We start from the raw sequence: 230,686 nt of genomic DNA, 5'->3' as shown, positions 1-230,686 counted from the left end.
CTATCCGGCCGACGGCCGGGCGGTGTACCTGATCGGCTGGGTGGCCGCGGTCTGGCTCGGACTGCTCGCGCTGCTGGCCCTCACCGGGCTGCTGGCCGCGACCCGCAGCCGCCGGGTCGCCGCCGCCGGGCTGCTGGTCAGCATCGCCGGCACAGTGCTCATGCTGCCGTTCGCCGGGCTCGAAGAGCAGACGCCGGTCTTCGGCGCCACCGCGCGGTCGCTGGTCCTGCTCGGCGCGACGTTCTACAGCGCGGGATGGTTCCTCACCGGGTGGGCGGTGGCCCGCTCCGGCACCTTCAGTCTCGGCGACGGCGTCATGCTGATCATCGCCGCGCCGTTGCTCGGCCTCGGCGGTGCCCTGATCGGCTCGCTGCAGACGTTCGGCGCGATCTTCGTACTGATCGCCGGCATCGGCATCGGCTACCGCTCCGGCCGCCTGATGCCCCGCGAAACCGCCAGAGACGCCGCCACCGCCAGCCTGAGCACCCCCAACCCCTAACCCACCCGCCCACCCTCACCCCCACCCCCCGGCCCCCGGCCCCCGGGCCCCCGGCCTCCGGCCCCCGGCCAACGCCGGTGATCATGAGGTTGACGGGTGATTCGGTGATCGAACCTCCCGTTAACCCCATGATCACCGGGGTGGGGGGCTGGGGTGGGGCTGGGCGGGGGGTGGGGGTGGGAGTTGGCTGGTGGGTGGGGGTGAAGTTGCTGACAATTGGCGGGTGGGGGTGGTCGGTTGGCGGTTTTTGTGGCAATCCTGGGTTGCATGGCCGCCCCCCGCTCGCCGCTGTCGCGGCTGTTCACAGTGCTGCTCGCCGGCGTGTTGGCCGGGCTTGTCCTGGCAGTCGCCGCGCTGCCGGGCAACCTGCTGCTCGGGCTCACCGCCCGCTCCGCGCTCGGGTCGTACGCCGCGTTGCCGGCCTCGTTGAAGACCCCGGCCACCCCGCAGCGTTCGTACCTCTACGCCAACGACGGCAAGACGCTGATCACCACGTTCTACGACGTGAACCGCACCGATGTCCCCCTGTCGGAGATCGCCCCGGTGATGCGGCAGGCGATCGTGGCGGCCGAGGACCGGCGTTTCTACGACCACGGCGGCGCGGACCTGCGCGGCCTGGCCCGGGCGCTGGTGGCCAACGTCAAGGGCGGCGGCACCGAGCAGGGCGGCTCGACGCTGACCATGCAGTACGTCCGTAACGTGCTCAAGACCGACCCCACCCGCACGGCCGAGGAGCGCGCCGCCGCGACCGACCCCACCGTCGGGCGCAAGATCCAGGAAATCCGGTACGCGAGCGCGTTGGACAAGAGCCTGGGCAAGGACGAGATCCTCGACAGGTACCTGAACATCGCCTACTTCGGCTCCGGCGCGTACGGGATCGCGGCGGCCAGCCAGCGGTACTTCGGCAAGCCTCCGTCGCAGTTGACCCTCGGCGAGTCGGCAGTGCTGGCCGGTCTGGTGCAGTCCCCGGACGCGTACAGCCCGATCAGCGGCGACAAGGACGCGGCGCTGGCCCGCCGGTCGTACGTGCTGGACTCGATGGTCGCCACCAACGCGATCACCGCCGCGCAGGCCGCCCAGGCCAAGGCCGAGCCGCTGGCCCTGCACCCCACCGCCCAGCCCAACGGCTGCACCGCCGTGTCCCAGGGCCACGACGACTGGGGCTACTTCTGCGACTACCTGCGCCAGTGGTGGCTGGCCCAGCCGGCCTTCGGGGCCACCGTCGCGGAGCGCGAGCAGGCGCTGCGTTCGGGCGGCTACACGGTTGTCACCTCGCTGGACCCGAAGGTCCAGGCCACCGCGCAGCAGCAGGCCACCAAGGTCTACGGGTACGACAACAAGCGCGCCCTGCCGATCGCGGCGGTCCAGCCGGGCACCGGGCGGGTTTTGGCGATGGCGGTCAACCGGCACTACAGCCTCGCCGACAACCCGGCCGGGCAGGCGAACTACCCGAACACCGTCAACCCGTTGATCTCCGGCGGGGCCAGCGTCGACGGGTACCAGGCGGGTTCGACGTTCAAGCTGTTCACCATGCTCGCCGCGCTGGAGTCGGGCCGTACCCTTTCCACCGGTTTCGACGCGCCCGCCAAGCTGCCCACCCGGTACCCCGCCGAGGGACCGGGCAGCTGCGACGGCCACTGGTGCCCGGCGAACGCCAACCCGGACTGGATGGACGGGTACCGGATGATGTGGGACGGCTTCGGCCGCTCGGTGAACACCTACTTCGTCTGGCTGGCCGAGCAGGTCGGCCAGGACAAGGTGGTCCAGATGGCGCAGCGGCTCGGCATTACGTTCCGCGCCGACTCGGACGCCGCCTTCGCGAAGAACAACGCAGCGAACTGGGGTTCGTTCACCCTCGGTGTGGCGGCCACGACCCCGCTGGACCTGGCCAACGCGTACGCCACGGTGGCCGCCGAGGGCACCTACTGCACGCCGGTGCCGGTGGTCTCGGTGACCGGCGCGGACGGCACGAAGGTGCCGGTCGGGCAGCCCTCCTGCAAGCGGGTGCTCGACGCCGACGTCGCCCGTGCCGCGACCGACGCGGCGCGCTGCCCGGTGGGTCAGCAGTCGGCGTTCGGGCAGTGCAACGGTGGCACCGCCACCGGTGTGAACGACATCCTCGATGGCCGACCGGTGGCTGGTAAGACGGGTAGCTCGGAGGAGAACTCCACCGAGACGTTCGTCGGCTTCACCCCGCAGGTCGCGGTGGCCGGTATCGCCGCCAACCCGGACGACCCGGCCGACTCGGTGGGGTCGGCGGTGCAGACGAAGGTGATCGACGCGGTGGCCCGGGTCATCGCCACCGCCGTGAAGGGCCAGCCGGAGAAGGCGTTCGTGGCACCGAGCCGTGAGTTGGCCGGCGACGCGCGCCGCCCGGTGGAACGCCCAGCGGTCCCGGAGCGCCGGCAGGACCCCACCACCGAGGACCCCCGCTCGGCCCTCCAACGCTGGCTGGACCGCCGAGGCTGACGGTCTCAGCGGTCGCGGCGGCGGGGGCGGTAGCTGGCCACTGTGGCGGGCAGGCCGCGGCGGATGATCCCGGCCCAGTCGGTGTCGCCGCGGAGCACCGCCGCGGCGGTCTTGCGGGCCTGCTCGACGGTGAAGTGCGGTGGCAGCATCAGCTCGGCCGGGTCGACCAGGGCGTTGATCACCACCGGCCGGTCGGCGGTGAGCGCCCGGTCCCAGACGTCGCGCACCTGCTCCGGTGAGTCGATCAACTCGCCGTGCAGCCCGAGCACCTCCGCCCACTGGTGGTAGGCGATATCCGGCAACTGTTGGCTGTCGGGGAACATCGGCGTCCCCTCGGTCGAGCGCTGTTCCCAGCTGACGAACGCCAGATCCCGGTTGTTGAGCACCAGCACCACGAAGCGCGGGTCCGCCCAGCTGCGCCAGTACTTCGCCACCGTGATCAGCTCGTTGACGCCGTTCATCTGCATGGCGCCGTCGCCGATCAGTGCGACCAGCGGCCGGTCCGGGTGGGCGAACTTGGCGCTCAACGCGTACGGCATGGCGCCGCCCATGGACAGCAGCGTGCCGGAGAGGCTGGCCAGCATGCTCGGGCGTACCTGGATGTGTCGGGCGTACCAGGCGGTGGTGGTGCCGCAGTCGACAGCGAGCAGCACGTCGTCCGGCAGCCGCTCGTTCAGGGTGTGGAAGAGCAACTGCGGGTTGACCGGGTCGGCGGCCTGCTCGGCCAGGTCGTGTTGCACCCGGCGCCACGCCGAGGTGGCCTCGGTGATCTCCGTCCGCCAGGCGGTCGGCCCGGGGCCGGGGCCCAGTTCGTCCAGCAACGCCCGCAGCGTGGGGCGGGCGTCGCCGGTCAGGTTCACCTCGGTGGGGTACCGCAGCCCGAGCTGGGTGCCGTCCAGGTCGATCTGCACCGCGCGGGCCTGCCCGGGCGGTGGGTAGAACTCCGAGTACGGCATGTTGCTGCCCACGATCAGCAGTCGGTCGCAGCCGCTCATCAGCTGCCAGCTCGGTCGGGTGCCGAGCAGCCCGATCGCGCCGGTCACCCACGGTTCGCGGTGGTCGACGGCGGTGAAGCCGAGCAGTGCGGTGGCCACGCCGGCCCCGAGCCGGTCGGCGATCTCGCGGACCTCGTCGCGCGCGCCGAGGGCACCCTGGCCGACAAGCATGGCCACCCGCTGCCCGCCGCGCAGGACCTCGGCTGCCCGGCGTACGTCCGCCTCCGGTGGCACCGTCGGCGTACTGCTCGGCGCGTTGCTGGTCTGGTAGTAGCCGTGCGCGTGCGGGGGGTTCGGGACGGCCGGCTCGTCCTGGAGGTCCAGGGGCAGGATCAGGGCGGTGACGGTACGCCGGGCCAGCGCTGTCCGGCACGCCCTGTCGACCAGGTGGCGTACCTGTGTCGGGTGGTCGAGCTGGGCCAGGAACGCCGCGGCCACGTCCTTGTAGAGGGCGAGCAGGTCGACCTCCTGGTAGTAGCCGCCGCCCTCGGCGGTGGTCGCGGTGTGCCCGACCAGGGCGATCACCGGTTGGTGGTCGAGCTTCGCGTCGTACAGGCCGTTGAGCAGGTGGATCGCCCCCGGCCCACTGGTGACCAGCGCGCAGCCCAGTGGGCCGCCGCCGTACTTGACGTGGGCGGAGGCGGCGAAGCCGGCGGTCTCCTCGTGGCGGACCTGGATGAACTGGGCCCGCCCGTTGGTGCGTTGCAGCGCGGAGGTGAGGCCGTTGATGCCGTCGCCGGGATAGCCGAAGTAGCGGTGTACGCCCCAGCTGAACAGGCGCGAGACGATGTGGTCCGCGACGGTCGGACGCCGGGGCAGGGGGCCCGCTTCGCCCGCCGTGGTGTCGTCTGCGCTCACCTGGCTGGTCCTTCCCGTCACGTCCGATGCCCGCCGGTCATTCCCGTTCTTCTTCGGACAAAACACCCCGTCGGGCGGGCGTCGAAGCGCGCTGCTCCGCGTCCGGCAGAATCGTCGGGTGCCCGTCCACGAGATCACCGACCCTGACGACGACCGGATCGCCGACTACCGGGCGCTCACCGACGTCGAGCTGCGCACCCGCTGGGAGCCGCCGCACGGCCTGTTCATCGCCGAGGGGGAGCTGGTGCTGCGCCGGGCGCTGCGCGCGGGCTACCCGGCCCGGTCGTACCTGGTCGACGCCAAGCGCGTCGACCAGCTCGCCGACCTGGACACCGGCTACGCGCCGGTCTACGCCGCGACACAGGACGTGCTGCAACGGGCCACCGGCTTCCACGTACACCGGGGGGTGCTGGCGTCGTTCCACCGCCGGCCGCTGCCGACGGCGGACGAGGTGCTCGCCGCCGCGCGCCGGGTCGTGCTCCTGGAGGACGTGAACAACCACACCAACCTCGGCGCGGTCTTCCGGGGTGCCGCCGCACTCGGCATCGACGCGGTGCTGCTGTCGCCGTCCTGCGCCGACCCGCTGTACCGGCGCAGTGTCCGGGTCAGCATGGGTGAGGTCTTCGCCATGCCGTACGCGAAGCTCGACCGGTGGCCCGAGGGCCTGGACCAGGTGCGGGAGGCCGGCTTCACGGTGCTCGCCATGACGCCCGCGCCGGACGCCGTACCGATCCAGCGGTTGACCCCGGCGCAGCGCGAGCGGGCGGCGCTGCTGCTGGGTGCCGAGGGGCCCGGCCTCACCGCGGCGGCCCAGGCCGCCAGCGACGTGCGGGTGGTCCTTCCGATGCGCCGTGGCGTCGACTCGTTGAACGTGGCCGCCGCGGCGGCGGTGGCGTTCTGGGAGCTGGGTCGCGACGATCCGCCGTTCGGCGGCGAGTAGACCGCATCGGCTTGCATGGCCATGCGTTCTATTGCATAATTTTCCCCGTGTCCAAGGTTCTCACTTCCCTGCCCACCGGCGAACGTGTCGGCATCGCCTTCTCCGGCGGCCTCGACACCTCGGTCGCGGTCGCGTGGATGCGCGACAAGGGCGCGATTCCCTGCGCCTACACCGCCGACATCGGCCAGTACGACGAGCCCGACATCGCCTCGGTGCCCGGTCGCGCGCTCAGCTACGGCGCCGAGGTCGCCCGCCTGGTCGACTGCCGCGCTGCCCTGGTCGAAGAGGGCCTGGCCGCGCTGACCTGCGGCGCCTTCCACATCCGCACCGGCGGGCGGGCGTACTTCAACACCACCCCGCTGGGCCGCGCCGTGACCGGCACCCTGCTGGTGCGGGCGATGGTCGCCGACGACGTCCAGATCTGGGGCGACGGTTCGACCTTCAAGGGCAACGACATCGAGCGGTTCTACCGGTACGGCCTGCTGGCCAACCCGATGCTGCGCATCTACAAGCCGTGGCTCGACACCGCCTTCGTCACCGAGCTGGGTGGGCGTAAGGAGATGTCCGAGTGGCTGCTCGAACGCGGCCTGCCCTACCGGGACAGCACCGAGAAGGCATACTCGACCGACGCCAACATCTGGGGTGCCACGCACGAGGCGAAGACGCTGGAGCACCTCGACACCGGCATCGAGACTGTCAACCCGATCATGGGCGTCCGGTTCTGGGACCCGTCGGTGGAGATCCCCACCGAGGACGTCACCGTCGGCTTCGACCAGGGCCGCCCGGTCACCATCAACGGCAAGGAGTTCGGCAACGCCGTCGACCTGGTGCTGGAGGCCAACGCCATCGGCGGCCGGCACGGCCTGGGCATGTCGGACCAGATCGAGAACCGGATCATCGAGGCCAAGAGCCGCGGCATCTACGAGGCGCCCGGGATGGCGCTGCTGCACGCCGCGTACGAGCGGCTGGTCAACGCCATCCACAACGAGGACACCCTGGCGAACTACCACAGCGAGGGTCGCCGCCTCGGTCGGCTGATGTACGAGGGCCGCTGGCTGGACCCGCAGGCGCTGATGCTGCGCGAGTCGTTGCAGCGGTGGGTCGGCACGGCGGTCACCGGCGAGGTGACGTTGCGGCTGCGCCGGGGCGAGGACTACTCGATCCTGGACACCACCGGCCCGTCGTTCAGCTACCACCCGGACAAGCTGTCGATGGAGCGTACCGAGGACTCGGCGTTCGGCCCGTCGGACCGGATCGGCCAGCTCACCATGCGCAACCTGGACATCGCCGACTCGCGGTCGAAGCTGGAGCAGTACGCCTCCCTCGGCCTGGTCGGCGGCGGGAACCCGCAGCGGATGATCGGCGCCGCGCAGGCCGCCTCGACCGGGTTGATCGGCGCGATGCCGCAGGGCGGCGCGGAAGCCATCGCCTCCCGGGGCGTCGCCTCCCCGGAGGACGAGGCACTCGACCGCGCCGCGATGGAGTTCGGCGTCGACTGAGCCCGGCCGACCCACGGCCGCCGGTGGCAGGTACCGGCCGGCTGGCTCGGCCAGCGGTGGCAAGTCGAGTTCCGGCGTCACGGACGGTAGCGTGGCGGCCGTGTTCCCTACCGTCCGTGAGGTCCTCGCCCTGGACCCGGTCCGCCACGGCGCTCCACGCGTCGTCGCCGGCGACGACGGGCTGGACCGACCCGTCCGCTGGGTGCACGTCGCCGAGGTACCGGACATCGCCACCCTGCTCGGCGGCGGCGAACTGGTGCTCACCACCGGCATCGGCCTGCCCGGGGACGACACCGGGTTGCGCGCGTTCATCGGCGACCTCGCCGACGTCGGAGTCTCCGGGCTCGTCGTCGAGCTGGGCCGCCGGTACGTCAGCGGTGTGCCCCGGGTGATGGCCGCCGCCGCCGAGCGGCGTGGGTTGCCCCTGGTGGAGCTGCGCCGGGCCACCCCGTTCGTCCGGATCACCGAGGCGGTGCACGCGCTGATCGTCGACGCGCAGCTCACCGAGCTGCGCGCCACCGAGGAGATCCACCAGCGGTTCAACGACCTCTCCGTCGAGGGCGCCGACGCCGCCGAGGTGATCCGACAGGCCGCCGAGCTGTCCGGTTGCCCGGTGGTGCTGGAGAACCTGTCCCGGCAGGTGCTCGGGTACGACCCGGCGGGGGAGAGCGCCGAGCTGCTGCTGGACGGCTGGGAGCAGCACTCCCGGCGGATCCGTCCGGCCGGGCGGACCGCGTACGACCCGGACAGCGGTTGGCTCGTGACCACAGTCGGCGCCCGGGGGCAGGACTGGGGTCGGCTGCTGCTCCGCTGGCCGGCCAGCGGCGACGTGCCCAGCGCTCAGGCGGTCGAGCCGAGCGTGGGCCCGCCCACCCGGCTCACGATCCTGATCGAGCGGGCCGCGTCCACCCTCGCGCTGGGCCGGCTGATCCGCCGCGACGCCGAGGGCCTGGAACGACAGATCCACCGCACCCTGCTCACCGCGCTGCTCGACCACTCCCGCCCGGTGGACGAGGTGGGGCTGCGGGCCAAGGCGCTCGGCGTGGTGCTCGACCGGCGACACCTGGTCGGCGTGATGGTCCGGCACCGCGCCGACGACCCCGCCGGGGAGGTCGGCCCCGAGGCCGGCCAGGCCCGGCTACGCGATCTTTCCGAGGCGGTCGGCCAGGCCCTGCGGGAGGCGAAGCTGACCGCGCTGACCAGCGCCGTCGACGACAACTCGGTGGGCGCGCTGCTGGCCCTGTCGGACCCGGCCGCCGAGGACCGCGCGCTGTCCGCGTTCGCCAGCGCCCTTCGTCGGGTACGCCTCGACGCCGGCGCCGGCCGGCCGGCACCCGGCGTCGAACCGGCTCGGGCCACCTCCGGTGTCGACGTTTCCCGTCCCGCATCCGACGTTTCCCGTGCGGCGGTCGGCGCCGATCCGGTCCGCACGGGCTTCGGCGTAGATCCGCCCCGCGTGGGTCTCGGGGTCGAGACCGCTCGCGCAGGGGTCGGTGTCGATCCGTCCCGGGGTGCTGGCCCGGGTGCCGTGATCGTGGCCGCCGGCTCGGGTGTGAGCACCCTGCGGGAGGCCCGCCGGTCGCTGGTCGAGGCGCGGCAGATCGCCGAGGCGGCCCGACGGGACCGGCGTGACCTGCCGGTCTTCCGGCTGCCGCACGTCGGCCTGGCCGGGCTGCTGCACCTGCTGCGCGACGAGCCCCGCCTCCAGACGTTCGTGGAGCGTGAACTCGGCGCGCTGCTGGAGTATGACGCCCGGCACCCCCGGGAACGGCTGCTCGACACCCTGCGCGCCTACCTGGAGCAGGGACGCAACAAGTCCGCAGGCGCCGCCGCCGCCCACCTGTCGCGGCCGGCCTTCTACGAACGCCTGGCCCGCATCGCCCGCATCCTCGACGTGGACCTCGACTCGGTAGAGGCCAGCCTCTCCCTACACGTGGCCCTACTAGCCCTAGAAGCAGTCCGAACCCCCTAACCCCCGCCCCCACCGGGCCCTCTTCTCCGCCCCGCCCGCGTCGATCAAGGAGTTGTGGCGGGGTGCAGAAGTCACGAAAACGTCTATTGCGCCCACCACAGCACCATGATCGACACAGGCGGGGTCGGCCCGGCGTAGGGGTGGGCATCGGGGTCCGCCACGCTATCGAGTTGATGTCGTGAACGAATCGCTCGGCTCGGCTCGGGTCAACCACGCCCTGATTCGTCTACGACATCAGCTCCAAAGGAGCAGGGGCACACTCGCCGGGGCGGGGCGGGGCGGGGCGGGGCGGGGCGGGGCGGGGCGGGGCGGGGCGGGGCGGGGCGGGGCCTGCTCCTTGCTGTTTCGCTTCGCGGCGGTCCTCAGCGGGGAAAGTGGGTTCACTGCCGGGTTAGGTGAGGGAGCTCAGGGCTTTTGCGTAGGTTGGGGGGATGTGGTTGGGGCCGCCGGGGGTGAAGACGTCCGAGTTGGCGACGGCGGACCAGGCCGTCTCCGGGACGGCGTCGACCAGGGCCTGGATCACCGGGGCGTCGCGCCACTGGTCCTGCTCGGCGAGCAGGCCGAGGGCCACCACCGACTCCTCGACCTCGCCCACGCACTCGAACGGCTTGTGCCCGTCCACGCCCAGCAGTTCGCGGTAGCCGGGGATCTGCGACTCGTCGGCCAGCAGGTCACCGCCGAAGATGTGGGTGACCCGTTCCCGGGGCATGAACGGCGCCATGGCCAGGAAGACGAACCGGCACTTCGGGCAGTCACGGCACCAGCGCTCACTCGCGTCGCGCAGCTTGAACGCCTGGTTGCAGCTGGTCACCACGTCGTCGTACCGGGTGAACTCGGCGAACAGCCGGGCGATGTGCAGCTCGGACAGCGAACGCAGCAGCGAGAAGTACGGGTCGGTCAGGCCGGCGTGCTCGGCCAGCGACGCCCGCAGCAACCCCTCCGCCTCGACGCCCTTGGACCACTGGTGGTTGATCTCGTGGCCGTTCCAGGCCAGGTTCGGGTCGGACGCCGAACGCTCGTTGGACATCACCACCGGGCCCAGTCCGTGCAGGACGGCGGTGGCCACCGCGATCAGGGAGTTGATGGCGGTGACCGGGATGTGCCCGTTGAGCGCACCGGCCGCGTTCAGGTCGAACAGCACCGGGTCGATGCGCCGCCGGGCGGCCAACGGGACCAGCCCGGACGCCTCGTTGACGGCGACGATCACGTGGTTCGGGTTGACCGAGAACGGCACCGGGTCCAGCTCGGCTCGGCGCAGCGCCTCCAGGCTGACGATCGAGTCCTTACCGCCGCCGACCGCCGAGAGCGGGCGACGGTCCGAGTCGTCGTACACCCGGGGTGACTCCGGCGTGCCGGCCGGCACCTCCGGGCGCAGCTCGAGCACGTGCGGCAGCTGGTTGCGGTACGCGTACTCGGCGAGGCCCTTGGTGTAGACGGCCGTGACGTAGTCGACGGTGGCCGCGCCCAGCGGCGCCGGCAGCACGAGTCGGGGCGGAGCGGCGGCCTTGTAGTAGCTGACCCCGGCGACGAGGTGCAGCACCTCCAGCACCCGGTTGAGGGTCGCCACCGTCTCGTCGGACGGCGGCTCCGCCGGCAGCGGAAGCGTGATCACCTCGGTGAACCGCTGCTCACCGGCCGGGCCGGTCAGGGCGTAGTCGAACAACACCTCGCCGGTGGCGAAGTCGATCGAGTAGGACGGGAAGGTGAAGGCGTCCATCCGCCGGAGCTGCTCGTTGGGCACACGCCATACTAGGCCCTGGTTCGTCCGGCCGTGTCCGGACCGGGCCCGCCCTGCCGCCGCCGTGACCCACGAGGAGAGCCCCGTGCGCCTTTCTGACCTGCGCGGACGTACCGTCGCCGTCTGGGGCACCGGTCGGGAGGGCCGGGCCGCTGTGACCGCCATCGCCGCGCACGGCCCCGCCGAGCTGGTGGCGGTCGACGACAGCGCCAACTTCCTGTCGCTGCCCTGGGACGGCCCGCTGGCCGAGGCGGCGCCGCTGGTCACCGGCGAGGCCGGCTTCGAACGACTGGCCGCCGCCGACGTGGTGGTCCGCTCCCCGGGGGTGCCGCAGACCCACCCGTGGCTGGTCGAGCTGCGCCGCCGCGGGATCATGGTGACCCAGGGCACCGCGTTGTGGATGGCCGACCACGCCGCGCGCACCGTCGGGGTCACCGGCAGCAAGGGTAAGAGCACCACCTCCAGCCTGATCAGTCACCTGCTCACCGCGATGGGCCGACCGAACGTCTTCGGCGGCAACATCGGGGTGCCGACCCTGGACCTGCCGGACGCGGAGCTGTACGTGCTGGAGCTGTCCAGCTACCAGTGCAGCGACCTCACCGACTCGCCCCGGGTGGCGGTGGTCACCGCGCTCTTCCCCGAGCACCTCGACGCGCACGGTGGCGAACGGGAGTACTACCGGGACAAGCTCAACCTGCTCGCCCACGACCCGCAGACGATCGTGGTCAACGGGGGCGACCCCCGGCTCGCCGCGGAACTGGGTGAGCTGCCGGCGGTCCGCGCCGGTCGCCCCGACACCACGCACGTCGCCACCGGCGCGGACGGCACCCCGTGGTTCCACTTCGGTGACCAACCGCTCTTCCCGCGTGCCGTGCTGCCGCTGGTCGGCCGGCACAACGAGGGCAACCTCTGTGTCGCGCTCGCCGTGCTCGACGCGCTCGGCGTGGACGTGGTGGCCGACAAGGTCCACCTCGCCGTCGCGGTCGCCGAGTTCCAGGGGCTGGCCCACCGGCTGACCGAGATCACCGACCCGTCCGGGTTGACGTTCGTCGACGACACCCTGGCCACCAGCCCGTACGCGGCAATGCACGCCATCGACGCGTACGACGGGCGGCCGTTGACGGTGATCGTCGGGGGCAACGACCGGGGTCTGGACTACACGCCGTTGGCCGAGCACCTGGCCGAGCGGGAGCTGACAGTGATCGGGATTCCAGACAGCGGCACCCGCATCGTCGAGGTGCTCGCCGGCCTGCCGAAGGTGCGTACCGAACTGGTCGACGACCTGGTGGACGCGGTCCGGCTGTCCCGGGAGGTGACCCCGGCCGGCGGGGTGGTGCTGCTGTCTCCGGCCGCGCCCAGCTACGGCCGGTTCCGCAACTTCGAGCACCGTTCCGAGGTCTTCGCCCAGGCCGTCGCCGACACCGCCCGCTGAGCTCAGCTCAGCGGCGGGTCCACACCAGCCAGGTCAGCGGGGGCGAAGCCCGGCGTGCAGGGCGCGCATCGAGCGGATCGCCGACCGGATCTCCTGGAGGTAGCGCCCCGGCGTGAGGGTCTGCTCGGGTAGCACCGCCAGGTCGGCCAACGTGGGGTCCACGCCGACAGTGTCGATGGCGCACCCGTACGGCTGGGCCAGCGTGCGCAGGGCGTCGCAGTGCTGGAACGGCACGTAGATCGGCGCGGTGACCATCAGGACCTGGTCGCCCGGGGCGAGCCGGACGTGGCCTGCCCAGAACCGCTGCGTGTCGGCGGTGTGCGCGCGTCGCTGGTCGGGTTCGCTGGACGGCGCGGCCAGCACCCGGATCGGCGGCAGCCCGTCCGGTCGGTAGGTCCGCGACGACCAGGAGTGGTGCGGATGGCCGGCGTCGACGCCGTCCTCCTCCGTCGGGGCGGTCACCTCGAACACCCGGCGGACGGCCGTGTCCAGCACGTCCACCTCGGTGTCGTCGGCCGGCAGGCCCGCGTCGGCGAGCGTGCGGCGTTCCCAGTCCGACAGCGGCCGGAAACTGCCCAGGACGGCGACCTCGCCGCTCACCGGTAGGCCGGCGCGGAGCAGGTGCGCGGCGTACCCGACGCGGCGTACGCAGGCGTGCGCCAGACCGCCGAGCACCACCAGGTGGGCGTACGCCGACCGGGCCGGTGGCACCGGGTGGATCAGCCCGAGCGCGGCAGCCGCGTCGAGCACCAGTGTCGCGGTGGCCGGGTCGAGGTCGGGCTCCCGGGCGTCGGGCCGTTCCCGGCCGCCCCGGAAGTCCCAGTGGCGGGCGGAGAAGTCGTCGAGGAAGCGGAGCACGTCGGTGAGGTCGCCGTCGGGCCAGGTGCCGCCGAAGTGGGCGACCAGGCCGCGCAGCGGGGTGGAGCAGACCCAGGCCCAGACCTCCGCCGTGGTCCGCTCGTCGTCCGTTCCGGTCGACGGCGCCGCGTCCGTTCTGTGCACAGCCGGATGCTACCGGCCGCTGCGGCGGGGCCGGCGGTTGTGGTTGCTGTCTACGCTGGCGGGAGTGGTTGATTGGGGGATCTCGATGACCCGTGACGTGGCCCGTCAGCGGTTCCGGGAGGGCGGCGGCTCCGGCGCCGGCTTCGTCCGGCTGGTCGCGCACACCGACCCGGTGGCGTTGGTCGGCATCACGCTGTCGGTCACCCTCAGCATCGTGCTCGACCTCAGCAACGCCGCCTCCGGGGTGGAGTCGCTGTTGGCCGGTCTGATGGGCATCACCATCTCGCTGTTGGTGGACTCACTGGCCCGCGCGGAGCGCCGCTTCCACCTTCGTACCCTGTTGGACGGCCCGCCCTGGCTGGTCCGCACCACCACCGACCTGGCCGGGGCCATGCGGGAGGCGGCCGAGCAGCACGCGGGCACCCGGGTCGCGGTCGAGGCGCAGCGGCGCTACGAGCAGTTCCGGTTGGAGGCCGAGCAGCTCGCCGACGGTCGGATCATCCGGCGCGGCGACGAGGACGAGGACCTGGTCGGCGCGACCCGCACCTGCGTGCGCCGGCTGGACGGGTTGACAAACGTGATGCCCCGGGTGAGCGGGGAGCTGAGCTGGTGGCGCAGCGAGATCGGCCGGCGCTACTGGGAGGCCAACGTGGAGGCCCTGCAACGGGGTGTCCAGATCACCAGGGTCTTCGTCTACGCCACGCTGACCGAGGAGCTGTCCGCCCTGGTGGAGAAGCAGCGCGCGGCCGGGGCGCGGGTGGGTCTGCTGCCCCTCGGGGTGGTGAGTCCGCACCTGCACGTGAATTTGACACTCTGGGACGGGTCGAGCTGTTGGGAGGCCCACATGACCGCGCACGGCGAGATCGGCGAGAATCAGTTCTCGGTCAACCGGACGGACGTTGCTCGGCTCACCCGCGTGTTCGACCTCTGTGCGAACGCCGCGACCTTCCAGGACTGACGGCCCCCACCGGGGCGGGAACGGGTGAGCCATGACGTTGAGCGCGGTCCTGCTGGTGACGGCCGTGGTCTGGGCGGTCAGCGTGATCCGCTCCGTCCGGCTCCGCGCGCTGGTCTACAGTCTGCCGCTGCCGATGACGCTCGCCCTGGTCACCACCGACCACCGGGTGGACGGCGCGCAGGTGCTCGGCGTGCTCGGGCTCAACCTCTTCTTCGTCATCGTGGCGGTCACCCACCAGCGGTGGCGTTGGCCGATCCTGCTCGCCGACGTCGCGGGGATCGCCGGGTACGTGGCGCTGAGCGCCGGCCTGCTGGCCGTCGACATCCCGTTCGAGGTCGCCCTCGCCGGCACGCTCGTGCTCTGGCTGGCGGCCATTCTGTGGCTGCGCCGTCGCGCCCGCCGACGTGGCGCTCCCGCCGAGGAGACGGTCGCCGTCGCGGAGAGCCGCCCGGACGGGCTGCCGGTGTTGCTCAAGCTGGTGGTGATCTTCGTCGGGGCGGTCCTCACCGCGCTGCTCGGTGCTGTGCTGCGCGGCATGGTGGTGACCTTCCCGTACTCGGGGGTGCTTGTCGCCGTCGAGGCCCGCCGCCAGTTGGCCGAGTTCAGTCGGCACTTCGCCCGCAACAGCCTCGCGCTGGTCGGCTTCCTGACCGCGTACCACTACCTTCAGGACGTCTCGTCGGCGGTGGCGTTGGGCGCCGGCTGGGCGGCCTTCGCGGTGGTCGCCGTCGCCCTGCACCTGCCGTTGCGCCCCCGCCAGGTTGCTCATGCACGAGCGGCGAGCCTACGGATCAAGTGGAGGGAAGCCACTAAGGCTGCGGAAATCAGCGGTCAAGGCCGATCGTAGTCGTGGAAACCGTTGACGTGCTGTCAGCCGGTGACGTCCTTGCGCTACAGGCTGACAGTTGTTCGCATCGGCTGGCGGTGGGAGCGTGCGGTATCCACGAACGCCGCTGAAGGGTTGCCACGATGACCGACGACCTGCTGGCCCGGCACCGGGCCGTGCTCCCGTCCTGGATGCCGTTGTACTACGCCGAGCCTCTGGAGCTGGTCTCCGGCTCGGGCCGCCGGGTCACCGACGCGCAGGGTCGCAGCTACCTGGACTTCTTCGGCGGTGTGCTGACCAACATGATCGGGTATGACATCCCGGAGATCCGGGAGGCCGTCGAGCGGCAGCTCGCCACCGGCATCGCGCACACCTCGACGCTCTACCTGATCCGCCAACAGGTGGAGCTGGCCGAGAAGATCGCCCAGCGCTCCGGCATCCCCGACGCCCGGGTGTTCTTCACCAACTCTGGCACCGAGGCGAACGAGGCGGCGCTGCTGGTCGCCACCAACCACCGTCGTTCGCACCAGATCCTGGCGGTGCGCAACAGCTACCACGGCCGGTCGTACGCGGCGATGGGCGTCACCGGCAACCGCAACTGGTCGGCCAGCGGCCTCAACCCGCTCCAGGTGGCGTGGCTGCACTCCGGTGACCGGGTGCGCGGTCTGCTGGCCCGGCTCAGCGCCGACGAGCAGGTCGACGCGGCGGTGGAGGACCTACGCGAGGTGCTGGCCACCCAGACCGCCGGCGACGTGGCCGCGCTGATCGCCGAGCCGATCCAGGGCGTGGGTGGTTTCGTGCACCCGCCGGACGGGCTCTTCGCCGGTTGGAAGAAGGTCCTCGACGAGCACGGCATCCTGTTCATCGCCGACGAGGTGCAGACCGGCTGGGGGCGTACCGGGGAGCACTTCTGGGGTTACCAGGCGCACGGCGTCACCCCGGACCTGCTCACCTTCGCCAAGGGCATCGGCAACGGGTTCGCCCTGGCCGGGGTGGTCGGCCGGGCCGAGGTGCTGGAGTCGGTGCCGGCCATCAGCTTCTCCACCTTCGGCGGCAACCCGATTTCCACGGCCGCCGGCAACGCGGTGTTCGACTACCTGATCGCGCACGACCTCCAGGCGAACGCGGCCCGCGTCGGCGCGATCCTCGCCGACGGCCTGCGGTCCGCCGTGGGCGGGCTCGACTGCGTCGTCGAGGTACGCGGAAAGGGGCTGATGCTCGGCGTCGAGTTCGTCCGGCCGGGCAGTAGTGAGCCCGACCCGGCGTTGACCAACCGGGTCTTCGAAGCCGCCCGCGACGGTGGCCTGCTGATCGGCAAGGGCGGTCTCCACGGCAACGTGCTCCGGATGGGGCCACCGTTGACGTTGACCGAGGAGGAGGCCCGTGAGGGCCTGGCGATCCTCGTCGACGCGATCCGTGCGGCGGCGGGGGTGGCGGCATGAGCATCGGTCACTTCGTCGACGGCAAGCGGATCGGCGGCACGTCGCAGCGGCGCGGTGACGTGTTCGACCCGGCGACCGGTCGGCGTACCGCCGAGGTCGAGTTGGCCTCGACCGCGGACGTCGACGTCGCCGTGCAGGCCGCCGCCCGCGCGGCGCGGGCCTGGCGGGACGCGTCGCTGGCGCGGCGGTCGGCGGTGCTGTTCGCCTTCCGGGAGTTGGTGCACGCCCGTCGGGACCGGCTCGCCGAGGTGATCACCGCCGAGCACGGCAAGGTGCTCGCCGACGCCGCCGGCGAGGTGCAGCGCGGCCTGGAGGTCATCGAGTACGCGTGCGGCCTGCCGTCGGCGTTGCGCGGCGCGTTCAGCGAGAACGTGTCCACCGAGGTCGACTCGTACACCATCCGGCAGCCGCTCGGGGTGGTGGCCGTGGTCTCCCCGTTCAACTTCCCGGTGATGGTGCCGCTGTGGTTCGTGCCGGTGGCTGTGGCCTGCGGCAACGCGGTGGTGCTCAAACCGAGCGAGAAGGACCCGAGCGCGGCGTTGCTGCTGGCCGAGTGGTTCGCCGAGGCGGGCCTGCCCGACGGGGTGCTCAACGTGGTCAACGGCGACAAGGAGGCGGTCGACGCGTTGCTGGAGCACCCGGAGGTGCGGGCGGTGTCGTTCGTCGGCTCCACCCCGATCGCCCGGTACGTCTACCAACGTGGAACGGCCGCCGGCAAGCGGGTGCAGGCGCTCGGTGGGGCGAAGAACCACATGGTGGTGCTCCCGGACGCCGACCTGGACCTGGCCGCCGACGCGGCGGTCAACGCCGGGTTCGGCTCGGCGGGGGAGCGGTGCATGGCCATCTCGGTGCTGGTGGCGGTGGAGCCGGTGGCGGACGCGCTGGTCGAGCGGATCGCCGAGCGGGTGACCGGGCTGCGCACCGGCGACGGCCGGCGGGGCTGCGACATGGGCCCGCTGGTCACCGCCGCGCACGCGGCGAAGGTGCGTTCCTACGTGGACGCCGGTGTCGCCGCTGGCGCGGTGCCGGTGGTGGACGGGCGGGACGTGACGCCGGACGGCGACCCCTCCGGTTTCTGGCTCGGCCCGACGCTGTTCGACAGGGTGACCCCGGACATGTCGATCTACACCGACGAGATCTTCGGGCCGGTGCTGAGCGTGGTCCGGGTCGGCTCCTACGACGAGGCGGTGGACCTGGTCAACGCCAGCCCGTACGGCAACGGCACGGCGATCTTCACCAACGACGGTGGGGCGGCCCGGCGTTAAGCACGAGGTGGAGGTGGGCATGGTCGGGATCAACGTGCCCATCCCTGTGCCGATGGCGTACCACTCGTTCGGCGGGTGGAAGTCGTCCCTCTTCGGTGACCTGCACGCGCACGGCGAGGACGGGGTGCGGTTCCTCACCCGGGGCAAGGTCGTCACCAGCCGCTGGTTGGATCCGCGGCACGGCGGGGTCAACCTCGGGTTCCCCACCCAGACCTGAGCAGTCGCAGCACGCCCGCCCCGGCCAGGTACGCCACCAGCGCCGGGACGGGCGTGCCGAGCGGCTCCGGGGCCTGCTGCGGCGTGGTGCTGTTGACCAGCAGCGCGGCCACCACCGCGGCGTAGCCGGCCACCGCCAACGCCGTCCGGGCCCGGGTGCCCCGGCCGGTCCGCCGCCCGGTGCGGTGCCGGCCGCTGCGCGCCTCCACCGGCCCGAAGATGGCGACCAGCACCACCAGGACGACGCTGAGCAGCAGCAACCAGGGCACCCGCCAGGCCCACCAGGCGGCCGTGTCGACCGTCGGGGTGGGCAGCGTCCCGACCGCGTCGAGCAGCCCGATCAGCAGGATCGCGGCGCTCAGGTGCCAGAGGAAGACGGTCAGCACCACCAGGTTGACACCGATCACCAGCTGCCATGGCCGGCTGCGGCGCAGCATCCGCTCCGCCGGGCCGCGCAGCAGCAGGATCAGCCCGAGCTGGCCGGCGGCGACGGCCAGCAACGCGAGGCTGGGCGGCGCGGCGTTGTCGAGCCGCTCGTCGGGCACCTTGAGCATGGCCACCGGCCAGGGGCCGAGCACGGTGAGCAGCAGCACCGTGCCCAGCCCGCCCGCCAGGAAGACCAGGCCGGCCCGGCGGGAGGTGGGCAGCCGCGGTCGGCGTACCCCCGGACGGTCGGGAGTCGACGGGCCGGCAGCGTCGGCGGCGGCGTCCGCCGGCGGTGGCGGGGTTGGGCCGGCGGGCGACGGCGCGGCGCGGGCGTCGTGCCAGGCGAAGCCGAGCTGGTGGACGGCCAGCCAGCCGAACAGGTAGTTGCCGTAGCTCAGCTCCTCCGGCCCGCTCAGCCGGCCGAGGTCGCCGAGGCCGACCAGTGCGACGAGCACCAGCGGCACGGCCAGGCCGAGGCGGCGGTGCAGCGTGTACATCGGTGGGGTGAGCGCGACCGCCGCCAGGTAGGCGACCAGGAACCAGAGCGGAATGGTGGCGAACCAGAACACCTCGCGGATCTGGGTCGGGTCGGCCCCGAGCAGCCAGGCGACCGCCGCAGCGACGGTGAGCACCAGCAGCAGCGTGCTGGTGGGGCGGACCAGGCGGGCACTGCGGTCGATCAGCCAGCCGGCGGCGTCGCCGCCGCGGGCCCGCAGCCGGGTCAGCGAGGCCGCGTTGGCGTATCCCCCGACCAGGAAGAAGACCGGCATCACCTGGGCCAGCCAGGTCAACGGGTACGCCCAGCGCAGGTCGCCGAGCGCGGAGTGCCCGGTGGCCTGCCCGGTGGCGTCGCGGCCGATCACCGTGACGCTCCAGTGTCCGAGAACGACCATGGTGATGGCGAGCGCGCGGAGCAGGTCGACGTACCGCTCCCGCCCAGCCGGGGTGCGCTCGGCCAGCTGGCGCAGACGGCGCATCGCCTCAGGCTAGGCGACCCGGCGACGGCTGGTGGTGATAACGGTTCGACCGCAAGGACTTGAAGTCCGGGCTCGGCTGTCGTAGAAATTCTTCAGCAACAGAGCATGAACTGAAGAGAACTACCGCCCCTCGCGCGGCGGACGCCTCCCCCCACAGACCGGCGATCCGCCCGACCCGACCCGAGGAGAACCCATGAACAGGCGTGACATCCTGCGGCGCAGCGCCGCCGCCGGCCTCCTGGCCACCCCCGCCGCCGGCCTGCTGTCCGGCTGCGCCACCGGCGGTGGCGGTGACAAGAACGATGCCGAGACCTACCAGGGCACCAAGAGCGCCGAGAACCCGCTCGGCGTGAAGGAGGACGCCCCACTCGAGGTGGTGATCTTCGGCGGCGGGTTCGGTGAGGAGTACGCCAAGGCCCACGAGGCCATGTACACCGAGAAGTACCCGAAGGCGAAGATCAAGCACTCCGCCACCCAGGAGATCAGCAAGACCCTTCAGCCGCGCTTCGTCGACGGCTCCCCGCCGGACGTGGTCAACAACTCCGGCACCGGCCAGATCGACTTCAACGGCCTGGTCAGCCAGAACGCCCTCGCCGACCTCGGTGACCTGCTCGCCGCCCCGAGCCTCGACGTGCCCGGCAAGACGGTCAAGGACACCCTGCTGCCCGGCGCGGTCGAGATCGGCTCCTACGACGGCAAGTTCCTGGTGCTGAACTACACCTACACCGCCTACGGCATCTGGTACTCCAACAAGCTGTTCACCGAGCGCAAGTGGGAGTACGCGAAGACCTGGGACGAGCACATCGCGCTCTGCAAGCAGATCAAGGCCGCTGGCATCGCCCCCTGGACGTACGCCGGCCTGCACCCGCGCTACATGAGCTGGCCGCTGATCTCCACCGCGATCAAGCTCGGCGGCCCGTCGGTGGCCCTCGCACTCGACAACCTGGAGCCGAACGCCTGGAAGTCCGACGCGATGAAGGCCGCCGCCGACGCCTGGCACCAGATCGTCAAGGACAAGTACATCCTGGAAGGCTCGCCCGGCCTGGACCACAAGCAGTCGCAGACCGCCTGGTGCCAGGGCAAGGCCGCCTTCATCTCCTGCGGCTCCTGGCTGGAGAGCGAGCAGAAGGACGTCACCCCGGCCGGGTTCAACATGACCATCGCGCCGACGCCGAGCCTGGGCAGCGGCGACAAGCTGCCGTTCGAGGCGATCCGCGGCACCGCCGGCGAGCCGTTCATGGTGCCGGCCAAGGCCCGCAACGTCGCCGGTGGCCTGGAGTACTTCCGGACCATGCTCTCCAAGAAGGGCGCCCAGGACTTCACGAAGAAGGTCGCCAGCCTCACCGTGGTCGCCGGCTCCAGCGAGGGTGTCGAGCTGCCGTACGGGCTGAACACCGTGGTCAAGGCCCTCGACGCGTCCGGCGCCAACGGCTTCAACTGGGTCTACAACAACTACTACCGCAAGCTGGAGCGCAACCTCGTCGACGCGGCATGCGGCGAGTTCTTCAGCGGCCGGATCGGCCCCGCGGAGTTCCTCGACCAGTGTCAGAAGGGCGCCGACTCGATCGCCCAGGACAGCTCGATCAAGAAGTACAAGCGAGCGGCCTGATCGCCCGGCCGGTGGGGGATAGGTCGCGCCCCCACCGGCCGTACCCCAACGGAGAGGTCCTCCTCGTGAAACATGGCAAGTGGCCGCTGATCGTCACGTTCCTGGTGCCGCCGGTGCTGCTCTACGTGTTCTTCGTCGTGTCGCCGTACCTCCAGGCGTTCCAGATCTCCACCACCGACTGGCTCGGCTACTCCGCCGACGCCAACCCGGTCGGCCTGGCCAACTTCAAGGCCCTCTGGCACGACGACTACGTGTGGAACGCGCTGAAGAACAACGTGATCCTGCTGGCCCTCGTGCCGGTGCTGACCATCGTGCTCGGGCTCTTCTTCGCCACCATGCTCGCCATGGGCGGACGCAAGGGCAGCGCCGGCGTGACCGGCGTACGCGGTGGCGCGCTCTACCGCACTGTCTACTTCTTCCCCCAGGTGCTCTCCGTGGTGATCATCGCGCTGCTGTGGAAGGAGGTGTACCACCCCAACCAGGGGCTGCTCACCAGCGCCGCGCACGCTGTCGGTCTGCCCGCGCCGACCTGGCTCGGCGACCCGGCGACCGCCTTCTGGTGCGTACTGGCGGTCATGGTCTGGAGCAACGTCGGCTTCTACGTGGTGCTGTTCGGCGCGGCGATGTCGGCAGTGCCGAAGGAGATCTACGAGGCGGTGCTGCTCGACGGCGCGTCCCGGTTCACCACCCTGCGCCGGGTCACCCTGCCGCTGCTCTGGGACACCGTCCAGGTCGCCTGGGTCTACCTGGCCATCTTCGCCCTGGACGGGTTCATCCTCGTGCAGCTGATGACCAACGGCGGGCCGAACTTCTCCACCGACGTGATCGGCGTACGGATGTACGACACCGCCTTCGGCAGCGAGACCAAGTTCGGCTACGCCTCGGCGATCGGCGTGGTGATGTTCTTCCTGACCCTCTCGGTGGCGGTGCTGTCGCTGCGCATCGGCCGGCGCGAACGGATCGAGTACTCGTGACCACTCTGGATCAGCCCACCGCGACCGCCCCGACCCCGGTCACCAGCGGGGACCGCCCGGTACGCCGGGAACTCGGCGTGGCCAACGCCCTCTCGCACGGCTTCCTGCTGCTCTGGGGCCTGCTCACCGTCCTGCCGCTGCTGTGGATGTTCATCAGCTCGTTCAAGACCAACGGTGAGATCCTCGCCGACCCGTGGGGGCTCCCCGGCGCGCTGCACCTGGACAACTGGGCGCGTGCCTGGACCGGTGCGCACATCGGCCGGTACTTCGTCAACAGCCTGGTAGTGGTGACCGGCTCGGTCAGCCTCACCATGCTGATGGGCGCCACCGCCGCGTACGTCTTCGCCCGGTACGAGTTCCGCGGCCGCCAGGTCGTCTACTACCTGTTCGTCGGCGGCCTGATGTTCCCGGTGTTCCTCGCCCTGGTGCCGCTCTTCTTCGTGGTCCGCAACGCCGGTCTCTTCAACACCTGGCTCGGGCTGATCCTCGTGTACGCGGCCTACTCGCTACCGTTCACCGTGTTCTTCCTGACCGCGTTCTTCCGGACCCTGCCGACCTCGGTGGCGGAGGCCGCACTGGTCGACGGCTGCGGTCACTTCCGGCTCTTCTTCCGGGTGATGCTTCCGATGGCACGTCCGGGACTGATCAGCGTGGCGATCTTCAACTTCCTCAGCCACTGGAACCAGTTCCTGCTACCACAGGTGCTGTTGCAGGGCGACGAGTCCAAGTGGATGCTGGCGCAAGGGCTGTTCGCGCTGTCGGTCAGCCAGGGGTACGCCGGCGACTACGCCCGGCTGTTCGCCGGGCTGAGCATCGCGGTGCTCCCGGTGCTCGCCGTCTACGTGGCCTTCCAACGGCAGGTGCAGGCGGGCCTCACGGCAGGGCAGCTCAAGTAGCGGTCCGTCCCTGCCTCCTCGCCATCGTGGCAGGCGTGACCGTGGGCCGTTACCCTCCGAGCCTGCGACGACGCGGACGACAACGGCATCGTCCGCCCTGGCAACCCAGGTCTGACTGATTCTGATCGTCCGAGGAGTCGAACTGTCCGGGGCCGCACGTCAGGGACCGTGGGACGGCCCTCGCTGATCAGTGAGGGGCGACTCGCGGGGCCGGCTCGACGCCGACGCGCCGACCGCCGGCTGCGGGGTGGGGGCGTGCCGCGCGGATCCCCCCTTTGCTCTGCACCCGCCCATGCGCCAGTTACGGACCGTGCATGGTGCGTCGGCGGGTGCAGAGCAAAGGGTCGAGGCTCTGGTGCGGCCGTCCCGAGCCGGCCTGTCCTCAGATCGCGAGGGCTCCGCCGTCCACGGGCAGGAGTACACCGTGGATGTGTGACGCCTCGTCGCTGGCGAGGAAGATCACTGCCGCGGCGGTGTCCTGCACGTTGCCCGTACGCCTGTCCGGGTTGCTCTCGGCGAGCTTCTCCAGGAGGGGGCGGAGGTTTTCGTTGCCCTCCGTGATGGTGGGTCCGGGGGCGACGGTGTTCACCCGCACGCCGTCAGCGGCCAGCTCTGCGGCCCACGACCTCGTCAGCGAGTGCAGGCCTGCCTTGCTGGCGCCGTAGAGCGAGGTGAACTTGATTCCGTCTACGCCGCCGATCGAGCCGATATTGATCACCGAGCCGCCGCCCTGCTCCACCATGCCGGGCACAAGGGCCGCCGTCAGCAGGAACGGGGCCTTGATGTTGACCTCCAGCACCAGGTCGATCTGTTCCTCGGTCGACTCCGTCATGGGGTGGGGTGGCACGAGAAAGGCCGCGTTGTTGACCAGGATGTCGATCGGCCGACCAGCCAGGGCCGTCGCCTCCTGTGCAAGGCGGCGGATCTCGGAGCCACCCGCGGAGAGGTCCGCCTCGACGAAGTGGGCGGTGCCGCCCTCCGCGACGATTCCGTCGACGATCTGAGCACCCTGCTCCGCGCCAAGTCCGGTGACGACGACGATGGCGCCCTCGCGGGCCATCGCCTCCGCCACACCGCGCCCAATTCCGCTCGTCGAGCCGGTGACCAGGGCAGCGCGTCCTTCGAGGCGATTCATGTCGGTACCTCCGGTTCTTGCGGTGATGTCGATGGACGTGGGACGGCTGAACCTCTCATCGAATCCATCATTGGTTGCTTGAACAAGCAAGTATACCGGGTGATTCCCTGACGGGTACGGGCTCTGGTGCAAATGCCACCACCTGACGGCGGGTGCCGAGACCGCATCCCCCGGAATCGGCGGTCCCGGCCGGGGCTGTGCCGAGCGCCGTCACCTGCTCGGGGTCGGGGCAGCCCGTGCGGATAGGCCGCCGTGCGCCGGTGATCGCGCTAAATCCTGGAAAGAGTCCCCTCATCGCGGCCGGAGGGCACTACATCCTGGATCGAGTGCGATCATGCGCGGCGTGCGGCGCGGTGGGGCGGGGCGCCCGGTGCGGTGCGCGGCGTGCGCGCCGCGCCGGGGGCGTCAGGGGGCGGGGAAGAGGTGGGCGTGCAGGGCGGCCGGGTCGGTCACCTCGGGTAGGCCGCGGGCGGCCAGCCAGGCCGCGGCGGTGGCCCCGTCTCCGGCGGTACGCAGTGGCGCGTCCGGCCAGTCTCGCGCGATCGCGGACCGGACGGCGGTGGCGAGCGGGGTGTCAGCGGTGAGCAGGCCGCCGCCGAGCACGATCGGCGTCACCGCCCCGGCGGGGCGGATGCGGCTCATGCTCTCGGAGAGGTGCGCGGCGGCTTCGGTGATCAGCGCGGTGGCGACCGGGTCGCCGTGGGTGGCGGCGTCGACGACCAGCGGCGCGAGCCGGGCCAGTTCGACGGGAGGTCGACGGGTCACCGTCTGGATGGTGGCGTCGACGGTGTCCCGTGGGCGGGCGGCGATGTCGGCGCTGCCCAAAAGTTCGGTGAGCACGGTCGTGGCCAGCGCGCCAAGCCCACGGCCGGTGTCCAGATCGGCGAGGAGTCGGCGCACCGCTTCCCGGCCGAGCCAGAAGCCCGAGCCGGCGTCGCCGAGGAGCCAGCCGTGGCCGTCGGCGATCCGGTCGAGCCGCAGCTCATCGATCTGCGCGGTGATGGCGCCGGTGCCGGCGATGAGGATGGTTCCGTGCGGGGCGGCGGTGCCGGAGGCGTACGCGACCAGGGCGTCGCCGTGCACCTCGTACGGGCAGCGCAGGCCGGCGTCGTGCCAGGCCTGGTCGAAGGCGGCCCGCCCGGTCGGGTCGGCGAGCAGCCGGCCGGCTCCGGCGAGCCCGATGGTGCCGGCGGCCGCCCGGGTCGGGTCGACGTCGGTGAGCGCTTCGCGGAGGGCGGTCAGCAGTTCGGCGGCGGCGCGTTCGGCGCCGTGGCTGGTGGGGTTGCCGCCGCCGGCGCGGCCGGTGCCGACGCGGTGCCCGGTGAGGGTGAGGACGGTCGCCCGGGTGGACGTACCGCCGACATCGAGGCCCACCACGACGGTGTCGGACATCGGCACGGGTCTCCTTGCGCGGAACGGCGATCTGGCTTGTTCATGCTGGTCGGCGGGGTCGTGCGGGGCAAGTTCTGGCGGGCCCGAGGGTCTGTGCGCCAGGTAACAGTTTGAAAACTTCGCCCACAGTCTTGACACGGAGGGCCGTTCAGTAAGAACTTTTACCACTAACAGTTAACAGTCTTTTCGGAAAGCGGAGGCAACTCATGGTTGATCACGAGGTGGACACCGCCGCGGGGACCGCGGTGGTCGACGCCGATGTGATCGACCGGCGCGCCTCGGCCTCCGACGGGGTGCTGGCCCGGGTCCGCAACGGGCTCGGCGAGTTGACCGGCGCCCTGCGCCGGGTCGCCGAGCACGTTCTCAGCGACCCGGAGGCCGCCGCCCGCTCGACAATCGTCGAGCTGGCCGAGCGCAGCGGCACCTCACCGGCGACCATCACCCGCTTCTGTCGGGCGATGGGCTTCGAGGGGTACGCCGACCTGCGACTGGGCATCGCCTCCGAGACCGGCCGGGCGCGTTCCGCCGGTTGGACCGTCGACATCGGACGGGAGATCCAGCCGAGCGACCCGCTCGCCCGGGTGCTCGACCAGATCATGGCCGCCGACACCCGGGCCATGCACGACACCGCAACCCTGCTCGACCTCGCCGAGGTGGAGCGGGCCGCGGTGGCGATCGCCGGCGCCAGCCGGGTGAACATCTTCGGCGCCAGCGGCAGCGCCCTGGTCGGCGAGGAGATGCAGTTCAGCCTGCACCGCATCGGTGTGGCGGCGTGGGCGTGGAACGACGTGCACGAGGGGTTGGCCAGCGCCGCGTTGCTGCGATCGGGAGACGTGGCGCTCGGCATCTCGCACACCGGGCAGACCCGGGAGACGATCGAGATGCTCGCCGAGGCGGGCAGTCGGGGCGCCACCACGCTCGCGCTCACCGGCTTTCCCCGCTCACCGTTGGCCGAGCTGGCCGACATCGTGCTGCTCACCGCCAGCCAGGCGACCACCTTCCGACCGGACGCGCTCTCCGCCCGGCACCCCCAGCTGGTGGTGCTCGACCTGCTCTACATCGCCGTCGCCCAACGCACCCACGACCGCGCGCACGCGGCCTTCCGGCGGACCGCGCAGGCCGTCGACGGGCACAAGGCAGCGAAGGGAGCCCTCTCATGATCAGCGCCCAGGGGTACGCGGACGCCGTCCGCCCGGTGCTCGACCGGCTGCTCGACTCGGAGGCCGACGGGATCACCCGGGCCGCCGACCTGATCGCCGGCAGCCTGCGCGACGGCGGCGTGCTCCAGGCGTTCGGCGCCGGGCACTCCGAGGCGTTCGCCGCCGAGTTGGTCGCCCGGGCCGGCGGGTTGGTCCCCACCAACCGGCTGTCGGTGCGGGACCTGGTGATGCACGGCGACGCCCCGCGCGACGTGCTCGCCGACCCCAAGCTGGAACGTGATCCCTCCATCGCCCACCAGATCTACGCGCTCGCGGCACCCCAGCCGCGCGACGTGTTCGTGGTGGCGTCCCAGTCCGGCATCAACGGCTCGGTGGTCGAGCTGGCGGCGCTGGTCACCGAGCGCGGTCACCCGTTGATCGCGGTCACTTCGGTCGAGCACACCGCACGGGTGGCACCACGGCACCCGTCCGGGCATCGGCTCGCCGACCTCGCCGACGTCGTGCTGGACAATGGCGCGCCGTACGGCGATGCACTGCTGCCGCTCGAGGGCGGCGGCGCGGTCTGTGCGGTTTCCTCGGTCACCACGGCGCTGCTGGCGCAGTTGCTGACCGCGGAGGTCGTACGACGGTTCCACCAGGCCGGGGAGGTACCCCCTATCTACCTCTCCGCCAACGTCCCCGGCGGGGACGAGCACAACCTCGCCCTCGAGTCGCGGTACGCCGGACGTCTCCGGCGTACCGCATGACCCGAATTCCACAAGGAGAGACGACGATGTCGATTACCCCCGAACACCCGGCCGCACTCGACCGTCGCACGGTGCTGCGTCGCGCCGCCGCCGTGGGCATGCTCGCCACTCCGGCCATCGGCCTGCTCGGCGCCTGCGCCACCAGCGGCAGCGACGGTGACAACGAGCAGGTCGCCGGCGGCACCAAGAGCGAGAAGAACCCGCTGGGCGTCAAGGAGGACGCCGCGATCGAGGTGGTCATCTTCAACGGTGGCTACGGCGAGAAGTACGCCACCGACGTGCACGAGCCGCTGTACAAGACGGCGTTCCCCAAGGCCGAGGTCAAGCACCAGGCCACCCAGGCCGTCTCCACAGTGCTCCAGCCGCGGTTCGCCTCCGGTAACCCGCCGGAGTTCGTGAACAACTCGGGCGAGAAGCTGATGGACTTCGGCGCGCTGGTCGCCGACGGTCAGCTTCAGGACCTCACCGAGCTGTGGGACGCGCCGTCGGTCGACGACCCGAGCAAGAAGGTCCGCGACACCGTGGTGCCGGGCACCATCGAGGCCGGTTCGTTCAACGGCAAGCCGTTCGTCCTGTACTACGTCTCCACGGTCTTCGGCATCTGGTACTCGGGCAAGCTGTTCAAGGACAACGGGTGGGCGCCGGCGAAGAACTGGGACGAGTTCATCGCCCTGCTCACCGCCATCAAGGCCAAGGGCATCACCCCCTACGGCTACGCCGGGGCGAACGCGGCCTACTACCAGTGGAACGTGATCCTCACCCACGCCGCCAAGATCGGCGGCACGGACGTGCTGAAGAACATCGACAACCTGGAGGACGGTGCCTGGAAGCAGGACGCCGTCAAGCAGGCTGCCACGGCGTGGGCCGAGGTCGGCGCGAAGTTCAGCGACAAGAGCTTCGAGGGGCTCAAGCACACCGACGTGCAGTTGCGGCAGAACCAGTACAAGGTGGCCATGTACCCCAGCGGTGACTGGCTGGAGGGCGAGCAGAAGAAGGACACGCCGGCCGGCTTCGAATACCAGCTCATGCCGGTGCCGAGCCTGTCCGCCTCGGACAAGCTGCCGGCCACCGCGCTGCGCGCGACCGCCGGTGAGGGTTACTTCGTCTCGGCGAAGAGCAAGAACCCCAAGGGCGGCCTGGAGTACATGCGTCAGATGCTGTCGAAGGCGGGCGCGAAGGGCTTCACCGAGGTGGTCAAGGCCCCGACCGTGGTCACCGCCGGTTCGGAGGGCTTCGCCTTCCCGCCCGGTGTGGCCAGCTCCCAGGCCGCGCTCAAGGCGGCCGGTCAGGACGTGTTCAACCTGTACTTCGACGGCTGGTACAAGGAGCTCGACACGGAGGCGCGTACCGCCACCAACGAGCTGATGTTCGGCCGGATCAACGCGGACGCCTTCGTGGAGCGGATCCAGAAGCGCGCCGACGCCATCAAGAAGGACAGCTCCGTCACCAAGTTCAAGCGCTGATCGATCGGAGCTAGGGTCATGCGGCACGGCAAGTATCCATTCGTGATCGGGTTCCTGTTCGCCCCGGTCGCGCTGTACGTGACATTCGTGATCTGGCCGTACGCTCAGGCGTTCCAGATCTCGATGACCAACTGGCGGGGGCTGTCCGCCCCGCAGTGGGTGGGCTTCGACAACTACCGGAGGCTGCTCGACGACGGCGCCTTCTGGAAGGCGGTCCAGCACCACGGCGTACTGCTGCTTGCCCTGCCGCTGATCACCATTGCCATCGCCCTGTTCTTCGCCTTCCTGCTCAACGTGGGCGGCAAGAGCAGCGGCGGGCAACGCCAGGGGGTCTGGGGGGCGAAGTTCTACCGGGTGGTGTTCTTCTTCCCCCAGGTCCTGGCGGTGGCCATCATCGCGGTGCTGTTCCAGATGGTGTACCGGCCGAACGAATCCGGCCTGATCAACGGCGTGCTGATGAAGTTCGGCCTGGAGCCGATCCTCTTCCTGGTCAAGCCGAACCTGGCCCTCTGGTCGATCATCGCGGTGCTGGTCTGGCAGGCGGTCGGCTTCTACGTGGTGCTCTTCTCGGCGGGGATGGCCTCCATCCCCGGTGAGATCTACGAGGCCGCCGAGATGGACGGGGCGACGAAGGTGACCCTGTTCTTCCGGGTCACCCTGCCGCTGCTGTGGGACACCCTCCAGGTGGCCTGGGTGTACCTCGGAATCGCGGCGTTCGACGCGTTCGCCATCGTGGCGGTGCTCTCTGTGGACGGTGGCGGCCCGGACGGCGCCACCACAGTGCTGGCCATGGAGATCTACCGCAACGCGTTCGTCTACTCGAAGTACGGCTACGCCTCGGCGATGGGCGTGGCGCTGTTCTTCCTCACCCTCACGTTCGCGGCGCTGACGCTGCGGCTCACCAAGCGGGAAAGCGTGGAGTACTGATGAATCCGCAGTCGACGCTGCCGCCGACCCCGGCGGCGCTACCGCCGAAGACCGGTGACCCGTCCGCCCCCGCCGGGCCGGGGCGCAAGGGCCCCCGCTCGGAGGTGAAGCTCTTCGCGGGCCTGGGGCACGTCGCGCTCGCCGTGTGGGCGGTGATCGTGATCGTGCCGATCCTCTGGACCTTCCTCGCCGCGTTCAAGAACACCAGCGAGATCTTCAGCAGCCCGTGGACGCTCCCGGCCGAGCTGCGCTGGGAGAACTTCGGGCGGGCCTGGACCAAGGCGCACGTCGGGCGGTACTTCCTCAACAGCGTGATCGTGGTGTCGTGCAGCACGTTCCTCACCATGCTGCTCGGCTCGATGGCCGCGTACGTGCTGGCCCGCTACAAGTTCTGGGGCAACCGGGCGGTCTACTTCCTCTTCGTCTCGGGCTTGGCCTTCCCGGTCTTCCTGGCGTTGGTGCCGCTCTTCTTCGTGGTGAAGAACCTGGGTCTGCTGGACACCCACACCGGCGTGGTGCTGGTCTACACCGCGTACTCGTTGCCGTTCACCGTGTTCTTCCTGGCCGCGTTCTTCAAGACGCTGCCGTCGTCGGTGGCCGAGGCGGGGATGATCGACGGCTGCGGGCACAGCCGGCTGTTCTTCCAGGTGATGATGCCGATGGCGAAGCCGGGCCTGATCAGCGTCGCGATCTTCAACATCATCGGTCAGTGGGCGCAGTACCAGCTCCCGTTGGTGCTGCTCTCCAACGCGAAGGACAAGTGGGTGCTCACCCAGGGCATCGCCGACATCTCGGTCAACGCCGGCTACGAGGCCGACTGGTCCGGGTTGTTCGCCGCGCTGACCATCGCCATCCTCCCGATGATCCTCGTGTACGCGGTCTTCCAGCGCCAGATCCAGGCCGGCCTCACCTCGGGCGCGGTGAAGTAGGACGCCTCAGCGCTCGTCGACCCGGGTGTGCCAGGAGCGCCACAGCGCGGCGTACGCGCCGCCGGTCGCGACCAGCTCGTCGTGGCTGCCGATCTCGGTGATCCGGCCGTCGGCGAGCACGGCGACCCGGTCGGCGTCGTGCGCGGTGTTGAGCCGGTGCGCGATCGCGATGACGGTCCGCCCGACCAGCACGGCGGCCAGCGCGCGTTCGGTCCGCCGGGCGGTGGACGGGTCGAGCGCGGCGGTCGCCTCGTCCAGGATCAGGGTGTGCGGGTCGGCGAGCACCAACCGGGCCAACGCGAGCTGCTGGGCCTCGGCCGCACCGAGTTGACGGGCCCCGTCGCCGAGCTGCGTGTCCAGGTCGTCGGGGAACTCGGCGAACCAGTCGGCACCGACCGTGGCGAGCGCGGCGCGCATCTGCTCGTCCGAGGCGTCGGGCGCGGCGAAGGAGAGGTTGTCGCGTACCGAGCCGATGAAGACGTGGTGCTCCTGGGTGACAAGAGCGATCCGGCGGCGCCGCTCGGCCGGGTCGAGGTCGGTGACCGGGCAGCCACCGATGCTGACGACGCCCTGCCGTGGCGCGTCGATCCCGGCCAGCAGCCGGGCCAGGGTGGACTTGCCGGCGCCGGACGGGCCGACCACTGCCAGCCGCTCGCCGGGCTGCACCTCCAGGTCGATGCCGTGCAGCACGTCCGGCCCGTCGGAGTAGGAGAACCGCGCTCCCCGGACGACGAGCCGCTCACCCCGTGACGCGGCGGTCGTGCCGGGCGGTTCCGGCGGGACCATGCCGACGCCGAGCACCCGGGCGTACGACGCGAAGCCGCGTTGCGCCTGCTCGGTCCACTGCAACAGCCGGTCCAACGGGTCGATCGCCTGTTGCAGGTAGAGGGCGGCGGCGACCACCGCGCCGAGCGACACCATGTCCCGGGAGAGCAGGTAGCCCCCGACGAGCAGGACCATGGCGACCGGTAGCGGGTAGCTGGCCTCGACGACCGAGAAGAACACGGTACGCAGGGCGAGGGTCGCCCGGCGGGCCCGCCACACCACTGTGATGCGGGTGGTGCCGTGCCGGATCCGGTCGTCGGCCAGCCGCAGCGCCTCCACCGTGCGGGCGCCCTCGGCGGTGGTGGTCAGGGTCTCGGTCAGCTCGGCCGCCGCCGCGCCCTCGGTGAGGTACGCGGAGCTGGCCCGGCGCAGGTACCAGCGGGTCACCGCCACGATCGACGGGAGCCCGGCCAGCGCGGCCAACCCGAGCAGTGGGTGCAGCAGGAAGACCGCCCCGAACAGCAACGTCAACTGCACGGTGGCGATGACGATGGTGGGCACCACGTCCCGGACGGTGGTGCCGACCGTCGACACGTCGACCGAGCTGCGGGTGGCCAGGTCTCCGGAGCCGGCACGCTCGACGACCGAGACGGGCAGCCCGAGCGTCCGGGAGACGAACTGCTCGCGCAGCTCGGCGACGGCCCGTTCCCCGAAGCGGTGGCCGGCGTACTGGGCGTACCGGGAGAGCAGGGCACTGACCAGGACGCAGCCGGCGATGGCGAGTGCCAGCCGGTCCACAGTGGCAACGCCCGCGCCCGCGGTGACCCGGTCGACGATGGTGCCCAGCAGCCACGGTGGGGCGAGCCCGGCGACCGCGGCGGCGCTGTGCAGCGCCAGCACGACCCCGACGGCACGCCGGTGTCGGCTGATCATGTCCCGCAGCGCCCGGCGTACGGTGCCGCGGTCGGCCACCGGCAGCCGGCTCACCGGTACGCCTCCTCGCTGCCGCGGGCCACCAGGTGCCGGTAGGCCGGGTCCCGGTCGAGCAGGTCGGCGTGGCTGCCGGTGGCGGTGATCCGGTCGCCGCCGAGGTGCGCGACCAGGTCGGCCCGACCGAGCAGCAGCGGCGACGTGGCGATCACCACTGTGGTCAGCCCGGCCCGCGCCTCCCGCAGCCGCTCGGCGATCCGCGCCTCGGTGTGCGCGTCGACCGCCGACGTCGGGTCGACGAGGATCAGCACCTCCGGCTCGCTGTGCAGCGCCCGGGCCAGGCGGATCCGTTGGCGCTGACCGCCGGAGAGCGTCCGGGCTCGGGCGTCGATCGGGGTGTCCAGTCCGGCGGGCAGGGCGTCGACGACGTCCTGCGCCGAGGCGGTCCGCAGGGCCGCGCCGATCCGTTCGTCATCCTCGTCGGCCCCGGCGCCCAGGATCTCGCGCAGCGTGCCGGCGAAGAGGTACGAGTCGTGGTCGGCGACGAGGATCCGTGTGCGGACCTCGTCCAGGGCGACCGCGCGCAGCGGCACGCCACCCCAGGTGACGGCGCTGACGACGTACCGGCCGAGCCGGTCGGCCAACGCCACGGCCGCCGCCGGATCGTCTGCCGCCACGCCGGTCAGCTGGCCGGCGCGCACGGTCAGGCCGGTCACCGGGTCGTGCAGGTCGGCGGGGCCGTCCGGAGCGCCCGGGTCATCCGGCCGGCGTGTCTCGGGCACGGCACCCGGCCACCGGCGACCCGGGCCACCGACGTCGTCCGGCGTCACGGTGAGCAGGTCGGCGATCCGCCGGGCGGCGACCCGACCGCGGATGAGCTGGTGACTGCCCTCCAGCAGAAACCAGACCGGCACGATCAGGGTCGCCACGTAGCCGTAGACGGCGACCAGCTCGCCGATGGTGACGTCACCGGTCACCGCCATCCGGGCCGTCAGCCACACCACGGCCGCCAGGAACAAGCCGGGGATGGCGACGGTCACCGCGTCGATCCAGCTGTTGACCGCGCCGACCCGGTAGCCCTCGGCGCGAAGGTCCTGGGACCGGGCCGCGTACCGCCGGGCGAAAAGGTCCCGACCGCCCACCCCGGCGAGCACCCGCAGGCCGGCCACGATGTCACCGGATCGGGCGGTGAGCGCGCCCTGTTGCCTGCGGTAGACCGATTCGGCCCGCTCCAGGCGACGCAGCAGCGGCCCCACGACCAGACCGACCACCGGTACCCCCACCAGCACGCAGAGCGCGAGCATCGGGGAGATCGACCAGAGCACCACGGCGATCACCCCGTACGCGATGATCGCGCCGACGCCCGGCCCGGTCAGCGTCAGCACCTGCGCCGTCCAGTCGATGTCGGAGCCGCCGATGGTGGACACCTCGCCCGCACCGACCCGGCGCGGCAGCACCGCGCCGATGCGGGACAGGTGGCGTAGCAGGACCTCCGCGGAGCGGGCCTTGGCGTCCTCCCGGATGAAGGTCATCGTGCGGTGCCGCATGATGCCCAGGTAGGACAGGGCCATGCCCGCGACGACGATCGCCGCGACCCAGAGCGCCAGGGCCCGGGTGTCACCGGCGCGTAGCCCGTCGTCGACGGCACGGTAGATCAGGTAGGGCCGGGCCGAGAGCCCGATCATCCAGGCCGTGCCGAGCAGGCTGCCACGCAGCACCCGCCACGGTTGGCAGCGGACCAGCCACCAGAGGTAGCGCATCGGACCGCGGGTGTCGGGAGTGCCAGGATCGGGATGCGGGATCTGCGGAGGCACCTGGTCACGCTACCGACCGGCCCCGACACCCCACCGACCCGATCGTGGTGAGGTGCGCCTCCGTTCCTGTCGCACGGGACAGGCAGAATCGCGTTCGTGCTGGTGGCGGTAGTGTCCGACGAGCGGGGTGGGGGAGTGCTGTGCCCGCTGGACGCCACCGGCCGGCCGACCGGTCCGGCCGAGGTCGTCACCGACCTGGTCGCCGCGGTCGCCGCCCGCGAGGCCGCCGGGCACCCGCGCTGGGTCTGGTCGACCACCCCGGCGGTCTACCCGACGCTGCTGCGCGCCGGCGTCCGGGTCGATCGGTGTCACGACGTGGAGTTGACCGAGGCGTTGCTGCTCGGGCACGCGGGCCGCTGGGGTGAGCCCCGCTCGCTGGCCGCCGCCTGGGCCCGGCTGACCGGCGCGGCGGTGCCGCCGGACCCGCCGCCGCGCGCCGCCGCACCGCCCGGGCACGGGCAGGGCGCGCTCTTCGACACAGTGCCCGGCCCGCCGGGCCCGGGCATCGAGGCACTGACCCAGGTGTACGCCGACCAACTCGCCCGCGTCGCCGCGACCGAGCACCCCGGCCGGTTCCGGTTGCTGGTGGCCGCCGAGTCGGCCGGCGCGTTGATCGCGGTGGAGATGGGCGTCGCCGGGTTGCCCTGGCGTGTCGACGTGCACAACGAGATCCTGCACGAGCTGCTCGGTGAGGCGTCGCCGGTCGGTGGGCCGCCACGCCGACTCGCCGAGTTGGCCGCCCGGATCGCCGACGCGCTCGGCGTACGCGGCCTGCACACCGACTCCCCAGCGGAGCTGCTCAAGGCGTTCGCCCGGGTCGGGGTGGAGCTGCCCAACACCCGGGCCTGGGTGCTGCGCGGGGTGGACCATCCGGCGGTGCCGCTGGTGCTGGAATACAAGGAGCTCTACCGGATCTGGACGGCGCACGGCTGGGGCTGGCTCGATCAGTGGGTGCGGGGCGGCCGGTTCCAACCGGAGTACGTGCCGGGTGGTGTCGTCTCCGGCCGGTGGGCCACCCGGGGTGGTGGCGCGTTGCAGATCCCCAAGGTGATCCGGCGGGCGGTGGTGGCCGATCCGGGTTGGCGGTTCGTGGTCGCCGACGCCGGCCAGTTGGAGCCTCGGGTGCTGGCCGCGGTGTCCGGCGACGCACGGTTGGCGGCGGCGGGCGGTGCCGGCGACCTCTACGCGGCCCTGGCCCGGGACTCGTTCGGCGGCGACCGGGCCAAGGCCAAGGTGGCGCTGCTCGGCGCGATGTACGGGCAGACCGGCGGGGCGGCGGTGCCCGCGTTGGCGGTGCTCAAGCGCAGCTACCCGACGGCGTTCGGTTACGTGGAGGCGGCCGCGCGTACCGGTGAGACGGGTGGCTTGGTGCGGTCCTGGCTGGGGCGGACGTGCCCGCCCGGCTCGGCCGGGTTCGGTGATCTCGACGGCGAGCCCTCCGATCCGGAGGGGGCGGCCGATCCGCAGAGCCCACGGGCGCGTGCCGCGCGGTCGCGGGGGCGCTTCACCCGCAACTTCGTCATCCAGGCCACCGCTGCGGAGTGGGCCTCCACGTTGCTGGCCACGCTGCGCACGGAGCTGTCCGGCACCGACGCGCAGTTGGTCTTCTTCCAGCACGACGAGGTGGTGGTGCACGCGCCCGCCGCTCAGGCGGACGCGGTCGCCGAGGCTGTCAACCGGTCGGGCGAGCGCGCCTCCGCGCTGCTCTTCGGCGCGACGCCGGTCCGGTTTCCACTGGACCTGTCCATCGTCGACTGCTACGCCGACGCGGCCTGACCTGCGGGCCCACTCAAGCGGGGCACACCCCGGGGCGGTGCCCCGGTTAGTCTCGTGCGGTCGTGCGGCCGTCGGAATGGGAGGGTGCCCCATGGTCGTCGGAGTCATCCGTCATCTGGCCGGGATGGTCGCCGCCTGCCTGGCCCTCGTCGCCGAGGCGGTCCTGGGCTACCTCGGTCTGCTCGCGTACGCGTTGGCCACCGGCTCGGGCGTGGGTGGCCCGCTGGCCGGGCCGATGCTCGTCTTGATCGCCGCGGTGCTCGGCGTGGTCTTGATTCCCCTGCTCTTCCTGCCGGCTGTGGCGGTCGGGGAGGCCGTCGGCCGGCATCGGGGGACCGGCCGGGTGGTGGTGCTGGCCGCGCTCGTCGCGGTCGTCCTGGCCGCCGGGTACGCCGTGGCCGGGGCGATTGCCAGCGGGGTGTCCGCCGGCTACGTGCCTCTGGTCGCGGGAATCGCCGTGCTGCTGATCGTTGCTCCGGTGGTCCTGTACGCGCTCACCGCACGCGGCCTCGGCTGGGTGGCGCGATGGGTGCCCCAGCGTTGGGGCGGCACCGCGGTCGCAATGTCCGGGGAGACGGGTTGATGGCCGACTCTTCTCGGTGATCATCCGGTGCGCGTGTCGGCAGATGCCGGTCGTGTAACGGTTGTGCTATTTCTCCTTTTCGCCCCGCCACCCCCGGCTGGCCGTCCTCGTTGCAGTGTCCGTAGGAGGGGATGGATCGGTCACGGTCTGTCCCGTGCTGGAGGGGGCGCAGCTGAACCGGATCGCAGGAATGATCATCGCCGCAGGCGGGGGACGACGGATCGGTGGTCCCGAGGCGCTGCTGCACCAGGGAAGCAAGCCCTTGGTGAATCAGATGATCGACACGATGACCGAGGCGGGCTGCGAGCAGATCGTGGTCGTCCTGGGTGCCGCAGCAGAGCAGGTCCGGGAGACCGCCGACCTGGGCAGGGCCACCGTCGTGATCAACAAGGCGTGGGGCACCGGAGTTGGCTCGTCCATCCGGGCCGGCCTGGCCGCGATGGACGACGAGGGGATCGAGGCGGTGGTGGTGGTCCCGGTCGACATGCCGGGCCTGACCGCCACGGCGGTCAGCCGGGTGGCCGCGCTGCCGTACCCGGACGTGCTGGTCTGCGCCACCTACGACGGGCTGCGCGGCTATCCGATGCTGTTCGGTCGCCGGCACTGGCCCGGTATCGCCACCCTGGCCAGCGCCGACGTGGGTGCCCGGCCGTACCTGTTGGCGCACAAGGACCAGATCGTCGACATCGCCTGCGACTCGGTTGCCGACGGCAGCCGGATCGACACCCCGGAGCTGATGGAGCTCTACGGGCTCACGGTCCCGCCCCAGCGCGTCGGCGTCTGAGGGCCCCGTCCTGCCAGGCTCCCCGAGCTGGGTGATGCCGGTGAGTCATCATGATGACTCACCGGCATCACGCTCTTCGTCAGTACTGTGCCTGGTCCAGCTCGCCGGTGGCGGCGAGACGCTGGTACCAGTGGGCGCTGTCCTTCCAGGTGCGTACCTGGGTGTCGTAGTCGACCCGGATGATGCCGAAGCGACGGTCGTAGCCGTAACCCCACTCGAAGTTGTCCAGCAACGACCAGACGAAGTAGCCGCGCACGTCCGCGCCCTGCGCTCGGGCGTCGGCCATCGCGCCGATGTGCCGGCGCAGGTAGTCGATCCGTCGGTCGTCGTGGATCCGGCCGTCGGCCGACACCACGTCGTCGAAGGCCGCGCCGTTCTCGGTGATCATCATGGGCTGGCTGGGGTATTCGCGCTGGAGGCGCAGCAGCAGCTCGGTCAGCGCCGGCGGGTCGATGTTCCAACCCATCGCCGTGTAGGGGCCGGGCTGCGGCAGGAAGTCGACGTTCTCCGCGCCGACCCACGGCGTCGAGGTCGACGCGCCGTGCCCGTCGGCGTCGGAGCGGGCCGACACCCCGTCCCAGGCCCGGACCAGGGTGCTGGAGTAGTAGTTGACCCCGAGCACGTCCAGCGGCACCGCGATCAGCTTCTCGTCACCCTCGCGGACGAACGACCAGTCGGTGACGGAGGCGGTGTCGGCCAGCAGGTCGGCCGGGTATTCCCCGTCCAGCATCGGGCCGAGGAACGCCCGGTTTGCCAACGCGTCGATCCGCCGGACCGCGTCCTGGTCGGCGGGCGAGTCGGACGCACCCCGGATGACGTGCAGGTTCAGCGTCACCGACAGCTCTGCGGACGGGGCCAGCTCCCGGACCACCCGGCCGGCCAGGCCGTGCGCGAGGTTGAGGTGGTGCACCGCGGCCAGCGCCGCCGCCGGCTCGGTCCGACCCGGCGCGTGCACGCCGGAGGCGTAGCCCAGGTACGCGGAGCACCACGGCTCGTTGAGTGTCGTCCAGGTGTGCACCCGGTCGCCCAGCGCGCCGACGATGCCCGCCGCGTACTCCTGGAAGCGCAGCGCGGTCTCCCGCGCCGCCCACCCGCCGGCGTCCTCCAACTCCTGCGGCAGGTCCCAGTGGTACATGGTGGCCACCGGGCGGACGCCCCGCTCCAGCAGCCCGTCCACCAGCCGCGAATAGAAGTCGATGCCGGCCTGGTTGAACCGGCCCGAGCCGCCCGGCTGCACCCGGGGCCAGGAGATGGAGAACCGGTACGCCCCGAGCCCGAGGTCGGCGATGTGCCCGAGGTCGTCGGCCCACCGGTGGTAGTGGTCCGCGGCCACGTCACCGGTGTCACCGTTGAGGGTCCGACCGGGTGTGTGGCTGTAGGTGTCCCAGATGGACGGTCCGCGCCCGTCCTCGGTCGCCGCGCCCTCGATCTGGTACGCGGCCGTCGCCGAGCCCCAGACGAAGCTCTCCGGGAAGTGGTGTTGCGTCATCGTTCCGTCCCCTGGATCTCGCAGATGTAGCCCGTCGAGGTGCCGGCGACCAGTTCGGCGCTGGCCGTCCCACCCTCGTAGCGCACGTCGAACTCGGCGCCCGGTCCGTTGCCGGGTGACGGTACCCGTACCCGGGTCCGCTGCCCCTCGGTCGGTGCGTACACCCGCAGCCGCACATCGTCGGCCCACTCGTAGTCCGGTCGGTCGGTACGGGAGCCGAACGGGATGACCGCGCCCGGTCGGGCCAGCACCGGCAGGCTGTCGAAGTCGTGCTTTTCGGTCAGCCAGGCCGGGCCGGTGACCTGCGCCCCTGTGACCAGGTGCGTCCAGGTGCCGGCGGGTACGTAGTACGTGACGTCGCCGTCGGCGCTGAGCACCGGGGCGACCAGCACGTCCGGGCCGAGCATGTACTGCCGGTCCAGGTGTGCCGTCGCAGGGTCGTCCGGGAACTCCAGGAACATCGGTCGCATCACCGGCGTCCCGTCGCGGTGCGCCTCCTGGGCGGCGGCCGCCAGGTACGGCATCAGGCCGAGCTTGAGGTGGGTGAAGTGCCGCAGCACGTCCACGGCCTCCTCGTCGTACGCCCACGGCACCCGGTAGGAGCCGGACCCGTGCAGCCGGGAGTGCGACGAGAGCAGCCCGAAGGCGACCCACCGCTTGAACACCGCCGGGTCCGGGGTGCCCTCGAAGCCGCCGATGTCGTGGCTCCAGTAGCCGAAGCCGGACGACGCCAGGGACAACCCGCCGCGCAGCGACTCGGCCATCGCGACGAACGTCGACTCGCAGTCGCCGCCCCAGTGCACCGGGAACTGCTGCCCGCCGGTGGTGGCCGAGCGGGCGAACAGCACCGCCTCGCCCTCGCCGCGCTCGGTCTCCAGCAGCTCGAAGACCGCCTTGTTGTAGAGGTACGAGTAGTAGTTGTGCATCCGCTGCGGGTCCGAGCCGTCGTGCCACACCACGTCGGTCGGGATGCGCTCGCCGAAGTCGGTCTTGAAGCAGTCGACGCCCATGTCCAGCAGCGCCTTGAGCTTGCCGGTGAACCAGCGGACCGCGTCCGGGTTGGTGAAGTCGACGAGCGCCATGCCGGCCTGCCACTTGTCCCACTGCCAGACCGAGCCGTCGGGGTTGCGCACCAGGTAACCGGCCGCGCGGCCCTCCTCGAAGAGGTACGAGCGCTGCGCGATGTACGGGTTGATCCAGACGCACACCTTCAGGTCGCGCTCGTGCAGCCGGCGCAGCATCCCCTCCGGGTCGGGGAAGGTCGCCGGGTCCCAGACGAAGTCGACCCAGTGGAACTGACGCATCCAGAAACAGTCGAAGTGGAACACGGACAGCGGCAGCCCGCGCTCGGCCATCCCGTCGACGAACTCGGTCACCGTCTTCTCGTCGTACGAGGTGGTGAACGAGGTGGACAGCCACAGGCCGTACGACCAGGCGGGGACCCGGGCCGGGCGGCCGGTGAGCGCGGTGTAGCGGCGCAGCACGTCCTTCGGCTGCGGCCCGTCGATGACGTAGTAGGTGAGCGACTGGCCCTCGACGCTGAACTGGGTCTGCGTGACGACCTCGGAGCCGACCTCGAACGACACGTGCTCCGGGTGGTCCACGAAGACCCCGTAGCCGGCGCTGCTCAGGTAGAACGGCACGTTCTTGTACGCCTGCTCGCTGGCGGTGCCCCCGTCGGCGTTCCAGATGTCGACGCTCTGCCCGTTCTTGACGAACGGGCCGAAGCGCTCGCCCAGCCCGTACACCGTCTCACCGACACCGAGGGCGAGCCGCTCGTGTACGTACCGGCGGCCCTCGGCGTCGGTGACGACGCCGACGCTGCGCGCGGTGGACGCGGTGACCAGCCGGTCGCCGTGCAGGAAGTCGACCCGCCACCCGTCGATGAGCGCGACCCGCGCGGTCAGCTCGCCGGTGGTCAGCGTCGCGCTGAGCCCGGTGACGTCGACGGTGACCGGGTGCGACTCGTCGGTGCTCAGCCCGAAGTGCGGCTCGCGGGGCAGCCCTCCGGTGTGGTGGGCGATGGTCACCCCGATGACGCCGGGGGCGGGGGAGAAGAACCGGACGGTGACCAGGGGACGGTTGAGGGTGTCGCCGCGGCCGGTGATCTGACCGGTCGGTGCGAAGACGGTGAAGCCGCGCTCGTCCGGCTCGACCGACTCCACGGTTCCGGGGCGCAGGACGCTGACGCCGGGGCGCAGCTGCCAGTACCCGTCGGTGAACTTCACTTCTCGGCTCCTGCCGTGATACCGCGCGCCAGAGTGCGCTGGAAGATGAGGAAGAAGAGGATCGCCGGCACCAGGCTGATCAGCGCGCCGGCGTTGGTGGTCGGAGCGTCCATCAGCCGGTCGCCCTGCAATGACGCGAGCGCGACCGGAATGGTCTGCGTCTGGTTGTCGATCAGCATGACCAGCGGGATGAGGAACTCGTTCCACGTCCAGATGAAGAAGAAGATGAGCAGCACCGCGAGGGTGGGCCGCAGGTTGGGGAAGACCACCCGCCACAGCACCGTCCACTTGCCGGCGCCGTCCAGCGCGGCGGCCTCCAGCAGCGAGCGCGGGAACGTGCCCATCACCGAGGCGAGCAGGTAGGTGCCGAACGCGCTCTGGATCACGGTGAAGATGATGATCACCGAGAGCTGGGTGTTGTAGAGGCCGACCTGCTTCGCCACGTAGTACAGCGGGTAGATCAGCGCCTCCTGCGGCAGCATGTTCGCCAGCAGGAACAGCCCGACGATCCACAGCCGGCCCCGGACCCGGCCGATGCCCAGCGCGTACGCGTTGAGCAGTGACACGGCGACGCCGAGCACGGCCACCGAGCCGGCGATGACCGCCGAGTTCCAGAACTTGAGCGGGAAGTTCACTTCGGTCCAGTACGTGCGCAGACCCTTGGTGTAGAACTCCGTCGGCCAGCTCAGTGGGCCGCCCGACGAGTAGTCGCCGGGCGACTTGAACGCGTTGAGCAGCATGAACGCGAACGGCACCAGCATGACGAGCGCGCCGACGGTGACCAGGGCGAGCACCACCCAGCGGCTGACGCCGCGGTGGTGTCGATCGCGTACGGGCCGGGCCGGCGTTACCGGCGCGGAGGTCGGTGTGAGCGTGACGGCCATCTCAGAACCCCCGGTCCCGGCGCTCGCTGCGGGCCTGCATCCAGATGAAGATCCCGGCCACCACCACGATGATCAGCGTCAGCACCATGGAGATCGCGGAGCCGTAGCCGACCTGCAGCTTCTTGAAGAACGTGTAGTAGGCGAAGTACGACGGCACGTTCGTCGCGTTGTCCGGACCACCCCTGGTCAGGGCGAAGATCGGCCCGAACACCTTCAATGCGGCGATGGTGCAGGTCAGGGCCACCACGAAGGTCTCCGGCCGGATCTGCGGAAGGGTGATCGCCCGGAACCGGTGCAGCCAGTTCGCGCCGTCGACCTCGGCCGCCTCGTACAGCTCGGGGTCGACCCGCTGCAACGCCGCCATGAAGACGACCACCGGGTAGCCGATCTGCACCCAGATCATCACGGCCATCACGGCCGGCAGTGCGGTGCCCGGGTCGCCTAGCCAGTCGTGGCGTAACGCGCCGAGACCGACAGCGTCGAGGAGGCTGTTGAACGCGCCGTCGGGGCGGAGGATCCAGCCCCAGACGATGCCGGCCACCACGACGGGCAGCACCTGCGGGAGGTAGAACGCGGCCCGCAGCGCGGCGGCGGTGCGGGGCTTGAACCGGCGGCCGATGACGTCGAAGAGCACGGCGGCGAGCAGCAGCCCGAGCAGTGTGGGCACCACCACCATCGCGACGAGCATCCAGACGGTGTTGCGGAACGACGCCCAGAACACGTCGTCGTGCAGCAACTGCTGGTAGTTGTCCAGGCCGACCCACCGGGGGTCGCCGATGCCGGACCACTTGGTCAGCGACAGGTAGAGCGTGCCGACCAGCGGCGCACCGATGACCAGGAGGAAGAGCGCCGCTCCGGGGAGCAGGTAGAGCCAGTACGCCGCGTTGCGGCCGCGGCGTCTGCGGCTGGGCGCGGGCGGGGTGGGGGTCGCGGCCGGCGGTGTGGCGGCGACCGTCTCGGAGACTGCCATGGAAGATCCTTCCCGGCGGGGCGGGCGGGCGCGCCGGTCGTGCCGGTCGCGCCCGCCGCTCGCCGTGTCACTTGCCGGTGATCTCCTTGACGCCATCGGCGTACGGCTTGGCGATCGTGTCGAGGACCTGGTCGGGCGACTTCGAGCCGTTGATCAGACCCTGGAAGCCGGAGACCAGCACGTCGTAGTAGCCGGGGACCGGCCAGTCCGGGTAGAAGGCGAGACCGTCGGACTTGCTGACGGTGTTGAAGTCCTCGATCAGCTTGCGGTCCTTCGGGTCGCTGATCTTCGACGCGTCAGCGGCGACCGGAACACCACCGTTGTTGCCGATCAGGTCCTGGATCTCCGGACGCAGGGTGATGTCGATGAAGTCGTACGCCAGGCTCTTGGCCTTGCTGTTCTCCGGGACCACCCACAGGTTTCCGGACGAGCCGGCCTGCAGGGTGTTGCCGGGGAAGAGGAAGGTGTCCCAGTTGGCCTTCATCTCGGTCTTGAACCGGCCGTACCACCAGCTACCCGAGACGATCATCGGAACCTTGCCGCCGATGAAGGCGGTGCCCATGTCCTCGGCCTTGAGGCTGGCCGAGTTCTTCGCGACGTAACCCTTCTGCACCCACTGGGCGAAGGTGTCCGCGCCGTACTTGAGCGGGTCGGCCTTGAAGTCGACAGGGTTCTTGTAGAGCTGGTAGTTGTCGACGAACTGCCGGTCGCCCTTGGAGAGGGCGAGCTGGTAGAAGAGCTGCCCGGCCGGGTACTCGGCGCCGGCCATGCCCAGCGGGGTGACGCCCTTGCCGACGAAGGTGTCCATGGCGGCGGTCATCTCGGCCATCGTGGTCGGAACCTTGACGCCGTTCTGCTGGAACAGGTCCTTGTTGTAGTAGACGGTGACGTACTCGCCGTAGTTCGGCACACCGAACCACTTGCCGGAACCCATCACGCCCTTGTCGCTGTAGCGGGCGGTGGTCTGCAGGCTGGGGCTGAGCTTGCCGGCCCAACCGCGCTTGTCGGCCTCGCTGCTCAGGTCGGCCAGCAGGCCCTGGGAGGAGAGCAACCCGGCGGTGGCGTTGCCCTTGTTGTACTCCATGATGTCCGGGCCCTCGGACGAGTTGATGATCATGCCCGCGTTCTGCTGGATCTGCTCGAACGCCTTGCGCTCGAAGCGCACCTCGACGCCCGGGTGCTCGGACTTGAAGATCTCGATCGCCCGGTTCCAACCGATCCCCATGGCGCTGTTCTCGCTCTCGTAGTGCCAGAGCTTGAGAACCTTGGCGTCGCTGTTGTCCCCGTTGTCACCACCGCCGCAGGCGGCCACGGTGGTCGTCGCGGTCGCCGCCAGGGCGATCGCGGCGACGAGCCGACGGAATCGCTGCATTACTATCCTCCTCGTTGAGTACTAGCCGGTACTTCACAAGGCCCGTCGTCGCGTTGCAGCGCGATGACGGGCCGTTTTCGCTGGTCAGCCTCCGTCGTTCGACGATGGGGCAGAGCTGGCCAGTGCCGACCGCCGGGGCGCGGCGGTCGACCCCCGGACCTCCAACGCGCACGGCAGCAGTTGCTGGTGCCGAAGGTCTGCGGGGCCGTCCAGGTGGCGCGTCAGCGCCTCGATCGCGATCCGGCCGAGCGCCGAACCGGGTGACGTCATAGCGGTCAGCGCCGGGGTGGCCAGTTCGGCGACCTGCGGCGAGGTGACCATCGAGACGACGGAGACGTCGTCGGGCACCGACAGGCCGCGGCCGGTCAACTCGCCGAGGATGCCGAAAATCGCCGTCTCGTTCATGGCCAGCACCGCGGTCAGCTCCGGGGCCTGCGCGAACGCGGCGGCCAGGGCGGCCCGCCCGCCGGCGGCGCTGTCCTCGGCCGCGATCATCACCGGCTCCAGGCCGTGCCCGGTCATCGCCGCGGTGAAGGCGTCACGGGTACGCAGCGCGGGCCCGTAACCGCTGGCCAGCGTGGCGGCCGAGTGGTTGACGTAGACGATCCGCCGGTGCCCGAGGCCGACCAGGTGCGCGACGGCCTCCCGGACGGTCTGGTCGAAGTCGATGTCGACGTAGGAGAGCGTGCTGGTGTCGCCGGTGCGGCCGATCAGCACCAGCGGCACCCCCGCCTCCTGGAGCACTGTGACCCGCTCGTCGGCCAGCTGGACCTCCATCAGCACGACCCCGTCGAGCATCCGCTGGCTGGCCAGCCGACGCAGGTCGTCGAGGTTGCCCCCACCGACCGGCGAGAGCACCAGGTGGTAGCCGGCGACACTGGCCGCGGCGGCGGCACCGGTGACGAAGGCGGTCTCGGTGGCGCCGAGGCCGCGTTCGTCCATCGGCATCAGCAGGCCGAGGATCCGGCTGCGGCGACTGGCCAGCCCGCGGGCCATCGCGTTGGGCTGGTAGTCGAGCTGGGCCATCGCGGCGAGCACCTTGTTGCGGGTGGCCTGCGAGATCGGCCGGGTGCCGGTGAGCACGTACGAGACGGTGCTGACCGAGACCTGCGCGAGGCGGGCGACGTCGTGCATGGTGGCCACCGCGCACCTCCTCCGGCCTGGGGTGGGACCGCTCCCGAACTTCGTCGAAGCGTTTCGACGAAGCGGTTCGACAGGACGCTAGGCCACCTGTTACGGCGACGTCAATAGCCGATGTCGAAAAGAATTCAGCCGCCGTGCGGCGCCCCCGCCCACCCCACCCTGCGCCGCGCCCGGCCGCGCCGCGCCCGCCCACCCCGCGCCCAGCCGAGCCTCGCCCGCCCACCCTGCGCCGCGCCCACCCTGCGCCGCGCCCGGCCGCGCCGCGCCCGCCCACCCCGCGCCGCGCCCAGCCGAGCCTCGCCCGGCCGCGCCGCTCCCCGGTCGGTGGCACCTGATGGTCGCGACCAAGATCCGCGCAACATCGGGGATGCTGCTGCCTTCCGCCCGCCAGAGGCAGCAACATCCGGGAAGTTGCGCGGATCTTGGCCGCCGGCCTGGGGGTGCGACGGCAAGATCGCGCTCGATCCTGGATGTAGTTCCATCGGATCGTCGCGGAGGCCACTACATCAAGGATCGAGCACGATCTTGGGCGCGAGGCGCGAGGCGCGAGGCGCGAGGCGCGGGGCGCGGGGCGCGAGGCGCGAGGCGCGAGGCGCGGGGGTGCGAGGCGCGGGGCGCGGGGTGCGGCGGGCGTGTGTGCGGGGGCGCGGTGTGCGGGGGCGCGGGGCGCGGGTCAGGGCAGGTCGAAGAGGGCGGCGGCGTTGTTCCAGCAGACCGCGCGCAGCCAGTCGTCGCCCAGGTCCAGTCGGGCCAGCCCGGTCAGCTGGTCGGCGTACGGGTACGGGATGTTCGGGAAGTCGCTGCCCAGCAGCACCTTGCCGGCCAGCCCCAACTCCCGCAATCGGGGCAACTCGTCAGCGGGGAAGGGGACGAACTGGTCGAAGAAGGGCGTGAACGCCATTGTGGTGTCCAGTCGGACCCGCTCGTACGTCTCGGCGAGGTCGAGGAAGGCCCGGTAGTCCGGGGCGCCCAGGTGCGCCACCACGGCGGTCAGCCGGGGATGGCGGGCGAGCAGGGCGGCGAACGGGTCCGGGCCGGTGTGGGTGGTCCCCACCGGGGCGTGTCCGGCGTGCACCACCACCGGCACCCCCGCGTCGGACAGCATCCCCCAGACCGGGTCCAGCGCCGGATCGGTCGGTGAGAACCCACCCACCTGGAGGTGCAGCTTGAACACTTGGGCGCCTTCGGCGAGGGCCGCCTCGACGTACACGGGGGCGTCCGGCTCGGGGTAGAACGTGGCCGAGGCGAGGCACCCGGGGGTGTCGTGGGCGAAATCCAGCGTCCAGCGGTTGAGCTCCGCCGCCATGCCGGGCCGGTGGGCGTACGCCAGGGCGCTGAACGCCCGCACGCCGAGCCGGCGCAGGTGCGCGACCCGGTCGGCGTCGCTCCACCGGTAGCGGATCGGCCATTCGGTGCCGACCAGCGGCCCGGCGGCGTCGAAGTAGGCCCACACCCGACGCAGCAGTCGCGGTGGCAGGAAGTGCACGTGCACGTCGGCGAGGCCGGGCAGCCCCAGGTCGCGGCAGAAGTCCGGTACGCGGTCGTCCGCGGCTGGCGGGACCACCGGCGCCGGATCGGTCATATGTCGATGTCGAATCGACTGAGCACCGAGGGCGCGATCAGGCCGACTGTGGCGAGCGCCGAGATGACGGTCAGTGCGATGCGCATTCCGACCACCTCGGCCTTGCTGCCGACGCGCAGGGCGATGCTGTTCGGCAGGCCGATCATCATCCACATGCGCCGTTTGATCGGGATCGGCCAGAGGATCGGCACGCCGGCCCGGGTGATCATGTCGCCGAGGATGTGGACGAAGCAGCCCACGCCCAGCGCGGTGCCGATCAGCGGATAGCCGCGTCCGCCCGGCAGGTTGGCGAAGGTGAACCAGGCCGCTCCGGCCGACGCGAGAGTGATGATCACCCAGCCGGCCCGCTCGGCCCACTCGTCGAAGAGCCCGCGCAGCGCCAGGCCGAACATGAAGAACAGGATGGTGATGACCGCCCACTTGCCGTAGGCGGCGCAGAGCGCTGTGGTGCCCCAGCCGACCAGCAGTGTGAACGGCAGCGTGTGGGTCAGCGTCCGGTGCCCGTTGTTGCGGCGGGGGTCCCTGCTGAGCTTCGTGGCGTAGTAGACCCCGAGGGATATCTTCTCCATCACCTCGGCGGCGAAGAGTGAGAAGACTCCGAAGGTACGGGCCACGGTGGCCCCACCCTGGTTCTTGGTCACCTTGCCCGACATGTCGAGGTCGGGAAAGAGCGCGCCACCGGCGCACACCGCGGTGCCCACCGCCAACGCGAGCGGCGACTGGTGGTAGTCGGCGAACTGCTCCAGTGCCCAGGAGCCCGCCAGCCACACCGCCGCGCCAGACAGCGCGTGTTGCGGTCCCATCATCTCGGCTCACCCTCCCCAGGGATCTTGAGCGCCCAAAACTACGCCACTGTAGTCAGCGCCGGCGCCGCAGGGGCATCACCCGGAAGGTCCACATCGGACCGTGTCACAGGGTGGGGGTGAAGCTCTGCCGGATCATCGGCAAGTATGCCGCGTTGACCTGCCAGTCGAACTCTTCTGTCAACCACGAGACGGTGTAGGAGCGGTCGGCCGAGGTGTTGGCCAGCAACCGGAAGCTGTGCACCGGAACGCCGACGGCGTTGCGCCAGCCGCACTCCCACACCGCGCCGCCGTCGAAGATGTCCATGGCTGAGATGTCCACCTTGCGATAGTCGGGCAGTGCCTCGGCCGCGGTCAGCCGGGTCTCCTCGGCCTTCCAGTGCGCCACCGGATCCGCGCGGGCGGGCCCGGCCTCGACGCTGAGCACGCGGGACCCGCCGGTCTTCCGGAAGCAGGTCACCGAGCCTTCGGTCCAGCGTTCCCACCCCACTGGCGCGGCGATCCGGAAACCGGTCGGGTCGTCGTACCAGGTCCAGCCCTCGCGCAGCCCGTACTTCACGTCGGCCGGCGGTGACACCGCCACCACCGGGGTCGCCGACGGTGGCGGGGACGACGTGCAGGCGAACGCCGCCGGCCGGGAGGTCGGCGCGCCACCACCCGAGCCGGACGGTGGGGTCCGGTCATCGTGCCGGTTGACCAACGCCAGTGTGACGCCACCGGCGACGAGCAGGGCGGTGGCCGCGCCACCCAGGGCGATCAGACGCCATCGCCGAGCGGGCCGGCGCGGTGGGCGTCGGCGCGGTGTCGCCGGCTCGGCTGGCGCGGCCACCGGTTCGAACGGGTCCGGCGCGATGGCCCGGCCGGCGCTGCGGACCGCCGCGACCGCCGAGGACCGGGCCGGGCCGGCGGGCTCGTCGTGGCTCGCAGCGGCGCTGCGTAGCAGCGGCTCCGCCTCGACGGCGGTCAACCGCCGCCAGGGGTCGCGCTGCAACAGACCGGTGAGGACGGGACCCAACGGACCGGCCCGACGCATCGGGTCCGGCGGTTCGGTGGCCAGTGCGCTGAGCGTCGCCATCGCGGTGGAGCGCGCGTACGGTGACTGCCCCTCGACCGTCGCGTAGAGCGTCGCGCCCAGCGACCACATGTCGGTGCGTGCGTCGGACACCCCTTCGCGGGCCCGCTCGGGGGCGACGAACTGTGGTGAGCCGAGCACCGTGCCGGGCCCGGTCATCACGCCGTCGCCGCCGTCGAAGGTGGCCAGCCCGAAGTCGGTGAGCACCACCCGCCCGTCGTCGGCCACCAGCACGTTGTGCGGCTTCACGTCGCGGTGCAGCACCCCGGCGGCGTGCGCGGCCCGCAACGCGGCGAGCACCGCCAGCCCGATCCGGGCGGTGCGTTGCGGGCTCAGCGGCCCCTCGGCGCTGATGATCTGCTGCACCGACCGCGACGGCACGTACTCCATCACGATCCAGGGGCTCTCCCGGTCGTGCACCACGTCGTAGAGGCGGACCACGTTGGGATGGTTGAGCCGGGCGGCGGCGCGCGCCTCACGCAGGGTTCGCAGCCGCAGTTCCTCGCGCTCGGTCTCGGCCAGCCAGGACGGCGGCACGATTTCCTTCACCGCCACGTCGCGATGCAGCATCTCGTCGCGAGCAAGCCACACCCGGCCCATTCCGCCGGTGCCGACCAGGTCGAGCAGCCGGTACCGACCCGCGATCAGCAACTGATGCACGGTCGCTCCCCCTCGGTCACCCCGGGGTCCACGATAGCCATCAATGCCGGCTTTCTCATCCACTGAGCGGCCTCGATCCACGCCGGACGGTAGTGCGGATCATGGCCATACGGTGCAGGTCAGCGGGGTGGTCGGAAACTCTTTCGCACCCGATCCCAGTCTGCGGCGGCCCCGGCCCAGTCCTCGTCCCGGGTGATCCAACCCAACGTCCACCGGTCGGCGCCGAGGACCTGTTGCCGGGCGTGCAGCCACGGTCCGTGCGGTGTCTGCCAGCGGAGCTCCCACTCGGCTCCGCCGTCGTTCGCGGCGAGCCGGATCTCGTCGTACCCCGGCAGGGAGCCCGTTCCGGCCGCCGTTTCGCGGGCGGTCCGTAGAAGTTCCAGGGGATCGACGGCGCCGCCCTCGGCCACGCTGAAGGCCCGGCCGGTCGCCGGGTCCTGGAAGCACGCCACCTCGCCGTCGCGGGAGGTCAGCCACGTCGCGGGTACGGAGACCCGGAAGCCGCCGGTGTCGGCGTGCCAGACCCAGCCGGGCGGCGGCCGGAACTCCTCGCCCGAGGTCGGCGTGCCGGCCTGCACCGGCGATCCGACGACGTCCGGGCGGACGCAGGCGAACGGGGGCGGGGGGACGTTCCGCCCGTTCGGCGGGGGGCCGGGCGGTGGGCCGGGGCCGAACGGCTCGCCGTTGGGTGGACGGTTCGGTGGCGGGCTGGACGAGCCGGTGACGTCGGTGGGCTTGTTTCCGGCGACGGTCAGCGCGGTGCCGACACCGGCCACGACGGCGACCAGCAGCGCGACGGCGACCACCGCCACCCGACGCGCGGTACGCCCGGCGGCCGCCGGGTCCGGGGTCGGCGTGGGGGAGGCGCTGACGGCTACGGCCGGGTCGGGCAGCGGAACGGTGGGGTCCTGGTCGTCGGGGTCGTCCGCCGTGGCGCGCTGGCCCACCAGCCCCGGCGCCGGCCCGTCGGCAGAGGGTCGGTCGGTCGTCGGCGACGGGTCGGCGCGACCGGTCGCGGCCGTCCTGAGCAACCGACGGGTCGTGTCGTGGTCGAGGCGGTCGCGCGGGTCGCGGCGCAGCAGCCCGTCCAGGACCGGCGCGAGCGCCCCGGCGTGCGGTGCGGGGTCCGGCGGGCCGGCGGCCAGTGCGCTCAGGGTGGCCATCGCGGTGCTGCGGGCGTACGGGGACTGCCCCTCCACGGCGGCGTGCAGGGTCGCCCCGAGCGACCACAGGTCGGCGGCCACTGTGGACGCACCCTCGGCGGCCCGCTCCGGGGCCACGTACTGCGGGGAGCCGAGGACCATGCCGGGGCGGGTCATCGCGCCGTCGCCGCCGTCGAAGGTGGCCAGCCCGAAGTCGGTGAGCATCACCCGCCCGTCGTGCGCCACGAGCACGTTCTGCGGCTTGATGTCGCGGTGCAGCACCCCGGCGGTGTGCGCGGCCTGCAGCGCGTCGAGCACGGCCAGGCCAATCCGGGCCGCGCGGGCCGGTTCCAGCGGCCCTTCGGTGTCCACGACGTCCTGGAGGGTGCGGGACGGGACGTACTCCATGACGATCCATGGGCTGCCGTCGACGGCGACGACGTCGTAGAGCCGGACCACGGCGGGGTGGTTGAGTCGGGCCGCGGCACGGGCCTCCCGCATGGTGCGTGAGCGCACCTCGGCCCGTTCACGGTCGGCCAACCAACTCGGTGGAACGATTTCCTTGACCGCTACCTCGCGGTGCAGCATCTCGTCGCGGGCGCGCCACACCCGACCCATGCCCCCGCGACCCACCAGGTCGAGCAGTTGGTACCGACCGGCGATCAGCACCTGTGCACGCTCCTCCTCAGCCGCTGTCCGGGCTACACCCTAACCAGCGGATCGGAAGTCACCTATCGGTCGTCCGACTCGGCTCAGCAGGCGGCGTGGTCGGCGGCGGCGAGCAGGTTGCCCTCCGGGATGGCGATCCGGGTCCGCCCGCCGGCCAGTCGGGCGGCGGCGCGTCGGGCCTGCACGGGGCCGTGTTCGCGACGAGCGGTGGCGTAGCTGGCGGCGGTGCGGGCCGCGATGGTGGCCCAGCCGTACCGCTCGCCGACCATCGTGCGGGCCCGGCGGGCCAGCCGCCGGGCGAAGACCTCGTCGCCGAGCAGTTGGCCGACCGCGCCGGCGAGCGCGTCCGGGTCGCTGTGCGGGAACGTCACGCCGGTAACTCCGGGTTCGACGATCTCGGCGAGGCCGCCGGTACGGGCCACCGCCAGTGGCGCTCCGGCGGCCGCCGCCTCCAGCGCCACCATGCCGAACGGCTCGTAGAGGCTGGGGACCACCGTCGCGTCGGTGGCGCCGAGCATCGCGGGTAGTTGGGTGGAGTCGAGGAACCCGGTGAACCGGACGGTCGAGCTGAGCGCCAGCCGCCGGGCCTCGGCTTCCAACTCGGTGCGGTACGGGCCATCGCCGGCGATCACGACGCGCAGCCCCGGGTGTCGTTCGCGGAGCCGGGGTACGGCGTGCACCAGGTGCTGGACGCCCTTCTCGTAGACCAGTCGTCCGGCGTACCCGACCAGCGGGCCGTCCCCGGCAAACCGGGCCCGGGCCGACGCGACCGCTCGGGGACGGGCCCGCCAGGCCCGGTCGTCGACCCCGTTGGGCACCACGTCGACCTGGGCGGCCGGTACGTCGAACAGCGCGGTCACCTGGTCGCGCATGTACCCGGAGCAGGTGATCACTCGAATGGAGGAGTTGCTGAGCCAGTGTTCGACGCCGTGGATGGTGCGGTTCATCTCCTCGGGCAGCCAGCCCTGGTGCCGGCCGGCCTCGGTGGCGTGCATGGTGGTGACCAGGGGGAGGTCCAGGTGCTCGGCCACTGTGACGGCGGTGTGCGCGACGAGCCAGTCGTGGGCGTGGATGACGTCGTAGGAGCCGGCCTGGGTGGCGCGCAGGGCGGTGCGGGTGAGGGTGTGGTTGAAGGCCATGGTCCAGGCCAGCAGGGAGTTGGTGGCGAGGGGGAAGGTGACCGGGTCTTCGGGGGCGCGCAGGATGCGTACGCCGTCGGCGTATTCCTCGAGGGGTGCGCCCTCGGTGTGGCGGGTGACGACGGTGACCTCGTGGCCGGCGGCGGCGAGGGCGACGGAGAGGGCGTGCACGTGTCGGCCGAGACCGCCGACGAGCACCGGCGGGTACTCCCAGGAGAGCATCAGCACCCGCAGCTGTCGGGCGGGGTTGATGTCGATCACGTGGGCATCGAGTGACATGCGGCCCCCTTTGAGTTGTCCCCGGGCGCGCGCCGACCGACACCGGAATCGGTGTCGCCGTCGCGTCTGGATCGGGGCCAATCCTGCCGGGATCGCGATAACCAGCGGCGACACCACCATTGCGGTCGTGTAAAGCGCTACTGGCTCTTTCGCCGCACCCGCAGCAGCTCGGCCACCGACCATGCCTGGAACGGGCACCCGGTGGCGGTGTGCGGCGCGAGGCCATCGGCCGTCTCGCTTACCGAGCCTAACCCATATTCCATCAAATGGGCCTCAACGCCGACGAATACGTCATCGACGGACATCTTTCCACGACGCGCGGCGTCCACGTACGGGCCGAGCAACCACGGCCAGACGGTGCCCTGGTGGTAGCCCCCGTCCCGGTCGGCCGGGCCGCCCCGGTGCCGGCCCACGAACTCGGTGGAATCCGGGGCGAGACTGCGTGGCCCGAGCGGGGTGAGCAGCCCGCCCGCGACCCGCCGCAGCGTGGCCTCGTCCGGCTCCATCGGCGCGTACGGCAGCGACCAGGCCAGCAGCTGGTTGGGGCGCAACGCGTCGTCGTCGTGCAGGGCGGCGCCACCCAGCGGGTACGCCGGCGCGGGCGCGTCCAGCACGTCGTGCAGCCAGCCCGCCGGGGCCGGGAACCGCTCCCGGAACGAGGCGGTGGCCTGCCGGTGGAGTCGCCACAGCTCGCCGGCATCCTGCCCGGCCAGCTCGGTCAGCTCCGCGAGCCCGGCCAGCCCGTTGATCCACAACGCGTTGACCTCGACCGGCTTGCCGGTGCGCGGGGTGACCGGCACCCCGTACACCCGGGCATCCATCCAGGTCAGCGCCGTGCCGGCGGCGCCCTGGGTGAGCAGCCCGTCGGCCGGGTCGACGCGGATCCCGTACCGGGTGCCGGCGGTGTGGGCGTCGATCACGGCGCACAGCGCGGGCAGCAGCTCGTCGCCGAGGTCGGTGTCGCCGGTGACGGTGACGTGCCGGCTCACCGCGTGCAGGAACCACAGCGTGCCGTCGACGGTGTTGTACTCGACCCGACCGGTGTCGGCAGTGTTGGCGAGCATCCCCTCGGACAGCGTCGCCGCGTACGCCCGCAGCAGTTCCCGGCCCTCGTCAGCGCGACCGGTGCAGAGGAACAACCCCTCGTACGAGATCATCGTGTCCCGCGACCACGCGCCGAACCACGGGTAGCCGGCGACCACGTCCACCGCCGCCTGGTCGGTGCGCACCACGAACGCGTCGGCGGCCAGCGCCAGGGTGGCCTCCACGTCGTCGGCTGGCTTCGCCGTCGCCACCACCTGCCGGTTGCGCCGCCTCGCTGTCGCCACGATCTCCTCCGCTGGCGGCGGCTCCTCGTCGAGTCGACCGGCCCAGGCCCGCACCGACACCGTGTCACCGGGGCGTTCCAACTCCCCGGAGAAGCGACCCGCGTACCAGAGGTCCTCGTCCGGGTGCAGCCCCCGGTTGGCCTCCTCGCGGTGGTGCACGCCCAGCCACCACTGCCCCTCGGGCGCCCAGCCCGGGCCGGCGAGCCGGTACGCGCCCTCGACCACCGCGCCGTCGGCCACCGCCTCGACCTGCGGGACCGGCCCGTCGGCCCGTCGTTCGCCGTGCGCGTCGCGCCAGGTGCAGGCGGCCGACAGCTCCAGCCGGACGGGACCACCGGCGACCAGCCGGTGCACCACCGCGACGCAGGAGCGGCCGGGCAGCATGGCCAGCTCCCGTTCGATCACCACCGCGCCGATCCGCCACCGCCAGCGGGGTAGCCCGTCGATCAGGTCGAAGCGCTCCAACAGCTCGAAGCCGCGAGGGTCCACGTCGCCGGAGGCCCACTCGTGGGCGCCGAGGCGTACCCGCGCGCCGGACGGCAGGGTGACCGCCGGATCAAGGCTGACCAGTCCCACCTGCCGGGACGCCGGCGTTTCGCCGGGAACCACCAACAGACCGTGGTAGCGACGGGTCCGCAGCCCTCCGACAGTGCCCATCGCATAGCCGCCGAGGCCGTCGGGGACCAGCCACTCCCGGCTGGCCGCGCTGGTCAGGTCGCCGCAGATCTGCGGGCCGAAGTGAATGTCGATCAACTTTCCTCCACCGGCGGCGGGGTGTAACACGCCACGACGAGAATGGCCGCTGTGGTCAAGTACCGCGGCGACGTCAAAGATGTGCACGTGATCACTGACCGATCGTCCTCCGACGCCTCGCCACCCGACGCTGAGCGGCTCCGGCTCGCCCAGGCCGACTCGGGGGAGCAGGACTGGCGTGCATGGGGTCCCTATCTGTCCGAACGGGCGTGGGGGACGGTACGGGAGGACTACAGCGAGCACGGTACGGCCTGGGACTACTTCCCGCATGACCACGCGCGGTCCAGAGCCTACCGGTGGAATGAAGACGGGATGGCCGGCGTCTGTGACGAACGGCAGACGTTCGCGTTCGCCCTGGCCCTCTGGAACGGCAAGGACCCGATCCTCAAGGAGCGGATGTTCGGCCTCGGCGGCGACGGCGGCAACCACGGCGAGGACGTCAAGGAGTACTGGTGGTACGAGGACTCCACGCCCACCCACTCCTGGATGCGCTGGCGCTACCACTACCCGCAGGCCGCCTTCCCGTACGACGAACTCGTCGCGGTGAACGCGTTGCGCGGCCGCGACGACACCGAGTACGAGCTGGTGGACACGGGGATCTTCGACGACGACCGGTACTGGGCGGTGACAGTCGACTACGCCAAGGCGTCCCCGACCGACCTCTGCATGGTGGTGACTGTCGCCAACCGGGGCGACCAGGCGGCGACCCTGCACGTCCTGCCCACCCTGTGGTTCCGTAACACCTGGTCCTGGGGGCTGCCCGGCGGCGACCGGATCCCCCGGCTGACCGGCCAGGGCACCCGGCTCGTCGGGGAGCACCGGGTGCTCGGCCAACTACTGCTGGAGGGCGACGGCGGCCCGGTGCCGCTGCTCTGCGACAACGACACCAACGCCGAACGGCTCTGGGGCCTGCCCGGCCGCTCCCCGTACCCGAAGGACGGCATCAACGACCACGTCGTCAACGGCGCGGCCACCGTCAACCCGGCCCGGGAGGGCACCAAGGGCGCGCTGCACTACGTGCTCGACGTGCCGGCCGGCGGGCAGCGCCAGATCCGGTTGCGGCTCACCCGCACCGCGTCGCCACCGGCGGCCGCGCCGCCGCCCCCGGCCGACCTCAGCGAGGGCTTCGAGGCAGTCGTGTGGGCGCGGCGGGCCGAGGCGAACCGGTTCTTCGCCGGAGTGATCCCGCCGGCCGCCACACCCGACGAGGCGCTGGTCGCCCGGCAGGCCATCGCCGGGCTGATGTGGGGCAAGCAGTTCTACCACTTCGACGTCAAGCGCTGGCTCGAAGGCGACCCGGGCTCGACACCGCCGCCGGCCGGGCGTCGGCACGGGCGCAACAGCGCCTGGTGGCACATGACCAGCTTCGACGTCATCTCCATGCCCGACCCGTGGGAATACCCCTGGTACGCGGCCTGGGACCTGGCCTTCCACTGCGTGAGCATCGCCCGGGTCGACCCGGGCTTCGCCAAGGAGCAGATCCTGCTCCTGCTGCGCGAGTGGTACCTGCATCCCAACGGGCAGATCCCGGCGTACGAGTGGGCGTTCGGTGACGTGAACCCGCCGGTGCACGCGTGGGCCGCGCTGAAGGTGTTCGAGATCGACGGCGGCCGGGACTACGAGTTCCTGGCCCGGGTGATGCACAAGCTGCTGCTCAACTTCACCTGGTGGGTAAACCGCAAGGACACCGGCGGCAACAACGTCTTCGAGGGCGGCTTCCTCGGGCTGGACAACGTCGGGCCGTTCGACCGCTCGGCGGCGCTGCCGGTCGCCGGGGTGCTGGAGCAGTCCGACGGCACCGGCTGGATGGGCATGTACGCGCTCAACCTGCTGGACATGGCGATCGTGCTCGCCGAACACGACAGGACCTGGGTGGACACCGCCACCAAGTTCTTCGAGCACTTCGCCTACATCGCCGCCGCCGCGTACGAGCAGGGTTTGTGGGACGAGGAGGATGCTTTCTTCTACGACGTGCTGCGCCTCGCCGACGGCACGAAGGTGCCGCTGAAGGTCCGTTCCGTCGTCGGGCTGCTGCCGTTGGCCGCCACCACCCGGCTCACCGCCAGGACCCTGCACCACCTACCGGAGTTGGGCGCCCGGCTGCGCTGGTTCCTCACCAACCGCCCGGAGTACGCCCAGGTGATCGGCACCCGCCGCCTCGGCCCGGACGGCCGGCAGCAGCGGCTGCTGTCCATGGTCGGCCCGGAGCAGGTGGTCCGCCTGCTCGCCCGGATGCTCGACCCCGACGAGTTCCTCTCCGACTTCGGCCTCCGTACGCTGTCCCGCGCGCACCTGGACAAGCCGTTCTCGGTCACCCTCGGCGGGCAGGAGTTCTCGGTCGGCTACGAGCCGGCCGAGTCGACGAGCGGCCTGTTCGGGGGCAACTCGAACTGGCGCGGTCCGATCTGGATGCCGACGAACTTCCTGCTGATTAGCGCGCTGCGCGACTATGCGGCGTTCTTCGGCGACGACCTCCAGGTGGAGTACCCGACCCGCTCCGGGGTGAAGCGCACCCTGGACGAGATCGCCGACGACCTCTCCGCCCGGCTGATCTCGCTCTTCACCCAGGACGACTGGGGTCGACGGCCGATCTACGGTGCCGCTCAGATGTTCCAGACCCACCCGGACTGGCGCGACCTGATCGCCTTCCCCGAGTACTTCCACGGTGACAACGGCGCCGGCCTGGGCGCCTGGCACCAGACCGGCTGGACGGCTCTGGTCGCCGATCTGATCCTCACCCTGCGCCGCTGACGTCCTCGCGGAGGCGTCCAGAACCCAGGGCGGCTGCTGGAAAGTAGCTGAGTGATGCCCCTGCGTATATCGCCCGTTCCTAGCCTCCACCCGACGTGTCTGTCTCCAGACCGGAGGGAAACGGGTGAAGAAGAAATTGCGGGGTCCCCTGATCGGGGGGCTGGCGCTGGCCCTGGTGGCCACGCTGGGCGGGATGGAGGTCCTACCGGACCAACAACCCGACAGCGCGGACCGCGCGGCGAGCGCCGCGGAGGACGACGGTTTCCTCTCCAGGATCGGGAAGGCCGCCGACAACCTGGTAGGTGGGAGCGGATCGGGTCGGGCCAAGCCCGAGGCGGTCAGCGCCGCGTTGGCGGTGCAGGAGAAGCCTCCGCCGGCCCAGGCGTGGCCGCCGCAGAAGCGGGTCAAGGAGCTGACCGGTAAGCGCACCGCGAACAGCCGCGTCTACCAGCTCGCCGACGGGCGCACCCAGGCGGAGATCTCCGCGGTGCCGCTGCACTACAAGGACTCCAAGGGCCGCTTCCAGCCCATCGACACCACGGTCAAGCCCACCACTGGCAAGGGCTACGTCCAGGGCAACCGGACCAATACCTTCACCAGCCTCTTCGGTGACAGCTCCAAGGAGCTGGTTCGTTTCGAGCAGGACGGCCGCAGCATCGAGCTGGGCCTGGCCGGGGTCGACAAGGGTGCGAGCCCGAAGGTCACCGGTTCCACCGTCACCTACAAGGGCCTGGCCGGTGGTGCGGATGTCGTCTACGACGTGACCGCCACTGCCCTCAAGGAAAAGATCGTGCTGCGCAAGGCCCCCGGCGGGCCGGTGTCGTACACGTTCACCCTCGACACGGCCGGCCTCACCGCGCAGCAGCGCCAGGACGGCTCCATCGCCTTCGTGGGTCCGAACGGCGGTGAGCCGGTCTTCGTGATGCCGGCGCCATTCATGTACGACGACAAGGACGACGCGTCGTCGCCGCACGGCAAGGTGTGGAGCGACAAGGTCTCCCAGCGCGTGCAGCAGGTGTACGGGCAGACGACGGTCACGGTGTCCGCGGACGCCGCATGGCTGGCCGACCCGGCCCGGGTCTACCCGGTGGTGATCGACCCGACCATCAAGGTCCAACCGGTGCCGGCCGACGCGCAGGACGTGGCGATCTACTCGGGTGCCACCACCACGAACTACAACGACACCTACCAGCTGAATGTCGGCACGACCTCAACCGCCGCATGGCGATCGTTGCTGAAGTTCAACCTGGACACGATCCCGACGAACACGCCGATCGACGACGCCCAGCTTCAGCTCTACTACTCCCAGACCCACACGGACTGGGCCTACGACGTGCCGATGGAGGCCCGGCGGGTCACCGCCGCATGGGCCGAGGGCACCGCGACGTGGGCGAACATGAACGCCAACATCGCCGGTGCGCCGGCGGCCAACACTGTCACCAAGGACGACGGCGACGCCGGCACCTCGGTGACCGGTTCGTGGCCGTACTCCAGTAACACCACGTTGACGCCGAAGGCGATCAACGGCGACTACAAGTACCACTCCAGCAGCCTCTCGACGGACACCCACACCTGGGTGCCGACCATCACCGAGCCGGGCAACTACCAGGTCGAGGTCCACTACGTAGGCGAGTCGGACCGGCCGACGAATGCCCCCTACACGGTGTCCTACTCGGGCGGGTCAAAGAAGTACACCGTCGACCAGACCACCCCGACTGCCGCCGGCAAATGGTTGACGCTGGGCACGCATCCGTTCGTGGCGGGCACCACCGGCAAGGTGGTCCTCAACGGCGTGCCGGGCACGACCGCCAACGCCGACGCGGTGCGGTTCACCAAGGCCGGCGCGGTGAAGCAGTACGCCAAGTCCAGCGTGTGGAACTCCTTCCCGGTACGCAACGTGGTGCAGGAGTGGGTCAACGGCACGGCGAACTACGGGTTCATGGTCAAGGCCCTGGACGAGGCGACCAAGGGCCGCGGCGGGCCGATCTACGAGGCCTCCGAATACGCCTACAACAACGACCGCCGGGACTTCAACCTCCCGAAGCTGGTCGTGACGTACGGCCGGCAGGGCGTCACGGTGAACCCCCCGACGACGATCGCGGCGACTGGTGCGTTGCTGGACTGGCCGGCGTACACCGACCCGTCCACGGCTACCGGTGACGACATCGTCGAATACCAGGTGCACCGCAGCGTCCACCAGAACTTCGTCCCCTCGGGAACGACGCTTGTCGCACCGGTCTCCACCGGCACCCGGACGTATCAGGACACCACGGCGGTGCCGACGGCGGCGGACAACACCGACCCGATGGCCCGGAAGTTCTACTACTACATGGTCGCGGTGAAGACCCGCGACGGACAGCTGCTCGCCGGCCCGACGCAGCAGGCGATGCTGCCGAAGGCGGGCCAGATCACCCGGATCTACCGCACCGGTCAGACCGACACGACCCTGGCGGCCGGGCGGCCGACGGAGAACGTGGACGTCTACGACGGTGACCCGTACGTCAGCCCGGGCAACAACTCGCCGTACTACGGCGACACCCGCGGCCTGGTCAAGTTCCCGACCCTGACCGGCATCCCGGCCGACGCCAAGATCGTGAACTCCGAGCTGCGGATGTACAACACCTATCTGTACCCGGGCACGGACACCGACGAGTACGTCGACGTCTACAAGCTCAAGCGCGCCTTCAACGAGACGTCGGCGACCTGGAACAGCTACGACGGCACCAACGCGTGGACCACCGCCGGTGGCGACTACGACACCGCGTGGAAGGCCGGCTTCAACGGGTTCACCAACGACCCGGAGTGGGAGACCTGGGACGTCACCAACGCGGTCGACGGCTGGGTGAAGACCCCGGCCAGCAACTACGGCCTGCTGCTGCGCCAGCGCGACGAGGCGAACCAGACCGCGCGGGCGATGCTGCTGTCCTCCGAGGGCGCCGAGCCGCTGCTGCGGCCGACGTTGGAGGTCACCTACCTGGAGCAGACCGCCGAGTCGACCTACTACGCGGCCGCCACGCCGACGCTGACCACGCCGAACTCGACGTACAGCGTGCCGGTGACCCTGTCGAACCCGACGCTGGCCGCCTGGAACCCGACCGACTGGGAGCTGGCGTACGACTGGAAGCGGGCAGACGGCACCACCGACGGCGCCGACACCACCTACGAGCTGAGGACGCCGCTGCCCAAGAGCATCCCGGCCGGTGGCACTGTCGACGTGACCGCGCAGCTGAAGACCCCGCCGTCGTCGACGGAGGGGAACAAGCGCACCGACTACGTGCTGCAGTGGGACCTGCGCAACAAGCTGACCACCAAGAAGCTGTCGGAGACCGTCCCGGCGATCACGCCGCTGCCACAGAACGTGGCGGTGGCGGAGCCGACGTCCGACCAGCTCGGTCTGGAGAAGTTCTACTCCTACGCGGGGAAGAACACCGGCGCCGGCGGCACCCTGATGAACAACCTGTACGCCGGCAACACGGTGTGGTCGTACGACGCGTTGAGCAATCCGTCGCGCGGCCTGTCGACGTTCGTTCGGATGTCCTACAACTCGTTGGACACGTCCGACACTGTCGCCGGGTACGGCTGGTCCCTGCAGGCCTCGTCGCTCATGCGGCTGGGGAGCCCTCTGGACTTCCACCCCAACCCGAACCCCACCAAGGTCACCATGACCGATGGTGACGGCACCAGCCACTGGTTCACCTGGGACTCGGCGACCTCCACCTGGAAGAGCCCGAAGGGCGTCCACCTGTACCTGGAGAAGGTGACCAGTCTCGACTGCAAGCCGAACACCCAGGAGCCGAAGGCGTGGCGGCTGACCAAGCCGGACCGCACGCAGTTCTACTACGACTGCGAGGGCTTCCTGTCCAGCACGGTGGACAAGAACGGCAACACGATGACGTTCACCTACGAGGAGCGGAAGTCGAACAACAAGCCGACGAAGTTCCTCCGGTACATCACCGACGCGGCCGGCCGGAAGACCCTGACGATCGACTACTACGCCAAGGGTCAGTCGTTCGACTACATCAACGACACCACCTGGACGCGGCAGTCGGGCACCAACCTGACCAACCCGAAGATCATCGACCACATCTCGCAGATCACCGACATCTCCGGTCGGAAGATGACCTTCACCTACACGGACAAGGGGCTGCTCGGCGAGCTGGTCGACGGGTACGGCTCCAGCGGCACCATGGGTGCGCCGAAGACGTTCAAGTTCGCCTACGACATGACGCAGGGGAACAAGAACGTCAAGCTGGTCAAGGTCACCGACCCGCGGGGCAACGCCACCGAGCTGCAGTACTTCTCGCCGTCCGCCGGGGACGACCCGACGTGGCACTGGCGGACGAAGTACTACACCGACCGGAACGACAAGGCCAACCTGACCCAGTTCGCCTACGTCGACCCGGACGCCACCAGCAACATCCGCACGACGGTCACCGACGCGGAGAACCACTCCACCGGCTACCTCCAGGACGTTTACGGCCGGCCGATCGAGACCACCAACGCGAAGAACCAGGTCACCAAGCTCGAGTGGGACGACGACCACAACGTCACCAAGCTCATCGAGGACAACAACGCCACCTCGACCTGGGAGTACGACGCCAAGACCGGCTACCCGACGGAGATCAGGGACGCCGAGGCGGTCAAGAACGGCACGCCGGGCACGGTGCTGACCTACCAGCGCCAGCTCAACGGCTACGTCGCCGACCTCACGGAGAAGACCAGCCCCGAGGGGCGCAAGTGGATCTTCAGCTACGAGGCCGACGGTGACCTGGCGAGCGTCACCGACCCGATGGGCACCTCCACCGCGACGGCCGGCGACTACACCACCTACAACACCTACGACGCGTTTGGACAGCTCGACACGGCGAAGGACGCCAACGGCAACAGCACCAAGTACAGCCGTTACGACGCCAACGGCTACCCGCAGACGATCACGGATTCCCTGACCAGGGCGACCACCTTCGTCTACGACGTCCGCGGCCAGGTCACCACGGTCACCGACGCGCTGGGCAAGAACACGACCCAGGCGTACGACACCTTCGGCCGTCCGTTGGACAGCAGGACTCCGAAGGACCAGGCCGCCGGGGTGTACATCACCAATCCGGCACCGACCTACGACGCGAACGACAACGTCACCCAGTCGACCGCGCCCAACGGGGCAGTCTCCACGGCCTTCTACGACGCCGCCGACCAGCTCACCTGGACCAAGGCGCCGGTCGACGTGGCCGGCGACCCGGAGCGCAAGACGTCGTTCACGTACGACAAGGCCGGCAACCTGCGCACCACGACCGAGCCGAAGGGCAATCTGCCCGAGGCGAACCCGGCCGACTACCGAACGACGAACGCGTACGACGAGATCTACCAGCTGGTTTCGGTGACGAATGCCAAGGGCGACAAGATCACCTACCAGTACGACAACGTGGGCAACGTGGAGAGGGTGGTGGACCCGCGTAAGAACGCGACCACCGACACCCTCGACTACACGTCGACGATGACGTACGACCTTGCGCACCGGGTCACGAAGGCCACTGATGCGCTGGGCAAGTTCACCAGCAGCACCTACGACAAGGACGGCCTGGTCACCGGCAGCACCGACCAGCTCGGCAACACCACGCTGGTCAATCTTGACCGGCGAGGTAAGCCGACCGAGGTCAAGGTGCCGTACAAGAACGTCTCCGGCACCATCTCGTACCGCATCACGAAGTACGAGTACGACCAGGTGGGTAACACCACCAAGGTCATCAGCCCACGGGGTGTGGCGACCACCGACGACCCGGACGACTTCGCCCAGGTCACCGTCTACGACGCGCTGAACCGGGTGAAGGAGACCCAGTCGGCGTACGACAAGGATGACGCCCGCTACACCACCGCCGACAAGACCACCTACACGTACGACGAGGTGGGCCGACTGGCGACGATGTCTGCGCCACCGTCGGCGGGTCAGTCGGTACGCAACGACACCACGTACAGCTACTACGACAACGGGTGGACGAAGTCCTCCTCGGACCCGTGGGACATCGTCACCTCGTACGACTACAACGAGCTCGGTGCGCAGACGGCCCGCACGTTGACGTCGGCGGGCGGCTCCTCCAACCGGACCATGAGCTGGTCGTACTTCCCGGACGGAAAGCTGAAGGCCCGGTCCGACGACGGGGTGCCGGTGGGCAAGCACGTGGTGCTTGTCGACAACTCCGAGTTCAACAACACCACCGCGACGGGCACCTGGCCGACGGCCAACACGGCCACCAACAGGTACGGCATCGACTACGCCACCCACGCGGCGGGCACGGGCACCAACGTGTTCACCTGGCAGTTGAACGTGCCCCAGTCGGGCACCTATCAGGTGTACGCCCGCTTCCCGACGGTGTCCGGGGCGGCCACCGACGCGAAGTACACGGTCAATTCCAGCGCGGGCCCGACGGTGAAGACGGTCAACCAGACCGCCGGCGCCGGCACCTGGGTGAGCCTCGGCTCGTACAGCTTCGCCGAGGGCAACGCCCAGAAGGTGACGCTGTCGGACCAGGCCACCGGCACGGTCGTCGCCGACGCGGTGAAGCTCGTCCGGGACAACGCGGCCGATGTCGACAACGAGAAGCACGACTACAGCTACCGGTACGACGCCAATGGCAACCTGACCACGATCACGGACGCCTCCCCGGGCACCCGGGTCGACAGCTACGCGGTGACCTACACGAACCTGAACCAGGTCGACAAGGTCACCGAGTCGAAGTCGGGCGCGGTGGTGAACTCGACGTCGTTCAGCTACAACGAGAACAGCGCACCGCTGACCACCAGTCACGACAAGCAGTACGCGTCCTACGCGTACGACGAGCGCGACCTGGTGTCGAAGGTGACCAACGGCAAGTCGGCCACCGACGCGTCGCCGAAGGTGACGACGTACACCTACACCGACCGGGGAGAGAAACTCAAGGAAGTCAAGGGCAACGGCAACACCGTCGACTACACGTACTTCCTCGACGGGCTGTTGAAGTCCCAGACGGAGAAGAAGCCCAACGGGACGACCCTGGTCTCCGAGTCGGTCCTCGACTACGACCTCAACGGCAACCGGTCGCACGACGTCACCAAGAAGATGAACGCCGACAACCACGGCGCTTACCTGACCACCATCAGTGACTTCACCTACGACCCGCGGGACCGGTTGGCGTCGCTGACGAAGACCGGTGACGGCGCTGGCACGGAAACCTACGTGCACGACGCGAACAACAACGTCACCAGTCAAACGGTGAAGGGCACGTCGACGACGTTCAACTACGAGCGGAACCGGCTGCTGACCGCGGTGACCGGGGGTGCGACGGCGTCGTACAACTACGACCCGTTCGGCCGCCTGGACACCGTCACGGCGGCGGGGACCGTGATCGAGCGGAACGTGTACGACGGGTTCGACCACGTCGTCGAGAACCGGAAGAACAACGGCACCAGCACCTCGACGACGAAGTACACCTTCGACCCGATGGACCGCACGTCGACCAAGACCACCGACGCCGGCGGCGCCAAGGAGAAGGCCACGACCTTCAACTACCTCGGCCTGTCGGGCGAGGTCCTGGACGAGGAGGTCGCCGGGAAGCTGACCAAGTCGTACCAGTACTCGCCGTGGGGTCAGCGGTTGTCGCAGGTCACCCACAACACCGATGGCACCCAGGAGGACGGCTACTACGGCTACAACCCGCACACCGACGTCGAGACACTGACCGACAAGACCGGTGACACCAAGGCCACCTACGGCTACACCGCTTATGGCAAGAACGACGACACCCAGTTCACGGGTATCGACAAGCCGGATGCGGCGGACCCGACCAAGGAGCCGTACAACGCCTACCGGTACAACGCCAAGCGGTGGGACCAGGCCTCCGGCAACTACGACATGGGCTTCCGCGACTACAGCCCAGGTCTGAACCGGTTCCTGTCCCGCGACAGCTACAACGGCGCCCTGGCCGACATGAACCTCGGCAGCAATCCCTTCACCGGCAACCGGTACGCCTTCGGCGGCGGCAACCCGATCTCGAACGTCGAACTCGACGGCCACATCTGGATCAATGACGGTGCCGGCGAGTATGTCCCGCCGCCGCGGCCGATGCCGACGGCACCCGCTGAATCGGGCAGTTCTTCGCCGGGACCGAAACCTGCGCCGTCGCCGTCGGCTTGGGGCGACGGCGGGGACTACCCCCAGGAGTGGGTGACTCGCAGGGATCAGATGTGTTCGCAGGGTCTGGTCGAACAGCTCTGTGCCGAGGCGAACCGTCGTGACGGCGCGGAACTAGTCAGCTGGATGCCCTACGTTGGAGCCGCTGGGTCTGGCTATCTGATCGCCGATGCATACGAGCACGAAGATTATGTCGGTGCCGGTCTCGAAGCTGCTGCAATTGTTCCGCTCGGCCGGGTTGGAAAATTGCCTAAGGGCGTCAGGCTGAACAAGTTGGTGGGAGATGCCTACCGTGATCACGTCGCCGACTTTTTCAGGCAGGCTGGCAAGAAGGTGGTCACGGATGCCGACGATGCAAAGGCGTTAACGTTCGCTACTCCCTTCGGGGACCGGAAGTTGGACATTGCGGTTTACGGCGATGACGACAGTCTGCTGGGCTACATAGAGACCAAGTCCGGTCGCGAAAAGGCGGACCCGGACCAACTGAAGAAGGATGAATGGCTACGAGCTAATTATGGACTGACAATCGATTATGTGTACGACGACATGTTGAACGTTCTCTACTGATAATACGCCGGGTGTTATGATTGCCGCGGGGGGAAACCTCCGCGGCAATCCCCTAATTTGGAGGTCGGCAGGTTGTCTGAGTGGCGCTCCCCAGTCACGCTCGGTTCAGTCGGCGAGGTGAAGTTGATTGAACTCCTCTCGTCAGACACCGCTGAGGGTCGCGTGTCCGTCATCGCGGCTCTCGGGGACGTAAGGGGTGAGCTGGGCGGAACTGTACTGCGTCGAATCGCGACGGATGCGGCAGCTATGGAAGGTGAGCGGTGCGCGGCGCTGGTGTCGCTTACAAAGCGTGATGGAGTTGAGGCGTCGGACGTTGCCGCAGGATGTTTGGCTGACGAAAACGCTGCGGTGCGACGTTACGCCCTTCGCTGTTTAGCGGTCGCCGGTGACGGGCGATCTAGGGGCGGCGTCTCGGAACTTCTCGACGCGATACTCTCGGGTCCTCCGCCGAAGTTCGCAGGGGCCCTTAACCCTGCGATGCTTTCGGCGCAGTCTGAAGCGATTCCCGCAGTAGTGTACCTCCTGCGGCATTGCGCCACCGCTAATCAGACGGGGCTGCTCGCAAAGAAGGTCTCCGCTGGCTGGGGGAAGCTTTACAAGGCTGAACAGGTGTGGCTCAAGGCGGCCTGGCCTGCTTGCTCTCCCGATGTCCAAGGCGAGATGGCGACGCTGCGGCCCGATCTGACGGGCATGATCAGGTTCGTCATGCGACCACTGTTCGCGCCGCTCCCATAGCACTACGTGAAGAGGTGCTCCACATCTGGCAGGTTCACCCGGTCGCAACATTTTATCTTGGCAGCGCGGTTGGGCAGAGCGGTTCCGCCTTGGAGGGGGCTGCGGCCGCCGAGGGCATCTGGCTGGTCGGTGAGGCGGCCTCGCTGCGTGCGCAGCGACTCTGCCGGCCCTCGCGGGAGTGGTTGCCGCCCCCATCATCGCCGAGGGCTGCGAGCTGAAGCCGCTGCTGTGCTAGGTGGTGGAGTTCACCGGCAGACGTGCAGGCTTCTGGTGTGTCACGCGGGAAGTTCAGGCTTCGTCCAGGAGATGGCGAACCTGTTGGGCGTTCCGACCCGTGGCGCGACAGACCGCGTACGCGGTGTTCCTGGAGCTGGAACCGTAGTTGACAAGGGCGGTTTATTGGCGCATGTTCCTGCCCATCGTCGGAGGTTGAGGTGCTGAAGAAGGTCGGGTTTTTCCCGGAGCTGGATCCGAAGCGAGCTGTGGAGACGGGCGAGCCCAGCATCCACGCATCGGTGCGCGCCGTCGGGGAGCCAGACGAAGGGCAGATCCTGCAGTACCTGGCTGATGGCCATATGATCATTTCGGTCATGGAGGGTGGGCCAGATGTCATCACTGGTGAGTACGGTTACCAGGAGGCTTCAGGGTGTTCCTCGTGGATCAGCGATGGGGCTTGGGTGTGGCACTATGACCTTGCGCATTACCTGAGAAGACATCACGTAGAACTATCAACGGATTTTCTTTCGCACGTCAGGTCCAGTGGTTACATCGTTCCCCCGCTCGGTGACGCTGAAGGAGAAGTTGGTTGCCGACCTCGGAACTGGGCAGAACCTAGGATGGGAAGCTTTGCTCCTTCGGAAGCTGGCTCCTGACGATCCTGCGTCCTGGCTGCCCTTGGAGATACGGGATGACTCGTTCGATCGCCTGATTTGCCAAGCTCTGTTTGATCACCTGGAGGACCTTGAGAGCGAGGCGTAACAAGCCGCGCTGATTCACAGCACCGAGCCGGGGTCGTAAAGGATCCCGGCTCGATGCTCGTCTCGCTGGCCAATCCCCGGCTGCCACTTCGACCGGGACCGGGACCACTCACAGTTCACGGGCATCGACAAGCCGGGCGCGGCGGACCCAGCCAAGGAGCCATACAACGCCCACCGGTACAACACCACGGTGGGACCAGTCCTCCGGCAACTACAACATGGGCTTCCATGACTACAGCCCAGGTCTGAGCTTCCCCAAGTCGGGCGAAATGTGGGCACGGCGGAACGCGCGATCGATGTGGATGGGATATCGATCACCTACAACGCAGTCGAGATCGGTCCTGATAGGGTCGGCGTCAGCACATACTGGCTCAACTGACGGGGATGTGGAGGCCGAGTGGAAAAATTGCTTGACCTGGCTCGGTCGTTGTCGTCGGATCAGTTCGGCGAGCGCGGTCTGGCCGAGGTCAGGAACATCGAGCAGGAGTTCGTCGAAGTGATCACATTCACACCGGCGGATGAAATCGTCGCCGTGCTCCATACCGTGCTCGACGAGGATTGGATGGGCCTACCGGTGTGGGCGCGCAATCTCGCGTACCGGATGGCCTGTCTGCAGAGGCCGGACGACGTGGCTCTGCTGAGAGAGGCGGCGACGGATCTGCGGAACTTCGGTCCTGACTGGAATGAAATCGCCGCGGCGTTGAATGAAAGAGCGGAATCGCTGGAGAAGGATCAGGATTGAGAATGGCGACGATGCCCACCGGATGTCCATCCGGTGGGCATCGTTCCGCACAGCCGTTTCATGATCGATAGAGAGGACACGTCGCCGCGTCCGACAGAGCCAAGATCGTGCAGTGGCTCAACGAACGTGCGCGGTCCACGCTTTCTGTCACTGACCGTGCCAGTGCGTTGATTGACTTGGGCGATTTGGGTCACTCGCAGCCCGAGTTTCTTCGAGATCACCACCCGGCGATGAGATTGGCGGCGGCTTTGGCGCCGGCCATGGCGGAAGATGATGACGCCACCGACGTCTTACTTGACCTGGCGGAGTCTCCCGCAAGGCTCGACTCCGTACTGAGCCCGGCGAATGATTCCTCATGGCAGACGTTGCCGCAATTTCGTGGTCGGCCAACTTCGGTGGTAGTTGCCGAGGTCGTCACTCGACGGGTGCGGAACATCGATCGTCTGGCACGTGCTGCTCTGGCGTCCCTCCCCTTAGCGACCTCCCCGGGCGGCCAGGCCATTGCTCGACCGTACCTATCGAGGATATTCCGCAACGGGGTGCCGCATCCCGAGGCTGCGACGATGACCCAAAAGCTGATTGCGCGAGGGATGGTTGAGAATAGGCAATTCTGGGATTGGCGCGGTCGCGCGAGCCTTTTTCAGTCCTTGCGGCTGCCGTCAGATGAAGAGTCCTGGCGTGTTGTGGTAGAGAGTTGAGGCTCCGCGGTGTCCTCCGGACTTCGCGCTTCGTCCCTGACGACTGGCGCGGTCGGACGGCGAAGACAACCGACGTCTCCTTCCGAATGGGCCGGGAATTCAAATGGATCGGGCGGACCACGCCCAGCTGTACAGTACCGGTGGCGGGCCCAATTCGAGGGCGGGAAATTATCGGGAGATGCAGCGGGACCTGGCCGCGCGAGGTGATTCGGCGGGTGCCATGGGAACGATATCAACGACATCAGGAGCCGCTTCGGCACCAAGCACGACGAAGCTATCAGGAGATGTTGAGGAAGCTGCGGCCTGGCATCTTAGGCTGAACTCACTACTTAGGGGGCTATGCCTTGTCGGGGCGAGATGAACCATTCGAGGTGTTGCCGGGGAAGGGTATACCCGAAGCGCGTTTTGGCGAGCCGCGAACCCTTCATCGGGAGAGGTTGGGCGATCACGTTCCGTTCGAGCGATTCCCAGGGTCGGTCCTGGACTCGTATTACGACATGACACTCATTCTCACGTACGACGTCAGTGACAGGCTGGTCGAGATCGACATGTCGGACTCAATCGACGTGTTTTGGCGTGGGATATCGCTCGTAGGGAGACCGCTTGGGGAGGTTTTGAGCGACCTCGCGAACGAGGGTTTCCATCCCGACGAGTTCGAATTGGAGTCGTTGAGGTGCAGTGCACTGGGACTGAGCCTCTACACTCCGGCGCCCGAAGAGCTTGAAGAAGATGTCAAGCACGTGATCCTAGACCCGATCCACTGACGCTCCTGCCGACGGGAATGCCGGCAAGGCTCCTGGCGCAAGCACCGCTTCACAAGGTGCTTCGTTGGGAGCCTTGCCTCAACCCTCCGTTAACAGGCTCCAGGTCGACGTACACGGTGCCAGCGTCGGTGCCGATCGCCGGGATACGGCTCGACCTACGCGACCCACGCGGCGGGCACGGGCCGACGTGTTCACCTGGCAGTTGAACGTGCCCCAGGCGGGCAGCTACGGCTCGGCTGGCTCGCCGTCGTCCTGGACGACACCTACTTCCTCGACGGGGCCAAATTCAGTCAATGTCGGCACGTACTCGCTCAACTATTGGGGGTGACTTTGAGAGGCCTGTTAGAACTGGGAAGGTTGCTTTCTGCGGCCAGTTGGAGCCAGGGCCAGGTGGAACTTGCAAAGGTTGAATCCGAGTTCCTCGAAGCGGTGACGTTCGCTTCGGCAGATGAAATCGTTCGCATGCTTGAAACGGTTCTCGACGAGGACTACGCCGGTCTTCCGGTCTGGGCCCGCAACCTCGCCTATCGCTTGGCCTGCCTGCAGCGACTTGAAGATTCGGCCCTGCTGAGGGAAGCATCGGCTGACCTATTCAATCACGGCCCAGACTGGGACCGTATTGCGGAAGAGTTGCGAAAGCAGGCTGACGCCGCAGAGAAATAAGATCGAGTCGGCGGGGTCTGTCGTCGTACTGGCGAAAGACCCCGCGCCCCGCGCTTAAGGTGACCAACGGCAACTCGGCCACTGATACGACTCACGATGTCGTCGTTCGCGATGGCAGAGTGTATGACGGGTTTACGGACAGGGCAGGTGTCCCTATGGAGGAGTTCGAATCCCGCTGGGAATACGGCGGCGACATCTTGAAGTGGAGACCTGTTTCGTGAATCGGCGGAGACTCATTCGGAATCTTCGGCAGCGACCTCGTATGTTCGGACTGGACGGCTCGTACGGCATGTACGTGGCTTTCCTTAAGGGTTACGAGGTGGGCTCTGGCGACGATCTGCTAGCCAAGCTGAAGGAGAAGTTGGTTGGCGACCTCGGTACTGGGCAGAACCTAGGATGGGAAGCTTTGCTCCTTCGGAAACTGGCTCCTGACGATCCTGCACGCTGGCAGCCCTTGGAGATACGGGATGACTCGTTCGATCGTATGATTTGCCAAGCTCTGTTTGATCACTTGGAGGACCTTGAGAGCGAGGCGTAACAAGCCGCGCTGATTCTAAGCCCCGAGCCGGGGTCGTAGAAGATCCCGGCTCGATGCACTCATTCGGGCGAGCCTTTTTCAGTCCTTGCGGCTGCCGTCTGGTGAAGAGTCCTGGCGTTGCCTGAGCGAGAGCTGAGGCTCGGTGATGTCCTCAGGGGCTTCGCGCTTCGTCTACGGGGATCCGGAGCCGACGTTAGCGATCGGGTAGGCCAGCTCCGCCGCCCGCTCCCGCAGATCCGCCAGTCGCTTCTGCGGATTGAGCGCCCGGACGATCTCCTCGGTCAAGGGCTGCAGCGTGAGGATCTGCTCGACCACGGTTTTGTCCAGCTCGAGGTCGTAGACCGACCAGGCGTACTCCAGGTACTCCTCCACGGCGCCGTCGCAGAGGATGTCGAGCAGCCAGGCCCCGTCGGGATCGGTCTCCTCGTCGTCGGCGGGCGAGAGGTCGATGCCCTCGCCCGCGCGCCACCGGTCGTCCGCGGAGCGCCGCCAGAGCACGAACGTGGCGTCGAGCGTGCCGTCCTCGTGGCAGAACGTGGGCTCGTGCACCAGCGGGGCGAACTGTTCGGGCAACCCCTCCAGGAGGCAGGGCCACAGTTGGCCGCCGGTGTAGTTGTGCATTGGTGAATCGTGGTAGACGCCGCGGATGAAAGCACCGTCGGTGGTGAAGGCGATGTCGTACTCCTCGCCGCTGCCGGTGCGCATCGACGCCACTTCGCTCTCGCCGCGTCGAGGGCTGTAGTCGTAGTAGACGGCGCCGATGATCGTGTCGAGCATCGCCAGGGCTCGGGAGCGGTCGCGGACCACATCGATTGGTGGCAACTTGGCGGCGGTGTCGTAGACGGTCACCGGGCGAGCCTACGAGGTCGGCGCCGGACGGCACCGTCGCGAGGCGCTTCAAGACCACTGCGGGTATCACAGCAGTAGACAATTGGTTTTCGGGCTTGGAAAGCCCCTGCGTGTTCGCTATGGTGCCCATGCTTAGCTCGGCGGATTGCGGACTCTACTGTCAAGCAGCTGACGATTCCCGCGTGTGTCGGTTACGGCTCGATTGGCACGGGCAGCCTGTTCTGTAGTCACCCCGTTCTCTCCAAAGTGGATGATCTCCTCGGTTTCATGACGGACGCCATGGGTAGGGATCGTGGCGAATGCCGGTCGGTTGGCGGGTGTTTATCTCGCCGCAGCGTCCTCCGTGCCGATTTCGTTACATGGACACGCTGCCTAGATACATAGACATTGGTCACCTTGTCGTGCCGTTACGCCGCCGCCTAGCCTGAGCGCGCTCATGGGTTAACGGGGGAGCGGTGAGATGACGATCGATATTCGGCTGTTGGGCACTGTGGAGCTACGGGTCGACGGCCAGCTCGTGACGATGGGTGCTGCCAAGCGTCGGGCGGTGCTCGCCGGGCTTGCCCTCGAGGCGAACCGGCCGGTCTCGCTGGACCGGCTCTCACAGATGGTCTGGGCCGGTCCCACCCCCGCGTCGGCGGTGGCGAACCTTCGCTCCCATGTGGCCGGTCTGCGCCGCGCTGTCGGTGACCGGATCGTCGCCCACCCCGGCGGGTATGAGCTGCGGTTGGCCGGGGGTGAGCTGGACGTCACCGAGTTCCTGCGGCTGGCGAGGGACGCCCGGGCGGGACGGGACAGCGCCGACCCGATGGCGGTGATCGGCCGGCTCGCCGCTGCTCTCGCCCAGTGGCACGGGCCCGCCGGTGACGGCGTACCCCGCAGCACCTCGTTGGACAACCGGTGGGCGACGCTGGACGAGCAACGACTGCAGATTTTCGAGGACTTGGCCGACGCGCGGTTGACCGTCGGTGAGCACGCCGGCCTGCTCGCGGGCTTGCGCGAGCACCTCGCGGCCCATCCGTTGCGGGAACGCGCCTGGGGCCAACTGATGCTCGCCCTCTACCGGTGCGGCGACACCCCTGCTGCGCTGTCCGCGTACCGGTCGGCCCGAGACAGCCTCTACGACCAGCTCGGCATCGAGCCCGGTAGCGAACTGGCGACACTGCACCGCGCCATGCTCGACCGATCGCCCGAGCTGAGCTGGGTGCCGCCTGTGGTGGCCGAGCCGGTCGTTGTCGCCCAGCACCGGGTACCGGCCGTCGACGGAAGCTGGGTGGCGCCCCGCGAGCTGCCGGCGGACCTGGTCGCCTTCGTGGGGCGTACCCGGGAACTGGCCGACGTGGTCGCCGCGGTGACCGGCCCGACGCCCGCCGTCGCGGTGGTCTGTGGCCCCGCCGGCGGCGGCAAGTCGGCGCTCGCGGTCCGTGCCGCCCACACCGTCGCGGCCGCCTTCCCCGACGGTCAGGTCTACGTCGACCTGGGGTACCAGACCGACATGCCGGCCGAGGAGGTCGTCGCCCGGGTGCTGCGCAGCCTCGGCGTCGCCGCCGCCGACGTCCCACAGCACCCGGAGGAGCGGGCCGGCCGGCTCCGCTCGCGGCTCGCCGGCCGCCGCCTCCTCCTGGTGGTGGACGGGGTCACCCACGCCGCGCAGGTACGCCCACTGGTCCCCGCCGGCCCAGGGCCCGCGCTCGTCGTGGTCGCCCAGCGCCAACTGCGGAGCCTCGACGGGGTACGCCGGATCATGACCGGCGCGCTCGGTGACGCTGACGGGCGAGCCCTGCTGGGGGCGCTGGCGGGCTCGGAGCGACTTGACGCCGATCCCGCCGCGACCCGGGAACTGCTCCGGCTCTGCACCGGACTGCCGCTGGCCCTGCGGGTCGCCGGCGCACGATTGGCCGGCCGGCCGGCGCTGTCCATGGATCGGCTGGTCGCCCAGATCGGCGACGGGCGTCGCCGGCTGGACTGGTTGGCGCACGGTGACCTCTCCATGCGGGATCGGCTCGCCACCGGCTTCGCGGCGGTTCGCTCGGAGGACGAGGTGGCCGGTCGGCTCATCGAACTACTCGGCGGCGCACCGGACGGTCAGCTGCTGCCCGACAGCGCCGCCGCGCGACTCGGCGTCACGGCCGAGCGCGTGTGGCGGGCGCTCGAGGAGTTGATCGACACGCACCTGGTGTACCTCGACGAGCCGGCTGGCTACCGGTTGCCGGCGTTGGTTCGTGAGTACGCCGCCGAACTGACCGCGCTGCCACCCGTGCCCCGGCAGCTGATCAATGGCTGGCGGGTCACCACTGGTGACCGTGAACGTCCAGCCTTCCAGGGCGTTCTCGAGCACCTCTGAGGTGAGCCGTTGACGAGGCGCACTGATAGTCGACCGCCGATCTACGGCGCGCGCCGACTCCTTCAAGCCCCGCCCGCCTACCCCGGCATGATCGCGCTCGATCCCTGTTGTAGTGGTGTCGTTCGCGTCGGGACGCCACTCGATCCAGGATCGAGCGCGATCTCGCAGGGCGACAGGGCGACAGGGCGACGGGCTGCGTCAGGTGGCGACCACGCCGAGCTTGATGAGGCTGTCGGCGGTGTCGGTGATGGTCGTCTGCACCGGGCGGGGCCGCCAGCCGAGGACGGTGCGGGCCTTGTCGTTGCTGATCACCGGGATCTGGCCTCGCAGGGCGGCGGCATCACGCAGCGCCGGCTCGGTCTTCGCGGCCTCCCGGACCTCGTCGTCGCTCAACTCCCGGGCCGGCACCCGGTCGGCCAGGCTCGGCAGGTGCCGCGCGAGCATCTTCGCCAGGTCGAAGAAGCTGATCGACGGGCCGCCGACACCGATGAACCGTTCGCCGGCCGCGTCCGGGTGCAGCATCGCGCGCAGGTGCAGGTCGACCACGTCCCGGACGTCGACCACCCCGAAGTACATCCGGGGTACGACCGGCATCGACCCTTGCAGGAACGCCTGCACCAGGCCGGTCGAGGCGGACACCCGCGAGCCGAGCAGCGGTCCGAAGATGCCGGTCGGGTTGACGACGCTCAGCTCGACGCCGCCGTTGTCCCGGACGTCGTCCCAGGCGGCACGTTCGGCGAGCGTCTTCGACCGGTGGTACGCCGGGATGTCGTCGTCCACGTTCGTCCAGTCCGCCTCGCTGTACCGGCCGTCGGGCTTAACGGTGTAGCCCACAGCCGCGTACGACGAGGTCAGCACCACCCGCCGTACCCCGGCCGCACGGGCGGCCCGCAGGACGCGCAGGGCTCCGTCGCGGGCCGGCCGGATCACCTCGTCGTCGTCCTCCGGCGGGGTGAACGGGAACGGTGACGCGTGGTGCAGCACGTACCGCGCCCCGGTGACCGCCTCGGCCCAGCCCTCGTCGGCGGAGAGGGCCGCGGTGCGGAACTCGACCCGGCCGTCCGGGTTCGTGCCCGCCTGCCGGACCCGGTCGAGCACCTCGTCGCCCTGCCCCGGCTTGCGGACGGTTACCCGCACCCGGTAGCCCTCGTCGAGCAGTCGGGCGACGGAGTGCCCGCCGAGGTGACCGGTCGCGCCGGTCACCAGCACCAGGGCATCGTCGGTGCAGCAAAGTTGAAGATCGGTTGACATGGTGTGTCCCATCGTTGTTCAAAAGTCCTGAAGAGCGCGCTCCACCTGCTCGACCGCGTGGGTCTCGGCAGCGGCGTCGCCTCGGTGCCGGGCGTCCCACATGTCCGCCTTGGCGCGCAGGTACGCCTGGCGTACCCGTAGGCGCTCGATCTCGGCGGCCAGCCGGTCGGCGTGCCGCGCGAAGAGGTCGCGCTGTTCGGCGGCGGCCGCCCGGTCGCCCTCGTCGAGCAGCGCCAGGTACCGGCGCATGTCCGCGACGCTCATCCCGGACGACCGCAGGCAGGCCAGGGCGCCGACCCGCTCGGCGAGCGGAGTGTCGTAGCGGCGGTGGCCGCTGCTGTCGTCGCGGGGTACCGCACCGAGCAGGCCGACCTTCTCGTAGTAGCGCAGCGTCGGCTCGCTGAAGCCCGACCGCTGCGCCATCTCCTGGATGGTCAGGGGCCATTCCGCCCGCTCCCGACCGTCCTTCGTCGTTGCCATGGATGAAGCGTCCCCAACTTCAAGCGCTTCAAGTCAACCGATGTGACGCGGGGCACCCGTCAGCGGTTTGCCCGTTCGATACCTCGCCGGACGAGACCGCTGATGCCGGGCACTGTGATCGCCCGGATGGTCAGATCACTCATCCAGACGTGGAATCGGCTGGGTGGCGCGTACTGGGCCATTCCCCGGCGGGCGAGGGCCTGTCGTTTGCCGACCTCCGGGCGGAGTCCGGTCTCCCACTCGGCGAGTGCTGCCGGGAGGTCGTCGGTGTGCCGTCGCACGGCGGTGCCGAGGTGGTCGGCGCCGGCCAGTGCGAGGGCCGCGCCGTGTCCGGCGAAGAGCGTCACGCACCACGCCGCGTCTCCGAGCAGCACGATGCGGCCGGCGCTCCAGCGCGGCATGACCACCTGGCTGACGCCGTCGAAGTAGGCGCTGGCCGGGTTCTTCTCCAGGTGGTCGATCGCGTCGGGCACGCCGCCTGACAGATCTCCGAACGCGGCCCGCAGCGCGTCGACCGGCCCGCGCCTCAGGTCGGCGGCGGGCTCCGGGCTGCGATAGGTGAAGAATGCCGATGACCGCTCGGGGCCGAGGTTGACGATCGCCGCGGTGCGGCCCGGGCCGATGTACGTGGTGGCGGAGGACTCGGGCACGCCGGGCACCGGGTGGGTCAGGGGGAAGGCGGCCACGAGGTACGGGAGGTCCACCCGGAAGTCGGGGCCGAACACGGCGGTACGGGTGGCCGAGTGCACCCCGTCGGCACCGACCAGAAGGTCGGCCTGCTCGGTGGTGCCGTCGCTCAACTCCACGCGTACCCGATCGGTGTCCTGGTCGACGGACGTGACGGTGGTGGCGAAGCGGATGTCGACCCGGTCCTGCACGGCTTCGAACAGGCTGGATTCCAGGTCGCCGCGGAACACCGAGAGGGCCCGCTTGCCGAGTGCGGCCTCGGCGATGGCCGACGGCACTGCGAACTTGGGGCGTCCGTCGGCGTGGACCAGCACTGTGGTGAACAGCCCAAGGTCGGCGGCGGACAGCGCGGGGAGCAGGCCGAGGCGTTCGGCGGCGTCGTAGCCCGGCCCGATCAGGTTCACCATGTAGCCGCTGCTGCGCCGGGCCGGGGCCCGTTCGGCCATGAGGACCTGCCACCCGTCCTGGTGGAGTCGGAGGGCTGTGGCCAGCCCGGCTATCCCCGCGCCCACGATCACCGCACGTTTCATCAGGCACCTCGCCACCTAGAATGAGCATCTGTTCAAACTAGTATGAGCGCTTGCTCATACCGGCGCAAACGGCGGCGGCGGAACCGCCTAGACTTCGGACATGCCGCGCGGAGTTGCCATCCCAGCGCTCAGACAGCAGCTCTTCGCTGCCGTCGAGCGGTTGATCGTGGAAGAGGGTCCGAGCCGGCTCACCGGCCGGGCCGTGACGCGCGAGGCCGGGGTCGCGACCGGCCTGCTCTACGCGCACTTCGCGAACTTCGACGACTTCCTGACCGGGTTCGCGGTCGACCGGGTCTTCCACATCTCCGGCGAGGTGGCCGGCCTGCCGGAGCGCGCCGGCTCCGGCACTGTCGCCGACAATCTGCGCCAGGCCGTCCTGGTGACACCGCTGGGCACACTGACGGCGTTGACCCGGCTGACCGCATTCCGGCCGGAGTTGACGGCGAACGTCGAAGCGGTCCTGGGCAGCGGGATGTCAGGGCTACGGGGGATCGAACGCGCGGTCGCCGGCTACCTGGCCGCCGAGCAGAACCGTGGGCGCGTGCCAGCCGGCGTCGACACCGAGGCACTGGCCCTGGCGGTGGTCAGCGTCCTGCATCACGTCGCGCTGATTGGCCACACCGACTCGACAGCGGAGCACCGGATCCAGCGCGTGATCGACGCGCTCACCGCCGGTTTCCCCGCGGCGGCACCCTCCTGAGCGCCGCGCCACAACCTGCGGCGCTGCCCACGCCCGGAACAACTCACTCATAGCCGACGTGGATGATCAGCCTGCCCTCCCGGGGGTCGGCCCCCACGTAGACAGACGCCGGGTCGAACAGCGTCGGTGACAGGCTCAGGTCCTCGGAGAGACCCATTTCGCGTGCCAGGTCCTCCGGAGACTGCCCCGCTGCGGGCACCACTGTGATCGTTCGCCAGCATCCACCGGAGGCGCACTCCATGCTCTCGTCGGCGACCGTCGCTCCGGGCGGCACCTCCGGCATGCGCCACGTCGGCGGCAACGATCCCTCGGTCTTGAACACCTGCAACCACAGGAACGACAGGACCCACAGGCACGACAGCAGGCCCAGCGTCACGGACACGGCCACGAGGGTGCGCCTGGTGCGTCTCCTCAGCGCGGTCCGCGACGTCATCGCGCGATGGTAGCGGGGCACCGTCGGCCAGCCGGGCAGGAGTGGGGCCCCAGGTCAGCCGGTGAAGGGCTCGGGTCCGAGGCGGCCCCAGGCGACGAACGCGGCCATCGCGAGGTAGACCAGATTCAGCACGATGAACCTCGCCTCGCGGTAGCGCAGGTGGGTGATCATCGCGCCGACCATCAGCAGGATCCAGCAGATGGCGGTGACCGGCACCAGCACCGGTGCGATGTCGAGCACGCCGGGCAGGATCAGGCCGACCGCGGCCAGGATTTCGAGGACCCCGAGGGTCTTGACGAAGCGCACGCTGGCGTCGCCGGTCCACCCGCCGCCGTTGGCCGCGGCCAACTTCTGCTTGGGTACGAATGTCTTGGTGATGCCGCCGGCCAGGGCGATTGTGGCCAACAGACCGGCCGCGATCCACAGTGCCAGGTTCATGAGTTTCCCTCCGTATCGGGTCGTACAGGAGACACCGCCGGCCGGTGCGCTGTGACGGCTCGTCGGGTGACGAGGAGCACTGGCGCCCGGCGTCACAGAAGGCCGGCGGCCGGTGTCTGGTGGGCGACGCGGTCGAGTTCGAGGAGACTGGAGGACGCATGGATGCTGGGGGCGGAATCATGGGTGCGGACGGCCGGGCGGACCGGGCCGTCGACGCGTTCGTCACCCACCGGAACCTGCTCTTCACCGTCGCGTACGAGATGCTCGGCTCGGCCGCCGACGCGGAGGACGTACTCCAGGAGACCTGGCTGCGGTGGGCGGACGCGGATCTCGCGACGGTGCGGGACCAGCGCGCCTACCTGGTCCGCATCACCGCTCGTCAGGCGCTCAACCGGTTGCGGGCGGTCGGCCGGCGCAGGGAGTCCTACGTCGGTTCCTGGTTGCCGGAGCCGTTGTTGACCGCTCCCGACGTCGCCGACGACGTCGAACTGGCCGAGAGCGTCTCGATGGCGATGCTGCTGGTGCTGGAGACGCTGGCGCCGACCGAGCGCGCGGTGTTCGTCCTCCGTGAGGTCTTCGACCTGGGATACGACGAGATCGCCGAGGCGGTCGACAAGAGTCCGGCCGCGGTCCGTCAGATCGCCCACCGTGCGCGGGCGCATGTCACCGCGCGGCGGCCGCGCGGGATGGTCTCGCCGGCCGAGACCCGACGTGCGCTCACGGCGTTCCGGCTGGCGGTCGAGACCGGCGACGTGCAGGGCCTGCTCGACGTCCTCGCGCCGGACGTCGTGCTCCTCGGCGATGGCGGCGGGATCAAGCAGGCAGTGCTGCGGCCTGTCGCCGGGGCCGACAAGGTGGCCCGCCTGCTCTGCAGCACACACGCGAGGATCGCAACCATGTCGCTGCATCCCGCCCAGGTCAACGGTCATCCGGCGCTGGTCCTGCGGCTCGACGGCGCCGTCGACACGGTCCTCGCGCTGCGTGTCGACGACGGTCTCATCAGCGGGGTCTACGCCGTGCGTAATCCGGAGAAGTTGTCGCACATGCGGCGTGAGACCACCCTGCGCCGCTGACGCTAGTACGGGGGCGTGGGCGTCTCCGGCGACCGGTGGCGGGATCGTCGGGCGTCCGCTGCGGCGACGCCGAGCAGCACCACGGCGGCGACCGCGCCGGCGGTGAGCGGCTGGAGGTGCAGTGCTGCCGGCGTCAGCAGGCCGAGCGCCAGCAGACCAGCTATCCGGCTTCGGGAGACCCGGCCGAAGACCTGGTATTCGAGGGTGGATCGCCCGGCGAGGAAGAGTGCGGGGCCGCCGAAGATGGCGATGAGCCAGGCCGCAGGGAGGTGCCCGAGCGGCTCGGTGATGAACAGTTCGAAGCCGACGCCGGTCAGCACGATCGCCGCGATCATGATCATGTGGGCGAACGCCATGTCGGTCGCGAGCCGGGCCGGGTTGCGGGAGCGGTCGACGGCCGTGCCCAGCATCCCGCCCGCCACGTGGAAGTAGATCCGCCAGAGCAGGACGGTGCTCGCCAGCGCCAGGACAAACCCATAGGTCTGGTCTGTGTGGAACTCGCTGCCGCTGAAGGCGAGGCCGATGACGAAGATCGCCTCGCCGAGAGCGATGAGGAGGAACTGTTGGTACCGCTCGGCCAGGTGCTCGGCTGCGATCATCTGGACGCCGAGTCGCTGCGCGCCGAGTCGGGGGGTCGGCCAGCCGAGGAACAGCCCGGTGTAGTCGATCAGCACGGCGAGGGTCCAGAGTGTCCCGCGAACCGTGCCGTCGTTGACCAGCCCGCCGACGACCCAGAGCGGTGCGCTCAAGCCGAACCAGAACAGGATCCGGATGGACTGTTGAGGGTCCGGCCGGCCGTGCCCGGCGACGTGGAAGAACACCACTCGGCCGATCTGGAGGGTCACCAGGGTGATGGCGAAGAGCGAGGCCCGTGCGCCGAAGCCGTGCGGCACGGCGACCGCCATCGTCATGGCACCGACCAACGTCATGATGATGACGGTCTGGACGATCGGGGCGTCCGGGTCCAGCCAACTGGTCGACCAGACCGTCACCGACCAGACCGCCCACAGCGCCAGGAACAGCAGCAGCGCCTGACCGAGGCCCGCGTACACGCCGCGTTGGCCGTCGGTGAAGTCGGCGATCAGCCGCGCGGAGATCCGGGTGAGGGCGAACACGAAGACCAGGTCGAGGAAGAGTTCCAGAAAGGTGGCCCGTTGACGGGTGGCTTCGCTGCGCAACAGTCCGTCGGGGGTGTTCCTCATCGGCTCGCCACGCGCCGGTGTCGCCGAACGGCCACGTGCCCTCCCGTCGCGGTGATCTCCTCACCTAACGAGCCAGAGGGCGGCTGTGGCACGTGGAGGAGAGGGCGGGCCCGCCACAAGAGTCACCAATCCGTCACCCGGCCGCTACGGCAGGTGTACGCCCTTACGCTCGTGGGCGTGCCCGGACCTGACGAGAAGGCCACTGAACAGGACCGGCGTGACCTCATCGTCACCGTCGCGCGAGAGTTGGCCGAGTCGGAGGGCTGGACGGGTGTGACCACCCGACGGCTCGCCGAACGAACCGGGATCGACATGGGCGACATCTATCGGCACTTCGCCGATCTGGAGGCGCTGATCGCCGCCGTCGCGGTGTGCGCCTTCGCCGACCTGGCCGCCGATCTCGCCGAGGCGCACGCCGAGACCGCCGGCAGCCCCGAGGGGGTCTGGCCGGCGGTCGCGACCGCGTACCTCGACTTCGCGTACACCAATCCCGAGGTCTATGACGCGATGCTCGCGCTGACCCCCGACCTGGCGCTCGGCGTGGATGGCGTGCCGGCCGCGCCGCGGGCGGTCTTCGCCGAACTGCGGGCGGCCCTGACCCCGCTGGCCGAGGGCCGGGACCCGGACACCCTCGCCGAGGTGGGGTGGAGCCTGCTGCACGGCGTGGTGATGCTCACCCGCGGTGGCCGGCTGCGACCCGAGGGGCAGGAGGACCGCGAAGCGTTGATCGCGCAACGGCTGCTGCGGTGGCCGTGACCGCGCCGCCGCCCTCGATCGTGGTCAGTTGATGGGCTGGCGGTCGGCCGGACCCTTGTCGGTGAACCGGAACGTGGTGTTCAGCTTGGCGTTGCCCAACTCCTTGAGGATCAGGCCGTTGCCGGGGAGGTGCTGGAGGTATCGGGTCTCACTGCCGATCGCGTACGTGCCGTCGCCCTTGGCGATGATGGTGAACCGCTGGATCGGGTCGTCCGGGTCGCAGACGACCGCGCCGATGGTCAGTTCGGGCTCGATGTCCAGGCCGTTCACCTGCCAGCAGGAGGGGTCGTCGTTGGCGGGGTGGTCGTCCTTCACGCCGAATGCCTTGATCACGTACCGGTCGCCGCCGATCGGCGTCGGCACGAACAGGGTGCGACCGCCGGTGTCGCCGCCCTCCTCGAGCCGCCCGCTGATCTCCAGGGCCTCCCCGGAACCCTGCACCCTGGTGATCGTGACCTCGCGCTTGCCCGACAGCAGTGGGTCGGTCGCCGCAGCTGCCGAGGTGGCTGGAGCCGCTGCCGTCGGCGTGCCCGCCGGCTTGTCGGCACCGCCCTGGCATCCCACCAGCGCGCTGGTGCAGACCAGCACCGCCGCGCCGATGATCCACTTCATGGTGACCATGCCGTACTCCTCAAGAGCCGTCCCGAGCTGTCGGGCGGAAATCATCATGGGTGTCGCATTCGCACGACGACGGGCCGCGACGGAACGGTTCACGAAAATCCGGAAGATCTCAAATCGTGTCCCACCTATCCTGTCCCTCGGTCTTTCAGTCGGTGGTATGGGGGAGGGGATCGCATGACGGTCGACGTGGCGGCGCGGCGGCAGGCGCAGGTTTTGATCTTCGATGCGGACGACACGTTGTGGGAGAACAACGTCGTCTTCGAGCGGGTGATCGACGACTTCCTGGGCTGGCTGGACCACCCCACCCTGGACCGGGCCGAGCTGCGGGCCGTCCTCGACGACATCGAGCGGGCCAACGCGGTGGCGCACGGGTACGGCAGCAAGGTCTTCCTGCGCAGCCTGGCGGAGTGCCTGGAGCGGTTGCGGGAGCGGCCGGCCACCGACGCCGAACGCCAGGAGATCGACCGGCTGGCGGTGGCCCTGGTCGAGCACCGGGTGGAGCTGATGCCCGGGGTGGCCGACGCGCTCGACGAGCTGGCCGGCCGGCACGAGCTGTTGCTGCTGACCAAGGGCGACCAGGAGGAGCAGCAGCGCAAGCTGGACGCCTGCGGCCTGCTGCACCACTTCGGGGCCGCGCACATCGTCCCCGAGAAGAACGTCGACACGTACCGGTGGCTCACTCGGGAGCACGACTTCGCGCCGGCCGACGCGTGGATGATCGGCAACTCCCCGAAGTCCGACATCCTGCCGGCCCGGGCGGCCGGGTTGAACGCGGTGTTCATTCCGAACGCGAACACCTGGGTGCTGGAGGACGACGAGCTGGACCCGACCGACGACGCGGTGCTGCGGCTCGCCGCGTTCCGGGACCTGCTGCGGCACTTCTGACCGTACCGAAGCCAAACAGCGTCGGCGATCATGGTCGCGTTACGCCGAGATGCCTGTTTTTCCCCGTGGCATCACTCCTGCCTCCGACGGTCCGACGCGGCTTGTCCGGTCGACCGGAGCCCACCTAGCCTGGTCCGGCGCTCGCGGCCTTTCGGGGTGGGTCGGGGGGCGCGTCGGCGTTCGGCGGATGAGCACCGTGGAGCTGAGTGCTGACGGAGTGGCTGGCCCACCCCGTTCCGGCGTGCGGCGTCACGTGCCACGCCCGCGCCGCGGGGTGCCGGAGCTGTCCGCTTCCCTGTCGGACGGCCGAGGGTCAGGGCCGGGTAGTTGCGGACCCGGTCCTGACCCGGCCGGCGAATCGTTCAACCGTGGCGAGCGGGGCAGACCGCTCGCCAGATCGACTGTCAGGATGGCGGCATGAAGCGCAGGTCCCTTTTGCTCGGCGCGGCGGCAGGTCTGGCCGCCCCGGCGGTGCTCACCCCGGCCGCACCCGCACTCGGTGCGAGCGGGCCGCTGCGCCCGACCTGGGGCATTGCCCCGGTGCCCGGCCCCCGGTCGGCGCTGCCGCTCCACAACCGCGCCAGTGAACTGCGGACGCTGCCGGCGGAGACGAAGCAGGTGATCATCGTCGGCGCCACCAGCTACACCACCACCTACGCCACGCTGGAGGCGTACGTGCGGGTCCGCAACGGCTGGCAGCCGGCCGCGGCGAAGTTGCCCGCCCGGATCGGCTCGAAGGGCTTCAGCGACAACCACGTGGAGGGTGTGCCGACCACCCCGACCGGCGTCTACTCGATCGGCCCCACCATGTACGGCATCGCCGCCAACCCGGGCGTGCGGTTCCCCTACCACCGGCTGGTCAGCGGTGACTGGTGGAACGAGAACCCGTCGTCCGCGCTGTACAACACCTTCCAGCACAGTGCCACCAACCCGGGCGGGGCCAGCGAGGCGCTGTGGCAGGAGGTTCCCGCGTACACGCACTTCGCGGTGATCACCTACAACATGCCGCCGAACGTGGCGAAGCCGGTGCCGAACGCGGGCAGCGGGATCTTCCTGCACCAGTTCAGCACCACCGCCGGCAACGCCACCGCCGGCTGCGTCTCGCTCGCCCACGATCACCTGGTCGACGTGCTCAACTGGCTGGACCCGGCGCTGTCACCGCGCATCGTGCTCAGCCCGTACGCCCAGCTCAGCCGATACTGAGAAGCGTGGCGGCTCAGCCCTCGCGTCGGACGATCGACACCGCCACCCGGCAGAACTCGTCCATGTCCGGGTTGAACCCGGCAGCGATGTCGGGGTGCAACCCGGAGCGGGTCTCCTCCAACAGTCGCTGGCAGACCTGCTCGACCGGTTCGCCGGCGTAGCCGGCGCGGACCCGGTCGGTGGCGGCCTGAAGCGCCGAGGTCAGCTGCTCCTCCAGCGGGCCGCGCAGCTTCTGCTGCACAGGATCGAGCCCGCGGGGGTCGAGCGTGACATGTGGCTCCGACATCGGTGCTCCCTTCGTCGGCGTCCGCGGTACCCCACCGCGGACGTCGGTCAAACCCCGGCCGGTACGGCGGCGACCCGCACCTGGTACGAGAAGTCCTCCGCCGGTTCCTCGTGGTACGACAACCGGCGGATCTGCCGGTCGTCGTCGTACAGGGCGACGTCCACCAGGACGCCGAGGTGGGCGAGGCCGATGGTCGACACCCGCTTCTTGTCCTGCAACACCGCGCAGACGCCGCCGAGCAGGGTGCTGGCGTCGGACGTACGGTGCCCGGGCGGGCAGCGCAACACCAGGTCCACCTCGATCGGCCCGGGCAACGGCGTCCAGCCGGTGCGTTGGGCCGCGGCGAGGGCGGCCTGGAGCAGGGTGCGGACCCTCGTCGCCTGCCGATGCCCGGCGGCGAAGATGGACAACGCTTCGGTCTTGACCGGTGGCAGGCCGCTCACCTCGAACGTCAGGGCGAGAGCGCGGGTGTCCTGCACGACGGCACCTCCTCGTTGGGACGATCCTGCCGAACCGGGGCAGCGGCGGTGGGACGTTCCCGCGATTACCAACCGATCGGGCAGGCATGGGTCGGCCGGAGGCGTGTCGACGGCGGCGGCGAACGCGCCGGCTACGGCGCTAGGAAAACGCTAGCCGACGCCGCCCGCGCTGGGTAGTCGGTCGTTCACCCGGTGGGGCGTGGTGCGAAGGCGCAGAACTCGTTGCCCTCGGGGTCGGCCAGCACCCACCACCAGTGCGCCTGGTCGAGCGGTTCTTGCGGCAGCGTCGCGCCAGCCGTGATCAGTGCCACCGAGCGCGAGCGGGTCCGCGGCGTCGAGGCAGAGATCCTTGAAACGGGCCCGGCCGCCGATACCGTCGCGAGATAGCCGGACGATAGCTGTCGGTGTATGTCCTCTCCCTAGCTTCTACCCGACGTATTGGCCCTTGACCGGAGGGTAACGGGTGAGAAGGAAGCTACGGGGACCGCTGATCGCGGCCCTGGTGGTGGCCCTGGCGGCCACCCTGGGCGGGACGCAGGTCCTGTCCGAACAGAGACCGGAAGGCGCCGCGAGCGCCGACGACGACGGAAAGGGTCTGCTCGACCGGCTCGGGGGCGCCGCCCGCGGGTTGGTCGGCGACGGGCCGGACCGGCCCAGGCCGGAGGTCATCAGCGCCGGGCTGTCGGTGCAGGAGAACACGCCGGCGGGCAAGGCGTGGCCGGCGCAGAAGCGGGTCAAGGAGCTGACCGGCAAGCGTACGGCGAACGGCAAGACCTACCAGCTGTCCGACGGGCGCACCCAGGCGGAGATCTCCGCGGTGCCGGTGCACTACAAGGACTCGAAGGGCCGCTACCAGCCCATCGACACCACCATCCGGCCGACCAACGACAAGGGCTACGTCCAGGGCAACCGCACGAACGCCTTCACCAGCCTCTTCGGGGACAGCTCGGATGAGCTGGCCCGGTTCGAGCAGGACGGCCGCAGCATCGAGCTGGGGCTGGCGGGCGCGCCGCAGGCGGTCACGCCGAAGGTGTCCGGCTCGACGGTGACCTACCCCGGCGTGGCCGGTGGCGCGGACGTGGTCTACGACGTCACGTCGACCGCGCTCAAGGAGAAGATCGTCCTGCGTAAGGCCCCGGCCGCGCCGGTGTCCTACACGTTCACGCTGGACACCGCGGGGCTGGTCGCGCAGCAGCGCGAGGACGGCTCGATCGCGTTCGTCGGCCGCGACGGCGGCCGGACGTACTTCGAGATGCCCGCGCCGTTCATGTTCGACGACAAGGACGACAAGGCCTCGCCGCACGGCAAGGTGTGGAGCGACAAGGTCACCCAGAAGGTGACGCAGTCCGGTGCCACCACGACGGTCACCGTCACCCCCGACGCGGGCTGGCTGGCGGACTCGGCGCGGGTGTACCCGGTGGTCGTCGACCCGACCATCAAGGTGCAGCCGGTGCCGACCGACGCGCAGGACGTCGCGATCTACTCCGGCGCCACCACCACGAACTACAACGACACCTACCAGCTGAAGGTGGGCACGGACGCCTCTCAGTCGTGGCGGTCCCTGGTCAAGTTCGACGTCAGTTCGGTCCCGGCGAACACGCCGATCGACGACGCGCGGCTGGACATGTACTACTCGCAGACCCATCACGCGTGGGGCTTCGACGTGGCGATGGAGGCCCGGCGGGTCACCCAGCCGTGGACGGACAGCACCGCGAACTGGTCGAACATGAACGCCAACATGGCCGCACAGCCGGCCGGCAACATGGTCACCAAGGACGACGGTGACTCCGGCACGTCGATCAGCGGCACCTGGCCGTACTCGGCCAACGCCGAGCTGACGCCGCTGGCGATCAACGGCGACTACCGCTACAACAGCGACACCACTGCCGGGAACACCCACACCTGGGTGCCGACCATCACCGAGTCGGGTGACTACCAGGTCGAGGTCCACTACGTCTCCGAGGCGGACCGGCCGACCAACGCCCCTTACACGGTCTACTACAACGGCGGGTCCAAGACCTACAACGTCGACCAGACCGGCAGCGGTCTCGGTGAGTGGAAGACCCTCGGCGTACACCCGTTCGTCGCCGGCACCACCGGCAAGGTCGTCCTCGGCGACGTGCTCGGCAAGTCGGTGATCGCGGACGCGGTCCGCTTCACCCGCTGGGGCGTGACCACCAAGAAGGCCGCGGTCTCCAACGTCTGGAGCTCGTTCCCGGTCCGCAACGCCGTGCAGGAGTGGGTCAACAAGTCCCAGCCGAACTACGGCTTCATGGTCAAGGCGGTCGACGAGGCGAAGAAGGGCCGCGGCGGCCCGATCTTCGAGGCGTCGGAGTTCGCGTACAACAATGCGCGGCGGGACTACAACCTGCCGAAGCTGGTGGTCACCTGGGGTACCCCGGGTATCGCGGTGAACCCGCCGACCACGATCACCTCGACCGGTGCGGTGCTGGACTGGCCGGCCTACCCGGGCACGGACATCGCCGAGTACCAGGTGCACCGCAGCATCTTCCAGGAGTACACGCCGTCGGCGGCCACCCTGGTCGCGCCGGTCTCCAGCACGACCCGCACCTACCAGGACACCACCGCGGTCCCCACGCCGGCGGACAACACCGACCCGTTGGCGCGGAAGTTCTACTACTACATGGTCGCGGTCAAGACCAAGGACGGGCGGCTGATCGCGGGTCCGACGCAGTCGGCGATCCTGCCGAAGGCGGGTCAGATCACCCGGATCTACCGCACGGGCACCACGGACACCACGCTGGCGCAGAGCCGGCCGACGGAGAACGTGGACGTCTACGACGGTGACCCGTACGTCAGCCCGGGCAACAACTCGCCCTACTACGGCGACACCCACGGTTTGGTGAAGTTCCCGACGCTGACCGGGATCCCGACCGACGCCCAGGTCGTCGACGCCGACCTGCGCCTGTACAACACGTCGCTGTTCCCGGGTACGGACACCGACGAGTACGTGGACGTCTACAAGCTCAAGCGGGCGTTCACCGAGACGAAGGCGACCTGGAACACCTACGACGGTGTCAACGCGTGGACCACGGCGGGTGGTGACTACGACACCACCTGGAAGGCGGGTACCACCGGTTTCACCAACGACCCGGAGTGGGCGAGTTGGGACATCACCGCTGCGGTTAAGGGCTGGGTGACCACCCCGACCAGCAACAACGGTCTGCTGCTGCGTCAGCGCGACGAGGTGAACCAGACCGCGCGGGCGATGCTGCTGTCGTCCGAGGCGCAGGAGCCGTTGCTGCGCCCGACGCTGGAGGTGACCTACCTCGAGCAGAATGCCGAGTCGACCTACTACGCGGCCTCGACGCCGGCGTTGACGACGCCGAACGCCACGTACACGGTGCCGATGACCCTGTCGAACCCGACCCTGGCGGCGTGGAACCCGACCGACTGGGAGCTGGCGTACGACTGGAAGCGGCCCGACGGGATCACCGACGGCGCGGACGCCACCTTCGAGTTGAAGACGGCGCTGCCGAAGAGCGTCCCGGCCGGCGGCACGGTCGATGTGGCCGCGCAGGTGAAGACCCCGCCGTCGTCGACGGACGGGAACAAGCGCACCGACTACGTGCTGCAGTGGGATCTGCGCAACAAGCTCACCGGCAAGAAGCTGTCGGAGACCACTCCGGCGATCCAGCCGCTGCCGCAGAACGTGGCGGTGGAGGAGCCGACCTCCGACCAGCTGGGTCTGGAGAAGTTCTACTCGTACGCGGGGAAGAACACCGGCGCCGGCGGCTCGCTGATGAACAACCTCTACTCCGGCAACACGGTGTGGTCGTACAACGCGATCAACAACCCGTCCCGCGGGCTGTCGACGTTCGTGCGGCTGGCCTACAACTCGCTGGACACCAGCGACTCGGTCGCCGGGTTCGGCTGGTCGCTGCAGGCGTCGTCGTTGATGCGCCTGGGCACGCCGTTGGACTTCCACCCGAACCCGAACCCGACCAAGGTCACGCTGACCGACGGTGACGGTACGAGCCACTGGTTCACCTGGGACGCGGCGGCGAACGAGTGGAAGAGCCCGAAGGGTGTGCACCTCTACCTGCAGAAGTACAGCAGCGTGGACTGCAAGCCCAACGTCCAGGAGCCGAAGGCGTGGGTGCTGACCCGGCCGGACCGGACGCAGTTCTTCTACGACTGCGAGGGCTTCCTGTCCAGCATCGTGGACAACAACCAGAACGAGATGCGCTTCGTGTACGAGGAGCGCAAGTCGAACAACAAGCCGACGAAGTTCCTCAAGTACATCCTCGACGCGACCGGCCGTCAGACCCTGACCGTCGAGTACTTCGCTAAGGGTCAGACCTACGACTACATCGACGATGTCACCTGGACCCGCAAGACCGGGACCGGCCTGACCAACCCGAAGATCATCGACCACATCTCGGCGATCACCGACATCTCCGGGCGGAAGCTCAGCTTCGCGTACACCGACAAGGGTCTGCTCGGTGAGCTGATCGATGGTGCCGGCTCGACCGACGGCGCGCCGAAGACGTTCAAGTTCGCCTACGACATGACCCAGGGCAACAAGAACGTCAAGCTGGTCAAGACCACCGACCCGCGGGGCAACGCGACCAACCTGGTCTACAACTACCCGCAGGCCGGCGACGACCCGAAGTGGCACTGGACCACCAAGTCGTACACCGACCGGCTCGGCTACCTGACCCAGTTCGGCTACGTCGACCCGGACGGCCCACAGGGCAACAACATCAACGCCACGGTCACCGACGCCGAGAACCACGCCACGGCCTACCAGCTGGACGGCTACGGGCGGGCCTACCAGACCACCAACGCCAAGAACGAGACCACGAAGTTCGGCTGGGACGACGACCACAACGTGGTCCGGCTCGAGGAAGCCAACAGCGCGGTCTCCACCTGGGCGTACGACGCCAAGACCGGCTACCCGACGCTGGTCAAGGACGCCGAGGCGGTCAAGAACGGCTGGCCCGGCACGGCGCTGACCTACCAGCGCCAGCTCAACGGCTACGTGGCCGAGGTGGTCAGCAAGACCAGCTCGGAGGGCCGCAAGTGGACCTTCACGTACACCGCCGAGGGTGACGTCGAGACGGTCACCGATCCGGTGGGCAACACCACGGCGACCGCCGGTGACTACACGAGCACCAGCACCTATGACGAGTGGGGCCAACTCCTCACCGCCAAGGACGCCAACGGCAACACCACCAAGTACGGTCCCTTCCACCCCAGCGGCTACCCGACGACGATCGAGGATCCTGGTCCGGGCTTCTCGTACTTCACGTACGACGACCGGGGCAACACCCTCGAGGTCAAGAACGGCAAGAACGCCAAGGTCACCCAGGCGTACGACACCTTCGGCCGGCCGAAGGCGAAGGTCGAGCCGATGGACGCGGCGAACAACCGCTTCATCACGACCAAGGCCCCGGTCTACGACGCCAACGACAACATCACCACGGCGTACGCGGCCAACGGAGCGGAGTCGACCTCGGTCTACGACAAGGCCGACCAGGTCACCGAGTCGTACGCGCCGAAGGACGTGGCAACCGACCCGGAGCGCAAGAGCACCACGACGTACGACAAGGTCGGCAACGTCCTGACCGCCACGGAGCCGCAGGGCAACCTGACCTCCACGGTCGGTGACTACACCACGACCACCAAGTACGACGCGATCTACCAGCCGATCGAGGTCACCAACGGCCTCGGCCAGAAGGTGGTCTCGGAGTACGACAACGTCGGCAACGTCACCGTCCTCTACGACGCGAAGAAGACCGCCAGCGCGGCGGACGACTACACGTCGAAGTTCGACTACGACTGGAACCACCGGGTCGTCAAGACCACCGACGCGGTGGGCAAGTTCACCACGGCCCGGTACGACAAGGACGGCCTGACGCTCGGGACCACCGACGCGGATGGCAACGAGTCGCTGGCGACGTACGACGCCCGCGGCGCGCTGGTCGAGTCGAAGGTGCCGCACAAGAAGGACGCCTCCGGCAACAACGTCTACCGGACGAGCAAGTACGAGTACGACCAGGTCGGCAACCAGACGAAGGCGATCACGCCACGCGGTGTGGACACCGCCGACGACGCCGACGACTTCGCCGTGGTGACCGTCTACGACGCGCTCAACCGCAAGAAGGAGGAGTGGTCGTCCTACGACAAGGACGACAGCCGCTACAACACGCCGGACAAGACCTTCTACACCTACGACGAGATCGGCAACCTGAAGAAGGTCAGCGCGCCGCCGTCGGAGGGGCAGAGCGTCCGTAACGACACCGAGTACACCTATTACGACAACGGGTTGACGAAGACGTCCAAGGACCCGTGGGACATCGTCAACTCGTACGACTACAACGACCTGGGCCAGCAGACCAAGAACACGCTGAGCTCGGCCGGCGGGTCGACCACGCGGACGATGACGTGGGAGTACTACCAGTCCGGCAACGAGAAGGGGCGATCGGAGGACGGCCTGCCGGTCGGCAAGGACGTGGTCCTGGTCGACAACTCCGACTCGAACAACACCGCCTCGCAGGGCAGCTGGACCAGCGGCGCCGCGACCGGGAACTACGGCTACGACGTGGCCACCGCGCCGGCGGGCAGCGGGTCGGCGCAGTTCAACTGGCAGCTGAACATCCCCCGGGACGGCAGCTACGAGGTGTTCGTCCGGCACCCGCAGGTCAGCGGTGCCGCGACGGACGCGAAGTTCACCATCACCCACAGCGGCGGCAGCGTCGTGAAGACGGTGAACCAGACCCAGAACACCGGTTCCTGGATCAGCCTGGGCAGCTACCCGTTCGTTGAGGACGGCGTCCAGAAGATCACCGTCACCGACCAGGCGACGGGCAAGGTGCTCGCCGACGCGGTCAAGCTGGTGCGCGACAACGCCGGTGACGTGGACAACGAGAAGAAGGAGTTCACGTACAAGTACAACCCGAACGGGATGCTGGTCGAGGTCAAGGACCTCAGCCCGGGCGCGAAGGTTGACCGGTACGACATCGCGTACGACCAGCTGAGCCAGATCTCGTCGGTCAAGGAGTTCGTCGGGACCGCGACGGAGCCGAAGAACACCACGGCGCTGACCTACGACGACAACGGCAACCCGCTCACCTCGACCCACGACCTCACCTGGTCGAAGATCGAGTACGACGCGCGGGACATGGTCGCCAAGGTGACCAACGCCGACTCGCCGACGGCGGGCAACCAGCAGATCTCGACGTTCACGTACACCGCTCGCGGGCAGATGCTCAAGCAGACCAAGCCCAACGGCAACACCGTGGACTTCGAGTACTACCTCGACGGCGCCACCAAGCACCAGCTGGAGAAGACCTCCGGCGGGGCGACCGTCGCGGAGCACACGCTGGAGTACCAGGCCAACGGGCACCCGTCGCGGGACGTGCTCAAGTTGATGAACGCCGACAACGGGTCGGACTACATCGACAACACGTACGTCTTCAACTACGACCCGCAGGACCGGATCGCCAAGCTCGACAAGACCGGTGACAGCACGTCGACCGAGACCTACGTCTACGACGCCAACGGCAACACGGTGTCGCAGACGGTCGCCGGTACGACGAGCACCAGCAAGTACGACCGGAACCGGCTGCATTCCACCACAACCGGTGGCGTGACGGAGACGTACAACTACGACCCGCTGGGCCGCCTCGACACCGTGTCGGTCGGCGGCGAGCGGGCGCAGAAGTATTACTACGACGGTTTCGACCGCACCGCGAAGACCACCGCGGGTGTCGGCGCCACGGCCAAGTCGACCACCTACGTGTACGACCCGTTCGACCGGACGGTGTCGCAGACGGCGGACGGCAAGACCACCCTGTTCACGTACCTGGGGATGGACAACCAGGTGCTGCGCGAGGAGATCGCCGGCAAGGCGGAGAAGTCGTACCAATACGCCCCGTGGGGTCAGCAGCTGACCCAGATCAAGCACAAGGATGACGGCAGCCGGGAGTACTCGCAGTTCATCTACCGGCCGCGCGGTGACGTCATCGGTATCACGAAGGAGGACGGCAAGACTCGGGCGACGTACGGCTACACGGCGTACGGCTCGGACGACGAGTCGCAGTTCACCGGCGTGGACAAGCCGGGTGCGCAGCCGGAGGGTGAGGAGCCGTACAACGCGTTCCGGTTCAACGCTTCCCGGTGGGACGCGGGCTCGGGTACGTACGACATGGGGTTCCGTAACTACGACCCGGGTCTGAACCGGTTCCTGACGCGGGACACCTATGGCGGCGCCATGGCCGACATGGGTCTGGCGATGGACCCGTTCACGGGTAACCGCTACTCGTTTGCCGGCGGTAACCCGGTCAGCTTCATCGAGCTGGACGGGCACCTGTTCGGGATGTCGTGGTCGGATATCGGCCACGCCGCCTTGGACGTCGCCGGGATGGTGCCGGTGATCGGTGAGGTCGCCGACGTCGCCAACGGCATCTGGTACGCCGCTGAGGGCAACTACGTCGACGCGGCTCTGTCGATGGCTTCCGCGATCCCGCTGGCGGGTAACGCGGTGGCCGCGGCCAAGCTGGCGAAGACGGGTAAGAAGATCGCCGACGGTATCGACACGGCCAAGGACCTCGAAAAGGGTGTCGAGGCCACCGTCGACGGGCAGAAGGCGCTTCCCACCAATACGCCGAGTGCCAAGCCCAACGAGCCGTCCGCACCTTCCTGCCGCGTTCCTCCTCGTCCCAACAGCTTCGTGCCAGGCACGAAGGTGGTGATGGCCGACGGCAGCAGCAAGGTCATCGAGGAATTGAAGGTCGGCGACCGGGTGCTGGCCACCGACGTGGAGACCGGCCAGAACCAGGACCGTGTCGTCACCAACGCCCGCAGCGTCGAGGGTAAGAAGACCTTCGTCACCTTCACCGTCGACCTTGACGGCAAGGACGGCTCCAAGACCGGGAGCATCACCTCCACTGATGCCCACCTGGTCTGGCTCCCCGACGCCGGCGTGTGGGCCAAGGCCGAGCAGCTCAAGCCCGGCATGTGGCTGCAGACGGCTGCTGGGACTTGGGTTCAGATCACGGCGGTCAAGCAGACCGTCAGGCACGAGCGGGTTCACAACCTCACCGTCGATGGCGTCCACAGCTACTACGTGGTCGCAAATGGCACTCCGCTCCTCGTCCACAACAACTCCTGCAAGACGGACGCGGAACTCCAGGCCGATGCCGACGCAATTGCCAAAACCTGGCAAACGAGGTACGGAGACCGTGCGTACAACGGGACGACGGTGAGTACGGGTCACCTCAATGGGGAGCTTGTTTACACCGTCAATCGGAACAACACCAACCCGGATGCTCGCGCTCTGGCCGAGAAGCTCGGCTACCGGCGAGTTTCCGGCGCGGACCTGCGAGGCCCGAACCAGACGGATGCCGAGCAGATCATGCTCAATGCCGTCGACAAGGGCAAGGTGGGATCCGACGGTCGCATTGCAACCTCTCGAATCCCTTGTGGCCTGGTGCGTCCCACCGGTAAACCGGGCCAGAACTGTGGCGGCAGAATTGGAAGCGGTAAGTATCCGAACATCCGAGTAGTCGGTAGGTGGGGGGCCGGCGTCGGCTAACCGCACCTTGCCGGTCGGGTAGTTCACCGACTCTGTCGGATTGGTGCCAGCCACCGCCTCCTCGGGAATCTCGGGAGGCGGTGGCTGGTCGCATGCCACGCAAGGTCTTCGCTTACTCTGCACCGGTGGCCGGATCTTCGTCCTGAGCGTCGACGCATCGAAGAGCAACTGTGGCCGCGGCGTGAGGTGCGGCGGAGCAGGCTAGTCAACAAGTCTGTATGATCGCGTCATGCGCTTCCGTTCCCTGGTCCGCCACTGTGGAGTGGGCTGGAACGCACTGCGGGGCGATCGCCATACCGGCCACCTGGCCAGTCCTGATCGGGTCAGCAGAGCGGTCGACGGGGTGGGTGGCATCAGCGAGGATCAACTGTTCACTGTCCCGAAATCTCTTGACCATGTTTGTTTTGGATCGCTTCACTGGGCGATAGCGAAAACTGGAGGACCAGTTGCTTCTTTGGGACCACGAGATGCAGCCCTTGCGGGATGAGTTGCAGAGCATTCAGCCCCCGCAGCGGTTGGCCCTGGCAATGGCAGTGATGGAATGGACCCGCGATAAGATGGGTCAGATCGAGACAGCGGAAATCACCGACTACCTGGATCGGGGAATGGCGGCCGGCCGTGAAGCGCTGTCGGCCGGCCGGGACAAGATCGATCTCTCCGAGGAGATGCTCGACGAGTATCAGGACGTCCTGGACGTGGCGGACGAGCCCGGCACATCGCACATGTTGTCCGCCCTCTTGGCTTGTGCCGACGCGCCTGAGGGGCTGACGGGTGAGGTTCTCTACGGCGTCCTCTCCTTCTGCTATGAAGGGCTTCTCGATCGAGAGGAACTGCCGGAGTGGACGGTGGAAGCCGAGCGAGCGAACGCCAGGTGCGTTGAGACGATCGCCTTTCAGAAGAGGCTCGTGAACGAAGCACTCGGACGTTGAGGCGGATGGCGTCGTACGTCAATGACGGGCGCTGATGGCGCTGGCACACGTGAGGCCGGATCCACGACAGGTGATCCGGCCTCACGTCTGTGCGGGGTTAGGTGAAGAGCGTCTCGAATAGCGGCTCGTGCCTGTCGTGGGCGTCTTCGTCAGGCTGCCGGGCGGTTGTGGCGCCGGCGAGGGGCCCGGCACCCGCCATGGGTCTGTTCACGAGTCCAGGGGAGGGCACCCGCCCGCTCACGGGAGGCGGCGTTGCCAGGCAGGGACATCGAGAGCGTCTGCTTTCGGGCGTGCCGCACTCAGTGGTCGGTGAACGGGAGGTTTCCTGTGCTGTCGCAGTCACTCGAGGCGCTGTGGGCTCACTTGGCTACAGCTGGTCGACCGGTGGTTGCCGCGCGTGTTCCCGGCCCAGGCGTGGAAGACGTGAAGTCTGCGTTCGGCGAGCCGATCCCGGACGTGGTGGCTCAGTGGTTCAACTGGAGCAACGGAGTCGCTGGCACGCCCGGGCAGACGCAGGATGACGCCTCGGTCATACCCGGTTACTGGCCGCTGTCGATTATCGAAGCTAAGTCAATCATGTCTGGCTACATCGACGCCGACGCGGAGTTGGGCGATCACTGGGTGCCGTTGCTGGGTTCCGGTGGTGGTGACTTCTACGCTGCTGTCTTCGACGAGTCGCTGCATGAAGTGGGTGTCTTCACCGTCATGTCCGGCGGCGACACGGAGATTTCTTTCCATTCGGTCGAAGAGATGGTTGATGGGTTTCTCGAGCTCTATCAAACCGGTGTCTTCTTCGTGGATGTCGACGGCACCCTCGAAGCCGACGATGACCGCTGGGTGGAATATGAGTCCAGAGTTGGTGGTGCCGCGTAGTCGATGAAGACGAAGACGAAGGATGAGCAATCGTTGATTGAGTGAAGGGCCAATTCCTGGCGATAGGGGTGGGCTCTTCACTCATCTGCGGAAGCTGTAAAAGGCACCTACATCTGGGACGGGACAAGAGTTGCTGGCAATCTCAGCGTCCGCTCGGGGTGAGGCAGGCAAGGTAATGGACAAAAGAGTCGATCCGACCGATGTAGTCGGAAGGACTGGCGGCGTCTACGCCGCTCCTGAAGATTTTGAACGAGCCTTGGACCTATGGTGCTACAAGGCCGAGAAGGAAGGCTGGCCCGTGTCGGTACTCGACCGAGAGCGCGTCCCGGGCAAAGACGGACGATGCGGGACGGTTGACGTGGAGGGCCTGAGGTACCAGGTGCGTTATGGACCCCGAACCCGCACGATTGTTATCGACGACAGCAATGGACATGATGTCGAGCGACCTGCCTTTGCGTACGCCGTCTGGGCTGAACCGGTCGTGCTAGAAATATTCCTCGTCGAAGAGTAGCGCGCACCGCAGCGGGTGCCTCCGCTTAACCACAACGGGGCACCCGCCGCTTTGGGCGTCACCAGAAGCGGTAGCGGTGGGCAGGTGGGCAAACGCTCTCCATGCGCGCTGCGGCCGCTGGCGCTCTAGAAGGGCGGGGTTCGAGTCGCCGTCGACCGCGTAGCTCACGCGTTCTCATGGACGTTCTTGGCCGCGGCTTGCGCCGCCGTAACAGGACGGGCGCCGACAAGGCGGCGCTAGTAGCGTCCGGCATCCTCGTCGGAATAGCCGCTGGCGATTACGTCCGCATAGATCCGCGCGAACGCCTCACTACGAAGGAGTGGGACGGGGTCCCGATCCGACGCCTCCTGTGCAGTTCGCACCTCACTCAAGTCCAATAGCCGGATCTCGCCCTCCAGGCGACGAAACTCGGCTACTTGTGCATCTTCAGACGAAGATTCATCAGTCGCCATGTCTTCAGCTGCCTCTGCGAGTTCCTCGGCATGCTCGAAGACACGTCTCAGCCGGTCTAGATCCTCTGGCCCTGCCAAGTAGTCGAAGACCTCCGTTGCCAACACCAGATGGTCAACGATCTCCGTCTCGAAGGGAGGGCCGTCTGGATCGCTGGACTCCAAAATGCGCTCGACCACTTCCCTTACCTGTCGAAATTGCTCGGTGGGTACCTCGATGCCAGCACTCGCCCAACGGTAGACATGAGCGCCGAGGGCCCGCACCTGCGACAGTGCTTCCCGATGTTGTTCGAACCAGGGCGAGAACTTCCGATCCTGATCGAAGCCAAAGTATCGGACGAGGACGAGAGCGGCAGCACTCTGACGAGCGGCAAAGCCGAGCAGAGACGCCTGGCGCATGTGCTCCTCCAGGTTCGTCACCGGAGTTTCCTCTCGCTCACGTGGTTGAACTCCTATCGAGCTATTCGAGCCTGTGCGACTTGGGTTCCATCGGCAGGGAGCCGAGATTGCTGCCCACGGCGAGTGCGACGAGGTGGCGGTGTGTAAGCGGAATACCCGCAGCAACAGCCGGACCAAGGCCGTGCCCAGCGCCGACACGGCCAGGTTCTCCGAGGATCACCAGGATTTCGGCCTCTCCCACTGGACGCACGTGGGCCGCTGCCCACCGGACAGACAGAACTCTTTGACCGCACGGCGCAGCAGATCGATCGGAATCTCCGAATTCGCTGGGAACTCCGTCACATGACTTACGCACGAATAACGAACCTCAGTGCGGCCCGCTTTTGGCCCTGCGGTCGTCCAGTTTCCGCTGGCATCCATGAACTCAAGAACGCCGACCTGAAGCCTATGGTCGGCACCGACCAACAACTCATGATCGGGAGTCCCGGAAGGTAGAGGTGACCGTTCCAGGGAATGCAGCTCCGCTAGATTCTGCTGAGTCGGCCCCGCCAACAGTGAATCGATCAGCCCGTCTACATCCGCTGACGCGGTAAGCAACTCACGCTTGTCGTCATGCTGCGGGCGATAATAGGCCTCTACCCGGAACTGCATCAACAACCCCTCCTGCAACCGGCGATTCTGGTTTCACGCCCCCCGCCCGCGAGGACCATCGGCTGCGGGCCACCCCGGACATCGGGACAGCTAGGCGGTGGGTGGAGACTTCGAGATCCGCCATTCGAAGTCCCCGCGTCGCGGATGACCGTCAAGGAGAGTGGCCAACGCCGAGGTCGGTGCCGCGGGGATGTCACGGCAATCACGCGTGCGGCGTGTGCGTCGATCTCGCCGCCGACCTCGGCAAGCCGCGATTCCATGTCTCTGAGGTCCTCGAGTTCCAGGTCCCGGCGGTAGTAGATCTGCAGCGCGTAGTGGTCGCCGTCGCGAACCACTCGGTAGGTTCGCCCGCCATTTTCAATGCGAACGGTATCGCCGCGGGCCATACCGTCCGCCATCAGCGGTGAACGTTCCAGCACATACAAGTCTGGACCGACGGGGGTTGCGAGCAGCGATTCGAAGGAATCCTGACCCGCCCGTGTCGTGCCGATCAACACCTGAACGACTTCCGCCAAGGGAACAAGTCCGTTCTTTCCGTACGCGGCCCCGCACCTTCCCGGTCCGCGCAGGACCGGGCTGGCCTCGGAGCGCCCGGAGTTCCGAGCAGTGAGGTTACAGGCTGCACTCCGGGCGGACGTTGATCAAGGTCAAGTTGCCGCGCTGGAGCCAGAACTGATCAACACCTGGTCTTTGCACGGGTGCGTCCGCCCGTCATCGCCGGGCGCCGCGCGGGACTGTACGAACAGCGTGGCAGGTGGTTGGGTACCTCCCGGGTGTTGAATCAAGACGTGGATGGGGCTCAACGGTGGCGACTCTGTGGGACCGGGAGATGGCCGACGAGATCCGTATCCTCGGGCGGCTGGACCCCGATTCGCAACTCAACCTGATCGTGCGGCTGCTGGAGTGGACGGTCGAGGTTCTGCCGTCCGGGGCGCGTGAGCTGCTGGAAGGGGAGGGCCGTGGCGCCGTCGATGCAGCGCTTGACTACGTTCGCGCGGCTGCGGCGGGGTCGCCACCGGATGTCGAGTTGGAGGAGTTCGAGGAACTCGAGGACCAGCTCTCAGAACTGGCCGACGAGGTCGAGCTTCAAGACCTGTGGCAGCTCTTTGTCGCGCTGAGTGATTCTGTCGGAGTATCGGCAGTGGACGTCACGGTGGACTTCACGTGGACGATCATGTCGGCCTGCTACGACGCCATCCGTGACTGTGAGGACCTGCCGGAACTCCCGCTGGGAACTGCGGAACCTGTCGTCCTCGACGTCGAGCGCGCGAACGCCAACTGCATGCGTGCGATCGAATATCAGAAGCAACTCGTCCGCACTGCGGCGCAGGAGTAGGTGGACGCCGACACGGGATGCTGCGTTGGGCCGGAGCCTAGGCCGATAGCGGGCACGTCGGATCGCGAGGTGTGCTTGTTCATGAACGCTGATCAATTCGCGGCCGTTGCTTTCCTCCAGCGCTGGGACGCTGAGAGCGTCACGAGATGGTCGTCCCACCAGGAGGCCGTCATCCGCCACAAGCGCGCCCGCGCGTTCCTCCTCCAGCAGGGGCTGCCCCGGCGGTCGCTGCTGTTCGAGGCGGCCGAGCCGACGGGCCGTACGCAGATCCGGCGCGGTCAGGTCTGCGTGTTGCTGGGAAGCTATGACGAGGGCGAGCAGTTCTTCCTCGACGTCGAGCGTGGGCAGGTTCTGTTCGGCGCGGAAGGATTCGACGATGCCTTCCCGGTCAACGCCACCGTCGAGATGTTCGCCCAATGCCTGCTCGTGTCGGAGCGCGTGTATCCCTACTACTCGGCGGACGCAGGACCTCCGGCGTTCCTGTCCGTCGCGAGACGACTGGAGGCCCTGTTGGCCGCGGTCGACCCGGCGACCTACGAGCTGGTGGGCTCGTTCTGGAAGACCTTCGTCCACGACGTGTCCGTCGGTGACTTCGCGGTCGAAGACGTGGACTGGTGGAGCCCCTGACCGGGCCGGTCGTGCGGGAGCAGCTACTGCTCCCGCCACATGAACTCGGTCAGGAGTCCCGGCACGTCGTGGGCGAGCCGCAGCGCGGCCAGCCCGGTCTCCGGCCGCACCAGCGCGCCGGCCGGGACCCACGACTCCTGCCCGCACAGCAGGATTTCCACCAGTTCCGCGGCCGGTGACTCCGCCAGCCAGTACCAGGTGCGGTCGTGAAGCAGCGAAACGGTGCTGAACTCCTCGTGCAGCGAGACGATCAGCACGTCATCGTCGCCGTCGCCGTAGCCGAACACCGGTTCGTGGTCCGGAACGTACAGGCCGGGCAACTCCTCGAGCGTGATGACGCGGGATGCCGCGTACGGCAGGTACTTCTCCATCTCGTAGCGCATGCCGCCGAGGGTAGGACCGGGTCGCCGGGGACCGACTGGCGGAGATCGAACCGGGTGGGGACAGCGGAGGAGAGGTGGTTCAGGTGGCTTGCGGAGTCAGCTGGTAGCGGCTGCAGACGTCGAGCAACAGAGCGGCCCTGACCTCGAACCGCTCGTCGTTGCCGTCCAACTCCACATCCACCAGCACGCTGTCCTCCGCGGCCGCGAAGTGCAGCTCGACGCGCGTCTGGCCGTCCAGTTCGAGGGTGAACCAGCGGTCGTCGTCGGCGTCGGAGCCGTCGACTCCGGCGGTGAGGCGGCTCGGATCGAGTTCGTACCGGACAAGGTAGGCGATCGTCTCCACGAACGGCAGCAGGTTCCGGCGCCAGATCCAGCCGTGCATCGTGCCGTGTGGCTCGTCCCGCATTGGTGCAGGCTGGATCCCGGCACGTCGGGTGGCAAGGAAGTGAAGGGCTCCGCGCCGGGGAGCGGCCCCGCCGCTGGACGTGGGACGCGCCGCCAGAGGGAGAGCCGGCCACCCAAACGGCCAGGTCACCGGCCGGATCGGCGGTGATTACCGAGCCGTACGGCGAGTTGGCGGTGGGGCCGTCGGCGGTGTGTGCTGATGGGACGATCCGGCGCCGGACATTGGTCCGGTCGTCATGGCGGGTTTCCCGCCTCTCGGGACGGGGTAGGACCGGTGCCGCGGGCCACCGATGCGACGATGACCATCGATGTCGCAGGTCGAGAGCGAGCACCTGTGGGAGCGTTTGCCGACGGGATCTCGTTACGCTGACACGCCGTCTCAGGACATTGGCTCTCGTCACAATAGCCGAGCGGTCGAATCGCTTGTTACCTGCTCCGATGTCCGTTTAGCCTGAGCGCGCTCAAGGTGCAACGGGGGAGCTACGACATGCAACTTCAGATCCGGCTACTGGGCACAGTGGAGCTGAGCGTCGACGGCCGGATCGCCACACCCGGCCCGGCGAAACGGCGCGCGGTGCTCGCCGGGCTCGCCCTGGAGGCCAACCATCCCGTCTCGCTGGCCCGGCTGACCGGGATGGTGTGGACGGAGGAGCCCCCGGCGTCCGCGGTGGCCAACCTCCGGTCGCACGCCGCGGCGCTGCGCCGCGTGCTCGGCGACCGGCTGATCGCCCGTCCCAACGCGTACGAGCTGAACCTGGGACCGGACGAGCTGGACATCACCGAGTTCCAGCGGCTGGCGGGGGAGGGGCGTGGCCTGCTGGTCGGCGGCGAGCCGGACGCCGCCGCGGACCCGCTGCGCGCGGCCCTGGACTGCTGGCGTGGCGGCCAGGCCGGCGACGGCCTCCCCCGCGGGACCGCATTGGACAACCGCTGGGCGAGCCTCGACGAGCAGCGGCTCCAGGTCTTCGAGGAGCTGACCGAGGCACGGCTGGCCGTCGGTGAGCACCGGCCGCTGTTGTCGGAGGTCCGGCGGCACCTCGCGGCCCACCCGCTGCGCGAGCGGGCCTGGGGGCAGCTGATGCTGGCGCTCTACCGGTGCGGTGAGGTGCCCGCCGCGCTAACCGCCTACCGGGACGCGCACGCCACCCTGCAGGAGCAGCTCGGCATCGACCCGGGCGAGGATCTCGCCCGGCTGCACCGGGCCGTGCTCGACCGGTCACCCGACCTGGCCCACGTTCCGCAGGCCACCCCGATCGTCGTCGCTGCGGCCGTCCCGGTCACCCCGGCCGCGGTCAGGGTCCCCCGCGAGCTGCCGGCCGACCTGGTCACCTTTGTCGGTCGTACGCCCGAGGTGGCGGACGTGGTCGCGGCCGTGACCGGCGCGACGCCGGCCGCCGTGGTGGTCAGCGGGCCGGCGGGCAGCGGCAAGAGTGCGCTGGCGGTGCGCGCGGCGCACGCGGTGGCCGCCGACTTCCCGGAGGGACAGGTCTTCGTCGACCTCGGCTACCAGGCGACGGTGACGGCCGACGAGGTGCTGGCCCGGGTGCTGCGCGCGCTGGGGGTGCCGGCCGCCGAGGTGCCGGCCAGCGTCGACGAACGGGCCGGCTGGGTCCGCTCCCGGATTGCCGGGCACCGTCTTCTGCTGGTGGTCGACGGGGTCACCGGGGCGGAGCAGGTGCGGCCACTGATCCCGGCCGGGCCCGGCCCGGCGCTGATCGTCGTCGGCCAGCGGCAGCTGCGCAGCCTCGACGGTGTGCGGCGGGTGGCCCTCGGCCCGGTCGGCGCGGTGGGGGCGCGGGCGTTGGTCGCCGCGTTCAGCGGCGCCGACCGGCTGAAGGCGGAACCGGCCGCCACGGCCGAGCTGGTGCGGCTCTGCGCCGGCTCGGTGCTGGCGCTGCGGATCACCGGCGCGCGGCTGGCCAGTCGGCCGGACCTCTCGGTGGCGGCGCTGGTCGACCAGTTGCGCGACCGCCGTGATCGGCTGGACCTGCTGGTCTACGAGGACCAGTCGGTGCGGTCGAGCCTGGCCCTCGGGGTCGCCGCGCTGCGCTCCGGCGACGAGCTGATCGGTCGTCTGCTCAAGCTGCTCGGCGAGTCACCGGACGCGCCCGCGCTGCCCGAGCGGACGGCGGCTCGGCTCGGCGTCTCCGCGCAGCGGGCGCGGCACGCGCTGGAGGAGCTGGTCGACGCGCACCTGGCCCAGCGGACCGATCCGGGCGGCTACCGTCTGCCGGCGTTGGTGCGCGACTACGCGGCGGAGCTGGCCGGCCCGCCAGCGCTGCTCGCCGCGCACCCGCTGACCGGCTGGCGGGTCGATCCGGTCGCCGCCTGAGCGCCGGTTGGCGATCAGCCGTGGTCGGCGCGGACGATCGCCACCGCGACCCGGCAGAACTCGTCCATGTCCGGGTTGAAGCCGGCCGCGATGTCGGGGTAGCCCGGAGCGGGTCTCGTCGAGCAGCCGCTGGCAGACCTCGTTGCGGACGATCCTGCCCAACCGGTGGACCGGGGGAGGGAGTTCCCGCGAGAACCAACCGAACGGGCGGGTGGGGGTCGGCCGGAGGCGTATCGACGTCGACGGCGTATGCGCTGGCAGCGGAGCTATGAAAACGCTAATGCAACCGGCCGGCGCTGGGTAGCTCCGCCGCTCACTGGGTGGGACGCGGTGCGAAAGCGCAGAACTCGTTGCCCTCGGGGTCGGCCAGCACCCACCACCAGTGCGCCTCGTCGAGCGGCTCACTCAGCAGGGTCGCGCCCGCCGCGATCAGCGCCATCGGCTCCGGGTCGACCATGTCGACGTCCCAGTGCAGCCGGTTCTTGACCGTCTTGGGCTCGGGCACCCCGACGAACACCCAGTAGTCCCAGGGGAACCCGGACGCACCGGCCACCGACGAGGTGCTCGACTCGTGCTCGACGGTACCGCCGACCACCCCGGCCCACCAGGTCGCTTGCGCCGCCGGGTCGGCCGAGTCCACGACCAGCTCGAACGGGCCCGGTCGGGTGCCCTCCCGCGCCGGGAACGCGCAGAACTCGTTGCCCTCCGGGTCGTCCAACACCCACCAGGTGGCGTCGCCGGCCGGTTCGCGAACCAGTCGGGCGCCGTCCGCGAGCAGCGCCGCCGGCTGCGCACCGGCCAACCGCAGATCCAGGTGTACGCGAGTCTTGCCGACCCGAGGCTCGGGCACCTTGTTCACCCAGATCGACTCGGCGTTCGAGCGTGCCGAGCGCGGGTCCACCCGGGTGTCGTCGTCACCGGCATCGGCCACGTCACCGTCGAGCATCCGGGCCCAGAAGGCGCCGAGAGCGAGCGGGTCGGTGGCGTCCAGACAGAGATCCTTGAAGCGCGCGATCATCGGTCTGGGTGGCTCAGTGCTGCTTGGCGTAGTTGATGAACGCTTTCCAGGCCGTCGGGTCGACGTGCAGGGTGCCGCCGTCGCGGTCCTTGGTGTCGCGCACCAGCACCACGCTCGGCAGGTTGTCGGCGACCTCGACACAGGCGCCGCCGTTGCCGCCGGACCGGGTCGACTTTCGCCACTGTGGGGTCAGCATGCCCATGACTTCGCCACTTCCTTGATCAGCTCGGTTGACTGTCGGCGGGGGAGCGCCTCGTTCCGCACGATCTCCCACGTCTTCGCCAGCTTAGCGACGTCGGTTGGTGCATCGACGATCTGCGCGGTGAGTTGGTTGTCCGCGTAGGTCACGCGCTCACCGTCGGGCAGCTCGGCGATGATGAACTGACCGCCCATCCCCAGGTACATCCCAGCATCCGTCGGCACGATGTGCACCTGGATATGCTCCGCCGCCGCCAACTGGGCCAGGTGCTCGCACTGCTCGACCATGAGCCCCGGCTGGTCGAGCACCGGCCGGCGCAGCACCGCCTCGTCCAGTACGGCGATGAGCTGCGGCGGGCGCGGGCGGTGCAGGATCGCCTGGCGCTCCAGCCTTGCGGCGACGATCCGGTCCACGTCCTCGGCGTCGAACCGGCCACCGGCCAACGTTGCGCGGGCGTACCGCTCGGTCTGGAGCAGGCCCGGCACGTAGGCCAACTCGAACCAGCGCAGCGTGGTCGCCTCCCGCTCGAACTCGATCCACTCGCGCAGCCAGGCCGGCTCGGCGTCGAGCCGGGCCAACCCGTCCAGCATGCGGAGGAAGCGTCCGCCGGTCTGGTGGTGGGTGTCGACCGCCCTCATGTACTCCTTCGTGGGCGGTCGCCCGCCGGTCTCCACCGAGCTGACGTGCGAACCCGAGTAACCGATGCCCCTGCCGAAGTCGTCCTGACTGAGCCCGAACCCCATCCGGAACAGGCGCAGTTCCTCCAGCACGTAGTCGGTGACGGTCCCCATCGATTCCCCAACCTTCGCTCAGTCAGGCTCGGCGTGTCCGTCATAGGTGCTCACCTGGACCGCTGAGCTGCACGAATGGCGCGAGCACGTATCGACGGTAGTCGCCTCATCACCACACTGTCACCAGCGGCGGGTCCGCTGGTGGCCGGAATGGCGGCGGCGGGCCCTGCCTTCCGGGGTCGCTCCCGTTTCCCCCTTGCGGGAGCGGCCCCTTCCCCATCCCGGAGGAGGTCGACGTGCTCACCCCGACAGGCCAGCAGCCCTCGGCGCGGTGGCGATGATGGTGGTCCGCCCGCCCGTACCGCACGTCGCCATGCGCCCGCTGTGGCGGTGCCGCAACTGTGGCACCGAGTGGCCCTGCCAGCCGGCCAAGCTCGCACTACTGACGGAGTACCGGACCAGCCGGACCGCGCTGCTGATCTACCTCGGCACCCTGATGCACGAGGCGACGAACCAGCTCACCCAACTCCACCCGGACCATCCACCGACCAGGATGACCGAGCGCTTCCTCTCCTGGGCCAGAGCCCGCGGTTGACGCTCGGCCCGCCGTGGTTCATCCCGGAAAGTGGATCAGTGGCACCCCGTCGGAGTATCCGGGCCCCTCACTGGTCAGCACCGCGGCGTCGTGGGTCAGGCCCGCCACGGCGGCTGCGGCCAGGTCGAAACGGCGGGTCCTGCGCTGCCAGAAGGTCAGCTCCGGTAGATCCTCCGCCTGCTCGGGCAGCAGCGCGCAGGAAGTCAGGGCCAGCAGCTTGTGCAGTAGGGCCAGGTCCTTGCCGGTCGCCATGGTCAACGCTTCGGTCGCTGCTACCACCGGCACCCCGAACCGCACCCCGTCCTCAATGACCTCGTGGACGGGCTCGCCGACGTGCACCGTCCGGAGGACGGCGTATCCCAGCAGGGCCGACCGGTCCAGGATGAGCCGGACTGGTGGTGTTGTCTCCGAGGTCATGCGGCGTCGGCGCGGGGCGCAGTATCGTCACCGTTCATCTCGGCCTCCATGGCGGCGCGGATCTTGGCGCGCTCCGCCTCGAACCGCTCCGCAGACCACTCAGCCTCTACGCCTAGGCGGCGGGCCCGAGCCTCGGCCACACCCTGCTCGGTGACGTGAATGCCGGCGGCGAGCAACAACTCCTTGTGCTGCTCCACCCGCTTACGCCGACGCACCGACTCCGTGACGTAGGCACTGGCCATGCGGTTGCCCTGGCTCTCCAGGATCTGACTCACATCCGGCGGGACGGAGATCGTGAAGCGGCGCTGAGGCTCTGTCATACGTGCAGCTTACACCTGTCATACTGTTGCGCCTTGACGCTTGGGCCCGTGTCGTCTGGGCCTGCGGTCTTCCGGCCCGCGTCTCGGAGCGTGATCGACTCGCCTTCGTGAAAGGCGGGGCTTCCCTGGCGTGGTGACTGCGCGACTTCCAGAAAGCCGAGTCGATCAAGTGCGGGGCCGTCGGCGCGGGGCTCCGATGGCTGGTCGCTGTGCGCACTCCCGGTGTGACAGCCAGGTTTCGCGACTTCACGGGCGGGGCAGAGTAGCCGCTACAGAGCATCCGGGCCGGAGTTTCCGCAGCTAGCCGACTCGGAGACGGCTCGCCGTGCGCCGGGGCACGGATGCCCCTCCCCGGTCTTTCGCCGAGGAGAGGGGGAGGGCGATGACGGACCCCGAAACGGCTCGACACCGACGCCGGCCGGTTGTTCGGCTGGGGGCGGCGGCTGCCGCGCTGGCACTCGTCGCGCCGCTGGCCGCATGCGGCGCTGACGACGCCGGCGGCCCACCGACGATCAACCTGTACTACCCACCTGAGCAGAACCTGCAGAAGGTCGTCGACGACTGCAACGCGCAGGCCCAGGGGCGCTACGAGATCGCCTACCGGGTGCTGCCCCGGCAGGCCGACGACCAGCGGGTGCAGATGGTGCGCCGGTTGGCAGCCGAGGACAGCGGGATGGACCTGCTCGGGCTGGACGTCACCTGGACGCAGGAGTTCGCCAGCGCCGACTGGATCCGTGAGTGGACCGGCCAGGACAAGGCCGAGGTCGAGCAGGGCACCCTCGCCGGGCCGTTGGACACCGCCCGGTACGAGGACAAGCTGTACGCGGCGCCGAAGAACACCAACGTCCAGTTGCTCTGGTACCGCAAGGACCTGGTGCCGCAGCCGCCGACCACCTGGGACCAGATGATCAGCGCGGCCCAGCAGCTCAAGGACCAGGACAAGCCGTACCAGGTGCTCACCATGGGCGCGCAGTACGAGGGTCTGGTCGTCCTCTACAACACCCTGGCCGAGAGCGCCGGTGGAAAGATCCTCAGCGACGACGGCAAGAAGGCCGTCATGGACGACGGCACGGTCCGGGCGTTGGAGCAGCTGAAGAAGTTCGCCACGTCGGGCGTGACCTCGCCGTCGTTCAGCAACGCCACCGAGGACCCGGTCCGGCTGGAGTTCCAGTCCGGCGCGGGCGCGTTCCAGGTGAACTGGCCGTTCGTCTACCCGGCCCTTCAGGAGGCCAACCCGGAGCTGGCCAAGCAGGTCGGCTGGGCCCGGATCCCGGGTGTCGACGAGGGCACCCCCAGCAAGGTCACCATCGGTGGGGTCAACCTGGCGGTCAGCTCCTACTCCAAGCACCCGGAGCAGTCCTTCGAGGCGGCCCGGTGCATCCGCAGCGCCGAGCACCAGAAGTTCTCCGCCATCAACGACGGCGTGCCGCCCACCATCGAGGCGGTCTTCGACGACCCGGAGATGACCGAGGCGTACCCGATGAAGGACACCATCCTGGAGGAGTTGAAGGAGCCGGCGACCCGTCCGCTGACCCCCGCCTACCAGAGCATCTCCACAGTCATGTCGGCGATCCTGTCGCCGCCGTCCGGGATCCGTCCGCAGCAGACCGCCGACGAGCTGCGTGGCGCCATCGCCGACGCCCTCCAGTCCAAGGGGGTCCTGCCGTGAGCATCAACGCCACCCCGACCGGCGCCGATGTCGCCGTCGAGGAGACCCGCCGGCCCGCCGCCGTGCCGAAGCAACGCGGCGGTCGTCGCAAGCCCCCACTGAGTGAGAACAAGAAGGCCGAACGCCGGCTCGGTCTGCTGCTCTGCGCGCCGGCCGCGCTGGTCATGATCGCGGTGACCGCGTACCCGATCATCTATTCGGTGTGGTTGTCGTTGCAGCGCTTCGACCTGCGCTTCCCCGACCAGCGTGAGTTCATCGGGCTGGAGAACTACGTCACGGTGCTCACCAACGAGTTCTGGTGGACCGCGTTCGGGGTGACCATGCTGATCACTGTGGTCACCGTGGCCGTCGAACTGGTGCTCGGCATGGGCCTGGCGATCATCATGCACCGCACGCTGGTCGGCCGCGGCCTGGTCCGGACCTCGGCGCTGATCCCGTACGGGATCGTCACAGTGGTCGCCGCGTTCTCCTGGCGGTACGCCTGGACGCCCGGAACCGGCTACCTGGCCGACCTGTTCAGCGACGGCGCGCCGCTCACCGAACGGGCCAGCTCCCTGGCGATCATCATGCTGGCGGAGATCTGGAAGACCACCCCGTTCATGGCGCTGCTGCTGATGGCCGGGCTGGCGCTGGTGCCGGAGGACCTGCTCAAGGCGGCCTCCACCGACGGCGCGACCGCCTGGCAGAAGTTCACGAAGGTGATGCTGCCGGTGATGAAGCCGGCGATCCTGGTCGCGTTGCTGTTCCGCACCCTGGACGCGTTCCGGGTCTTCGACAACATCTTCGTGTTGACCGCCGGCGGCAACGAGACCTCGTCGGTGTCGATGCTCGCCTACAACAACCTGATCCGGGGCCTCAACCTCGGCATCGGTTCGACGATGTCGGTGCTGATCTTCATCACCGTGGCGATCATCGCCTTCGTCTTCGTGAAGCTGTTCGGCACCGCTGCCCCGGGCAGCGACGACGGAGAGAGGCGCTGACATGGCTGTCGAAACCACTACCAGGGCAAAGCTGCGCTGGGGTCTGCTCGACGTCCTCGTGGTCGTCTTCGCGCTGGTCCCGGTGCTGTGGATCGCGTCGCTGTCGTTCAAGACGCCAGCCACCCTCACCGACGGGAACTTCATCCCCCGGGAATGGACGCTGGACAACTACCGGACCATCTTCGACACCGACCAGTTCGTCCGGGCACTGGTCAACTCGATCGGCATCGCGCTGATCGCCACGCTGATCGCTGTGGTGCTCGGCGCGATGGCCGCGTACGCGATCAGCCGGCTGGACTTCCCCGGTAAGAAGCTGCTGGTCGGGGTCTCCCTGCTGATCGCGATGTTCCCGCAGGTGTCACTGGTGTCGCCGCTGTTCGAGATCGAGCGTCAACTCAAGATCTTCGACACCTGGCCCGGGCTGATCCTGCCGTACATCACCTTCGCGCTGCCGCTGGCGATCTACACGCTGTCGGCGTTCTTCAAGCAGATCCCGTGGGATCTGGAGAAGGCCGCGAAGATGGACGGCGCCACCCAGGGGCAGGCGTTCCGGCGGGTGATCGCGCCACTGGCCGCGCCTGGGCTGTTCACCACGGCGATCCTGGTCTTCATCTTCTGCTGGAACGACTTCCTGTTCGCCATCTCGCTGACCTCGACCGAGCGGTCCCGCACGGTGCCGGTCGCCCTGTCGTTCTTCACCGGCGAGTCGCAGTTCGAGGACCCCACCGGGGCGATCTGCGCCGCCGCCGTGGTGATCACCGTGCCGATCATTCTTTTCGTCCTCTTCTTCCAGCGTCGCATCGTGTCCGGTCTGACCTCCGGCGCAGTCAAGGGATAGGTGGGTAGTCATGGCTGACATCGTGCTGGACAAGGTGAGCAAGAGCTTCCCGGACGGGACCGTCGCCGTGCAGGACGTCGACCTGGAGATCGCCGACGGCGAGTTCGTGATCCTGGTCGGGCCCTCGGGCTGCGGAAAGTCCACCACCCTCAACATGATCGCCGGGCTGGAGGACATCAGCTCCGGTGAGCTGCGCATCGCCGGGCAGCGGGTCAACGACAAGGCCCCACGGGACCGGGACATCGCCATGGTGTTCCAGTCGTACGCGCTGTACCCGAACATGACGGTGCGGGAGAACATGGCGTTCCCGTTGCGGCTGGCGAAGCTCGACAAGGAGACCATCGACCGCAAGGTCGACGAGGCGGCGAAGGTGCTGGAGTTGACCTCGCTGCTGGACCGCAAGCCGGCCAACCTCTCCGGTGGCCAGCGTCAGCGGGTGGCGATGGGTCGGGCGATCGTCCGCCAGCCGAAGGCGTTCCTGATGGACGAGCCGCTGTCCAACCTCGACGCCAAGCTGCGGGTGCAGATGCGCACCGTGGTGTCCCGCCTGCAGAAGCAGCTCGGCACCACCACCGTCTACGTCACCCATGACCAGACCGAGGCGATGACCCTCGGCGACCGCGTGGTGATCATGCGCGGGGGTGCGGTGCAGCAGGTTGGGCCACCACAGGAGCTGTACGACCACCCGCGCAACCTCTTCGTGGCCGGCTTCATCGGCTCGCCGTCGATGAACTTCCTGCACGCCGCCGTGCAGGACGGCGAGTTGCACACCGCCCTGGGGAAGGTGCCGATCGGTGACCGGGTCCGCCGGGAGTTGGAGTCGGCCGACGCCCCCCGCGAGCTGATCCTCGGCATCCGTCCCGAGCACTTCGAGGACGCCGAACTGGTCGACGACGACACCCGTCGGCGGGGCATGGAGTTCGAGGCGCCTGTGGACATCGTCGAGTCGATGGGTTCGGACAAGTACGTCTACTTCACCGTCGAGGGTGAGAAGGCCAGCGCCGCCGAGTTGGAGGAGTTGGCCGCCGACGCGGGCGCCGCCGACTTCGCCGGCGCCGGCGGCAACCTGGTGACCCGGCTGTCCGCCGAGTCGCCGGTCGCCGAGGGGCAGTCCCGGCGGGTCTGGTTCAACCTGGAGAAGATCCACCTGTTCGACCCGGCCAACGGCCGCAACCTGACCCTGCACGAGGGCCGAGCCGCCGGAGCGCTCGCCGACTGACGGTCCATTTCGCGCCGATCTTGCACTTTCGGTTGTCGGTATGGGGCGGATTGCCCCTTGTGTCGGGACAGAAAGTGCAAGACGCTTCTATGTATGTGGTGATCGGTTCGGCTGGTTGCCGCTAGGTTCGGCGTCGATGATCGCTTGGGTGGCTCATTGCCGATCCGGCCGCTCGGAGTGCGGGTGTGCCTTGTGCAAGACCTGTCCCCAGGTGGTCGTCGGCGCCGGCCCGGCCCACCTTGCTGGCCTGATCAGAAGCCTGCCCGTGCGAGCACACGTGGCCCATCACAGATTTGCCGCCGAGGTGACTGCATCCCGAGCCGACGCCGACTGTCCCGGTCGTCACTGGCAAAGGAGCAACAACCCGAGATGGCACAGATCGTAGAGCGGGTCACGGATCGCTATGACGTGGTGGTGGGGGTGGACACCCATACCGACACGCACACCGCTGCCGTGCTCGACCGGTTCGGGGCGGTGCTGGCGCAGGTCACCGTGTCCACCGACCCGGACGGGTTGAGCCAGCTGGTGGCCTTCGCCGCCGCGCACACCCCGCCGGACGGGCGCCGGTTGTGGGCGGTAGAGGGCACCCGGGCGCACGGTCAGGGACTGTGCCGGCTGTTGAGCGCTGCCGGTGAACCGGTCTGCGAGGCACCCAAACCCGCCCCGGCGGCCCGCCGCCGGGGCGGGAAGTCCGATCAACTCGACGCGGTCGCCGCCGCCCACGCGGTGCTGGCACTGTCCACCGACCATATCGCTGTGCCCCGCAGCGACGGACCACGCGAAGCGCTGCGTCTGCTGCTGGTCTGCCGCCGCCACCACAGCGACACGCGCACCGCCACGGTCAACCTGGTCAAAGCGCTGATCCTGACCGCCGACGACGCCCTGCGCCACGCCCTACGCGGGCTGAGCACCACCCACCAGATCGCCCGCCTGGCCGCCCTCGACCTACCCGAGAGCACCCACCTGCCCACCGAGGAACACACCCGCCGCCGCGAACTGGGCACCCTCGCCCGTCACATCCACACCCTCGACGCCGCACTGGCCGACAACCACCGACGCCTCCGCGCCCTCGTCACCGAACTCTGCCCACCCCTGCTCGACCAACCCGGAGTCGGACCCGTCACCGCCGCGATCGCCCTCACCGCCTGGTCACACCCCGGCCGCGTCCGCTCCGAAGCCGCCTACGCCACCCTCGCCGGCGCCGCCCCCATACCCGTCGCCAGCGGCCGCACCGACCGACACCGCCTCAACCGCGGCGGCGACAGAACCCTCAACAGCGCCCTACACACCATCGCCCTGACCCGCCGCCGCATCCACCCCGAAACCCGCGACTACATCAACCGACGCCGCGCCCAAGGCCGCACCACCAGAGAAATCAACCGCTGCCTCAAGCGCTACATCGCCCGACAGCTCTACCGCACCATCACCACCCACCACCGCACCCCTTGACAACCCCCACTCACAGATCGGCGCCGTGGGGGCGCGCGGGGCGCGGCGCGGAGCGGGGCCGGGGTGCGGGCGGGGGCGCGTGCCCTGCGGTGTGGGGGCGGGCGTGGCAGGGTGGTCGCAGGTTTCGTCGTGAAGCGGGGGAACGGATGAACCGACGATTGGCCGCGCTGGCCAACGCGCACGGTGTTTCCACCTGGTACGAGGATTGGCGGCACCGCCGCGTCGCTGTCGCACCGGAGACCGTGGTGGGGGTGCTGGGGCTGCTCGGCGTGGACGCCACCAGCCCGGCGGCGATCGCCGACGCGCTCGCCGCCGCCCGTGCGGTCGACCGGAACGCCCTGCCGGAGACGGTGGTGCTCACCCACGGGCGCAGCCGGGCGCTGCCCGGCCCGGGGGTGGTGACACTGGAGGACGGTCGCCGTCGTGCGGTCGACGGTGAGCTGCCAGCGGACCTGCCGCTGGGGTGGCACCGGCTGGCCTGCGCCGACCGCGAGGTGACACTGGTGGTGGTGCCGCGCCGACTGCCGGTGCCGCCGTCGAGCTGGGGGTGGATGCTCCAGCTCTACGCGCTCACCTCGGAGCGTTCCTGGGGCATGGGCGACCTTGGTGACCTCGCCGAGTTCACCGGGTGGGCCGGTGACACCGGGGCCGGGCTGGTGCTGCTGAACCCGCTGCACGCGGTCGGGCCGGCGCACCCGGTGGCCACCTCACCGTATTCGCCGGCCAGTCGACGCTTCGTCAATCCGCTCTACCTGCGGGTCAGCGACACCGCCGCGTACCGGGCGGCGGACCCGGCGACCCGTGCGGTGGTCGACGCGTTGCGTCCCGACCGGGGGCCCCTGATCGACTACGACGAGGTGTGGGCCGCCAAGCGACGCGCCCTGGAGTTGCTGCACCCGTACGCCCAGCCGGTGGATCTTGCCGCGGACCCGGCGCTGGCCAGCTTCGCCACCTGGTGCGCACTCGCCGAGCGGCACGGCAACGACTGGCGTGCCTGGCCGGCGGAGCTGCACCACCCCGACGCCCCGGCGGTCGCCGAGCAGCGTCGGCAGCTCACCGACCGGGTCGCCTTCCACGCCTGGTTGCAACACCTCTGCGACGAGCAGCTCGACGCCGTCACGGCGGCGGCCCGCTCGGCGGGGATGCCGGTCGGCGTCGTGCACGACCTGGCCGTCGGCATCGACCCGGGCGGCGCCGACGGGTGGCAGCTCGCCGACGTGCTGGCCCAGGGTGTGCGGGTCGGCGCGCCGCCGGACGACTTCAACCAGCTCGGCCAGGACTGGGGGCTCGCCGCGTGGCGTCCGGACCGGCTCGCCGCCACCGGCTACGCCGCCTACCGGGACATGCTGCGCCGCACCCTGCGGCACGCGGGTGGCCTGCGGGTCGACCACGTCGCCGGCCTGTGGCGGCTGTGGTGGGTGCCGCCGGGCGGCGGCGCAGCCGAGGGCACCTACGTGCGCTACGACGCCGAGGCGATGCTCGGCATCCTCGCGTTGGAGGCGCACCGGGCCGGCGCGGTGGTGGTCGGTGAGGATCTCGGCACTGTCCAACCAGCGGTGACCCGGGGGTTGCGAGGGCGCAACATGCTCGGCTCGACAGTGCTGTGGTTCGCACGCGACGAGGTCGGTGACTTCGTCCCGCCGGCCCGGTGGCCGCGCAACGCCCTCGCCACGATCTCCACCCACGACCTGCCCACCGCGCCGGGCTTCCTGACCGGTGAGCACGTGCGGGTACGCGACGAGTTGAAGCTGCTCGGCACCGACGTGGCGGTGGAGCGGGCCCGCGCCGCCGCCGACCGGGACCGGCTGCTCACGATGCTGCGGGCTGAGAACCTGCTGCCCGAGCCGACACCGCAGCTACCGACCGTGACTGTCGCCTCCGCGGGTGCAGAGCAAAGGACGGATGCCGATCCGGCGTTGCCTGAGGCGACGGCGACGGCGACGGCGACGGCGGAGCCCGACGACGGCGAGGTGGTGGTGGCCATGCACGCCGCGCTCGCGGCCAGCCCGACCCGACTGCTCGGCGTCTCCCTCTACGACGTGCTGGGCGAGGTGCGCCAACCCAACATGCCGGGCACTGTGGACGAGTATCCGAACTGGCGGCTGCCGCTGCCGGCGAGCGTGGCGCAGATCCGCGTGGACCCCCGGGTGGCCCGCATCGTCGACCTGCTCAGCGCCGCCCGCCCACGACCGGCCGCCCCGACGCCGGCCGCCGACGAGTGACGCGGCCGGGTCAGGTCAGCCAGTCGAAGCGGGCCGGCAGCCCGAGGAAGTCGGCGTAGCGCCCGAGCGCCCGCTCCACCCGGGCCCGCGCCGTGACGTCGAGCGTCGTGAGCGGCTGGATCGTCACGGTCACCGCGGTGCGGCCGATCCGACGCTTCCACACGCCCACCACCCGGCCGGCGCGGACCACTGTGGCCTGGAAGATGCCGTTGTTGCCCGGCACCACTGCCGCCTGGTGGGCGGGGTCGAGCATCAACGTGCGGTCCCGGAAGCCGAGCAGGTACTCGTCGAAGCCGGGCAGCGCCAGCATGTCGTCCGGCGCGGTGCGCGGCGCGTCAGCCAGCGCCGCGTCGACGTACATCGGTGTGCCGTCGACCCGTACCGTGCTCAGCGCGTCGTCGGCGGCGGCCAGGCCGCGCCGGGCGTCGGTGACGGTGAGGCCGCTCCAGCCGGCGAACTCGCGGTCGGTGACCGGGCCGTGCCCGCGCACGTAGCGGTGGGCGAGCAGGGCCAGCGCCTCGTCCCGCTCCAGCCGGTGCGGTGTGGGCGCCCACTCGTCGAGCAGGGCGAAGGTCTGCTCGGTGCCGATGTTCGGCGCCACGCAGGTCACGCCGCGAACGCTCGCATACCACAACAGGTGGTAACCACGCTGCCCGTCGGTGCCCAGGCCGGCCGCCCGCAGGGTCGCCAGGCACTGCGCGCGGGTGAGCCGACCGCCGCCGGCCAGCGCGGCGCCGAGGACGTCCACCGCCCGGTCCGCGTCGGCCTCGGTGAGCCCGAGCTGCGCCCGCCGGGTCGCCACGCCGGCCAGCGATCGTACGCCGGTCAGCTCCAGCATCCAGCGGGCGTCGGCGGGCGGGACGAGGTGCACGGTGCCCCGCATCGGCCAGGTGCGCAGCGCCTCCCGCCGCTCCAACGCCGCCTGCACGTCGGCGACACCGAAGCCGGGCAGCCGGGCGCCCAGCGACCACAAACCGCTGGCCAGGTCCTGTGCCTGCATCGCGCCGAACCACTCGACCACCTCGGCCACGGAGCCGGGTCGGGTGCTCGGGTGTGGGCGCAGCAGCAGGCTGGCCATCCGCAGCGCCAGCGCGTCGGCTGCGCTGAGGTCGACAGGCATCGGGCGCTCCTTTTCGGGGCCGGGCGGCCAGCGAGGCCGGTTTGGTGGCCGGGCGGCCAGCCTAGGGCCGACCACCGACACTCCTGCTGGTGGGAGGCGTAACGGCGGTCGCGGGGGGAATGCGGCTCGCCGGAAGTGCGCGCGCCGCGCGTACGGAAGGGAATCTCATGACTGCCGCAAGCGAGCCGGCGCGGGGCGCCGGCGTAACGGCTGGGTCCCGCGGCCATCGGGGGGGCGCCCGCGCGAAGACGAGCGCCGCGGCGACCTTCGCCCTGGTGTTCGGAGTGGCCGCGCTGTTCAGTGTGTTGACAGCGATCCTCGCCTGGCTGGGGTTGGTGCTCGGCATCATCGGGATCATCCTCGGCATCGTCGGGCTCAAGATGGCCCGCCGACCCGGGGTGACCGGTCGTGGCGTGTCCATCGGCGGCCTGGTGCTCAGCATCCTGGCCGTGCTGATCGGGCTCGGTCTGGCCGCGGGGATCACCACGTTCGTCAACAACGAGAACGCGGTGGACCGCCTGCAGACCCAGGTCGACAATCTGCGCGACAAGCTCGACTGACCCGCGCGTGCCGGTCCGGGCCGGCCCGCCACCCGTCCCGGCCGGCCACAGTAGGGTGGGCGGCGTGCTCCGCCAGGTCACCGCGATCCGCTACGTCACCCCACTGCGCGAGGGTGGGTCGCTGCCTGGCGTGGTGGAGGCCGACGACCTGGGCACCTACGTGGCGAAGTTCCGCGGCGCCGGGCAGGGGCCCAAGGCGCTGATCGCCGAGGTGATCTGCGGTGAGCTGGCCCGCCGGCTGGGGTTGCGGGTGCCGCCGTTGGTCGTCCTCGACGTCGACCCGGTGATCGGGCGGGCCGAGCCCGACCAGGAGGTGCAGGAGCTGCTGCGCAGCAGCGGCGGCGCCAACCTCGGGATGGACTTCCTGCCCGGGGCGTTGGGCTTCGACCCGGTGGCGCACCCCGTCGATTCGGCGCTGGCCTCCCGGGTGCTCTGGTTCGACGCGTTCGTGGAGAACGTCGACCGGAGTTGGCGCAATCCGAACCTGCTCGTCTGGCACCGGGAGCTGTGGCTGATCGACCACGGCGCCTCGCTGTACTTCCACCACAACTGGCCGCGCGCCGAGGCCGCCGTGCACCGCGCCTACCGCGCGGAGGACCACGTGCTGGCGCCGTACGCGTCGCGGCTGGCCGAGGCCGACGCCGCGCTGGCCCCCCAGGTCACCCCGGAGCTGCTCACCGAGGTGTTGGCCCTGGTGCCGGGGGAGTGGTTGACCGCCGCCGACTTCGAGACGGCCGACGCGGCGCGCGGCGCGTACCTGGATCACCTGTCCCGCCGGGTCGCCCGCACGGCCGACTGGCTGCCATCGGGGAGCGGGGCATGAGGCAACCCTTCGAGTACGCGCTGATCCGGCTCGTGCCCCGCATCGAGCGCGGGGAGCAGATCAACGTCGGGGTGTTGCTCTACTGCCAGCAGCGCGACTTCCTGGCCGCGCGGACGCACCTGGACGCCGACCGGGTTCGCGCGCTGGCGCCCGACGTCGACCTGCCCGCGGTGGCCGCGGTGCTCGACTCCTGGGACCGGACCTGCTCCGGTGACGGGCCGGCGACCCGGATGCGGCTCGGTGAGCGGTTCCACTGGCTGGCCGCGCCGCGTAGCACGATGATCCAGACGGGGCCGGTGCACACCGGTCTCACCGTCGACCCGGCGGCCGAACTGGACCGGCTGATGGCGGCCCTGGTCCGCTGAGCCGAGGCGGGGCGCGGAAGCGGTTATCGTCCCCTGATCGCGCTACGCCAGCGCCGTTGCCGGCGGAGCGCGATCCCCCGTTCAGGTGCCCGGTGCGGGGCGGCGGCTCGATCCCGCCGGCACCGATGGCATCAGGATCGCGGTCCGCGCGCGGCGTCGGGTCGGAACGACCGGGAAGTTGCGGAAAACTTGAGCCGGCGGACCGGTATCCGGGAGCGCCTGGGCTGTCGTTAGAGCGCGTCCGCAGCGGGTAGTCGCGGGAGCTGATCCGAGACGAAAAGGGGACACTCAGATGGCTGCCCAGACCAAGGTAGCGGTGATCTACTACAGCGCCACCGGCATCACGTACCAGATGGCCCAGGCCGTGTGTGAGGCCGCCGGGGACGCCGGTGCCGAGGTGCGCCTGCGCAAGGTGCGCGAGTTGGCGCCGGACGAGGCGATCCGCTCCAACTCCGGCTGGCAGGCGCACCGCCTGGAGACCCAGGACGTGCCCGAGGCGATGGTCGACGACCTGGCCTGGGCCGACGTGGTGATCCTCGGCGCGCCGACCCGGTACGGCATGGTCGCAGCACAGCTGAAGCAGTTCATCGACACCACCGGCCCGCTCTGGGCCCAGGGTGCGCTGGCCAACAAGGTCTACTCCGCCTTCACCTCGACGGCGACCGTGCACGGGGGTCACGAGACCACGCTGACCTCGCTGTTCAACGTCTTCTACCACTGGGGCGGCGTGGTGGTCACCCCCGGTTACACCGACACCAGCCAGTTCATCGCCGGCAACCCGTACGGCCCCTCGCACACCAGCAACAACGGGGAGATCGCCCCAGACGCCGTGGCGCTCGGGGCCTGCGCGCTCACCGCCCGGCGCGCGGTGCAGATGGGTGCCGCGCTGAAGGCGGGCCTGGCCGGCTGACCGGTTGACGGGCGGGGCGACCGGTGGCGCGGGCGAGGGCTCTCGACCCGGCCGCGCCACCGGTCCATCCAGCCCTACCCCAGGGCCGAGGCGACTATGCGCCTGGGCGCGTCGCGGACAGCTCGTCCGGGCGCGACGCGGGCAGCAACTCGGTCAACAGCTCACTGAGCACGGCGAGCCCGTCCGGGCTGAGCACCGACTCCGCGTGGAACTGCACCCCGGCGAAGCCGCGTCCTCGCAGGGCGTGCACGGCGCCGTCGCCCGGGTCCCGGGCAAGCTCCACCGGCCCGTACGTGGTGGTCAGCCGGTCGGTCTCGGCGCGGGCGGTGAACGTCGAGTAGAAGCCGACCCGGCGGGTCCGGCCGAACAGCGGCACCTCCCGCTGCAACCCCTGGTAGGGAGCGTCCCGGCGGTGCAGCGTCAGCCCCAGCAGCCCGGCGAGCACCTGATGGCCGAGGCAGACCGCGAGGGTGGGACGGCCGGTGGTGAGCAGCCCGGACAGCAGCTTCCGCAGGGCCAGCATCTTCGGCTCGTCCGCGCTGCCCGGGTCGCCCGGCCCGGGACCGGCGACCACCAGGTCGTAGTCGTCGACCGGGCCGCTCGCGTGCCACGGTCGGGTGGTCACCGCGAGACCCAACGCGCCCAGTTGGTGGGCCAGCATTCCGGTGAAGGTGTCCTCGGCGTCCACGATCAACACCCGGCGGCCGACCAGTCCGGGCAGTCCGGGCGCGTCCGGTGACCGCTGGTCCAGCCAGAACCGCGCCAGCGGTGCGTTGCGCGCGGCCAGCGCGTCGCGTACCGCCGGGTCGTCGGCCAGTCGCGCGACCGGCCCGCGGTCGCCGACGGCCGCCGCCGGTCCGAGGCCGAGCGCGGCCAGCACCCCGGCGGCCTTGGCGTGCGTCTCGGCCACCTCGCCGGCCGCCGTCGAGTGCCGGACCAGGGTCGCGCCGACCGGAACCCGCAGTCGCCCGGTGGGGGAGATCTCGGCGGTCCGGATCAGGATCGGGGCATCGAGCGTCTGCCGGCCGGCCTCGTCGTGGCCGAGCAGCGCCAGCACGCCCCCGTAGTAGCCCCGGCCCCGGCGCTCGTGCCGGGCGATCACCCGGCAGGCGTTCTCGATCGGGCTGCCCGTCACGGTGGGTGCGAACATCGTCTCGCGCAGCACCTCCCGTACGTCGCGGGTGCCCCGCCCGGCGAGCAGGTACTCGGTGTGCGCCAGGTGTGACATCTCCTTCAGGTACGGCCCGATCACCTGCCCACCGTGCTCGGCGACGGTGGCCATCATCTTCAGCTCCTCGTCGAGCACCATGTACAGCTCTTCGGTCTCCTTCTCATCGGTGAGGAAGCGCAGCAGGGCAGCCCGGTCGGCGACGCCACCGGGGCAGCGGAAGGTGCCGCTGATCGGGTTCATCATCACCAGTCCGTCGTCGACGCTGACGTGCCGCTCCGGGCTGGCGCCGACCAGCGTCCGGGTGCCGGTGTGCACCACGAACGTCCAGTACGCGCCGCGTTCGGCGATCAGCAGCCGGCGCAGCGCGGCCAGCGCGGCCCGCAGCGGCGGGCCCTGGACTGTGGCGTGCAGGGCGCGGTGGATGACGAAGTTCGCGCCCTCGCCGCGGCCGATCTCCTCGGACAGCACCTGCTGCACGTTTCGCGCGTACTCCTCGTCGCTGACGTCGAAGCCGGCGTCGCTGGTGTGGACCGGTTCGTCGGGCAGCGCGGCGAGGGCGTCGGCCAGTGCGATCCGCTGGTGCTCGCGGATGTGGAGGAACTCCAGTGGGGCGCCGTCGTCGACGCAGGCGAAGCCGCGTTCGGTGATCTGCCGGTACGGCACCACTGCCAGGGTTCGCGCCCCGGGCGGGCCGGGCGGCAACGGAAGGTCGCCGAGCGCTTCGACGGTGTCGACAGGGCCGGTGAACAGGTCCAGCTCGTCAGTGCCCTCGCGGCGCAGCAGCGCGAAGGGGCCGGGGTCGACGCCGCGGGCGACGGCGGCGAGCAGGTCGGTCAGGTGGGTCATCGGAGTCTCCGTCGGGCTGGGTGCCGCCGTCGGGCGGCCCTCCGGCCGGGAGATCCGGCGACCGCCTCGATGGCGGCCGCGTGGATGGAGCTACGCGCGGGGGATGGCCGCCGGGTCGGCGGGCCACCAACTGGTCAGTTGCGCGAGCATGTGATCCACCCTACGCGCCCGTCGGCCGGCTGGCACGGGGTAACTTGACCGGCGATGAACATTCTCGCGCTCGACCTGGGCACCTCCTCGGTACGCGGGCTGGTGCTGGACGCGGACACCCAGCCGCTGCCCGGTGCCCTGGCCCGCCGCAAGGTCGACCTCGCCATCGGTGATGACGGCACCGGCACGCTGTCCGGTCGGGACTATCTGGCGAGCCTGGTCGAGTGCCTGGACGAGCTGGCCGAATCGGGGCACCTGCACGACGTCGGCCTGGTGGCGGTCTCCGCCCAGTGGCACTCGGTGCTTCCGCTGGACCGCGACGGCGCCCCGTTGGGTCCGGTGGTCACCTGGTTGGACACCCGGCCCGCCCCGGTCGGGCGCACCGCCGGGCCGGCGGACCCGGATGGCTTCCACCAGCGCACCGGCTGCTGGTGGCACCGCTCGTACTGGTCGATGCGGTTGCCCTGGTTGCGTGAGCAGTCCGGCACGCCGATCGCCCGGTTCGTCGGTCTGCCCGAGTACGTGCTGGGCGAGCTGCTCGACACGGCGCCCATGTCGATCTCCCAGGCCTCCGGGACCGGCCTGCTGGACCTGCGCACCCTGCGCTGGGACGAGGAGGCGTTGACGTTGGCCGAGGCGCGACCGGCGGAGCTGCCGCCGCTGGGTGAGCTGGACTGGCACGGCCGGCTGCGGGTCGACCTGGCGCGTCGGTGGCCGCAGTTGGCGCAGGCCCGGTGGTCACCGCCGGTGGGCGACGGTGGGGCGTCGAACGTCGGCTCGGGCTGCGTCGACCCGAGCCGGGCCGCCGTCACAGTGGGCACCTCGGCGGCCGTACGGCTGATGCAGCGGATCCCGGCCGGCGAGCCGATGCCCCGCCTACCCGAACGGTTGTGGCGTTACCGGGTCGACCACGACCACGTGGTGACCGGGGCTGCGTACGCCAACGGCGGCAACCTCTTCGCCTGGGCGGACCGGGAGCTGCGGTTGCCCCGGGGCGCCGAGCTGGACGCGGCGCTGGCGTTGGTGCCGGCGGGCGGCGGCCGACCGGCGAACCCCCGCTTCGGTGGTGACCGGGCGCCCGGGCTGGCGCCGGCGGGCAGCGGTGAGGTGCGGGGCCTGAGCTTCAGCACCACCTCGGTCGACATCCTGGCAGGGCTGATGCAGGGGCTGTGTGAGCTGGTCGCCGGGGATCTCGGGGTGCTGGAGTCCACCATCGACAAACCCGTCGGCGTGGTGCTGGGTGGCGGTGCGGTGGCCGCCTCGGTGTGGTGGCGGCAGGCCTTCGCCACCGCGCTCGCACCGCGGCCGGTGTCGCATCAACGCAACCCGGAGATCGGCGCCACCGGTGCCGCGTTGGTGGCGCTGGGGCGCTTCGGTGACGCGATCGGGCTCGCCGACATCGGCCGGACGGACGAGCTGGTTTTACCGACCACGGCAGGACGTTCCCACCCGCAGTATCCTTCCTGAACCTCGGCCTCGCCCGGGCCGTTGACAGCGGTCCCGAGCCTGGTTGGATGGACTGCGCTCCCCCGACCGCGGTGGACGCGGTAGGACGGAGGAGGCAGGGTGGCGGCAGGTCCCGACCCGGCGAACGGCGCGGTGTCGAACCATCGCCGACGCCGCTTCGACGTCCGAGTCGTTCCGCATCGACGGCGGTCGCCGTTCCGTCTGCGCGACTGGCGGATGAGCACGAAGCTCGCCACGGTGCTGTTGGTGCCGTCGATGGCGTTCCTCCTGCTCGCCGGGGTGCAGACCAGCACGCTGGTGGGGCGGACGACGGCGTTGAACGACTTCTCCAGTCAGGTCGGCATCGGCCGGCAGATCACCGCGGCGGTGCACCAGCTCCAGGAGGAGCGCGACCGCTCCGCGGGGGAGCTGGGTGAGCTGCGGAAGGGTGGTGACCGGCAGGCCACGGCGAACGACCTGAAGCCGTTGCAGGCGGCCACCGACAAGGCCATCGTGGAGCTCAGCCGGGCCGCCGAGCCACTGGCGGACGCGGACGCGTCCTGGCGGGTCGCCTTCTCCGAGGCGTTGGAGACGTACGACCAGGTGGTCGACATCCGCTCGGCGATTCCGCCGGCGGTGCTCAGCACCGAGACCATCCTGGGCAACTACCACCGGGCCGTCGGGGCGCTGCTCGACCTGCTCGCCGAGCCGACACCGGGTCAGAACCAGCCGGCGTTGAACGACGCGGTGCTGCGCTACGTCCAGCTGGCCCGGGTCAAGGAACTCTCCTCCCGGGTGCGGGCCCAGCTCTACGCCGCCGCCCGCGCGGGTGGGTACGGCACCGAGGACCGGGTGACCCTGGCCGACCTGCGCGGTCAGCAGCTCACCGCGCTCGGCGCGTTCCGGGTGGCCGCGACCAGCGAGCAGATCCGCCGCTACGACGAGACGTCGGTGTCGCCGATGTTCCTGATCGCCACCGGGTTGGAGGAGCGCAGCCTGTCCTCCGGCGGCGCGTCGCCGCAGGTGCTGCCCTCGGAGCAGTGGTGGTCGGCCAGCCAGCAGCGTCAGGAGCTGCTGCGCCAGCTTGAGGCGGGCGTGCTCGACGACGCGGTGCGGCAGGCCGAGGAGGCCAGCGCTGATCAGCTGCGGACGACCCTGCTGGTCGTCGGCGGGGTCGTCACGGTCCTGCTGGCCGCCCTGCTCATCTCGTTGCTCATCGGACGGTCGGTCGCCCGGTCGATGCGGATGCTGCGCAGCCAGGCGCTGCAGATCGCCCAGGTGGAGTTGCCGGACGCCCTGGATCGCCTGAAGACCGTCACCGGCGGGGTGCCGCGCATCGACGTGGCGCCGGCGGTGGTCCGCTCGCTCGACGAGATCGGTGAGCTGGCCGAAGCGTTCGTCGCGGTGCACCGCAGCGCGGTCACGGTCGCCGTGGAGCAGGCGTTGATGCGGCGCAACGTCAACGCGATGTTCGTCAACCTGGCCCGCCGCAGCCAGGTGCTGGTGGAGCGTCAGCTGGAGCTGCTGGACGACCTGGAGCGCGAGGAGAGCGACCCGGACCAGCTGGAGAACCTGTTCAAGCTGGATCACCTGGCCGCCCGGATGCGCCGTAACGACGAGAGTCTGCTGGTGCTCGCCGGCACCGACTCGACCCGCCGGTGGAACCGGCCGGTCGGCCTCGGTGCGGTGCTGCTGGCCGCCGCCGCCGAGATCGAGCAGTACCAGCGGGTCCGGATCGAGTCGGTGGCCGACGTGCACGTGGTCGGGCACGCCGTCGGCGAGTTGGTGCACCTGCTGGCCGAGCTGTTGGAGAACGCCACTGCCTTCTCCCGCCCGGACACGGTCGTGGTGGTCACCGCCCGGGTCGAGGCGGGTGCTGCGCTGATCGAGATCGTCGACCGGGGTCTGGGCATGAGCCCGACGGCGCTGGTGCAGGCGAACGAGGTGCTGGCCAGCCCTCCGGCCGCGGACGTCGCGGCGGTGGAGCGGATGGGACTCTTCGTGGTCAGTCACCTGGCGGCCCGGTTGGGCGTCCGGGTGCGGTTGGACGGCGGTGAGGACGGCCTGGTCGCCCGGCTCGCCCTGCCCGCGGTGTTGCTGGCTCCGGCGGGCACCGTGGAGTTGGACGCGCCCCCGTCGGCGCGGATGCTGGCGGCGAGTGCGGCGCGGGGGTTGGTTCCGCAGTCCGGGGCAGGCCGGGAGGCCGCCGCCCCGATGCCGGGCGTCGTGGCGCGGGACCTGCCGGTGGCCGGTCGCCCGCCGGGCGTCGGTGTGCCGCGTCAGGGCCGCCCGATGCCGGTGCGCGCCGAGGACGTGTTGACCCCGGCCGGTGGTCGTGGAGCCGGCGGGGGCTGGTATTCGCGGCAGGGCCCGACCGCGCCGGCGGTGCCCGCCCCGGCGGCTCCGCCGAGCATTCCGGTGACCGCCGGCACCAATGAGCGGGGATTGCCGGTGCGGGTGCCGATGGCGCAGTTGAGCGCTGTCACCCGTTCGGCACAACCGATGACGGCACCGACCCGCACCGACCCGGACCCGGAGGCGGTCGGCGGCATGCTCTCGCGGCTCTACAGCGGAGTACGGCGCGCCGAGGCTGAGGACACCACCGAGATACCCGTGCCACCGTCCGGGGGGCACGACGAAGGGGGACGACGACAGTGACGACGTTGAGCCAGGAGGCGCGTGACCTGAGCTGGCTGGTGAGCGCGTTCGCGGAGCGGGTGCCGGGTGTGGCGCACGCGGTGGTGGTCTCCTCCGACGGGCTGCTGGTGGCGATCTCCGATCACCTGCCGCGTGACAACGCGGACAAGCTCGCCGCGGTGACGTCCGGGCTGATGAGCATCACCGCGGGCGCGGCCTCGATGTTCGACGGCGATGTCGTCAAGCAGACGGTGGTCGAGATGGGCCGTGGCTATTTCCTGGTGATGCAGATCCGCGACGGTTCGATTCTGGCCACGTTGGCCGCCGGTGACGCGGACATCGGTGTGGTGGGCTACGAGATGGCCCGGCTGGCCAAGCAGGCGGGAGAGATGCTCACCCCGGCCCTGCGGGCGGAGTTGCAGCAGGCGTTGCCCCGCTGAGTGGGTCGGCCGAGGCCCGGACGGTCACCGGCTCACCCGAGCCGAGCCGTCCGGGCCCGGCCGTCCGGGTGGCGGCGCGTTCAGAAGCCGCCGTCGGCGATGACGGAGCGGTACCAGGTGGCGGAGTTCTTGAGCACCCGCCGCTGGGTGGCGTAGTCCACGTAGACCAGGCCCCAGCGCTGGTCGTAGCCCTGGTCCCACTCGAAGTTGTCCAGCAGTGACCAGACGTGGAAGCTTTCCAGCGGCACCCCGTCGGCGATGGCCCGGTGTGCGGCGGCGAGGTGGTCGCGCAGGAAGCTGATCCGACCGGTGTCCTGGACGGTGTCGTCCGCGTCCAGAGTGTCCGGTGTGGGCAGCCCGTTCTCGGTGATGGTGAGCGGGATCGGGCCGTAGTCGCGGGTGATCCGGGTCAGTAGGTCGTACATCCCCTCGGGGTAGATCTGCTGCCACTCGGCCTCGGAGGTCGCCCAGCGGTGCGCGGTGCCGCCGTCGGCGGTGACGTAGATCGGGGTGTAGTACTGCACGGCCAGCAGGTCGACCGGCGCGGAGATGGTCTTCAGGTCGCCGTCGCGGATGCCCTGGACCATCCGGCTCTGCGGGCCCAGGTCGGCCAGCAGGTCCTCCGGGTAGCTGCCCTTGAACAGGGAGTCGAGGTAGAGGCGGTTCTCGTAGGCGTCGTAGAGGTGGGCGGCCGCGGCGGCCTGCGGGGAGTCGTCGGCGGGGTAGCAGGGGTGCAGGTTGAGTGCGGGGCCGATCCGGCTGTCGCTGCCGCTGGCCCGCAGCGCGGCGACGGCGAACCCGTGGGCGAGTTGCAGGTGGTGGGCGACGAGGTAGGCGGCGTCCGGGTCCTGCCGGCCGGGGGCGTGGTGGCCGGTGAGGTAGCCGTTCTGCACCACGGTCTTGGGCTCGTTGATGGTGAGCCAGGCCGGCACCCGGTCGCCGAGGGCGCGGAAGACCACGTCGGCGTAGTCGGCGAAGCGGTGGGCGGTGTCGCGTGACTCCCAGCCGCCGGCGTCCTGGAGTGCCTGCGGGAGGTCCCAGTGGAACAGGGTGGCCATCGGGGCGATTCCGCGCTCGTGCAGGCCGTCGAGGAGACGGCGGTAGAAGTCGAGGCCGCGCTGGTTGGGTGTGCCGGTGCCGTCGGGCTGGATGCGGGGCCAGGAGATGGAGAAGCGGTAGCTGCGCAACCCGAGGTCGCGCATGAGGTCGAGGTCCTCGGCGTAGCGGTGGTAGTGGTCGATGGCCACGTCGCCGGTGTCGCCGTTGCGGGTGCGCCCCGGGACGCGGCTGAAGGTGTCCCAGACCGACTCGCCGCGCCCGTCCTCCTTGGCGGCGCCTTCGATCTGGTACGCGGAGGTGGCCGCGCCCCAGCCGAAGTTGTCCGGAAAGCGCAGCGGGCCGGCGGGCCCAACAGGTATCGACATGGATTCTCCTCATGGATACGGGGCCACCGCCGAAAGGTTCGGGAGCGCTCCCATGATAGGGCAGACGCTGCCTGCCGGTCAGCCGGCCGTCAGAACGGCCGGCGCTGGCGGGTGGGCGGCGGATATGACCCCGAGCAGCGAACGAGGCCGTCCGGGCGGCGCGGCGCGCCTGTCCCGTCGGCCTCTTTTCCTATCGTGTACGGGGGTTTAGTGTGGGGACGGGGGAGGGCAACCCCCGTCCCCACCGTAACTGCACACGCACGGGCGGAATTTTGGGTCCTGCCGTGCATGTCGCGCGGGAGCCGGGCCACGCGAGTGGCTCTGGTTCCACCTCCCTCCCTGTGGCGGGGCGATGGCTGACGACGGCGTCCGGGCTGGCCCGTCGTCGGCCCTCGGTCTGGTTCCCTGGGCCCGTCAGAGACGACCCCAGCGATCTTCTTATGGAACCTTGTCGATGGAAGCGCTCCCATCGACCGATGTTGCGACTGTAACGCCCGTCACGCCTTTGTGAAAGACCCAAAACGAGATCGAAACAAGGAGCTGATCCGGCGCTCCGTGCGCTTGTTGTGGGAGCGCTTCCATGGCACACTGTCGATTCGACGCGACACGAGCCACATCGCGTGAGTGCGGGTCCACCGAGGGCAACCGGCAGCACCAGCTCCGGTCACGGTCACCCGATCAGCCGGCGGGACCCCCTCCCGTGCGGGCCGCACCGCCCAACCCCGGCCGGGCCCGGGGAAGACAACCTTCCCGGCGCCTCGACATCCCCGTGGACCACCACCCTCGCGGGCAGGCGCCTCGCCGGGGACCATCCCGGCCTGGTCCGAGGAGACACCGCGCACATGAGACAACTGGCACGACGCCGTCGAGTGGCGATAGTCGCCGCCGCCGCGCTCGCCATCGGCGGGGTGACCCTGCCCGCTGGCGCTGCACAGGCCGCGCCCGCCTGCGACGTGGTCTACGCGACCAACGACTGGAACACCGGCTTCACCGCCAACGTCACCATCAAGAACCTGGGCGACCCGGTCAGCAACTGGACGCTCAAGTGGACCTTCCCGAACAGCGGTCAACGCGTCACCCAGGGCTGGTCGGCCCGGTTCAGCCAGACCGGCAGCGAGGTCACCGCGACCAACGAGTCGTACAACGGCAACCTCGGCACCGGGGCCTCCACCACCATCGGCTTCAACGGCGCCCACACGGGCAGCAACCCGAAGCCCACCTCGTTCACACTGAACGGCACCCCCTGCAACGGCACCCCGGCCAACCGGCCGCCGACGGTCTCCCTCGGCCTGCCGGCCGGGCCGTTCACCGCGCCGGCCGACGTGCCGCTGACCGCCACCGCCAGCGACCCGGACGGGACGATCAGCAAGGTCGAGTTCTACCGCAACGGCCTGCTGATCAACACCGACACCAGCGCCCCGTACTCCTACACCCAGGAGGACCTGCCGGCCGGCAGCTACACCGTCCAGGCCAAGGCGTACGACAACGCCAACGGCATCGGGGTCGACGAGAAGGCGTTCACCGTCGGGGCTGCCAACGGCCCGACGTTGGTCGCCACCCCGTCCGCGGTGAGCGTCGCCGAGGGTGGCAGCGCCACCTTCAACCTGAAGCTCAGCGCCGCGCCGACGGCCAACGTGCCGGTCACCCTCACCCGCACCGGTGACACCGATGTCACGGTCTCGCCGGGCACCGCCACGCTGACCCCGAGCAACTGGAACACCGGGGTCACCGTCACGGTCGCCGCGGCGGAGGACACCGACACCGTCGGCGGCGCCGCCACCATCACCGCCTCCGCCACCGGTCTCGCTTCGCTGGCGGTCAGCGCCACCGAGATCGACAACGACACCCCGGGCGGCGACAACGCCTACACCGCGAAGTTCCTCGAGCAGTACGGCAAGATCAAGAACTCGGGCTACTTCAGCCCCGAGGGCGTGCCGTACCACTCGGTGGAGACGCTGATCGTCGAGGCGCCCGACCACGGCCACGAAACGACCTCCGAGGCGTTCAGCTTCTGGCTCTGGCTGGAGGCCTACTACGGCAAGGTCACCCAGAACTGGGCCCCGTTCAACAACGCCTGGACGGTGATGGAAAAATATATAATTCCGAATCATTCCGACCAGCCAACGGCGGGGTCCGCGGGGACGCCGCAGTACGCCGCGGAGTACAACCTGCCCAGCCAGTACCCGTCGGCGCTGAACCCGAACGTCTCGGTCGGTCAGGACCCGCTGCGCTCGGAGTTGCAGTCCACCTACGGCACCGGCGACATCTACGGCATGCACTGGCTGATGGACGTCGACAACACCTACGGCTTCGGCCGCTGCGGTGACGGCACCACCAAGCCGGCCTACATCAACACCTTCCAGCGGGGCACCCAGGAGTCGGTGTGGGAGACCGTTCCGCAGCCCTCCTGCGACACCTTCGAGCACGGCGGTCAGTACGGCTACCTCGACCTGTTCGTCAAGGACACCGGCGCCCCCGCCAAGCAGTGGAAGTACACAAACGCCCCGGACGCCGACGCCCGCGCCGTGCAGGCCGCGTACTGGGCGCTGACCTGGTCCAAGGCGCAGAACAAGCAGGCCGACGTCGCGGCCACCATCGCCAAGGCCGCGAAGATGGGCGACTACCTGCGGTACGCGATGTTCGACAAGTACTTCAAGAAGATCGGCAACTGCGTCGGGGCGAGCACCTGCCCCGCCGGCAGCGGCAAGGACTCGGCGCACTACCTGCTGTCCTGGTACTACGCCTGGGGCGGCGCGTACGACGCCAGCCAGAACTGGTCCTGGCGGATCGGCTCCAGCCACAACCACTTCGGCTACCAGAACCCGTTCGCGGCCTGGGCGCTGACCAACACCCCGGAGCTCAAGCCGCAGTCGTCGACAGCGGTCGCCGACTGGACCAAGAGCTTCGAGCGGCAGCTGGAGTTCTACACCTGGCTGCAGTCCGCCGAGGGCGGCATCGCCGGTGGCGCCACCAACAGCTGGGACGGTAGCTACGCCCAGCCGCCGGCCGGCACCAGCACCTTCTACGGCATGTTCTACGACGTCGACCCGGTCTACAACGACCCGCCGTCGAACCAGTGGTTCGGCATGCAGGCATGGTCGATGCAGCGCATCGCCGAGCTGTACCAGCAGACCGGCAACGCGAAGGCCAAGGCGCTGCTGGACAAGTGGGTGCCCTGGGCGATCGCCAACACCACCCTCGGCACCAACTGGTCGATCCCGTCGGACATGGCGTGGACCGGCCAGCCGACCACCTGGAACCCGTCCAACCCGCAGCCCAACACCGGCCTGCACGTCGAGGTCATCAGCAAGGGCCAGGACGTCGGTGTCACCGCCGCCTACGCCCGGATCCTGATCGCGTACGCGGCCAAGTCGGGCAACGTGGCGGCGAAGGACACCGCCAAGGGGCTGCTCGACGCGCTGTCGGCCGCCAGCGACGCCAAGGGTGTCTCCACCACCGAGAAGCGTGGCGACTACCGGCGCTTCGACGACGTCTACAACGCGTCCACCGGGCAGGGCCTCTACGTCCCGTCGGGCTGGACCGGGACGATGCCGAACGGCGACGCCATCGCCGCCGGCAAGAGCTTCCTCGACATCCGGTCCTTCTACAAGAACGACCCGGACTGGCCCAAGGTGCAGGCGTACCTGGACGGTGGTGCGGAGCCGAGCTTCAACTACCACCGGTTCTGGGCGCAGGCTGACGTAGCCATGGCGTACGCCGACTACGGCAGCATGTTCCCGAACGGCTGAGACGACCCGGGGTGGGTGGCGTGGACCGCCCACCCCGGGGTCCGGCCCGGGTCCGGGGAACGACGGACCGGGGCTGGCAGACGGCCTGACACCCACGGTCAGGCCGGGGTGGGCCGGCCATCTGGCCGACGCAGCGGATCGGTCGGCCCACCCCACCGCCCGGACTGGAGCCAGCCGCGAAAAAGCCCAGAAATTCGGGCCGTCGCGGGATCACACCGAGGTCCGTGACGGAGTAACGTACGTCACCGGAGAGGCCGCTCCCCCCGTGGCGGCCTCTCCACTTTTTTGCCCCGAGCCCGGCCGTCGCCGATGAGATCAGTTGGGCGGCGCGACCGGGTGACGCAGCCCCGGATGGCCGGCCGGCAGCGAGCGCCGCAGCACCACCCAGCTCAGCGCCAGCGCCGCGGCGACCAGTGGCCAGGTCAGCGCCACCCGGGCCACCACCAGCGCGAGCACCTGCCCACCCAGGTAGAGCGGCACGAACACGGCCAGCCGCAGCAGGTAGGTCACCGTCCACACCCAACTGGCCCGGCCGTACCCGCGCAGCAGTGCCGGGTCGCGCCGCCACCCGGCGCGTTGGCCCAGCACCGCGCCGACCAGCACGCCCAGCAGTGGCCAGCGCACCACGATGCTGACCGCCCACGCCAGAGCGCTCGCGGCGTTGGACAGCACCTGGATCAGAAAGAAGTTCTCGGCCCGGCCGGTGCGCACCGCGATCAACGCCGCGACGCAGACGGCCAACAGTCCGATCAGCACCGAGCGCGGCCGGTCGCCCCGACGTAGCCGTACGCCGGCCACCACCGCGCCCACGGCCAGCGCCGCGCCCACCCCGCCCCACAGCGACTCGCCGCCCAGCACCCAGCCCGCCGCGAACGCCAACGGCGGCAGGGTGGCGTCGATGGCGCCGCGCCGCCCGCCCAGCAGATCCGTCAGCGACTCGGCCCGCGCCGGCCCTCCCGGACCGGTGCCAGCGCCGGCCGGCGCCGGCGCTCCCGGGCCCCGGTCGTCGCTTCCGCGCTGCTCCGGACCGGGTTCGGCCGGGCCGCTGTCGCGCTCCGGTGTTCCGCTCACCACCGCCTCCTCGCCTCCGGCACAACCTAACCGGCGGTTGGTGGCGGGCCACCGCTCGGACCGCCGACACCTGCCGCTACGGTGTGCGGATGCGCGCGACGGCACGGGGTTGGACCGCGGTCTGGTTGGTCGTACTGGCCCTCGTCCAGGCGGCCGCCTTCCTCGCCGTGTGGCGAGTGGCCGTGCACCTCGAGATCGGCCAGTGGGTGGACACTGTCGCCCTCACCGGCAACCGGATCGGGCAGGACACCATCGACGGTCCGGTCGACCGGCTCCTCAACGCGATGTCGGTGGTCTCGCTGCTGGCCGCCACCGCGACGATCGGGTTCATCGCGCTGATCCGGGGACGGATCGCCCTGGCGATCACGGCGACCCTCCTGATCGCCGGAGCGAACGTCACCACCCAACTGCTCAAGTACGGCCTGAACCGGCCCGACTACGGTCTCGACCCGGAACGCGCCGCGGTGGGCAACAGCCTGCCCAGCGGACACGCCACGGTGGCCGCCTCGGTGGCCGTCGCGCTCATGCTCGTGCTGCCGCGCAAGGTGCGGGCCGCCGGCGCCTTCATCGGTGCCGGCTACGCCGCCGCAGCGGGTGTCGCCACCCTCTCCGCCGGCTGGCATCGGCCCAGCGACGCCGTCGCCGCGTACCTCGTGGTGGGGGTGTGGGCGGCGTTGGCGGGGCTGCTGCTGTTGGTCACCCAGCGGGAGCAGGCCGAGATCGCCCCCGGCGACGCGCACCGGGTCGCGGCGCTGGTGCTCGGGCTCGGCGGTGTGCTCGCCCTGGTTGTCTGCGGGCTCTCCCTGTCCTGGCTGCTCGACCTGCGCGGGATCGGGCCGGAGGAGCTGGCCCGCCGCCCCCTCTTCGTCGGGTACGCGGGCAGCGCCGCCGGGATCGCCGGCACGATGGCAGTGGTGATGGCGTTGACGCTCACCGTCGTGCACCGGCTGGTGCCCCGGGTGAAGGGCTGAGCGGGCCGGTGGAGCCGGTCCTCGCGGCGTTCTCCGCCGAGTGCGCGCGGCTCACCGGGGTTCTGGCCGAGCTGGTCGACGCCGACCTCGATCGGCCCACCGAATGCCCTCCGTGGACGGTCCGGGACCTGATCGGACACATCCGCACCGGGGCCGGCCGGCTGACCGACATGCTCGCCGCGCCGGCCCCGGCCCGCGCCGAGGTGGACGCCGCCGGCTACTTCGGCGCCGCGAAGTTCACCGTCGAGGTGGACGCCGACCGGATCGCCGGCGGCCAGCGGGACGCGCCACGGGTGGACCGGACGGCGCTGGCGACCGAGTTCGACAGGGCGTGGCGGGCCACCGAGGCGGCGGTCGCCGCCGCGCCGCCCGACCGGGTGGTGCGAACCCGGCACGGCGACGCGATGCGCCTCAGCGAGTTCCTGCGGACACGGGTCGTCGAGGTGGGTGTGCACGGACTGGACCTGGCCTCCGCGCTGGGCCGGCCGCCATGGCTCACCCCAGCGGCGGCCGTCGTCATCGCCGACCTGCTCACCGGTGGGCGAAAGACACCGGCCGGGTTGCGCTGGGACCGGCTGACCCTGATCCACAAGACCACCGGCCGGGCGACGTTGACCGCTCCGGAACGGGCCGCGATCGACGCGTCCGGCTTCCGCTGGCTCGCCTTCGGCCGCTGAACCCGGGCTCTTGCGGGCCGCGGCCGCTGCTGGCGCTGGCCTGTCAGCTCGCGGAGCGAGGGGCGGGGACGTGCGGGGCGACACCACGCAGGTGCGTCAGCACCACCGGGTCGATCCGCCCCGGCACCAACCGCTCCTCCAGGTTCTCCAACCCGGCCCAGGAGACCAACGCCGCCTCCGTGCCGCCCTCGTGCACCGGATGGCCCAGCGCGCCGAGCAACGCCGCCACCTCGGCGGCGACCGCGCCGCTCAGGTCGAGCAGGGTGGCCGGGTCGGGCCGGCCGAACAGCATGGTGTGCACAGTGAGCAGGCGACCCAGCTCGGCGACCGGGTCCGGATGGTCGTCCACGCGAAGGTCGACCACCACGTCGCTGGTGCCGCCGTACCCGCCGCCGCGCTCGACCACCAGCAGGCCGGCGCTCTGCCGGCCACGCCGGTCGCCGCCGGCCTCGTCGCCGGCCCGTAACGCGGCGACCAGCCGCTCGGCGAACGGCAGTGTCGTTCCCGCCTGCCAGGCCGCGCCGAGGGCGTCGACGACCTCCGGGCCGGTGAGCACGTTGCCCTGCGCGGCCCAGCCGTCACCGGTCCGCCCGCCGGCCCACGGGTGGCAGGCCGGCCCGGTCCAGGTGGCGCCCGAACCGCTGGCCCCCACGACGCCGAGTTGGCGGTGCTCCCGCTCGGGGTCGGCGGCGATCAGCCCGGCCACCACGTCGGCGGCGGCCACCCCGGTCCGCAGCAGGGTGAGGCCCTGCGGGCGGTAGGCGAGGTTGACGTGCGCCTGGGTTGCCAGCGCGCCCACCTCGGCGGCGGCGGCCGGCACCAGTGCCCCGGCGGCGAGGAACTTGCTGGCGACGGCCACGCCGTGCAGGCGGCCGTCAGCGGAGCGGGCGACGAGCGAGAAGGTCACCGGCCGAGAGTAGCCGTCCGCGCCGGCGCGACATCGTCGCGCGACGCTCAGAACGGTGGCGCGGCGGCCTCCGGTGGGGCGCCGTGGGCCCGCCGGACGTCGGCCACCGCGACCGCGCCCAGCACCACCACCCCGACCGCAGTCGCGATCACCCCGGGCAGGTACAGCAGCGGCACCGACGAGGCCACCAGCACCGCGAGGGCGATCCACCGGGACGGGGAGATCCGCCCGAACACCTCGTACTCCAGGCGGGCCCGGCCGGCCAGGAACAGCGCCGGACCGCCGAGCACCATTGTCAGCCACGGCCCCGAGATCCGCTCCAGCGGATGTTCGATGATCAGCTCGTACCCGATCGCGGTGGCAGCGAGACCGATCACCATCAGCAGGTGGGTGTCGGCCGCCGAGCGGCCGATGCTGGCGGGGTGGCGGGCCTTCATCACCGCCTCGCCCAGGATCCGCCCGGCGCGCTGCACGTAGATGCGCCACAGCATGATCGAGGTGGCCAGCGCCAGCGCGAACGCCCACACGTGCCCCGACTCGTACGGCCCCCGGCTGTAAGCGAAACCCGCCACCAGGATCGTCTCGCCCAGCGCGACGAGGAAGAACTGCTGGTAACGCTCGGCCAGGTGCTCCCCGGCGATATCCCACCTGGAGATCGCCGAACGACCCAGGCCGGGCACCGGCCAGCCACAGCGGGCGGCCAGGTATTCGATGACCAACGCCGCCGACCAGGACACCACCTGCCCGTTGGTGCTCAGCATCGCGCCGCTGATCCACAGCACCCCGGTGGCGGCGAAGACCACCGCCATGCGCACCTTCAACCGGCGGTACGGGTGCGGTCCCAGCGCGATCGACAGGATCACCGGCCGGGTCAGCTGCGCGACCACGTACGCCACCGCGAACATCAGCGCGGTCTCGCTGAACGCGCGAGGGACCGCCACCCCCATCACCATGCTGCACACCAGGGCGGTGAGCACCACGGCCTGCAACGACACCCGGTACGGGTCGTACCGGCTGGTCGTCCACGCGGTGCCCTGCCACACCGCCCAGAGCGCGAGCAGCAACAGCAGTGTCTTGCCGCCGCCGGTGACCGTCCCCCAACCGTGCTCGCGGCCCGGTTCCAGGGTCAGATCCTCGAACGCGCGCGCTGAGATCCGGGTGAGCGCGAAGACGTACACAAGGTCGAAGAAGAGTTCCAGGAACGTCGCCCGGCCGGGTGTGGCAGCGGCCGGGACCGGTTCCAGGTGCCCCGCTGCCCTGGAAGCCATGGTCAGCGGCCTGCGCCGTCGGTCCGGTCCACCTCGAATGGGTAGCACTTCCCACCGGGGCGCACGGCTGGAAACCGGCGATTCTGCCCAACCCGGGGATCTTGCTCGGACCCGCGTCAACGGGCACGATCGACCGGTGACGAATCGATGGGGCATGACGGTGCCGCTGGGCGGGATCGCACTGGCGCAGCACGACGCGGCCTACGCGGCCCTCGACCGGGCCGGGTTCACCGACGTCTGGTCGTCCGAGGTCGCCGGAACCGACGCGTTCACCCCGTTGGCGCTCGCCGCGGCCTGGCAGCCCGGGCTGCGGCTGGGCACCGCGATCACACCGGTCTTCACCCGGGGGCCCGGGCTGTTGGCGATGAGCGCGGCGGCGCTGGCCGAGGCCGCGCCGGGCCGGTTCGCGCTGGGCATCGGCGCGTCCTCACCCGTGCTCGTAAGGGACTGGAACGCCGTGCCGTTCGACGAGCCGTTCCGCCGCACCCGGGACGTCCTGCGGTTCCTGCGCGCCGCGCTGGCCGGCGAGACCGTCGACGAGGCCTACGACACGTTCACCGTCCGCCGGTTCACGCTGGAGCGACCGCCGGCGGTGCCGCCACCGATCCTGCTCGCCGCGCTGCGCCCGGGGATGCTCCGGCTCGCCGGCGCGGAGGCCGACGGGGTCATCCTCAACTGGCTCAGCGCCGACGACGTACCGCGTGCCCTCGCCGAGTTGGGCGAGCGGCGCGCCGGCTTCGAGGTTGCCGCCCGGATCTTCGTCTGCCCCACCGAGGACGCCGCCTACGCGCGGGCGCTGGGCCGCCGGCTCATCACCAGCTACCTCACCGTCCCGGCGTACGCCGAATTCCACCGCTGGCTCGGCCGCGACGAGACGCTCGCGCCCATGTGGGCGGCCTGGGCCTCCGGTGACCGGCGCGGCGCCAGCGCGGCGGTGCCCGACGAGGTGGTCGACGCGCTGGTGCTGCACGGCTCACCGGAGCGCTGCCGCGCCGAGGTGCGCCGCTACGCCGACAACGGGGTGGACGTGCCGATCGTCGCACTGCTGCCCACCCCCGAGGTCACCGCCGGCGGCGCGAGCGAGCTACTCAGCCTCATCGCCCGGTTGGGCACCAACCCCGTAGGAGTTTCCGCGTGAACCTCACCGACCGGATCGTCGTGGTCACCGGCGGGGCCGGCGGCATCGGTGCGGCGCTGTCGCGCCGGTTCGCCGCCGAGGGCGCCGCCGCCGTGGTGGTCGCCGACCTGGACGCCGACGCGGCCGACGCGGTGGCCGACAGCATCGGCCCGGTCGCGCACGCCATCGCCCTCGACGTCACCGACGAGGAGCAGGTCCGCGACCTGGTCGCCGACACCGAGGAGCGGTACGGCCGGATCGACCTGTTCTGCGCCAACGCCGGGGTGACCACCGGTGGGGGGGTGGAGGTCGACGACGCCGGTTGGGACCGGGCGTGGCGGGTCAACGTGCTCGCGCACGTCTACTCCGCCCGCGCGGTGCTGCCCGGGATGCTCGCCCGCGGCGGCGGGCACCTGCTGCACACCTGCTCCGCGGCCGGTGTGCTGACCGCTGTGGGCGACGCCGCGTACACCGCGACGAAGCACGCCTCGGTGGGCTTCGCCGAGTGGCTGGCCATCACCTACCGGGACCGGGGCATCCGGGTCAGCGCGCTCTGCCCGCAGGGGGTGGACACCCCGATGCTCGCCGACGGGCTCGCCGAGGGGCACCTCGGCGCCCGGGTGGTCGCCGCGTCCGGTGCGGTGCTCACCCCGGACCAGGTCGCCGACGCGGCCATCGCCGGGCTGGCCGAGGAACGTTTCCTGATCCTGCCGCACCCCGAGGTCGCCGACTATGCGCGCCGCCGCGCCGAGGACCCGGACGGCTGGCAGGCCGGCATGCGCAAACTCATCCGCCGGCTGACCGCCTGACCCGCTACCGCGCCGGAACGCGTCCGGTGGCCAGGAGATGGGCGCTGGAACTGATCAGCGCCGGCTCGCTGCTGTAGAGCCCGGCGAGGTCCAACGCTGCGGCGAAGACGGTGTCGGACGCCGGCCCGTTCGCCGCCGCCTCCGCCGCCGTCCAGGCCGGGCCCTCGACCCCGTGTACGACGACATCGGTCAGCCCGGCGGCCGCGCACTCGTCGGTGATCTCCTCGACCCGGTGGAAGTAGGCGTGGGTGAAACCGATCCGCGGATCGTTGACGCCGTCGCTCAGCAGCGCCCTGGCCTCGTCGAGCAGCCTCCCGTCGAGTCGTCCGGTGGCCGCGAAGTCCAACGGGCCGGCGAAGCGGGAGATGACGGCGGCCACGACGAGACCGCCGGGGCGGGTGACCCGGACCGCCTCACGGAGGGCCTGAAGCCGGTCGTCACGGCGTACCAGGTGGTAGAGCGGGCCCAGCAGCAGCGCGGCGTCATACCCGTTGTCGGCGTCGGGAAGCGCACGGGCGTCGCCCACCTGCGCCTCGACCGGAGGGTGCCCGTCGCGGGCCTGCGCGACGTGGCTCGGCACCAGGTCCACGAGGCGGACCTGGTAGCCGGCGGCGACGAGGGCCCGCGCGTACTCGCCGGTGCCCCCACCGATGTCCAACACCCGGGCACTCGGTGCGGGCAGGAGATCCCGCAGGAGCTGCGTCGTGCGGATCCACTCCAGTCGCGCCTGCGGGCGGGCGGTGAGCCGTTGATCCTCGCGGTAGCGCTGCGTGTAGTAGTCGACGATGTCGCTCGAATGCTGATCCACGCTCTGATGGTCACCGGTGTGCGGTGCGCGGGCCAACGGATTTCACCCGTCGAGCGGGCCGGTCATGACTGCTGCCGTACGGCGGTCACCAGGGTCATCCGCCGGGGTGCGGGTGCCTGGCGCACGTCGCGGAAGCCCGCTTCGGTGAGCTGGTCGGCGACCCATTCCGGGTCGATGCGCAGCTTGCGGTAGGAACTGGCGGACAGGGCCCAGTCCCGTTGGCCGGTCCGTTGATGGAGCAGGTCGTGGACGGTGACGACGTCGGGCTCGTACTCCAGGAAGCAGGTCAGGATCGCGTCGTCGTCGGCGTGCACCGGGATGAACCGGCTCGTCCCGGTGAGGCTCGTGGTGAGGTCACGGAAGCTGAGCACGAGGCGGCCGCCCGGAGCCAGGGCGGCGGACAGGTCGACGAAGAGTTGGGTGACGGCCCGGCGGTCCGGCAGGTGGGTGAGCGTGTCTCCCATGCATACCGCCAGCTCGGCCGCGCCGGCAGGAAGGCTCGCCGCGACCTGGCTCAGGTCATCGTGGACGGCGCGGATCGCCGGATGGTCACTGGCGTGCAGTTCCAGTTCGGCGAGGAGCTTGGCGCTGCTGTCGACCGCCAGGATGTTCGGATATCCCATCCTGGCCAGTGCGACCGACTGGAAACCCGAGCCGCAGCCGAGGTCGACCGCGAGGCCGCTGCCGTTCGGTACCCCGACGCCGGCCCGACGCAGAGCATCGAGCTGCTCCTCGACGAGGGCCGGGTAGGGCGCGTCGAACATCCACGTGTAGTGGTCGGCGAGAAAGCCGTCATAGTGCGGGTTCATCAGCGCTCCACCCCTGCTTGGCAGTTGGCCTTTGAGTAGTTCACAGGCTCAGGGACGGGGCCATCCCCCAGCGCCGGGAGCGCACTCCCCTGTGCAGGGGAGGAGACGCCCGTCGGTGTTGCCGCCGTGCTCCTGCTCATCGGGGGGAGCGGCGGGCGCGGCGCAGGGGAGTGGGGTGCACGGACCAGATGAGGCGGCGCCACCAGGGGCGCGCGGAGCGCAGGGTGGCCACGTAGGCGGTGGCCACCTCGGCGGCGCGAGCCGCCTGGTCGGGCGTCGCGGCGCCGGGGGCGAAGCCCACCTGATTGAGCAGGGCCGCCAACTCGTCGACCGCCGGGCTGGACGCGTCTGCCGCCGCTGTGCCGCCGGTGGGCGCGACGGCCTCCGGGTCGGCGGTCGTGTCGTCGCCGGTCGTGCCCGCCCGGGCGTCGGCGAGGGTCTGGCGGGCGTGCCCGGCGACCTCGGTGGCGGCCAGGTCGTCCCCGACCGGTCTGCCGGCCAGCCGGAGCGCGTCGGTGACCTCCCGCCAGGCGCCGGCGATGCGCTGGCCGGGGTCGCCCCGCACGAGCCGGCTGCGGGTGAGGGAGCGGCGCATTGCCAGCAGGGTGAGCAGAAGTGCCCCCACCACCAGCAGCAGACCGCCGCTGCCGCCAGCGACCAGCACCGGGGTGGAAACCCCGTCCGGGCCGGGCGGGGCGTCGGCGGCGGCCACCGGCTCCGGTGAGGCGCTGGGCTCCGCTGTCGGTGCCGGGGCCTCCGACGGCGGCGGGTCCTCCGGCGTCGGGCGGAAATCCTCCTCCACCGGTCGCGGCTCGTCGTTCGGGCGGGGCAACGGGTCGAACGCCACCCAACCCAGCCCGTCGAAGAGCACCTCCGGCCAGGCGTACGCGTCACCGGCCAGCACCGGCCCCTGCCCGCTGGTCCGGAAGCCCACCACCACCCGCGTGGGCAGCCCGGAGAGCCGGCCGAGGACCGCGAACGCCGCCGCGAACTGCTCCGAGGTGCCCTCCTGGCCGCCGCCGTTGCGGGGCCCGAACAGGAAGAAACCCAGGTTCGGGTACGCGTGCCCGCTCGGCGCGTCCGCCACCACCCGGTAGTGCTCGGCCAGGAACTGCTCGATCGCCGACGCCCGCGCGTACGGGGCGCCATTCTCCTCGGCGAGTTGGGTGGCCAGCCGGCGCATCGGGTCGGGCACCCCGTCCGCGACCCGCAGCACCCGGGCCACCTCGTCACCGGCGGGCACGTTCGCGGTGGCCAACAGGTTGGAGTCCGGTCGTTCCTCGGCGGAGGTCACCGTGTACCGCAGCCCCGGCGTCAGCCCCTCCGGCCGGATCAGCGTCCCGCTCGCCGGGTCGTACGCCACCCGCGCCCCACTGACCTCCCGGGGCGTCGCCACGGCGGGCAGCAGCCGACCGCTCAACTCGGCCACGCTGATCTGCTGCCGGACCGTCTGCACAGTGCTGTCCTGGGCGGCAGTCGCGGCCGGCAGGATCCGCCCGGCGTTGCGGTACGTCGCGCCGACCCGCCAGGTCACCCCGTCGTAGTCGCTGAGCACCGCCAACCGGATCCGCACACTGCGCGCGGAGTCCGCCGCCGGGTCGGCCTCGGGCGGTGCGTCGGGGCGTTCCGTGCTCACGTCGAGGAGCTTCTGCTCCGGGTGCAGCGCCCAGCCGGAGATCCGGATCAACGGGTTCTCGTCGAGCGTCTGCACCTGCGGCGGCTCCACGTACCGGCGTGGGTCCACCGGCCGGCCGTCGACCTGCTCGGCGACGACCGGGCCGAGCAGCGCGACCAGCCCGACCACCACTGCCACCCCGAGCGCCGCGCTGGTGGCCAGCCGCAGCCGCACCGCCGCGCGTACCCGGGGGGTCAGGTCGGCGGTCGGATCGCCGCCACCCGGCGCCGTCCCGGTGGGGGTGGCCAGGCCGAGGGCCGCGACCGCGACGAACACCAGCGTCGACCCCACCGCCGGTTCGGCGTTCGGGCCGACCACGTAGAGGGCGGCGGCGTACAGCCCCGCCGCCGGTAGGTAACCCAGCAGCACCCGGCCGGTGCGCAGCGCCACCTCCGCGCCGGTGAGCCCGGCCAGCCAGGCGGCGACGACCGGCACCAGCACGGTGTCCGGTGTGGGTTCCACCGGGATCATCGCGGTGAGCAGCCGGGGGATGCCGTTGCGGGCGGCGTCCGCGGTGACCTCCAGCAGGCCGCCCGGCAACTCCGCGCGGGTCGCGGCGAGCCGCAGCGACCACAGTGTCCAGCCGGCCATCGCGGCGACCGACACCGGCGCCACCAGCCATGACGGCAACCGTCGGGCGGCCACGCTGACCAGCACCGAACCCGCCGCCGCGCCGATGACCAGCCAGGTCAGCAGGCCACCGGCGTACACCCGACCGAGGACCACCCCGGCGAGCGCCGTCAGCCCGATCAACGCCAGTGGCAGGACCGCCGCCCGCAGCACCCGCACGGCGACCGTCACCACCGGCGTACCCCGTCCCACTCGGCGGCGAACTGCGCGCCGTCAGCGGCGTCGACGACCACCAGACCGGCGGTGCCCGGCGGCGTCGGCTCGGCCGCGCCGAACACCCCCACCATCACCGACGGGTACGCCCCGCGCAGCGCCCCGACGTGCCCCAGCTCGTCCCGGCCACCCGGCCCGGTCAGGAAGATCAGCGTGTCGCCGAGCCGGTCCTGCCGCAGCCGGGTGGTTGCTGCCCGCACCGCGTCACCATCGTCGGACAGTTCGGCGGCGGCGAGCCGGTCCAGCGGCCCGAGCGCGCCGTCGGCCTCGCCGTCGGGTGTCGTGACCTGCGCCGGCTCCGCCGCGACCAACAGCAACAGCACCGGCAGGTCGGCGCGGTGCGCGGCGGTGACGATCGACGCCGCCGCCTCACAGGCCGACTCGAACGACTCCGCCACCCCGCCGACCCGCTGCGGGTGCGCGGCGACGCGATTGTCCAGCAGGACGACCAGGCGCGGCAGGCTGGTGTCCACGTTCTCCCGCACCATCAGCTCACCCACCCGGGCGCTGGTGCGCCAGTGCACCCGCCGCAGTTCGTCGCCGACCACGTACTCCCGCAGCGAGTCGAACGTGATCGACCCGTGCGGGACCCCGTCCACCCGGCCGTCGAGGCTGCGTCCCGAGCCTCGGGGCACCGCCGTCAGCGGGTGGATCCGGGGGTGCACCCAGACCGGCACCGCCGCACCGTACGGGCGGGCCAGCGCCACCAACCCCAGCGGGTCGCGTCGGGTCACCCGCAGCGGACCGACCGGCACCACCCCGCGACGGTCGGTCGGCACGTCGTAGCGGACCTCGGTGTCCCGCCCGGGTCGCAGGCGCAGCACCGGCACCGGCACGGCCCGCTCGCCGCACCGGTCCTCGGCAAGCAGGTTCGCCGACCGTAGCCGGCCGGTGTTGCGCACTGTCACCGTCATGCTGGCCGGCTCGCCGCGCGCCACCCGGTCCGGGTCCGCGTGGCGGGTCACCGTCAGTCGGGGCCGCCAGGCCGCGACCAGCGCGGCGTAGCCGACGGCCGCGCCGGCCGCCGCGCCGAGCAGCGTCAACTCGGGGTACGCGAACCGGAAACCCGCCCCCAGCAGCACCACGGCGGCGACGAGCAGCCCGACCCCACGGGCGGTGATCCCCATCGCGCTGCTGCCGGTCAGCCCTGCACCGGAGCGGGTTGCCCCGACGGCAGCGGCACCGGCACCGAGGCGACGGCCTGACGCAGCACCTCCGGGGCGGTCATCCCGCGCACCTGGGCGTCCGGGGTGAGCAGCAGCCGGTGCGCGAAGACCGCCTCTGCGAGCGCCTTCAGGTCCTCCGGCATGATCCAACCCCGCCCGTCGATCAACGCGTACGCGCACGCCGCGCGGGTCAACGCGATCACGCCCCGGGGGCTGACCCCGACGCGCACCTGCGGGTGGGTGCGGGTGGCCGCAGCCAGCCGGACCGCGTACGCGTAGAGCGGCTCGGCGATGTGCACCCGGCGGGCCATCCGGACCATCTCGCCGACGGTGGCGGTGTCGGTGACCGGGGCGAGCGCCTCGGGGGACCGCACTGTCGCGCCGCGCAGCACCTCGACCTCGACCGCCTCGTCCGGGTACCCGACGGAGAGCTTCACCAGGAACCGGTCCAACTGCGCCTCGGGCAGCCGGTAGGTGCCGTCCATCTCCACCGGGTTCTGGGTGGCCACCACCAGGAACGGCGACGGCACCGGGTGCCGGACCCCGTCCACTGTGACAGTGCGTTCCTCCATCACCTCCAGCAGCGCCGACTGGGTCTTCGGTGACGCCCGGTTGATCTCGTCGGCGATGACGATGTTGGCGAAGACCGGCCCCGGATGAAACTCGAAGTCCCGGGTCGCCTGGTTGAAGATCGTCACTCCGGACACGTCGGAGGGGAGCAGGTCGGGCGTGAACTGGATACGCCGCCACTCACCCTTCACCGTGGCGGCGATGGCGCGTGCCAGGGTCGTCTTACCGACCCCGGGCACGTCCTCCAGCAGCACGTGACCCTGGGCGAAGAGCGCGGTCAGCGCCAGGCGCACCACCTGCGGCTTGCCGAGCACCACCGCGTTGACGTTCTCGGCCAGCCGGGCGGCCAGGGCGGCGAAACCCTGCACCTCCGGCTGGGTGAGCGGCTCGTGGGTGTTCACGGTCGGTGGTGCTCCTCGCCTGGTGTCCTCAGCAGGTGGGCAGGACGTTGATGTTGTCGCCGCCCTCCAGGTTGAGCCAGGCCCAGGGGATGTAGTTCTTCCCCTTGTAGTTCACCTGCACCCACCAGGTGCTGCGCTTGTCGTTGTTGTAGATGTAGGCGTAGACCTCTTCGCCCGACTTCTTGCAGTACGCCTGCAAGCGTTCGCCGTTGGGCACCCAGCCGGCCTGCCGGTCGTTGTCCTGCCGGGTGACCTCGAAGATCTCGTTGCCGTTGCGCTCGCCGGGGATCTCCCGGGTGCAGTAGCTCGCCTCCGGGCCCGACGCGCCGTTGCGGCAGGTCGCGATCCCGTACAGCGACTGCGTCTTCTGGGCCCGCGTGGCGGTGCCCTTGCCGGCGGCGTTGCTCGCCGTGACCGTGAACGTGTAGCTGGTGCCCGGCGTCAGGCCCGTCATCGTGATGCTGGAACACGCCCCAGCCTTCGCCGGTTCGCCCGTCGTGGTCAGCGTGCAGGTGGCCTTGCCGCCACCGGCGTCCACTGTGAACGCCACCGTCGCCCCGGTGGCCGTCGACGATGAACTGGTCACCGTGACCCGTGGCTCGGCCACCGTACGGGCGGTGGCGGTGGCCTCCGCGCCCGGCCCCGCCTCGTTGACCGCCTTCACCTTCACCGTGACGTTCTGGCCGTTGCCCAACCCGGTGACTGTCGTGCGGGTGTCGGTCACCTCGCTGACCCGCCCACCGACGTCCACCAGGTACTTCGTCACCGGCCGCCCGTTGGCTTCGGCCGGCGCCCACTGCACCGTCACCGCACCCGGCTGGTTGGCGACAGTGCCGGCGCGCAGGTCGAGCGGTCGACCGGGCGCCGCGAAGGGCACCACGGTGTTGCTGACCGGAGACGACGCCGACCCGGCGCCCTTGCTGTTGACCGCCACCACCGTGAACGCGTACTGGGTGCCGAACTCCAGCTCACCGGCGGGCACCACCAGCTCCGTTTTGGTCGACTCGCCGGCCGGCGCGTTCGCACCCGCCGAACTGGCCGTCACCGCGTACCTCGCGATGGTGTTGCCCTGCCCGTTCGCCGCCGGCCACTTCACCAGCACCGTGCCGTCGGGGCGTTCCTGCGCGGTGACGCTCGCCGGCGGGTCGGGCACCGCGGCGGTCGGCGTCACCGGGTTGCTGGTGCGCGACGGGCCGTCGCCCTTGGCGTTGACGGCGTGCACAGCGAACCGGTACGTCTCGCCGTTGGTCAGGCCCTTGACCTCCACCGCACGCTGGTTGGCGCCCACCTGCACACGCTGGCCGGCGCCCTCCACCACGTACTTGATGATCTCGGCGCCGTTGGCGGCGGCCGGCCGCCAACTCACCCGCGCCTGGGCGTTGCCGGCGGAGGCGGTGACGCTGCGCGGCGCGCTCGGCTTGCCCACCCGCGGCTTCTTCGGCGGAGGCGGCGGCGGGGGAACCGGCGGCGGGTCGCCGCCGAGCACGTCGTTGGCGTACTTGTTGACCTCGCGCACCTGGTGCTTGTCGTCCACCACCCGGGCGGTCGCCGAGTCGGGGGAGTTGATGAACAGGTGATTCTCCCGGACCTCCAGCTCCAGCGGCCCGTTGGCCCGCCCACGGATGGTCTCGACCAGCTGACCCGCCGCGTCGAAGGAGTAGATGGTGCCGGTGGCCTCGTCGGCGCAGTAGAACCGGTTCGCCCAGGCCACCGCCGGGCTGAGCCGATCCCCCTCACCCGGCACGGTGAACCCGCTCTCCTGCCCACCGTCACCCACCAGCAGCACCCGCCGCTCCGCGGTCACAGTGACCGGCACCCGCGCGCCGCTGGTACGCGCGGGCAGCGCCGCCGGACCGGACAGCGTCAGCGGCGTCGGGTGAACCTCACCGTGCTGCACCCGCACCAGCTTCCCGGCCGTCCGATCGAGCACCGCCACCCCGTCGTCCAGGGTGGAGACGACAAGCTCGTGGCTGGCGTCGGCGACGTCGTACGACTCGACCCGCTGCGGGCTGAGCCCGGCGCCCGCGGGCGCGGCCGACGCCGGCGCGGACGGCAGTGTGGCAGCGGTGATCGCCGAGACGGTGCCCTCGCTGGGCACCGCTATCCAGAGTCGACCCTTACCGTCGAAGGTGCCGCCGGTGATGCCGGGCGGGTAGCGCACCGGCTCGCCGACCGGCGTCAACGATCGCGGGTCGAGCTGCCGGACGATGCCCTGCACGGCGTCGACGACGAACGCCGCGTCCTCGTGCAGGGCCACACTGACGCCCAGGCCGGGGGTGGTCCGGGTGGTCGCGCTGAGTTGGAGGGTGGCCAGATCCAGGGAGCTGACCTGCCCCGTCTGCAGGTCCCGTAGGAGCAGCAGCCGATCGGTCTGGGTGATCTGCATCGGATGCTGCCGGGCGCCGGGGATCTCGGTGCGGGTGTCCACCCGGGCGGTGACCCCGTTGACCCGGGCCAGTTCGCTGCGCGCCGTGCTCCACAGCCAGGAACTCGCGTCGTAGTTGGCCACCGCGTTGTCCGCCGCGCCCAACCCGAGGACGGTCAGCCCCATGGCGGCCAGCAGCGCGGACACCGTGCCGACGGTCACCAGCCCGCCGCGCAGCCGGGACCGGGAGCGGGGGGCCTCGGCCTGTACGGCGTCGTCGATGCTGGCCACAGCCGGCTGCCTCCCCTGAGTCGTGGCAGGTGGCGCGCCTCGCGGCGACCCCTCCCCTGAGCCGGGTGCCATCATATGGCGCTGGTCGTGGCGGGGGAACCCGCACCGTCACCCCTGTGGATACCGAGCGTGTGCGTTGTGGACGTCCAGCTCAGACCCATGTCGGCGCGGTTTTCGCTCGACTCAGCGCGGCGACGGTCGACCCGACGGCTCCCCGCTCGACGTGGCATTGCGTTCCCGGGCGGTGCAAACCTGCCCGGAAGTCGCAAAGCTGTCAGTGGAGTAGACCGCCAACACGGTGAAACAGTGATCCACTCGGGAGTTCAACCCGTTGACCGTGTAGCTGGTCCGGCCCGGGTCCACGGTGGCGATCACGCCCAACGCCTGCCCGGCCCGGCCGGCCGCGACCATGAACGGCACCGCACCGCCGGTCGGGTCCGTCCAGGTCAACGTGATCGTTGTCGAATCGTCCCGCAACGTCAGGTCGCCCGGCGCCGGCCCGGTCGCCGTCGGTGCCGGCGCCACGGCCGTCGGCGTGGTCCCGGCCGGCGGCGGGTCGTCGCGGGTCAGCACCACCGCGCCCAGACCCGCCACCGCCACGACGGCCACCCCGGCCGCCACGACCGCGCCGATCACCGCCGCCCGGTTGCGGCCCGTCGACCCACCATCATCGGCGTACGCCGGCCGGTACGGCTCCGGCGCCGGGTGGTACTGCTGACCCGGGTACGGCGGCTGGTGCTGGCCCTGGGCGTACGGCGTCTGGGATGGCTGCTGGTGGTACTGCTGGACCGGTGGCGGCGCGGCCGGCGGCGCCAGTGCCGGGTCAGCGCCGGCGCCCGGTGACCAGGCCGGCTGTCCGACGAAGCTCGGCTGCCCGGCGACGCCGCCTGCCTGAGCGATGCTCGGGTTCTCCGCGGCGGCGGTGACGTTCGCCGGCGAGGGGGTGGGGTTCGCGTGGGCGGCCGTCGAGGCGGGCTGGGTGGCAGCTCGCCTGCCCGGACTGGCCTCGACCCCAGCCGGGCCGTCATGCGCCGGAACGGACGGCAACACCACGGTCTGGTCGGAGAGCGCGCTACGGGCCTGGTGAGTGGGCCCCACCGGGGCGTCGAGGATGCCCAGCCCGGAGTTACCGTCCGCACCGGTGCCGCCCGTGTCCATCATGGTCTGCCCGGCGGACGTGCTCTTCCCGGCCGTCGTGGCCTGCCCGACGGTGCCGGCCTGCGCAGCCGCCGTGGTCTGCGGTGTCGTGGCGTGGGTGGGGGAGTCGGCAGCTGGATTTGGCAGAGGCTGTGATGGGGCGCTGCTGCTCCAGGGCGGTGCGGTCAACCCCCACGGCGGCACGGGTGGTGCGCTCACCGGAGGCGCGGAGACGGGTGGCCCGTAGGGCGGCCCGGAGACAGGCGCCCCGAAACCAGGCGGCGCGGACACCGGGTAGGCGTGCCCGGGTGGTGCGAAGACAGGTGGGCCATAGCCAGGCGGCGCGGACACCGGGTAGGCGTGCCCGGGTGGTGCGGAGACGGGTAGGCCGTAGCCGGGTGGCGCCGAGACGGGCTGGCCGTGGGTGGGCGGTCCGGAGACGGGTGGGCCGTAGCCGGGCGGTGCAGAGACCGGGTACGGCTGCGCCGGTGGGCCGGAGACCGGGTACGGCTGGCTGGGTGGAGCGGAGATCGGATGCGGGGTGACCGGCGGTGCGCTGATGGGCTGGGCCGGTGGCCCGCCCACCGCAGACGCCGGCCCAGGGTGGTCAACGCTCGCAGAGGGCCTGCCCGACGATGTCGCCTCGGGGCGGGACACATTGTGCGATCCGCTCGGCGCTGTTGGTCGGGCGGCGGCTCGGGCGGCCTCCTCGGCGAGTAGGGGCTCGATCTGCCGTACCCGGATCGTGGGGTTGTCCCAGCGAGGTGCCGGGACCGCCGTTGTCGCCGGAGAGGAGGTCGACGCCGAGGGTGGCACGTCGACCACCGGTGGGGTCGACTGGTCACCCACCCGCTGACGGGGTGCCACGGCTGGCCCGGACGGCTGAGGGTGCGGTGACCGCTGCCCGGCCTGCGTTGTCGGCGGGTTGTCAGCCCTCGGCCGGGGCGCTTGCGCGTCGGGGCGTTGCCGGGGCAGCGTCACGTGCCCGGGCGGTTGTTGGTCGACGCCCGCCGGTCCGGGTAGCTGCTCGTTGGCGCGTTGACGGGGTGGCATCGCGCGGTCGGGCGGGTGCTGGTCGGCGTGCTGAAGCGGCGGTTGCGCATTCGTGGGGGGTTGCCCGCTGACGCGTGAGCCGAGCGACATCGCATTCGCCGACGGTGGCGCGTCGGCGCGCGGGCGCGGCGGCATCGCGGGCGTAGGTGCGGCCGTCGACGGGCCGGGCTGCGCTGGCGCGTTCGAGGAGGCTGCCGGCTGAACGGGCGTCGCCCGAGAGGCGGGAACAGGTGCCGCAGTGGCGTTACTGGGCGGCGTGGGGGTGGCTGGTGCGCGTACCTCTGGAGGGGTTGGTGGGGGCGTGGCCGGCGGTTGCGGCGGCGCCCACTGTGAGACGGCGGGCTGTGGGCCACCGGCGGATGGTGGGCCACCGGCGGAGGGCCGCATCGCGGCGAGGGTCGCAAGCGACAGCGTCGGGCCGGAGAGCGCCGACCGGGCATCCGGCTCGGTCATCGGGGCGGCCGGGGCTGGACCGGGCGTCGGCGCGGGGTGCTGCTCGTCCGGCGTCGACGCGGGCGGGCCCAGGTAGGCGCGGGCGGCGCGTACGACCGGGTGGTTCTCCCCGAGCGCGGCGGGCCCGGCGGTGGCGACGCGGGTGTAGTTGCGGCGGGCCTCGTGCCGGTTGCCGAGCTCCTCCGCTACCTCCGCAAGTTCGAAGGCGAGCGCGAGCATCAGCGGGTCGGAATGCTCCCAGCGTCGCTCGCCCGCCGCGAACGCCTCCTCCAATACCCGGCGGGCGGCGAGCGGGTCGTCTGCCTCCCGGTGTAGCCGTGCCAGCAGATGTGCGGTGTGCAGCACCTCGGGATGGTCGTCACCGTACGGCGGGGGTGCGGATTCGGCGGCCTCCGCGAGCAGTTGCCGGGCGGCGCTGAGGTCGCCCGCGGCGCGCAGGGCGAGGGCTCGGTGCTGGGCGGCTGCCAAGGGGGAGGGATGGGACACGTGGCAATGCTGCCGTCACAGGGCTGCCGGACGCTACCCGGACACGCCCCGATGGTGTGTCGGTGCGGCCGTTCGAGGCGGCCTGAGCAGCGGCGGAAGCGCCGGCGGAGAGGCGCCGGAAGGCGATGTGCATGATCCACGAGTGGCGTGTACAGTAACTCCCCGTGCGGCCCGCCGCGCCGACCACCAGATGGAAAGATCATCTGGCCGGCGAGGTAGGCTGAACGTGTAGGTCCGGGTGGCGGAATGGCAGACGCGCTAGCTTGAGGTGCTAGTACCCGTATAGGGTGTGGGGGTTCAAGTCCCCCCTCGGACACAAATGTTTTGCCCACGGTGTGCGCTGAGATCGATTGCAGCGCGCACCGTTTGCGTTTCGGTCTGGTAGGTGAGTCGGAGTCCGAGTTGCCGGTAGACCTCGGCTTTGTCGTCGGGGTCGGCGTCGCGCAGCACGGCGGTGATGTCGCCGAGCGCTCGGACGAGGTCGGCGATCTGGGAGTGGCTCATCCGGCGTGGCTCTGTCTGCTGGGTCGATTGAAGATCGGCTTCGACTCGTGTCCGTTCGGCCTGGGTTTGGGTGATCCAATCGGTGACTAGTGCGGGGTCTGCGCCAGCGTCGAGGGCGGCCCGGTACTGGGCGAGCTTTGCGTCACAGGCCGCGATCGTGGCCTGTGCTGCGGCCGTCTGTGGCGTTGTGTCCGTTGGTTGGGCGTCGCACATGGCGGTGATCGTTTGGTCGAGGTGGTCCGGGGTGAACGCGGATGCCAGCCACTCGTCGAGCGGGTCGGTGAGGGCGTCCTCGCGCAGGTAGACGTTGCGGGGGTGTTCGACCTCGTTGGCCAGGGCGTATTCCTGGGGGAAGCGGCAGCGGTAGTAGGCGGCGCCGTGGTTGTACTGGCCTTGCATGCGTCGCTGACAGACGGCGCAGTAGATCATCCCCCGGAAGACGTAGGGGTTGCGGGCGCGGCGTTGGCGCTCCTGACGGTCGACGGCTCGCGCGCGACGTGTGAGTAGGGCTTGCGCTTGCTCGAAGGCCTCGTCGTCGATCAGGGGTGGGTGGGTGATCTCCTTCGAGACCACCCATTTGTCACGGGCGTTCCAACGCATGACGCCGGTGTGACCCAGGGCGACGTCGTCGACGTCGAGGAGGACTTCGTCGGTGCGTTGTTTGTTCCACACCTGCCGGCCGGTGTAGCGGGGTTGGTGAGGATGACGCGGATGGCGCTTTTGGACCAGGCGATGCCGCTGCGGTGTCTGTTGCGGGCCCGGTCGTGTGCCGAGGGGCAGGGCACGTGGTCGGATTATCGCCGAGCAGCCGCGCACTCTCCAGGCACAGGTCTTCGCCGAACAGTTGGTTGCCGTGGGTCGGTGCCCCACGCGTCGTCGGCGCAGGCAGCGATGGCCCGCCACGTATAGCCTTCAGCCCGCCATTGCCTCACTTGGCGCGCGATGTCCGTGGTCAGGGTCAGCCCCCACGCCTCCAGCACGTGGCCAATCTACGCTGAGCGTCCTGACGTAGCCGCCGGTGCGTCCGGATCTGCCGCTGAACATGCGCGAGCCCTGCCAGCTATAGATGGGGTGGCCTTGTCCTGCCGTCCGCGCCGGGCATAAAACACCACGTCATCACCGACGGGGTGGCATTCCCGTCGCCGCGTCCCTGACGGCGGCAACCGTCACGACGTCACCCAACTACTGCCCCTGGTCGACAAGATCCCGCCGATCAAGGGCATCCGCGGCCGATCCAGACAGCGACCGATACGCATCTACGCCGACCCTGGCTAACGGTTGACTGCGGCGGACGGGTTCGGCGTGAGCTGGCGCCAGGTGATGACCCGGCCGCGGTGGTGGCGGGCCGTCGGCCGAGCGCGATAGTGGCTCACCTCGAGCTCTCGCTCGATATGCGACCGGGCGGTGGTGTGCCGCGCGCAGGGACCTGAGCGAGAATGGGCCAGTTCGACCCGCAACCTGGAAGGACCCTCCCTTGGCCGGTGGACTCGTAGCCCTGCTGGATGACGTGGCGGTGCTGGCCCGTGCCGCTGCCGCGTCGATCGATGACATCGGGGCGGCCGCCGCGAAGGCCGGCGCCAAGGCTGCGGGCGTCGTCGTCGACGATGCTGCCGTCACGCCGCAGTACGTGCGGAGCCTGGCGGCCGAGCGCGAGTTGCCGATTATCAAGCGCATTGCCGTGGGGTCGCTGCGCAACAAGTTCTTCATCATCCTGCCGGCGGTGCTGCTGCTCAGTCAGTTCGTGCCTTGGCTGCTCACTCCGATCCTCATGCTTGGCGGCGCCTACCTCTGTTACGAAGGCGCGGAGAAGGTGTGGGCCAAGATCGCCCATCACGGTGCCTCCGGCGCGGGCGAGGAGAAGGTGCAGGACGAGACGACACTGGTGTCTGGGGCGGTACGAACCGACCTGATCCTCTCGGCGGAGATCATGGTCATCAGCCTTAACGAGGTGATCGATGAGGCGTTCGGGTCCCGCCTGGCGATCCTGGCTGTCGTCGCCGTCGTCATAACCGTCCTGGTGTACGGCGTGGTGGCCCTGATCGTAAAGATGGACGACGCCGGGCTGCGCCTGTCGCAACGTTCCGGCGCCGTCGCCACGTTCGGCCGCGGTCTGGTGAGGGCGATGCCGGTGGTCCTCACCGTGCTGACGGTAGTCGGCACCGCGGCGATGCTGTGGGTGGGCGGGCACATCCTGCTGCTAGGCACGAACGAGCTGAACCTGCACTTCCTGTACGAGGCCGTGCACCACGTGGAGGTCGCCGCCCACGACGCCACGGGTGTTCTCGGCGGGCTCGTCGGCTGGCTCGTCAACACGGTGGCCAGTGCGATCCTCGGGCTGATCGTCGGAGCGCTGGTCGTGCTGGTCATGACTCTCACGCTCCACCGCCGCACATCCAAGGCTGCGGCTGCGACTGCGGCGGGCCCGACTCGTGCTGACGGCACCATCCCCGCGCCGCCGAGCCGTGCAGCTCAGCGTCGCGACGCTCCTGCGGACCAAGCGCCGCGCGGATGACCGGAAAATCATTGCAACTCGACCACGCGGTCAGGCGTTCTGGTGCCGAGCCGCGCTCAACCCGGCTGAGCTGCGCGGGTCGTCCCGGGCCGACCCGCGGCCCTTCGTGCTCTTCCTGGCCGCGGCGTGCTCACCGGCGGCAACCGCCACGACGTCACCCAGCTCATGCCTTTGGTCGACAAGATCCCACCGATCACAGGCATCCGAGGCAGGCCGCGACGACGACCCGAGCGGATCTACGCCGACCGCGGCTAACACTGCTACCGCCGTGACCTGCGCGTCAAGGGCATTACCCCGGTCATCGCCCGACGAATCACCGGACACGGCTCAGGACTCGGCACCCGACGCTGGGTCGTCGAACAGACCATCGCCCTACTGCACTGGTTCCGCTCGAGATCGGCTCGCCCGCCCGCATACTCGTCTGAACCTTTCGCCCCGGCGGCTGCTACCCATTTGGAGTAGGGGGTGAGCGCATGGATCCGGGCAGTGACGACGCGTTGCTGCGGTCGGTCGCGTCTGGTGACGCCGCCGCGCTGTCCCGGCTCTACGAGCGGTACTCCGGCGCGCTCTTCGGCTATCTGCACCAGCTGGCCGGCGACCGGATGACCGCCGAGGAGATCCTGCAGGACACGATGCTTGCGGTCTGGCGGTCGGCCGGCGGCTTCGAGGGGCGGTCGAAGGTGACGACGTGGCTGTTCGGCGTCGCCCGCCGCCAGGCGCACAACCGCTTACGCGGCCGGTCCGCGCCCGAGCCGGCCGGCGCCGACCTTCCCGACCGGCCCGATCAGGGCACCGGCCCGGAGGACGTCGCGATCGCGGCGGCCGGCGGGACCCCGGTGGCCGCCGCCATCAACCGGCTCCCCGCGCATCACCGGGACGTGATCGCGCTGGTGTTCGTGGCCGGCCTGCCGCTCGCAGACGTCGCCGAGGTACTCGCGATCCCGGTCGGCACGGTCAAGAGCCGGCTGTATCACGCTCGGGCCGCCGTCGCTGCGGCGCTCACCGCTCAGGAGGTGCCCGAATGAAGGACCTGTTGCCCGCATACGCCGCCGGCTCGCTCTCCGGGCCGGACCGCGATCGGGTCCGCGCGCATCTCGCCGGCTGCCCGCGCTGCCGCGCCGACCTGGCCTCCTGGCAGGCTATCGCGCTGGCGGCCGCGCCGGCCGCGACGCCGCCGGACCCGGCGTCGCTGGTGCGGACGGTGCTGAGCCGCAGCACCGTCGAACCCACCGTCCGCCGGCCCCCGCGGCGGGTGCGTCACCTCGTCGCGCTGGTCGCGGCCGAGGCGCGGCTGATCCGGCCGGCCACGCCGATCGCCTCGGCGCTGGTGATGGCCCTCGGCGCGGGGCTCGTGCTGCTGCGGACCACGGCCGGCGCGGACCTGATGCTCTCCCTGATCGCGCCGATCGTCGCCGCTGCGGGGGTCGCGGGCACCTACCGTTCCCGCCGCGACCCGGCCGCCGAGCTGCTCGCCGCCACACCTACGTCCGGCCGGCTGCTGCTGCTCATCCGCATCGTGCTGGTGTTCGGCTACGACCTGGTGCTCGCCCTGGGCGCCTCTGCGGTGCTGACCGCCACCGGCGCGGCGGGCGCGGACGGCCTGAACGAGCTCGTCGGTGCCTGGCTCGGGCCGATGGCGCTGCTGTCCTCGATCAGCCTGTTGATCGCCGTCTTCCTCGGGCCGGACGCGGCGCTGGGCACGGCCGTCGGGTTGTGGGCGGTGCGGGTGCTGGCGGGCGGCGTGCTGATCCCCGACGACTGGCCGGCCTGGTTCATCGTGGAGGTCTGGTCGACGAAGGCGCCGGTGCTCTTGGTCAGCGCCGCCCTCGCGATCGTCGCGGTGGTGATGTCCGGCCGCGGTGAACCTCACGGCGGCGGACGCGCTACCCACCCGATGTGAGACCACTGACCCTTTGGCGGTACGAGATGCGCCGGGCGGGATGGACGGCCTTCCTCGGCCCGCCCATCGCCCTCGTCCTCGGCATCACGGCCGCGCTCGCGAATCCGCAACCGAGCGACCCGACCACCGCCCGCATCTTGCTCGGCGCCCTGGAGATGGCGATACCGCTCGCCGCCGCGGTCGCCTGTTCCTCCCTCGTCGGCCGGGATCCGGCCCGCGAGCTCCAGCTCGCCTCGCCGACGCCGTACCGCGTCACGCTGCTGCGCCGGATGGTCGTGACGCTCGGCTGGACCGCGGCGGTCGCCGTGCCGGCGGCGGTCGTGCTGATCGCGACCGGCTGGTGGGCCCGCTGGCCGGAGAACCACGGCCCGTTCGCCGGCCAGCTCACCTGGCTGGCGCCGACCCTGGGCCTGAGCGGCCTGGCCTTCGCCGCGGGCGCCGTCTTCCGCAGCCCGGGCGCGGCCGGCGCGCTGGTCACCTCCGTGTGGGCGATCCAGCAGTTCTTCGCCGGCTCGGCGCAGGCGCACCTGCCGGGCCGGCTGCTCTACCTGTTCGCGACGACCCGGGGCGCGGCGCCCGGCGACTGGACCGCGAACCGCCTGACGTTGCTCGGCGCGGGCGCCGCGCTCATCGTGTTCGCCCTGGTCCTGCTGGGCCGCTCAGAACGCCTCATCGGCGAGGAGGACGAATGACCACCTTTGTTGCCAGCCTGCGGTACGAGTTCCGGATGCAGGTCCGCAAGCGGACGGTGTGGATCGTGCCGGCGCTGACCCTGGTGCTGTTCGTGCTGATCGGGGGTAGCCTGCTGCGGGACCTGTTCGATCCGGGCGAACGGTCGGTCGATCCGCGGACCGCCGTGGTCGGTCTGGCGGTCCAGCTCCACGCGCTGCTGTCGATCGGGTTCGGCTGCCTGCTCGCCGACCGGCTGATCCGCGACGACCGGCTGCAGGTGACGTCGATCCTGGACGCGACACCCGCGTCGCCGAAGGCGCGCCTGCTCGGCAAGTACGTGGGCGCCGGCGCCGCGACGGCCATCCCGGTCGCGGTGGCGTACTTCGGCTTCGCCGCGGCGTACGCGGTCGACACCGGGGAGCCCCGGGCGCTGGGCTGGGCCCTGGCCGCCTTCGGGGCCGTGTTCATCCCCGGCCTGCTGTTCGTGGCCGCCTTCGCGCTGGCCGCGCCGCTGGTCATGCCGGCGCCGCTGTTCCGCGTCCTGTTCGTCGGCTACTGGCTGTGGGGCAACGTGGTCTCGCCGGACATGATGCCGACGCTCGCACGGACCCTGGTCCACCCCCTGGGCGGCTATCCGCTCGCCGCGCTGTTCGACTTCCACGGCATCGACGGCCAGGACACCTGGGCCGGCCCGATACCCGGCGCGACACTCAACGCCCTGCGGCCCGACCCGACGCCGGCGCTGGCCTGGCTGTCCATCGCCCTGCTGTTGATCATCGCCGCCGCCGTGCTCGCGGGCGGCCACGCCCTGCGCGCGCGCCGCGTCCGATAACGAGCCCGCGTCCAACAACGAGAAGGAACTCCCATGCGAATCGAGATCTCCGGCCTGACAAAGACGTACCGAGGTGGGGTGGCCGCCATCGACGGCCTCGACCTGGCCGTGCCCACCGGGATGTTCGGCCTGCTCGGCGCGAACGGCGCCGGCAAGACCACGCTGATGCGCATCCTGGCCGGCATCGTCCGTCCGACGTCCGGCCGGGTCACCGTGGGCGAGCACGATCTCGGCACCGGCGCCGGGCGGACCGCCGTGCAGCGTGACCTCGGCTACCTGCCGCAGGACCTCGGCGTCTACCCCGACCTGACCGCCCGGCAGTTCCTCGACTACGTGGCGCTGCTCAAGGGCATGGACGACCGGACCGTCCGGCGCCGGCGGGTCGGCGAGCTGCTGGAGGTGGTGGCGCTCACCGAGCACGCGGACCGGCGGCTGCGCGGCTTCTCCGGCGGAATGCGGCAGCGGGTCGGCATCGCCCAGGCCCTGCTCGCCGACCCGCAGCTGCTGATCGTGGACGAGCCGACCGCGGGCCTCGACCCGGAGGAGCGAATCCGTTTCCGCACGCTGCTGTCCCAGTTCGCCGGCCGGCGCACGGTCCTGCTGAGCACGCACATCGTCGACGACATCGGGCAGACCTGCCGGGAGGTGGCGGTGCTCGCCAAGGGGCGGCTCATCTTCCGTGGCACGGTCGAGGAGCTGACCCGCCGCGCCCAGGGGCAGGTCTGGTCGGTCGTCACGGACGGACCGGCGCCGACCGAGGGGACGGTGGTGTCCGCGCTGCCGCACGACGACGGCATGCGCTACCGGATCGTGGCACCGTCCGCGCCGAGCCCCGGGGCGCGTCTCCTGGAGCCCGGCCTGGAGGACGGCTACCTCGCGGTGGCTACCGGTCGCGGTAACGCTTCGCGGCAGCCAGCTTCGCCGCCAGGACCTCGGCCGTGACCCGGGCCTTCTGCCCTAAGTTCTTAGGATTGCACCAGCGCTTTTAGCGTTTCGCATGGCCGCAACCAACGGGGCGGCCGGAATACGGCAGACAGGGGCCGCGAGGGCGAACGACGCGTGCTAGATGCCTGGTTCGCCGGCCCCGACCCTCAGCGCTCGGTACCAACACAAAAATCGGTGGCCTGGCCAGCCCGTCCCGCCCTACCTTGCAACTGGATCTTCTTTCTCCGACCCTCTCACGAGAGGACTTCACCCCGCGTGACGCCGCCTGCTCTTTAGACCTGACACCCTTCCCCACGCATCGGTCGCCGACGTCGCCGTCGGCTCTTTCCCATGCCTTTCGTCAGGTCTTCAGAGGGATCATGTCTACGCGTCCTCATATCGTTGCGTCCTGGACTCTTCGGCGCACGCACCTTCCCCTGCTCGCGTTCCGCTGCGTCCACTGCCATTCCGGCCTCGCCAGCGCTGGCGACGGCAAGTTCCGTGTCAATGCCAACGGCAAACTCTTCGACATCCCGCTCCTGGTCACCTGCGTTCCCTGCGACCACGCCAGCAAAATCGCGGTTCACGATCGCGTTCCGGTCCGGTACCCGGATCCGCTCCTTCTGGGGGGCTACTCCGCCAACTCCTCCCGCGGTTGGCCTGAGCTGGGGCGAGAGGCAAGGTGGCCTTGCCCCGGACTGCATCATGCGGCGGTCCGCGCGCGGTCGCTCATGACCGGGCGCGAACGAAGATCAGGGCCGGCCCGATACCGGCGACGAAGGTAAACGGCCGGGTGCACATCCGGTGCGGCTGCTGCTCCGCTCAGCCGATCCGGCGACCTGCGGCAGGCTGTCCGCCAGCTGCGGCCCGGCTGGGCGGAGACCGTCGCGGCTGCCGGCGATGCCAGGGGTTCCGAGCAGCAGCGCGTCGCCGGCGAATGGTCGGCGGTAAAGACCCGGCGTCATCTGGTGTTCGTGCACGACTCGTGGTTCCGCCGCTGCTGTCTAAGGTCGGCCGAGTGGTTCACCGCGATCGGGCCGGAGGCTGGCACCGACCGGCGTCTCGGGTCACCTAACGCCGCGCCTGCAGGTGTGGTGTGGATCGATGTAGAGCGTTGCGGGTGAGCGGGCTGAAGCCAGCCGCGCGTCCGTCATCTGAGACGCCGATCCCACGGGCATCTTCCTGAGCAGGCCCTTCAGGATGGAGACCTCTTCGGCGGAGCCGAAGAAGTCACCACCGCAGCTAGATTTGCGTGAGCTTCAGAGTTGCGCTGAGCGTCATCGGCGGTGGGCAATGGGTCGTGTCGATCCTCGGACACCACAGTGCGTGGATATCCACGCAAGATCAACTTCCTCTCGCGTGGGGACGCGAGCCGCGACGACTCATATGTGCGCACCGACCCCAGGGAGCTGGCGCCACCTGCGCTGACACCCTCGCCCTCGTGCTGGCGGGGGCCTAGGTGAGCCCGGGCAGGCCGCGCCCTCGCCGGCCCGACGAGCAGCTCGTCGAGGCGCTCATACCCACTCCACTGCCGGTCGCATCGCCGGAGCTGGCACCGCTACCGACACTGCCCGCGCCAGCCGCCCGCACGAGTGACGGCGTGCTGTTCGACGTGGCCCGACCCGACGCCGCCGGCCGCGTCACCGCTCGTGCACTGCTGCGGGCCTTGGGCTGGACACCCGACCTCACGCTGCACGCCGACGTCGTGACCGGCGCAATCCTGATCACCCCGGCCGCCGAAGGCGCGCACACCGTGGGCACCCGCGAGGAGCTGCCCCTACCGGCCGCCGCCCGACACCTGTGCGGCATCGCCACCGGCGAACCCGTGCTCCTGGCTGCCCTGCCCCGCCAGAACCGCATTGTCGTGCACCCCTCACACACCATCGCGGCGGTCCTGGCCGACCTGCACGCCCGCATCCTCGCAGAGCCCTCATGACCACGGATCCCGATCGTGTCGCCACCGCCCGAGCGCTGCTCGCACACCTCGGCCTCACCGCCGCCGACCTCACCGACAGTAACCGGCCCGCCGTGCCGCCAGTCGCCGAGTACCTTCCAGCTGTGGTCGCCGCGGCGAGCCCGGGCACCCGACGCACCTACGGCAGTTCCTGGCGGCGGATGGTCGCCGCCTTCGGCGATTTGCGCATTGACGCGGTGCGGGCCAGCGACCTCGAAGCCCTCATGCGACAGGCCGCGGCAGGCGCCCGCCCTCGCCGCAACTCCCGAAACGGCCGGTACGCCGGCGAGCATTTCATCGCCGCAGCCCGCGCCTTCTACAACCGCGCCATCGCCGACGGCTACCTGACCATCGCGGACAGCCCGGCCCATCGGGTCCGCAAACCTCGCCGGCTGCCCAACACCCGCCGTGCCCTCACCCCTGACGAACTGTCCGACATCAACGCCGCCGCCCGCAGCGGCGGCAACGACATCGTGCTCGACGCCCTGATCCTGCGCCTGCACACCGAAACGGCCTGCCGACGCAGCGGGGCTCTCGCGCTGCGCCTGATCGACCTGGACAGCGACCACGCGCTGATCCGCCTGTCCGAGAAGGGCGGCACGCAACGCTGGCAGCCCATCACCCCGATGCTCGCCAGCCGACTAAACGATCACGCTCGAGCCCGCGGCGCCGTCGCACCGACCGATGCGCTGCTGCGCTACCGCAACGGCCAACCCGCCACCTATCGGCGCTTCGACCTGATGTGGAAACGCATCGGCCGACAATTGCCGTGGGTCGCCGCCCAGGGAATCACCACGCACTGGCTGCGCCACACCACCCTCACCTGGGTGGAGCGCCATTTCGGCTACGGTGTGGCCCGCGCCTACGCCGGGCACACCGACCGCCGCGGACCCGCCACCACCACCTACATCAAAGCCGACCTGCACGCCGTCGCCACCGCGTTGGCTGCCCTCACCGGTCAGCCACACCCGCTGGCCGCCGCCGAGAGCGAGCAGCAGTTCCCCGCCTAGGACGCGGAGGACGGGCACGGCGCTACACGGAGTCCGCAAACAAGGGCGAGGCGTCGTGGGTAACTCGCCGACATCTCGGTCGTTGATCGCCGTGTGCCGCACGTCGCCGGCTGCCGGGCGGGCAAGCCTCACCTCGGGGGATGTCCCGGCCTCGACGTGGAATCGTCCGCAGGAGGCCCAGTGGGGACGGCTCATCGATGACGAGCGCGGAGCCGGTCGGGCTACGACGTGACCCTAAGTCGTCGAGCCGGGCGACGTTGCTGGAGTTGTTCTTCGACGTCTTCTACGTCGCCGCGTTCGCGCAGTTGTCGATGGAGTTGGCCGAGCACTCCACCTGGAGCGGACTGGGTCAGGGCCTTGTCCTGCTGCTGGCCGTCTGGTGGACCTGGTCGGTCACGGCGATCGTCACCGAGTTCTACGATCCCCGGCTACGGGTGATCCAGGGCGTGGTCGCCAGTGCGATGTTCGGCGTGGCCCTGATGGCGGTGGCCGTACCGAGTGCGTACGAGGGGCGCGGTCTCCTCTTCGCGAGCGCGTACGTGGGCCTGCACCTGGTACGGGGGGCCCTGCTGGTCGGCGCACTGCGTCCACGCCGCGCGCACGCCCGCGAGGAACGGTTCCTGTTCTGGTTCGTCATCTCCGGAGTTCTGTGGCTCGCGGGCGGTTTCGTCGATCCGGCCTGGCGTGTCGGGCTGTGGGCCGGCGCGCTCGCCGTCGACTACATGGCCACCGCGCTGCGCCACCCGACACCCAGACTGGGTCGGGTGCCGCTCGACCAGTACAACCAGTTGAGCGTCCATTTCGGCGAGCGCTACCAGCAGATCGCCATCCTGGCCCTCGGCGAACTGACACTGATGGCCACGCTGACATTCGCCAGCGAGGCCCACACGCCCGCCCGGGCTGCCGTCTTCCTCATCGCGATCGCCACCGCGCTGCTCTTCTGGCAGATCTACGTGCTCCAGAGCAACACGCTCGTCGACCGGTCGGCGCACTGGCGTCCGCGTCAGGCGGTGCGCCTCGCGCCGTACGTCTATGCGGGTGTGGTGACCGGGGTGATCGCCACGTCGGCCGGGGTGGAACTCGTCCTGCACGAACCCCTCGGGCCCACCACCCCGACGAGTTGGGTCGCCCTCATCGTCGGTGGCCCGGTCCTGTTCGTGCTCGGGCGAATGAGCTCCGAGTACGTACTCCTCGGTCAGCTCCCGCGGTCTCGGGTGGGTTGGCTGGTGCTGCTGCTCGGCCTGACGCCGGTGCTGAGCGCGCAGGCCCCGATCGTCGTCCTGATTGTCACGATGGGCGTCCTGTTCGGCATCACGCTGACCGACGCCCGGCGCAACCGACACCACTGACCAACCGCCATGAAGGTTAAGGTCATTGAATCGGCCGCGACGATAGGCAACGATCAGGCCGGTTTGCTTGTTGCACCGCCGGATGGAACTGCAACGTCACCGCCGGTAAATTCACCCCACCCCCCGGGTACGCGCCCGGCCGCCAACAACGCGTTCGGTTTCGGTCAGAGGCCGGACGCGCCGTGTGCGGGACGCCTCGGCGTAGGCGTGACTGTTCGGCACAGGCTCAGTTCGCCGAGGTCGCGGCAAGTGCCGGCCCGGCGCCCTCAACGGTGAAATGCAGGCGTTCTGCGCCCCATTCGAGCATCATCGAGGAAAGATACCGCCGAACCGGCTGTTCACCTGTGAGCCCGACCAGGAGTGACGCGCGGTCCGATGGACCTTGTCCTTCCGCACGGACGGTGAATTCTCGCTGCTGAGTGCGTTCCACCTCAACGGTCACCCGTGCGCAGACGACGACGTCCGCAAACTCCAGGCACTGTGATTCTCGCCGTCGCCCCTGGTGACGGGCGAGTCTGCCCGGCACGTGTCGTGCCGGGCAGACGTCTTTCACGTCGACGATGTCCACGACCCGAATCAGTCAGTCCCCGCCGGCCGCGCCAAGTCGTCGTGGATGCTACGAGCAAGATCACTCCACTCGGCCGGCTTCATCGTGCGTGGATCGATATGCACGTGCTTCCGCACCCCCTCCGCATGAACGACCTTGCCATCCGTCGACACGAACCGGAAGCCCATGTCAGCCGATTTCGAACCGAGTCGTTCCGTCCAGAAATGCACCTCGACATCGCCGTAACCTCGGATGGGGGCGTCGTATCTGATACTGAATTCACGAATGACGTGATAAAGGTCCGGCTTCGGCCCACCGAATGCCAATCCCATCGGCGCGACGTATGCCGCGATAGCATGCTCCAGCAGTCTGGGGTAGTTGGCGTGATGCAGAATGCCCATCGGGTCCAGGTCATCGAACTCAACACGCACGGGCTGCAAGTGGCCGTACGACACCACGAGATTCCACCTTTCTTTCGTCTTCCACCAGCAAGGCATAGTTGGCGGAAAGACATTCACTGTGTGTTGTAAGGTCACGGACTGCGGAGGCCGCGACCCTCACCGGCCGGGCCTGTGGGTCTACCGGTGTCTTCGGCCTGATACTCCGGGCGTTGTGCCTGGCGACGTGGGTGCCGTCATGACCGCGGCACGGAGCGACCCGATGGGGTGTAAGAAGTGCCCCAAGCGTTGGCGGAGGCAAAGCTGCCGCCGGCTTGGTTAGGGCGGCCAAGGAACAAGGGCTGTCGCTGACAGGCCCGGACCGCTGCTTACTAGTGCGGTACCGCTGACTGCCGGTAGGAGGAACGACCGGGTGTCTACTTCTTGAGACGCCGGCTTCCTGCGTGCCAGTCCTCGACCTTGCCCGTCTCCTGTCCGGTGACTCCGAACGACGGCAGTCGTGGCTGCTCGCGCAGGCTGCGCTTGAGTTCGGCGAAGCCGGGGAACTGGGCGAGGCCGACGACGTGGTCCCACAGCTGTGCGGCTTGCTTCTCGTCGGGCAGCCGGCTGATCACCGGCCCGAAGAACGCCGCGCCGTCCGGCGGCTCGAAGTGCACGATCGGCGTGCCGACGTCCTTACCCGTCAGCGACAGCGCCTCGTCCGACTCCGCTTGGATCTCCGCGTCACGGGACGTGTCGTCGAGGAACTCGACAAGCGATTTTGGCAGGCCGGCTTCGGTGAGCGCGGCGGTGGCGAGTTCGGGCGCGCCCTGCCAGCCGGGTTGCCGGCCGTCGTCGGGGCCTACCTCCAGGATGTGGGTGCCGTACGCGGTGTACAGGGGGCTGATCGCCTCGCGGCCGTGCTTCTCACGCACCGCCGAGGCCACCCGCAGCAGTCGCAGCCCCGCGGTGTGCTGGGCTTCGTACTCTGGCGGGAAGTGGCTGTCGTAGTCGATGTGCGAGTTGATGAGGCGTAGCGAGATGAACCGCCAGTCGACGGTGTAGTCGCGTTGTGCCTGCACGATCCTGATCCACTTGCTTGTCATCCACGCGAATGGGCAGATCGGATCGAAGTAGAAGTTGATGTCAGCGGTCCTGGCCGAGCCCGCGCTTCCAGATTCCATGTGTGTGGCCTTCCCACTCATTCTTACCGACAATCGTGAGTTGCTAGTCCGGGCGCCGGGTCGGGAAGGCGTGCCGCCGGGCGAGGATCACCACGAGCACGGTCGGCACCATGAGTACGACCGCTGCGATGATGAGCGAGCGCGACCCGAAGCCGGCGAGAAGCGCGCCGCCAACGAGTCCGCCGAGGCCGATTCCCAGGTTCCAGGTCGTCACCATCGACGACTGGGCCACGTCTGCGTGCTCTCCTGCCGCCCTCATCAGCGCCGATTGCAGCAGGGTGGCTGCGCCGCCGAACGACAGTCCCCATGCCGCGACCGTGACGTAGTCGGCCACAGCGCTGGAACTGGCCACGGTCAGCACGACCGCGGCTGCGGCGAACAACCCCGTGCCGAGTACGACGAGTCGACGGTGGTGCCGGTCGATGAATAGGCCTGTGAGCCAGATGCTGACGATCGAGGCGATGCCGAAGTCGAGAAGGATCCACTGGACGTGATCCTGTAGCCCGGCGTCGGCGAGGATGGGCGCGATGTACGTGTAAAGGATGGTGTGCGCGAGCACGAACGCTCCGGTCACCACGAGGACCGTACGGATGCCCTGCAGTTTCAGGATGGTGCGCAGTGGAATCCGGTCCTCGGCCTTCTGGCCGGCGAAGTTGGGCAACTTCCACGCGGTCCAGATGATCAGCAGGGCGGTCAGCGCCGAGGCGAGGCCGAAGGTAAGCTGCCACCCGACCGCCTTGCCGAGATACGCGCCGACTGGCACGCCGAGAGACAGGGCTACCGGGGTGCCGGCGAAGGCGAACGCCATCGCCCGGCCCTTGAGTGGGGGGCCGACCAGACGTGCCGCGTACCCACCAAGCAGGCTCCAGACGACCCCGGAGGCGGCGCCCGCGACGAATCGGGCAACCATCGTGACGGAGAAGTTGAGGGAGACGGCGGTGACGAGGTTGGCGATCACGAAGCCCACCAGTGCTGCCAGGAGCAGGTGACGTCGTGGCCACGTCGCGGTGGCCAGCGCGACGGGGATCGCCGTCAGCAGCGTTCCCACTGCGTAGATCGTGACGGTCTGACCGGCTACGGACTCCGAGACTCCGAGCGCCTGACTCATCTGCGGCAGCACACCGGCCGGCAGCGCTTCGGTCAGGGTGGTGATCAATCCGGCGGTGAAGAGCGCTATCAGGGACGGGAACGGCAGACGTTCCGTACGCGACGTCTGCGGAACGTCCAGATGTGTGGTGGACACGGGTCATTCCTCATCTAGTTGCAGGTCTCAAGCCACCACTGCTGCGGCGGCTCGACCATGCTGTAACCTTCACATCAATGTGATGGCAAGGGTGCTGTGAGGGCGGTCTCGTTGAGGATCAAAGAGTTGTCCGAGCGGGCGGGCGTGTCGCCTCGACTCCTGCGTTACTACGAAGAGCAAGGCCTGCTCAGTCCCAGGCGCGAGGAGAACGGGTATCGCGACTACGACGAGGCCCTGGTGGAAAGGGTCGAGCAGATTCGCAGTCTGCTCAACGCAGGCCTGACGACAGAGATCATCAGGGAAGTGCTGCCCTGCCTGGCCGAAGCGGCGACCCGCGAGTATCCCGCCCCGGACTTCGTCAGCCGGGTTCAGCAGGAGCGCGACCGGATGGCGGAGCGACTCGAGTGCCTGACGAAGAACTTGCAGGCCATCGACGCGTACCTGGACGCCGTCGCCCAGAGGTAGCTCAGCCACGTCGTCGCGGCAGCCGCACTCGTGGCCGCGTCCCCAGCGGGCGGCGAATGCCTACAGCACCGATGCGTAAGGAGATGTTGGACCTCGCCGAGCGTGCGCCCCTGCCGAACGCGCCTTCGCCACCGGCGTCGGCCCATAGTCCGACAGGGGCAGGCGTGACCAGTCGTTGATCTCCTTGATCACCGTGTCGGTGATCCGGCGCAGGCAACGACAACTCCACCTCGTCGACCCCCGACGACCGGCGCTGCGGCTTGCGGACCATCTGAGGCTCGAACGTCCCGGCCCGATCTCGCGGCACGTCGATGGGGAGTCACGACCTGACGTCGTTCCCGTCCAGCAGCGCGAGAGCGCCCGTGGTCGCATTGTCGGCGGAGGACTGCCGTCCGGTGGCTCGCGCGATGACAAACGCGCCCTCGACGACGGCCAGGAGTGTGGCAGCGGTCTTCGCCGGGTCCAGCTTCGACGACAGAGAGCCGTCGACCTGAGCTTCTCGAACGACGTTCTCGAGAAGGTCGGCCAGCTCGGTGAACGCGGCGCCGAGGGCCTCCCGTAACCCGGCTTCGGCAAGAATCCCTGCGTCGTATGCGAAGCCACCGATCTGGCATCCGCCGAGCGCGTCGCCGGCCGACGCGAGGAATGCGGCAAGGCGCTCCCGGCCCGTCGGCAACCCTTCCATCGCGGCGCGCACGGAAGCGAGGAGATCCCGCCCGTTCTCCCGAACCACCTCCTGGCCGAGGTCGGGCTTCGTCGGGAAGTGGTGATAGAAGCTGCCCTGCCCGACACCGGAGTCGGCCATCACCTGCTTCGGGCTCGTCGTCGAGTATCCGTGGCGCCAGAAGAGCCTCTTGGCCGAGTCGATGATCAGCCGCCTGTTGTCCATGACACAAGACTAGCAAGCTCCATACCTGAAGGTAGGGTTGTCGCCATACCTAGAGGTATGTATGGTTGGCTCGTCCGACGTTCACCGAAGGGAGCACCACCATGACCACCACACCGTTCGTCCCCGTCGTGCAGTACAAGACCGAGGACCTCGACGGGTTCCAGATGTTCTACCGAGAGGCCGGCCCGGCTGATGGCCCGGTCGTCCTGCTCCTGCACGGCTTCCCGACCTCGTCCCACATGTTCCGCAACCTGATCCCGTTCCTCGCGGATCGGTTCCGCGTCATCGCGCCGGACCTGCCTGGCTACGGACACAGCGCCGCACCCGATCGCGCCGAGTTCTCCTACACCTTCGACAATGCGGCGAAGTACGTGCAGAAGCTGCTGACGAAGCTCGGAGTGACCCGGTACGCCGTCAACGTCTTCGACTACGGCGCACCAACCGCCTGGCGGCTCGCCCTCGCGAACCCCGACGCGATCACGGCGCTCATCGTGCAGAACGGCAACGCCTACGACGAGGGCCTGGACAACGACTTTTGGGCGCCGATCAAGCGCTACTGGGCCGACGGCAGCCCGGAAAACCGTGATGCCCTCCGCGGCCTGCTCACCCTGGACACCACGAAGTTCCAGTACACCGACGGGATGGCCCACACCTCGCGTATCTCACCCGACAACTGGACCACCGACCAGGCCCTGCTCGACCGACCCGGCAACGACGAGATCCAGCTCGACTACTTCCTCGACTACGGCACGAACCCGGCGCTCTACCCGCCGGTGCAGGAGTGGCTGCGCACCGCGCAGCCGCCCACCCTCATCGTCTGGGGCGCGAATGACGTGATCTTCCCTGCCGAGGGCGCGCACCCCTACAAGCGAGACCTGAAGGACATCGAATTTCACCTCTTCGACAGCGGGCACTTCCTGCTCGAGGACCGCGCCGACGAGGTCTTCCCGCTCATCCACGACTTCCTCACCCGCAAGCTCGGCTGACCAATCTGGTCGTGCCGGACGCCCTGGCAGGTATAAACGTGCAGACACACGACGCCGAGCGAGTTCGGCCTCTGTATCGATGACATCGCCCTCTCCAGTAAGCGGCTCGGCTGCTGACTGGAGAGGGCAATGCCGGTTCAGATCACCGTTGAGGGTGTGTGCGCCGTACCGTTCGGGGTCAGCTCGTAGGTTGCCATGGGTCGCCTCCACGGTCGGCGCGCCGACCGTCCACGCGACCCGGAACGTCCCGATGAACAGCATGTTCACGTCCGCCGCCGCCGCTGCGGCATTGGTGGGCCAACCGCCGGGCAGCGACAGCGGCGACGGCGTGCCTCGTCGGCGGGCCAGCGGCGGAGAGCCGCGTGGGTCGCGAAGATGAGCACCCAGGTCGTGGCGGTGCCGAACAACGCGACGCCGAGCAGCTTCGCGAACGGGGCGTCGGGCGAGACGAGGGACACCGTCCGTGCCCGCTTGCTATGACACCAATGTGAAGGTTGGACGATAGTCGAGCCGCCGCAATCAGCGCGCTTTCTTGCAGAGCTCGTCGGCGAAAAGAAACCAACCGCGACGTCGCGGCGTCACACGCCATGGCGAGCGCTAAAGGTGGTCGTCATCACTCCTATCGGGAGACCCCATGTCTGTCGCAGAAATGTTTGAACCGCTTACCCTCCTGCATGGCCCGCCGATGCGCAACCGATTCATGATGGCACCGCTCGTCAATCAACAAAGCGGGCATGACGGTTCAGCGTCCACCTTCGACCAGGATTGGATTCGGCAGCTCGCGTGGGGCGGTTACGCCTTGATCCAGACTGGTGCCACTTACGTCGAGGCCGGTGGCATCGCGTACGAGCGGCAGCTAGGTATTCAAAGTGATGCCCACGTGGCCGGACTGACCCAGATGGCCACCTCGATCCGCGAGGGGGGAGCGCTTTCCGCTGTGCAGTTGCACCACGCCGGGCATCGCGCTGATCCTGGCTTGGGCGGAATTCCAGCCCCCGCTTCCAGCTTGACGGTGCCGGGTGTCAGAGCTCTGACCACGGAACAGGTGGAGCGGATCCGGGACAGTTTCATCGCTGCAGCGAGGAGAGCGGAACTGGCCGGATTCAACGGAGTGTCAGTCCACGGCGCATTCGGGTGGATCCTGTCGGAATTCATGTCCCCGCTGTTGAACGATCGCAGGGACAAATACGGCGGTAGCACCGAGAACCGAGCCCGCCTTACCGTCGAGGTGATCGAGGGAATTCGACGGGTTTGCGGCCCCGACTTCCAGATCGGTTTGCGCATGTCCGTCGAGCGCTACGGGCTTCGCCTGGAGGAACTTCGGGAAATCGCAGCGAACATCCTTGATCGAGAACTGATCGACTATCTCGACCTGGCACTGTGGGATTCCGCTCAGATCGTTCAGGAGGGCACGTTTCGGGGTCAGACCATGCTCAGTGTCTTTACCAGCCTTCCCCGCCGGGGTGTGCGTGTGGGCACGGCGGGAAAGATAATGAGTGCTCAACGGGTCGGGCAACTTTTGGATGAGGGATGCGACTTCGTCCTGATCGGCAGGGCTGGCATCCTTCGGCGGGACTTTCCTCTTCAAGTGAAGCAGCACCCGCGGTACGAAAGTCCGAAGACGCCGGTGACGGAGGAGTACCTTCTCGCCAACGGACTGAGCGAACGTTTCATCAAGCACCTGCGGAGGTGGCCATATTTTGTTCGAAGCTCCTAGGGCAACGCGATTCTGATCGATTATCGCCGAGTTGATCCCGATGGCTACGGCACCGTCTGCGCGGACCTGATGTTGTCTGGTGCTTGCCGCATGCTTCGAGGTGAGGTGACCTCTGGAACTGTGATAGACGTTACGCCGACATCGTGTCTAAACACGATGTATAGTTGCGTCGTACACTCGGGTCGTACTTGTCCCTCCTCAGCTTCGGAGCAGCTTCATGAGTGATGCGACTTTCCTGCTCGTACACGGTGGCCACCACGGCGAGTGGGTTTGGGGTCCTTTGCAGAAAGCGATGGCGGAGCGCGGTCTTGCGACCCGCACGGTGACCCTGCCGACCGCGGTGACAGACGCGTCGTCCGGCGAGCCTTACCCGAGCATGTACGACGATGCCCAGGTCGTCCGGGAGGCTATCGCCGAGATCACCGGTCCGGTCGTCGTGGTGGCCCACTCCTACGCGGGGGTGCCCGTCACCGAGGCGATCACCGCGGAGTCCGGGGTAGCCCACGCCGTCTACGTTGCCGCCTACATGGTCGACACCGGGGAGAGCATGTTCGGCACGCACGGCGTGCCGACGCCGGACTCGCTGGGTGGCCTGCGTCCCGCAGCGAACCCGGACCTGAACCTGCCCCTCGCCTTCTACGACGGCGACCCGACCAACCCCGAGACCGCCGCGGCGATCGCGCGGCTGGTTCCCCAGAGCGCCCGCGCTGACTACGAGTCGGTGACTCGCGTCGGCTGGCGCGAGGTGGCCAACAGCTATGTCATCCCGTCCGATGACATCTCCCTGACCGGCACGATCGCCGAGCAGATGGCCGCCCGTGCCGACCGGGTGTTCCGGGTGCCCGGCAACCACGCGCCGTTCTGGTCGAATCCCGCCGAGTTCGCTGACGTCCTGGTGGAAATCGATGGCCTCGTTCACTCGGCGAGCTAAGGCGGACCCCGGGACGCCGGCGGTCGAGAGCCGCATCCTGGCCGCGACGGAACGCCTGATCGAGCGGGGTGAGCGCTACACCGAGATCTCGGTGCAGCAGATCCTGACCGAGGCGGGCGTCTCCCGGGCGACCTTCTACGCGCACTTCCGGGACAAGACCGACCTGATCGTGCGGTTGACCGCCGATTTGCGGCAGCGGCTGCTCGAGATGGCTCAGGGATGGGACCCCGCAGCAGGCGAGGATGGCGCCGACCGGTACACCCGCTTCTTCGCCGACGTCATCGCCCTGCACCGCCGGAAAGGCTTCGTGCTGGCGGCGCTGCGCGAGGTCGCGAGCTACGACCAGACGGTTCGCGGCTTCTACACCGCCGATCTGGAGGGCTTCGACCAGGCCGTGCTCCGCACACTTGTCGAACAGCAGCAGTCGGGAAAGACCCCGGCCGACCTGGACGCCGCCGCGGCGAGCCGGGTGATCGTGTGGGGTGGGGGACAGGCCATCGCCCGGCATATCGAAGTCGACAACGGCGACGGCGACGCCGCGTTCGCCCGCGAACTCGGGCACATCTGGTGGTACGGCGCCTACCGCCGCCCACCCGCGAATAACCTCATCGAGGAGCCGAAGAAGTGAACGAAGGACTGCCGATTCACCCGCTGGCCGGCCGCACCGCTCTCATCACCGGTGGTGGGCGCGGCATCGGCGCGAGCATCGCCAAACTGTTCGCCACGGCCGGTGCCCGGCTCGCGCTGACCGGCCGATCGGAGAAGTCACTACGCAAGGTCGCCGACAGCCTCCAGGACGGCGCCGTGATCATCCCCTCCGACCTGTCACGGGACGGCGAAACAGAGCGACTCTTCGACGCCACCCTCGCCCGCCTGGGTCAGTTGGACATCCTGGTGAACAACGTGGGCGCTCTCAACTTCACCCAAAGCCAAAAGCTCACCGAGGCCGAGGCGGACGACCTTTGGCGGCTGAACGCCCGCTCCCCGCTGATCCTGGCCGGTCGAGCTGCTGAGCACATGGCATCGCGAGGAGGCGGCAGCATCGTCAACCTCTCATCGGTCATCGGCAGCGAACGGGCCATCGCCAACCAGACCCTGTACGGCGCCACGAAGGCAGCGGTCGACGGAATGACACTCGCGATGGCTGCCGAGTGGGGCCCGAAGGGCGTGCGCGTCAACGCTGTCCGTCCTGCCGTGACCAACACCGACATGTCGGCGCCCATCTTCGCCAACCCCGAATGGAAGAACACGCTGACCGCGCAGTACGCACTGGGTCGCCTCGGCGAGCCCGAGGACATCGCCCAGGCCGTCCTGTTCTTCGCATCGCCGGCCAGCTCGTTCGTCACCGGTCAGCTCCTGAGCGTGGACGGTGGCTGGATCAGCACCCTGGTGCACTGATTTAGCTGGCAACGGTGTTGTCGAAACTAAGCCGCAAGCCGGCCTCAGGCCCGGCGAAACCACGGGACAATGCCGGTTCGCTGACCTCCGGTGGGCATTGACCATCCGATCGCCGAACGAGCTCAGGCGACCTGGTCACGTGGGGGAGTGATTCATCCCGATCACGATGCGGTACGAACCGAACGCCCCTCCCATAAGCCGAAGTGTGTGCGGTCGCCCGGCGGGCGTGGCCCGAGCCAGCCGGGCGACCGCACGCCTGGTCAGCGCAGGTTCTCGAAGAAACCTGCCCTGCCGGCGTGTCTAGAGGTCTCTGAAATGGGATACGTCGCTGTTCACGTCACCTCACCTGCGATAACGAGCCGGCCATGCGGTACAGCTGATCTCTGGCGACTCCACGGAAGCGAAGCGTCGTCGTCGGCACCGCCCTTGAAAGCATCCTCGATACGATGACGGTTTCCTCATCGCGCTGACCTATTGCGCGGGTTACGGCGAATGCGTCCGCTGTAGTGTCTGGCCGCGCTGAGGCGGACATGGCTCTGGTCACGCTTGCTGGTCGGCTGACGCCGTTTCGATGCAAGAATGGAAGGATGGCCGGTCCCATGGCTCTTCAGCCCGTCGATGAGTCCTGGCAACGCGGTCTCGCCATTGTTGCCCACCCCGACGACCTGGAGTTCGGCACTGCCGCCGCCATTGCCCGCTGGACCAAGCAGGGCAAGCACGTCGCCTATGTTTTGCTCACCAGTGGCGAGGCCGGCATCGACGACCTCGATCCGGCCGACGCCGCCATCGCCCGCGAGCAGGAGCAGCGCGACGCGGCCGCCATCGTCGGCGTCGAACAGGTCCACTTTCTGGGCCTGCCCGACGGCGTCCTCGACTACGGCGTCCCTCTGCGCCGCGAGCTGGCCCGCGTGATCCGCGCTCAGCGTCCGGACGTCATTATCACCAACAACTTCCGAGACAGCTGGGACGAGGCCGGCCACGCCCTGAACATGGCCGACCACATCGTCACCGGCCGCGCCGTCCTGGACGCGGCGCGCGACGCCGCCAACCGCTGGGTTTTCCGAGACCAGATCGAGCAGGACGGCCTCGACAAGTGGTCCACCCGCGCGGTCTGGGCCGCCGGCTCACCCTGTCCGAGCCACGCCGTGGATACCACCGACACCTTCGACTTGGGCGTACGTTCCTTGAAGGCCCACGCCTCCTACCTGAAAAGCCTGGCCTCCGGCCCCTTTGACGCAGAGGGATTCCTCGAGAGTGTCTCGCGCCAGGTCGGCACCCGTCTGGGTGTCCGCCATGCCGCTTCCTTCGAAGTCTTCGACCTCGGTCCGCTGTAAAGCACAGTCTCTTCCGCTTCCTGACCTACGCGGTGTCACGCTCGGGTGAAGCTTGACAATCGCTGCTGTCCGCCTGGGCGGAGACACCGAGGCGGCGGACCCGGTCACCAGCATGTGAAGCCGCACACCGCCCCTTCGGCTATTACCAAACGTTCGGTAATATTGTCGGTGCATCGACCGGAGGGAGATTGCGATGCCCGAGCGGAAGACCGCGGTGGTCAACCGCGACAAGATCGCGATCACGGCCTCCGGCGGGTGCTCAATCGCGGTCGGCGCGAAGGATTCGGTGGTAGACGCCGGCATCGAGGCCATCAGCAACACAGGGCGCCGGGCACGCCGGGAGTGACGAGCCAGCGAGAGCTCACGGAGCACGACTACCGAGCCCTTACGTTCTCAATCTTCGCGACCCGGGCCGGAACGGCTCCGCCCCGGGCATCTGCCGGGCGGCACAGGGAGAATCACCATGTCGAACTCTTCTGTTTATCATTGGGGGGAATTGGAGGCTCAGGCCAGAGCTGGCCTCACCAAGAGGGCCTCGGCCATCTCCCAGTTGGTGCAACCGCTACTGCCTGACGGCGCCGACAACTTCCTGTCGTACCAGAATCTACTGGCGGTCGGGGCTCAGGGCGACGACGGTAGGCTATGGGCGTCGCTGTTCGTCGGGCCACGCGGGTTCATCAGTGCCCCCGACGATGAATCGGTGCAGGTGCTGGCTCAGCTCGCGGCCGACGATCCGGTCGAGCCGATGACCCGGCGCCAGGGCAAGCTGGGTCTGCTGGCCATCGATCTCGAAACGCGTATCAGACTGCGGATCAACGGCGAAGCGACGCCGCTGCCGGGCGGGCTCCGGCTCGCCATCGAGCAGAGCTTTCCCAACTGCCCGAAGTACATTCAGAAGCGCCACGTGGTCAGTCTGGCCGAAACGCGGGGTCGAGAGGCAGGGCCGGCCGACGGTATGCGGGTCGCCGCACTGACCGACGAGATGAGCGAGTTGGTCGCCCACGCCGACACCTTCTTCGTGGCCTCGGCTTCCGAAACCGGTGACCCTGATGTCTCGCATCGCGGCGGCAACCCAGGATTCGTCGACCTGATGTCGCGGACACGGTTGCGCTGGCCCGACTACGTCGGCAACAACATGCTGATGACACTGGGCAATATCACCGAGAACCCGCACGCTGCGCTGCTTTTCGTCGACTGGGCGACCGGGACGGCGCTCCAACTGACCGGGCGAGCCAAGGTGAATTGGCCCGAGGGTCTCGGCCCGACCGCGACCGGCCAGCGCTCCGTGGAGTTCGAACTCGATGAAGCCATCTATCGGCCAGAGGCACTCCTGACGAACTGGTCGGCGCCAACCCTATCGCGATTCAACCCGCCCCTGCCGGTCTGATCGCCTCAGGGGGATCATCCGTTGTCGCTCGCCTCAAGTCCTGCCGCGGACCTGAGGCGAGCGCCATGACACTGCCGGCTATCCGGCATTGCCAGGTCCGCCGATCAGCGTTTGCGGAAGTTCGGCCAGCGCCAACCGAAACTCGGCCGGATCGTCCAGCACTCGTGCTACGACCAGTGACCCCTCGATGAGGACCAGCGCGGTTCTCGCCCGGCGCGCGGCATCCTCCTCGGAGGCTCCTGCGCGCCGGGCGATTTCGGCCATCGCCGTCAGCCAGGTCGTTGCCAGATGGGTGGCCCGGGCTCGAATGTCGTCCGGGGCGCCGCGGAGCGTCATCGTGTCCAAAACGCAGGCGAGGCGACCGTCGTCATAGAACGCGCCAACACGTCGAGCCATCTCCGCGACGGCCGTCGACGGGTCGTCCTCCGACATCAATGGATCGAGAATATCGCTGAATATCTGTTCCACGGACGCCATCACCGCTGCGGCCATGGCGGGTTTTCCGTTGGGGAACCGGTGATAGAGGCTGGCGCGGTGCAACCCTGAAGCCGACGACAGAGCCGTCAGCGAAGCTCCCTCGTAGCCCGAACGGCGGAAGACCTCGGTCAGCTGCTTCAGCAGTGCCTCGTCTTCGATGCTAGGTGCGCGGCCCATATCACCAGGTTACCGAACATACGGTAAAAAACTGAGGCTCGGGAAACGCGCGTTGAGACACGTCCCCACGCCCGCCGGAACTGAACCTTTACGAGGGCGAACCTGTAGGCCGCGACAATCCGGCGAGTCAGCGCAGGATCGCTCAGACTTCCCGGGGTCGATCAGGCTTGTCAACCGGAGAAGGCGGTGGCCAGTGCCGGATTGCGAACGGAGGCCGCGAGCTCTTCACGGGTCCTCCGGCTAAGCTTCGGGACCCTCGACGTCGGGGCACGCTGGAGCACGAGGGTGGGACGGCAAGATCACTGCGCTCGGTGCGGAGACCTCCAGCGAGGGCCGGCCTCAAGGGGCGTCGCGTGCTGTCACTGCGCCGGCGTCGAGTTCTCGGACCCGTCCTCTGCGTCCGCCGGGTGCTCGTCCGCGATCACGCAGACCCCGTCGCTACATACGACTGCCGGTGGAATGTCGAGGGCGACGATGGCGATCGGGTCCTTCTCGTCCTCGTTCACGCCGCCGTCCCCCGCTTCTCGTGGGAGAGCTTGCGGAGCACCTGAGCGAAGGCGGACGTGTCCTGCGCGCCGGAGACGCCGTACCTCTCTTCGAAGACGTAGAACGGGACGCCCCGGATGCCGAGCCTGTGCGCGTGTGCCTCCTCGGCACGGACGTCGTCAACGAAGCGGTTCTCCCGGAGCGCCGCCAGCGCCTCCTCGCGGTCCAAGCCGACCTCGGCAGCCAGGTCGGCGAGGTCCTCGTTCCGGCCTACATGGCCACCCTCCTCGAAATGGGCGGCGAGGATCCGCTCAACCATCTCCAACTGCATACCCTGCTCCTTGGCGAAGCGGATGAGCTGGTGGCCCTTCAGCATGTTCGTGTGCCGCAAGATGTCGTAGTCGAAACGCAGTCCGACCTGCGCCGCGGCGCCGACGATCCGGGCCAGCAGCGGCTCGACCTGGTCGGCGGTGAACCCACGAATCTCCAGGTAGTCTTGCTCGCTCCCCTCGAACTCCTGAGGGAGGTCCGGCGCTAGCTCGTAGGCGTGGTACTCGACCTCGACTGGGATACCCGTCTCGGCGACGGCCGCCTCGAACTTCTTCTTCCCGATGTAGCACCAGGGGCAGGCGATGTCGGACCAGACATCAACCTTGATAGGACCCGTGGCTGACTGCGTCGTGTCGTTCATGCCACCAGACTCCAACGTTCACATCAGTGTCACTGCAAACGCGCTCGTCGTGCCCCCGGTCACAACGACGTCGTCGGTGCCGATGGCAGCTGCGCAGAGACGGGCGACTGTGACCCGCTTGCCGTACCGCCAGGCCGAAACCTGCCCTCGGCTCCGTGGAATGGTGTCCGATGGGATGCGAGCTGTTCCGCCACACGAGTTCCGTACAGACCGACACTTCAATGGTCTTCGGACGGCGCTGTAGGGGATCCGGGACGGGCGGCCGGCGATGCAAGCTCGCCGTTGAGCATCGCGGCGACCTGCAGGCTCCAGGTGCAGAGCTCCGTGCTGTCGGAGTCGACCGCGCAGAACACCTGGTAGTCGGGCTGGACATCAACGACCTCAATCTCGACGACGACGGCCGGCGGGTCCTGATGTGGCTGCGCGACGATAGCCGATACCGGCGCCGGGTACGCGGCGAGGCGGCGACCGCCATTCACACCTACCCGTCAGGCCGTGCGCACACGGACGGCGTCGGCGTGCACGAGCTGGCCGGGCCAACTGTTCGTCACCGGCCACCCTGCCGCCGGCACGCGACTCGGATCCGAGACACCCGCGACGATGATCCGGCTCGATTGGGCCTTCTCGAGTATTGGGGGCCAGATCACGCCGTCTGGCTGGGATCTGCGGTGGGTCGGCCGACCCACGCTAGATGCTGTGGGGCCACCCGGTCGTTCTCACGGTGACGTCCTCTGAGGATGCCGACCCGCGTCCTGCCCTCCACAACCTGCAACCCCGCCGTTGCGTCCACCGGCGATCGGTCGACCAGTATCGGCCACCGTTTCCACGTGCCGTGCGTCGCCCAGCACAGGGAGACACCCGCGTGGACGCCGTGCTGGCGAACGCTGATCCAGTGGTTAGGGTCCGCGGCGTACTCATCGATGCAGGAGCCGTCTGAACGTCCTGTCGGCATCGCAAGGAACTCCTGCGTCGCAGTGGCCTCGACGGTCCAGGCCACTGCTCTGAGATCTAGTTTGCCGTAGTCGCGGAGGAACGCGCCGTTGTCCCCGTGATCGCTGCGTTCGGGGATGACATGCCGGACACCTCGCTGCCGCAAGGCTCGGCGGGTCGAGTCATGTGCGTAGCCCTGGTCGGCGATCAGCACATCGGGTCGCTTGCGGGGCCGTCCGGGTCCGGGCTCGTTGACCCGGATCGCGTCCGGCAGGGCCAGGAGTTGGGGGTTGTCGCCGGCCTGACCCGGGGTGAGCAGGATCGATAGCGGCCGGCCACGACCATCAACCGCGAGGTGGATTTTCGTGCTCAGTCCGGCTCGGGACCGGCCGATGGCCTCGCCATCCTGCGCACCAGGCGTCGCCGCACTTGTCGGGGAGACCCCTTTTTGCGGGCGCCAGCAGAATGCTGATGGGCCCGCACGACCGAGGAGTCGATGCTGATCGTCCATTTCACGGGTGTGCCCTCGTCGTGCACCTGCGCAGCGGCGAGGATCCGATCCCACGTGCCATCGGCCGTCCAGCGACGAAGGCGTTCGTGGCACGTCTTCCACGGCCCGAACCGTTCCGGCAGGTCATGCCACGGCGCACCCGTGCGCAGCTTCCACAAGACCCCATTGATGACCTGACGGTGATCCCGCCACCGACCCCGCGCACCACCCGGTTCAGGAAGCAGGGGCGCGATCACCGCCCACGCCTCATCGGTCAGCTCACCACGACGCACCACCGATACATCGTCAGCGATCAACCGCCACAAGATCGGCAGGACACGCCCTAGCCACCCGGCAACACGGTCGGCGGCGGTTTCGTCCGATCGGGACCGGAACGGCCGTCCAGGGTCGACGCCCCTCAACAACTGCTCGATCTCGCGCTGCAACGAGTGGATGCTGGTGGCGCGGCGCGTCACCGACAACGCGACCTCGTCATAGTCGCGGCGCTGCAACATCCGCTCAGAGCGGTATCGCTCAGCATTGGCGGGATCGAACGGATCGAACTCGGAGAGGTTCTGGAAGAAGTTGATGGCCTCAGGTGTCGCGCGCAACGGGCGCGTAGATCACGCTCGGGACCAAGTCGTAATGTCCCCACTCCGGATGCGCACGGCTCAGCGAACCGAGTGCTTCGAAAACGGCTGCCTGAATTCCGGCGGTCGTTGGCGTGGTTGCCAGTCCGACAGGAACGCCCTCAGCGTGCTGCTGATCGCCGGCCGGCCGGATGAGGTCGAGGGCGTGCAGCTCCCGACCGTCTGCCGCGGCCGTTAAGCCGTCGACCTCGTTGGGGTTGAAGCGGGACGACTTGTGGGTGGCCACACGGGCGGGGAGGGTGCGGTGCTCCCGCTTGTAGACGGTAAGGGCGTTGAGTAGCAGGTTCTTGGCGTCGGAGGCGAGAAGGTGGGGTTGTTTGTCGTCGCGGCTGACGGGTGCTGTTCCGCCTCGGACGATGACGCCGTCGCCGCACTCGTTGAGATGTGGGCGACTGCGTTGTCGAGGGCCTCGGCAGACGATAGCCAACACGTAATCGATGCCTCGGGGAGGCGGAGCGTTCGACCCGTTCTCATCCCTGTGACGTTGATCGCCGGTCGCGGAAGGTGCGATTACCCGGCAGGGGGCAGCAGCTCGGCGAGACGGGTGAGAGAGGCGCGCATGCTGTCGGTGCCGCCGCCCTGCAACTCCGCAAGAACCGCGCGGGCACGCTCGAAAACCCGCTGCGCTGCGGGGACGTCGCGAGCCGTGATCAGAACCTCGGCCATCTGCCGCAGCGCGTCGAACTGCAACGGTCGGTCTCCGACGCGTCGCGCCGTCTCCGCCGACAGTTGCAGCTGTTCGACCGCCTCATTAATGCGTCCGGATTCGGCCAGGTTGTGGGCGATAGCGGAACGGATCTCGCTCTCCTCGCGGTCGCGTCCGACCTGCTGATTGAGTTCGAGGGCCTCTTTCAGCGCCTGGGCTGATTCCTCCACCTGTCCCAGGCCGGCGAGCGACGTCCCACTGAACAGGAGGCTGAAGATCTCGGCCCGACGATTCTCGAGAAGTCGAGACAGCGACCGCGCCTTCTCGCTGTGCTCAAGGGCGAGGTCGTGTCGGCTCAGCGCACTGAACACCTGGTGGAAGTTGTTGTGCACCAGCGCCTGTTCCAGCCGCATGTCCCGGTCCTCGAAGATGCGCAGCGCTTCGCTGAGCAGGTGCAGCGACTCTTCGTTGGCTCCGAACACATGCCGCGCACCGGCCAGGCTGCGCAGGACGTGCGCCTCCCCGACGGCATCGTGGCTCTCGCGAGCCGCGTGCAACGCCACCCTCATGACGTCTTCCCAGTCCTGGAAGTATCCGGCCCACTGCAGGTACTGCTGCATCGTGATGCCGAGCTGCCAGGGCACGATGCCGTACCCGACGTCGGCCGCCAGGCGGACCGCCTCCTTGAGCACCTCCCGCTGACTCGCAAACCAGGCGATGGCCTCGTCGTACGTCTCCGGCTGCTCCGCAACGACACCGGGCAGGGGCGGCGGCGGCTCGATCGGCGTCCGGTTCGGCTCAAGTACCACCTGCGCGTGGAAACTGCTGTGCAGGTAGTACTGCAGCAGGCGGCTGATCGCCGCCCGTCGTTCCGCCGCCGGCTCCTCGGCCTGGAGGAGCTCTTCCGCGTACGTCCTGACCAGTACGTGCGACGTGAGCCGGCCGTCCTCGTGCTCGGTCACCAGGGCCGCCTCGATCAGCTCGGCCAGCTCCGCCCGAATGTCGTCGGGGTTGCGGTCGCAGAGACTCACGCAGGCTGCGGCCGTGACACCCGGCACCAGGGCCACCGACAGAAGCCGGAACAGCCGAGCGGCACCGGGACCAAGCTGGCGGTAGGACCACGAGAACGCGGTACGCGGATCACTGAGGCCGCCCCCACCGGGGAACGCCCCGAGCCGGCGGGCACCGTCGCGTAGCTCGGCGGCGACGGAGGCGAGCGACAATCGTGGGCGGACGGTGACCCGGGCCGCCAGGATGGTCAGCGCCAGCGGAAGCCGGCCGCACAGTTCGATGATCTCGTCGACGATCTCCACACCCGCCGTTCCGCCGGCCGGTTGGCTCGGCAGGCCGGCAAGACGGCGTTCGAGCAGCCGACGGGCCGTCGGCAGGTCGGGCAGATCGACGCTGAGCGGATGGGCGCCATCGAACGCGGCCAGGCCGATCAGCGACCGGCGGCTGGTGACGATCACGAGACTCTCCGCCGAGTTCGGCAGCAGCGGACGCACCTGGGAGGCATCGCGGACGTTGTCCAGCAGGATCAGGATCCGCTTACCGGCGGTCATGCTCCGGTACGTCCCGATCCGCGCGTCGAACGTGTCGGGAACGTCGGAGGCGGGCACACCCACCGCGTGCAGAAGGAGGCGCAGGGCACCGTCGGCCGACCGGCTCTCACCCTCGCCGAGGTGACCCTGGAGATCGAGGTAGAGCTGCCCGTCGCTGAACTCGCCGGCCACCCGGTGCGCGAAATGCACCGCGAGCGTCGACTTGCCGACGCCGCCCATGCCGTTCATCGCGACCACCAGAGGGCTCGTCCGTACGGCGGCCCGCATCCCGGTCACCAGGTCACTCAAGATCGTTAGTTCGGAGCTGCGGCCTACGAAGACGGGTAGGTCCGGCGGAAGCTGCGCCGGGCGCACCAGCGGAGTCGGCCGGGATGCCCCGGGGATCGGATTCGGGTCCCCGGAGGGCGGCATCCCCGCCTGGGTCAGGGTCCGCCGCTGGGCGTCCTGGAGCTTGTGTCCAGGGTCGATGCCCAGCTCGTCGTCGAGGCGCGCGCGGATCGCGCCGTAGACCGCCAATGCTTCGGCCTGTTGGCCGGCCGTAGCGAGCGTCGTCACCAGGCACGCGTGGACCGGCTCGTTGAGCCGGTCCATCTCCGCGGCGAGCCGCAGCGGGGCCAGCACCCGCGCGGGCTGGCACACTCGCACGGCCACCGCGGCGGTGGCGACTGCGGCGTCGAAGAATTCGCTGTCGATGCCGGCGAAGGTTGCTGCCGCCGCCGTGCTGTCGATCAAGGAGTCGCCGGCCGAACTGTGGCACAGCTCGAGAGCGTTGAGGTAGTGGTCGAGCGCCTCGGTGGGTCGGTCCTGCCCCAGGCTGGACTTCGCGGCCGAGACGTGGCGGCGGAATGCGATGAGGTCGAGCGTCTCCGGCCCGGCCGCGAAGCGATATCCGTTGCCGTGCCGCAGCAGGTAAGACCCGGCAGCGCGTGGGGGTAGATCGGGTTCGAGCAGGCGGCGCAGCGCTCCGACGTACTTGTGGATGACGTTCACCGAGCTGGCCGGCGAGTCCGGACCCCAGATCAGGCCCGTCAGATCGCTGGTGCTGACGGGCTGCCCCGCACGAGCCAGAAGGAGCGCCAACAGGCCGCGTTGCTGACGCGGGCCCGCGTCCAGCTCGGCCTCACCGCGCCAGAGCCGCAGCGGTCCCATGATCTGCAGGCGCAGCGCACACTTCGGTGCCGGCTCCTGTGGCCGGCCGGAGCGAACAGGCTCTTGTGAGGATTCACTTGACGGTGACTGAATCGAGCGTCCGTTCATCCGGCTCGCGGGACCGCAGGGTGCCGGGACTGGAAAGACGGACGTCGGGGTTAAACGGGGCACGACGTGGGCCGTTTCGCCGACGGCGTGCTCCCGGCTTGTGTCGATGGGCATGTCCTGCAGATCCAGGCGGCAGGAAGAAAGTTCGGTCCCGCGGAGGAAGTTTTCACTGACCGGAGCTAGCGTTCCGGCATGCTCCTACCAACATCGGGACCCGTGTCGGCCGGCGACGCGGAGCAGGTGGTCCGGGCCGCCCAGCAGGGCGATCCGCGAAGCTTCACGCTGCTGTTCGAGCTTCACTACGCCGGCATGCTCGCGGTGGCACACCAGATTCTGGGCGCCAGGCCCGACGCCGAGGATGCCTGCCAGGATGCGGCGATCACGGCGTTCTGCCGGATCGGCGAGCTGCGCGACCCCTCGGCGTTGCGGCCCTGGCTGCACGCCATCGTGCGCAACAACTGCCGGAAGTTCCTTCGCTCACGTAGGCCCGTCCCGGTCGGCGTGGCCGGCGAGAACCTCGTCGCCTCGGGGCTGGACGACCCGGTCGCCCGCATCGAACGCAGCGCAATGCGGGACTGGATCTGGCACGGACTGCAACAGTTGTCGCCAGCCGCGCAGACGGTGGCGTTGCTGCGCTACTTCACCGAGAACAACTCGTACGAGCAGATCGCGGATCTGTGCGGGGTCCCGGTCGGCACCGTTCGCAGCCGCCTGAGCGAAGCGCGCCGTCAGTTGGCCGACGTCCTGCCCCGCATACGCGACGAGCGGCACGACGAGACGGCGGCCCTGCAGGCCGAACGACGCGAGGAGGCGACGACGGTGCTGTCCGCGGTGGCCGACGGTGCGCCGATGAACAAGGTGGCCGCGCGCTGGGCCGAGGACATGACCTTCTGCTGGCCAAGTGGCAACCGGACGACGGGCCGCGAACCGGTCTTCGCGGCCATGCGACGGGACTATGACTCCGGTGTCGCTCACCGGATCACCGGAGTGGTGGCTGGTGCGGGCATCACAATCTGGGAGAACGCCTTCATCAACCCGCCGGAGGATCCGTTCCACTGCCCGCCCGGCGGGACCTGGCTGCTCCGCGAGAAGAAGGGCCTGGTGTGTGAGGTACGCCTCCTGCACACCCCGCGACCGACCCGCCCGGAGATCACCCCCTGGCGAATCGAACTTCTGGCCGCCGAACCAGGTCCTGGAAGGTATGACCAAGTACTCCATCCATGACCTGGAGCCGCAACTCGCCGCCAACCGCCGCTACTGGTGCGGCTGGGCCGGCGCGCGTCCCGACACCGACCTGCCGACCTACCGCACCGACATCCCCCACCCGCTGCTCAACGGGGTCCTTCGCGTTCGCGGTCGGCAGCTAGACGACGCGATCGCGGAGGTGAAGAGGCACCTCACCGGCTCGCGGTGGGGCTGGTGGGTGGGCGCGGACAGCGACGAGGGCACCGCCGAAGGCCTGCTCGAGCGCGGCGCGGAGCAGATCGGTGATATGCCGATCATGGCGGTGGACGTGACCACCGTGGCCGAGGCCGCAGCGCCCGCCGATCTGAAGATCCGGACCGTCGTCGGCCCGGTCGGGATGCGGGAGTACGTGGCTGCCTACGCTGGACCGCTCGGCATCTCCGGTGACCTTGGGATCGTCGTCGACCGGGAACTCGGCTTCGCCTACCCCGATGTGTTACGGCTCGCGGGCACCGTTGACGGCCGTACCGTCGGCACGTGCACCCTGTCGCTCGGCACCGACGTCGGGGCCCTGTACTGCATCGCCACCGACCCTGCCTTCCGGCGGCGCGGAATCGCGACCGCCCTCACCTGCGAGGCGTTGCGCATCACTCGCGAGTCGGGGCGGCGGATTGCCACGCTGCAGGCGAGCGCCGAGGGCGAGCCGGTGTACCGGCAGATCGGCTTCGACACCGTCGCCCGCTATCGCCTCTACCAGCTCCCGGAGTGAGCTTCCGGCGATGCCGCCCCGGCCGCCCACTTGCCGGCCGGGGCGGCGCCGCCGCGCCCGTCACCACCAACGCGCATCCTGTCTCTCGGTCGAGGCCATCTCGCTCGCGCGACGAGGCCGACCGGGGACGCCGTCGGAGACCCGCAGGGCGAACTCCAGCACCATGTGGCTGAAGCGCTCTGCCTCTTCCAGGTGCGGGAAGTGCCCGCTGTCGGAGAACTCGGCCAGGACCGCCCCGGGAATGGCCGACCGCAGCATCTCGGCCGGCTCCGGGCCGAATTCGAAGTCGTGTACCCCCGCTACGACCATCGTCGGTGCGGTGATCGAGGGCAGCGCGCAGCGGAGGTCGAAGTCGGTGGCCGGCCGCGGCCAGCACGGTAGTGCACCGAGGAGATGGGCGAACTCCGTCCGCCGCCAGTAGTCGGCGAAGTAGGCGGGGAGGATCTGCCAGAGCCGTGCGGTGGTCTCGTGCACCCACTGACCGGTGGGACGGTCATACGCGGCGACCATCGCCTCGGCATCGGTGCGGTCCCCGTGGGCCAGAGCGTACTGCCGTAGCTTCTCCCGCGCCGCCGCCCGGGTGTGTTGGTCGACCACCGGTGCGGTCGCGTACAGGATCAGGCCGGCCGTCCGGTCCGGGCGGCGCAATGCATGATTCTGCGCGACGAATCCACCGTGCCCGTGCCCAAGGACGAGCACCGGAGCGTCGGAGAAGTCGGCGATCACCGCGTCGAGATGATCTGCGTAGGTGTCGAGGTCGTACCTCGCCCCGCCGGCAACCGGCTCGAACCGCCCGTGCCCACCGGCTCGAGATAGACCATCGTCAGGCGACGCTCGAGCAGTGGCATGCGCAGATAGTCTCCGGAGAGCCCAGGGCCACCCGGATGTACGAAACAGAGCGGGCCTCGACCGCGAATGTGACATATCAGGGAAAGGTCGCCAAATCGGACCGTGTGCGTCGTTTCCGATCTCGTGCTCATTACAGCTCCTCGGTGACCACGAATGACATCAGCAGCCCTCCGGCAACCCCCAGTCGAGCATGTCGAACCGCAGTTGATTTCTACTGACCATTTCCGACGAGGTCACGAGTTCGGATCCCCGATGAAAGGGCAGCCAGGTTTCCTGGCTGCCCTTTCATCCACTTAGCTGTCAATGCCCGGTCAGGCGGCGTTAGGCACCTTGTCCAGGCCCAGACGACGGGCGTATCGGGTGTACGCACCCGGCCCGATCCGGGAGAGCACGAACCAGGCCGGACCCGGGACTACCGCCTTGAGACCTGCGACGTACTCGGGCGTGCCGTCGCGCAGCACCATCCCGAAGGCCATGGGCAACAGGCTCTTCGGCATCGAGGCCATCGCGGCCGCGCCCACCTCGGCCCACTCCTTGTCGGTCAGGTATTTGTCGATCAACGCCAGCAGGTGCGTCTCCTCGGTGACCAGGTGCTCCAGCATCGGCGGAATCATGGCGTCGACGGCCGAGGCCACCGCGTCACGGTCAGCCGACGTCGCCCTCCAGCGCCACACGGTGGCCAGCCTCTCCACCTCGACCAGTGCCTCATGCAGGCCCTCGTGCTGACGTTCCATGGTCTCGACCAACGGCGCGATCTCGTTCGGGCCGCGTTGCAGCAGTTTCGGCCATACCTTCTCGTCCTCCCCGGCGTGATGCAGGTTCAACAAACCGGTGAGCAGGAGCACGTGCTCGGCGACCCGGGAGGCGGTGGCGCTGTCGTTCGCGGCCACGGTCCGGGCGAGTGCCGCAGCAGCGGGAAACTCGCGCCGGAAGGCGCTGTGGACGAGGTACATGTCACGACTGTCTGCCATGGCTCGTTTCTTGATCCTTTGCATATTGATGTGGCGGAGGCCACGCCGACCGTCGGGCGTCTCAATGAAATCCAGACCTATTCCGGCAACCGTATCGGCCCGCTCTTGACGAGAAGTGAACGCTCACAGGGGCGGGTGAGACGACGCATCGCGAATGGGCGAAAGCTTGATCGCCCGGATGATCAGCGAGCGGGCCTCGCCGCCTAACGAGCGCGCCCGCCACCGAGTCCGGCCGGGACAGGTCGAGCCCTGACCCAGACACAGAGCTTCCGGTTTCGGCTTCAAGCCGCGCCGCCTCGGCCTCGGCCCGCTCCACCGTCCGGTGATACCTCTTGCCCCGCCGGGCGTACTCGGCGGCCAATTCGCGGCCAATGCCCTGGGTGGCACCCACGACAAGAACTCTCACATTCTTCACACATTCTTTTGGCGCGGAAAGTCTTCCGCTCAGGTCACGAATCTCAGCCCCACAGTGGTTCACCGGAGAACGAGGTTTTTCGCTCGCACGGAGACCAGTCTCGTTCACTCGGCATACAGTCCGTTTGAAGTTGGCGCTGTCATTCTGGGAACGGCCTTCGTTACCAGCCTTGGAGTTTATTCGTGCAGCAGGGGATCCTCGTTGAGAGTCAGCACGACAACGTGGACGTGGTGACAGCTGCCGGGCTACGACTACGCCTTCGCCGAGCCACACTTACCGATCTCGAGGCGGCCAACCACCTGCACCGCTGGGAATGCTCCGCCGAGAGCCGCAGGGCCCGCTACCACGCGTCGCGAGACCGGATCCGCCACGCCGAGTGGCGACATCTGATCGACCCTGATCGCGGCTACACGTTTCTCATCGCCTGTCCGCAGCGGCCAGGGCTGATCGGTCTTGCCCACCTGTTGTGGCAGGACTGCGGACCGCCAGAGATCGCCCTGTTGATCGCTGACGCATGGCAGGGCCGTGGAGTCGGCACCGCGGTGGCCCGGCACGTGGCCGGTCTCGCCGCCGCGCATGGCCACCCCGTTCAACAAGCCCGGATCATGTCGGGAAACTTTCGGGCCATCCGCCTGGCGAGTCGCTTTCGCGCCATCATCGATGACGCGGCCTGACACCGCAGCGGCAGTTGTGGTGGGTAGAGCCGCCGCGTTCCCTAACAGGGAAGAATCCTTCCACTGCGTGACGCTAACGTCTTTGTCGGGTCCTGCCTTCACGCAAGGGGCAGGAGCCGATCATGGCCGGCATCCCGTCGGCCGTCCCAGATCCCCGGCGTGGCCCCCGCTTCCCTCCAGCGGCGGGGGCCACGCCGGTGTCCGGTCGCCAAACCGACTCACGTCCTGGCCCGGCTGTTGACGACGGCCGGTGTCGCCGGCCTGACTGGATGACCGCTCAGCGCCGGCCGTTGCGTCCACGGAAGTGGTGTACGACTTGCCCTGATGGGCGTATTGCGTAGATGAGAGACGGCCATCGCGTCGATCCTTCAAGACGACCAAGTCAGACCCGAAGCTGCGGCAGGGCTCCTACTTCCCGGACTGGCTGCTGACGCACCGCCGGCGGGCCGAGCAGGCGGTGGTGGCGACGTCGTATCTGCTCGGAGTGTCGACGCGGCCGGTGGAGAAGCTGGTCGAGCAGCTCGGGATCCGGCAACTGTCGAAGTCGCAGGCCCCGCCTGATGAGGGCGCTCGCGCTCGCCGAGAAGACCAGGGGCAGGACAGCCTCCACGCCTTCTGCAACCGCGCCATCCTGACGGGCACGGCAGGTCCCGTGCCCGGTGCGCGCCGAGACGAGCATGCCCACGCGGCGGACCGGTCACATGCGCCACGGCCACGGATCGCTACCCGAGTTGTTCTTCCCCGCCGACCGATCATGGCAACCACCGTTGGAACTGCGGAGTTCTTAGCCCCGTGAGAGTTGATCCGAGCTTCGACACATTCGTCGAGCAGAAGTCAGCAGCGCTTCTGCGCCTCGCGTACCTCCTGACCGGGGACCGTGGCCATGCCGAGGACCTGCTGCAGACAGCCCTGCTCCGTACGATGCGCCGCTGGTCGAAGGCCTGCCACGCACCCGAGTCGTACGTCCGGCACGTCATGATCAATCTGTCACGTGACCGGATCAGAGCCTTGTTGAGGCGGCCCCGCGAGACCGCACTGCCGGAGGACACCAATGCCTTCCGCTCCGACGACCCCGGATTGGCCGGGATCGGGGACCGGCGGATGGTCACCGATGCGATCAGGAAACTGCCGGTTCGGCAACGGCAGGTGATCGTGCTCCGCTATTTCGAGGATCTGTCCGTCGAGCAGACAGCCGAATTGCTCGACTGCTCGAGCGGAACGGTCAAGTCGTACACCTCCCGCGCATTGTCGCGGCTGCGCGAACTACTCGGCGACTTCCACGAAACCAACGGCAGGAGGGCTTTCCAATGACCGCTCTCGACGACGATCAGCTGGGTCGACTGCTGGGCGACCGGCTACATGAGGAGATGCACCAAATGACCGCACCCTCGGGGCTCATCGAGACCCTGCACCGTAGGAACAAACGCCGCAACCGGGCGCTGGGCATTGCCGGTGCCGTTCCGGTGATTGCCGCTATCGCACTGGGCGCCTCGCTGGCCTTCGCTCCACAAGGCACCGCCCCGGAAACCCCCGACATGCTCACTGTCGGTTTCGTTGCCGAGCGGACCGGTGCCGCCCTGGCTGACGCGCCCGGCTACGTCCAGCACGAGAGCTCCTCACACGAGGGACGCGACGGCAAGGCCGCCAGCATGACCGAACTCTGGAGCGACCCGACAACCAAGCGGGAGCGGCAGGACAACCGGATTTTCTTCGGCGACACGCGCTCGTACACCGTCGTGCTGGACGGCTCCAACGCGGTGGAACTCAACCATGACAAGAAGAAGTGGTGGACGTACGAGGTCACCCGGCTTGAGGCGCTCGACAGCAACACGGTCCAGTCGCTGCCACCGGCGCTCAACCCCGCCGACCTCAGGCGTGCGGTCGAGAGCGGGAAGCTGACGCTCGTCGGCAAGGAGTCGATCGACGGCAAGCCAGCCGTACACCTGCAATGGCTGGGTGGTCCGGACAGCGCAATGGACAAGGCGAAGGCCGCCGAGGAGTCCATGCAGATCTGGGTTGACGCCGAGTCTTACCTGCCGGTCCGCCTCATCCACAAAACCTTCAATGGCACCACCACCAGCAACTACGAGTGGCTGCCCCGCACCGCCGGAAACCTGGGAAAGCTGGAGGCTTCCCCGCCGGCCGGCTACACGAAGCTGTCCTGCGCACCGAACCCGGCAAAGGACTGCGGCTTGAACGACTGAGTCGCGTTGGCGGGGCCCCGGATCGCGGTGCGCGATCCGGGGCCCCGCCTCGTGCGGGCCTGGCACTCGGCCCGGTCACCGTTCAGATCCCGGCTCGCCGGCCGTCTCCCCTTGGCCCTCTCGGTCCTTAACCGCAGTGCCGTGACTCATACACATCTCCCCGCCTGCCGTCACTGATCGACTACAGGATGCTACGAAGGGCGGCAGTGCCGGGATGGCGGCCGATGATCCCGCACCGTGGCACGCACGACCGCACCTTCGCTCAGCTTGCCCGCTGCGATTCCCGCAGCGCCGCCCGTGCTCCAGCCGCCGCGACCGCCGGCAGCGCCGCGACGATGGCAAGGGCAGCAGGCAGCCCCAACGGCTGCCATAAGGCCGAGCATGTCGCCACGCGGATTCCTGAAGGAGGGCATCAAGTCCGCCGGGGTGCAGCGTAAGCACGGGGGTAACGGCCGGGCGGACGGAGAACTGCCAGCTCGGGGTGTTCCTCGCCCATGCCAGCCCGGTCGGGCGCACGCTGATCGACCGGGAGTTGTATCTGCCCCGCGGCTGCTGCGCGCGTCAGTGCCCTACGCCGTCCGATACAGACCTTGCATCGCATCCGGCCAGACATAGCGGCCTGCTCCGCCAATTGCCGGCACATATGGACCTCGATATCCGGCCCGCCGTCCGGTCGCGAGCGCCGCCGATCACTGCGGGCTTAACCCGCCCGAACCGTTCCGCGGATTGTCCAATTGCGCGACCGTCGCCGAATTCCACCGTCGCGCACTAAAGAGTGTCCTCTGGCACTGGATGAAAGGATGAAGGTATCCAAAATGGCAGAGGGGGCGGCTACATGTCGCAAACGGCAGAGGTCTTGTCGCTGAAGTTAACGTTCGGGTAGGTCCAAGCATTGTTGCCAGGGTAGTAGTTTCCGTGCGTGACCGTCACGTTGTTCAGGCTGTCGACCTTTCTGTACGGTGCCACGTAGAAAATTTCTGCTTTGGTTGCAAAGCGGTAAGGAGCCGGGTTTTGGAACAGGAAGATGTTGTATCCCGTCTTGTTGTAGACAGAGGACGTGGCGTCGGAGACGCGGTGGCCGTTGCTGAACGTGTTGTCATTGAGGTCCAGGTCGCAGTAACGTCCATTTGGCGCCTTGTCCTGCACAATGAAGATTCCGCCCGCGCCGTCCTGGTTCTGGTTTTCCCAGAGGCACACACGGTTGGCAGGGCAGTCGCTGGCTGAAGCTTGGGCGCTCGTTGCGATCACCGTCATACCCGACAGCGACACTGCAAATGCCGCAACGGTGACGGCGACTCGCTTCGCGGTTCGCACGATCCGATACCTCCTGTGATGTTCGGCCGATTGCGCCGTAAATATACGCTTAGTGCTCTGAACTCCTAGTTGATGTCGACTGAACTGCTTGCCTCGGACCCCAATCGCGGGCCTTGATAACTGAGAAGCTGCAGGTGGGGCGGCTGATCCTGGTGTGCGCACCATGCCCAGCTCTTGGGCATATCGGGGGCAGAATTTCCGGCTCGGGATACTGCTGATTTGTATGGCTACCTAACTAGGCTGGAGTGCCGTGCTGGTCCATGAGTGCGATCGAGCGCCCCCGTGACGGTCAGCCCTACCTCGCGAAAATATACAAATCAGCGATGATCACGAACTCGTGCCGAATCTTCGGCGCGCCGAATCGGCGCCCTGACGTCCCGATGAGCAGGACGCCGAAAGGTGAGGTAGTGGCGGTGTAGTTGACCGCCTGGGCGATGTACTTGTCTTCCAGGCTTGGTGCGGTCCAGCCGCTCGTGTGGCGGTTGACCTCGACGTTGAACCGCATCCCGCTGAATCCGGCAACCGTCGCCATCCACAAGACTGGTGTCTACACCGCGCTCGGCGATACCGGCACCGCAGTGCGTAGCGCGGAAACCGTACGGCCGGCAGAGTTGCCCAGCACCGAACGGTACGGCCGCTTCTGCGTGGACACCGCCCGCGCTTTGACCCACCACGGCAAGCCCGCCCGCGCCGTTCAGGCCCTGCTCTCCGCAAACGGCACGCCCCCGAAGAGGTCAACCGCCCCTCGGTCCGCGACCTCGTGTCATCGCTGCTGTACGCCCCGACAGCAACTCCGGCAGGGCTTCGCGATCTCGCAACCCGCGTCGGCGCCACCAACTGACGGTCAGAACCTGCCTCATACAGCACCGACGACAGGCTCTGGCCGTCGAGCCAACGCTCGACGATCGCGGTGACAGAGCCGAGGCATGTGCGGCCCCGGGCCTCGATCGCAGTCCTGGACCGAAGCCCGTTCGTCAGCGTGCAGCTCAAGACGCTCGTCAACGGTCCAGTCCTCTTAGGTGACATACGGCTCGCACCAGCGCTCGCTGCGCCACGCCGCACCGCACCGGGTGCCCTAGCGCCCTTCGGACCTGGTCAGGCCGATCCAGAACAGATTTCCCGGATCGGTCCGGGAGCCAGCGATACTCGGAAGCGTGTCGCCGGTGCCCACCTGCGCCAGGCGTGGTTGAAAGCAAGCTCCAGATTCAGTTTGGCGCTGGACACCGCTTCCACGTCCTGTGCGAGCACACCTAGCGCCATCCAATCGACCACATGCTTCACCTGCTGGTCCTTGGTCGACATGCGCCGAGGCTACGACGAGCCGCCAAAGGCACCCCTCCCAAAGGTCCGCGGCTCGCCACACCCTGCTCGTCGAGCAAGATGATGATCGAGAACGACGCGCGGTCCACAGCCGATCGCGGGCCGAGCGGCGACGGTGTGAACTCCCGGATGAACGTGCCGCCGACGCACGTCCGGCAGGCCACACCGATAGGGCCGACCGCTGCGCAGACGAACAGAGCGCGACGTCGACGAATGTGCCTCGAGCCAACCCCCTAGGTGCCAGCTGCGACGTCGACAGCGAGGGCGTCGAGGGCCGTGATCGCCTGCAGGACGCTGAAGGCCAACGCCCACAAAGCGATCCGGGCTTCGACCGTTATGCGCCTGCCGGGCGTCTCGGCCGCCACCGACGACGTGACCTGGTGAGCTACCACTGGCGCCGGGGACGTCGGCTGGGACGCGAACGACGGCGAAACGATGTGCAACCGGTAGAACCACGGATCCAGCCAGCTCGCCGCACCCATGTGACGAACCCACGCCACCGTCTTATGTCGCTTGTGTTGATGGCGGCGGTGAGCATGGCGGTCAGCAGCAGCGCGACGCCGGCCTTGGGTAGAAGGTCGCTCGACTCTCCTGACCGGTGGGAGTATTTCGCTCGACCACGCCATGCGCTGCGGCCAATGTCGCCAGCGGGGCGACAACGAGCGGCACGAGCCGCTGCCACCGAAGCGAGTCGGCGGGCATAGCCAGCGCCAGAAGGCCGAGCTGCCCCGTTCGTCGGTCCGGGCGGTTGGCCCGGCGACGGGTTCGAGCGCTCCGACGACGTCGGCGCACGGTTGCCGCCGGCGTACCTGTGCACGTGTTCCATGGGCTCCGGGACGAGGCTGCTCCACCGTCCCACGCCGACCTCTGCGCCCGCGGGATCCCGCAGCCCAGCTGCATCGGTTGCCCGGCCGCGACGATCAACTGGACAATGACCTGAGCGAGGTCGCGGCGGTGCTGAAGGTCGACGACCTCGGGCCGCGTGGCGTCAGGCCCACTCGTTCCCCTCGTAGAGATCGAGATAATACTGATTGATCTCGTCGGCCCGACCCCGTAGTCCTTCAGGGTCGAGGACGTCGTGCCCGATTCCGGACTCGCGTGGCCACTCGTGCGCTGTGAAGGAGGTGTCGTTCAGATCAGCGATGGCTCTCGGGATGTCAGCCGCCGCCCGAAGATCGATGAAGTCGTCGTTCGCCGAGGTGACGATCGCCAACTCGCGCAGGTGCGGGCTTTTCGGATCGATCGTGAAGTTACCGACGATGCGCAGGTATTGCGACATCGCCGCGGACGACAAACCCTCGCCGTCGACCCGGTCCGGGACGAAACCGAATCCGAAGAGGACAGCGAATGGCTTGACGACGAGGTCAGGCACCCGGGCGGGGTTGGGTTTGTAGAGGGGTGACAGGAGAAGTGCACGATGCACGACGTCGGGACGGTGGCCGACCAGCCAGGTGGCCAACACGCCTCCACCGGAGATGCCCACGACGCCGACCGTGTCGCCCAGGCCGGCCGCCACGTTTAACGCGTCGTTCGCCGAGCTGACCAGCTCGTCAGCGTTGAGCTTCGCGTGGGCCGACCTGTCGGCGACACCGCGTCCTGGCGCGCGCGGCACCCACACGTTGTATCCCCGGTCGAAGAACAGCTTCGCCAGGCTGCGGTACTGCCGGGGGCAGTCGGTGTCGCCGTGAAGCAGGAGAACGGCCTTCGCGCTCACACGCTGGTGGGAGAGGAATTGACTCCGGCACTCCGGAAGCACCTCGGTGTCGGCCGCCTCCGCGATGACGGCCCGCGCGGCCCGCGCGCTCGCCGACTCGAAGCTCAGGGTCTCCGGCGTTGCGCGCTGAAGCCCATCGCTGCGCAGGGGCCACACGTACACCGTGACGACGCCCACCACGACGAGGGCGACGAGGGCCGTCAGCACGAGGGCCAGCCGGGTGAGGCGGCCGCGACCTGTACGGGCGAGACCGTTCCGGGGATCGTCGGGCAGGGTCTGGCCTACGCTCAGGGCGCCCAGCAGAACCCGGTTGTCCACCACGTCCCTCCTTCCGAATGCGTCGCGTCCCGATGAGTGCGGCCGCCATTCTGCCCACCCCCACTGGGCAAATTCTGAAGAAAGTGCGTACCGCCGATCTCATGAGGTCTGGCCGGGGTGCCTGAGCGGGCCTGACGGGCGCCGAATTGATCCACGCCGCAGTCGGTCTAGTCGCTGTCAAGAGATCCTTCACTGAGCGTCACTAACGTCATCCGAGGCTTTGGATCGTGTCAGGGCTCTGGGGTGCGGTGACAGGGGGTTCCCGCGAACCAGAAACGCGACGCGGGGGGGAAATTCATGCAGGAACCGGGGGGCGAGGGTCGTCTGACTCGCCAAGGCGCGGCTGGTGCGTCGGCGCTAGGGACGAGTGCATGACCCCAGCTGATCACCGTCCGTTCAACAGCAGCACACGGTCGGCGAGCCCAGCGGTCGGTCACGCCCGCGACGGCGAAGCCGGCCCGCTCCGCCTGCAGATCATGGGCCCGTTACGGGTCTGGCGGGGCGCCACCGAACTCGACGCCGGCCCACGGCAGCAACGCTGCCTGCTCGCGCTCCTGCTGGCTCGCGTGGGCCACCCGATCAGCACGACTGATCTGATCGCGCTGATCTGGGGGCCGGACTCACCGCCCAGCGCGGTCAACGTGATCCACAAGTACATCGGTGTGTTGCGTCGTCTTCTCGAGCCCAACCTGCCGCCGAGAGCCTCCGGGTCGTACCTGTTGCGCAGCGGCAACGGGTACCGCTTCACCGCGGGCCCGGAGATGCTCGACCTGGTCGCGTTTCGCTGGCACGTCGCCCAGGCAAAGGCGAGCGTGGGCAAGGATCGCCTTGACGAGGCGCTGGACCACTACACCGAGGCATTGCAGCTCTGCCGTGGCTTCGCGGGAGACTCCCTGGCGGACAGCAATCGGGCTGCGGCGACCTTCGCGCGCATCGTGGGCGAGTTCTTCGACGCGGTGGTCGACGCAGCCAGGGTCGCCGTTCAGGTGCGCCAGCCGTCGCGGGTTCTGGCACCACTGCGGCTCGCGGCCGAGATGGACGCGTTACACGAACTCGTTCACGCGAGCCTGGTGACGACACTCGCCGCAGCCGGCCAGCAGGCCGAGGCGTTGGCGGTGTACCGGAGGATTCGGGAGCGCCTCGTCGGGGACCTGGGCATAGACCCGGGACGCGCTCTCCAGGACGCTCACCGCCAGGTGTTGACCCAGACCGCGCTGCCACAGGCCGAGCCGGTGGACTCCGTCGGACCCGCTGTCCGGTCCGACGGCGTGCCCGTCGTGCCACTGGTCCGCCCGGCGCAGCTGCCTCCGGACCTGTCGCAGTTCGTCGGACGCTCGACCGAACTCGCCCTCCTGGGCGACCTGGTGGCCGGCATGCGCGACGACGGGAGAACCAGCCCGTTGGTGGTGGCGATAGACGGCATGGGCGGCGTGGGTAAGTCGACCCTGGCCGCTCACTTTGCACGTCTCGTCGCCGACGAGTTCACCGACGGTCAGCTCTACCTCGACCTCCAGGGCGAGCAGGACGACGACGAGGCTGTCCGCGCCGGCGACGCCCTGCACTCCGTCCTGTACGCACTCGGTGTTCCCGCGTCACAGGTACCCGACACGTTCGACGCGCGCGTCGGAACCTACCGCAGTTTGACGGCGGGGAAACGCATTCTGCTGCTGGTGGACAACGTGCAGGATCCCGCGCAGGTTCGTCCGCTGCTGCCGAACTCAGCCGAGAGCCTGGTGCTGATCACCAGCCGCCGTCCGCTGCTCGGACTCGCCGCCCTCGACGGTGCCTATCTGCTGCGCCTCGACGTACCAGACCTCCGGTCGGCTCGGGAACTGCTGGTGCACCGGCTTACACGCTGGACGAAACGCAGGATCGGTCAGTCGGACGCCGTGATCGTGGACGAGATCATCGAGCTGTGCGGACGGTTGCCGCTGGCGCTGGCGATCCTGGCCGCTCGCCTCACCGCGCGTCCCACACTGTCACTGGAATCCGTTCTCGCCGACCTCCGGGACGGCGCGCACCGCTTGGAGGCGTTTCCGCACGGCGCGGGCGCGCACGATCCACGTACGGCCTTCTCCTGGTCATACCGACAGCTCAGTCCCGGCGCCGCGCGACTCTTCCGACTGCTGGCCGTCGCACTGAGCCCCGGGATCACGGCCCAGGCATGCATCAGCCTGTCAGGCCAGGATTCGGCCACGACGCACGCCGAACTCGAGGAGCTGACCGAGGCGGCGTTGGTGACCGAGCACGACGACGGACGCTTCACGTCGCACGTGCTGGTCAAGGCGTACGCGCAGGAGTGCCTGCACGATGTCGAGCCGCCGGAGGAACGCCGGGACGCGGTCAGCCGCCTGCTCCAGTACTACCTGCACAGCAGTTTCAACGCCCAGGTGCTGCTGGCGCCACACCGAATTCCCATCGAGCCGTCGCCGGCGCTGCCCGGTGTCGTGCCCGAACAGCCGGCGACGTACGAGGAGGCCCTCGCCTGGTTCGCCGCGCAGCGCGAGGTACTCAAGGAGGCTGTCCGGCTCGCGGAGACCCTCGGGTACGGCATCGTGCCGTGGCAACTCGCCATCACGATGCAGCAGTACCTGCAGTGGGCCGGGTACTTCCAGGACTGGGAGGACGTCATGCGCTCGGCCCTGCACGCAGCACAGGAGAGCGGCGACGAGGTCGGCGAAGCGCACACCCTGCGCAGCCTGGCCGGCGCCCGGTGGTCGTTCGGGGCCAACCAGGACGCGCTCGACCTGCTGGCGGCAGCCCTGCGGATCTTCGAGCAGAGGGCCATGCCTCTGGAGCAGGCCATGGCACACGCCAACCTGCAGTGGGTGTACGAGGCGCTGGGCCGGCACGAGCAGGCGCTGGTACACGGCGAGAAGGCAGTGGCCCGCTACCGCGAGATCGGCTATCGCCGTCCCGTGACCCTGAGCCTCTTGTCGATGGGTAGGTCGCTTGCCCGTCTCGGGCGGCTCGAGGAGTCGGCCCATATGCTCGAGCGGGCGCTCGAACTCCACGAGCAGATCCGGAGCGAACTCAAGGCCGGCTGGGACGCGACGTTGACCGCGGTGGAGGGTGAGACGCGCATGGCCATCGCCTCTAACCTCGCGCAGACGGGCCGCGTCCGGGAGGCGGTGGAGCAGCTCGAGCTGTCGGCCAACACCTCACGACTTGTGCGTCACCGAGCGAACGAGTTCGAGGCACTGCACCAGCTCGCCGAACTGTTGATGTCCGTCGGTGACATCGCGGAGGCAGTTGAGGTGTTCACGCGAGCCGGACTCGTGCTCGACAGCTTCCCGGACGGCGGGCCGGAGCGACTGCGGGATCGGTTTGCCCAGCTGGCACAGAAGATGCCGGCCGACCAGGAAGGGAACGGCGATGCGCAGCACCGCTGATCGGATGACGGCAGCCTATCTTGACGCCTTCGAGTCACTCGTGGGTGTGACTCCGAAGGGCTGGTACGCCGAGGGAGGCACCGCCCGCGCGGCGGTGACCCGCAGTGATGTGCCGTTGTTGAATGCCGCCTACGACATGACGGCGGAACCGGATCTCGATTCGCTCAACGAGATGGCGACCGAGGTCGGCAGTCAGGGCGTGCGATGGTCAATCATGGTCCGGCGTGCTGCGGGTGACGACGTCGTCGATCTCGCGGCCCGGCACGGGCTGGTCGAGCGCAGCGATGTGCCGTTGCTGGCCTGCGCCGCGGGCGACCTCGTGTTCCGGTCGAGCGCGGCACAGCGCCAACTGGTGCGCCAGGTCGGCGCGGTGAAGAGCGACATCTACACGGAGGTCCTCGCCCAGGGCTTCGAAGCTCCCGAGAGTATCTTCGGTCCACTCATGGGCGGAGGCGTCCTCGATGCCGCCTCCATGGCCGGCTACCTGGCCGAAGAGTCCGGACGGCCGGTCGGTACCGGCTTCGGCATCCGGACGTCCGACGCCATCGGCGTCTACAACATCGCCGTCGTTCCGTCCTCGCGGGGTCGCGGCCTGGGCCGGGCGATCACCGAGGCCGTGCTGCACGATGGCGTCGCCGCCGGCGCCGAGTGGGCCTACCTGCTGCCCAGCGTGATGGGCCGGCCGCTCTACGAGTCGATGGGCTTTCGTCTGGTGACCAGCTGGACCATCTTCACGGCACGGTGACCGTCGATTCCGGCCGCTGACGCCGGAAGGGCTACCGCTGGGTGTCCTGGGATCGCGGGTAGAACTCGGTGACATGTTGCAACCTGTCGCCCATGTCGCAGACCCTGTCGCGCATGGTCCGGGTTCCGCCGTTCTGCATCGAGTGCATGGCGTCGCAGGCGTTCCGCCATTCCTGGCAGGCGCCCGGCACGTCGTCGAGATCCAGCCTCGCTTCACAGAGCAGGATCGACGCCTGGAAGACGCCGATGCGGTTCTGCGCCTCGACGGCCGCCTCGACCGCCTGCGCAAGCTGCTCCACGGCCTGGCGCGGACGGCCCATCTCACCAAGACACTCGGCGATGCCGATGCGGATGTCGGCCTCGTCTGTCTTCCACTCGGCGTTGGCGTTGCGAGCGAGCGCGTCTGCCAGGCAGGACATGCCCTCGTCGAGCGCGCCGAGCCGGACGAGCGAGCGTCCCCGGGCCGCCGAGGACCAGATCTCACCCTGCTCAACGCCGGCCGTCCGGTACAGAACCAGCGCCTTGTCGGTCTCCTCGAGCGCACGTTCGTGCCGGCCGAGCTTACTGTGGATCCGGTGCAAGCTCGTATGGACCATTGCCTGTTCCGCGAACATGCCGTGCTCCGCGAAGATCTCCTGGGCCCGCGAGAGCAGGTCGAGGGCCTCCTCGTTGGCGGCGAAGTAGTAGCAGGAGTCGGCCAGGCTCCGCATGGCCCGTGCCGCGCCGATCCGATCCCCCCGGTCGCGGGCGGACGTCAGTGCCAGCCGCATGACATCCTGCCAGTCGTGGAATCGCCCGCTGCGCTGCAACCACTGCTGCATGGCGAGGGCCAGCTGCCACGGGACGACGCCGAAGGCTCCGTCGGTGGCGAGCCGTACCGCTTCGGGTAACACGTCGCAGTGGTTCTCGAACCATCGCATCGCGTCGCCGTAGCTGGTGGGCCGCTCCACAACGACACCGGCCGGCGCCGGCGACGGGGCGACCATCGATCCCTGCGGCGCCAGCACGATCGCCGCGTGGTAACTGCTGTGCAAATAATGCTGCAGCAGCCGGCTGATCGCCGCATCCCGGTCCGACGCGGACTCCTCCTGTAGAAACAGCTCCTGCGCGTACGCCTTGACCAGAACGTGCGACGTGAACCGGCCCTTGTCGTCCTCGTCCAGCAACGCCGCGTCGGCGAGTTCCCGCAATGCGGCGTGCGCGACCCGCGGCGGAGTTTCCGACAGGCTGGCGAACGCCTCGGCCGAGATGCCCGGCGCCATGGCCGCGGAGGACAGCCGGAAGAGACGGGCGGCCTCCGGGTTGAGCTGGCGGTACGACCAGGCGAACGCGGTTCGGGGGTCGCGCACGCCCTGGCTGCCGGAGAAGGCCGTCAGCCGCTGCGTGCCGTCGCGGAGCTCCGCAGCCACGGTCGCGAGGGAAAGCCGCGGCCGAGCGCTCAGTCGCCCAGCCAGGATCGCCAACGCCAGCGGCAGGCGACCGCACAACTCGATGATCTCGTCCAGGATGCCTGCCGGCGCGGCAGTGTCCGGAACGGGACGGTTCGGCGCACGGTCGAGCCGGCGCCGGACCAGCCTGCGGGCGGTCTCCATGTCCGGAGGGTCGAGGTGCAGCAGGTGGGCTCCGTCGAGGGCGGCAAGCTCGACGAGCGGATTGCGGCTCGTCACGAGGACCAGGCTCTCCGTCGAGTTCGGCAGCAGCGGGCGTACCTGCGCCGAGTCCCGTGCGTTGTCAAGGAGCACCAGGACACGCTTGCCGGCGGTGAGGCTGCGGTAGATGCCGACGCGCGCCGCGAGCGTCTCCGGAACGCTGGACACGTGGACACCCTGAGAGGACAACAGCGACCCCAGGGCATCCTCGGTGGACGCGCTCCCGACCTCGGCCTGGTCACCGCGCAGGTCCAGGTACATCTGGCCGTCGGTGAATTCGCCGCTAACCAGGTGGGCGAAGTGCGCGGCCAGCGTGGACTTGCCGACCCCGCCCATTCCGTCAAGAGCGACGATCAGCGGACCGGTCCGTCGGGTGTCGCCCAGGTCGTCGCGCAGACCGCCGAGAGCCGCGAGTTCGTCGGTGCGGCCGACAAAGGTGGGTAGGTCGGGTGGTAGTTGCGCCGGCCGCACCAGCGGCATCGGTGGGAACTGATCGAATGCCTGCGTCTCGCCGCCGGCCCCGTTTACCACCGCCGACGTCGGCGTCTGGCTCAGCACCTGGCGGTGCGCGGCCCGAAGGGCCTCGCCGGGATCGATGCCCAGGTCCTCGACGAGGCGGAGGCGTGCCGTCCGGAACACCTCCAGTGCCTCGGCCTGGTGGCCGGCCGCGCCCAGGGCGGAGATCAGGCTCGCCTGGATGGGTTCGTGCAGCGGCGCCATCGAGGCGGCCAGCCGCAGGGGTTGCAGCACCCGCTCCGGATGGCCCAGCGATACCGCCAGGTCGGCCGCGGCCACGCACACGTCGAAGAACTCGCGGTCGAGCCCAGAGAAGATCGACGTCGCGGAGGTCCCGGAGGCGTACGTGTCGCCCGCCGGTCCGCGCCAGAGCCCCAGCGCCTCGACGTAACGGTCCAGTGCCTCGTCCCGGTGCCGCAGGGCGAGACGAGCCCTGGCGGCGTTGGCGAGTTCACGGAAACTGACCAGGTCCAGCATGCCCGGGGCGGGAGCGAATAGGTAACCGTCGCCGTGGCGCCGTAGGTACGAGCCGGTCGCTCGCAGTGGGAGCGCGGGTTCCATCAGTCGCCGCAGCGCGCCGACGTACTTGTGGATGACGTTGGGGGCGCTGGACGGAGCGTCCTCGCCCCAGACGAGTTCGATCAGCTCGCTCGTGCTGATCGGCCGCCCGGCCCGAGCCAGCAGCAGGGCCAGCAGGTAGCACTGCTGCCGGGGCCCGGCGTCGACCTCGACGCCGTCGCGCCAGAGCCGCAAGGGCCCCAGGATCTCAAAGTGCAGCGTGCCGCCGGCCGGACCTGGTCCGTCGTTGGCGCGGACGGCTAGGGCACCGGCCGGGTTCGACAATTCAATCTCCTGCTGTTGTTCCGGGTGACCCGTCAGGGGCGGACTGCGGTTAACGGATCACGAAAATCTCGTCGCCGGCGGTGCCGCCAAGTCTACGTCCGCCTCGCTGACCAGCCCTTTCGTCGCCAGCGAAACAGACAGCCGTCGGACTGGGGGCGGAGCGGGGCGGAAACCTCGCGAATGTGATGAGGCGACAACAACGACGCCCATGTCGCCCGAGGCGCTTGGCCCACTGGACGCTCGGTGGACCGGAACCCAGAGGCCGTCAAGAGGCCGTCGCCAGTATGTGCCCGGAAATGTAACTCCCAGTAAGGACGGGCACCATGACTGCGTCAGGTAGCAGAAGCCTGCTCGCCCCGGCTCATGCCGGATTGCACAACAAGGCGTACGAATCCCAGTGCGCCGCCGAGGAGAGCCGGCACACCGCGGCGTCGGGTCGCGGCCGCGGGCTGACCCTGTTCGCATTGACTCTGGGCACCTTCGCCATCGGCACCGGCGAGTTCGGCAGCAACGGAATTATCCAACTCTTCGCCTCCGACATGGGCGCGTCCATCCCGGTCGCGACGTACGCGATCAGCGCCTACGCGTTCGGCGTCATGATCGGCTCACCAGCGATCACCCTCCTCGCGGCCCGCGCCAACCGCCGCACCCTTCTGCTCGGCCTGATCGCGCTCTTCCTGGTCGGTAACGTGCTCTCGGCGCTGGCCCCCACCATCGCGACCCTCGTCGTCTTCCGGTTCATCACGGGAAGCGTGCAGGGTGCGTTCTTCGGCGCCGGGGCGGTCGTGGCCGCCTACGTCTACGGTCCTGGAAAGGGCGGGAAGGCCTTCGCCACCGTGATGGGCGGTCTGACCGTGGCCACCATCATCGGGTCACCGCTCGGCACCTTCGTGGGACAGCACTTCGGATGGCGCACGACCTACTGGACCGTGGTCGGTGTGGGTCTGCTGGCCGGCGCGGCGCTGCTGGCGTGGCTGCCCCGCACCGACGACCTGCGCGGCAGTTCCGTGGCCCGCGAACTCGGCGCCCTGCGGCGGCTCAACGTCTGGCTCATGGTCGCGGTAGCGGCGCTCGGAATCTCGAGCATCTTCGCCGTCTACACGTTCATCGGGCCGTTCGTCACCGACGCGGCGCGGGAGCGCCCGTCGCTCATCCCCGTCGCCCTCGCCGTCTTCGGCCTCGGCATGGCCGTCGGTAACTACTACGGGGGCCGGGCCGCCGACCGGCACGGCAGCCGCCCGCTGATCTACGGCTTCAGCTACGTGCTGGTGGTGCTCGTGGCGATCGGCCTTGCCGGCAGCAACATCCTGATCCTCCTGCCGGCGCTGTTCGGTGTCGGAGCGAGCATGATGTTCGCCATCCCCACGATCCAGGTGCGGCTGACCGGGTTCGCGCCCGACGCGCCCGCCCTCATGGGCGCCCTCAACCTGGCCGCCCTCAACCTCGCCAACTCGCTCGGCGCGATCGGTGGCGCCGTCACCCTCGGCCTCGGGTGGGGGACCCTTTCCACAGTGTGGGCGGGATTCGCCCTCACCACCGCGGGCCTGATCCTCTACCTCACCACCGTGGGGCGGAGCAGGTCGGCTGTGACATCCGCCTGACGGTCGTGCCGGTGGGCGGCACCGAGGCCGACCGTCCACCGGCGCCGTCCACGTGGCGATCACGGCTGTGGATCACCAGCAGAGAGGACGCACCGGCATGATCCCCGGCTCACGGTGACCACGAGGGCTTCGCGGCCAGATGAACCACCGGGTGCGCCAGCGCCGCCGTACCCGGACGCTGCCGGTCATGGTGTCAGGAGACTCGCCCGCAGGGTGGACAGTGCGTGGCGGTGCCGGGACCTGACCGTGCGGACCGGAACCCCGAGTACGCGGGCTGTCTGGTGTGTCGTCCGTCCCGCCAGGTAGGTGTGCAGGAGTACCGCGCGATGTTCCTCGGACAGTTGACGCAGCAGCGCGATCGCCTCGGCCGTGGCGACGGCGGCGTCCGCGTGATCCGGCTGGTGGACGTCGAACACCGCGCCGGCGGCCAGCAGGGCGACGAAGGGAGTCAAGTGCTTGCGCATCATCCGGGGTTCTCCACTGGGTCTACCGGCTCCCAGGCGATCCGGAAGCCGTTCGACATCCACACGAGGCATGCCCGTGATCGGTTCAGGCTCGGGTACGGCACGTGTCAACGGGGGAGGGCGCGGAGGAAGCGTTCCGCGATCGGGACGGCGGACCAGGTGCTGGATCCGCCACCCTCCACGAAAACGGCGAACGCGACGTCGCCCTGCCAGCCGACGAACCAGGAGTGGGTGTGGGCCGGGTTGTTGTCGTACTCGGCGTTTTCAGTCTTGCCGTATACCGGCTTGCCGGGCGCATTCTCGAGCGCAGCGCCGGTGCCGGCGGTGACCACCTCGTGCCTCATGGCCCGGACCCCCCTTGACCGACGCCGGCCTCAGGTCGACATCGGCGGCCGGCGTGTCCGGGGCTGGGTCCAGCAGCAGCTTCGGCTGCTCGAAGCGCCCCCGGGCGACGACCGTCGTGACGGCGGTCATGGCGAGCGGGCTGACCACGGTGGTGCCCTGCCCGAACACGGCGGCGGCCTGCTCGACGCGGGACCCGTTCGCGGAGACCGTGCCAGGCGGTCAGCCGACCGCCGGCGAACACCGTCACGGCGAGCGCGACGAGCGATCCCCGAAACCGGAGGCGGCCTGCCCACGATGGGTGGGACGGGTGGATCACGCGGAGTCTCCTCGATCGGGAGCTGCCCTGCCCGGTGGACCCTGCGGTCAGGGGTGCTCCTCGTCGAGCGCCGTACGCGCATCGAGGTGCTTACCTCGTGCGCGCTCCAAAGCGAATGCGTTCACGCCGAGCGCCTTCACCCCAGCGGTACGCACGGCGGTGAGGTCGGCAGCGTCGTCGGGGTCCGGTATCTGGCCGAGCGCCGCGAACGCGGCCTCCGCGACGCCGCTCAGGCGGGCGGCGCGGGCATGGTCGCCCTCGGCGGAGGCGAGCGCGGCACCCGCCACGCAGACGTACGGCACGAAGTCGGCCCAGCCGTTTCGAAAGACCCGCTCGCGGCTTTCGGCCATCAGCCTCTTCGCCACGTCGAGGTTGCCCAGCCCCAACTCGCAGAGGGCGAGATTGTGCGTTTCCGAGACGACCATCCTGGGCTGGTCCAGAGCCTCGTTGAGGGCAATGCTGTCCTGGTAGAGCACCCGGGCACGGCTGAGGTCGCCGGACATGCGGGCCACGGCGGCCAACACGTGCCTCGGTCGTTCCTCGAGGCTTCGGTTGCGGGAGCGCAGCGCGACGTCCAGGGCCTCGCGGGCGCGGGCCTCTCCGCCGCGCAGGTCACCGCCGCGGAGGGCGACCCTGGCGAGGCTGTACCGGGCCTCCACCTCGCCGGCCGGGTCGCCAGCCGCCTGGGCGCGCTCGACCTCGGCCCCGCTCATGCGCACAACGGCATCGGTCTCACCGCGTCGGAAGGCCGAACGGACATTCTCACTGAAACTCACGGACGTTTCCTCATATTCGCCAATCGCCGTTCGGCAGGTCACCGCAGCCGTAAACGGCTTCTCCCGACATGCGCGGACCGACGTAATACCGATTCCGGTGAGCGCTTCGGACCTGTCTGCGCTGACTGGTGCCAAACCGGCCCGCGCACAAACCAAGAACGGTAGTCCGACCGACTTGACAGACTCTTACTCGCATGCACCGGTGCTGCTCCGCGCACATTCGACGCGCCCGCTTTCGTCACGACCAGGCCGGCTACGGAAGGCGGGAGTTATGTGAATGTGGATAGAGGCCCCGCGCGCGTCAACTGGTGATCCAGTGCCCCCCGATACCGTCGAGTCGAAAACCGAGAGCATCGGGAATGCCGGAGTCCTGCCGTCGTCGAATCGGAGTCGGGATGAGACCTTCGGATCCTGGCCAGCTATCGAGGGGGAGTCCATGCAGGGGGATCTGGTAAGTCTTGCTCAGCTTCTGGGGCGGAACGCGAACGAGCATGGTGACCGGCCGGCCGTACGCGTCGGGGGGCACATGCTCACCTGGGCCGAGGTGGACCAGCGGGCGCGCGCCGTGGCCGGACTGCTCGGTAGATCCGTCGCCCCGGGGGATCGCGTCGTGCTGTCGTTCCCGACCGACGTGGACTTCCTGCCGGCTCTGTTCGGCTGCTGGTACGCCGGCGCGGTGGCGGTGCCGGTGCCCCCCGGCCGGGCGGGTGAACGCACTGCGGCACATGCGCAGGCGTCGATGACCGTCACCGTCGAGGAACTCGCCGAAGCGTTCCCGGGCCGATGCGTCACGGTCGGCCAGGCGATGGAGGCCAGCCTCGCACCGGAACCGGCTGCCCACGAGGTGGCGGTGCTCCAGTACACGTCGGGTTCCACCGGTTCACCCAAGGGCGTGCTGGTGAGCCACCGCAACTACTTCGAAAATCTGCGCATGCTCGACGAGTTCACCCGGTCGATCGCGCCGCCGATCCGTGATCTGCAAATGGTCTGCTGGTTGCCGCACTTCCACGACATGGGCCTGGCGCTGCTGATGTTCACCGTGCTCCGGGCCGGGACGGCAACCTTGATCCCGCCGATGAGCTTCGTGAAGGATCCCGGCGTGTGGCTGCGCACGATCGGTGAGGTCGGCGGCAACCTCACGGGTGCGCCCAACTTTGCCTTCGACCTTTGTGTGCAGCGGGTGCCCGCCAGCGAGACGGCCGGGCTCGACCTCAGCTCGATGCGAGTCGTGCTCAACGCTGCCGAGCCCGTGCGGCCGGACACTGTGGAACGGTTCGCCGAGCACTTCGGCCCGGCCGGTTTCCCCAGGGAGGCGATGGCGCCGTGTTTCGGACTGGCCGAGGGCACGGTTTTTGTCAGCGGGGTGCGGGACGGCGACACGCCGCGGACGGTCCGCTTCGACCGTGAGTCCCTGCAGAACGGGGTCGCCGTCGAGGAACCCGTGGCGGGCTGGCCGATGGTCGGCTGCGGTCAGCGGCCCGAGGGACTCACGGTGCGGATTGTCGACCCGGAGACACTGGTCGATTGCGGGCCGGGCGTGCTCGGGGAGATCTGGGTACACGGCCCCAGCGTCGCCTGCGGCTACTGGCAACGTGACGACAATTCCGCCGTTTTCGAGGCTCGGGTGGCTGGCTTCGACGAGCAGCCGCACCTGCGCACCGGCGATCGCGGCTTCCTCTGGAAGGGTGAACTGTTCGTCACCGGCCGGCTCGCCGACCTGATCGAGATCGACGGCTGGCTGCTGCACCCCGAGGACGTCGAGCACACCGTCGAACGCAGCTCCCCGACGCTGCACGGGCGGCGGTGCGCCGTGTTGCCGTACGGGAAGAGCGGCGACCACCTTGTCGTCGCCGCGGAGGTCCGGCTCCCGCTTCCGCTCGCCGCGCAGCGGCGGGCGGAGCTCGAGTCCGTGATCCGTGAAGCGGTGAAAGCCGAGCACGGCGTCGACGTCGCTGCGATCGTGCTGATGCGCACCGGTGGACTTCCGGTGACCACGAGCGGCAAGGTGCAGCGGGTGAAGGCCCGCGCCCTAATCGCCGAACAGATGCCCGAAACCGGCGGGTGCTGGTCGCCGCCGGTTCGGAAATCAGCGCACCGTTGTGGGAGGTGAGAGGAAGATGAGGATCCTTGTCGTGGGCGCTACCCAGGGCATCGGTCGCGAGTTGGCCGCCGAGTACGCCAGGCGGGGCAACGAGGTGATCATCACCGGGCGGTCGGCGGAGCGGGCCGAGGCCGAGGCCGCGCGGTTTGCGGCCGAGACCGGCGGCCGTGTTTCTGGCTTGGGGCTTGACCTGTCCCAGCCGCACTCGGTGGCGGACGCGCTCGGCAAGGTGGAGCGGGTGGACCGACTTGCTGTTGCGGGGATGATTCGAGACAGCAATACCGTGGCGTCCTTCGCGGTGCAGGCGGCGGTGACACTGGCGACCACCAAGATCGTCGGTTACGCGGCGGTGGTGGCCGCTCTGCACGACCGACTCGCATCAGACGCCGCTGTGTTGCTGTTCGGTGGCATGGCGAAGGACCGCCCGTATCCGGGCTCCACCGTGCTGTCCACCGTCAACGCCGGCATGGTCGGCCTGGTGCGTACCCTGAGCGTGGAACTCGCCCCGGTGCGGGTCAACTCGGTCCACCCGGGTGCGGTCGTCGACACCCCCGCATGGGTGGACAAGCGTGCCCTCCTTGAACCCTTGCGCAAGATCTCCCTGACCGGGGAGCTGCCGACCATGCGGCAGATCGTCGAAGGGTGCCTGTTCCTGCTGGAGAACCCGGCTGCCAACGGCGTCAACCTCACCCTCGATGCCGGACGCGCATAGCGCTTATGCGCGAACGAAAGGGCCCTCCGTTGACGGCCACTCCACTGGCCGCGCGGCGCGCTGGGCGTCGCGGTCGCCCCGACCGACGCGACAGCGGTCGGCGTCCTGGGCCCGGATGCTGCCTCGCCACATCGCGACGACGTTGCGCGCGGAGAGCCTGGTCAACGACGGTACGGCGCTGGTGATCTACGCGCTCGCGGTCGGGATCACTCTCGGCGAGTAACACTGGACCCCGAGTCGCGTCGCTGGTCTGTTCGCACTCTCGTACCTCGGCGGAATCGCGTCCGGCGCGCCGGCCACGTTCCTCGTCCTGCAGATCTGTCGCAGGCTGGCCGACCCGTTTCAGCACAAACCTCCTCGCGCTGATGACGCCACTGACCGCGTACCTGATCGCCGAGGCGGCCGAGGTGTCCGGCGTCCTCGCGGCCGTGGTCTATGGGTGGGCCGCGCCTCGCCGCGCCTATTCCCCGGTAAACTCGCCGGTACGTTCAGACCGTCATGGACGTCCTGACCATGCTGGCCAACGCGGCGCTTCGCCCTCGTAGGCCTGGAGGCGCAGAAAGGCCGTCCGCGGCCTGGACAGTTCCGGGCTGGCCCACGGCATGCTCGTGGCGGTCGTGGTCTGCGCGGTCATCGTCGCGGTGCGATTCGGTTGGCTGTTCACCAGCCCCGGGGTATCGACCGCCGGCCACAGCAGCGCGAACGCCGGCTGGGCGGGCGACCGCGAGTGGTGATGTCGGCGGCCGGCTTCCGCGGTGGGGTGTCGATGGCACCAGCGAAGCGAGCCCGTCGAGGGTCATCTCCCAACGGCTGATGTAGTGGGTGTCGTCGTGCACCAGGCCGGCGATGGAGTCGGCCGGTACGTCACCAGCCGGGTTGGACAACATGAAGGTCCGGCCTTCGAATATGCCGACGGCGTCCGAGCCCAATTCCGGGGGCATGTCGCGGCTGGCACCGCCCGCTCATGCCCGCCCCGTGAGTGCATCTCGGGAGTTGCTGATCGCCGTCTGAGGAAGAAGCATGGCAGCGAACGCGCGCGCCGCGGCACTGGCCCGTCCCGCCACTCTGAGCAGTACCTCCCACTCAAATGGCGGCCCTGCGACCTGGAGCCGGCGAAGTCCTGCGGCTTCGGATTTCTCGGCGACTGACTCCGGTACGGCAGCTATTCCGAAACCCCGCCCCACCAGATCGAGCAGCATGTACACGTCCCCGACCGACACCGCGCTGATGCGGTTGCAGCCGTGCCGGGTAGTGAAGGCCTCGTCGAGTACCTCTCGGGCAGCCCACGACGACGCCAGGTCCACGAACCGTTCGGACGCCAACACCTCCCAACTCACCTCGCTCTCGCGCCCTAGTGGGTGGTTGTTCGAGGTTAGGAAGACGAAAGGTTCGCAGCGCAGAACGACACCGCCGCCCGCACGAAGTGTGTCAGCGTTGTCGTCGGGCGGGCTCTGGGCAACCAACGCGACGTCGATCGCGTTGGTATGAATCCCCTCAAGCAGGCGGTTTGTCGGCGCCTGTTCGAAGGCTAACTCCGTGCCTGGGTTTCGCTCCGCGAAGATGCTCAAGAGATCGGCGAGGTCGACAAGGTTTCCTAGGCACTGCTCCGCACCAATCCGGACGGCGCGGGAGGTACCGGTGCCCGGAACCTGGGCCAACTCGGCCTGCGCGGCGTGGGCGTCCGCCAGCATCCGGCGCGCCCGTGTTAAGAACACGGTGCCGGCCGGCGTGAGTGAGGCGCCGGCCGGTACGCGATCGAACAGGCGAACGCGTAGCTCGCGTTCGAGGGTTCGAATTGACGAGGAGAGCCCGGGCTGCGAGACGTAGGAGCGTTTCGCGGCGCGGGTGAAGTTCCCCTCTTCAGCAACTGCGAGGAAAAACTCCAACTGTCGAACGTCCATCCACCCCTCCTTGCGCCGATCACTCGGAAGTCTCAGCTGCTTGCATGCGGGCGCATGGCTTTCTTGCCATTGATGGGAAGTCAGTAAATGGTATGAACGCGGCGACGACCATAACGCCGAGGAGGGGTTGAAAGCACCCAGGGCGCTTCCGATAGCACACACCAGTGTGACCTGTAGGGAGCCTCTTCCCGTAAGCACCATCCGCAAACACGGTGAACCGAGCCTGGTTTTCGGCCTGCACGGAGGTTGGGCGCACGTCAGGCCGTGCAGGTGTCCGGGCATTGCGCCGTACGACTAGTCCTCAGCGTGGCCCGTGCGAGCGCATCGTGCGGGGTAGGTTTCTGCGCCGCCAGAATCCGCTGGGCGTCGGGCCACGAACTGGCCTGAAAGGGACACCTCGGCTGTCCGCTCCGCCGCGACAACAATCTGCTATTGGGCGTGCGGTCGAACGCCTTCCTAACGTTGTCGACGAGGACAGGAGGGAGGGCGACCACCGTGATCGCACCTCCGACGGACGGCAATGGGAAGTGACCAAAACTTGTGAATGATCTGCAATTTAGGGTCCTGGGTCCGTTGCGACTGTGGCGCGATGGACGAGAGATCGACGCCGGCCCGCGCCAACAGCGCTATTTGCTGTTGATGCTGCTGATCCAGGAGGGTAGGCCGGTCAGCACATCCGAGTTGGTGCAGCTGCTGTGGGGTGGCGAGCCGCCCGCCAGCGCTGTGAATGCGATCCACAAATATGTCGCGGCGTTGCGACGGATCTTCGAACCGGACCTGCCCGCACGGTCCGCGGGCACTTGTCTGCTGCGCCACGGCGACGGATACCGCCTGATCTCCGGCCCTGACAGCCTGGACCTCAGCGCCTTCCGCAGAACCGCCGCCATGGCGCGGACTGCGCTCGCGGCAGGACGCCTCGTCGAGGCCCATGACCTGTTCCTCGATGCGCTCCGTCATTGGCATGGGTCGCCCGGTGACCGGGTTGGCGACAACGCAACCGCCGCCAGCGCCTTGGCTGCACTGGAAAACGACCTGTTTACGGTCGTGGCGGAAGCCGCCAGGCTCGCACTTCGGCTGAACCGACCGAACAGCATGCTCACGTTCCTATGGCGTGCGGTGGCGTGCGGCGCCCTTAACGAGCAGGTACACGCTCTGCTGATCCAGAGCCTCGCTGCTGCCGGGCAACAGGCCGAGGCGCTGGCGGTGTTTCAGACGATCCGTGATCGCCTCGTTGGCGAGTTGGGTATCGACCCCGGTGCCGATCTGCAGGCGGCCCACCGGCAGGTGCTCCTTCAAAGCGTTACGGCAGCGGGCAGCGGCGGCGCGAGGGCTTGGCAGGCCGGTCACGACCCAGCCGTCGGGGTGAGCTGACATCTACCCGCCGCGGCGGGAGCGGTCGCCATTTTCGCGGTCGCCCCCTGCTGGTTGGGACTCGTGCCCGAAGATCCTCGCCGCTCCCAATTGCCGGTGCTGAAAGAGACGATGTCGAGATCGTGGAGCCGGTCCAGGTCGATTGCGATGCCGGTGATCTTTCGTCGCTGATGGTGAACGCGGCGGCCGCGCCCTGCACCCGGCGCCGGACACGGCTGGTCAACTGCCGGGCCGCTGTGGGGGAGCGGTCGATCATGGGGCGCTGATCTCGCCGAATGACACGTCGAAGACGTCGTACAGGACGAACACGAGCCCGTTAGGCGGGAGTCAGCGTGTCCAGCACCACCAACAGCGCGACACCGACTGAGTGGCCAGCAGTGCTTCGTCCTCGGGTCGGCACACCCTCTCGGTCCGGCCCACGGAGATCCTCGGACAGGCTTCCCGAGGATCTCCGTGGTGACTGACGCTCGATCCCGTCGGTCAGTGCGTGGACGGACCGTTGTACGTACCGCCCGCCCATTGGTGAACAGCCGGGCGATGCGCCTGCTCGTCGGTCGTGCCGAAGGTCGCCTCGTATGCCGTCACCGTGCCGAAGTTGTAGGCGCTCTCGGTGTGCAGAATCTGGTCGACACCGGTGACCTCGTCGGAACGACGCACCCGGAAGCCGATCGTCACATCGATGACCTTCACCAGCAGCCACGACAGCGCCAACGAGTACGCGGCGACGGCGAAGGCACCGATGGCCTGCTTCAGCAACTGTCCACCGCCAGCACCGGCGACCAGACCGTCCGTCAGGTCGAACACTCCGATGAGGAGCGTGCCGACGAAGCCACCGACGGCGTGGACTCCCACGACATCTAGCGAGTCGTCGTAGCCGAACCGGTCCTTGAGGCTGACGGCCCAGGCACACACGACACCAGCGATGATGCCAATGGCTATCGCGCCCCACGTGTTCACGACCGCGCAGGCCGGGGTGATGGCCACTAGGCCGGCGACCGCTCCCGAGGCAGCGCCCAGCGAGGTGAAGCCGCCCTTGCGGACCCGCTCCCAGACGAGCCAGCCGATCATGCCGGCACCGGCAGCCACCTGCGTGTTGAGGAAGGCGACGCTGGCGGTGCCGTTCGCGGCGAGGGCCGATCCGGCGTTGAACCCGAACCATCCGAACCAGAGCAGGCCCGAGCCGAGCATCACGAGGGGCAGGCTGTGTCCCCGCATCGACTCCCGCTTGAAGCCGACCCGGTTGCCGAGGACCAGTAGCGCACCGAGGGCGGCCATGCCCGCGTTGATGTGGACTGCCGTGCCGCCAGCGAAGTCCTTGACGCCGAGCTTGAAGATCCAGCCGTCGGACTGCCATACCCAGTGGGCCACCGGGAAATAGACCACGGTCACCCAGAGGGCGACGAACAGCATCCACGCGCCGAACTTGGCGCGGTCGGCGATCGCTCCGCTGATCAGCGCGGGCGTGATGACGGCGAACATCATCTGGAAGACAGCGAAGGCAAGCACCGGAATGGTGCCGGTCAGGGTGGTGTCCGAGATCCCGCTCATACCGATGTTGGACAGGTCACCGATGAGCCCACGCCCACCGACGTCCTCGCCAAAGGCGAGCGAGTATCCGTAGGCCACCCAGAGCACGCTGACGATGCCCAGGCTGATGAAGCTCATTAGCAACATGTTGAGCACGCTCTTCACGCGGACCATGCCGCCGTAGAAGAACGCCAGTCCCGGGGTCATCAGCATGACCAGCGCAGCGCTGATCAGTACAAATGCGGTGTCCCCCGCGTCGAAGGCTTCTGGCATCGAGGTGTACTCCATGTCTTATTACTGCCGCACCACAGCGGCGTCGTTTTGATTTCGTAGGTGACGGTGGAGGTGCGCCTCAGACGAGGTCGGCGGCACCCAGGGCGGTGCAGCAGGTGTCGACGATGAGACGGGTGACGGTGTAGGGGTCGACGTTGGCGTTGGGTCGACGGTCCTCGATGTAGCCCATCTTGTCGATTTCCACCTGCCAGGGGATGCGGACGGAGGCGCCACGGTCGGAGACGCCGTAGCTGTACTCGCTCCAGGGTGCCGTCTCGTGGGCACCGGTCAGGCGGGCCTCGACGCCGGCGCCGTAGTTGCGGATGTGCTCCAGGGGCTTGTCGCCCCGGCCGAGGGCCTCGCAGGCCTCGATGATCGCCGCGTAGTTCTCTCGCATGGCGCTGGTGGAGAAGTTGGTGTGGGCGCCGGCGCCGTTCCAGTCACCCCGGGCGGGCTTGGGCTCCAGGGTGGCGGAGATGCCGAAGTCCTCGGCCGTGCGGTGCAGGAGCCAGCGGGCGATCCAGAGCTGGTCGGAGACCTCCAGCGGCGACAGCGGGCCGACCTGGAACTCCCACTGGCCGGGCATGACCTCGGCGTTGATGCCGGAGATGGTCAGGCCGGCGGCCAGGCAGTTGTCCAGGTGCTTCTCGACCACGGCGCGGCCGTAGATCTCGTCCGCGCCGACGCCGCAGTAGTAGCCACCTTGCGGGGCCGGGTAGCCGCCGTCGGGGAAGCCCAGCGGGCGGGAGCCCTTGAAGAACGTGTACTCCTGCTCGATGCCGAACAGCGGCTGCTGGGCCGCGAACCGGTCGGCCACCGGTCGCAGCTGGGCCCGTGTGTTCGACTCGTGCGGGGTGCCGTCGATGTTGAACACCTCGCACAGCACCAGCAGGTGCGTGCCTCCACGGATCGGGTCGGGGTAGGTGGCGACCGGCTCGAGGACCCGGTCGGAGCTGCGGCCCTCGGCCTGGTTGGTGCTGGAGCCGTCGAAGCCCCACGTGCCCGGCTCGGCGCCGTCGGCGATGATCTTCGTCTTCGACCGCAGCTTCGCGGTCGGCTCGGAGCCGTCGATCCAGATGTATTCAGCCTTGTACGTCATGTGTCTCTTTCTCCTGTGCTCGGGCCGGATGGCCCTCGAAATCGTGATCGGACGAACGGACGGTTCACACCGCTGCGAGCGGCGCGTCCGTTCGCACGAGATGGGTGTCCGCTGCCGGACGCGCAACGCCCAGCGCCGACGTGAGCACCGTGACGACCTGGTCGTGGGCTCCTCGCTCGGCGTCGGAGAGCGGGGTGCCTCCCCAGCGGTCCCGCAGGGTTGGATCGGCCCCGCGGTCCAGGAGGTACCGGACCACGTCGAGGTTCCCCTCGGAGGCGGCCAGGTGCAGCGCGGTTCGTCGGTCGTAGTCGGCGGAGTTGGGATCCTTTCCCGCCGCCAGTGCGAGCCGGACGTACTCCAGGTCACCGTGGCTGGCGGCCCACAGCAACCGCGTGGTCGACGCCACCTCCTCCTCGTTGCGCCCGCGCCGCGGGTCGCGCTTGCCGGAGTCCTCACCAGTGGCCAGCGAGTCGTAGACGTGGAAGTTGAACCGGTTGACGAGGTCCTTGCAGAAGGCGACCCCGCGGACGGAGTTGCCCAGCGCGTCGAGGCGCGGCGACCAGACGCAGATGCCCATCACGCCGGGGACCACGATCATGAGTCCGCCGGAGACGCCGCTCTTCGCCGGCAGGCCGATCGTGAAGGCGAACTCCCCGGAGTAGTCGTACATCCCGCACGACGACATCAGCGACAGGCACTTGCGGACGGTGTCGGCGGAGAAGATCCGCTCCCGGGTGAGGGGATTGACGCCGCCGTTGGCCAGCGAGGCTGCCACGACCGACAGCGACCGTGCGTCGACCTCGATGGAGCAGCACTGGAAGTAGAACTCCAGCGTCTCGGTGAGGTCAGTCCCGTCTGGAAAGGCATTGTGCTCACGCATGAAGTAGCCGAGGGCGAAGTTTCGGTCCGCCGTGCGGCGTTCCGACAAGTAGACGGCATTGTTGAAACCGACCGCCTCGCCACCGGCCAGCTTCCGCCACGTCTCGGCGACGTGGTCGAACCGGTCGGCCATCTCCCAGCTGGGACGCAGCAGCGAGCAGCACATGATCGCCCCGGAATTGATCATCGGGTTGTGCGGGAGTCCCTCGCTGTTCAGCGTCAGCTCGTTGAACCCGCGACCACTGGGCTCCCGCCCCACATGCCGGTGGACCTGCTCGGCGCCGTGCTGTTCCAACGCGAGACAGTAGTTGATCGGCTTGCAAACCGACTGGACACAGAAGACGCTCTGGGCGTCCCCCGCCGCGAAACGCTGCCCGTCGACGGTGCACAGCGCGATGCCGAACTTCTCAGGATCGACCCGGCCAAGCTGCGGGATGTAGTCGGCAACCTGGCCCTCGTCGACGCCCCTGAGGCCTTCGTAGATCGCGAGGATCTCCAACTGCAGTGCGGCGAAGTCTGGGATGATGAAGTCTCCTCGCAGCGACTTCTCGATGACACCGCCACCGGTCCTGCACAACGCGGTAAAGCGGGCCAGATCGATCCGTGCCTGCGCCTCGACGCCTGGGGTGGAGCGCAGCGCGGCCCAAACCTCGGCCGCACGCGGATCCGTCTCCAGGATTCCCGATGCGCGCAGCCGGTCGGAGAGCTCCGCCACCGCGATCGTGCCCTCGGGGTCGACGGTAAAGGACGCGAGGAGCTTCCCGTACTCGCTGGCGTCAAAATTGTCGATACCCAGGGTCTCGACGAGGCTGGGGGACCACGGCTGCTCGGCTCGACGCGGTGCAGTTCTGGTCTTTCTGATCGGGGGCATGACGCAGCTCGACTACTCCGTAGAAGGTGATTTGAAAACGGTACCGGCGCGGTTTCCCGGCGAATCTTCCCGCTCCTGACCAGCGCGACCGGACGGGGTGCCGGCGAAATGAGCGGCGGGCCTGACGTTCGGGCGCGTTCTGCGGCGAAATTCGGTCGGCAACTTCGCACACTCCGAAAAGACTACGTAGGGCCAGTGCACAACCGCTTGATTCCAACTGACCAGAGACTGGTCGCCGGGCCTACGTCGAGATCGGTGCCGAGGTGCCCTGGTTTTTGGAGCTACGCCCGGCGGAAATCGAAAATGACCAACGCCTTCTTGGAGGCAACGGGTCACCTCCGGCCCGTTCGTTTGCTCCCCCGTCGTCGATATACCCCGAGACTGATGAAGGCTTAACCCGAGGTGAACGGCGTGACGGCCACCCCGGGGCGTTCTCAGGCCGGTACGCGAGCGGCGATCGCCGGTGCGAAGAGTGCAGCCCGTCGGTCGATAAGGTGGGTGGCGCGGAGGAACGCGGTGGCCAGCACCGGGGCCTGAGTCGCGGCCGGGAGGAGGCGCGGTCCGGTCCTTCACCAGTCGGCGTCCTGCCATGTTTCTCCGGGTCGAGTTGGCCCTTGAGGTGTCGTTGAACGGCTCGATCAACTTGCGGACCCTCTTGAGCATCGCCTCGCCGTAACGGGTCTTCTTCCGCTTGGGGGAGGCCGCAGCAGTTCGATGCCCTGCTCGGCCAGGTCCCGCTCGAACACCTTGGACGCGAAGCCCTTATCCGATATCAGCGGGATGCCCTGGTGTTCGGCCACCACACGGGCCTCGACCTCAAGCATCGCGGCGAGGACCTCCCGCTCGCCGATCTTCGGGTTCGCTCCAGCGCCCACAGGATCGGCATTCCAGTCGGGGTGCACACCAAGTGCAGCCGCGGGCCCCAGAAGAATCGCCAGTGGGAGGCGCAGTAGCCGTATCCGGCCCAGCCGGCCAGATCCGAGCGTTGCGCCGTCGGGCGGGTCGCTGGGGCAGGTACGGGAACATGCCGGGCAGATGAATACGGGCGTGGCGGACCCAGTGCGCCTCCGGGCGGGAGCCGAGCAGAACCTGCGCTACTGCCAGGCAGACCAGTTCGGAGTCGGTTAGCAGCGGTTGCTGGGCCCCCCACCGAGGCGTGCCGATGCTGTTGTCGATCTTCACTTACAGGGCGGGCAGGAGAGTATCCAGGTCTTGCGCCACAACACGATCTTGGATGCCCTCTTTTCATGCCCAGACATCGATCCCTGGCATCGGAATTACTCGTCTAGTAGATCGAGGGCAAATCGAACGCCCTCTGAAAACGCGGGGTAGCTCAAATTCAGTCGCTGTCCACTGTTTTGGAAGCTCTCATCAAGTGCGCAACGATAGCCTGTTGGACGCGGTGGTGATGGCCAGGCAGGGGCATCATGGTTCACACAACCATGCCTGCGGGTTACCAATCATCTCACCGCACCGGATTCGAGAGACTCTACGGATTGAGGCACCAATGTACAAACACCTCGTCTTCAGGGCGCTCGCCGTCGCTGCGGCTGCGACCGGCACTGCGGCGCTGCTCCCTGGGGCCGCTCAGGCAGCGCCGTACCCGTGCCCGGACGAGCAGATCTGTATTTACTCGGGGTTGAACCAAACCGGGTCTGTCGCCATTCTGCCGGCACTCCAGCCCCGTGGAGCCACCAAGTTCAAGGCAGAGATCGCCGATTTTCGAGGCTACACCTTCTACAACGGCAAGACCCTCAACGATGCGGCGTCCTCGATCACTAACAACACCAACCACTGGGTGTTCCTCTATCAGGATGGGCACTACAACGGGTACACATTAAACAAGAAGCCGGGGGAAGCATCGATCATGCCGCAAACGAAGGCGAACTTCGATGGAAGTCCTATATTCGACTTTACCCCCCTCCCGGACAACACCGCGTCCTCCATCACCGTCGGACAGTCGTTGTCCTGCGATCGCAGCGACTGGCATTATGATTGCCATATGGTTCCTGCGTATCCGAATAGCTGAGGCCTGCCTCGGTATTTTCAGAAGTCTGATCGTCCACCGTGGTCTCACTAGCTCGAAAATGGACCGGTGCCGGATGACAGCCTGGATCCGTGGCTCGGATCGGTGGCAGTGGTATCCAAGCTGACGTGTAGATGACGAATGTGCCCTTCTGGGCTGCGATGATCTAGTTTATCGACGACCTGATCTGCGCGGCCTGGAAGGGCCCTTTCGGTGCAACGATCTCATGGGTGGCATGCGGACGGCGCGGTGTTCGATAAGGGCAACGTCAGCGGCCCTGCAGGCGCTCCACTGTCGCCGAAGGTCCACCCCTTCGACCCGTCCCAGTTCGCCGACCAGGTCATCAGGCCCTTGAGGCCGGGTACGGAGTTCCAGGCCTGCGTGACCAACGACGTCGACATGTAGCCTCGCGTTGTCCAACCGCAGCACCTCGCGACGCGCTCTGGCGTTATCGATGCAGCAAGAGGAGCGCCGGGCGGCGCGCTTGGAAGTCAATCTTGCCTACTCGACCGCATGGCGCCTATCAGACGCCGTCCTGAAAGAGGTGACGCAGGTAGCGCTGCGGGTTGACCAGAAATGAGCGGGTCAGCAGTACCGGCTGAGCCTCGTCGTAGTCGACGTGACGAATAGTGCCGTCGGGTTCGATTTGCAGGATCCGGGCGTGTGGGGCGGCCAGCAGGATGGGGGAGTGGGTGGCGATGATGAACTGCGCGCCGGCCTGGGTGAGGTCGTGGATGCGGGTGAGCAGCGCTAGGCAGCCGTGCACGGACAGGGCGGCTTCCGGCTCGTCGAGCAGGTACAGGCCGTGGGGCTTGAACCGGTGGGTGGCCAGGTCGAGGAACGACTCGCCGTGGGATCGTTCGTGCAGGCTGGCGCCGCCATAGCCGTCGGCGACACCGAGGCGGTCGATCTCGGTGGCCACGTTGTAGAACGACTCGGCGCGCAGGAAGAAGCCGCTGCGTGGCTTTCTGGTGCCGCGGACCAGTCGTAGGTGTTCACCAAGAGACGATTCGGTGGCTCGGGTGCTGAATCGGAAGTTGGTGGATCCGCCCTCGGGGTTGAAACCGGCCGCTACCGCGATCGCCTCGATCAGGGTCGACTTGCCGGTGCCGTTGTCCCCGGCCAGGAACGTCACGGCGGGATCCAGCGTCAACCGGCCGGCCGCCCGTAGGCCGGCGACGACCGGCAGAGTGAACGGATAGGCGGACCGGTCCCGGCCGTCATCGGTCAACTCCACCCAGCGCAGGAACCCACCGCTGTCTCGACCCAAATCCGACGCCTCGTCTCCACTGGCCATCAGGTGACCCCTTCGCGCCGCCGCCCAGTCCACCATCTCAACCGTGTCTACCCAGGCCGGAAGATGTCCGACGGTACGCCTGCCGACGCAGCTGCTGCACCCAGTGTGAGGCGGTACTCGACTGTGGTCGGCTCCGCCGAAGAGTCACCACCGAAGCTAGGCTTGCGTGAGCTTCAGAGTGGCGCTGAGCGTCATCGGCGGTGGGGCAATGGGTCGTGTCGCCCCTCGGACACGAACCATTACCCCACGGTGCGCGCTGAGATCGATTGCAGCGCGCACCGTTTGCGTTTCAGGTTGGTAGTTCAGCCGGAGACCGAGTTGCCGGCAGACCTCGGCCTTGTCGGCGGGATCCGCATCGCGGAGCACGGCGGCGAGATCGCCGAGCGCATTCACCAGGGTCGTGATTTCTGCTCGGCTCATCCTGCGCGGGGCGGTGCCCGTGTTCGCGCGGAGGTCTGTCTCCGCACGAGCGCGTTCGGCCTGGGTCTGTGCGATCCAGCCGGTGACCATCGTCAGGTCGGCTCCGGCGTCGAGGGCGGCGCGGTAGCGCTACAACTTGGCGTCGCACTCGGTGATGATCGTCTGAGCTGCTGTGCTCGCTGCGGGCGAATGATCTAAGGGCTGGGCTTCGGTCATCCGGTTCCCCGCCCGTGTCGTTGCAGCATCGCTTGGGCCTGCTCGAAGGTCGCGTCGTCGATGAGTGGCTCATGGGTGATGTCCTTGGAGACCACCCATTTGTCGCGGACGTTCCAGCGCATGGCGCCGGTGTGGCCCATTGCCAGGTCGTTGACGTCGAGGCGGCCCGCGACACCCACATCGACCCCCGCGGCGGACGCATCCCCCTCGCGCCCGGCGAGCCGTCGTCGGGGGCCCTCGGGTCTGCCGTACGTGGGTAGGTCGACCGGCAGGACTTCCTGCGAGCGTCGTCAGTCCGGCTGTTCCGTTCAAGTGGTGTGCGCGAAACCGATGAAGAAATCAAGACACAAGGTGTCAGGTTTTGGGTCGAGCATGGGTTGCTGGTCGACGCCGATGGTGCGGCGTAAGCCGGGAACTCGGATAGATACGAACAGATAAGGACTTTCGTGCGCGAAACTTCGGAAGATCTCACAGAGCTTCAGGCTCTCCTTGATGCCTCCCTGTCCCGTTCCACCTCGCACCTCCGCTCGATCATCAGCACCGAACGCACCTTGACCGCGCAGCAGCTCACCCACGTCCTCAGTGGCATGTGCACCCTCGCCCTGTCCACCGTGACGGCGAAGGGCGAGCCGCGGATCAGCGGTGTCGATGGGCATCTCCTGCACGGCAAGTGGCTCTTCGGCACGGCGCGCGGCTCGGCCAAGGCGCGCCATCTCTCGGCGCGGCCCGCGGTGAGCGCCGCGCACATGCGCGGTGAGGACCTGGGCGTGTTCACGCACGGAAGGGCCGAGATCCTCAACCCCCACGACGGCGAGCCGGCCGAGGACTGGCCGGACCTGCTCGCGTACCTCAAGGACTTCTACGGCGAGGACCTCTTCGACTGGGACAACGACGTCGTCTACTACCGGCTGCAACCGCACTGGATGGCCGCCTACGCGCCCGACGTCGCAAAGTTCACTGCGCTGTCCCGGCCCTGAGCCCGCAGCAGTGGCCGGATCGGGACCAGCCATGTCATGAGAGATCGGTGAGGCATCCACGCAGGGCCCCTGGACGGCGACCTGCGGTGAAGCCCGTGTTCGGTTTGTTCGGCAGGGGCAGGGGCAGGGGCTGCACGCCCATGCCCTGCCTCATGGGCGAGAGGGTGGACGAAGGTTGACTGAAATCGGATCGGGCGTCGCAAGGATGGGACGCGACACCATCGACGTGGTGGGGGCTCGTACCAACAATCTGCGGGACGTGTCCGTCAGCATTCCCAAAGGACAGCTCGTCGCCTTCACCGGAGTGAGCGGCAGCGGCAAGACCTCGCTGGCCATCGACACCCTGCACAACGAAGCCCAGCTACGGTATCTGGAAGGGCTTTCGCCCTTCGTACGGCAGTACATAACGCAGCGCAATCGGCCGAAGGTCGACCGCATTCTGGGCCTGGGCGCGACCCTCGCGGTCGACCAGCGCCGCCTGAACCGTAACCCCCGTTCCACCGTCGCAACGATCACCGGCATCGACGGGCACTTGGGGCTGCTCTACTCGCGCCTTCCAGGCATCGGCGCAGAGCTGGCGGCGGGAAGTGGAAACGAGCATCTGACGACCGCTCACTTCGACCGCAATACGCCGGAGGGGAGCTGTGCGGACTGCCACGGGGTGGGCGGAAGCTGGCAGGCGCATGAGGACCTGGTCATCACCCACCCAGAGCTTCCGCTGTTCGAGGGGGCCTCGCCCTGGTACGCGAAGTGGCGCTCGGGGGAACACGTGTTCGTGCCGGCGCTTGCCGAGAAGCGGGGCGTGGACCTCGGCCGGTCGTGGCAGTCGCTGCCCGAGGAGTTCCGCCGTTGTGTGCTCCATGGCACAGGTGACGAGAAGATCGAGGCGACCGTCGACATGACGAACAGGAATGAGCGGGCCCTGGTGACCTACACCTCGAGCCAGCCGCTGCGGGGCGCGCTCGCCGAGGTGGAGCGGGTGTTCGTGAACGCCCAGACGTCCAGCGCCAAGCAGCGCTACCTGCCGTACATGCGCAAGCAGCCCTGCGGCACCTGTAGCGGCAGCGGATACGACGAGGTGGCCCGGTCCGTGCAGCTCGGTGGATTGACCTACCCCGACCTGCTCGAGGTGGAGGTGCGGGAGGTACGCGACTGGGCTAAACGCGTCGCGGATGAGCTGGACGCCCGGCAGCGTGAGGTGGGCGAACCGCTGCTGCAGGACCTTGGCCGCCGGCTCGGAATCCTTGATCGGCTCGGCCTGGCCCATCTCCAACTGTCCCGGAGCGCAGCGACACTGTCCGGGGGTGAGTTGCAGCGCACCCGACTCGCCGCGCAGCTCAGCACCGAGCTGAGCGGCATCATCTTCGTCCTGGACGAGCCCGGCACCGGGCTGCATCCGGCGGACAAGGCACATCTGCTCGACATCGCCCTGGAGCTGCGCGAGGCCGGCAACACCGTACTCCTCGTCGAGCACGACCCGGAGCTGATCGCCCGAGCCGATTGGGTGATCGACATGGGGCCCGGCGCCGGCCGATTCGGCGGTGAGATCCTCGTGTCCGGGCCTCCCGCCGACGTGGCCGCTCATCCCACGTCGCTGACCGGGCGCTATCTGGCCGGCGAAGGGCCGCGGCTGCACCGGACCCGCCGCCCGGCCGGGGACGACACCGACTGGGTAGAGCTGCGCGGCCTGCGTGCGCACAACGTGACCGCGAGCCTGGTGAGGTTCCCCGCCGGTCGGCTCACCTGCCTGACCGGCGTGAGCGGCAGCGGCAAGAGCAGCCTCCTCGCCGCGCTCGGGGCGAGCGTGGGGGCCGCCCTGGACGGAACGGCGACCGACGCGGTGCGGGAGGTGACCGGCGTCGAGGGATTCAGCTGGGTCGCCGTCGTCGATCAGGAACCGCTCGGACGGACGCCGCGATCCAACCCGGCGACGTACAGCAAGGCGTTCGACATCGTCCGCAAGCTGTTCGCCGAGACCGACATCGCGCGCGGGCGCGGGGTCGACGCCTCCTGGTTCAGCTTCAACACCGCAGGCGGTGGCCGCTGCGAAACCTGCACCGGTTATGGCCGAAAACTGGTCGACATGCACTTCCTGCCGGACGTGTGGGTGGTGTGCGACGGGTGCGAGGGCCGGCGCTACAAGCCGGATGCGTTGGAGGTTACGTACCGGGGATTGGCCATCGATCAGGTGCTGGAGCTCACCGTCGCCGAGGCCGTGGAGCAGTTCTCCGAGCCCCGGCAGCTCGCAGAAACCCTGGGAACTCTGAACCAGGTCGGGCTCGGCTATCTCCAACTCGGGCAGAGCGCTACAGAGTTGTCCGGCGGCGAGGCGCAGCGGCTGAAGCTGGCGACCGCCATCCAACGCGGTGCTGCGAGCCGCAAGGCTGGTCTCGTCGTTCTCGACGAGCCCGTCTCGGGCCTGCACCCGTCTGACATCCAGCGTGTGGTGGACGCGCTCGACGTGTTGCTGGACTCGGGCAACACCGTCGTCGTGGCCGAACACGACATCCCCGTCGCCGCGTCCGCGGACTGGGTGATCGACCTGGGGCCGGGAGCCGGTCCGGATGGGGGCGCGGTGGTCGCGGCGGGCGCCCCGGAGGCCGTCGCGACAGCCGACACCCCGACCGCCAGCTTCTTCCGGCGGTACGCGGCGGGCCTACCGCTCCTGGAGATACGTGAAGACCTGCGCTGCCCAGGGACCGGGGCGGGTGCTGCCCCCCTGTCCAGGCACCAGTCGAGGAGGAGCGTCCATGCCTGATATCGGTTCGGGCTGCTCTGGTTGAACGAGTCAATCCGCACCAGCCGCCGCCGGATCTCCGCCCAGTCCTCCACGCGCCGCACCTCCCGTGCGTCAGGAGGTGGTCCGAATTCAGCCGGAACCACGCGGTCAGGTTTCAGCCATACTGGGCCGTCCGGCCCTCGCCGGACGGCCCAGTTCCGACGGTTGTCAGCTGCCTGCAATCAGGAGAGTGGGTTCGGGCGTGCCCGCCGGCGGCTGGGGGTCGTCGTGATGCGTGAACAGTTTGCTGGGCCACCACATCCATCGATCAACGTCCACTGTTAGTGCGGTGACCAGCACCGAGCGGACGATCATGGTGTCCAGTAGTACGCCAAACGCCACAGTGAACCCCAGTTGCGCCGCGAACACCAAGGGCAGTGATCCCAGCGCCGCGAAGGTACCGGCCAGGACCAGACCCGCTGAGGTGATCACACCGCCGGTGGCGGACAGCCCAGCCCGGGCACCCTGTCGGGTGCCGTGTAGCTGTGCCTCCTCCCGTACCCGGCTGACCAGGAAGATGTTGTAGTCGATGCCGAGGGCGACCAGGAACACGAACACTAGGAGTGGGAAGTTCGCGTCTGCCCCGGCGAAGTCGAACACGTGATTGAACGCCAGCGCGCTCACGCCGAGGGACGCTCCGAGCGACAGCACCACCGTCGCCATGAGGAGCAGCGGTGCGACGATCGCCCGTAGCAGCAGTGCGAGGATGAGGAAGACCACGATCAGTACGACGGGGATGATCACTTTGGCGTCGCGGGCGGCCGAGTGTTGTGTATCGAGTGCGATCGCCGTGCTGCCTCCGACCCGCGCATCCGCACCCTCGATCTTGTGGACCGCGGCTCTGGCCTGCTCGACGGTGCGCATCGCGGCCTTGCTGCCGGGCGCGTCCTCGAGCGTCCCGAGAACGAAGACGTCACCATCCTTGACCATCGGTGCCGCGACGTCGGCGATCCCTGGGACGCCTGACAGCGCGGTGACGACCTGCTCGGCCGAGGCGGCCTTGGCCACGACGTAGATGGGGTCACCCGACCCGGCCGGAAAGTGCCTGGACTGGATCTCCTCGCCGACGACCGCCTGCGGCTCGTTGGTGAACTGGCCCTTGCTCGGGATCCCATCGGCCTTGAGCCCCGTCATCCCGATCGCTATGACGCCGAGGACGAGCGAGGTGGCGACCCACACGATCCGCGGGCGGCGGGAGATGGCGGTGCCGATCCGCGTCCAGATGCTGTCCCTGGCCGTTCCGACCGAACCGTACGACGGCTTCACCGGCCAGAAGATCCAACGGCCGCAGATGACCAGGAGGGCCGGCATCAGGGTGAGCATGGCAAGTAGCCCGACGACGATACCGATGGCACAGGCCGGGCCGAGGCCTTTTGTGGAGTTGAGAGTGGCCAGCAGCAGCACCAGCAGGCTGACAGCGACGGTCGCGGCGCTGGCGATGATCGCGGGACTGGAGCGGTACAGGGCTTCCGCCATCGCCTCGTGCCGGTCCTCGTGTCGCCGCAACTCCTCCCGGTACCGGGAGATGAGCAGTAGCGCGTAGTCGGTGGCGGCGCCGAACACCAGTACGGTCAGGATGAGGCTGGTTTGCGTGTTGACGACGAGTCCGGCGTTCTTTGCCAGCAGGTAGATCACCGCTTCTGCCGTGACCAGGGCGCCGCCCGCGGTCAGGAGCGGCAGCAGTGGCAGCAGTGGACTGCGGTAGGTGAACAGCAGGATGACCACCACTACCAACGCCGTGATCATCCCCAGGGCGCCTCCTCCGCTGAAGGCCGTTATCGAGTCGGATGCGTAGCCGGCCGGCCCGGTGACGTGGAACCCGAGACCGTCGGCGCGCTGTTGACCTATCGTGGTCATTTCGCCGACCACCGTGTGGGCCCCGTCCCAGCCCTCACGACCGTCGTCGACCTGGACCACGGTCAGGATGGCCTTGCCATCCTGGGACTTCGACGGCCCCTGTGGCGGCCCCACGACCTTTTCGATGCCCTGGAAGGCTTCGGCGTCAGCTTGGGCCTTGGCCATGTCCGCAGAGGTGACGCCCTCGGGCCGGTCATAGATCACGATCGCGGGCAGGGTCTCGGCGGGCTGGAACTTCTTTGCCTGGTCGAGGACCCTTGTCGCCTCCGCGTTGCTGGGCAGCCAGGCCGAACTGTCGTTCTTCTCAACATCGCCCAGGTTGGCGGCCAGCAGGAAGGCCGGCACTATCAGGGCGACCCAGATGGCCACGATTGCCCATTTCGCAATCCTGCCACTGGGCAAGGTCATCACTTTCCGCAACATGGGAATTCCTCAGTGCTCAGTCGACGAAGCCGTGCCGGAGCGGGGAGCCCTACAGGCGTCCCACCGTCCATGGCCGGAGTTTGTCGGGGTGGCGTACCGCCCAGATGCGCTTGATCCGGTCGCCTACGACGTCGAAGGCGTACACCGATACGGTGACGCCGTCCTGTTGGGCGATAAGGCCGTTTTGGCCGTTGACCGTACGCTCCAGGATCGTCAGGTTTCGAAGTCTGCCCTCAAGGTGGATCAGGGAGCGAACGATCTGCTCGGCGCCTTCGATCGGGTGGAGCACGGCGCCGACAATGCCGCCGCCGTCGGCGATTGCCGTGGCGTTGGGGTCGAGAAGGCCGATGAGGGCGTTGATGTCCTTGGCTTCCCATGCCTGTTTGAAATTCCTGACGATGTCGGCGTGCTGGGCTGTCGAGGTCGCGGAGGTCTGTGTTGCGCGTACGCGCCGGCGGGCCGAGGAGGCCAACTGGCGACACGCCGCAGGGGTACGACCGACGATGTCGCCGACTTCCGCGAAGGAGTAGCGGAAGACGTCGTGCAGGATGAACGCGACGCGCTCGGCCGGGGTCATCGATTCGAGTACGACGAGGAAGGCCATGTTGATCGACTCGTCGAGGGTGATGCGGTCAGCCGGGTCGATGGTGGTGGCGTCGGACCGTCCGCTGGTCCACTCTGTGGGTTCGGGTAGCGGCTCGGGGATCCATTCGCCCACGTAGGTCTCGCGCCTAACCCGCGCCGAGGAGAGCAGGTTGAGGCAGATCCGGCTGGCGACCTTGGTCAACCAGGCGCCGGGGGATCGGATCGCCTCCTGCTGTTGGTGGGACATGGCGTACCAGCGGGCATAGGTCTCCTGGACGGCGTCTTCGGCGTCGGCCAGGGAGCCGAGGAGCCGGTAGGCGAGATTGATCAGCTGACGCCGTTCGTTCATGACCGCGGTCAGGCTCGGATCGGGTCCGGCGTGTCCTGGCTCGGTTGGTCTGGTCATGGTGTCGCCGACTCCCCTTGGTCGCGTCTGCCCTCACTTGGTTCGACAAGACAGCACACCGAACTGTGAGGTTCGCGCGTCGCCTCACATTCCGAGGCGCCCTGTTGTCGTACCACTGAGACGAACAGCCACCCAGCCGGCCCAAAGCGCAGTGAGACCGTGGCCCTTCCCTCCGTTCTGACGATCGCAACTGACCGGAACCCTGGCCCGTCCCGACGGCACCGACTACACCGCCAGCGTGGACAGCTGCTTCCGGCCCCGGCGGTCTACTTCCAGTGCGCGATCCCGGCAATCTCCGACACATCAGACCGACTTGACGAGGCGACTGAGATGCGAACTCAAGCGACCAGAAAGTTCCAGGAAGCGACCGACAAGAGGTCGGCTACCGTCACACGAAGCGGCTGGAACTGGAGCCGGATCCGCCCCATCGCCTTCTGGGCCACGACGTTTGTAATCGCCCTCGAGTTGGCTGCTGGATCGGTGTGGAACCTGCTGACGATCGAATGGGTGGAAGTGCAGTTGCACCACCTGGGGTACCCGCACTTCTTCGCCTACATTCTCGGCGCGTGGCAGGCCGGCGCGGCCGTCGCGATCATCGCGCCCGGGCTCCCGCTGCTCAAGGAATGGGCGTACGTGGGCGCCTTCTTCCTGTGGTCCGGTGCCGTGGCGTCGCACCTGTCAGTCGGTGACGGCCTTCAATCGTGGGGGGTGCCGCTGATGTTCGGTGCGTGCGCGATCGCCTCGTGGGTGCTGAGGCCAGCCGACCGCCGGCTTCCGGAGACTCGGCTCCGTCGGGCCCGCCCTGCCGACGCTGGGCCGGATGGGGTCGGGCCGTTGGAGATCCGTCCTCGCTCCTGGGCAACCCGTCCTCGCGCTTGGATCGTCCCGATCGGACTCATCGCTGTTCTGTATGCCGTCTCGTTCCTGACGCTACCCGTGATGGAAGATGTCATGCGCGAGCAGGCAGTTGAGCTGGGCTGGATCGACAGGTAACGAGTAAGGGCTCGACGTTGCGCGATGCTTCCTCGCCCTGTCGTGGGCGCACGACATCCGTGTCGAAACCGTTCAGGGCGCTAGGTGATGCCACGGCTGGTAGACCGCCCAGTATCCCGCAGTGTCGTCGAAGACCACGCCTGCACTGGAAGACGGTCACGAATCTGCCCCGTCACCCGTCACCCGTCAACCAGCGCATATCAAAGGAGACGACCATGACTCACCGCCTGGTGGTACTCGGCGCCGGGTACGCGGGCCTCGGCGCCGCCAGGCGCGCCGCCCGCCGGCTGCGCCGCACCGACGTCGAGGTGACGCTGATCAACGCCACCGACCGATTCGTGGAACGAATCCGGTTGCACCAGCTCGCCGCAGGGCAGGCTCTGCGAGACCGGCCGCTGCGAACCATGCTGGACGGTGCCGACGTGAAACTCATCGTGGCCCGGGTCACCGCCATCGATGTCGACTCCAGGGTCGTCCGACTGGACGCCGAGCCGTACACGGTCGGTTACGACACCGTGGTGTACGCGCTGGGCAGTGGCGCGGACGTCGGCAGCGTGCCGGGGGTACGGCAGCACGCGTTCACGATCGCGGAGGCGGCTCAGGCGCAGCGGCTACGGTCGCATCTGCTCAGTGCCTCGGCCGGCGATGTCGTTGCCGTCGTCGGCGGTGGCCTGACCGGCATCGAGGCCGCCACCGAGCTTGCCGAGGCATATCCGGGGCTACGGATCGAACTGGTGACGAGTGACGACCTCGGTGGTTGGCTGTCTCCGCCCGCGCGGCGCCACCTCGGCCGGGCGTTCGACAGGATGGGCATTGGCGTCCACCAGGGTGTGCGGGTCGAGACGGTCTCGGCGGCAGGCCTGCGCCTCGACGACGGACGGGATCTCGACGCGGAGGTCGTCGTCTGGACGGCCGGTTTCCGGGTGTCCGCGCTGGCCGATCGGGCCGGTCTGGCCGTCGACGGCCGTGGCCGGATGATCGTTGACGAGACCTGTCGATCGGTGTCGCACCCGCAGGTGTACGGGATCGGTGACGCCGCAGCGGCACCCGCACTCGGCGGCGAGACCCGGATGTCCTGCCAGACCGGCCTTCCGATGGGTCTGCACGCGGCGGACGCGATCGCGGCCGTTCTGAACGGACGGACGCCGAGGCCGCTTCGGATCCGTTACGTCTGGCAGAACATCAGCCTCGGTCGACGGGACGGGATCACCCAGTTCACCCGAGCCGATGACTCCCCGATCGGTGCGGTACTCACCGGCCGGTCCGCCACCGGCTTCAAGGAGGCGATCAGTCGCAGCACGGTGTACCGCCTGCGCCACTCCGGCCCGGTGCGCTGAGGGGAGGGCCCGGCAGTGGTGTCGTCATCGTGGAGGTGACGTTGTGGCGCACGCTGACGGCCAGCATGACGTGGCTGATGCCGATCGTCTCCCCGCCGCCGAGACCCACTAACCAAGATCGCCGGAAACGCCGTTAGCGAGCCATTTCCCGAGTTGGCATCATTGGTGTACGTCCATCCGTCACCTGCCGGCGACCTCGCGGTCGCGAGCGTCAGGACGCGGCGGCGGCGAGCACCGCAGCGACCAGTCCGGACAGGACGTGTCGAGATTTCACAAGGTCCTCCTGATGGTCAACAGGGTGCCTGCCCTGATGCGTTGAAGTGGGCAGGCAGCGCGGGATGCCGTTACTGAGTGGGGACGTTGAGGTCGCGGAACGGGCCGATCTTGACTCTGAGGATGTCGGCGGTGTCGGGTAGGGCGAAGAGGTTCCAGAACTCGCGGGTCTGGCCTGGTGCGAACTTTTCGGTGTTGATGCGGACGCCGGAGACGGCTGTGCATGCGCAGTAGGAGTCCACGCCGTCGTCAGTGGAAACCTCGAGGCGGCCGGGCAGGTACTGGCGGCGGGCCGCGAGGTCGGTCAGGCGGACGTTGGTGGCGGCCTGGTATTTGTACGCCTCCCAGTCCTGAGCGTGGTGCAGGTCTCTGAACCAGGCCTCGGACGAGCCCTTATTGGTGATCTTGTAGGTGAGCAGGCCGAGGCCTCCGGGTAGTCGGCGCAGGCCGGTGACCTCCATCGCGATGGGCTGACCGTCGGCCTGGGTGCTGCCGGTCAGGCCGGTAGCGCCGGTGGTGGTCGTGGCCCCCGGTTCCTGGGCAGCGGGTTGAGGTTTGGAGAAGGTCACCGTGACGCGGCGATTGCGGCGCTTACCCTCGTCGCTGTCGTTGCTGTATAGCGGGCGGCGAGAGCCGTACCCCTCGGTCTGGAAGCGGATGCCGTCTCTGGACAGCAGCGCCGACAGGGCGTGCTGTACGGCCTGGGCGCGGCGCAGCGACAGTGGGTCGTTGATGGCGTCGTTGCCGGAGGAGTCGGCGTGGCCCGCCACCGTCACCACCGTGGCGGGCGAGGCGTCGATGAGCTTCGCCGTGCGGGCCATGACCGACCTGGCTTTGGGGGTGAGGGTGGCCTTGTCCACCGCGAACAGTACGTCGGAGGAGAGGTTGACCTGCAGGTCCCTGCCGTCGTCGGCGGTCTCCTCGGACTTGTCCAGGGATTCGGAGGGGAGGATGAGGCGGCGGGTGACGGGGGTGACGGGTTCGGCGTCGGGGTCGGGGAAGTCGCCGGCCGGAGCGTCGTCGCTGATGGGCACGTTGAGCATCGGCGGGCCCACGGGGGTGACGACGGTTGTTGTCGCGGGGTTGCCCGACGGTGCGGGCAGCACCGCGTAGACGCTGATCGACTGGCCAGGGTCGATGAAACGGCTGGGGACGTCGCGGTCCACCGCGCTGCACAGGCAGGGGGAGCTGGCGGGTTTGTAGGGCAGGAGCCAGGTCCGGGCCTGGGCGTCGAGGACACCGATGCCGGAGGCCCATTTGATCTCGCCGAGCGGGCGCGTGTGGTCGCCCATCTCGCCGGGCCAGGACAGGTGCTTCTCGGTGCCGGTGTTGGACAGGCGGATCTGGGCGATGAGGTGTTTGCCCTTGACGCGGTTGAGGCCGACGACCTCGACCTTGAGATTCTCGGTCATGGTACTGCGGGTTCCGGCCAACGCCGCGCCGGTGCTGGCGCTGGCGCTGCCGGTGGCTGCCGGAGTGTTGGAAGCAGGCGGGGACGGGGAGTCCTCATTCGGCGATCCCTCGCACCCGACCATTGCCAGGGTGAGTACGGCGCTCAGGGCCAGGCTTCGGCTAGAGCTGGGGGAGGCGTCCTGCCATCGGAAATGACGGAGCTTGGTCACGATCCTCGCTCTCGGTCGATGCGGTTGGTTGCGAGTGGACCCGGGGGTGGCGCAGCAGGTTGTAGTGCACGCCGTTGTTCGGATCCGGGCCGCGTCCGTTGTTCCGGCCTATGCCCGGCTCCTGCCTTTCAACCTTGGTCTCACCACACGCACTGGACGAAGCTCCACCCCGTTTTGTGACAGCCACGAGCCACGACCACCTCCCGCGCCGGGGACTGTCCAGGGTGAAGGTTGCCGGCGAATCCTGTAGCGCCCACTTCAATTAGAGCGATCGCTACGGTAGATTCGTGGCGGCGGCATCGTCAAGGTCGCGGTGAGGCGGGAGGTGTGCGGAATGACAGGGACACGGCCCACGCGCAGGAAGCGCGCCAACGGCGTGGAGTCGCGGCAACGCATCCTCGACGCCGCCGTGCAGATCGCGAGTGAACGTGGGTATGAGGGGACCTCGATCGCGGCGGTGAGTGCCCGCTGCGGGTTGCCCGCGAGCTCGATCTACTGGCATTTCAAGGACAAGGACGACCTGCTC

At 69.3% G+C, this 230,686-nt stretch carries 182 protein-coding genes, 1 tRNA gene and 10 pseudogenes (2 of these 193 running past the window's edge); 100 read left to right on the top strand and 93 right to left on the bottom strand.

The features are described from left to right. Together IW249_RS32850 and IW249_RS32845 are read left to right on the top strand one after the other, a co-directional pair. Positions 1-499, top strand: the 3' portion of a protein-coding gene (locus tag IW249_RS32850) for a hypothetical protein (RefSeq protein ID WP_196924337.1). 269 nt of this gene lie to the left of the window's left edge; 499 of the gene's 768 nt are visible here — the last part of the coding sequence; the start codon falls outside the window, past its left edge; it ends in the stop codon at positions 497-499. 267 nt (positions 500-766) lie between these two features. Further along, on the top strand, positions 767-2,968 hold the full coding sequence (locus IW249_RS32845; RefSeq protein ID WP_231392755.1) for a transglycosylase domain-containing protein: 2,202 nt from the start codon (positions 767-769) through the stop codon (positions 2,966-2,968). A 5-nt stretch (positions 2,969-2,973) separates the two neighbouring features. On the opposite strand, the gene IW249_RS32840 is transcribed toward IW249_RS32845, so the two are convergent. Continuing rightward, positions 2,974-4,821: a thiamine pyrophosphate-requiring protein gene (locus IW249_RS32840; RefSeq protein WP_196924336.1), complete on the bottom strand. Its 1,848-nt coding sequence runs from the start codon at positions 4,819-4,821 to the stop codon at positions 2,974-2,976. Positions 4,822-4,912: 91 nt separating this feature from the next. Here IW249_RS32840 and IW249_RS32835 point away from each other — a divergent pair, with 91 nt between their 5' ends. The 3 genes from IW249_RS32835 (at position 4,913) to IW249_RS32825 (ending at position 9,232) form a co-directional block, all read left to right on the top strand. Beyond that, positions 4,913-5,761 (top strand): TrmH family RNA methyltransferase, encoded by an 849-nt coding sequence (locus IW249_RS32835; RefSeq protein WP_231394591.1) that lies wholly within the window; start codon positions 4,913-4,915, stop codon positions 5,759-5,761. A 47-nt stretch (positions 5,762-5,808) separates the two neighbouring features. After that, complete coding sequence (gene argG, locus IW249_RS32830) at positions 5,809-7,260, top strand: argininosuccinate synthase (protein WP_196924334.1); 1,452 nt, start codon at positions 5,809-5,811, stop codon at positions 7,258-7,260. 100 nt (positions 7,261-7,360) lie between these two features. Beyond that, positions 7,361-9,232 (top strand): PucR family transcriptional regulator, encoded by a 1,872-nt coding sequence (locus IW249_RS32825; RefSeq protein WP_443673250.1) that lies wholly within the window; start codon positions 7,361-7,363, stop codon positions 9,230-9,232. Positions 9,233-9,623: 391 nt separating this feature from the next. Here IW249_RS32825 and IW249_RS32820 read toward each other — a convergent pair whose 3' ends face one another. Next, the gene (locus IW249_RS32820) at positions 9,624-10,973 is read right to left on the bottom strand and encodes a MurL-like N-terminal domain-containing (RefSeq protein WP_196924332.1); all 1,350 of its coding nucleotides are present in this window, start codon (positions 10,971-10,973) and stop codon (positions 9,624-9,626) included. Positions 10,974-11,055: 82 nt separating this feature from the next. Between IW249_RS32820 and murD the strand changes: the two genes are divergently transcribed. Next, positions 11,056-12,402, top strand: a complete 1,347-nt coding sequence (murD, locus tag IW249_RS32815; RefSeq protein WP_196924331.1) for a UDP-N-acetylmuramoyl-L-alanine--D-glutamate ligase — start codon at positions 11,056-11,058, stop codon at positions 12,400-12,402. A 33-nt stretch (positions 12,403-12,435) separates the two neighbouring features. Here murD and IW249_RS32810 read toward each other — a convergent pair whose 3' ends face one another. Continuing rightward, positions 12,436-13,404, bottom strand: coding sequence for a hypothetical protein (locus IW249_RS32810; protein WP_196924330.1), 969 nt, complete (start codon positions 13,402-13,404; stop codon positions 12,436-12,438). 64 nt (positions 13,405-13,468) lie between these two features. On the opposite strand from IW249_RS32810, the gene IW249_RS32805 reads away from it, so the two are divergent. The 4 genes and pseudogenes from IW249_RS32805 to IW249_RS32790 all read left to right on the top strand — a co-directional run bounded on the left by IW249_RS32805 (position 13,469) and on the right by IW249_RS32790 (position 18,112). Beyond that, positions 13,469-14,362 (top strand): hypothetical protein, encoded by an 894-nt coding sequence (locus tag IW249_RS32805; protein ID WP_196924329.1) that lies wholly within the window; start codon positions 13,469-13,471, stop codon positions 14,360-14,362. A gap of 31 nt (positions 14,363-14,393) precedes the next feature. Further along, positions 14,394-15,209: a hypothetical protein gene (locus IW249_RS32800; RefSeq protein WP_196924328.1), complete on the top strand. Its 816-nt coding sequence runs from the start codon at positions 14,394-14,396 to the stop codon at positions 15,207-15,209. 122 nt (positions 15,210-15,331) lie between these two features. Continuing rightward, positions 15,332-16,630, top strand: a complete 1,299-nt coding sequence (locus tag IW249_RS32795; RefSeq protein WP_196924327.1) for an aspartate aminotransferase family protein — start codon at positions 15,332-15,334, stop codon at positions 16,628-16,630. Beyond that, a pseudogene (locus tag IW249_RS32790) lies at positions 16,627-18,112 on the top strand (CoA-acylating methylmalonate-semialdehyde dehydrogenase). Before IW249_RS32795 ends, IW249_RS32790 begins: the two are co-directional and overlap by 4 nt. On the opposite strand, the gene IW249_RS32785 reads toward IW249_RS32790, so the two are convergent. Continuing rightward, positions 18,084-19,514 carry an acyltransferase family protein gene (locus IW249_RS32785; protein ID WP_196924326.1) on the bottom strand — a complete coding sequence of 477 codons (1,431 nt, stop codon included), beginning with the start codon at positions 19,512-19,514 and terminating at the stop codon, positions 18,084-18,086. The pseudogene IW249_RS32790 and the gene IW249_RS32785 sit on opposite strands and share 29 nt — an antisense overlap. A 193-nt stretch (positions 19,515-19,707) precedes the next feature. On the opposite strand from IW249_RS32785, the gene ngcE (IW249_RS32780) reads away from it, so the two are divergent. The 3 genes from ngcE (IW249_RS32780) (at position 19,708) to IW249_RS32770 (ending at position 22,993) form a co-directional block, all read left to right on the top strand. Then, the gene (gene ngcE, locus IW249_RS32780; RefSeq protein WP_196924325.1) at positions 19,708-21,123 is read left to right on the top strand and encodes an N-acetylglucosamine/diacetylchitobiose ABC transporter substrate-binding protein; all 1,416 of its coding nucleotides are present in this window, start codon (positions 19,708-19,710) and stop codon (positions 21,121-21,123) included. Positions 21,124-21,188: 65 nt separating this feature from the next. Beyond that, positions 21,189-22,097 (top strand): carbohydrate ABC transporter permease, encoded by a 909-nt coding sequence (locus IW249_RS32775; RefSeq protein ID WP_196924324.1) that lies wholly within the window; start codon positions 21,189-21,191, stop codon positions 22,095-22,097. Next, complete coding sequence (locus IW249_RS32770; protein ID WP_307788787.1) at positions 22,094-22,993, top strand: carbohydrate ABC transporter permease; 900 nt, start codon at positions 22,094-22,096, stop codon at positions 22,991-22,993. Before IW249_RS32775 ends, IW249_RS32770 begins: the two co-directional genes overlap by 4 nt. A 382-nt stretch (positions 22,994-23,375) precedes the next feature. On the opposite strand, the gene IW249_RS32765 is transcribed toward IW249_RS32770, so the two are convergent. Then, positions 23,376-24,128, bottom strand: a complete 753-nt coding sequence (locus IW249_RS32765; protein WP_196924323.1) for an SDR family NAD(P)-dependent oxidoreductase — start codon at positions 24,126-24,128, stop codon at positions 23,376-23,378. 405 nt (positions 24,129-24,533) lie between these two features. Then, entirely contained in the window at positions 24,534-25,520 is a 987-nt protein-coding gene (locus IW249_RS32760) for an N-acetylglucosamine kinase (RefSeq protein ID WP_196924322.1), read from the bottom strand. Between the two features lie 206 nt (positions 25,521-25,726). On the opposite strand from IW249_RS32760, the gene IW249_RS32755 reads away from it, so the two are divergent. The 5 genes from IW249_RS32755 to IW249_RS32735 are packed head-to-tail and all read left to right on the top strand — an operon-like array spanning position 25,727 to position 30,745. Further along, positions 25,727-26,680 carry a MurR/RpiR family transcriptional regulator gene (locus IW249_RS32755; protein ID WP_196924321.1) on the top strand — a complete coding sequence of 318 codons (954 nt, stop codon included), beginning with the start codon at positions 25,727-25,729 and terminating at the stop codon, positions 26,678-26,680. Continuing rightward, positions 26,677-27,426 carry a sugar isomerase domain-containing protein gene (locus IW249_RS32750; RefSeq protein WP_196924320.1) on the top strand — a complete coding sequence of 250 codons (750 nt, stop codon included), beginning with the start codon at positions 26,677-26,679 and terminating at the stop codon, positions 27,424-27,426. The genes IW249_RS32755 and IW249_RS32750 overlap by 4 nt, the downstream gene beginning before the upstream one ends. Positions 27,427-27,452: 26 nt before the next feature. Beyond that, on the top strand, positions 27,453-28,889 hold the full coding sequence (gene ngcE / locus IW249_RS32745) for an N-acetylglucosamine/diacetylchitobiose ABC transporter substrate-binding protein (RefSeq protein ID WP_196924319.1): 1,437 nt from the start codon (positions 27,453-27,455) through the stop codon (positions 28,887-28,889). Positions 28,890-28,907: 18 nt separating this feature from the next. Next, positions 28,908-29,816 carry a carbohydrate ABC transporter permease gene (locus tag IW249_RS32740; RefSeq protein ID WP_124858631.1) on the top strand — a complete coding sequence of 303 codons (909 nt, stop codon included), beginning with the start codon at positions 28,908-28,910 and terminating at the stop codon, positions 29,814-29,816. After that, on the top strand, positions 29,816-30,745 hold the full coding sequence (locus IW249_RS32735) for a carbohydrate ABC transporter permease (protein ID WP_196924318.1): 930 nt from the start codon (positions 29,816-29,818) through the stop codon (positions 30,743-30,745). Before IW249_RS32740 ends, IW249_RS32735 begins: the two co-directional genes overlap by 1 nt. A 6-nt stretch (positions 30,746-30,751) precedes the next feature. On the opposite strand, the gene IW249_RS32730 is transcribed toward IW249_RS32735, so the two are convergent. Next, entirely contained in the window at positions 30,752-32,443 is a 1,692-nt protein-coding gene (locus IW249_RS32730; protein ID WP_231394585.1) for an ABC transporter ATP-binding protein, read from the bottom strand. A 50-nt stretch (positions 32,444-32,493) separates the two neighbouring features. Continuing rightward, positions 32,494-34,200: an ABC transporter ATP-binding protein gene (locus tag IW249_RS32725; protein WP_231394584.1), complete on the bottom strand. Its 1,707-nt coding sequence runs from the start codon at positions 34,198-34,200 to the stop codon at positions 32,494-32,496. A gap of 120 nt (positions 34,201-34,320) precedes the next feature. Here IW249_RS32725 and IW249_RS32720 point away from each other — a divergent pair, with 120 nt between their 5' ends. The 3 genes from IW249_RS32720 (at position 34,321) to IW249_RS32710 (ending at position 37,397) form a co-directional block, all read left to right on the top strand. After that, positions 34,321-36,030 (top strand): bifunctional 3'-5' exonuclease/DNA polymerase, encoded by a 1,710-nt coding sequence (locus IW249_RS32720; protein ID WP_196925072.1) that lies wholly within the window; start codon positions 34,321-34,323, stop codon positions 36,028-36,030. 91 nt (positions 36,031-36,121) lie between these two features. Further along, positions 36,122-36,613, top strand: a complete 492-nt coding sequence (locus IW249_RS32715; RefSeq protein ID WP_196924316.1) for a hypothetical protein — start codon at positions 36,122-36,124, stop codon at positions 36,611-36,613. A gap of 190 nt (positions 36,614-36,803) precedes the next feature. Continuing rightward, entirely contained in the window at positions 36,804-37,397 is a 594-nt protein-coding gene (locus tag IW249_RS32710; protein WP_196925070.1) for a nucleotidyltransferase family protein, read from the top strand. A gap of 79 nt (positions 37,398-37,476) precedes the next feature. On the opposite strand, the gene IW249_RS32705 is transcribed toward IW249_RS32710, so the two are convergent. From IW249_RS32705 to IW249_RS32650, 12 genes are all read right to left on the bottom strand, one after another. Next, positions 37,477-38,886: a GH1 family beta-glucosidase gene (locus IW249_RS32705; RefSeq protein WP_196924315.1), complete on the bottom strand. Its 1,410-nt coding sequence runs from the start codon at positions 38,884-38,886 to the stop codon at positions 37,477-37,479. Further along, positions 38,883-41,114: an alpha-xylosidase gene (yicI, locus tag IW249_RS32700; protein WP_196924314.1), complete on the bottom strand. Its 2,232-nt coding sequence runs from the start codon at positions 41,112-41,114 to the stop codon at positions 38,883-38,885. The genes IW249_RS32705 and yicI overlap by 4 nt, the downstream gene beginning before the upstream one ends. Continuing rightward, the gene (locus IW249_RS32695) at positions 41,111-41,998 is read right to left on the bottom strand and encodes a carbohydrate ABC transporter permease (protein WP_196924313.1); all 888 of its coding nucleotides are present in this window, start codon (positions 41,996-41,998) and stop codon (positions 41,111-41,113) included. Before IW249_RS32695 ends, yicI begins: the two co-directional genes overlap by 4 nt. 1 nt (position 41,999) lies before the next feature. Next, on the bottom strand, positions 42,000-42,968 hold the full coding sequence (locus IW249_RS32690) for a carbohydrate ABC transporter permease (protein WP_196924312.1): 969 nt from the start codon (positions 42,966-42,968) through the stop codon (positions 42,000-42,002). A 67-nt stretch (positions 42,969-43,035) separates the two neighbouring features. Further along, positions 43,036-44,340 (bottom strand): ABC transporter substrate-binding protein, encoded by a 1,305-nt coding sequence (locus IW249_RS32685; RefSeq protein ID WP_196924311.1) that lies wholly within the window; start codon positions 44,338-44,340, stop codon positions 43,036-43,038. An 84-nt stretch (positions 44,341-44,424) separates the two neighbouring features. Beyond that, the gene (locus IW249_RS32680) at positions 44,425-45,474 is read right to left on the bottom strand and encodes a LacI family DNA-binding transcriptional regulator (protein ID WP_231394582.1); all 1,050 of its coding nucleotides are present in this window, start codon (positions 45,472-45,474) and stop codon (positions 44,425-44,427) included. 682 nt (positions 45,475-46,156) lie between these two features. Beyond that, the gene (locus IW249_RS32675) at positions 46,157-47,065 is read right to left on the bottom strand and encodes an amidohydrolase family protein (protein WP_196924309.1); all 909 of its coding nucleotides are present in this window, start codon (positions 47,063-47,065) and stop codon (positions 46,157-46,159) included. Continuing rightward, entirely contained in the window at positions 47,062-47,871 is an 810-nt protein-coding gene (locus IW249_RS32670) for a metal-dependent hydrolase (protein ID WP_196924308.1), read from the bottom strand. Before IW249_RS32670 ends, IW249_RS32675 begins: the two co-directional genes overlap by 4 nt. Positions 47,872-47,974: 103 nt before the next feature. Continuing rightward, positions 47,975-49,600 (bottom strand): serine/threonine-protein kinase, encoded by a 1,626-nt coding sequence (locus tag IW249_RS32665; RefSeq protein ID WP_307788786.1) that lies wholly within the window; start codon positions 49,598-49,600, stop codon positions 47,975-47,977. 119 nt (positions 49,601-49,719) lie between these two features. Then, on the bottom strand, positions 49,720-51,411 hold the full coding sequence (locus IW249_RS32660) for a serine/threonine-protein kinase (RefSeq protein WP_307788785.1): 1,692 nt from the start codon (positions 51,409-51,411) through the stop codon (positions 49,720-49,722). A gap of 83 nt (positions 51,412-51,494) precedes the next feature. Further along, complete coding sequence (locus IW249_RS32655; RefSeq protein WP_196924307.1) at positions 51,495-52,829, bottom strand: glycosyltransferase family 4 protein; 1,335 nt, start codon at positions 52,827-52,829, stop codon at positions 51,495-51,497. 137 nt (positions 52,830-52,966) lie between these two features. Next, a complete protein-coding gene (locus IW249_RS32650; protein WP_196924306.1) occupies positions 52,967-54,910 on the bottom strand; it encodes an amylo-alpha-1,6-glucosidase in 1,944 nt (647 codons plus the stop codon). Positions 54,911-54,952: 42 nt separating this feature from the next. On the opposite strand from IW249_RS32650, the gene IW249_RS32645 reads away from it, so the two are divergent. From IW249_RS32645 to IW249_RS32625, 5 genes are all read left to right on the top strand, one after another. After that, positions 54,953-57,661 (top strand): MGH1-like glycoside hydrolase domain-containing protein, encoded by a 2,709-nt coding sequence (locus IW249_RS32645; protein WP_196924305.1) that lies wholly within the window; start codon positions 54,953-54,955, stop codon positions 57,659-57,661. 124 nt (positions 57,662-57,785) lie between these two features. After that, on the top strand, positions 57,786-66,389 hold the full coding sequence (locus IW249_RS32640) for a golvesin C-terminal-like domain-containing protein (protein WP_196924304.1): 8,604 nt from the start codon (positions 57,786-57,788) through the stop codon (positions 66,387-66,389). Between the two features lie 2,109 nt (positions 66,390-68,498). Continuing rightward, positions 68,499-68,843 (top strand): hypothetical protein, encoded by a 345-nt coding sequence (locus tag IW249_RS32635; RefSeq protein WP_196924303.1) that lies wholly within the window; start codon positions 68,499-68,501, stop codon positions 68,841-68,843. 1,195 nt (positions 68,844-70,038) lie between these two features. Further along, positions 70,039-70,305 (top strand): hypothetical protein, encoded by a 267-nt coding sequence (locus IW249_RS32630; RefSeq protein ID WP_196924302.1) that lies wholly within the window; start codon positions 70,039-70,041, stop codon positions 70,303-70,305. 390 nt (positions 70,306-70,695) lie between these two features. Further along, positions 70,696-70,968, top strand: coding sequence for a hypothetical protein (locus tag IW249_RS32625; protein WP_307788784.1), 273 nt, complete (start codon positions 70,696-70,698; stop codon positions 70,966-70,968). A gap of 709 nt (positions 70,969-71,677) precedes the next feature. On the opposite strand, the gene IW249_RS32620 is transcribed toward IW249_RS32625, so the two are convergent. Beyond that, positions 71,678-72,355, bottom strand: coding sequence for a hypothetical protein (locus IW249_RS32620; RefSeq protein ID WP_196924301.1), 678 nt, complete (start codon positions 72,353-72,355; stop codon positions 71,678-71,680). 460 nt (positions 72,356-72,815) lie between these two features. Between IW249_RS32620 and IW249_RS32615 the strand changes: the two genes are divergently transcribed. Continuing rightward, positions 72,816-74,699 carry an AfsR/SARP family transcriptional regulator gene (locus IW249_RS32615; protein ID WP_196924300.1) on the top strand — a complete coding sequence of 628 codons (1,884 nt, stop codon included), beginning with the start codon at positions 72,816-72,818 and terminating at the stop codon, positions 74,697-74,699. Between the two features lie 198 nt (positions 74,700-74,897). Here the strand turns inward: IW249_RS32615 and IW249_RS32610 are convergent, their stop codons facing one another. Genes IW249_RS32610 through IW249_RS32600 form a run of 3 tightly spaced genes read right to left on the bottom strand, consistent with a single transcriptional unit; the run spans position 74,898 to position 77,647 of the window. Then, a complete protein-coding gene (locus IW249_RS32610) occupies positions 74,898-75,950 on the bottom strand; it encodes an NAD-dependent epimerase/dehydratase family protein (RefSeq protein ID WP_196924299.1) in 1,053 nt (350 codons plus the stop codon). Between the two features lie 18 nt (positions 75,951-75,968). Then, positions 75,969-76,430: a MerR family transcriptional regulator gene (locus tag IW249_RS32605; protein ID WP_196924298.1), complete on the bottom strand. Its 462-nt coding sequence runs from the start codon at positions 76,428-76,430 to the stop codon at positions 75,969-75,971. Positions 76,431-76,489: 59 nt separating this feature from the next. Continuing rightward, positions 76,490-77,647: an FAD-dependent oxidoreductase gene (locus IW249_RS32600; protein ID WP_196924297.1), complete on the bottom strand. Its 1,158-nt coding sequence runs from the start codon at positions 77,645-77,647 to the stop codon at positions 76,490-76,492. A 100-nt stretch (positions 77,648-77,747) separates the two neighbouring features. Here IW249_RS32600 and IW249_RS32595 point away from each other — a divergent pair, with 100 nt between their 5' ends. Then, positions 77,748-78,347: a TetR/AcrR family transcriptional regulator gene (locus IW249_RS32595; protein WP_196924296.1), complete on the top strand. Its 600-nt coding sequence runs from the start codon at positions 77,748-77,750 to the stop codon at positions 78,345-78,347. Between the two features lie 43 nt (positions 78,348-78,390). On the opposite strand, the gene IW249_RS32590 is transcribed toward IW249_RS32595, so the two are convergent. Together IW249_RS32590 and IW249_RS32585 are read right to left on the bottom strand one after the other, a co-directional pair. Next, complete coding sequence (locus IW249_RS32590) at positions 78,391-78,780, bottom strand: hypothetical protein (protein ID WP_196924295.1); 390 nt, start codon at positions 78,778-78,780, stop codon at positions 78,391-78,393. A gap of 54 nt (positions 78,781-78,834) precedes the next feature. Next, positions 78,835-79,218, bottom strand: coding sequence for a DoxX family protein (locus IW249_RS32585; protein WP_196924294.1), 384 nt, complete (start codon positions 79,216-79,218; stop codon positions 78,835-78,837). Positions 79,219-79,376: 158 nt separating this feature from the next. Here IW249_RS32585 and IW249_RS32580 point away from each other — a divergent pair, with 158 nt between their 5' ends. Beyond that, on the top strand, positions 79,377-80,291 hold the full coding sequence (locus IW249_RS32580) for an RNA polymerase sigma-70 factor (protein WP_231392753.1): 915 nt from the start codon (positions 79,377-79,379) through the stop codon (positions 80,289-80,291). Between the two features lie 2 nt (positions 80,292-80,293). On the opposite strand, the gene IW249_RS32575 is transcribed toward IW249_RS32580, so the two are convergent. Then, positions 80,294-81,493 (bottom strand): low temperature requirement protein A, encoded by a 1,200-nt coding sequence (locus tag IW249_RS32575; protein ID WP_196924293.1) that lies wholly within the window; start codon positions 81,491-81,493, stop codon positions 80,294-80,296. Positions 81,494-81,670: 177 nt separating this feature from the next. Here IW249_RS32575 and IW249_RS34920 point away from each other — a divergent pair, with 177 nt between their 5' ends. Continuing rightward, positions 81,671-82,249, top strand: a complete 579-nt coding sequence (locus IW249_RS34920; protein ID WP_307788783.1) for a TetR/AcrR family transcriptional regulator — start codon at positions 81,671-81,673, stop codon at positions 82,247-82,249. 24 nt (positions 82,250-82,273) lie between these two features. Here IW249_RS34920 and IW249_RS32565 read toward each other — a convergent pair whose 3' ends face one another. After that, a complete protein-coding gene (locus IW249_RS32565) occupies positions 82,274-82,870 on the bottom strand; it encodes a hypothetical protein (protein WP_196924291.1) in 597 nt (198 codons plus the stop codon). Positions 82,871-83,044: 174 nt separating this feature from the next. Between IW249_RS32565 and IW249_RS32560 the strand changes: the two genes are divergently transcribed. Both IW249_RS32560 and IW249_RS32555 read left to right on the top strand, forming a co-directional pair. Beyond that, positions 83,045-83,755 (top strand): HAD family hydrolase, encoded by a 711-nt coding sequence (locus IW249_RS32560; protein ID WP_196924290.1) that lies wholly within the window; start codon positions 83,045-83,047, stop codon positions 83,753-83,755. Positions 83,756-84,172: 417 nt separating this feature from the next. Next, positions 84,173-84,958, top strand: coding sequence for a L,D-transpeptidase family protein (locus tag IW249_RS32555; protein ID WP_196924289.1), 786 nt, complete (start codon positions 84,173-84,175; stop codon positions 84,956-84,958). Positions 84,959-84,971: 13 nt separating this feature from the next. Here IW249_RS32555 and IW249_RS32550 read toward each other — a convergent pair whose 3' ends face one another. The 3 genes from IW249_RS32550 to IW249_RS32540 all read right to left on the bottom strand — a co-directional run bounded on the left by IW249_RS32550 (position 84,972) and on the right by IW249_RS32540 (position 86,034). Further along, on the bottom strand, positions 84,972-85,244 hold the full coding sequence (locus tag IW249_RS32550; protein WP_196924288.1) for a hypothetical protein: 273 nt from the start codon (positions 85,242-85,244) through the stop codon (positions 84,972-84,974). Between the two features lie 47 nt (positions 85,245-85,291). Further along, positions 85,292-85,723 carry a RusA family crossover junction endodeoxyribonuclease gene (locus IW249_RS32545; RefSeq protein WP_196924287.1) on the bottom strand — a complete coding sequence of 144 codons (432 nt, stop codon included), beginning with the start codon at positions 85,721-85,723 and terminating at the stop codon, positions 85,292-85,294. Positions 85,724-85,908: 185 nt separating this feature from the next. Next, the gene (locus IW249_RS32540; RefSeq protein ID WP_196924286.1) at positions 85,909-86,034 is read right to left on the bottom strand and encodes a VOC family protein; all 126 of its coding nucleotides are present in this window, start codon (positions 86,032-86,034) and stop codon (positions 85,909-85,911) included. Between the two features lie 152 nt (positions 86,035-86,186). Here IW249_RS32540 and IW249_RS32535 point away from each other — a divergent pair, with 152 nt between their 5' ends. From IW249_RS32535 to IW249_RS32525, 3 genes are all read left to right on the top strand, one after another. Continuing rightward, the gene (locus tag IW249_RS32535; RefSeq protein ID WP_196924285.1) at positions 86,187-95,285 is read left to right on the top strand and encodes a golvesin C-terminal-like domain-containing protein; all 9,099 of its coding nucleotides are present in this window, start codon (positions 86,187-86,189) and stop codon (positions 95,283-95,285) included. Between the two features lie 467 nt (positions 95,286-95,752). After that, positions 95,753-96,214, top strand: coding sequence for a hypothetical protein (locus tag IW249_RS32530; RefSeq protein WP_196924284.1), 462 nt, complete (start codon positions 95,753-95,755; stop codon positions 96,212-96,214). 423 nt (positions 96,215-96,637) lie between these two features. Beyond that, complete coding sequence (locus IW249_RS32525) at positions 96,638-97,087, top strand: SMI1/KNR4 family protein (RefSeq protein ID WP_196924283.1); 450 nt, start codon at positions 96,638-96,640, stop codon at positions 97,085-97,087. A 747-nt stretch (positions 97,088-97,834) separates the two neighbouring features. On the opposite strand, the gene IW249_RS32520 is transcribed toward IW249_RS32525, so the two are convergent. The 3 genes from IW249_RS32520 to IW249_RS35305 all read right to left on the bottom strand — a co-directional run bounded on the left by IW249_RS32520 (position 97,835) and on the right by IW249_RS35305 (position 99,594). After that, entirely contained in the window at positions 97,835-98,467 is a 633-nt protein-coding gene (locus IW249_RS32520; RefSeq protein WP_196924282.1) for a hypothetical protein, read from the bottom strand. Positions 98,468-98,662: 195 nt separating this feature from the next. After that, a complete protein-coding gene (locus IW249_RS32515) occupies positions 98,663-99,115 on the bottom strand; it encodes an Imm1 family immunity protein (RefSeq protein WP_231392752.1) in 453 nt (150 codons plus the stop codon). Continuing rightward, positions 99,097-99,594 carry a DUF4265 domain-containing protein gene (locus IW249_RS35305; protein ID WP_372433056.1) on the bottom strand — a complete coding sequence of 166 codons (498 nt, stop codon included), beginning with the start codon at positions 99,592-99,594 and terminating at the stop codon, positions 99,097-99,099. The genes IW249_RS32515 and IW249_RS35305 overlap by 19 nt, the downstream gene beginning before the upstream one ends. Before the next feature lie 332 nt (positions 99,595-99,926). On the opposite strand from IW249_RS35305, the gene IW249_RS32505 reads away from it, so the two are divergent. Further along, positions 99,927-100,433: a hypothetical protein gene (locus IW249_RS32505; RefSeq protein WP_196924279.1), complete on the top strand. Its 507-nt coding sequence runs from the start codon at positions 99,927-99,929 to the stop codon at positions 100,431-100,433. A gap of 81 nt (positions 100,434-100,514) precedes the next feature. Further along, positions 100,515-101,060 (top strand): SUKH-4 family immunity protein, encoded by a 546-nt coding sequence (locus IW249_RS32500; protein WP_196924278.1) that lies wholly within the window; start codon positions 100,515-100,517, stop codon positions 101,058-101,060. A gap of 23 nt (positions 101,061-101,083) precedes the next feature. On the opposite strand, the gene IW249_RS32495 is transcribed toward IW249_RS32500, so the two are convergent. Together IW249_RS32495 and IW249_RS32490 are read right to left on the bottom strand one after the other, a co-directional pair. After that, positions 101,084-101,443 carry a hypothetical protein gene (locus tag IW249_RS32495; RefSeq protein ID WP_196924277.1) on the bottom strand — a complete coding sequence of 120 codons (360 nt, stop codon included), beginning with the start codon at positions 101,441-101,443 and terminating at the stop codon, positions 101,084-101,086. A gap of 79 nt (positions 101,444-101,522) precedes the next feature. Continuing rightward, on the bottom strand, positions 101,523-101,849 hold the full coding sequence (locus tag IW249_RS32490; RefSeq protein WP_196924276.1) for a hypothetical protein: 327 nt from the start codon (positions 101,847-101,849) through the stop codon (positions 101,523-101,525). 486 nt (positions 101,850-102,335) lie between these two features. Between IW249_RS32490 and IW249_RS32485 the strand changes: the two genes are divergently transcribed. Beyond that, positions 102,336-104,180, top strand: a complete 1,845-nt coding sequence (locus IW249_RS32485) for an AfsR/SARP family transcriptional regulator (RefSeq protein WP_196924275.1) — start codon at positions 102,336-102,338, stop codon at positions 104,178-104,180. A 313-nt stretch (positions 104,181-104,493) separates the two neighbouring features. On the opposite strand, the gene IW249_RS32480 is transcribed toward IW249_RS32485, so the two are convergent. Genes IW249_RS32480 through IW249_RS32470 form a run of 3 tightly spaced genes read right to left on the bottom strand, consistent with a single transcriptional unit; the run spans position 104,494 to position 106,188 of the window. Continuing rightward, entirely contained in the window at positions 104,494-105,198 is a 705-nt protein-coding gene (locus IW249_RS32480) for a VOC family protein (RefSeq protein WP_196924274.1), read from the bottom strand. 13 nt (positions 105,199-105,211) lie between these two features. Beyond that, positions 105,212-105,394, bottom strand: a complete 183-nt coding sequence (locus IW249_RS32475) for a DUF397 domain-containing protein (RefSeq protein ID WP_196925063.1) — start codon at positions 105,392-105,394, stop codon at positions 105,212-105,214. Beyond that, the gene (locus IW249_RS32470; RefSeq protein ID WP_196924273.1) at positions 105,388-106,188 is read right to left on the bottom strand and encodes a helix-turn-helix domain-containing protein; all 801 of its coding nucleotides are present in this window, start codon (positions 106,186-106,188) and stop codon (positions 105,388-105,390) included. The genes IW249_RS32475 and IW249_RS32470 overlap by 7 nt, the downstream gene beginning before the upstream one ends. Positions 106,189-106,465: 277 nt before the next feature. Between IW249_RS32470 and IW249_RS32465 the strand changes: the two genes are divergently transcribed. Continuing rightward, a complete protein-coding gene (locus tag IW249_RS32465) occupies positions 106,466-106,723 on the top strand; it encodes a flavin reductase (RefSeq protein WP_231394574.1) in 258 nt (85 codons plus the stop codon). 18 nt (positions 106,724-106,741) lie between these two features. Here IW249_RS32465 and IW249_RS32460 read toward each other — a convergent pair whose 3' ends face one another. Together IW249_RS32460 and IW249_RS32455 are read right to left on the bottom strand one after the other, a co-directional pair. Further along, complete coding sequence (locus tag IW249_RS32460; RefSeq protein WP_124858603.1) at positions 106,742-107,140, bottom strand: hypothetical protein; 399 nt, start codon at positions 107,138-107,140, stop codon at positions 106,742-106,744. After that, positions 107,137-107,460: a hypothetical protein gene (locus IW249_RS32455; protein ID WP_196924272.1), complete on the bottom strand. Its 324-nt coding sequence runs from the start codon at positions 107,458-107,460 to the stop codon at positions 107,137-107,139. Before IW249_RS32455 ends, IW249_RS32460 begins: the two co-directional genes overlap by 4 nt. Before the next feature lie 382 nt (positions 107,461-107,842). On the opposite strand from IW249_RS32455, the gene IW249_RS32450 reads away from it, so the two are divergent. The 6 genes from IW249_RS32450 to malQ all read left to right on the top strand — a co-directional run bounded on the left by IW249_RS32450 (position 107,843) and on the right by malQ (position 115,837). Continuing rightward, complete coding sequence (locus IW249_RS32450) at positions 107,843-109,129, top strand: ABC transporter substrate-binding protein (protein WP_196924271.1); 1,287 nt, start codon at positions 107,843-107,845, stop codon at positions 109,127-109,129. Next, positions 109,126-110,109, top strand: a complete 984-nt coding sequence (locus IW249_RS32445) for a carbohydrate ABC transporter permease (RefSeq protein WP_307788782.1) — start codon at positions 109,126-109,128, stop codon at positions 110,107-110,109. The genes IW249_RS32450 and IW249_RS32445 overlap by 4 nt, the downstream gene beginning before the upstream one ends. Position 110,110: 1 nt before the next feature. Further along, a complete protein-coding gene (locus IW249_RS32440) occupies positions 110,111-110,947 on the top strand; it encodes a carbohydrate ABC transporter permease (RefSeq protein WP_196924270.1) in 837 nt (278 codons plus the stop codon). A gap of 10 nt (positions 110,948-110,957) precedes the next feature. After that, positions 110,958-112,166, top strand: a complete 1,209-nt coding sequence (locus IW249_RS32435; RefSeq protein WP_196924269.1) for an ABC transporter ATP-binding protein — start codon at positions 110,958-110,960, stop codon at positions 112,164-112,166. Positions 112,167-112,535: 369 nt separating this feature from the next. After that, positions 112,536-113,615: an IS110 family RNA-guided transposase gene (locus tag IW249_RS32430; protein WP_196920513.1), complete on the top strand. Its 1,080-nt coding sequence runs from the start codon at positions 112,536-112,538 to the stop codon at positions 113,613-113,615. 146 nt (positions 113,616-113,761) lie between these two features. Next, positions 113,762-115,837 (top strand): 4-alpha-glucanotransferase, encoded by a 2,076-nt coding sequence (gene malQ / locus IW249_RS32425; RefSeq protein ID WP_196924268.1) that lies wholly within the window; start codon positions 113,762-113,764, stop codon positions 115,835-115,837. A 10-nt stretch (positions 115,838-115,847) separates the two neighbouring features. Here the strand turns inward: malQ and IW249_RS32420 are convergent, their stop codons facing one another. Further along, positions 115,848-116,957, bottom strand: coding sequence for a winged helix DNA-binding domain-containing protein (locus IW249_RS32420; protein ID WP_196924267.1), 1,110 nt, complete (start codon positions 116,955-116,957; stop codon positions 115,848-115,850). 275 nt (positions 116,958-117,232) lie between these two features. Here IW249_RS32420 and IW249_RS32415 point away from each other — a divergent pair, with 275 nt between their 5' ends. The 4 genes from IW249_RS32415 (at position 117,233) to wrbA (ending at position 119,615) form a co-directional block, all read left to right on the top strand. Then, a complete protein-coding gene (locus tag IW249_RS32415) occupies positions 117,233-117,517 on the top strand; it encodes a hypothetical protein (protein WP_231392751.1) in 285 nt (94 codons plus the stop codon). Between the two features lie 64 nt (positions 117,518-117,581). Continuing rightward, positions 117,582-118,340, top strand: a complete 759-nt coding sequence (locus IW249_RS32410) for a HipA family kinase (protein WP_196924265.1) — start codon at positions 117,582-117,584, stop codon at positions 118,338-118,340. After that, positions 118,337-118,705 carry a DUF3037 domain-containing protein gene (locus IW249_RS32405; protein ID WP_130402437.1) on the top strand — a complete coding sequence of 123 codons (369 nt, stop codon included), beginning with the start codon at positions 118,337-118,339 and terminating at the stop codon, positions 118,703-118,705. Before IW249_RS32410 ends, IW249_RS32405 begins: the two co-directional genes overlap by 4 nt. A gap of 292 nt (positions 118,706-118,997) precedes the next feature. After that, positions 118,998-119,615: an NAD(P)H:quinone oxidoreductase gene (gene wrbA / locus IW249_RS32400; RefSeq protein WP_196924264.1), complete on the top strand. Its 618-nt coding sequence runs from the start codon at positions 118,998-119,000 to the stop codon at positions 119,613-119,615. Positions 119,616-119,709: 94 nt separating this feature from the next. On the opposite strand, the gene IW249_RS32395 is transcribed toward wrbA, so the two are convergent. Then, positions 119,710-121,632: an anthranilate synthase family protein gene (locus IW249_RS32395; protein WP_196924263.1), complete on the bottom strand. Its 1,923-nt coding sequence runs from the start codon at positions 121,630-121,632 to the stop codon at positions 119,710-119,712. A 204-nt stretch (positions 121,633-121,836) separates the two neighbouring features. Here IW249_RS32395 and IW249_RS32390 point away from each other — a divergent pair, with 204 nt between their 5' ends. From IW249_RS32390 to IW249_RS32380, 3 genes are all read left to right on the top strand, one after another. Then, entirely contained in the window at positions 121,837-123,249 is a 1,413-nt protein-coding gene (locus IW249_RS32390) for an FGGY family carbohydrate kinase (RefSeq protein WP_196924262.1), read from the top strand. A 99-nt stretch (positions 123,250-123,348) separates the two neighbouring features. After that, positions 123,349-125,886, top strand: a complete 2,538-nt coding sequence (locus tag IW249_RS32385) for a sensor histidine kinase (RefSeq protein WP_196924261.1) — start codon at positions 123,349-123,351, stop codon at positions 125,884-125,886. After that, a complete protein-coding gene (locus tag IW249_RS32380; RefSeq protein WP_088988684.1) occupies positions 125,883-126,305 on the top strand; it encodes a roadblock/LC7 domain-containing protein in 423 nt (140 codons plus the stop codon). Before IW249_RS32385 ends, IW249_RS32380 begins: the two co-directional genes overlap by 4 nt. Positions 126,306-126,385: 80 nt before the next feature. Here IW249_RS32380 and IW249_RS32375 read toward each other — a convergent pair whose 3' ends face one another. Beyond that, positions 126,386-127,729 carry a GH1 family beta-glucosidase gene (locus IW249_RS32375; protein WP_196924260.1) on the bottom strand — a complete coding sequence of 448 codons (1,344 nt, stop codon included), beginning with the start codon at positions 127,727-127,729 and terminating at the stop codon, positions 126,386-126,388. An 842-nt stretch (positions 127,730-128,571) separates the two neighbouring features. On the opposite strand from IW249_RS32375, the gene IW249_RS32370 reads away from it, so the two are divergent. Continuing rightward, positions 128,572-131,478 carry a glycoside hydrolase family 48 protein gene (locus tag IW249_RS32370; RefSeq protein WP_196924259.1) on the top strand — a complete coding sequence of 969 codons (2,907 nt, stop codon included), beginning with the start codon at positions 128,572-128,574 and terminating at the stop codon, positions 131,476-131,478. 315 nt (positions 131,479-131,793) lie between these two features. Here IW249_RS32370 and IW249_RS32365 read toward each other — a convergent pair whose 3' ends face one another. Further along, on the bottom strand, positions 131,794-132,402 hold the full coding sequence (locus IW249_RS32365) for a DUF3159 domain-containing protein (RefSeq protein ID WP_231394571.1): 609 nt from the start codon (positions 132,400-132,402) through the stop codon (positions 131,794-131,796). A 230-nt stretch (positions 132,403-132,632) separates the two neighbouring features. Between IW249_RS32365 and IW249_RS32360 the strand changes: the two genes are divergently transcribed. Together IW249_RS32360 and IW249_RS32355 are read left to right on the top strand one after the other, a co-directional pair. Further along, positions 132,633-133,520: a phosphatase PAP2 family protein gene (locus IW249_RS32360; RefSeq protein ID WP_196924257.1), complete on the top strand. Its 888-nt coding sequence runs from the start codon at positions 132,633-132,635 to the stop codon at positions 133,518-133,520. An 8-nt stretch (positions 133,521-133,528) separates the two neighbouring features. Beyond that, a complete protein-coding gene (locus IW249_RS32355) occupies positions 133,529-134,197 on the top strand; it encodes a maleylpyruvate isomerase N-terminal domain-containing protein (RefSeq protein WP_307788781.1) in 669 nt (222 codons plus the stop codon). A gap of 43 nt (positions 134,198-134,240) precedes the next feature. On the opposite strand, the gene IW249_RS32350 is transcribed toward IW249_RS32355, so the two are convergent. Both IW249_RS32350 and IW249_RS32345 read right to left on the bottom strand, forming a co-directional pair. Then, positions 134,241-135,104: a DUF1028 domain-containing protein gene (locus IW249_RS32350; RefSeq protein ID WP_196924256.1), complete on the bottom strand. Its 864-nt coding sequence runs from the start codon at positions 135,102-135,104 to the stop codon at positions 134,241-134,243. A 47-nt stretch (positions 135,105-135,151) separates the two neighbouring features. Beyond that, positions 135,152-136,372 carry a low temperature requirement protein A gene (locus IW249_RS32345; protein ID WP_196924255.1) on the bottom strand — a complete coding sequence of 407 codons (1,221 nt, stop codon included), beginning with the start codon at positions 136,370-136,372 and terminating at the stop codon, positions 135,152-135,154. Positions 136,373-136,526: 154 nt separating this feature from the next. Here IW249_RS32345 and IW249_RS32340 point away from each other — a divergent pair, with 154 nt between their 5' ends. Continuing rightward, positions 136,527-137,510 carry an LLM class F420-dependent oxidoreductase gene (locus IW249_RS32340; protein WP_196925057.1) on the top strand — a complete coding sequence of 328 codons (984 nt, stop codon included), beginning with the start codon at positions 136,527-136,529 and terminating at the stop codon, positions 137,508-137,510. Next, positions 137,507-138,298: an SDR family oxidoreductase gene (locus tag IW249_RS32335; protein ID WP_196924254.1), complete on the top strand. Its 792-nt coding sequence runs from the start codon at positions 137,507-137,509 to the stop codon at positions 138,296-138,298. Before IW249_RS32340 ends, IW249_RS32335 begins: the two co-directional genes overlap by 4 nt. Positions 138,299-138,302: 4 nt before the next feature. On the opposite strand, the gene IW249_RS32330 is transcribed toward IW249_RS32335, so the two are convergent. The 7 genes from IW249_RS32330 to IW249_RS34650 all read right to left on the bottom strand — a co-directional run bounded on the left by IW249_RS32330 (position 138,303) and on the right by IW249_RS34650 (position 150,355). Then, positions 138,303-139,106 (bottom strand): class I SAM-dependent methyltransferase, encoded by an 804-nt coding sequence (locus IW249_RS32330; protein ID WP_196924253.1) that lies wholly within the window; start codon positions 139,104-139,106, stop codon positions 138,303-138,305. A gap of 62 nt (positions 139,107-139,168) precedes the next feature. Next, the gene (locus tag IW249_RS32325) at positions 139,169-139,915 is read right to left on the bottom strand and encodes a class I SAM-dependent methyltransferase (protein WP_196924252.1); all 747 of its coding nucleotides are present in this window, start codon (positions 139,913-139,915) and stop codon (positions 139,169-139,171) included. A gap of 136 nt (positions 139,916-140,051) precedes the next feature. Continuing rightward, positions 140,052-142,394 (bottom strand): transglutaminase TgpA family protein, encoded by a 2,343-nt coding sequence (locus tag IW249_RS32320; protein WP_307788780.1) that lies wholly within the window; start codon positions 142,392-142,394, stop codon positions 140,052-140,054. Beyond that, positions 142,388-143,560 (bottom strand): DUF58 domain-containing protein, encoded by a 1,173-nt coding sequence (locus tag IW249_RS32315; RefSeq protein ID WP_196924250.1) that lies wholly within the window; start codon positions 143,558-143,560, stop codon positions 142,388-142,390. Before IW249_RS32315 ends, IW249_RS32320 begins: the two co-directional genes overlap by 7 nt. Before the next feature lie 14 nt (positions 143,561-143,574). Continuing rightward, positions 143,575-144,570: an AAA family ATPase gene (locus IW249_RS32310; RefSeq protein ID WP_196924249.1), complete on the bottom strand. Its 996-nt coding sequence runs from the start codon at positions 144,568-144,570 to the stop codon at positions 143,575-143,577. A 28-nt stretch (positions 144,571-144,598) separates the two neighbouring features. After that, entirely contained in the window at positions 144,599-147,226 is a 2,628-nt protein-coding gene (locus IW249_RS32305) for a fibronectin type III domain-containing protein (protein ID WP_307788779.1), read from the bottom strand. Positions 147,227-147,409: 183 nt separating this feature from the next. Further along, positions 147,410-150,355 (bottom strand): tetratricopeptide repeat protein, encoded by a 2,946-nt coding sequence (locus IW249_RS34650; protein WP_307788778.1) that lies wholly within the window; start codon positions 150,353-150,355, stop codon positions 147,410-147,412. Between the two features lie 232 nt (positions 150,356-150,587). Between IW249_RS34650 and IW249_RS32295 the strand changes: the two genes are divergently transcribed. Further along, positions 150,588-150,671: transfer RNA gene (locus IW249_RS32295), tRNA-Leu, on the top strand. On the opposite strand, the gene IW249_RS32290 is transcribed toward IW249_RS32295, so the two are convergent. Beyond that, entirely contained in the window at positions 150,653-151,675 is a 1,023-nt protein-coding gene (locus IW249_RS32290; RefSeq protein WP_307788777.1) for a recombinase zinc beta ribbon domain-containing protein, read from the bottom strand. The genes IW249_RS32295 and IW249_RS32290 overlap by 19 nt on opposite strands. A gap of 278 nt (positions 151,676-151,953) precedes the next feature. Between IW249_RS32290 and IW249_RS32285 the strand changes: the two are divergent. The 12 genes and pseudogenes from IW249_RS32285 to IW249_RS32235 all read left to right on the top strand — a co-directional run. Continuing rightward, positions 151,954-152,131 (top strand): annotated as a pseudogene (locus IW249_RS32285) (transposase); the annotation flags it as partial. 202 nt (positions 152,132-152,333) lie between these two features. After that, a complete protein-coding gene (locus tag IW249_RS32280) occupies positions 152,334-153,371 on the top strand; it encodes a DUF808 domain-containing protein (protein WP_196924246.1) in 1,038 nt (345 codons plus the stop codon). A gap of 123 nt (positions 153,372-153,494) precedes the next feature. After that, positions 153,495-153,761, top strand: a pseudogene (locus tag IW249_RS34645) (IS5/IS1182 family transposase); the annotation flags it as partial. A gap of 83 nt (positions 153,762-153,844) precedes the next feature. Continuing rightward, entirely contained in the window at positions 153,845-154,396 is a 552-nt protein-coding gene (locus IW249_RS32275) for an RNA polymerase sigma factor (RefSeq protein ID WP_196924245.1), read from the top strand. Then, positions 154,393-155,271, top strand: a complete 879-nt coding sequence (locus tag IW249_RS32270) for a zf-HC2 domain-containing protein (RefSeq protein WP_196924244.1) — start codon at positions 154,393-154,395, stop codon at positions 155,269-155,271. Before IW249_RS32275 ends, IW249_RS32270 begins: the two co-directional genes overlap by 4 nt. After that, positions 155,268-155,963: a hypothetical protein gene (locus tag IW249_RS32265; protein ID WP_196924243.1), complete on the top strand. Its 696-nt coding sequence runs from the start codon at positions 155,268-155,270 to the stop codon at positions 155,961-155,963. The genes IW249_RS32270 and IW249_RS32265 overlap by 4 nt, the downstream gene beginning before the upstream one ends. Then, entirely contained in the window at positions 155,960-156,775 is an 816-nt protein-coding gene (locus IW249_RS32260) for an ABC transporter permease (protein WP_196924242.1), read from the top strand. Before IW249_RS32265 ends, IW249_RS32260 begins: the two co-directional genes overlap by 4 nt. 33 nt (positions 156,776-156,808) lie before the next feature. Then, entirely contained in the window at positions 156,809-157,717 is a 909-nt protein-coding gene (locus IW249_RS32255; RefSeq protein WP_196924241.1) for an ATP-binding cassette domain-containing protein, read from the top strand. Positions 157,718-158,079: 362 nt separating this feature from the next. After that, positions 158,080-158,484 (top strand): DUF1062 domain-containing protein, encoded by a 405-nt coding sequence (locus IW249_RS35300; protein WP_196924240.1) that lies wholly within the window; start codon positions 158,080-158,082, stop codon positions 158,482-158,484. 674 nt (positions 158,485-159,158) lie between these two features. After that, positions 159,159-159,635, top strand: a complete 477-nt coding sequence (locus IW249_RS32245; RefSeq protein WP_196924239.1) for a hypothetical protein — start codon at positions 159,159-159,161, stop codon at positions 159,633-159,635. Further along, on the top strand, positions 159,632-160,663 hold the full coding sequence (locus tag IW249_RS32240) for a tyrosine-type recombinase/integrase (RefSeq protein WP_196924238.1): 1,032 nt from the start codon (positions 159,632-159,634) through the stop codon (positions 160,661-160,663). The genes IW249_RS32245 and IW249_RS32240 overlap by 4 nt, the downstream gene beginning before the upstream one ends. Positions 160,664-160,860: 197 nt before the next feature. Beyond that, a complete protein-coding gene (locus tag IW249_RS32235; RefSeq protein ID WP_196924237.1) occupies positions 160,861-162,012 on the top strand; it encodes a low temperature requirement protein A in 1,152 nt (383 codons plus the stop codon). A 226-nt stretch (positions 162,013-162,238) separates the two neighbouring features. On the opposite strand, the gene IW249_RS32230 is transcribed toward IW249_RS32235, so the two are convergent. Both IW249_RS32230 and IW249_RS32225 read right to left on the bottom strand, forming a co-directional pair. Continuing rightward, entirely contained in the window at positions 162,239-162,580 is a 342-nt protein-coding gene (locus tag IW249_RS32230) for a hypothetical protein (RefSeq protein ID WP_196924236.1), read from the bottom strand. Between the two features lie 8 nt (positions 162,581-162,588). Then, the gene (locus IW249_RS32225) at positions 162,589-163,017 is read right to left on the bottom strand and encodes an acyl-CoA thioesterase (protein WP_307788776.1); all 429 of its coding nucleotides are present in this window, start codon (positions 163,015-163,017) and stop codon (positions 162,589-162,591) included. 178 nt (positions 163,018-163,195) lie between these two features. Between IW249_RS32225 and IW249_RS35390 the strand changes: the two are divergent. Next, positions 163,196-163,328: pseudogene (locus IW249_RS35390) on the top strand (IS256 family transposase); the annotation flags it as partial. A gap of 45 nt (positions 163,329-163,373) precedes the next feature. Here IW249_RS35390 and IW249_RS32220 read toward each other — a convergent pair. Together IW249_RS32220 and IW249_RS32215 are read right to left on the bottom strand one after the other, a co-directional pair. Next, positions 163,374-164,120, bottom strand: a complete 747-nt coding sequence (locus tag IW249_RS32220; RefSeq protein ID WP_196924235.1) for a mycothiol-dependent nitroreductase Rv2466c family protein — start codon at positions 164,118-164,120, stop codon at positions 163,374-163,376. 43 nt (positions 164,121-164,163) lie between these two features. Then, complete coding sequence (locus IW249_RS32215) at positions 164,164-165,363, bottom strand: MFS transporter (RefSeq protein WP_196924234.1); 1,200 nt, start codon at positions 165,361-165,363, stop codon at positions 164,164-164,166. Positions 165,364-165,474: 111 nt separating this feature from the next. On the opposite strand from IW249_RS32215, the gene IW249_RS32210 reads away from it, so the two are divergent. Beyond that, positions 165,475-165,828: a MerR family transcriptional regulator gene (locus tag IW249_RS32210; protein ID WP_196924233.1), complete on the top strand. Its 354-nt coding sequence runs from the start codon at positions 165,475-165,477 to the stop codon at positions 165,826-165,828. A gap of 208 nt (positions 165,829-166,036) precedes the next feature. Here IW249_RS32210 and IW249_RS32205 read toward each other — a convergent pair. Together IW249_RS32205 and IW249_RS32200 are read right to left on the bottom strand one after the other, a co-directional pair. Continuing rightward, positions 166,037-166,141 (bottom strand): annotated as a pseudogene (locus IW249_RS32205) (transposase); the annotation flags it as partial. 6 nt (positions 166,142-166,147) lie between these two features. Next, positions 166,148-166,717, bottom strand: coding sequence for a TetR/AcrR family transcriptional regulator (locus IW249_RS32200; RefSeq protein ID WP_196924232.1), 570 nt, complete (start codon positions 166,715-166,717; stop codon positions 166,148-166,150). Between the two features lie 101 nt (positions 166,718-166,818). On the opposite strand from IW249_RS32200, the gene IW249_RS32195 reads away from it, so the two are divergent. After that, complete coding sequence (locus IW249_RS32195) at positions 166,819-167,703, top strand: alpha/beta fold hydrolase (RefSeq protein ID WP_196924231.1); 885 nt, start codon at positions 166,819-166,821, stop codon at positions 167,701-167,703. A gap of 263 nt (positions 167,704-167,966) precedes the next feature. On the opposite strand, the gene IW249_RS32190 is transcribed toward IW249_RS32195, so the two are convergent. Next, positions 167,967-168,161, bottom strand: a complete 195-nt coding sequence (locus IW249_RS32190; protein ID WP_196924230.1) for a hypothetical protein — start codon at positions 168,159-168,161, stop codon at positions 167,967-167,969. A gap of 176 nt (positions 168,162-168,337) precedes the next feature. Between IW249_RS32190 and IW249_RS32185 the strand changes: the two genes are divergently transcribed. The 7 genes from IW249_RS32185 to IW249_RS32155 all read left to right on the top strand — a co-directional run bounded on the left by IW249_RS32185 (position 168,338) and on the right by IW249_RS32155 (position 174,470). Further along, positions 168,338-169,420 carry an NADH:flavin oxidoreductase gene (locus IW249_RS32185; protein ID WP_196924229.1) on the top strand — a complete coding sequence of 361 codons (1,083 nt, stop codon included), beginning with the start codon at positions 168,338-168,340 and terminating at the stop codon, positions 169,418-169,420. A gap of 217 nt (positions 169,421-169,637) precedes the next feature. Continuing rightward, the gene (locus tag IW249_RS32180; RefSeq protein WP_196924228.1) at positions 169,638-170,351 is read left to right on the top strand and encodes an alpha/beta fold hydrolase; all 714 of its coding nucleotides are present in this window, start codon (positions 169,638-169,640) and stop codon (positions 170,349-170,351) included. Continuing rightward, complete coding sequence (locus IW249_RS32175) at positions 170,326-170,979, top strand: TetR/AcrR family transcriptional regulator (protein ID WP_196924227.1); 654 nt, start codon at positions 170,326-170,328, stop codon at positions 170,977-170,979. Before IW249_RS32180 ends, IW249_RS32175 begins: the two co-directional genes overlap by 26 nt. Then, entirely contained in the window at positions 170,976-171,749 is a 774-nt protein-coding gene (locus IW249_RS32170) for an SDR family NAD(P)-dependent oxidoreductase (protein ID WP_196924226.1), read from the top strand. Before IW249_RS32175 ends, IW249_RS32170 begins: the two co-directional genes overlap by 4 nt. Positions 171,750-172,348: 599 nt before the next feature. After that, positions 172,349-173,083 (top strand): PIG-L deacetylase family protein, encoded by a 735-nt coding sequence (locus IW249_RS32165; protein WP_231392747.1) that lies wholly within the window; start codon positions 172,349-172,351, stop codon positions 173,081-173,083. Positions 173,084-173,276: 193 nt separating this feature from the next. Next, positions 173,277-173,429, top strand: a complete 153-nt coding sequence (locus IW249_RS32160; RefSeq protein WP_196924224.1) for a hypothetical protein — start codon at positions 173,277-173,279, stop codon at positions 173,427-173,429. A 117-nt stretch (positions 173,430-173,546) separates the two neighbouring features. Further along, positions 173,547-174,470: a pyridoxamine 5'-phosphate oxidase family protein gene (locus IW249_RS32155; protein ID WP_196924223.1), complete on the top strand. Its 924-nt coding sequence runs from the start codon at positions 173,547-173,549 to the stop codon at positions 174,468-174,470. A gap of 78 nt (positions 174,471-174,548) precedes the next feature. Here IW249_RS32155 and IW249_RS32150 read toward each other — a convergent pair whose 3' ends face one another. The 7 genes and pseudogenes from IW249_RS32150 to IW249_RS32120 form a co-directional block, all read right to left on the bottom strand. Further along, positions 174,549-175,124: a TetR/AcrR family transcriptional regulator gene (locus IW249_RS32150; protein ID WP_196924222.1), complete on the bottom strand. Its 576-nt coding sequence runs from the start codon at positions 175,122-175,124 to the stop codon at positions 174,549-174,551. 359 nt (positions 175,125-175,483) lie between these two features. Beyond that, complete coding sequence (locus IW249_RS32145) at positions 175,484-175,630, bottom strand: hypothetical protein (RefSeq protein WP_196924221.1); 147 nt, start codon at positions 175,628-175,630, stop codon at positions 175,484-175,486. Then, on the bottom strand, positions 175,627-176,301 hold the full coding sequence (locus IW249_RS32140) for a DsbA family oxidoreductase (RefSeq protein ID WP_196924220.1): 675 nt from the start codon (positions 176,299-176,301) through the stop codon (positions 175,627-175,629). The genes IW249_RS32145 and IW249_RS32140 overlap by 4 nt, the downstream gene beginning before the upstream one ends. Positions 176,302-176,519: 218 nt before the next feature. Then, positions 176,520-176,780 (bottom strand): hypothetical protein, encoded by a 261-nt coding sequence (locus IW249_RS32135; protein ID WP_196924219.1) that lies wholly within the window; start codon positions 176,778-176,780, stop codon positions 176,520-176,522. A gap of 572 nt (positions 176,781-177,352) precedes the next feature. Continuing rightward, a pseudogene (locus IW249_RS32130) lies at positions 177,353-178,014 on the bottom strand (IS5 family transposase); the annotation flags it as partial. A gap of 301 nt (positions 178,015-178,315) precedes the next feature. Continuing rightward, positions 178,316-178,801, bottom strand: coding sequence for a hypothetical protein (locus tag IW249_RS32125; protein WP_196924218.1), 486 nt, complete (start codon positions 178,799-178,801; stop codon positions 178,316-178,318). A gap of 80 nt (positions 178,802-178,881) precedes the next feature. Continuing rightward, the gene (locus IW249_RS32120; protein ID WP_231392746.1) at positions 178,882-181,728 is read right to left on the bottom strand and encodes an AfsR/SARP family transcriptional regulator; all 2,847 of its coding nucleotides are present in this window, start codon (positions 181,726-181,728) and stop codon (positions 178,882-178,884) included. Positions 181,729-182,028: 300 nt separating this feature from the next. Here IW249_RS32120 and IW249_RS32115 point away from each other — a divergent pair, with 300 nt between their 5' ends. Then, positions 182,029-183,060, top strand: coding sequence for an RNA polymerase sigma factor (locus tag IW249_RS32115; RefSeq protein ID WP_196924216.1), 1,032 nt, complete (start codon positions 182,029-182,031; stop codon positions 183,058-183,060). Next, positions 183,038-183,790 carry a GNAT family N-acetyltransferase gene (locus IW249_RS32110; RefSeq protein ID WP_196924215.1) on the top strand — a complete coding sequence of 251 codons (753 nt, stop codon included), beginning with the start codon at positions 183,038-183,040 and terminating at the stop codon, positions 183,788-183,790. Before IW249_RS32115 ends, IW249_RS32110 begins: the two co-directional genes overlap by 23 nt. A gap of 60 nt (positions 183,791-183,850) precedes the next feature. On the opposite strand, the gene IW249_RS32105 is transcribed toward IW249_RS32110, so the two are convergent. From IW249_RS32105 to IW249_RS35295, 3 genes are all read right to left on the bottom strand, one after another. Further along, positions 183,851-184,714: an alpha/beta fold hydrolase gene (locus IW249_RS32105; protein ID WP_196924214.1), complete on the bottom strand. Its 864-nt coding sequence runs from the start codon at positions 184,712-184,714 to the stop codon at positions 183,851-183,853. Positions 184,715-184,950: 236 nt separating this feature from the next. Then, positions 184,951-185,610: a hemerythrin domain-containing protein gene (locus tag IW249_RS32100; RefSeq protein ID WP_196924213.1), complete on the bottom strand. Its 660-nt coding sequence runs from the start codon at positions 185,608-185,610 to the stop codon at positions 184,951-184,953. 61 nt (positions 185,611-185,671) lie between these two features. Continuing rightward, positions 185,672-186,001, bottom strand: a complete 330-nt coding sequence (locus tag IW249_RS35295) for a hypothetical protein (protein WP_196924212.1) — start codon at positions 185,999-186,001, stop codon at positions 185,672-185,674. Positions 186,002-186,207: 206 nt separating this feature from the next. Here IW249_RS35295 and IW249_RS32090 point away from each other — a divergent pair, with 206 nt between their 5' ends. From IW249_RS32090 to IW249_RS32070, 5 genes and pseudogenes are all read left to right on the top strand, one after another. Then, complete coding sequence (locus IW249_RS32090) at positions 186,208-186,699, top strand: GNAT family N-acetyltransferase (protein WP_196924211.1); 492 nt, start codon at positions 186,208-186,210, stop codon at positions 186,697-186,699. Between the two features lie 343 nt (positions 186,700-187,042). Next, positions 187,043-187,249: pseudogene (locus tag IW249_RS32085) on the top strand (transposase); the annotation flags it as partial. A 242-nt stretch (positions 187,250-187,491) separates the two neighbouring features. After that, entirely contained in the window at positions 187,492-188,010 is a 519-nt protein-coding gene (locus IW249_RS32080; protein ID WP_196924210.1) for a SigE family RNA polymerase sigma factor, read from the top strand. Then, a complete protein-coding gene (locus IW249_RS32075; RefSeq protein WP_196924209.1) occupies positions 188,007-188,903 on the top strand; it encodes a hypothetical protein in 897 nt (298 codons plus the stop codon). Before IW249_RS32080 ends, IW249_RS32075 begins: the two co-directional genes overlap by 4 nt. 393 nt (positions 188,904-189,296) lie before the next feature. After that, positions 189,297-189,450 (top strand): annotated as a pseudogene (locus IW249_RS32070) (transposase); the annotation flags it as partial. A 284-nt stretch (positions 189,451-189,734) separates the two neighbouring features. On the opposite strand, the gene IW249_RS32065 reads toward IW249_RS32070, so the two are convergent. The 4 genes from IW249_RS32065 to IW249_RS34640 form a co-directional block, all read right to left on the bottom strand. Then, complete coding sequence (locus IW249_RS32065; protein WP_196924208.1) at positions 189,735-190,217, bottom strand: peptidase inhibitor family I36 protein; 483 nt, start codon at positions 190,215-190,217, stop codon at positions 189,735-189,737. 295 nt (positions 190,218-190,512) lie between these two features. Then, a complete protein-coding gene (locus IW249_RS32060) occupies positions 190,513-190,749 on the bottom strand; it encodes a hypothetical protein (RefSeq protein ID WP_196924207.1) in 237 nt (78 codons plus the stop codon). A 563-nt stretch (positions 190,750-191,312) separates the two neighbouring features. Beyond that, a complete protein-coding gene (locus IW249_RS32055) occupies positions 191,313-191,519 on the bottom strand; it encodes a hypothetical protein (RefSeq protein ID WP_196924206.1) in 207 nt (68 codons plus the stop codon). Between the two features lie 1,006 nt (positions 191,520-192,525). Continuing rightward, on the bottom strand, positions 192,526-193,569 hold the full coding sequence (locus IW249_RS34640) for an alpha/beta hydrolase (RefSeq protein WP_196924205.1): 1,044 nt from the start codon (positions 193,567-193,569) through the stop codon (positions 192,526-192,528). A gap of 227 nt (positions 193,570-193,796) precedes the next feature. Between IW249_RS34640 and IW249_RS32045 the strand changes: the two genes are divergently transcribed. Together IW249_RS32045 and IW249_RS32040 are read left to right on the top strand one after the other, a co-directional pair. Further along, the gene (locus IW249_RS32045; RefSeq protein ID WP_307788775.1) at positions 193,797-196,961 is read left to right on the top strand and encodes an AfsR/SARP family transcriptional regulator; all 3,165 of its coding nucleotides are present in this window, start codon (positions 193,797-193,799) and stop codon (positions 196,959-196,961) included. Further along, positions 196,945-197,706 carry a GNAT family N-acetyltransferase gene (locus IW249_RS32040; protein ID WP_196924204.1) on the top strand — a complete coding sequence of 254 codons (762 nt, stop codon included), beginning with the start codon at positions 196,945-196,947 and terminating at the stop codon, positions 197,704-197,706. Before IW249_RS32045 ends, IW249_RS32040 begins: the two co-directional genes overlap by 17 nt. Positions 197,707-197,737: 31 nt before the next feature. Here IW249_RS32040 and IW249_RS32035 read toward each other — a convergent pair whose 3' ends face one another. Continuing rightward, a complete protein-coding gene (locus tag IW249_RS32035) occupies positions 197,738-200,623 on the bottom strand; it encodes an AfsR/SARP family transcriptional regulator (RefSeq protein WP_196924203.1) in 2,886 nt (961 codons plus the stop codon). Positions 200,624-201,036: 413 nt separating this feature from the next. Between IW249_RS32035 and IW249_RS32030 the strand changes: the two genes are divergently transcribed. Continuing rightward, complete coding sequence (locus IW249_RS32030) at positions 201,037-202,314, top strand: MFS transporter (protein ID WP_231392745.1); 1,278 nt, start codon at positions 201,037-201,039, stop codon at positions 202,312-202,314. A 185-nt stretch (positions 202,315-202,499) separates the two neighbouring features. Here the strand turns inward: IW249_RS32030 and IW249_RS32025 are convergent, their stop codons facing one another. The 3 genes from IW249_RS32025 to IW249_RS32015 all read right to left on the bottom strand — a co-directional run bounded on the left by IW249_RS32025 (position 202,500) and on the right by IW249_RS32015 (position 204,215). After that, positions 202,500-202,781, bottom strand: coding sequence for a sigma factor-like helix-turn-helix DNA-binding protein (locus IW249_RS32025; RefSeq protein ID WP_196924202.1), 282 nt, complete (start codon positions 202,779-202,781; stop codon positions 202,500-202,502). A gap of 104 nt (positions 202,782-202,885) precedes the next feature. Beyond that, entirely contained in the window at positions 202,886-203,122 is a 237-nt protein-coding gene (locus IW249_RS34635; RefSeq protein WP_231392744.1) for a penicillin-binding transpeptidase domain-containing protein, read from the bottom strand. Positions 203,123-203,486: 364 nt separating this feature from the next. Beyond that, positions 203,487-204,215: a tetratricopeptide repeat protein gene (locus IW249_RS32015; protein WP_196924201.1), complete on the bottom strand. Its 729-nt coding sequence runs from the start codon at positions 204,213-204,215 to the stop codon at positions 203,487-203,489. 277 nt (positions 204,216-204,492) lie between these two features. On the opposite strand from IW249_RS32015, the gene IW249_RS32010 reads away from it, so the two are divergent. The 3 genes from IW249_RS32010 (at position 204,493) to IW249_RS34915 (ending at position 207,762) form a co-directional block, all read left to right on the top strand. After that, entirely contained in the window at positions 204,493-206,325 is a 1,833-nt protein-coding gene (locus tag IW249_RS32010) for a fatty acyl-AMP ligase (RefSeq protein WP_196924200.1), read from the top strand. Positions 206,326-206,332: 7 nt separating this feature from the next. Then, complete coding sequence (locus tag IW249_RS32005; RefSeq protein ID WP_269215352.1) at positions 206,333-207,028, top strand: SDR family oxidoreductase; 696 nt, start codon at positions 206,333-206,335, stop codon at positions 207,026-207,028. A gap of 602 nt (positions 207,029-207,630) precedes the next feature. Next, the gene (locus IW249_RS34915) at positions 207,631-207,762 is read left to right on the top strand and encodes a hypothetical protein (RefSeq protein ID WP_269215520.1); all 132 of its coding nucleotides are present in this window, start codon (positions 207,631-207,633) and stop codon (positions 207,760-207,762) included. A gap of 102 nt (positions 207,763-207,864) precedes the next feature. Here IW249_RS34915 and IW249_RS35290 read toward each other — a convergent pair. Both IW249_RS35290 and IW249_RS31990 read right to left on the bottom strand, forming a co-directional pair. Continuing rightward, a pseudogene (locus IW249_RS35290) lies at positions 207,865-207,915 on the bottom strand (hypothetical protein); the annotation flags it as partial. 75 nt (positions 207,916-207,990) lie between these two features. Continuing rightward, a complete protein-coding gene (locus tag IW249_RS31990; protein WP_196924198.1) occupies positions 207,991-208,929 on the bottom strand; it encodes a LysR family transcriptional regulator in 939 nt (312 codons plus the stop codon). 540 nt (positions 208,930-209,469) lie between these two features. Here IW249_RS31990 and IW249_RS31985 point away from each other — a divergent pair. After that, entirely contained in the window at positions 209,470-210,300 is an 831-nt protein-coding gene (locus tag IW249_RS31985) for an AfsR/SARP family transcriptional regulator (RefSeq protein WP_196924197.1), read from the top strand. A gap of 480 nt (positions 210,301-210,780) precedes the next feature. On the opposite strand, the gene IW249_RS31980 is transcribed toward IW249_RS31985, so the two are convergent. From IW249_RS31980 to IW249_RS35385, 4 genes and pseudogenes are all read right to left on the bottom strand, one after another. After that, positions 210,781-212,100 carry an ammonium transporter gene (locus IW249_RS31980; protein ID WP_196924196.1) on the bottom strand — a complete coding sequence of 440 codons (1,320 nt, stop codon included), beginning with the start codon at positions 212,098-212,100 and terminating at the stop codon, positions 210,781-210,783. Between the two features lie 79 nt (positions 212,101-212,179). Then, complete coding sequence (gene glnII, locus IW249_RS31975) at positions 212,180-213,199, bottom strand: glutamine synthetase (protein WP_196924195.1); 1,020 nt, start codon at positions 213,197-213,199, stop codon at positions 212,180-212,182. Positions 213,200-213,263: 64 nt separating this feature from the next. Continuing rightward, complete coding sequence (glsA, locus tag IW249_RS31970) at positions 213,264-214,949, bottom strand: glutaminase A (RefSeq protein WP_196924194.1); 1,686 nt, start codon at positions 214,947-214,949, stop codon at positions 213,264-213,266. A 496-nt stretch (positions 214,950-215,445) separates the two neighbouring features. Next, positions 215,446-216,131, bottom strand: a pseudogene (locus IW249_RS35385) (transposase); the annotation flags it as partial. Positions 216,132-216,351: 220 nt separating this feature from the next. Between IW249_RS35385 and IW249_RS31965 the strand changes: the two are divergent. Continuing rightward, positions 216,352-216,978 carry a peptidase inhibitor family I36 protein gene (locus IW249_RS31965; RefSeq protein ID WP_307788844.1) on the top strand — a complete coding sequence of 209 codons (627 nt, stop codon included), beginning with the start codon at positions 216,352-216,354 and terminating at the stop codon, positions 216,976-216,978. A 520-nt stretch (positions 216,979-217,498) separates the two neighbouring features. Here IW249_RS31965 and IW249_RS31960 read toward each other — a convergent pair. The 4 genes from IW249_RS31960 to IW249_RS34625 form a co-directional block, all read right to left on the bottom strand. Further along, on the bottom strand, positions 217,499-218,272 hold the full coding sequence (locus IW249_RS31960) for an AAA family ATPase (protein ID WP_196924192.1): 774 nt from the start codon (positions 218,270-218,272) through the stop codon (positions 217,499-217,501). Positions 218,273-218,428: 156 nt separating this feature from the next. Beyond that, positions 218,429-218,782: a hypothetical protein gene (locus IW249_RS31955; protein WP_196924191.1), complete on the bottom strand. Its 354-nt coding sequence runs from the start codon at positions 218,780-218,782 to the stop codon at positions 218,429-218,431. A 122-nt stretch (positions 218,783-218,904) separates the two neighbouring features. Next, entirely contained in the window at positions 218,905-219,087 is a 183-nt protein-coding gene (locus IW249_RS31950; protein WP_196924190.1) for a recombinase family protein, read from the bottom strand. Between the two features lie 129 nt (positions 219,088-219,216). Further along, complete coding sequence (locus IW249_RS34625; protein WP_231392743.1) at positions 219,217-219,483, bottom strand: hypothetical protein; 267 nt, start codon at positions 219,481-219,483, stop codon at positions 219,217-219,219. On the opposite strand from IW249_RS34625, the gene IW249_RS31945 reads away from it, so the two are divergent. Next, positions 219,460-219,885: a pyridoxamine 5'-phosphate oxidase family protein gene (locus IW249_RS31945; protein ID WP_231392742.1), complete on the top strand. Its 426-nt coding sequence runs from the start codon at positions 219,460-219,462 to the stop codon at positions 219,883-219,885. The two genes, IW249_RS34625 and IW249_RS31945, sit on opposite strands and share 24 nt — an antisense overlap. 205 nt (positions 219,886-220,090) lie before the next feature. Then, a complete protein-coding gene (locus tag IW249_RS31940; RefSeq protein WP_196924188.1) occupies positions 220,091-222,643 on the top strand; it encodes an excinuclease ABC subunit UvrA in 2,553 nt (850 codons plus the stop codon). A gap of 189 nt (positions 222,644-222,832) precedes the next feature. Here IW249_RS31940 and IW249_RS31935 read toward each other — a convergent pair whose 3' ends face one another. Together IW249_RS31935 and sigJ are read right to left on the bottom strand one after the other, a co-directional pair. Beyond that, complete coding sequence (locus IW249_RS31935; RefSeq protein WP_443673249.1) at positions 222,833-224,944, bottom strand: MMPL family transporter; 2,112 nt, start codon at positions 224,942-224,944, stop codon at positions 222,833-222,835. A gap of 49 nt (positions 224,945-224,993) precedes the next feature. Next, entirely contained in the window at positions 224,994-225,935 is a 942-nt protein-coding gene (sigJ, locus tag IW249_RS31930; protein ID WP_231392741.1) for an RNA polymerase sigma factor SigJ, read from the bottom strand. Between the two features lie 330 nt (positions 225,936-226,265). Here sigJ and IW249_RS31925 point away from each other — a divergent pair, with 330 nt between their 5' ends. Next, positions 226,266-226,928, top strand: a complete 663-nt coding sequence (locus IW249_RS31925; RefSeq protein ID WP_196924187.1) for a DoxX family protein — start codon at positions 226,266-226,268, stop codon at positions 226,926-226,928. 215 nt (positions 226,929-227,143) lie between these two features. Continuing rightward, a complete protein-coding gene (locus IW249_RS31920; RefSeq protein ID WP_196924186.1) occupies positions 227,144-228,265 on the top strand; it encodes an NAD(P)/FAD-dependent oxidoreductase in 1,122 nt (373 codons plus the stop codon). 344 nt (positions 228,266-228,609) lie between these two features. Here the strand turns inward: IW249_RS31920 and IW249_RS31915 are convergent, their stop codons facing one another. Next, a complete protein-coding gene (locus IW249_RS31915; protein ID WP_196924185.1) occupies positions 228,610-229,950 on the bottom strand; it encodes an OmpA family protein in 1,341 nt (446 codons plus the stop codon). 544 nt (positions 229,951-230,494) lie between these two features. On the opposite strand from IW249_RS31915, the gene IW249_RS31910 reads away from it, so the two are divergent. Next, positions 230,495-230,686 carry the 5' end (the start) of a TetR/AcrR family transcriptional regulator gene (locus tag IW249_RS31910; protein WP_196924184.1) on the top strand. Its footprint extends 456 nt past the window's final position, so only the first 192 of its 648 coding nucleotides appear in the window; the start codon lies at positions 230,495-230,497; its stop codon lies off the right edge, out of view.

Origin of the sequence: Micromonospora vinacea, assembly GCF_015751785.1 — a bacterium.
Classification (GTDB): Bacteria; Actinomycetota; Actinomycetes; order Mycobacteriales; family Micromonosporaceae; genus Micromonospora; species Micromonospora vinacea.
The sequence above is the reverse complement of the archived record's forward strand: the minus strand, read 5'-3'. Positions and strand labels throughout refer to the sequence as shown.

Coding starts and splice junctions, on each gene's coding strand:
- IW249_RS32845 (WP_231392755.1), top strand. CDS start 767: ATGGCCGCCCCCCGCTCGCCGCTGTCGCGGCTGTTCACAGTGCTGCTC.
- IW249_RS32800 (WP_196924328.1), top strand. CDS start 14,394: ATGACGTTGAGCGCGGTCCTGCTGGTGACGGCCGTGGTCTGGGCGGTC.
- IW249_RS32795 (WP_196924327.1), top strand. CDS start 15,332: ATGACCGACGACCTGCTGGCCCGGCACCGGGCCGTGCTCCCGTCCTGG.
- IW249_RS32785 (WP_196924326.1), bottom strand. CDS start 19,514: ATGCGCCGTCTGCGCCAGCTGGCCGAGCGCACCCCGGCTGGGCGGGAG.
- ngcE (WP_196924325.1), top strand. CDS start 19,708: ATGAACAGGCGTGACATCCTGCGGCGCAGCGCCGCCGCCGGCCTCCTG.
- IW249_RS32765 (WP_196924323.1), bottom strand. CDS start 24,128: ATGAATCGCCTCGAAGGACGCGCTGCCCTGGTCACCGGCTCGACGAGC.
- IW249_RS32760 (WP_196924322.1), bottom strand. CDS start 25,520: ATGTCCGACACCGTCGTGGTGGGCCTCGATGTCGGCGGTACGTCCACC.
- IW249_RS32755 (WP_196924321.1), top strand. CDS start 25,727: ATGGTTGATCACGAGGTGGACACCGCCGCGGGGACCGCGGTGGTCGAC.
- IW249_RS32750 (WP_196924320.1), top strand. CDS start 26,677: ATGATCAGCGCCCAGGGGTACGCGGACGCCGTCCGCCCGGTGCTCGAC.
- ngcE (WP_196924319.1), top strand. CDS start 27,453: ATGTCGATTACCCCCGAACACCCGGCCGCACTCGACCGTCGCACGGTG.
- IW249_RS32740 (WP_124858631.1), top strand. CDS start 28,908: ATGCGGCACGGCAAGTATCCATTCGTGATCGGGTTCCTGTTCGCCCCG.
- IW249_RS32735 (WP_196924318.1), top strand. CDS start 29,816: ATGAATCCGCAGTCGACGCTGCCGCCGACCCCGGCGGCGCTACCGCCG.
- IW249_RS32730 (WP_231394585.1), bottom strand. CDS start 32,443: ATGATCAGCCGACACCGGCGTGCCGTCGGGGTCGTGCTGGCGCTGCAC.
- IW249_RS32725 (WP_231394584.1), bottom strand. CDS start 34,200: ATGCGCTACCTCTGGTGGCTGGTCCGCTGCCAACCGTGGCGGGTGCTG.
- IW249_RS32715 (WP_196924316.1), top strand. CDS start 36,122: ATGGTCGTCGGAGTCATCCGTCATCTGGCCGGGATGGTCGCCGCCTGC.
- IW249_RS32710 (WP_196925070.1), top strand. CDS start 36,804: ATGATCATCGCCGCAGGCGGGGGACGACGGATCGGTGGTCCCGAGGCG.
- IW249_RS32705 (WP_196924315.1), bottom strand. CDS start 38,886: ATGACGCAACACCACTTCCCGGAGAGCTTCGTCTGGGGCTCGGCGACG.
- IW249_RS32695 (WP_196924313.1), bottom strand. CDS start 41,998: ATGGCCGTCACGCTCACACCGACCTCCGCGCCGGTAACGCCGGCCCGG.
- IW249_RS32690 (WP_196924312.1), bottom strand. CDS start 42,968: ATGGCAGTCTCCGAGACGGTCGCCGCCACACCGCCGGCCGCGACCCCC.
- IW249_RS32685 (WP_196924311.1), bottom strand. CDS start 44,340: ATGCAGCGATTCCGTCGGCTCGTCGCCGCGATCGCCCTGGCGGCGACC.
- IW249_RS32680 (WP_231394582.1), bottom strand. CDS start 45,474: ATGCACGACGTCGCCCGCCTCGCGCAGGTCTCGGTCAGCACCGTCTCG.
- IW249_RS32675 (WP_196924309.1), bottom strand. CDS start 47,065: ATGACCGATCCGGCGCCGGTGGTCCCGCCAGCCGCGGACGACCGCGTA.
- IW249_RS32670 (WP_196924308.1), bottom strand. CDS start 47,871: ATGATGGGACCGCAACACGCGCTGTCTGGCGCGGCGGTGTGGCTGGCG.
- IW249_RS32655 (WP_196924307.1), bottom strand. CDS start 52,829: ATGTCACTCGATGCCCACGTGATCGACATCAACCCCGCCCGACAGCTG.
- IW249_RS32645 (WP_196924305.1), top strand. CDS start 54,953: ATGGCCGCTGTGGTCAAGTACCGCGGCGACGTCAAAGATGTGCACGTG.
- IW249_RS32630 (WP_196924302.1), top strand. CDS start 70,039: ATGACACTCATTCTCACGTACGACGTCAGTGACAGGCTGGTCGAGATC.
- IW249_RS32615 (WP_196924300.1), top strand. CDS start 72,816: ATGACGATCGATATTCGGCTGTTGGGCACTGTGGAGCTACGGGTCGAC.
- IW249_RS32610 (WP_196924299.1), bottom strand. CDS start 75,950: ATGTCAACCGATCTTCAACTTTGCTGCACCGACGATGCCCTGGTGCTG.
- IW249_RS32605 (WP_196924298.1), bottom strand. CDS start 76,430: ATGGCAACGACGAAGGACGGTCGGGAGCGGGCGGAATGGCCCCTGACC.
- IW249_RS32600 (WP_196924297.1), bottom strand. CDS start 77,647: ATGAAACGTGCGGTGATCGTGGGCGCGGGGATAGCCGGGCTGGCCACA.
- IW249_RS32595 (WP_196924296.1), top strand. CDS start 77,748: ATGCCGCGCGGAGTTGCCATCCCAGCGCTCAGACAGCAGCTCTTCGCT.
- IW249_RS32590 (WP_196924295.1), bottom strand. CDS start 78,780: ATGACGTCGCGGACCGCGCTGAGGAGACGCACCAGGCGCACCCTCGTG.
- IW249_RS32585 (WP_196924294.1), bottom strand. CDS start 79,218: ATGAACCTGGCACTGTGGATCGCGGCCGGTCTGTTGGCCACAATCGCC.
- IW249_RS32580 (WP_231392753.1), top strand. CDS start 79,377: ATGGATGCTGGGGGCGGAATCATGGGTGCGGACGGCCGGGCGGACCGG.
- IW249_RS32575 (WP_196924293.1), bottom strand. CDS start 81,493: ATGAGGAACACCCCCGACGGACTGTTGCGCAGCGAAGCCACCCGTCAA.
- IW249_RS32565 (WP_196924291.1), bottom strand. CDS start 82,870: ATGGTCACCATGAAGTGGATCATCGGCGCGGCGGTGCTGGTCTGCACC.
- IW249_RS32560 (WP_196924290.1), top strand. CDS start 83,045: ATGACGGTCGACGTGGCGGCGCGGCGGCAGGCGCAGGTTTTGATCTTC.
- IW249_RS32555 (WP_196924289.1), top strand. CDS start 84,173: ATGAAGCGCAGGTCCCTTTTGCTCGGCGCGGCGGCAGGTCTGGCCGCC.
- IW249_RS32550 (WP_196924288.1), bottom strand. CDS start 85,244: ATGTCGGAGCCACATGTCACGCTCGACCCCCGCGGGCTCGATCCTGTG.
- IW249_RS32530 (WP_196924284.1), top strand. CDS start 95,753: ATGCAGCCCTTGCGGGATGAGTTGCAGAGCATTCAGCCCCCGCAGCGG.
- IW249_RS32505 (WP_196924279.1), top strand. CDS start 99,927: ATGGCCGACGAGATCCGTATCCTCGGGCGGCTGGACCCCGATTCGCAA.
- IW249_RS32500 (WP_196924278.1), top strand. CDS start 100,515: ATGAACGCTGATCAATTCGCGGCCGTTGCTTTCCTCCAGCGCTGGGAC.
- IW249_RS32495 (WP_196924277.1), bottom strand. CDS start 101,443: ATGCGCTACGAGATGGAGAAGTACCTGCCGTACGCGGCATCCCGCGTC.
- IW249_RS32490 (WP_196924276.1), bottom strand. CDS start 101,849: ATGCGGGACGAGCCACACGGCACGATGCACGGCTGGATCTGGCGCCGG.
- IW249_RS32485 (WP_196924275.1), top strand. CDS start 102,336: ATGCAACTTCAGATCCGGCTACTGGGCACAGTGGAGCTGAGCGTCGAC.
- IW249_RS32480 (WP_196924274.1), bottom strand. CDS start 105,198: ATGATCGCGCGCTTCAAGGATCTCTGTCTGGACGCCACCGACCCGCTC.
- IW249_RS32475 (WP_196925063.1), bottom strand. CDS start 105,394: ATGCTGACCCCACAGTGGCGAAAGTCGACCCGGTCCGGCGGCAACGGC.
- IW249_RS32470 (WP_196924273.1), bottom strand. CDS start 106,188: ATGGGGACCGTCACCGACTACGTGCTGGAGGAACTGCGCCTGTTCCGG.
- IW249_RS32465 (WP_231394574.1), top strand. CDS start 106,466: ATGATGGTGGTCCGCCCGCCCGTACCGCACGTCGCCATGCGCCCGCTG.
- IW249_RS32460 (WP_124858603.1), bottom strand. CDS start 107,140: ATGACCTCGGAGACAACACCACCAGTCCGGCTCATCCTGGACCGGTCG.
- IW249_RS32455 (WP_196924272.1), bottom strand. CDS start 107,460: ATGACAGAGCCTCAGCGCCGCTTCACGATCTCCGTCCCGCCGGATGTG.
- IW249_RS32450 (WP_196924271.1), top strand. CDS start 107,843: ATGACGGACCCCGAAACGGCTCGACACCGACGCCGGCCGGTTGTTCGG.
- IW249_RS32440 (WP_196924270.1), top strand. CDS start 110,111: ATGGCTGTCGAAACCACTACCAGGGCAAAGCTGCGCTGGGGTCTGCTC.
- IW249_RS32435 (WP_196924269.1), top strand. CDS start 110,958: ATGGCTGACATCGTGCTGGACAAGGTGAGCAAGAGCTTCCCGGACGGG.
- IW249_RS32430 (WP_196920513.1), top strand. CDS start 112,536: ATGGCACAGATCGTAGAGCGGGTCACGGATCGCTATGACGTGGTGGTG.
- malQ (WP_196924268.1), top strand. CDS start 113,762: ATGAACCGACGATTGGCCGCGCTGGCCAACGCGCACGGTGTTTCCACC.
- IW249_RS32420 (WP_196924267.1), bottom strand. CDS start 116,957: ATGCCTGTCGACCTCAGCGCAGCCGACGCGCTGGCGCTGCGGATGGCC.
- IW249_RS32405 (WP_130402437.1), top strand. CDS start 118,337: ATGAGGCAACCCTTCGAGTACGCGCTGATCCGGCTCGTGCCCCGCATC.
- wrbA (WP_196924264.1), top strand. CDS start 118,998: ATGGCTGCCCAGACCAAGGTAGCGGTGATCTACTACAGCGCCACCGGC.
- IW249_RS32395 (WP_196924263.1), bottom strand. CDS start 121,632: ATGACCCACCTGACCGACCTGCTCGCCGCCGTCGCCCGCGGCGTCGAC.
- IW249_RS32390 (WP_196924262.1), top strand. CDS start 121,837: ATGAACATTCTCGCGCTCGACCTGGGCACCTCCTCGGTACGCGGGCTG.
- IW249_RS32375 (WP_196924260.1), bottom strand. CDS start 127,729: ATGTCGATACCTGTTGGGCCCGCCGGCCCGCTGCGCTTTCCGGACAAC.
- IW249_RS32370 (WP_196924259.1), top strand. CDS start 128,572: ATGAGACAACTGGCACGACGCCGTCGAGTGGCGATAGTCGCCGCCGCC.
- IW249_RS32345 (WP_196924255.1), bottom strand. CDS start 136,372: ATGGCTTCCAGGGCAGCGGGGCACCTGGAACCGGTCCCGGCCGCTGCC.
- IW249_RS32340 (WP_196925057.1), top strand. CDS start 136,527: ATGACGGTGCCGCTGGGCGGGATCGCACTGGCGCAGCACGACGCGGCC.
- IW249_RS32325 (WP_196924252.1), bottom strand. CDS start 139,915: ATGAACCCGCACTATGACGGCTTTCTCGCCGACCACTACACGTGGATG.
- IW249_RS32315 (WP_196924250.1), bottom strand. CDS start 143,560: ATGGGGATCACCGCCCGTGGGGTCGGGCTGCTCGTCGCCGCCGTGGTG.
- IW249_RS32275 (WP_196924245.1), top strand. CDS start 153,845: ATGGATCCGGGCAGTGACGACGCGTTGCTGCGGTCGGTCGCGTCTGGT.
- IW249_RS32270 (WP_196924244.1), top strand. CDS start 154,393: ATGAAGGACCTGTTGCCCGCATACGCCGCCGGCTCGCTCTCCGGGCCG.
- IW249_RS32260 (WP_196924242.1), top strand. CDS start 155,960: ATGACCACCTTTGTTGCCAGCCTGCGGTACGAGTTCCGGATGCAGGTC.
- IW249_RS32255 (WP_196924241.1), top strand. CDS start 156,809: ATGCGAATCGAGATCTCCGGCCTGACAAAGACGTACCGAGGTGGGGTG.
- IW249_RS35300 (WP_196924240.1), top strand. CDS start 158,080: ATGTCTACGCGTCCTCATATCGTTGCGTCCTGGACTCTTCGGCGCACG.
- IW249_RS32240 (WP_196924238.1), top strand. CDS start 159,632: ATGACCACGGATCCCGATCGTGTCGCCACCGCCCGAGCGCTGCTCGCA.
- IW249_RS32235 (WP_196924237.1), top strand. CDS start 160,861: ATGACGAGCGCGGAGCCGGTCGGGCTACGACGTGACCCTAAGTCGTCG.
- IW249_RS32220 (WP_196924235.1), bottom strand. CDS start 164,120: ATGGAATCTGGAAGCGCGGGCTCGGCCAGGACCGCTGACATCAACTTC.
- IW249_RS32200 (WP_196924232.1), bottom strand. CDS start 166,717: ATGGACAACAGGCGGCTGATCATCGACTCGGCCAAGAGGCTCTTCTGG.
- IW249_RS32195 (WP_196924231.1), top strand. CDS start 166,819: ATGACCACCACACCGTTCGTCCCCGTCGTGCAGTACAAGACCGAGGAC.
- IW249_RS32185 (WP_196924229.1), top strand. CDS start 168,338: ATGTCTGTCGCAGAAATGTTTGAACCGCTTACCCTCCTGCATGGCCCG.
- IW249_RS32180 (WP_196924228.1), top strand. CDS start 169,638: ATGAGTGATGCGACTTTCCTGCTCGTACACGGTGGCCACCACGGCGAG.
- IW249_RS32175 (WP_196924227.1), top strand. CDS start 170,326: ATGGCCTCGTTCACTCGGCGAGCTAAGGCGGACCCCGGGACGCCGGCG.
- IW249_RS32165 (WP_231392747.1), top strand. CDS start 172,349: ATGGCTCTTCAGCCCGTCGATGAGTCCTGGCAACGCGGTCTCGCCATT.
- IW249_RS32160 (WP_196924224.1), top strand. CDS start 173,277: ATGCCCGAGCGGAAGACCGCGGTGGTCAACCGCGACAAGATCGCGATC.
- IW249_RS32155 (WP_196924223.1), top strand. CDS start 173,547: ATGTCGAACTCTTCTGTTTATCATTGGGGGGAATTGGAGGCTCAGGCC.
- IW249_RS32150 (WP_196924222.1), bottom strand. CDS start 175,124: ATGGGCCGCGCACCTAGCATCGAAGACGAGGCACTGCTGAAGCAGCTG.
- IW249_RS32140 (WP_196924220.1), bottom strand. CDS start 176,301: ATGAACGACACGACGCAGTCAGCCACGGGTCCTATCAAGGTTGATGTC.
- IW249_RS32120 (WP_231392746.1), bottom strand. CDS start 181,728: ATGGGACCGCTGCGGCTCTGGCGCGGTGAGGCCGAGCTGGACGCGGGC.
- IW249_RS32115 (WP_196924216.1), top strand. CDS start 182,029: ATGCTCCTACCAACATCGGGACCCGTGTCGGCCGGCGACGCGGAGCAG.
- IW249_RS32110 (WP_196924215.1), top strand. CDS start 183,038: ATGACCAAGTACTCCATCCATGACCTGGAGCCGCAACTCGCCGCCAAC.
- IW249_RS32105 (WP_196924214.1), bottom strand. CDS start 184,714: ATGTCACATTCGCGGTCGAGGCCCGCTCTGTTTCGTACATCCGGGTGG.
- IW249_RS32100 (WP_196924213.1), bottom strand. CDS start 185,610: ATGGCAGACAGTCGTGACATGTACCTCGTCCACAGCGCCTTCCGGCGC.
- IW249_RS32075 (WP_196924209.1), top strand. CDS start 188,007: ATGACCGCTCTCGACGACGATCAGCTGGGTCGACTGCTGGGCGACCGG.
- IW249_RS32060 (WP_196924207.1), bottom strand. CDS start 190,749: ATGGCGACGGTTGCCGGATTCAGCGGGATGCGGTTCAACGTCGAGGTC.
- IW249_RS32055 (WP_196924206.1), bottom strand. CDS start 191,519: ATGTCGACCAAGGACCAGCAGGTGAAGCATGTGGTCGATTGGATGGCG.
- IW249_RS32040 (WP_196924204.1), top strand. CDS start 196,945: ATGCGCAGCACCGCTGATCGGATGACGGCAGCCTATCTTGACGCCTTC.
- IW249_RS32030 (WP_231392745.1), top strand. CDS start 201,037: ATGACTGCGTCAGGTAGCAGAAGCCTGCTCGCCCCGGCTCATGCCGGA.
- IW249_RS32025 (WP_196924202.1), bottom strand. CDS start 202,781: ATGATGCGCAAGCACTTGACTCCCTTCGTCGCCCTGCTGGCCGCCGGC.
- IW249_RS34635 (WP_231392744.1), bottom strand. CDS start 203,122: ATGAGGCACGAGGTGGTCACCGCCGGCACCGGCGCTGCGCTCGAGAAT.
- IW249_RS32010 (WP_196924200.1), top strand. CDS start 204,493: ATGTGGATAGAGGCCCCGCGCGCGTCAACTGGTGATCCAGTGCCCCCC.
- IW249_RS32005 (WP_269215352.1), top strand. CDS start 206,333: ATGAGGATCCTTGTCGTGGGCGCTACCCAGGGCATCGGTCGCGAGTTG.
- IW249_RS34915 (WP_269215520.1), top strand. CDS start 207,631: ATGCTCGTGGCGGTCGTGGTCTGCGCGGTCATCGTCGCGGTGCGATTC.
- IW249_RS31990 (WP_196924198.1), bottom strand. CDS start 208,929: ATGGACGTTCGACAGTTGGAGTTTTTCCTCGCAGTTGCTGAAGAGGGG.
- IW249_RS31980 (WP_196924196.1), bottom strand. CDS start 212,100: ATGCCAGAAGCCTTCGACGCGGGGGACACCGCATTTGTACTGATCAGC.
- glnII (WP_196924195.1), bottom strand. CDS start 213,199: ATGACGTACAAGGCTGAATACATCTGGATCGACGGCTCCGAGCCGACC.
- glsA (WP_196924194.1), bottom strand. CDS start 214,949: ATGCCCCCGATCAGAAAGACCAGAACTGCACCGCGTCGAGCCGAGCAG.
- IW249_RS31960 (WP_196924192.1), bottom strand. CDS start 218,272: ATGGCCAGTGGAGACGAGGCGTCGGATTTGGGTCGAGACAGCGGTGGG.
- IW249_RS31955 (WP_196924191.1), bottom strand. CDS start 218,782: ATGGTCACCGGCTGGATCGCACAGACCCAGGCCGAACGCGCTCGTGCG.
- IW249_RS31940 (WP_196924188.1), top strand. CDS start 220,091: ATGGGACGCGACACCATCGACGTGGTGGGGGCTCGTACCAACAATCTG.
- IW249_RS31935 (WP_443673249.1), bottom strand. CDS start 224,944: ATGTTGCGGAAAGTGATGACCTTGCCCAGTGGCAGGATTGCGAAATGG.
- sigJ (WP_231392741.1), bottom strand. CDS start 225,935: ATGACCAGACCAACCGAGCCAGGACACGCCGGACCCGATCCGAGCCTG.
- IW249_RS31925 (WP_196924187.1), top strand. CDS start 226,266: ATGCGAACTCAAGCGACCAGAAAGTTCCAGGAAGCGACCGACAAGAGG.
- IW249_RS31920 (WP_196924186.1), top strand. CDS start 227,144: ATGACTCACCGCCTGGTGGTACTCGGCGCCGGGTACGCGGGCCTCGGC.
- IW249_RS31915 (WP_196924185.1), bottom strand. CDS start 229,950: ATGACCGAGAATCTCAAGGTCGAGGTCGTCGGCCTCAACCGCGTCAAG.